Annotated in this window: 195 protein-coding genes, 1 tRNA gene and 2 pseudogenes; 108 read left to right on the forward strand and 90 right to left on the reverse strand. The window is 71.0% G+C overall.

The window, feature by feature from the left end:
- Nucleotides 1-289, reverse strand: a 289-nt coding sequence (locus tag EDF48_RS13580; RefSeq protein ID WP_131880645.1) for a hypothetical protein, incomplete at its 3' end; no start/stop codon positions are given.
- Nucleotides 290-406: 117 nt separating this feature from the next.
- Here EDF48_RS13580 and EDF48_RS13585 point away from each other — a divergent pair.
- Both EDF48_RS13585 and EDF48_RS13590 read left to right on the forward strand, forming a co-directional pair.
- The gene (locus tag EDF48_RS13585) at nt 407-1,009 is read left to right on the forward strand and encodes a hypothetical protein (RefSeq protein WP_111086138.1); all 603 of its coding nucleotides are present in this window, start codon (nt 407-409) and stop codon (nt 1,007-1,009) included.
- 31 nt (nt 1,010-1,040) lie between these two features.
- On the forward strand, nt 1,041-2,027 hold the full coding sequence (locus tag EDF48_RS13590; RefSeq protein ID WP_131880647.1) for a signal peptidase I: 987 nt from the start codon (nt 1,041-1,043) through the stop codon (nt 2,025-2,027).
- A 27-nt stretch (nt 2,028-2,054) separates the two neighbouring features.
- Here the strand turns inward: EDF48_RS13590 and EDF48_RS13595 are convergent, their stop codons facing one another.
- From EDF48_RS13595 to EDF48_RS13610, 4 genes are all read right to left on the reverse strand, one after another.
- Nucleotides 2,055-2,666, reverse strand: a complete 612-nt coding sequence (locus EDF48_RS13595) for a hypothetical protein (protein WP_131880649.1) — start codon at nt 2,664-2,666, stop codon at nt 2,055-2,057.
- 79 nt (nt 2,667-2,745) lie between these two features.
- Complete coding sequence (locus EDF48_RS13600) at nt 2,746-3,798, reverse strand: BLUF domain-containing protein (RefSeq protein WP_131880651.1); 1,053 nt, start codon at nt 3,796-3,798, stop codon at nt 2,746-2,748.
- A 106-nt stretch (nt 3,799-3,904) separates the two neighbouring features.
- Nucleotides 3,905-5,629, reverse strand: a complete 1,725-nt coding sequence (locus EDF48_RS13605) for a glycosyltransferase (RefSeq protein ID WP_131880653.1) — start codon at nt 5,627-5,629, stop codon at nt 3,905-3,907.
- Entirely contained in the window at nt 5,626-6,795 is a 1,170-nt protein-coding gene (locus tag EDF48_RS13610) for a hypothetical protein (RefSeq protein WP_131880655.1), read from the reverse strand. Before EDF48_RS13610 ends, EDF48_RS13605 begins: the two co-directional genes overlap by 4 nt.
- Nucleotides 6,796-7,446: 651 nt before the next feature.
- Here EDF48_RS13610 and glgX point away from each other — a divergent pair.
- The 3 genes from glgX to EDF48_RS13625 all read left to right on the forward strand — a co-directional run bounded on the left by glgX (nt 7,447) and on the right by EDF48_RS13625 (nt 10,494).
- A complete protein-coding gene (gene glgX / locus EDF48_RS13615) occupies nt 7,447-9,465 on the forward strand; it encodes a glycogen debranching protein GlgX (protein WP_131880657.1) in 2,019 nt (672 codons plus the stop codon).
- Between the two features lie 64 nt (nt 9,466-9,529).
- Nucleotides 9,530-9,979 carry a hypothetical protein gene (locus tag EDF48_RS13620; protein WP_131880659.1) on the forward strand — a complete coding sequence of 150 codons (450 nt, stop codon included), beginning with the start codon at nt 9,530-9,532 and terminating at the stop codon, nt 9,977-9,979.
- Between the two features lie 29 nt (nt 9,980-10,008).
- Nucleotides 10,009-10,494 (forward strand): hypothetical protein, encoded by a 486-nt coding sequence (locus EDF48_RS13625; protein WP_131880661.1) that lies wholly within the window; start codon nt 10,009-10,011, stop codon nt 10,492-10,494.
- A gap of 25 nt (nt 10,495-10,519) precedes the next feature.
- On the opposite strand, the gene EDF48_RS13630 is transcribed toward EDF48_RS13625, so the two are convergent.
- Both EDF48_RS13630 and EDF48_RS13635 read right to left on the reverse strand, forming a co-directional pair.
- Nucleotides 10,520-11,818 (reverse strand): SpoIIE family protein phosphatase, encoded by a 1,299-nt coding sequence (locus EDF48_RS13630; protein WP_131880663.1) that lies wholly within the window; start codon nt 11,816-11,818, stop codon nt 10,520-10,522.
- A gap of 46 nt (nt 11,819-11,864) precedes the next feature.
- Nucleotides 11,865-12,587, reverse strand: coding sequence for a type II CAAX endopeptidase family protein (locus EDF48_RS13635; protein WP_131847461.1), 723 nt, complete (start codon nt 12,585-12,587; stop codon nt 11,865-11,867).
- A gap of 159 nt (nt 12,588-12,746) precedes the next feature.
- Here EDF48_RS13635 and EDF48_RS13640 point away from each other — a divergent pair, with 159 nt between their 5' ends.
- The 8 genes from EDF48_RS13640 to EDF48_RS13675 all read left to right on the forward strand — a co-directional run bounded on the left by EDF48_RS13640 (nt 12,747) and on the right by EDF48_RS13675 (nt 21,233).
- A complete protein-coding gene (locus EDF48_RS13640; protein WP_131880665.1) occupies nt 12,747-14,195 on the forward strand; it encodes a polysaccharide biosynthesis tyrosine autokinase in 1,449 nt (482 codons plus the stop codon).
- A 76-nt stretch (nt 14,196-14,271) separates the two neighbouring features.
- Complete coding sequence (locus EDF48_RS19155; protein WP_165932403.1) at nt 14,272-15,156, forward strand: hypothetical protein; 885 nt, start codon at nt 14,272-14,274, stop codon at nt 15,154-15,156.
- On the forward strand, nt 15,143-16,630 hold the full coding sequence (locus EDF48_RS13650) for a sugar transferase (RefSeq protein WP_131880669.1): 1,488 nt from the start codon (nt 15,143-15,145) through the stop codon (nt 16,628-16,630). The genes EDF48_RS19155 and EDF48_RS13650 overlap by 14 nt, the downstream gene beginning before the upstream one ends.
- Nucleotides 16,631-16,724: 94 nt before the next feature.
- A complete protein-coding gene (locus EDF48_RS13655) occupies nt 16,725-17,909 on the forward strand; it encodes a glycosyltransferase (RefSeq protein ID WP_243698108.1) in 1,185 nt (394 codons plus the stop codon).
- A gap of 20 nt (nt 17,910-17,929) precedes the next feature.
- The gene (locus EDF48_RS13660) at nt 17,930-19,207 is read left to right on the forward strand and encodes a putative colanic acid polymerase WcaD (protein WP_131880671.1); all 1,278 of its coding nucleotides are present in this window, start codon (nt 17,930-17,932) and stop codon (nt 19,205-19,207) included.
- The gene (locus EDF48_RS13665; protein WP_243698109.1) at nt 19,179-19,844 is read left to right on the forward strand and encodes a glycosyltransferase; all 666 of its coding nucleotides are present in this window, start codon (nt 19,179-19,181) and stop codon (nt 19,842-19,844) included. The genes EDF48_RS13660 and EDF48_RS13665 overlap by 29 nt, the downstream gene beginning before the upstream one ends.
- The gene (locus EDF48_RS13670; protein WP_131880676.1) at nt 19,844-20,365 is read left to right on the forward strand and encodes a serine acetyltransferase; all 522 of its coding nucleotides are present in this window, start codon (nt 19,844-19,846) and stop codon (nt 20,363-20,365) included. Before EDF48_RS13665 ends, EDF48_RS13670 begins: the two co-directional genes overlap by 1 nt.
- Nucleotides 20,366-20,378: 13 nt before the next feature.
- Nucleotides 20,379-21,233, forward strand: coding sequence for a glycosyltransferase (locus EDF48_RS13675; RefSeq protein WP_243698114.1), 855 nt, complete (start codon nt 20,379-20,381; stop codon nt 21,231-21,233).
- On the opposite strand, the gene EDF48_RS13680 is transcribed toward EDF48_RS13675, so the two are convergent.
- The 3 genes from EDF48_RS13680 to EDF48_RS13690 all read right to left on the reverse strand — a co-directional run bounded on the left by EDF48_RS13680 (nt 21,210) and on the right by EDF48_RS13690 (nt 23,924).
- On the reverse strand, nt 21,210-22,517 hold the full coding sequence (locus EDF48_RS13680) for an oligosaccharide flippase family protein (RefSeq protein ID WP_165932406.1): 1,308 nt from the start codon (nt 22,515-22,517) through the stop codon (nt 21,210-21,212). The two genes, EDF48_RS13675 and EDF48_RS13680, sit on opposite strands and share 24 nt — an antisense overlap.
- 11 nt (nt 22,518-22,528) lie before the next feature.
- Entirely contained in the window at nt 22,529-23,362 is an 834-nt protein-coding gene (locus tag EDF48_RS13685) for an alpha-1,2-fucosyltransferase (RefSeq protein ID WP_243698115.1), read from the reverse strand.
- Between the two features lie 73 nt (nt 23,363-23,435).
- Nucleotides 23,436-23,924, reverse strand: coding sequence for an acetyltransferase (locus tag EDF48_RS13690; RefSeq protein ID WP_347812849.1), 489 nt, complete (start codon nt 23,922-23,924; stop codon nt 23,436-23,438).
- A 227-nt stretch (nt 23,925-24,151) separates the two neighbouring features.
- Here EDF48_RS13690 and EDF48_RS13695 point away from each other — a divergent pair, with 227 nt between their 5' ends.
- The 5 genes from EDF48_RS13695 (at nt 24,152) to EDF48_RS13715 (ending at nt 30,187) form a co-directional block, all read left to right on the forward strand.
- Complete coding sequence (locus tag EDF48_RS13695) at nt 24,152-25,399, forward strand: glycosyltransferase family 4 protein (protein ID WP_131880823.1); 1,248 nt, start codon at nt 24,152-24,154, stop codon at nt 25,397-25,399.
- Nucleotides 25,396-26,424: a GDP-mannose 4,6-dehydratase gene (gene gmd / locus EDF48_RS13700; RefSeq protein ID WP_131880686.1), complete on the forward strand. Its 1,029-nt coding sequence runs from the start codon at nt 25,396-25,398 to the stop codon at nt 26,422-26,424. Before EDF48_RS13695 ends, gmd begins: the two co-directional genes overlap by 4 nt.
- Nucleotides 26,424-27,395 carry a GDP-L-fucose synthase gene (locus tag EDF48_RS13705; protein ID WP_131880688.1) on the forward strand — a complete coding sequence of 324 codons (972 nt, stop codon included), beginning with the start codon at nt 26,424-26,426 and terminating at the stop codon, nt 27,393-27,395. Before gmd ends, EDF48_RS13705 begins: the two co-directional genes overlap by 1 nt.
- A 35-nt stretch (nt 27,396-27,430) precedes the next feature.
- On the forward strand, nt 27,431-29,251 hold the full coding sequence (locus EDF48_RS13710; protein WP_131880690.1) for a DUF4012 domain-containing protein: 1,821 nt from the start codon (nt 27,431-27,433) through the stop codon (nt 29,249-29,251).
- 375 nt (nt 29,252-29,626) lie between these two features.
- Nucleotides 29,627-30,187, forward strand: coding sequence for a sortase (locus tag EDF48_RS13715; RefSeq protein ID WP_111086114.1), 561 nt, complete (start codon nt 29,627-29,629; stop codon nt 30,185-30,187).
- Between the two features lie 64 nt (nt 30,188-30,251).
- Here EDF48_RS13715 and EDF48_RS13720 read toward each other — a convergent pair whose 3' ends face one another.
- The gene (locus EDF48_RS13720; RefSeq protein ID WP_165932407.1) at nt 30,252-30,722 is read right to left on the reverse strand and encodes a VanZ family protein; all 471 of its coding nucleotides are present in this window, start codon (nt 30,720-30,722) and stop codon (nt 30,252-30,254) included.
- Nucleotides 30,723-30,982: 260 nt separating this feature from the next.
- Between EDF48_RS13720 and EDF48_RS13725 the strand changes: the two genes are divergently transcribed.
- The 4 genes from EDF48_RS13725 to EDF48_RS13740 all read left to right on the forward strand — a co-directional run bounded on the left by EDF48_RS13725 (nt 30,983) and on the right by EDF48_RS13740 (nt 38,400).
- The gene (locus tag EDF48_RS13725) at nt 30,983-31,312 is read left to right on the forward strand and encodes a hypothetical protein (RefSeq protein WP_111086112.1); all 330 of its coding nucleotides are present in this window, start codon (nt 30,983-30,985) and stop codon (nt 31,310-31,312) included.
- Nucleotides 31,313-31,409: 97 nt separating this feature from the next.
- Nucleotides 31,410-31,739: a hypothetical protein gene (locus EDF48_RS13730; RefSeq protein ID WP_207913272.1), complete on the forward strand. Its 330-nt coding sequence runs from the start codon at nt 31,410-31,412 to the stop codon at nt 31,737-31,739.
- A 243-nt stretch (nt 31,740-31,982) separates the two neighbouring features.
- Nucleotides 31,983-37,556 (forward strand): Ig-like domain-containing protein, encoded by a 5,574-nt coding sequence (locus EDF48_RS13735; RefSeq protein WP_131880694.1) that lies wholly within the window; start codon nt 31,983-31,985, stop codon nt 37,554-37,556.
- 142 nt (nt 37,557-37,698) lie between these two features.
- Complete coding sequence (locus EDF48_RS13740) at nt 37,699-38,400, forward strand: SDR family oxidoreductase (RefSeq protein ID WP_111086110.1); 702 nt, start codon at nt 37,699-37,701, stop codon at nt 38,398-38,400.
- Between the two features lie 16 nt (nt 38,401-38,416).
- On the opposite strand, the gene EDF48_RS13745 is transcribed toward EDF48_RS13740, so the two are convergent.
- The 3 genes from EDF48_RS13745 to EDF48_RS13755 form a co-directional block, all read right to left on the reverse strand.
- On the reverse strand, nt 38,417-39,166 hold the full coding sequence (locus EDF48_RS13745) for an SOS response-associated peptidase (RefSeq protein ID WP_131880696.1): 750 nt from the start codon (nt 39,164-39,166) through the stop codon (nt 38,417-38,419).
- Nucleotides 39,167-39,299: 133 nt separating this feature from the next.
- Nucleotides 39,300-39,926 carry a hypothetical protein gene (locus tag EDF48_RS13750; protein WP_131880698.1) on the reverse strand — a complete coding sequence of 209 codons (627 nt, stop codon included), beginning with the start codon at nt 39,924-39,926 and terminating at the stop codon, nt 39,300-39,302.
- Between the two features lie 3 nt (nt 39,927-39,929).
- Nucleotides 39,930-40,622: a hypothetical protein gene (locus tag EDF48_RS13755; RefSeq protein WP_131880700.1), complete on the reverse strand. Its 693-nt coding sequence runs from the start codon at nt 40,620-40,622 to the stop codon at nt 39,930-39,932.
- A 225-nt stretch (nt 40,623-40,847) separates the two neighbouring features.
- On the opposite strand from EDF48_RS13755, the gene EDF48_RS13760 reads away from it, so the two are divergent.
- Genes EDF48_RS13760 through EDF48_RS13770 form a run of 3 tightly spaced genes read left to right on the forward strand, consistent with a single transcriptional unit; the run spans nt 40,848 to nt 42,657 of the window.
- Nucleotides 40,848-41,273: an organic hydroperoxide resistance protein gene (locus EDF48_RS13760; RefSeq protein WP_123293624.1), complete on the forward strand. Its 426-nt coding sequence runs from the start codon at nt 40,848-40,850 to the stop codon at nt 41,271-41,273.
- A gap of 9 nt (nt 41,274-41,282) precedes the next feature.
- Nucleotides 41,283-41,669, forward strand: coding sequence for a YchJ family protein (locus EDF48_RS13765; protein WP_123340113.1), 387 nt, complete (start codon nt 41,283-41,285; stop codon nt 41,667-41,669).
- Between the two features lie 34 nt (nt 41,670-41,703).
- Nucleotides 41,704-42,657: an SDR family NAD(P)-dependent oxidoreductase gene (locus tag EDF48_RS13770; RefSeq protein ID WP_131880702.1), complete on the forward strand. Its 954-nt coding sequence runs from the start codon at nt 41,704-41,706 to the stop codon at nt 42,655-42,657.
- Between the two features lie 26 nt (nt 42,658-42,683).
- On the opposite strand, the gene EDF48_RS13775 is transcribed toward EDF48_RS13770, so the two are convergent.
- On the reverse strand, nt 42,684-43,550 hold the full coding sequence (locus EDF48_RS13775) for a shikimate dehydrogenase (RefSeq protein WP_207913273.1): 867 nt from the start codon (nt 43,548-43,550) through the stop codon (nt 42,684-42,686).
- A 58-nt stretch (nt 43,551-43,608) separates the two neighbouring features.
- On the opposite strand from EDF48_RS13775, the gene EDF48_RS13780 reads away from it, so the two are divergent.
- Complete coding sequence (locus EDF48_RS13780) at nt 43,609-44,616, forward strand: iron-siderophore ABC transporter substrate-binding protein (protein WP_123293627.1); 1,008 nt, start codon at nt 43,609-43,611, stop codon at nt 44,614-44,616.
- 145 nt (nt 44,617-44,761) lie between these two features.
- Here the strand turns inward: EDF48_RS13780 and EDF48_RS13785 are convergent, their stop codons facing one another.
- On the reverse strand, nt 44,762-45,166 hold the full coding sequence (locus EDF48_RS13785; RefSeq protein ID WP_123293628.1) for a DUF1304 domain-containing protein: 405 nt from the start codon (nt 45,164-45,166) through the stop codon (nt 44,762-44,764).
- Between the two features lie 60 nt (nt 45,167-45,226).
- Here EDF48_RS13785 and EDF48_RS13790 point away from each other — a divergent pair, with 60 nt between their 5' ends.
- Together EDF48_RS13790 and EDF48_RS13795 are read left to right on the forward strand one after the other, a co-directional pair.
- Nucleotides 45,227-45,550: a chorismate mutase gene (locus EDF48_RS13790; RefSeq protein WP_123671988.1), complete on the forward strand. Its 324-nt coding sequence runs from the start codon at nt 45,227-45,229 to the stop codon at nt 45,548-45,550.
- Complete coding sequence (locus tag EDF48_RS13795; RefSeq protein WP_131880706.1) at nt 45,547-46,680, forward strand: beta-propeller fold lactonase family protein; 1,134 nt, start codon at nt 45,547-45,549, stop codon at nt 46,678-46,680. The genes EDF48_RS13790 and EDF48_RS13795 overlap by 4 nt, the downstream gene beginning before the upstream one ends.
- A 65-nt stretch (nt 46,681-46,745) precedes the next feature.
- Here the strand turns inward: EDF48_RS13795 and EDF48_RS13800 are convergent, their stop codons facing one another.
- From EDF48_RS13800 to purS, 4 genes are read right to left on the reverse strand one after another with little or no spacing between them, the layout of a single operon-like run.
- Nucleotides 46,746-47,666 carry a 2-hydroxyacid dehydrogenase gene (locus tag EDF48_RS13800; protein WP_165901503.1) on the reverse strand — a complete coding sequence of 307 codons (921 nt, stop codon included), beginning with the start codon at nt 47,664-47,666 and terminating at the stop codon, nt 46,746-46,748.
- A 16-nt stretch (nt 47,667-47,682) separates the two neighbouring features.
- Nucleotides 47,683-50,064, reverse strand: coding sequence for a phosphoribosylformylglycinamidine synthase subunit PurL (purL, locus tag EDF48_RS13805; RefSeq protein ID WP_243692490.1), 2,382 nt, complete (start codon nt 50,062-50,064; stop codon nt 47,683-47,685).
- Between the two features lie 35 nt (nt 50,065-50,099).
- Complete coding sequence (purQ, locus tag EDF48_RS13810) at nt 50,100-50,795, reverse strand: phosphoribosylformylglycinamidine synthase subunit PurQ (RefSeq protein WP_111085606.1); 696 nt, start codon at nt 50,793-50,795, stop codon at nt 50,100-50,102.
- Between the two features lie 5 nt (nt 50,796-50,800).
- Nucleotides 50,801-51,052: a phosphoribosylformylglycinamidine synthase subunit PurS gene (gene purS, locus EDF48_RS13815; protein WP_017886272.1), complete on the reverse strand. Its 252-nt coding sequence runs from the start codon at nt 51,050-51,052 to the stop codon at nt 50,801-50,803.
- Between the two features lie 188 nt (nt 51,053-51,240).
- On the opposite strand from purS, the gene EDF48_RS13820 reads away from it, so the two are divergent.
- Nucleotides 51,241-51,855: a PadR family transcriptional regulator gene (locus EDF48_RS13820; protein ID WP_131880708.1), complete on the forward strand. Its 615-nt coding sequence runs from the start codon at nt 51,241-51,243 to the stop codon at nt 51,853-51,855.
- Complete coding sequence (locus tag EDF48_RS13825; protein ID WP_131880710.1) at nt 51,852-53,501, forward strand: DHA2 family efflux MFS transporter permease subunit; 1,650 nt, start codon at nt 51,852-51,854, stop codon at nt 53,499-53,501. The genes EDF48_RS13820 and EDF48_RS13825 overlap by 4 nt, the downstream gene beginning before the upstream one ends.
- Before the next feature lie 233 nt (nt 53,502-53,734).
- Here EDF48_RS13825 and EDF48_RS13830 read toward each other — a convergent pair whose 3' ends face one another.
- The gene (locus EDF48_RS13830; protein WP_131880827.1) at nt 53,735-54,553 is read right to left on the reverse strand and encodes a cytochrome c oxidase assembly protein; all 819 of its coding nucleotides are present in this window, start codon (nt 54,551-54,553) and stop codon (nt 53,735-53,737) included.
- Between the two features lie 148 nt (nt 54,554-54,701).
- On the reverse strand, nt 54,702-56,015 hold the full coding sequence (locus EDF48_RS13835; RefSeq protein WP_131880712.1) for an acyltransferase: 1,314 nt from the start codon (nt 56,013-56,015) through the stop codon (nt 54,702-54,704).
- Nucleotides 56,016-56,184: 169 nt separating this feature from the next.
- Between EDF48_RS13835 and EDF48_RS13840 the strand changes: the two are divergent.
- Both EDF48_RS13840 and EDF48_RS13845 read left to right on the forward strand, forming a co-directional pair.
- Nucleotides 56,185-56,577: pseudogene (locus EDF48_RS13840) on the forward strand (Fur family transcriptional regulator); the annotation flags it as partial.
- Nucleotides 56,578-56,804: 227 nt separating this feature from the next.
- The gene (locus tag EDF48_RS13845) at nt 56,805-58,334 is read left to right on the forward strand and encodes a catalase (RefSeq protein WP_131880713.1); all 1,530 of its coding nucleotides are present in this window, start codon (nt 56,805-56,807) and stop codon (nt 58,332-58,334) included.
- A gap of 99 nt (nt 58,335-58,433) precedes the next feature.
- Here the strand turns inward: EDF48_RS13845 and EDF48_RS13850 are convergent, their stop codons facing one another.
- Nucleotides 58,434-59,000 (reverse strand): GNAT family N-acetyltransferase, encoded by a 567-nt coding sequence (locus EDF48_RS13850; RefSeq protein WP_165918873.1) that lies wholly within the window; start codon nt 58,998-59,000, stop codon nt 58,434-58,436.
- 104 nt (nt 59,001-59,104) lie between these two features.
- Between EDF48_RS13850 and EDF48_RS13855 the strand changes: the two genes are divergently transcribed.
- The 6 genes from EDF48_RS13855 (at nt 59,105) to EDF48_RS13880 (ending at nt 63,756) form a co-directional block, all read left to right on the forward strand.
- On the forward strand, nt 59,105-59,389 hold the full coding sequence (locus tag EDF48_RS13855; protein WP_131880717.1) for a hypothetical protein: 285 nt from the start codon (nt 59,105-59,107) through the stop codon (nt 59,387-59,389).
- 40 nt (nt 59,390-59,429) lie between these two features.
- Nucleotides 59,430-59,996: a hypothetical protein gene (locus tag EDF48_RS13860; protein ID WP_131880719.1), complete on the forward strand. Its 567-nt coding sequence runs from the start codon at nt 59,430-59,432 to the stop codon at nt 59,994-59,996.
- Nucleotides 59,996-61,039: a hypothetical protein gene (locus EDF48_RS13865; protein WP_131880721.1), complete on the forward strand. Its 1,044-nt coding sequence runs from the start codon at nt 59,996-59,998 to the stop codon at nt 61,037-61,039. Before EDF48_RS13860 ends, EDF48_RS13865 begins: the two co-directional genes overlap by 1 nt.
- Nucleotides 61,030-61,632 (forward strand): ATP-binding cassette domain-containing protein, encoded by a 603-nt coding sequence (locus EDF48_RS13870; protein WP_131880723.1) that lies wholly within the window; start codon nt 61,030-61,032, stop codon nt 61,630-61,632. Before EDF48_RS13865 ends, EDF48_RS13870 begins: the two co-directional genes overlap by 10 nt.
- Nucleotides 61,629-62,720 (forward strand): hypothetical protein, encoded by a 1,092-nt coding sequence (locus EDF48_RS13875; RefSeq protein ID WP_131880725.1) that lies wholly within the window; start codon nt 61,629-61,631, stop codon nt 62,718-62,720. The genes EDF48_RS13870 and EDF48_RS13875 overlap by 4 nt, the downstream gene beginning before the upstream one ends.
- A 151-nt stretch (nt 62,721-62,871) precedes the next feature.
- Complete coding sequence (locus tag EDF48_RS13880; protein WP_131880727.1) at nt 62,872-63,756, forward strand: VOC family protein; 885 nt, start codon at nt 62,872-62,874, stop codon at nt 63,754-63,756.
- Nucleotides 63,757-63,774: 18 nt separating this feature from the next.
- Here EDF48_RS13880 and EDF48_RS13885 read toward each other — a convergent pair whose 3' ends face one another.
- A complete protein-coding gene (locus EDF48_RS13885) occupies nt 63,775-64,560 on the reverse strand; it encodes an SDR family oxidoreductase (RefSeq protein WP_123937517.1) in 786 nt (261 codons plus the stop codon).
- Between the two features lie 127 nt (nt 64,561-64,687).
- On the opposite strand from EDF48_RS13885, the gene EDF48_RS13890 reads away from it, so the two are divergent.
- The 3 genes from EDF48_RS13890 to EDF48_RS13900 all read left to right on the forward strand — a co-directional run bounded on the left by EDF48_RS13890 (nt 64,688) and on the right by EDF48_RS13900 (nt 66,831).
- Nucleotides 64,688-65,254 (forward strand): hypothetical protein, encoded by a 567-nt coding sequence (locus tag EDF48_RS13890; protein WP_123937518.1) that lies wholly within the window; start codon nt 64,688-64,690, stop codon nt 65,252-65,254.
- Nucleotides 65,251-65,871 carry a signal peptidase I gene (gene lepB / locus EDF48_RS13895; RefSeq protein ID WP_123293649.1) on the forward strand — a complete coding sequence of 207 codons (621 nt, stop codon included), beginning with the start codon at nt 65,251-65,253 and terminating at the stop codon, nt 65,869-65,871. Before EDF48_RS13890 ends, lepB begins: the two co-directional genes overlap by 4 nt.
- Nucleotides 65,872-66,012: 141 nt before the next feature.
- Nucleotides 66,013-66,831, forward strand: coding sequence for a helix-turn-helix transcriptional regulator (locus EDF48_RS13900; protein WP_165918874.1), 819 nt, complete (start codon nt 66,013-66,015; stop codon nt 66,829-66,831).
- 12 nt (nt 66,832-66,843) lie between these two features.
- On the opposite strand, the gene EDF48_RS13905 is transcribed toward EDF48_RS13900, so the two are convergent.
- The gene (locus tag EDF48_RS13905) at nt 66,844-67,164 is read right to left on the reverse strand and encodes a hypothetical protein (RefSeq protein WP_123340134.1); all 321 of its coding nucleotides are present in this window, start codon (nt 67,162-67,164) and stop codon (nt 66,844-66,846) included.
- 151 nt (nt 67,165-67,315) lie between these two features.
- Here EDF48_RS13905 and EDF48_RS13910 point away from each other — a divergent pair, with 151 nt between their 5' ends.
- Nucleotides 67,316-68,521: a GAF domain-containing SpoIIE family protein phosphatase gene (locus EDF48_RS13910; protein ID WP_131880731.1), complete on the forward strand. Its 1,206-nt coding sequence runs from the start codon at nt 67,316-67,318 to the stop codon at nt 68,519-68,521.
- Between the two features lie 211 nt (nt 68,522-68,732).
- Here EDF48_RS13910 and EDF48_RS13915 read toward each other — a convergent pair whose 3' ends face one another.
- Complete coding sequence (locus EDF48_RS13915; RefSeq protein ID WP_131880733.1) at nt 68,733-69,602, reverse strand: phosphoribosylaminoimidazolesuccinocarboxamide synthase; 870 nt, start codon at nt 69,600-69,602, stop codon at nt 68,733-68,735.
- A complete protein-coding gene (gene purD / locus EDF48_RS13920) occupies nt 69,599-70,867 on the reverse strand; it encodes a phosphoribosylamine--glycine ligase (RefSeq protein ID WP_131880735.1) in 1,269 nt (422 codons plus the stop codon). Before purD ends, EDF48_RS13915 begins: the two co-directional genes overlap by 4 nt.
- A gap of 57 nt (nt 70,868-70,924) precedes the next feature.
- Here purD and EDF48_RS13925 point away from each other — a divergent pair, with 57 nt between their 5' ends.
- The gene (locus tag EDF48_RS13925; protein WP_131846930.1) at nt 70,925-71,287 is read left to right on the forward strand and encodes a sterol carrier family protein; all 363 of its coding nucleotides are present in this window, start codon (nt 70,925-70,927) and stop codon (nt 71,285-71,287) included.
- A 222-nt stretch (nt 71,288-71,509) separates the two neighbouring features.
- Here the strand turns inward: EDF48_RS13925 and EDF48_RS13930 are convergent, their stop codons facing one another.
- On the reverse strand, nt 71,510-74,041 hold the full coding sequence (locus tag EDF48_RS13930; RefSeq protein ID WP_131880736.1) for a LuxR C-terminal-related transcriptional regulator: 2,532 nt from the start codon (nt 74,039-74,041) through the stop codon (nt 71,510-71,512).
- A 162-nt stretch (nt 74,042-74,203) separates the two neighbouring features.
- On the opposite strand from EDF48_RS13930, the gene EDF48_RS13935 reads away from it, so the two are divergent.
- Complete coding sequence (locus EDF48_RS13935) at nt 74,204-74,599, forward strand: hypothetical protein (protein ID WP_111085569.1); 396 nt, start codon at nt 74,204-74,206, stop codon at nt 74,597-74,599.
- 84 nt (nt 74,600-74,683) lie between these two features.
- Here EDF48_RS13935 and purF read toward each other — a convergent pair whose 3' ends face one another.
- Complete coding sequence (purF, locus tag EDF48_RS13940; RefSeq protein ID WP_111085568.1) at nt 74,684-76,141, reverse strand: amidophosphoribosyltransferase; 1,458 nt, start codon at nt 76,139-76,141, stop codon at nt 74,684-74,686.
- 73 nt (nt 76,142-76,214) lie between these two features.
- Here purF and purM point away from each other — a divergent pair, with 73 nt between their 5' ends.
- Nucleotides 76,215-77,312, forward strand: coding sequence for a phosphoribosylformylglycinamidine cyclo-ligase (gene purM, locus EDF48_RS13945; protein ID WP_123937526.1), 1,098 nt, complete (start codon nt 76,215-76,217; stop codon nt 77,310-77,312).
- A gap of 242 nt (nt 77,313-77,554) precedes the next feature.
- Here the strand turns inward: purM and EDF48_RS13950 are convergent, their stop codons facing one another.
- On the reverse strand, nt 77,555-77,773 hold the full coding sequence (locus EDF48_RS13950; protein ID WP_111085566.1) for a DUF3073 domain-containing protein: 219 nt from the start codon (nt 77,771-77,773) through the stop codon (nt 77,555-77,557).
- A 158-nt stretch (nt 77,774-77,931) separates the two neighbouring features.
- Here EDF48_RS13950 and EDF48_RS13955 point away from each other — a divergent pair, with 158 nt between their 5' ends.
- A complete protein-coding gene (locus EDF48_RS13955; protein WP_131880738.1) occupies nt 77,932-79,047 on the forward strand; it encodes an NAD(P)-binding domain-containing protein in 1,116 nt (371 codons plus the stop codon).
- Between the two features lie 101 nt (nt 79,048-79,148).
- On the opposite strand, the gene EDF48_RS13960 is transcribed toward EDF48_RS13955, so the two are convergent.
- The 4 genes from EDF48_RS13960 to EDF48_RS13975 all read right to left on the reverse strand — a co-directional run bounded on the left by EDF48_RS13960 (nt 79,149) and on the right by EDF48_RS13975 (nt 82,984).
- Nucleotides 79,149-79,589, reverse strand: a complete 441-nt coding sequence (locus EDF48_RS13960; protein WP_131880740.1) for a DoxX family protein — start codon at nt 79,587-79,589, stop codon at nt 79,149-79,151.
- 109 nt (nt 79,590-79,698) lie between these two features.
- Nucleotides 79,699-79,944, reverse strand: a complete 246-nt coding sequence (locus tag EDF48_RS13965; RefSeq protein ID WP_131880742.1) for a DUF3072 domain-containing protein — start codon at nt 79,942-79,944, stop codon at nt 79,699-79,701.
- 53 nt (nt 79,945-79,997) lie between these two features.
- Nucleotides 79,998-80,753: a hypothetical protein gene (locus tag EDF48_RS13970; protein WP_111085562.1), complete on the reverse strand. Its 756-nt coding sequence runs from the start codon at nt 80,751-80,753 to the stop codon at nt 79,998-80,000.
- Between the two features lie 11 nt (nt 80,754-80,764).
- Nucleotides 80,765-82,984 carry an APC family permease gene (locus tag EDF48_RS13975; RefSeq protein WP_123937529.1) on the reverse strand — a complete coding sequence of 740 codons (2,220 nt, stop codon included), beginning with the start codon at nt 82,982-82,984 and terminating at the stop codon, nt 80,765-80,767.
- A gap of 130 nt (nt 82,985-83,114) precedes the next feature.
- Here EDF48_RS13975 and EDF48_RS13980 point away from each other — a divergent pair, with 130 nt between their 5' ends.
- Entirely contained in the window at nt 83,115-83,903 is a 789-nt protein-coding gene (locus tag EDF48_RS13980) for a MerR family transcriptional regulator (RefSeq protein ID WP_131880744.1), read from the forward strand.
- Nucleotides 83,904-84,076: 173 nt separating this feature from the next.
- Here EDF48_RS13980 and EDF48_RS13985 read toward each other — a convergent pair whose 3' ends face one another.
- The 3 genes from EDF48_RS13985 to EDF48_RS13995 all read right to left on the reverse strand — a co-directional run bounded on the left by EDF48_RS13985 (nt 84,077) and on the right by EDF48_RS13995 (nt 86,333).
- Complete coding sequence (locus tag EDF48_RS13985) at nt 84,077-84,658, reverse strand: PadR family transcriptional regulator (RefSeq protein WP_131880746.1); 582 nt, start codon at nt 84,656-84,658, stop codon at nt 84,077-84,079.
- The gene (locus EDF48_RS13990; protein WP_131880748.1) at nt 84,655-85,545 is read right to left on the reverse strand and encodes a DUF4097 family beta strand repeat-containing protein; all 891 of its coding nucleotides are present in this window, start codon (nt 85,543-85,545) and stop codon (nt 84,655-84,657) included. The genes EDF48_RS13985 and EDF48_RS13990 overlap by 4 nt, the downstream gene beginning before the upstream one ends.
- A 134-nt stretch (nt 85,546-85,679) precedes the next feature.
- Entirely contained in the window at nt 85,680-86,333 is a 654-nt protein-coding gene (locus EDF48_RS13995) for a hypothetical protein (protein ID WP_123293664.1), read from the reverse strand.
- 61 nt (nt 86,334-86,394) lie between these two features.
- Between EDF48_RS13995 and EDF48_RS14000 the strand changes: the two genes are divergently transcribed.
- The 3 genes from EDF48_RS14000 (at nt 86,395) to EDF48_RS14010 (ending at nt 92,144) form a co-directional block, all read left to right on the forward strand.
- Nucleotides 86,395-87,846 (forward strand): PLP-dependent aminotransferase family protein, encoded by a 1,452-nt coding sequence (locus EDF48_RS14000; protein ID WP_123293665.1) that lies wholly within the window; start codon nt 86,395-86,397, stop codon nt 87,844-87,846.
- A 94-nt stretch (nt 87,847-87,940) separates the two neighbouring features.
- Nucleotides 87,941-88,627: a DUF6518 family protein gene (locus EDF48_RS14005; protein WP_131880750.1), complete on the forward strand. Its 687-nt coding sequence runs from the start codon at nt 87,941-87,943 to the stop codon at nt 88,625-88,627.
- Between the two features lie 64 nt (nt 88,628-88,691).
- On the forward strand, nt 88,692-92,144 hold the full coding sequence (locus EDF48_RS14010; protein WP_131880752.1) for an efflux RND transporter permease subunit: 3,453 nt from the start codon (nt 88,692-88,694) through the stop codon (nt 92,142-92,144).
- Here the strand turns inward: EDF48_RS14010 and EDF48_RS14015 are convergent.
- Together EDF48_RS14015 and EDF48_RS14020 are read right to left on the reverse strand one after the other, a co-directional pair.
- Nucleotides 92,141-92,437: a hypothetical protein gene (locus EDF48_RS14015; RefSeq protein WP_131880754.1), complete on the reverse strand. Its 297-nt coding sequence runs from the start codon at nt 92,435-92,437 to the stop codon at nt 92,141-92,143. The two genes, EDF48_RS14010 and EDF48_RS14015, sit on opposite strands and share 4 nt — an antisense overlap.
- Nucleotides 92,438-92,713: 276 nt before the next feature.
- On the reverse strand, nt 92,714-93,724 hold the full coding sequence (locus tag EDF48_RS14020) for an alpha/beta hydrolase (protein WP_111085552.1): 1,011 nt from the start codon (nt 93,722-93,724) through the stop codon (nt 92,714-92,716).
- 176 nt (nt 93,725-93,900) lie between these two features.
- Here EDF48_RS14020 and EDF48_RS14025 point away from each other — a divergent pair, with 176 nt between their 5' ends.
- Both EDF48_RS14025 and EDF48_RS14030 read left to right on the forward strand, forming a co-directional pair.
- Entirely contained in the window at nt 93,901-94,755 is an 855-nt protein-coding gene (locus EDF48_RS14025) for a polyphosphate kinase 2 family protein (RefSeq protein WP_243648844.1), read from the forward strand.
- Nucleotides 94,756-95,023: 268 nt separating this feature from the next.
- The gene (locus EDF48_RS14030; RefSeq protein ID WP_131880756.1) at nt 95,024-97,027 is read left to right on the forward strand and encodes a DEAD/DEAH box helicase; all 2,004 of its coding nucleotides are present in this window, start codon (nt 95,024-95,026) and stop codon (nt 97,025-97,027) included.
- A gap of 150 nt (nt 97,028-97,177) precedes the next feature.
- Here EDF48_RS14030 and EDF48_RS14035 read toward each other — a convergent pair whose 3' ends face one another.
- Together EDF48_RS14035 and EDF48_RS14040 are read right to left on the reverse strand one after the other, a co-directional pair.
- Complete coding sequence (locus EDF48_RS14035; RefSeq protein ID WP_123293670.1) at nt 97,178-97,687, reverse strand: DinB family protein; 510 nt, start codon at nt 97,685-97,687, stop codon at nt 97,178-97,180.
- Between the two features lie 60 nt (nt 97,688-97,747).
- Nucleotides 97,748-98,290 (reverse strand): MarR family transcriptional regulator, encoded by a 543-nt coding sequence (locus tag EDF48_RS14040; RefSeq protein WP_123937540.1) that lies wholly within the window; start codon nt 98,288-98,290, stop codon nt 97,748-97,750.
- Between the two features lie 202 nt (nt 98,291-98,492).
- Between EDF48_RS14040 and EDF48_RS14045 the strand changes: the two genes are divergently transcribed.
- The 4 genes from EDF48_RS14045 to EDF48_RS14060 all read left to right on the forward strand — a co-directional run bounded on the left by EDF48_RS14045 (nt 98,493) and on the right by EDF48_RS14060 (nt 104,571).
- Entirely contained in the window at nt 98,493-99,092 is a 600-nt protein-coding gene (locus EDF48_RS14045; protein WP_111085548.1) for a hypothetical protein, read from the forward strand.
- 91 nt (nt 99,093-99,183) lie between these two features.
- Nucleotides 99,184-100,371 carry a S24/S26 family peptidase gene (locus tag EDF48_RS14050; protein ID WP_123937541.1) on the forward strand — a complete coding sequence of 396 codons (1,188 nt, stop codon included), beginning with the start codon at nt 99,184-99,186 and terminating at the stop codon, nt 100,369-100,371.
- Nucleotides 100,372-100,432: 61 nt separating this feature from the next.
- Nucleotides 100,433-101,596 carry an exonuclease SbcCD subunit D gene (locus tag EDF48_RS14055; protein ID WP_131880758.1) on the forward strand — a complete coding sequence of 388 codons (1,164 nt, stop codon included), beginning with the start codon at nt 100,433-100,435 and terminating at the stop codon, nt 101,594-101,596.
- Complete coding sequence (locus EDF48_RS14060) at nt 101,596-104,571, forward strand: SMC family ATPase (RefSeq protein WP_131880760.1); 2,976 nt, start codon at nt 101,596-101,598, stop codon at nt 104,569-104,571. Before EDF48_RS14055 ends, EDF48_RS14060 begins: the two co-directional genes overlap by 1 nt.
- 45 nt (nt 104,572-104,616) lie before the next feature.
- Here EDF48_RS14060 and EDF48_RS19165 read toward each other — a convergent pair whose 3' ends face one another.
- Nucleotides 104,617-104,793, reverse strand: coding sequence for a hypothetical protein (locus tag EDF48_RS19165; protein ID WP_165932402.1), 177 nt, complete (start codon nt 104,791-104,793; stop codon nt 104,617-104,619).
- Nucleotides 104,790-105,602, reverse strand: coding sequence for a class E sortase (locus EDF48_RS14065; protein WP_243698110.1), 813 nt, complete (start codon nt 105,600-105,602; stop codon nt 104,790-104,792). The genes EDF48_RS19165 and EDF48_RS14065 overlap by 4 nt, the downstream gene beginning before the upstream one ends.
- A gap of 92 nt (nt 105,603-105,694) precedes the next feature.
- Here EDF48_RS14065 and EDF48_RS14070 point away from each other — a divergent pair, with 92 nt between their 5' ends.
- Entirely contained in the window at nt 105,695-106,123 is a 429-nt protein-coding gene (locus tag EDF48_RS14070) for a GNAT family acetyltransferase (protein ID WP_131880762.1), read from the forward strand.
- A gap of 9 nt (nt 106,124-106,132) precedes the next feature.
- Here EDF48_RS14070 and EDF48_RS14075 read toward each other — a convergent pair whose 3' ends face one another.
- On the reverse strand, nt 106,133-107,062 hold the full coding sequence (locus tag EDF48_RS14075) for an EamA family transporter (protein ID WP_165932408.1): 930 nt from the start codon (nt 107,060-107,062) through the stop codon (nt 106,133-106,135).
- A 36-nt stretch (nt 107,063-107,098) separates the two neighbouring features.
- Between EDF48_RS14075 and EDF48_RS14080 the strand changes: the two genes are divergently transcribed.
- The 6 genes from EDF48_RS14080 (at nt 107,099) to EDF48_RS14105 (ending at nt 113,181) form a co-directional block, all read left to right on the forward strand.
- Nucleotides 107,099-108,217 (forward strand): CPBP family intramembrane glutamic endopeptidase, encoded by a 1,119-nt coding sequence (locus EDF48_RS14080; protein WP_131880766.1) that lies wholly within the window; start codon nt 107,099-107,101, stop codon nt 108,215-108,217.
- Between the two features lie 9 nt (nt 108,218-108,226).
- Complete coding sequence (gene recQ, locus EDF48_RS14085; RefSeq protein ID WP_131880768.1) at nt 108,227-110,080, forward strand: DNA helicase RecQ; 1,854 nt, start codon at nt 108,227-108,229, stop codon at nt 110,078-110,080.
- A 91-nt stretch (nt 110,081-110,171) separates the two neighbouring features.
- The gene (locus EDF48_RS14090; RefSeq protein ID WP_131880770.1) at nt 110,172-110,918 is read left to right on the forward strand and encodes a lysophospholipid acyltransferase family protein; all 747 of its coding nucleotides are present in this window, start codon (nt 110,172-110,174) and stop codon (nt 110,916-110,918) included.
- Between the two features lie 134 nt (nt 110,919-111,052).
- Nucleotides 111,053-111,406, forward strand: a complete 354-nt coding sequence (locus tag EDF48_RS14095; protein WP_123937550.1) for a hypothetical protein — start codon at nt 111,053-111,055, stop codon at nt 111,404-111,406.
- Between the two features lie 256 nt (nt 111,407-111,662).
- Nucleotides 111,663-112,262 (forward strand): M23 family metallopeptidase, encoded by a 600-nt coding sequence (locus EDF48_RS14100; RefSeq protein WP_131880772.1) that lies wholly within the window; start codon nt 111,663-111,665, stop codon nt 112,260-112,262.
- Between the two features lie 82 nt (nt 112,263-112,344).
- Nucleotides 112,345-113,181 carry an NAD(P)-dependent oxidoreductase gene (locus EDF48_RS14105; protein ID WP_131880834.1) on the forward strand — a complete coding sequence of 279 codons (837 nt, stop codon included), beginning with the start codon at nt 112,345-112,347 and terminating at the stop codon, nt 113,179-113,181.
- A gap of 45 nt (nt 113,182-113,226) precedes the next feature.
- On the opposite strand, the gene EDF48_RS14110 is transcribed toward EDF48_RS14105, so the two are convergent.
- Both EDF48_RS14110 and EDF48_RS14115 read right to left on the reverse strand, forming a co-directional pair.
- Nucleotides 113,227-113,430, reverse strand: coding sequence for a hypothetical protein (locus EDF48_RS14110; RefSeq protein ID WP_131846957.1), 204 nt, complete (start codon nt 113,428-113,430; stop codon nt 113,227-113,229).
- A 10-nt stretch (nt 113,431-113,440) separates the two neighbouring features.
- A complete protein-coding gene (locus EDF48_RS14115; RefSeq protein ID WP_123340168.1) occupies nt 113,441-113,959 on the reverse strand; it encodes a MarR family transcriptional regulator in 519 nt (172 codons plus the stop codon).
- Nucleotides 113,960-114,122: 163 nt separating this feature from the next.
- Between EDF48_RS14115 and EDF48_RS14120 the strand changes: the two genes are divergently transcribed.
- A complete protein-coding gene (locus EDF48_RS14120) occupies nt 114,123-115,016 on the forward strand; it encodes an alpha-E domain-containing protein (RefSeq protein ID WP_165901469.1) in 894 nt (297 codons plus the stop codon).
- Between the two features lie 177 nt (nt 115,017-115,193).
- On the opposite strand, the gene EDF48_RS14125 is transcribed toward EDF48_RS14120, so the two are convergent.
- Nucleotides 115,194-116,540 carry an MFS transporter gene (locus tag EDF48_RS14125; RefSeq protein ID WP_347812850.1) on the reverse strand — a complete coding sequence of 449 codons (1,347 nt, stop codon included), beginning with the start codon at nt 116,538-116,540 and terminating at the stop codon, nt 115,194-115,196.
- Nucleotides 116,537-116,947 carry a MarR family transcriptional regulator gene (locus tag EDF48_RS14130; RefSeq protein ID WP_111085532.1) on the reverse strand — a complete coding sequence of 137 codons (411 nt, stop codon included), beginning with the start codon at nt 116,945-116,947 and terminating at the stop codon, nt 116,537-116,539. Before EDF48_RS14130 ends, EDF48_RS14125 begins: the two co-directional genes overlap by 4 nt.
- 94 nt (nt 116,948-117,041) lie before the next feature.
- On the opposite strand from EDF48_RS14130, the gene EDF48_RS14135 reads away from it, so the two are divergent.
- A complete protein-coding gene (locus EDF48_RS14135; RefSeq protein ID WP_131880776.1) occupies nt 117,042-117,794 on the forward strand; it encodes a glucose 1-dehydrogenase in 753 nt (250 codons plus the stop codon).
- 117 nt (nt 117,795-117,911) lie between these two features.
- On the opposite strand, the gene EDF48_RS14140 is transcribed toward EDF48_RS14135, so the two are convergent.
- Both EDF48_RS14140 and EDF48_RS14145 read right to left on the reverse strand, forming a co-directional pair.
- Nucleotides 117,912-118,181: a hypothetical protein gene (locus EDF48_RS14140; RefSeq protein ID WP_131880778.1), complete on the reverse strand. Its 270-nt coding sequence runs from the start codon at nt 118,179-118,181 to the stop codon at nt 117,912-117,914.
- Nucleotides 118,182-118,192: 11 nt separating this feature from the next.
- Entirely contained in the window at nt 118,193-119,353 is a 1,161-nt protein-coding gene (locus EDF48_RS14145) for an inorganic phosphate transporter (RefSeq protein WP_131880780.1), read from the reverse strand.
- 105 nt (nt 119,354-119,458) lie between these two features.
- On the opposite strand from EDF48_RS14145, the gene EDF48_RS14150 reads away from it, so the two are divergent.
- The 3 genes from EDF48_RS14150 (at nt 119,459) to EDF48_RS14160 (ending at nt 121,955) form a co-directional block, all read left to right on the forward strand.
- A complete protein-coding gene (locus tag EDF48_RS14150) occupies nt 119,459-120,337 on the forward strand; it encodes an alpha/beta hydrolase (RefSeq protein ID WP_131846961.1) in 879 nt (292 codons plus the stop codon).
- An 85-nt stretch (nt 120,338-120,422) separates the two neighbouring features.
- Nucleotides 120,423-121,472, forward strand: a complete 1,050-nt coding sequence (locus tag EDF48_RS14155; RefSeq protein ID WP_131880782.1) for a biotin/lipoate A/B protein ligase family protein — start codon at nt 120,423-120,425, stop codon at nt 121,470-121,472.
- 153 nt (nt 121,473-121,625) lie between these two features.
- Nucleotides 121,626-121,955: a hypothetical protein gene (locus EDF48_RS14160; RefSeq protein WP_131846963.1), complete on the forward strand. Its 330-nt coding sequence runs from the start codon at nt 121,626-121,628 to the stop codon at nt 121,953-121,955.
- Nucleotides 121,956-121,996: 41 nt separating this feature from the next.
- On the opposite strand, the gene EDF48_RS14165 is transcribed toward EDF48_RS14160, so the two are convergent.
- A complete protein-coding gene (locus tag EDF48_RS14165; protein ID WP_131846964.1) occupies nt 121,997-122,281 on the reverse strand; it encodes a GNAT family N-acetyltransferase in 285 nt (94 codons plus the stop codon).
- 55 nt (nt 122,282-122,336) lie between these two features.
- Here EDF48_RS14165 and EDF48_RS14170 point away from each other — a divergent pair, with 55 nt between their 5' ends.
- Nucleotides 122,337-123,227, forward strand: a complete 891-nt coding sequence (locus EDF48_RS14170; RefSeq protein WP_207896266.1) for a site-specific DNA-methyltransferase — start codon at nt 122,337-122,339, stop codon at nt 123,225-123,227.
- Nucleotides 123,228-123,581: 354 nt separating this feature from the next.
- On the opposite strand, the gene EDF48_RS14175 is transcribed toward EDF48_RS14170, so the two are convergent.
- From EDF48_RS14175 to EDF48_RS14185, 3 genes are all read right to left on the reverse strand, one after another.
- Complete coding sequence (locus EDF48_RS14175) at nt 123,582-126,071, reverse strand: MDR family MFS transporter (RefSeq protein ID WP_279387372.1); 2,490 nt, start codon at nt 126,069-126,071, stop codon at nt 123,582-123,584.
- A gap of 146 nt (nt 126,072-126,217) precedes the next feature.
- The gene (locus EDF48_RS14180) at nt 126,218-127,462 is read right to left on the reverse strand and encodes a glycosyl hydrolase (RefSeq protein WP_131846967.1); all 1,245 of its coding nucleotides are present in this window, start codon (nt 127,460-127,462) and stop codon (nt 126,218-126,220) included.
- A gap of 13 nt (nt 127,463-127,475) precedes the next feature.
- The gene (locus EDF48_RS14185) at nt 127,476-128,522 is read right to left on the reverse strand and encodes a LacI family DNA-binding transcriptional regulator (RefSeq protein ID WP_111085521.1); all 1,047 of its coding nucleotides are present in this window, start codon (nt 128,520-128,522) and stop codon (nt 127,476-127,478) included.
- 121 nt (nt 128,523-128,643) lie between these two features.
- On the opposite strand from EDF48_RS14185, the gene EDF48_RS14190 reads away from it, so the two are divergent.
- From EDF48_RS14190 to EDF48_RS14210, 5 genes are read left to right on the forward strand one after another with little or no spacing between them, the layout of a single operon-like run.
- Nucleotides 128,644-129,933, forward strand: coding sequence for an ABC transporter substrate-binding protein (locus tag EDF48_RS14190; protein WP_131846968.1), 1,290 nt, complete (start codon nt 128,644-128,646; stop codon nt 129,931-129,933).
- A gap of 30 nt (nt 129,934-129,963) precedes the next feature.
- Nucleotides 129,964-130,902, forward strand: a complete 939-nt coding sequence (locus tag EDF48_RS14195) for a sugar ABC transporter permease (RefSeq protein ID WP_123293696.1) — start codon at nt 129,964-129,966, stop codon at nt 130,900-130,902.
- A gap of 33 nt (nt 130,903-130,935) precedes the next feature.
- On the forward strand, nt 130,936-131,790 hold the full coding sequence (locus EDF48_RS14200) for a carbohydrate ABC transporter permease (RefSeq protein ID WP_123293697.1): 855 nt from the start codon (nt 130,936-130,938) through the stop codon (nt 131,788-131,790).
- Nucleotides 131,787-134,108 carry a glycoside hydrolase family 3 N-terminal domain-containing protein gene (locus EDF48_RS14205; RefSeq protein WP_131880784.1) on the forward strand — a complete coding sequence of 774 codons (2,322 nt, stop codon included), beginning with the start codon at nt 131,787-131,789 and terminating at the stop codon, nt 134,106-134,108. The genes EDF48_RS14200 and EDF48_RS14205 overlap by 4 nt, the downstream gene beginning before the upstream one ends.
- Nucleotides 134,105-135,379 carry a glycoside hydrolase family 125 protein gene (locus EDF48_RS14210; protein ID WP_243650108.1) on the forward strand — a complete coding sequence of 425 codons (1,275 nt, stop codon included), beginning with the start codon at nt 134,105-134,107 and terminating at the stop codon, nt 135,377-135,379. Before EDF48_RS14205 ends, EDF48_RS14210 begins: the two co-directional genes overlap by 4 nt.
- Nucleotides 135,380-135,418: 39 nt before the next feature.
- On the opposite strand, the gene pgm is transcribed toward EDF48_RS14210, so the two are convergent.
- From pgm to EDF48_RS14245, 7 genes are all read right to left on the reverse strand, one after another.
- The gene (gene pgm / locus EDF48_RS14215) at nt 135,419-137,038 is read right to left on the reverse strand and encodes a phosphoglucomutase (alpha-D-glucose-1,6-bisphosphate-dependent) (RefSeq protein WP_131846971.1); all 1,620 of its coding nucleotides are present in this window, start codon (nt 137,036-137,038) and stop codon (nt 135,419-135,421) included.
- Nucleotides 137,039-137,142: 104 nt separating this feature from the next.
- Nucleotides 137,143-137,388, reverse strand: a complete 246-nt coding sequence (locus tag EDF48_RS14220; protein WP_131846972.1) for a hypothetical protein — start codon at nt 137,386-137,388, stop codon at nt 137,143-137,145.
- Nucleotides 137,389-137,447: 59 nt separating this feature from the next.
- Nucleotides 137,448-138,110 carry a methyltransferase domain-containing protein gene (locus EDF48_RS14225; RefSeq protein WP_123293702.1) on the reverse strand — a complete coding sequence of 221 codons (663 nt, stop codon included), beginning with the start codon at nt 138,108-138,110 and terminating at the stop codon, nt 137,448-137,450.
- Nucleotides 138,107-138,739 carry a DUF2064 domain-containing protein gene (locus EDF48_RS14230; RefSeq protein ID WP_131846973.1) on the reverse strand — a complete coding sequence of 211 codons (633 nt, stop codon included), beginning with the start codon at nt 138,737-138,739 and terminating at the stop codon, nt 138,107-138,109. The genes EDF48_RS14225 and EDF48_RS14230 overlap by 4 nt, the downstream gene beginning before the upstream one ends.
- Entirely contained in the window at nt 138,736-139,521 is a 786-nt protein-coding gene (locus tag EDF48_RS14235) for a glycosyltransferase family 2 protein (protein ID WP_347812851.1), read from the reverse strand. The genes EDF48_RS14230 and EDF48_RS14235 overlap by 4 nt, the downstream gene beginning before the upstream one ends.
- Nucleotides 139,522-139,819: 298 nt before the next feature.
- Nucleotides 139,820-140,890, reverse strand: coding sequence for an NAD-dependent epimerase/dehydratase family protein (locus tag EDF48_RS14240; protein ID WP_131880786.1), 1,071 nt, complete (start codon nt 140,888-140,890; stop codon nt 139,820-139,822).
- Entirely contained in the window at nt 140,887-141,813 is a 927-nt protein-coding gene (locus EDF48_RS14245; RefSeq protein ID WP_131880788.1) for an MTAP family purine nucleoside phosphorylase, read from the reverse strand. The genes EDF48_RS14240 and EDF48_RS14245 overlap by 4 nt, the downstream gene beginning before the upstream one ends.
- A 105-nt stretch (nt 141,814-141,918) precedes the next feature.
- Between EDF48_RS14245 and glp the strand changes: the two genes are divergently transcribed.
- The 7 genes from glp to EDF48_RS14275 all read left to right on the forward strand — a co-directional run bounded on the left by glp (nt 141,919) and on the right by EDF48_RS14275 (nt 148,054).
- Nucleotides 141,919-143,145 (forward strand): gephyrin-like molybdotransferase Glp, encoded by a 1,227-nt coding sequence (gene glp, locus EDF48_RS14250; protein ID WP_131880790.1) that lies wholly within the window; start codon nt 141,919-141,921, stop codon nt 143,143-143,145.
- Nucleotides 143,142-143,657, forward strand: coding sequence for a cyclic pyranopterin monophosphate synthase MoaC (gene moaC, locus EDF48_RS14255; RefSeq protein ID WP_131880792.1), 516 nt, complete (start codon nt 143,142-143,144; stop codon nt 143,655-143,657). Before glp ends, moaC begins: the two co-directional genes overlap by 4 nt.
- Nucleotides 143,654-144,166, forward strand: coding sequence for a molybdopterin-binding protein (locus tag EDF48_RS19170; protein WP_123937576.1), 513 nt, complete (start codon nt 143,654-143,656; stop codon nt 144,164-144,166). Before moaC ends, EDF48_RS19170 begins: the two co-directional genes overlap by 4 nt.
- A gap of 68 nt (nt 144,167-144,234) precedes the next feature.
- Nucleotides 144,235-144,618 (forward strand): molybdenum cofactor biosynthesis protein MoaE, encoded by a 384-nt coding sequence (locus EDF48_RS19175; RefSeq protein WP_207913280.1) that lies wholly within the window; start codon nt 144,235-144,237, stop codon nt 144,616-144,618.
- A gap of 34 nt (nt 144,619-144,652) precedes the next feature.
- Complete coding sequence (locus EDF48_RS14265; protein WP_131880794.1) at nt 144,653-145,276, forward strand: hypothetical protein; 624 nt, start codon at nt 144,653-144,655, stop codon at nt 145,274-145,276.
- Nucleotides 145,277-145,351: 75 nt separating this feature from the next.
- Nucleotides 145,352-145,750, forward strand: coding sequence for a PLD nuclease N-terminal domain-containing protein (locus tag EDF48_RS14270; protein WP_131880796.1), 399 nt, complete (start codon nt 145,352-145,354; stop codon nt 145,748-145,750).
- A 432-nt stretch (nt 145,751-146,182) separates the two neighbouring features.
- Nucleotides 146,183-148,054 (forward strand): ABC-F family ATP-binding cassette domain-containing protein, encoded by a 1,872-nt coding sequence (locus tag EDF48_RS14275; protein WP_123293713.1) that lies wholly within the window; start codon nt 146,183-146,185, stop codon nt 148,052-148,054.
- Between the two features lie 6 nt (nt 148,055-148,060).
- Here the strand turns inward: EDF48_RS14275 and EDF48_RS14280 are convergent, their stop codons facing one another.
- Nucleotides 148,061-148,501: a VOC family protein gene (locus tag EDF48_RS14280; protein ID WP_131880798.1), complete on the reverse strand. Its 441-nt coding sequence runs from the start codon at nt 148,499-148,501 to the stop codon at nt 148,061-148,063.
- Nucleotides 148,502-148,511: 10 nt separating this feature from the next.
- Complete coding sequence (locus EDF48_RS14285) at nt 148,512-149,006, reverse strand: MarR family transcriptional regulator (RefSeq protein WP_123340195.1); 495 nt, start codon at nt 149,004-149,006, stop codon at nt 148,512-148,514.
- 79 nt (nt 149,007-149,085) lie between these two features.
- Here EDF48_RS14285 and EDF48_RS14290 point away from each other — a divergent pair.
- Nucleotides 149,086-149,157 (forward strand) — tRNA-Gln (locus tag EDF48_RS14290).
- Between the two features lie 174 nt (nt 149,158-149,331).
- Here the strand turns inward: EDF48_RS14290 and EDF48_RS14295 are convergent.
- The 3 genes from EDF48_RS14295 to EDF48_RS14305 form a co-directional block, all read right to left on the reverse strand.
- Nucleotides 149,332-150,582 carry a sugar ABC transporter permease gene (locus EDF48_RS14295; RefSeq protein WP_131846981.1) on the reverse strand — a complete coding sequence of 417 codons (1,251 nt, stop codon included), beginning with the start codon at nt 150,580-150,582 and terminating at the stop codon, nt 149,332-149,334.
- A gap of 53 nt (nt 150,583-150,635) precedes the next feature.
- Nucleotides 150,636-151,400, reverse strand: coding sequence for an ATP-binding cassette domain-containing protein (locus EDF48_RS14300; protein WP_131847029.1), 765 nt, complete (start codon nt 151,398-151,400; stop codon nt 150,636-150,638).
- Nucleotides 151,401-151,504: 104 nt separating this feature from the next.
- Nucleotides 151,505-152,614 carry a substrate-binding domain-containing protein gene (locus tag EDF48_RS14305; protein ID WP_131846982.1) on the reverse strand — a complete coding sequence of 370 codons (1,110 nt, stop codon included), beginning with the start codon at nt 152,612-152,614 and terminating at the stop codon, nt 151,505-151,507.
- A 215-nt stretch (nt 152,615-152,829) separates the two neighbouring features.
- Here EDF48_RS14305 and EDF48_RS14310 point away from each other — a divergent pair, with 215 nt between their 5' ends.
- From EDF48_RS14310 to EDF48_RS14355, 10 genes are all read left to right on the forward strand, one after another.
- Nucleotides 152,830-154,308 carry a sugar porter family MFS transporter gene (locus EDF48_RS14310; RefSeq protein ID WP_131846983.1) on the forward strand — a complete coding sequence of 493 codons (1,479 nt, stop codon included), beginning with the start codon at nt 152,830-152,832 and terminating at the stop codon, nt 154,306-154,308.
- Between the two features lie 21 nt (nt 154,309-154,329).
- Nucleotides 154,330-155,361, forward strand: a complete 1,032-nt coding sequence (locus EDF48_RS14315; protein ID WP_165901473.1) for a LacI family DNA-binding transcriptional regulator — start codon at nt 154,330-154,332, stop codon at nt 155,359-155,361.
- Between the two features lie 119 nt (nt 155,362-155,480).
- A complete protein-coding gene (locus EDF48_RS14320) occupies nt 155,481-156,710 on the forward strand; it encodes a Gfo/Idh/MocA family oxidoreductase (protein ID WP_279387371.1) in 1,230 nt (409 codons plus the stop codon).
- Nucleotides 156,707-157,609, forward strand: a complete 903-nt coding sequence (locus tag EDF48_RS14325; RefSeq protein WP_131846985.1) for a sugar phosphate isomerase/epimerase — start codon at nt 156,707-156,709, stop codon at nt 157,607-157,609. The genes EDF48_RS14320 and EDF48_RS14325 overlap by 4 nt, the downstream gene beginning before the upstream one ends.
- Nucleotides 157,606-158,661 carry a Gfo/Idh/MocA family oxidoreductase gene (locus tag EDF48_RS14330; RefSeq protein WP_131846986.1) on the forward strand — a complete coding sequence of 352 codons (1,056 nt, stop codon included), beginning with the start codon at nt 157,606-157,608 and terminating at the stop codon, nt 158,659-158,661. The genes EDF48_RS14325 and EDF48_RS14330 overlap by 4 nt, the downstream gene beginning before the upstream one ends.
- 59 nt (nt 158,662-158,720) lie before the next feature.
- Complete coding sequence (iolG, locus tag EDF48_RS14335; protein WP_131846987.1) at nt 158,721-159,731, forward strand: inositol 2-dehydrogenase; 1,011 nt, start codon at nt 158,721-158,723, stop codon at nt 159,729-159,731.
- Nucleotides 159,728-160,615, forward strand: coding sequence for a sugar phosphate isomerase/epimerase (locus tag EDF48_RS14340; protein WP_131846988.1), 888 nt, complete (start codon nt 159,728-159,730; stop codon nt 160,613-160,615). The genes iolG and EDF48_RS14340 overlap by 4 nt, the downstream gene beginning before the upstream one ends.
- Nucleotides 160,616-160,707: 92 nt before the next feature.
- Nucleotides 160,708-161,547: a 5-deoxy-glucuronate isomerase gene (gene iolB, locus EDF48_RS14345; protein WP_131846989.1), complete on the forward strand. Its 840-nt coding sequence runs from the start codon at nt 160,708-160,710 to the stop codon at nt 161,545-161,547.
- 24 nt (nt 161,548-161,571) lie between these two features.
- Nucleotides 161,572-163,488, forward strand: a complete 1,917-nt coding sequence (gene iolD, locus EDF48_RS14350) for a 3D-(3,5/4)-trihydroxycyclohexane-1,2-dione acylhydrolase (decyclizing) (RefSeq protein WP_131846990.1) — start codon at nt 161,572-161,574, stop codon at nt 163,486-163,488.
- On the forward strand, nt 163,485-164,990 hold the full coding sequence (locus EDF48_RS14355; protein ID WP_131846991.1) for an NAD-dependent succinate-semialdehyde dehydrogenase: 1,506 nt from the start codon (nt 163,485-163,487) through the stop codon (nt 164,988-164,990). The genes iolD and EDF48_RS14355 overlap by 4 nt, the downstream gene beginning before the upstream one ends.
- Nucleotides 164,991-165,043: 53 nt before the next feature.
- Here the strand turns inward: EDF48_RS14355 and EDF48_RS14360 are convergent, their stop codons facing one another.
- Both EDF48_RS14360 and EDF48_RS14365 read right to left on the reverse strand, forming a co-directional pair.
- Nucleotides 165,044-165,814 carry an IclR family transcriptional regulator gene (locus EDF48_RS14360; protein WP_131846992.1) on the reverse strand — a complete coding sequence of 257 codons (771 nt, stop codon included), beginning with the start codon at nt 165,812-165,814 and terminating at the stop codon, nt 165,044-165,046.
- Nucleotides 165,807-166,592, reverse strand: a complete 786-nt coding sequence (locus EDF48_RS14365; RefSeq protein WP_131846993.1) for an IclR family transcriptional regulator — start codon at nt 166,590-166,592, stop codon at nt 165,807-165,809. The genes EDF48_RS14360 and EDF48_RS14365 overlap by 8 nt, the downstream gene beginning before the upstream one ends.
- A 114-nt stretch (nt 166,593-166,706) precedes the next feature.
- Here EDF48_RS14365 and EDF48_RS14370 point away from each other — a divergent pair, with 114 nt between their 5' ends.
- From EDF48_RS14370 to EDF48_RS14385, 4 genes are read left to right on the forward strand one after another with little or no spacing between them, the layout of a single operon-like run.
- Nucleotides 166,707-167,597 (forward strand): transketolase, encoded by an 891-nt coding sequence (locus tag EDF48_RS14370; RefSeq protein ID WP_131846994.1) that lies wholly within the window; start codon nt 166,707-166,709, stop codon nt 167,595-167,597.
- A complete protein-coding gene (locus tag EDF48_RS14375) occupies nt 167,594-168,544 on the forward strand; it encodes a transketolase C-terminal domain-containing protein (RefSeq protein WP_131846995.1) in 951 nt (316 codons plus the stop codon). The genes EDF48_RS14370 and EDF48_RS14375 overlap by 4 nt, the downstream gene beginning before the upstream one ends.
- Complete coding sequence (locus tag EDF48_RS14380) at nt 168,541-169,584, forward strand: PfkB family carbohydrate kinase (RefSeq protein WP_131846996.1); 1,044 nt, start codon at nt 168,541-168,543, stop codon at nt 169,582-169,584. The genes EDF48_RS14375 and EDF48_RS14380 overlap by 4 nt, the downstream gene beginning before the upstream one ends.
- A 46-nt stretch (nt 169,585-169,630) precedes the next feature.
- A complete protein-coding gene (locus EDF48_RS14385; protein ID WP_131846997.1) occupies nt 169,631-171,472 on the forward strand; it encodes a phosphoenolpyruvate carboxykinase (GTP) in 1,842 nt (613 codons plus the stop codon).
- Nucleotides 171,473-171,495: 23 nt separating this feature from the next.
- Here EDF48_RS14385 and EDF48_RS14390 read toward each other — a convergent pair whose 3' ends face one another.
- The 4 genes from EDF48_RS14390 to EDF48_RS14405 all read right to left on the reverse strand — a co-directional run bounded on the left by EDF48_RS14390 (nt 171,496) and on the right by EDF48_RS14405 (nt 175,622).
- The gene (locus EDF48_RS14390) at nt 171,496-172,434 is read right to left on the reverse strand and encodes an ABC transporter substrate-binding protein (RefSeq protein ID WP_131846998.1); all 939 of its coding nucleotides are present in this window, start codon (nt 172,432-172,434) and stop codon (nt 171,496-171,498) included.
- Complete coding sequence (locus tag EDF48_RS14395) at nt 172,434-173,213, reverse strand: ABC transporter permease (protein WP_131880800.1); 780 nt, start codon at nt 173,211-173,213, stop codon at nt 172,434-172,436. Before EDF48_RS14395 ends, EDF48_RS14390 begins: the two co-directional genes overlap by 1 nt.
- A 2-nt stretch (nt 173,214-173,215) precedes the next feature.
- Nucleotides 173,216-173,842 (reverse strand): ABC transporter permease subunit, encoded by a 627-nt coding sequence (locus EDF48_RS14400; RefSeq protein ID WP_307860918.1) that lies wholly within the window; start codon nt 173,840-173,842, stop codon nt 173,216-173,218.
- 178 nt (nt 173,843-174,020) lie between these two features.
- Nucleotides 174,021-175,622, reverse strand: coding sequence for an alpha-L-fucosidase (locus tag EDF48_RS14405; protein WP_131880802.1), 1,602 nt, complete (start codon nt 175,620-175,622; stop codon nt 174,021-174,023).
- A gap of 79 nt (nt 175,623-175,701) precedes the next feature.
- Here EDF48_RS14405 and EDF48_RS14410 point away from each other — a divergent pair, with 79 nt between their 5' ends.
- Entirely contained in the window at nt 175,702-177,075 is a 1,374-nt protein-coding gene (locus EDF48_RS14410) for an MFS transporter (RefSeq protein ID WP_207896270.1), read from the forward strand.
- A gap of 20 nt (nt 177,076-177,095) precedes the next feature.
- Here the strand turns inward: EDF48_RS14410 and EDF48_RS14415 are convergent, their stop codons facing one another.
- The 4 genes from EDF48_RS14415 to EDF48_RS14430 form a co-directional block, all read right to left on the reverse strand.
- The gene (locus EDF48_RS14415; protein WP_131880804.1) at nt 177,096-177,989 is read right to left on the reverse strand and encodes a helix-turn-helix transcriptional regulator; all 894 of its coding nucleotides are present in this window, start codon (nt 177,987-177,989) and stop codon (nt 177,096-177,098) included.
- Between the two features lie 128 nt (nt 177,990-178,117).
- Nucleotides 178,118-178,492, reverse strand: coding sequence for a DUF2255 family protein (locus EDF48_RS14420; RefSeq protein ID WP_131880806.1), 375 nt, complete (start codon nt 178,490-178,492; stop codon nt 178,118-178,120).
- A gap of 136 nt (nt 178,493-178,628) precedes the next feature.
- Complete coding sequence (locus EDF48_RS14425; RefSeq protein ID WP_131847003.1) at nt 178,629-178,967, reverse strand: hypothetical protein; 339 nt, start codon at nt 178,965-178,967, stop codon at nt 178,629-178,631.
- Between the two features lie 28 nt (nt 178,968-178,995).
- Complete coding sequence (locus tag EDF48_RS14430; protein WP_131847004.1) at nt 178,996-179,943, reverse strand: NADP-dependent oxidoreductase; 948 nt, start codon at nt 179,941-179,943, stop codon at nt 178,996-178,998.
- 104 nt (nt 179,944-180,047) lie between these two features.
- Here EDF48_RS14430 and EDF48_RS14435 point away from each other — a divergent pair, with 104 nt between their 5' ends.
- Nucleotides 180,048-180,887: a helix-turn-helix domain-containing protein gene (locus EDF48_RS14435; RefSeq protein WP_131847005.1), complete on the forward strand. Its 840-nt coding sequence runs from the start codon at nt 180,048-180,050 to the stop codon at nt 180,885-180,887.
- A 52-nt stretch (nt 180,888-180,939) separates the two neighbouring features.
- On the opposite strand, the gene EDF48_RS14440 is transcribed toward EDF48_RS14435, so the two are convergent.
- From EDF48_RS14440 to EDF48_RS14455, 4 genes are all read right to left on the reverse strand, one after another.
- Nucleotides 180,940-181,692, reverse strand: coding sequence for a CPBP family intramembrane glutamic endopeptidase (locus tag EDF48_RS14440; protein WP_207896274.1), 753 nt, complete (start codon nt 181,690-181,692; stop codon nt 180,940-180,942).
- Nucleotides 181,693-181,769: 77 nt separating this feature from the next.
- Nucleotides 181,770-182,639 (reverse strand): PrsW family glutamic-type intramembrane protease, encoded by an 870-nt coding sequence (locus EDF48_RS14445; protein ID WP_131847007.1) that lies wholly within the window; start codon nt 182,637-182,639, stop codon nt 181,770-181,772.
- A 31-nt stretch (nt 182,640-182,670) separates the two neighbouring features.
- A complete protein-coding gene (locus EDF48_RS14450) occupies nt 182,671-183,648 on the reverse strand; it encodes an SDR family NAD(P)-dependent oxidoreductase (RefSeq protein WP_131847008.1) in 978 nt (325 codons plus the stop codon).
- Nucleotides 183,645-184,634: a chlorophyllase gene (locus tag EDF48_RS14455; protein WP_131847009.1), complete on the reverse strand. Its 990-nt coding sequence runs from the start codon at nt 184,632-184,634 to the stop codon at nt 183,645-183,647. Before EDF48_RS14455 ends, EDF48_RS14450 begins: the two co-directional genes overlap by 4 nt.
- A gap of 132 nt (nt 184,635-184,766) precedes the next feature.
- Between EDF48_RS14455 and EDF48_RS14460 the strand changes: the two genes are divergently transcribed.
- The gene (locus EDF48_RS14460; protein WP_131880808.1) at nt 184,767-185,402 is read left to right on the forward strand and encodes a TetR/AcrR family transcriptional regulator; all 636 of its coding nucleotides are present in this window, start codon (nt 184,767-184,769) and stop codon (nt 185,400-185,402) included.
- Nucleotides 185,403-185,433: 31 nt separating this feature from the next.
- On the opposite strand, the gene EDF48_RS14465 is transcribed toward EDF48_RS14460, so the two are convergent.
- Together EDF48_RS14465 and EDF48_RS14470 are read right to left on the reverse strand one after the other, a co-directional pair.
- Nucleotides 185,434-186,264 (reverse strand): SDR family NAD(P)-dependent oxidoreductase, encoded by an 831-nt coding sequence (locus EDF48_RS14465; protein ID WP_131880810.1) that lies wholly within the window; start codon nt 186,262-186,264, stop codon nt 185,434-185,436.
- A 141-nt stretch (nt 186,265-186,405) separates the two neighbouring features.
- The gene (locus tag EDF48_RS14470; RefSeq protein WP_165932410.1) at nt 186,406-186,957 is read right to left on the reverse strand and encodes a cysteine hydrolase; all 552 of its coding nucleotides are present in this window, start codon (nt 186,955-186,957) and stop codon (nt 186,406-186,408) included.
- Nucleotides 186,958-187,064: 107 nt separating this feature from the next.
- Between EDF48_RS14470 and EDF48_RS14475 the strand changes: the two genes are divergently transcribed.
- The 3 genes from EDF48_RS14475 to EDF48_RS14485 all read left to right on the forward strand — a co-directional run bounded on the left by EDF48_RS14475 (nt 187,065) and on the right by EDF48_RS14485 (nt 189,857).
- The gene (locus tag EDF48_RS14475; RefSeq protein ID WP_131880815.1) at nt 187,065-188,327 is read left to right on the forward strand and encodes an FAD-dependent oxidoreductase; all 1,263 of its coding nucleotides are present in this window, start codon (nt 187,065-187,067) and stop codon (nt 188,325-188,327) included.
- Nucleotides 188,328-188,388: 61 nt separating this feature from the next.
- The gene (locus tag EDF48_RS14480; RefSeq protein ID WP_131880817.1) at nt 188,389-189,666 is read left to right on the forward strand and encodes a cytochrome P450; all 1,278 of its coding nucleotides are present in this window, start codon (nt 188,389-188,391) and stop codon (nt 189,664-189,666) included.
- On the forward strand, nt 189,663-189,857 hold the full coding sequence (locus EDF48_RS14485; protein WP_123293815.1) for a ferredoxin: 195 nt from the start codon (nt 189,663-189,665) through the stop codon (nt 189,855-189,857). The genes EDF48_RS14480 and EDF48_RS14485 overlap by 4 nt, the downstream gene beginning before the upstream one ends.
- Nucleotides 189,858-189,941: 84 nt before the next feature.
- On the opposite strand, the gene EDF48_RS14490 is transcribed toward EDF48_RS14485, so the two are convergent.
- Nucleotides 189,942-190,466: a hypothetical protein gene (locus EDF48_RS14490; RefSeq protein WP_131847015.1), complete on the reverse strand. Its 525-nt coding sequence runs from the start codon at nt 190,464-190,466 to the stop codon at nt 189,942-189,944.
- Between the two features lie 16 nt (nt 190,467-190,482).
- Nucleotides 190,483-191,043: a hypothetical protein gene (locus EDF48_RS14495; RefSeq protein ID WP_131847016.1), complete on the reverse strand. Its 561-nt coding sequence runs from the start codon at nt 191,041-191,043 to the stop codon at nt 190,483-190,485.
- 146 nt (nt 191,044-191,189) lie between these two features.
- Here EDF48_RS14495 and EDF48_RS14500 point away from each other — a divergent pair, with 146 nt between their 5' ends.
- Both EDF48_RS14500 and EDF48_RS14505 read left to right on the forward strand, forming a co-directional pair.
- Nucleotides 191,190-192,368, forward strand: coding sequence for a histidine kinase (locus EDF48_RS14500; RefSeq protein ID WP_131880819.1), 1,179 nt, complete (start codon nt 191,190-191,192; stop codon nt 192,366-192,368).
- Nucleotides 192,365-193,027 (forward strand): response regulator transcription factor, encoded by a 663-nt coding sequence (locus tag EDF48_RS14505; RefSeq protein WP_123293819.1) that lies wholly within the window; start codon nt 192,365-192,367, stop codon nt 193,025-193,027. The genes EDF48_RS14500 and EDF48_RS14505 overlap by 4 nt, the downstream gene beginning before the upstream one ends.
- Here the strand turns inward: EDF48_RS14505 and EDF48_RS14510 are convergent.
- The 4 genes from EDF48_RS14510 to EDF48_RS14525 form a co-directional block, all read right to left on the reverse strand.
- Nucleotides 192,920-193,717 (reverse strand): hypothetical protein, encoded by a 798-nt coding sequence (locus tag EDF48_RS14510; RefSeq protein ID WP_131847018.1) that lies wholly within the window; start codon nt 193,715-193,717, stop codon nt 192,920-192,922. The two genes, EDF48_RS14505 and EDF48_RS14510, sit on opposite strands and share 108 nt — an antisense overlap.
- On the reverse strand, nt 193,717-194,733 hold the full coding sequence (locus tag EDF48_RS14515) for a zinc-binding dehydrogenase (RefSeq protein WP_131847019.1): 1,017 nt from the start codon (nt 194,731-194,733) through the stop codon (nt 193,717-193,719). The genes EDF48_RS14510 and EDF48_RS14515 overlap by 1 nt, the downstream gene beginning before the upstream one ends.
- A 156-nt stretch (nt 194,734-194,889) precedes the next feature.
- Nucleotides 194,890-195,972 (reverse strand): Fic family protein, encoded by a 1,083-nt coding sequence (locus EDF48_RS14520; protein ID WP_243650110.1) that lies wholly within the window; start codon nt 195,970-195,972, stop codon nt 194,890-194,892.
- A 207-nt stretch (nt 195,973-196,179) separates the two neighbouring features.
- On the reverse strand, nt 196,180-197,280 hold the full coding sequence (locus EDF48_RS14525) for a VanZ family protein (RefSeq protein WP_131847021.1): 1,101 nt from the start codon (nt 197,278-197,280) through the stop codon (nt 196,180-196,182).
- 74 nt (nt 197,281-197,354) lie between these two features.
- On the opposite strand from EDF48_RS14525, the gene EDF48_RS14530 reads away from it, so the two are divergent.
- From EDF48_RS14530 to EDF48_RS14545, 4 genes are all read left to right on the forward strand, one after another.
- Nucleotides 197,355-198,251, forward strand: a complete 897-nt coding sequence (locus EDF48_RS14530; RefSeq protein ID WP_131847022.1) for a serine hydrolase domain-containing protein — start codon at nt 197,355-197,357, stop codon at nt 198,249-198,251.
- Nucleotides 198,252-198,329: 78 nt separating this feature from the next.
- Entirely contained in the window at nt 198,330-199,040 is a 711-nt protein-coding gene (mtnN, locus tag EDF48_RS14535; protein WP_123939135.1) for a 5'-methylthioadenosine/S-adenosylhomocysteine nucleosidase, read from the forward strand.
- 291 nt (nt 199,041-199,331) lie between these two features.
- Nucleotides 199,332-201,317 carry a potassium transporter Kup gene (locus tag EDF48_RS14540; RefSeq protein WP_243698113.1) on the forward strand — a complete coding sequence of 662 codons (1,986 nt, stop codon included), beginning with the start codon at nt 199,332-199,334 and terminating at the stop codon, nt 201,315-201,317.
- Between the two features lie 204 nt (nt 201,318-201,521).
- Nucleotides 201,522-204,623: a choice-of-anchor G family protein gene (locus EDF48_RS14545; RefSeq protein ID WP_165932411.1), complete on the forward strand. Its 3,102-nt coding sequence runs from the start codon at nt 201,522-201,524 to the stop codon at nt 204,621-204,623.
- Nucleotides 204,624-204,929: 306 nt separating this feature from the next.
- Here the strand turns inward: EDF48_RS14545 and EDF48_RS14550 are convergent, their stop codons facing one another.
- Both EDF48_RS14550 and EDF48_RS19180 read right to left on the reverse strand, forming a co-directional pair.
- Nucleotides 204,930-207,356, reverse strand: a complete 2,427-nt coding sequence (locus tag EDF48_RS14550; RefSeq protein WP_131847026.1) for an excinuclease ABC subunit UvrA — start codon at nt 207,354-207,356, stop codon at nt 204,930-204,932.
- A 94-nt stretch (nt 207,357-207,450) separates the two neighbouring features.
- A pseudogene (locus EDF48_RS19180) lies at nt 207,451-207,786 on the reverse strand (hypothetical protein); the annotation flags it as partial.

Below are 207,786 nucleotides of genomic sequence, written 5' to 3' on the forward strand. Positions count from 1 at the left end.
TCGTCGAGGCCGCCCGCAGCACCCTCGTCATCGGCACCACCTGACCCGACACCGATCGCAGCGAAAACGACGACACAGAGCGAGGCTGCTCACACTTCGGCGTGCGGTCGTCGTCGACTGCGCCGAGGAACTTCAGCGCGCGGAGGTCGACCGGGTTCAGGTCGTGGGTGACTGCGAGGTGCTGCATCAGGTGCGCGTGCTCGACCTGAGCGCTGTAGAACGCGGCGACCGCCTCGTCCAGCAGACGATCCTGGTCGGCGTCACTCATCGGAGGAGGGCTCGCGCTCATGGTTCCATCTTAGACGAGATCCGTTTGGGACAAAAATTGACTTGAACGAATTTGTAGGCGTATGGTTCACCTAGCTCGAAATTCGAGTCAAGTCCCAACCTGAACGGATCTCCTCTCATGCGTCGCCCGAACCGCACCATCGCCCGTGTCGCCACCCTCGCCGTCATCCCGGCTGCCCTGCTCGCCGCCGGTGTCGCCGTGTCCACCGCGTCGTACTCGGCGTTCTCGGCCACCTCGTCGGACGACGCCAACAACTGGTCGATGGGATCGGTGGCGCTGAGCAACGACGCATCGAACGGTGCGCTCTTCGCTGCGTCGAACCTCAAGCCCGGTTCCACCGGGACGAACTGCATCGCCGTCACCTCGACCGGCTCGCTCCCCAGTGCAGTGAAGCTCTACGCCACGAACGTGCAGCAGACCAAGGCGCTGGCCTCGTACGTCACCCTGCAGGTCAAGCAGGGCAGCGGTGGAGGCTACGGCACGTGCAACGGCTTCACCGCGGCGGCCGGGTCCGACGGTCTCCTGTACAACGACTCCCTCGCGTCGTTCGCGTCCACCCGAACGAGCTACGCCACCGGCGTCGGGACGTGGAAGCCCACCGGGGACAAGTCGGAGACCAAGACCTACCAGATCACCTACACCGTCTCGTCGGATGCCCCGGCCTCCCTGATGGGTGCCACCGCGAGCCTCGGGTTCACCTGGGAAGCGCAGAACTCCTGAGCGGCCGGGAGGACACGAGAGGAGGTCGGTCATGCGTCCGTCCGTGTGGGGTCGGTTCGCCGTGGTGCTCGGCACCCGGGGGATCCTGGCTGCCGTCCTCGGTCTCGTGTTCTGGGCTGTCGCTCCGATGGTCCTCGGCTGGCACACCACCACGGTGATGACCGGCTCCATGGAGCCGTCCCTGCACCCGGGTGACGTCGTGGTGAGCAAGACGGTCACCGCGGGAGAGCTCCGGAAGGGACAGGTGTTGCTCTTCGCCGACCCCGACCACGTCGGCACCCTCCGGCTGCACCGGTTCGACTCCCTCAACAGCGACGGAACCCTCACCACGAAGGGCGACGCGAACCCCTCCGCCGACTCCACACACATCTCCCGGTCCGCGGTCACGGGAGTCGGGTACCTCCGTGTCCCACTCATCGGCACACCCGTCCTCTGGGCTGCGGACCATCGAGCGGGCCCGCTCGTCGCCCTCGGTTCGGCCCTCGTCCTCGTCGCTGGACTCGCCGTCCTGCCGGCCGTCGCAGATCCGAGCAGGACTACGGGGGCGTCCCGACGTGGGCCCCGGCATCGTCAGCAGGACCACCGGCCGTGGGCGGTGGGGGCACTCCTCGTCACTTCTGTCTGCACCGTCGCGGCGCTGGCGGTACCTGCTCCGGCGGCCGCCGCGGCCTTCGCCGCCACCGCCACCGCACCCAGCACGATGGCGACCGTGGCCGCGACCCCGGCCACTGCGCTGACGTGCACGTCGAACACGAACGGGTCGGTCACCATCGGGTGGAGCTACGACGGGGTGGCACCCGAGCGGTTCACCACGGTCATCGACGGCGTCGCGAGCAGCGACACCAGCGCCGGCACCGCCCGATCCACCACGATCAGCTCCTGGGATCTCTTCTCCTTCCGCACCTCCAGTGTCACCGTCCGCGCCGACGTCACCTCGACGTGGACGACGACCTCCGCCAGCAGCGTCCGCATCAGCACCGTCCGCTTCCTCGGACTCGGCCGCACCAGTTGTGCCTGACCCGATCCCGCCCTCGTGGGCGGGAGGTCACGACGTCCGCGAAGGCGCCACGCGGAGCCCGGTGGAGCGCCGCTCGAGATCGGCCAGCGCGCGGATGACCTCCGGATCCCGGTGCCGCCATCGGTCGACGACGTCGACGCCGAGCCGGCCGGCGGCGTTCCGGGTCGTCAGCGCGCGGACGGCGAGCAACTCGGCTCCGTCCGGCTGCTGACCGAGGCGCTGTGTGAGCGTGGCGAGCCGGATGAAGCCGCCGCGGTACCGGATCCAGACCACCACCAGGACGATGATCAGCACCGCGGTCGACGAGGTACCCAGGAGGTGCGCCACGTGCAGCGTCTCCTGCTGCTGTTCTGCTCCGGCAGCCGCGATCCGCTGCGCGCTCTGGCTCGCGTCCTGCAGCGGTGCGCTGACCGACTTGCCGATGAACGGCACCTTCTCGAGTGCCGTTGCGGTGCTGCGCAACTGCTCCTGGAACGCGGTGCCCTGGTCGTGGACACGAGTTCCGATGTCGGCGAGGGCGCTGATCGATGCGGAGACCGCTCGCCCGAGCAGAACCGCGGCGACCATCCCGGCCACCACGACGACATCGAGCAGCACCTGCCCTGCCGTGCGGATCGGACGTGCGTCGTAGAACACCATGGACAGGTCCTACCACTCGCGCGATGCTGTGCCTCTCGGCCATCGGCCCATGTGGAGTCGGCGGGGCCGGCCCCCGTCGTCAGGCGCTGGGGATCGTGGGCAGGTCCCAGTAGGCGGGTCGTTCGTAGTGTTCGGTCCAGCCCCGTCGCATGCGCGACGCGGCGCGGTCGAAGGCGTCGACGACGTCGGTGTCCGGTGTGAGGAGCGCCTGCAGGCGGATGCCGTCGTAGAGGGCGAGGAGCTGCTGTGCACCGCGGATCGGATCCATCGTGGCGGGTTCCCGCCCGGCACGGACGTCTTCGGCGAGGGCGGTGCGCACGGTCTCACGGAACTGGAGGTAGGCGGACCGGTAGTAGTCCGCTCCGTCGGTCGACGGGTCGGTCGACGTGGCGAGTGTGGACGCGATCAGGCGCATCAGGGCGGGTTCCTCGGCATGGGCGGCGAGGAGCGCGTGCAGGAACGCGATCGTGCCCTTCTCGGCGGCGAGGGGGAGCAGGGGAGCGGAGACTGCTCGGGTCCACCGCATCACGGTCGCGGCGAGCACGGCGTGCTGCGACGGGAAGAGCCCCAGGACCTCGGGGACGGTCATCCCCGCGCGTTCTGCGACGTCCTCGAGGGTGAACCGGGACGCGCCGCCGGCGTGGACAGCGGTGATCGCGGCGTTCAGGATCCGGGTTCGGGGGATCTCCTCGTCGGCCGCGTCCTGGTTCGTCAAGGGAGCGAGCGGGTGCTTCCGGAACCAGTCGAGCAGAGCACGCGCGCGGGACGCACCGAAGGTGGAGTCGTTGGGGCGGTTGGCGGTGAAGAGGTCGCTGAACCCCGGCACGTCGTGCAGCAACGGGTCGAGCGGCTGGAACGCCATCGACCAGTCCGGGAAGGACCGGTGTCGGATCGGCTCGTTGAGGAGCACTCGGACGTTGGTGTGGCGGGGATCGGCTCGGACCTGATCGAAGCGTTCAGCGACGACGTCGTCGTTGCCCTCGATGATGCCGATGCAGTTGTCGTCGCGGTGTGCGAGCATCCCGGTGACACCGAGGCGGGTGTTCTTCTCCCGGCCGACGGCGAGGATCTGCGCGAGTTCCGAGTCCGTGATCGGTCGGGTCTGCGTGCTGGTGTAGACGAGCGATCGCATGATGGTTTCCCCTCAGGTGCTGACATGACCGGACCGACCACAGCGTGCTCCACCTCGACCGCCGCGGCAACCCCCTGAACGGGAGACGCCGCGGCGACCGCAGTACTCACACGGATGACGTCTTGGTGAGACCGTGCTCCGTCTTCTCCCAGTAGTGGGGTCGGGTGATGAGCTGCCACAGGCCCTTGTAGGCGGCGACCGAGTGCAGCACCCAGTACGCGGGGTTCAGCAACGCCCAGAGCATCAGGTCGAACCGAGCGCGTTTGTACGGCCCCATCATGGTCAGGTAGATCATCGTGGCGTTGCCGAGCAGGAAGTCGAGCACGCACAGCCAGAGCACCGGGGCGGGGAACACCGGGGCCGTCCACGCCGTGGGCAGCACGAAGGTGGCGATCGTCACCGCGATGCCGGGCAGCATGCCGAGGAACGTCAACGGTGTCCCGGCGATGAGCAGCGCGAACGCAGCAGCCCGGCGCAACCCGATCTCCCGCACGAGCGCACGGGGGCGCCGGGCGTGGACGAGGGCGGTCTGCATGTACCCCTTGATCCACCGCGACCGCTGCCGGACGAAGTTCGGGATCGAGGTGTTCGCCTCCTCCATCGTGGTCGAGTTGACGACGGAGACGCGGTACCCGACCGCGGACGCACGGATCCCCAGGTCGGCGTCTTCGGTGACGTTGTAGGGGTCCCAACCACCGAGCTCGCGCAGGAGCTCGGTGCGGAAGTGGTTCGAGGTCCCGCCCAGCGGGATCGGCAGGTTCCGGGCGTCGAGGCCGGCGAGCATGTAGTCGAACCAGTACGAGTACTCCAGCGTGAACATGCGCGTCAGGGCGTTCTCGTCGGCGTTGAAGTAGCTCAGGGCGGCCTGGACGCACACCGTGTCGGTGCCGGCCCGCTCGAACGTGGTGAACACCTTCTTGAGCTGGTCGGGGTCGGGGCGGTCCTCGGCGTCGTAGATGACCACGTACTCGCCGCGGGCGATCGCGAGGCCGACGTTGCAGGCGCGCGGCTTGGTCTGCGGCGCCCCGGGAGGGACGATGACGATCCGCATCCAGGCCGGTGGTTCAGCGTCGAGGACGGCCTGGCGTGTCTCGTGGTCCTCGGCCTCGACGAGGACCAGGACCTCGAGGCGGTCCTTCGGCCAGTCGAGGACCTCGAGGTTGCGGACGAGGTCGCCGACGATGTTCGCCTCGCGGAACACCGGGACCAGGACGGTGTACGTCGGCAGCGTGGTGTCATCGAGCGCGGCGACGTCGGCCGCTGAGACCTGCTCGACGAGGTCGAAGCGCGCGCCGACCATGGAGACCCAGAACTTGAAGACGATGCCGGCCAGGAACCCGAGCGAGAGCACCGCGGTGACGATGGCGGCGGTCGTACCCGGAGCGATCACCAGGCAGCCGGCGAACGCGAGCAGGGCGATGCCGCCGCCGACCTGTTGACCGCGGGACAGCACCGTGCGGGCGGACATGGCCGGGATCGTGCGGGCGAGGTCGTGTGCGGCGAGGTCGGCGACCTCGTCGTCCAGCTCCCACATGATGCGCTGGCGGACCTCGGCCTCATCGACCGTCCGGAGCACGACCGGCTCGCCGAACTCCTCGGTCAAGGCGGCCCGGAGCACATCCGGGTCCGACCGGCCGCTGGTCAGGACGAGGACACCCTCGCGGATCCGTGCGGAGGCGACCCAGCCCTCGTCGACGTGCCGGCGGACCGAGCACCGGTGCGGTGGGCGCCAGTCGGACTCGCCGCCGCGGTGCCGGGCGGTCGTCTCGTCGATCGACGGGGCGTCGGTCTCGCTGGAGACGGCGGACGCACCGGACACGACGGCGGTCATGCGCCCACCGCCGAGACCAGGGCGTGCATCCACTCGGCGACGACCTCGCGTTCGAACGCCGCGGTCCACGCGAGCGGGATCTGGAGGGCGGCGAGCACCATGACGAGAGCGCTCGTGACCCGGCTGCTGACACGCGGGAGGATCGCGATCGCGACGGCGAGCATCGTGACGAACGTGTTGCCGGCGGTGGCGACCGGGATGAGCCCGATCGCGTAGCCGGCGAGGATCCCGGCGAACAGCGCGACCACGATGACGATCGCACCGGGTCGGTGCACGAGCAGGGCCAGGAGGCACCCCGCGACGACCATCGCGAGGAGCAACAGCCCGTCGAACGAACCCACCAGGTGCTCGAGGCCGCTCAGCCGGGTGCTGTCGGTGTGCACGGTGTTCCGCAGTGCCGCGAACGGGTCGCGGAGGACGAGCAGGTCGAGCACGGACATCGAGCCGATGACGGCGATGCTCGGGAACACGAGGACGAGCGTGTTCGCTCGGCGGATGCCCGGCTGTCCGTGCCGGGCGAGCTCCAGCAGCGGGGCGGTCAGAGCTGCGATGACGACGTAGACGAGGCCCATCGGGTCGACGAGCGTCGACACCATCAACGACAGGCCGGCACGGAACCCCGCCTGGGTGTCGCCGTACGAGAAGAACCGCACCATGTCGGCGATCGCGAGCGCGAACAGCGCGATGCCGAGGAAGGCCTGCAGGTCGTTGAGGGCGACGAAGGCGTAGAGCGGGTTCGCGCCGAGCGCGATCGTGAAGACGACCACCTTCCGCATCCGGAGACCGCGCCGGAGCATGGCCTGCGCCAGGAGTTGCAGCAGCACGCCGGCTGCGAGGCCGCCGAGGACCGCTGCACCGTGCACGCCGAACGGCAGGAACCGGAGCAGGACGCCGGAGAGCAGCGGGTAGAGCTGACCGACGGCCTGCACGACGCCGCCGTCGAGTGCCGCCGTCGCCCGGTCGAGGGTCGCCTGGTTGCCGGTGAGCTCCAGGATCGGTGTGGTCGGGATCTCGATCGAGAGCACGGCGACCACGACGTAGGGCACGGCGAACGCGAGCCGGAGGAGCCACCGCGTCCACGCGCGGGGGAGCGGCCGGAGCGCCGATCGGTGCGGCGGCTCGGCCGACGACAGGACGGCGCTCAGACGCGGGACGGTGACGGTCATGCGCGCTCCTTCGGGTGGATGCGGACAGTGGAGCCCAGGCACCCATCACAGTCGGAGGACAGACGAATCGGTACACCCAGAACGGGGTACAGGCGAGTCCCCTAAAGTGAGGACCCCTGCGCGTCTCGTGAATGGGGGTGCCGCCGCGTCGAACCCGAATCGACACGCCGGCACCCACCGTGACCGCCCCACCCGAGGGAGGTCACCTTCGCTTGGTGCCAAAGCTCCGCGCGGATCTCGTCCGCAACGGAGTTGCTGACTCGATGACCCAATCAGGCGACGCCCCTCGTTGGTATCCCCCAAACGGGGAACGCGCGTTCTCTGGATGGCAGCGGGGCCGCTCCCGTGGATTTCCGCGTACCTGTGCGCCCGGAGAGCGGCACGTCCGTACCGTCTCGTGAGCTACCCCGCGCCGCTCAGCTGCGGGGGCCCGATCCCTGTTCCGGGCTGGCATCGTCGCGGACCGCCGCGCCGAACCCGACGTCGTCGTAGCGCGAGGGCGCCTGCTCCTCGACCCGAACGAGGAGCAGACGCCCTCGGTCACCGTCCGGTGTCCGACGAGGCGGTCGCAGCTGTCCGGTCTGCGCATCCATGCCTGGCGGGGTACGTGCGCGAGCCGGGACCACAGCGGCCGCCCGGTACAACGACACGATGACCACTTCTGCCCGCACCCCGCTCGGCGTCACGCTCGTCGACGGCGGCGCCAACGTCGCACTCTTCTCCAGCACCGCGGAGCGCGTCGAGTTCTGCACGTTCGACGACGACGGGAACGAACACCGCACCGAGCTGCAGCACCGCACCGGCTACACCTTCCACGACATCGTCCCCGGCGTCGCCGTCGGCACCCGCTACGGCTTCCGCGTGCACGGCGCGTGGGACCCGGCCAAGGGCCTGCGCCACAACGGCGCCAAGCTCCTGCTCGACCCGTACGCCACGGCGGTCGACGGCTCGTACGAGTGGGGCCAGGCTCTGTTCGGCCACGACATGAACGACCCCGAGACCCGCGACGACACCGACTCCGCCGCCGCGATGCCGAAGTCGGTCGTCGCCGACCGCTCGTTCGACTGGGGCGACGACGTCCGTCCCTCGACCAGTCTGGCCGACACCGTCTTCTACGAGGTCCACGTCAAGGGCTTCACGAAGCAGCACCCGGACGTCCCCGAGGCGATCCGCGGCACCTACGCCGGCATGGCGCACCCGGCGGCGATCCAGCACCTGGTCGATCTCGGCGTCACGGCCGTCGAGCTGCTCCCCACGCACCAGTTCGTCCAGGACTCGACCCTTGCCGACAAGGGGCTCCGCAACTACTGGGGTTACAACTCCATCGGGTTCTTCGCACCGCACGACGAGTACTCGTCCAGCGGCACCGCCGGCGAGCAGGTCGCCGAGTTCAAGGAGATGGTCAAGGCCCTGCACGCCGCGGGGCTCGAGGTCATCATGGACGTCGTCTACAACCACACCGCCGAGGGCAACCACATGGGCCCGACGTTGTCGTTCAAGGGCATCGACAACGAGTCGTACTACCGCCTCGTCGAGGGTGACGAGGCCAACTACTTCGACACCACCGGCACCGGCAACTCGCTCAACGTCGGCCATCCGGCGGCGCTCGGGCTCATCATGGACTCGCTGCGCTACTGGGTCGAGGAGATGCACGTCGACGGCTTCCGCTTCGACCTGGCGACGACGCTGACGCGACAGGACGGCGAGGCCGAGAAGCATTCAGCGTTCCTCGACATCGTCCACCAGGACCCGGTGCTCCGTCGGGTCAAGATGATCGCCGAGCCGTGGGACACCGCGGGGTACCAGGTCGGCGGGTTCCCGGCCGACTGGTCCGAGTGGAACGGCAAGTACCGCGACGACCTCCGTGCCTTCTGGCGCGGCGACGAGGGGGCGCTCGGTGACGCCGTCCAGCGTGTCCTCGGCAGCCCGGACGTGTACGAGGGGTCCCGCCGCTCGCCGCTGTGCTCGGTCGACTTCGTCACGGCACACGACGGCTTCACCCTGGCGGACCTGACCTCGTACGCCGAGAAGCACAACGAGGCGAACGGCGAGGACAACAACGACGGCGAGAGCGACAACGCCTCGTTCAACGGCGGCGTCGAGGGGCCTACGGACGACGCCGGCGTCAACGCGTACCGCGATCGACAGCGCCGGAACTTCCTCGGCACCCTGCTGCTGTCGGCCGGTGTGCCGATGATCCTCGGCGGCGACGAGATCGCTCGGTCCCAGGGCGGCAACAACAACGCCTACTGCCAGGACGACGAGATCTCGTGGTTCGACTGGGAAGCGGCCGACCGGGACCTGCTCGCGTTCACGACCGCGGCCATCGCGTTCCGGGCGCAGCACCGTTCCCTGCGTCCGGAGTGGTACCGCACGGCACCCGGTGACTCCGACTCGACCGTCTCGGTGCTCCGCGCCGACAACGCCGGCTTCGAGGACGCGGACTGGGCCGACGGCGGCAACCGGGCGGTGATGCTCGTCCTCGAACAGGGCGACGACACCGTCGCGGTCCTGCTCAACGCCTCGGACACGACCGTCGAGTTCACGCTGCCCGCGAAGCCGGGTGGCGGCGACTGGCAGCTCGGGTTGTCCAGCGACCCGCAGCAGCAGGTCGCTGCCGGAGCCGCAACTGTGCTCATCCGCGACGCGTCCTTCTCCGCCCTGTCCTGACACCGACAGGTCATCGGCGATCGGCTCGTCCGGGCCGATCGCCGGTGACCTGTACGTTCGACCCATGGGGACTGATGACGTGGCCGGACAGCAGCGGCGGGAGCGGAACCGGTGGTGGCTCTGGTGCGCCGGCGGGTTCGTCCTGTCGCTCGGGCTGCTGCTCGTGCTGGGGCGGTGGTTCCCGGTGAGTGCCGGGGTCCTCGTCGGCTGGTTCGTGCTCGCGACCTCGGCCTGGTCACTGCCGACTGGTCGTCCGCGCCTGGGCAGCCCCGTCGCCACGTTCGTGCTGTCGACGATCACGGTCATCGGGGTGGGCTTGCTGGTCGGTGCCATCGTGCCGAACCGGGGCGACGGTGAACTCCGCGTCGAGGGGACCGTCCTCGGCGTCGCGATCACCGCGGTCGGCTCGATCTGGGCCGCGCTCGTGGCGAAGCGGTTCTCGCGGCGGCAGGTCGATGCCGAGATCGAGCGCTTCCGGCGCGAACAGGCAGCGGCGCCGGAGGACCGTCAGTGAGTCGGCGTCGCCTCGCATCGCTCGGGTGGTTGCTGCTCGGCTTCGCAATGGGGATCTGTACACTCACGATCCTCCAGCGCTGGTTCCCGGTCGAGAGCCTCGTCTTCGTGGCGTGGGGTGCGTTCGGCACCGCCATGTGGTTCGAGACCGGGCGAGATGCCCCGCGGAAGGAACGGCGTCCGCACTGGGCACGGAACCTTGCGGTGTTCTACACCGTCGAGACCGTTGGGATGGGACTGCTGTTCGGCGGTCTCTGGCCCGACGACGACGCAAACGGTGACCGCGTGACCGGCGTAGTGATCGGTGGCGTCCTGGTGCTCAGCGCGTTCCTGGTCCCGCTGCGCAGTCGACGTCGACGAGTGTCCGAACCGGTGTCAGTGGGGCCGGGTGAGCAGGAAGGCCACGGTGTTGCACAGGACGTGCGCCAGGATCGCGCCGCCGATGCGCACGGTCATGGTGACGAGCGTCCCCGTCAGCAGGCCGAGCACGAACATCGGCTCGAAGCCCGCGACTGACGATGTGGTCGTGCTGATCGCCAGGTCACGTGCGCTCTCGGCGCGCCGGTTGCGCGGGCAGCGCGGAGGCCACGGTCGCCACCGGCGCTCGTCGGATCGCGATCACCGTCACATCGTCGTCGTGCGCGACCTCGTCCGCCCGCGCGGACAGTGCCGCCACCAACGCCGTGGGTTCGGAGCCGCAGGCCCGTGCGAGATCGGCCACGGCGTCGACGGTGTCCTCGCGCCCGCCGAACAGGTCGAGCACACCGTCACTGAACGAGATGAGCAGGTCGCCGGTGTCGAGGAACCCCTCGGTCGTCGCCCACTCGTCGCGGAGCCCCATCCCGAGCGGGAGATCGCTCGACCGGAGCCGATCCACGCCGCCGCCTGACCGGAGCACCAGGCTCAACCCGTGGCCCGCGTCCGCCCACCGGAAGGTGCCGTCGGTCGAGATGCGCGCGTGGAACAGCGTGGTGAACGTCACGTCGGTCGCGCTGCCCTCGGCGGCGAGCCCGTCGGCCGCCCGCAGGAGCGCCTCGGACGGGTCGTCGACGGCACGGGAACTGCGGACCGTGGCCCGCACGGCCGCTGCGATGAGCCCCGCCCCCACGCCCTTGCCCATCACGTCACCGAGGCTGACGGCGATCCCGCTGTTCGTCTCGTACCAGTCGAAGAAGTCACCACCGACCGACTTCGCCGGCAGGCAGGCGCCCGCCACCGCGACGTCGGCGCCCAGGTGGTCGGTCGGCGTGGGGAGCAGCGAGCGCTGAACGGCGGCGGCACGGTCGATCTCCGCGCGGACGCGTTCCTCGCCCAGTCGGGCAGCGCGGACGTTGCGCCGCGCTCGCCGTGAGAGCTCCTGCACGACTGCCGCGACCGTCCCGAACACGATCACGGTGACGCCAAGGCGGACCAACTCGCTCGCTCCGGGCACGTTCGTCGGCGTCAGGACGTAGGGCGCCATGATCACGAGCGTCACGCCCAGCGCCGCGTACACGACGGTCAGGCGGCCACGGAGCGATCCGCACCAGACGACCGGCAGGACGGCGAGCGAGGTGAAGACCGAGGCACCTGCGCCCGTGCTCGTCCGGAACAGCGCGATCGCCACGAAGTCGAGCACCAGCAGCGCCGGCACGAGCCCGACGGAGTGCGGCAACGCCAGTGCCACCGCAGCCACGACCGTCGCGAGACCGGTGACCGCGAGGCTCGCGACGAACAGGCCGCCGTCCGTCACCTGGAGCGACGGCACCGTGATGCTCAGGACGGCGCTGAGCGCCAACAGCGCACTCAGGGGAGCCTGCCGCGCGAGGGGGCTCTCGAGGATGCTGGTTGGGCGAGACATTCGAGGAGGACGTTACCGGTCGGTGCGTCTGCTGGTGCGATCGATGTCAGCGCGGCCAGGTGAGCACGACGGCCACGGTGTTGAACAGGACGTGCGCCAGGACCGCCCCGCCGATGCGTCCGGTCATCGCGACGAGCGTCCCCGTCAGCAGGCCGAGCACGAACGTCGTCACGAAGACCTCGAACCCCGCGACCGACGATGCGGGCGTGCTGATCGCCAGGTGCATCAGCGCGAACGCGAACGCGGTCACCAGCACGGCCAGGAACCGCGTGCGCGGCGTCAGCTCGGCCGACAGCCGGCGCTGCATGAGACCACGGAACACGATCTCCTCGAGCACCGGACTGACCAGGCACACCCCGATCGCCGAGACCACGAGCAGCAGCACGTCCGGCGTGCCGAGGGTCGGCTGCGGCGTCAGCCCGGTCACACCGAAGAACGCGACGGACAGCACGGCGTCGAGCCCGCGGCACACGATGAAGATGCCGATGGCCGCGACGGCGTCGGCCCACCCGAGCCCGAGCCGGCGCACCAGCAGTGCCGGAGAGGACCTCCGGAGCACCCACCCGACGCCGAGCACGAGCGGCACCCACACGGCCAGGTCGGCGACCAGCACCTGCGTGATCGGGGAGGGCAGACCCCCAGTCCGGGCGACGCCACCGACGACCCGGGACAGCAGCACGGCGACCAGGAGCGCGATCACGATGACCTGCAGGTCCCGCACCGCCGAGGAAGGGCGGGCGGCGGTCGGCGCGTCCGGTTCGGGCTGCATGTCGCCACCGTACGGGACGCAGAACGAGACTCGACGTCGCGCGACCCCGAGCGCGTCTCATCGGTGTGGCAGTATTTCCCTGCCGAACGCTGGGACGATCCCGGTCGACCTGCGACAGGGACTCTGCAGGGCGCGGCGACTTCCGGGGAAGGGTGCCGCGTGGAGCTACGCGACTACATAGCGGTCTTGCGCAAGGGATGGGTCTTCATCCTGGTGCTGGCACTGGTCGGGGTCGCGGCCGCGGCCGGCTTCTCCCTGGTGAAGAAGCCGGTCTACGCAGCATCCGCGCAGGTCTTCGTCTCCACGGAGACGTCCGGCAGCGCGAGCGACCTGGCGCAGGGCAACACGTTCACCCAGCAGCGCGTGCTGACGTACTCGAACCTGGTGTCGACGCCCATCGTCCTGTTGCCGGTCATCTCGTCGCTCAAGCTCGACATGAATGCCGACCAGCTCGCGACCATGGTGTCGGCGACGGCACCGACCAGCACCACCCTCATCTCCATCTCGGTGGAGGGCACCGACCCGGTGCAGGCCGCGAACATCGCGAACGCGACCTCGCAGAGCCTGACCAACGTCGTGCAGGACATCGAGGCCACCGACGCGAGCGGCAAGAGCACGGTCAAGCTGACCCGCGTCAAGCAGGCGGACGTCCCGAGCACCCCGGTCAGTCCGAACGTGCCCGTCAACGTCGCACTCGGTCTGCTCGTCGGGCTGGCACTCGGCATCGGGATCGCCGTGCTGCGCGAGACCCTGGACAACCGTGTCCGCACGGAGCTCGACGTCGAGAAGATCAGCGACAAGCCGGTCATCGGCGGGATCGCCTACGACGCCAAGGCCGCCGAGCGTCCGCTCATCGTGCAGGTCGACCCCCGCAGCCCCCGTGCCGAGTCCTTCCGGACGCTCCGCACGAACCTCCAGTTCCTCGACATCGGCACGGGCGCTCGGACCTTCGTCATGACGTCGTCGATGCAGTCCGAAGGCAAGAGCACGACCGTGGCGAACCTCGCGATCGCCCTGGACAGCGCCGGCTTCCGGGTCATCCTGATCGACGCCGATCTGCGCCGCCCCCGCGTCGCCGAGTACATGGACGTCGAGGGCAACGCCGGCCTCACCGACGTGCTCATCGGTCGTGCCGACCTCGAGGACGTCGCACACCCGTGGGGGCGCGGCAAGCTCGTCGTCCTGCCCGCCGGACCGATCCCGCCGAACCCGTCGGAACTCCTCGGCTCGCGCGCGATGCAGGACCTGATCGAGCGCCTCGAGCAGCAGTTCGACTACGTGCTGTTCGACGCGCCGCCGCTGCTCCCGGTGACCGACGCGGCGATCCTGGCGAAGAAGGCATCGGGCGCGATCATCGCGGTCGCCTCGGGCCACACCCACAAGGGGCAACTGGCGGCAGCCATCGCATCGCTCGAGAACGTCGGCGCCCCGATCTCCGGCTTCGTCATCACCAAGATGCCCGTCAAGGGTCCCGGTGCGTACGGGTACGGCCGGTACGGGTACGGGTACGGGTACGGCTACGGCCAGGACGACGGCGCCACCGCATCGGTGACCCCGCCGAAGCAACCCGGCAAGAAGCTCGGCGTGCTCCGGCGAGCCGGACGCTGAGCGGAGCCGCGACATGACGACGCGCCGGGGGACCCGAAGCCTCGGCCGCGCACTGCCCCGAACCACACTCATCGTGGTGGCGGCCGTCGTGGTGGTGCTGGTCGCGATCGACGTCGTGCTCGTCTCCCTCGCCCTGGGGCGCACCGCGCCGGAGCAGAACGGACCTGCGGGCCCGATCCCCACGTTCACGAGTACACCCGACACGACCGAGACGCCGCGCGCGAGCGCGTCTGCTGACGCAGACTCCGCATCCACCGCTCAGCGGGGGCGGCGTCTGTTGGCAGCCGTGGACGACCGGGAGGCATGGCGTGCGTCCGGCGGGTCGTGCGGCGGCCCCCGGCCGGTGCTGGAACACACCGTGGACGGCGGGTCGACGTGGGTTCCGGTGGGACTCGGGACGGATGTCGGATCGCTCATGGCGATCCGGGCCTCCAGTGCGGAGCTCTCGATCCTGGCGGGCGTCGGTGACGACTGCACCACGACGGCGCGGACCAGCACCGATGCGGGCGTGACGTGGAGCGCGGGGACGCCAGGCGCCGCCGGCGCCGGGATCAGCACCGACGGTGTGGTGCTCGCGAGCGGGACGATCCACGCCCCGTGCGCGGACCCGATCGAGGCGTTCCAGGGGGAGCGGACCTCGGTCGTGATCTGCGACGGCCAGCTTGAGTGGCGGGCCGGGACGGATGCATGGGTGGACGTGCCGATGGGCGGTGTGCGCTCGATCGCGGTCGACGGCGGCGAGTACACCCTGGCCCGCGTGGACGTGGCGTCCTGCTCCGGCGTGCAACTCGTGACCATGCCCGCGGCGGACGTGACCCCCAGCACCGCGGTCTCGCCGGTGGGCTGCGCCGACGGTGCGGACTCCGACGGCACCGTCACGATCGACCGTGCCGGACAGGACGTCTGGCTGTGGGACGGCGAGACGGTCAGGGTCTCGAGTGACGGCGGTGCGTCGTGGTGATGCGACCGTGACGGCGGACGCGCTCCGCGCACCGAGCGTGGTCGGGGCCCGCGACGAGTGGAGCCGCTCGTACTCGCGCCGGGTGCTCATCACGGATCTGCTGGCGCTGATCTGGGTGGTCTTCGGCGTGCAGATCGCCTGGCTGGGGATCGAGTCGAACCTCGCCACCAACACCGCGGACCTCCGGCTCAGCTACTCGGCGATCTCGATCGTCGTGATCGTGGTGTGGATGAGCGCGCTCGCCCTGTACGACACCCGCGGGGCGCGAGTCATCGGTGTCGGGAGCACGGAGTACCGCCTGGTCGCGGACTCCAGCGTCCGGGTGTTCGGGCTGCTGGCGATCGCGGCGTTCCTGCTGCACGTCGATCTCGCGCGCGGGTACGTGCTCATCGCCTTCCCCATCGGGATCCTCGTGTTGCTGCTGTCGCGGTGGATGTGGCGGCAGTGGTTGGTCGCCCAGCGTCAGCAGGGTGCGTACTCGGCGACGGTGCTGCTGGTCGGCTCGCCGGCCAGCGTGCTGCACATCGGCCGCGAACTGGCTCGTTCACCCGAAGCCGGGTACCGCGTGGTGGGTGCCGTCGTGTCCTCCAACCACCGCGGGATGCTGGCGGGCTCGACGATCCGCAGCCACGGCGGGTTCGACGACGTCGGCTCCGCCTTGCGCGAGACCGGTGCCGACACCGTCGTGATCACGAGCTCCGACGACCTGCCGCCGGAGCGGGTCCGCGAACTCAGCTGGTCGCTCGAGCCCGGCCGGCAGCACCTGGTCGTCGCACCGAGCCTGACCGACATCGGAGGACCGCGCATCCACACGCGGCCCGTGCAGGGGCTCCCGCTCATCCACGTCGAGACGCCGACGTACTCTGGGCGCAAGCTCTACACGAAGCGTGCCTTCGACCTGGTCGGTGCAGCGCTGCTCGTCATCGTCCTGTCGCCGCTGCTGCTCGTGCTGACGGTGCTGGTGAAGACCACCACACCGGGTCCGGTCTTCTTCCGCCAGGAGCGAGTCGGCCTGAACGGCGGTACCTTCCGGATGATCAAGTTCCGATCGATGGTCGTCGATGCCGAAGATCGCCTGCAGGAGCTCAGCGCCCTGGACCGGGCCGAGGGGAACGACGTCCTGTTCAAGATGCGGAACGATCCCCGTGTCACCCGGATCGGCGGTTTCATGCGGCGATACAGCCTCGACGAGGTGCCGCAGCTGTTCAACGTCCTCGCCGGCAGCATGTCGCTCGTCGGTCCACGTCCTCCGCTCGCCCGCGAGGTCGCGCGCTACGACACGCACGTCCACCGTCGGTTCCTGGTGAAGCCGGGCATGACCGGTCTGTGGCAGGTCAGCGGTCGGTCCGACCTGTCGTGGGAGGATTCGGTGCGGTTGGACCTGTACTACGTGGAGAACTGGTCCATCACGGGTGATCTCGTGGTGCTCTGGCGGACTGCCAAGGCCGTCTGGCGATCGCAAGGAGCATATTGATGGCCGCGCTCGAGGCTCCCCCCTTCCAGAATGCGTCCGTCAGTGAACGGCGTGAAGTGAACGGGGTCACTTCGGCCGAGGAGGGGCCGCTGAGATGACCGAGGTGCTCCAGATCAACGTTCGCCTCAGTGAGGGCGGCGCGGCCGGGGTCGCGCGCATCCTGCACGACGGCCTGCCGTCGCGTGGGATCGGCGCGAAGATCGCGTACGGCTATGCGAAGGGCGGAAGCCCGTCCCCGCTGGAAGCGGAGTACGGCGCTCTCCGACTCACATCGGCTCCGCGAGCCGCGCTCAATCTCGCTGCGCACCAGATCGTCGGGACCGAGGTGGTCCGCCCATCACGGTCGAGGAGAGCGTCCCTGCGACGGGCGGTGCGACAGAGCGACGTCGTCCACCTCCATGCCATCCACAGCTACATGATGCCGCCGACCGACCTTCTCTCGATGATCGCTGAGGAAGGGAAGCCCATCGTGTGGACCATGCACGACCAGTGGGCGATGACTGGGCGGTGCGCACAGCCCGGGACGTGCACCGGGTGGGAGGGCGGGTGTGACCCTTGTCCCTTCTTGACCGCGTACCCGCCCGCGAAGATCGATCGAGCGGCACCCACGTTCGTTGCACGTCGCCGGGCGATCGACGACGTTCGATCGAGCGTGCCCTTGCAGATGGTCGCCTGCGCCTCATGGCTGGCTGAGGAGATGGAAGCGGGCGGTCTCTCAGATGTGACCACCGTCACGAATTCGGTTGATCCGCGGTTCTGGAACATGGCCTGGGCGCAGCGTCCGGTCGATCACCGCTCCACTCCGGCACGGTTCCTCTTCATATGCCGAGACCTTCGTGACGCAGCGAAGGTCGACTGGAGCCTGTTGGAGGAGATCGCGCGGATAGCCCCCGGAAGGCTGACGGTAGTCGGCGACAATGCGCCGTCCCCCATCCCGAACGCCACCATGGTCGGAGCGATCACCGATCGCAGTGAGATGTACCGCCTCATGCGTGACCACTCTCACCTCGTGTTCTCGTCGACCGTCGACTACTACCCGTTGACCATCGTCGAAGCGCTCACGGCTGGCATGTCGGTTATCGCGGCGGAGTCCAGAGCCGCTCGCGAGTTCGGGTGGTCGTCGAACGTGACGGTTGTGGATGAACGTCGTCGATGGGCAGACGCCATCGCGTCGGCCGTCCCCAGCAACCCGGTGTCGTCGACCGAGCTCGCTGGCTTTTCTCCCGACAGGATGATCGACGAGTACGTCGACGTCTACCGGAGAGTGCTCGCCGCATGAGCAACGGTTACCGAGCCTTCGTGAGTCTCCTGACCACCGCGTTCGTGCTCCTCGAGCACTTCCAGGTCGGCAAGGTCGGCGACTACCCGATCACGATGGGTCTGTTCCTCGGGATAGTGCTCGTCATCAGCGTCAGCACCACGTTGGCGATGAGCAACGTCGTCATCGCCCTGGGGATCGCGGTGGTCCCGAACGCGTTGGTGCAGATCGCTGCTCCTTCGACGCGTGAAGGTTCGTCGTCCTTCTTCCAGACCTTGGCTCTGTTCGTGTTCGCGGCCGTCGTCATCGGACAGTGCAGACGGGGCACCATCCGACCGGCAGCAGTCCCGGCCATGCTGCGCGGGGCATTCTTCGCTCTGGTCATCGTCGTCGCGCTCTGCGTGCTCCAGGTCGCGACGGGCGCACGAGGATCAGTCCAGTGGTTCAATCCATTCGGGGAACACCAGTACCTCTACGAGTACGACCCACACCTCGAGTTCAATCCGATCCCGCGCGCCGCCGGCTTCTACCTCGAGCCGTCGTACGCCGCGTTCGTCATCGGCTCCCTTGCCGTCGCGCTGCTGGCGCAGGGGTACCGGAAGGCCCCGGTCTGGGTGCTCGCCGGAGCAGGTCTCCTCGCTGTTCGCTCCGCAACCGGGTTGATCCTCTTCGGCGTGGTGGCCCTGATGGTCATCTTCGTCGGGAAGAGCCGCCTGAAGGTCGTTGCACTGATCGTCTTGGCGGTGCTGACGTCACTGGCGCTGCCGTACTTGTCGGGGAGGTTGGACTCGACCTTCACCACCGGTTCGAGTGCCTACTACCGATTGATCGGCCCGCTGCAGATCCTCGGTGACACGCTCGTGCACTTCCCGCTCGGGCATCCGTACGGCTCACTGCGGAACACCGTCGCGGACTACGGCATCCTCAACGGCGTGGCTGCGGGCGACTCCCTCGACAACGGCTTCTACGTGATCGTCTTCTACTTCGGTTGGCTCGGTCTCATCGCGTCCATCGCCTTGGCGTCGTGGGCGCTCGTCGGCTTGGCGCTTGGACTGCGAACCGGATCGGTCGCGCAGGCGGTGCTCCCGTTCTGGGCGGTCGGGAGTCTTCTCTTCTCAGGTGGCATCATGTTGCCGGAGTACGTATTCACCCTTTGGTTGGTCTTCGCCACCCGGCACCAACGCCGATTCGTGATCCCAGGAGAGAGCGGTTCTGCACTTGCCCCCGAAGCTGTCGATCATCACCGTGACGTTCCAGGACGACGAAGGCCTTCGGCGGACGGTCGCTTCGTTGGAGACCCTGCTCCACGAATCGGGTGATAGTTGTGAGCTCGTCATCGTCGACGGCGGGATGTCACCCGGTACAGCTCGGCTCGTGTCGGATCTCGGACGATCGGTTCGGCTGATCTCTGAGCCCGACACCGGCATCTACGACGCGATGAACAAGGGCATGGCCGCGGCAAGCGGCGACCACCTCTGGTTCCTCAACGGCGGCGACGAGAGCCTCGTCCGATGGTCGCAACTGTCCGCGGTCCTCGACGCGCACGAGGCTGCGGTGATCCTCGGGGACTTCGTCCTAGCAGCGGCCACTCGGGACCAGACCCGCGCGTCTCGACCCGCTCGTTCGATGTGGCACGCCTTGCCGACTTCGCATCAAGCTATCTTCTACCCGCGAGCGGCGATCACGGGTCGCTACGACCAGAGCTTCCGGGTAGCCGCCGACTACGACTTCACGGCGAGGCTGTATGCCTCGGGAGTCCCATTCGTCGTCGAGCACATCGTGGTCGCTCGTTTCCACCTTGATGGGACGTCCACGCAGCACGGCAAACTGATCGGCGCCGAAGCACGTCGGGTCCAGCGCGAGACATTGTCCGTGCACCCCGCCGTGTCCGTCGTGAGCGGGCTCCGTCATCGCGCGGCACGCAGGTACCGGTCCATACTCTCGAGAGGACACTGATGTCGTTCTACGACAGCGTCACCGCCAAGCAGGAGGAAGCCGCCCTGTTCGGCGGACACCCGTGGCTCCTGCAGCCCGGCTACTGGGCGCTTCGGGTGTACCGGTTCGGCAGGTACACGCTGCAGGTCAGGGGCATCCGAGGGAAGTTCCTCCACGCGTTGTCCTTCGTGCTTTACAGCGTGGTTCGACTGGTGACCGGGATCGACATCCCCCGGACGGTCGAGATCGGTCCACGATTGATGATCCACCACTTCGGCGGGATCATCGTCCATCCGCAAGCGCGGATCGGGGCTGACTGTGTGCTGCGGCACGGAGTCACGATCGGAGAACGCCGCGAGGGCGGCGGGGTACCGGTCATCGGGGACAGCGTGACCTTCGGCGCGTACACCCAGGTGTTCGGGCCGATCCGGGTCGGTTCCGGTGCGACGCTCGCTGCGATGGCGGTCGTTGTCGATGACGTGGAGCCTGGAGTGACAGTCATCGGCGCCCCCGCGAGGCCTGTGGGCATGCGAGATGCCTAGGGTGTCGGTGATCATGCCCGCATGGAATGCGGAGCGTACGATCACGACAGCGCTCCGGTCGACGCTCAGCGCGATGCCGAGCGACGCGGAGGTCCTGGTGTACGACGATGCGAGCACGGACGGAACCCGCCGCGTCGTCGAGCGTTTCGCCGAGCGCTCGCGACGTGTGTCGTTGATCGAAGGAACGACCAACGTCGGTGCGGGAGAGGCTCGCAATCGGCTGCTCGACCGATCCGACAGCGAGTTCGTCGCCGCGATGGATGCTGATGACGTGTGCCTGCCCAACCGGTTCCTCGGGTACCGCCGCCAGGTCTCGGACGCTGACATCGTGTTCGCCCCGATCGCACGATTCGGTCAGACGTGGCGCGTGCACTTCCCTCGACCTGCATCGTTGTCACCGGCGGCGATGCCACTGGCGCTCCTCGCCCTGAACCCGGTGCCGCAGTCGACGATGATTGCTCGACGGGATTCGCTGGACGGGGCCGCGACGTACCGGCCTGGCCATGCCGAGGACTACGAGCTCTGGATGCGACTGGCTGCATCCGGCGTTCGCATCTCGTTCTCCTCCGTGCCGACGGTTGCGTACCGCCATCACCCGGAGCAGGCAACCTCGCAACCGGGCTACGGCGGGCAGGTGCGTGACAACAGAGACCTCGCCGCGTCGTACGTCGCGCTTGCGGAGTCGGTGCTCGGCGTCGACGTGAGCGACACGAGCACCGACCAGCTGCGTGCGAGGCTCGAACGCCGCATCGACGACGTGACGAGCAGGCGAGACCGCCGTCACCTCCGGCGGCTGGTGCGTTCTCCGTGGAGTTTCCCGCTCAGGACCACCAGAGGAGCGAGCTCACAGGAATCGGACCGCCAATAGGGCTGCCAGGACTGCCCACTCCACGACGATCTGTGCAACGGCGTACCTGAGCGGTATCGGCAGGAGCGAACGATGGAGCGTGGCCAGAGCAAGACCCTGGACGAGCGCACCAACTGCCAAGCCGATCAACGCGCCAATGGTGCTGTAGAGCAGTCCGAGAACGATGGCGAGCAGTGGCACGAGCATGAGGACGGCCAGGTTGAGGAGCGAGTGCCGGAGTTCCGCTTTGATCTGGAGCTTCCACGACATGAAGGAACTCAAGGTAAGGGATGGCAGGAGCAGCGCCATCGAGGAGATCATGAGCGCGACATGCACCCAGCCAGGGCCGAAGAAGATTTTCTCCAGGATCGGTGCGCCCACCGACAACACGATGGCTGCGACGAAGGTGACGACGTGGAGTGCTTGCCAGACTCGTTTGTCGAACGTGCCGTTGTCTCCGGGGAGCGCGGCACGGCGGGCCATGCGCTCGACGATCGCCCCTCCGAGGGACAGCTGGACCTGAGTGACCGGCGTGACGATCAACTGGTACGAGCGTGCATACGCTGCTGCCGCTCCGACTGGGAGTATGAGCGGCAACGTGCCCGAATCGATCGCTCGGCTCGCGTACGAAGCAACGTTCAGCGGCAGCACCTTGAGGCCGTACCGGAACGGATTCGGCGCAGGGGCGGCCATTCCGGACGAGGAGCTGCTTGCGCGTCCTCGGAGGGTCCGTTGGCGACCGCGAGCTGAGAGCGCGAGCGTCAACAGGAGACGGACCACGGAGGTGAGAGCGAGTTGGACGCAGAGCACGGTCACGGAGTGGATCTGTGCCGCGAGGAGGATCGCGGCCGCGAAGCCGGCGACTGTTGCGCCCACGTCGGTAAGAGCGACAGTCGGGTAGCGGCGATGCACCATGAGTTCGCCGCGAAGCGGCTGAATGAGCGACTGGGTGACGAGCCCCGCGACCAAGATCAGCACGTCGAAGACCCGGGGAGGCCCCGTCGGGAGGTTCAAGAACGAAAGGACGAACAACGCTGCGGTCAGCGCAACACCACCTGCGGTCGCGCTCACCGCCGAACTGGACCACGCCGCTCGTCGGAGCGGGCCGGAGACCCCGTGTACGAGCAGGAAACCCATGGCTGAGAAGTCCGTGGCCAGCGCGGCCATCGTGTAGACGAACACGAAGACGGCGAACTGCGCGTAGCTCGCGGGCCCGAGCTCGCGCGAGAGCACGGCGAAGGCCGCCAACGAGGCGACCAAGGAAAGCGCCTGGCTCGCCGGGAGCCACCCGAGCGACAGGGACATGCCGAATCGTCTCATGCGTTCGGCACGGAGACCCATCCAGTGCGCCGCAGGTTTCCCGGGCGATCGAAGAACCACGTGCTCGGGGCCGCGACCGGAACGTGGGAGGCGAGCTCAGCGGCCCACCACGAGAAGGTGCTGTTCGGTATGACCAGGGCGCTGGCGCGCGACATTGCCACGAGCGTGTCGAGCGGCGATTCGATGTCTTCGGGTCCGATGATGTTGCTGCGAGGGACGTCGAACTCGCGTTCGACCGCGGCGGGGTCATCGGTGAAGATGATGCTCTCGTCGATTGGGATCCCGAGCGCACGGCACGCGTCGTCGTAGTAGCGCCGGGAGAGCGTGCCGAAGGTGCGCTGCGCGGCAGGAGAAGTCGTGTAGTCGCCACGGCGGACGTGCAGAACGGGTCGGTTCGCTGACGCAGATCCCGCCGAGACAGCGTTCCGGTACGCAGCGAGGAGGGCAGTAGTTGCGTCCGTCGGCAGAGCGAGTGATGCCGCATCCTGGAAGAACCCGATGTTGAACGTTCCGGGCCGGAAGGCGGAGGGTAGCGTCTCGGGGTCGCTGAATACCGTCGTCAGCGATCGATCGCGGGTCTTCGATCGGCGACGGCCCCTCCAGTCGTACGGCTGACCGAGCCGGAAGTCCTCTCTCGAGCTTGTCAGCGCTGAAGAGGGGAGCAAAGCACCGAGCTCGAACTGCCGGAGACGGTCGCGACCGAAACTGCTCCCTGAGACCAGGAGGGTTGCGGGATGTTCGGACAGGGTCAGGCCGGCGTTCAACTGGAAGAGCTGGTTGCCGAGGCCCCCTTGCGCCCACAGGACGGAAGCGTCCCTCAGTCGAGTCACCAAGAGGTCATTCCTTCATCATCGCATCGGTCTGGTTCCGTTCGCACCGCATCCCAGCCAGAGTTGACAGGAGTCATCGATCTCCGAAGCGCACGCCTGTCACCCGCGCGGGGTTTCCTTCGAGGACGCTGTTCGCGGGACTCGTCCCGGAGACCAATGACATCGGCTTCACGAGGCACGACTCGCCGAGTCGCGTGCCACCGAGCACCATGCAGCGCGAAGTGATCCAGGTGCCGGCTCCGATCTCGATCGGGCGCGTGATCAACGCCATGTCGGTGCGGTGGGCATGGCTCCCGGTCGTGAGGAACGCCTCCTGCGAGATGACGACGTCGTTCTCGACCCGGATGTGGTCCTGATTGTGGAACCACACACCTTCGCCGATCCAGCAGTCGTCGCCGATGTGGAGCTTCCACGGGAAACGGACACGCATCCGCGGTCGCATGATGACGCGGACCCCGATCTCCGCGCCGAACAGCCGCAGGACCTTCGCTCGGAGCGAGGAGCTGATCTGCCAGGGATTGGTCACGAACAGCAGCTCGGCAACGGCCCACAGGTACACCATCCCCTTGCCCCGGCTCCACGACGTCCGTTCACCTGGAGCTGACTTCAGCGGAATGACGGGCACTTTCGCGTCCGACATCATGGCCCCCGCCTCTCTGCGCGCCCGAGTACGCGTTGCGCCGATGCTACCGGCTGGCGGGCGGCCCGGCGGCGCCGCAGGTGCGCCGACGCCGGATCGGAATCCCTTGCAACTGTTATGGTCGCCCCATGCGGCGCGGGGCAGTTCTCATGGTGGGCCTGAACTTCCCCCCTGAGCCCGCCGGGATCGCTCCTTACAGCGGAGGGCTCGCGAGCGGGTTGACGGCGTCCGGTGTCGACGTCAGCGTCATCACGACCTTTCCGCACTACCCGGCCTGGAGCTTCGGAGACGCACGTCCACCGTCGTCTGCAGTGACGACCGAAATTGGCTGTGCGGTGCACAGACTCCGCCATCGGCTCCCGGCCCGGCCCGGTGGTGTGAGCAGACTGCTGTCCGAGGTGAGCTTCGGGTTACACGCCGTTTCCCGCCGCTGGGCGCGGCACGACGTCCTCGTTCTCGTGTCTCCCGCTCTGTTCAGTTCGGCAATCGCACTAGTGCGTGCCCGCTTGTTCTCGCGAGGAACCCCCGTCGTGACTTGGGTCCAGGACATCTACTCGCTCGGCCTCCGCGAGACAGGATCGGGTACCGGGCCGGCTGAGCGCTTCGTCGCTGCGATCGAGCGCTGGGTCCTCAAACGGTCATCGACAGTCGTGGTCATCCACGACCGGTTCATGGAGACGGTCGTCGAAGAGTTCGGTGTGCCGGCGTCGCGAGTGACCGTCATGCGGAACTGGACCCACGTCGAGCCGCCCGAGTTCGTCGACCGAGTCGGGGCTCGTGCGTCGCTCGGCTGGGCACCGGACGAGACGATCGTCCTTCACGCGGGGAACATGGGTGTGAAGCAGGGCCTGGGCAACGTCGTCGAAGCAGCTCGCTCCGTTCAGGACAGAGGTCTTCCCATCCGTTTCGTCCTCCTCGGTGACGGAAACCAACGAGAGTCCTTGCAGCAGCAGGCGGCTGGGATCGACAGCCTGCAATTCCTTGCGCCGCTCCCTGACGACGAATTCGCCGCTGCACTCAACTCCGCAGACGTTCTCCTGGTCAATGAGGCACCCGGCATCTCCGGCATGGCTGTCCCCAGCAAGCTGACCACCTACTTCGCGACCGGCGTTCCGGTGCTCGCCGCGTCGGACGAGGGGAGCGTCACTCGAGCCGAGGTGCTCGCTGCGAACGCAGGGATCGTTGTCGATGCGGGCAGGCCGACTCGGCTCGTGGACGGCGTGCTCTCGCTCATCCGAGACCCGACTGCGCGGGAGCGGTACGGAAGGGACGCTCGGAATTACCGAGCGGCTCACCTCACTGCGGCTGCTGCGATCGATCGATTCAAAAGTATTCTTCATGTGCTCCTCCCAGACCGGTTCGAATCCGGTTCTGCCGACAAGACAGGGACCAATTGACGAAGCGCGCGCTCATCACGGGCATCACCGGACAGGACGGCTCGTACCTGGCTGAGCTGCTGCTCCGCAAGGGGTACGAGGTGCATGGCCTGATCCGTCGCGCCTCGACGTTCAACACCTCGCGGATCGACCACCTCTACGTCGACCCGCACGAGTCGGGCGCGAAGCTGTTCCTGCACTACGGGGACCTCGGCGACGGTGCACGACTCGTCAGCCTCCTCAGCGAACTGAAGCCGGACGAGGTCTACAACCTCGCGGCGCAATCACACGTGCGGGTGTCGTTCGACGAGCCGGAACACACCGGTGACGTGACGGGTGTGGGCACGATGCGCATGCTCGAAGCGGTCCGGGTCTCCGGCATCCACACGCGCTTCTACCAGGCGTCCTCCTCCGAGATGTTCGGGGCGACCCCGCCGCCGCAGAACGAGGAGACGCCGTTCTGGCCGCGTTCTCCGTACGGTGCAGCGAAGGTCTACAGCTACTGGGTGACCCGGAACTACCGCGAGGCGTACGGCATGTTCGCGGTGAACGGCATCCTGTTCAACCACGAGTCGCCGCGACGTGGTGAGACGTTCGTCACCCGGAAGATCACCCGAGCAGTCGCGCGGATCAAGGCCGGCTTCGAGGACCACGTGTACCTCGGCAACCTCGACTCCGTCCGCGACTGGGGGTACGCCGCCGAGTACGTCGAGGGCATGTGGCGGATGCTGCAGGTCGACGAGCCGGACGACTTCGTCCTGGCGACCGGCGGTGACTTCACGGTCAAGGACTTCCTGACGACCGCGTTCTCCCACGCAGGCCTGAACTGGGAAGACCACGTGCGCTTCGACGAGCGGTACCTGCGACCGAGCGAGGTGGATGCGCTGGTCGGTGACGCGTCGAAGGCCAAGGAGAAGCTCGGCTGGGAGGCGACGGTCGACACCGCCGAACTGGCGAGGATCATGGTGGACGCGGACATCGCCGCCCTCGAGCACGAGGGCAGCCCGTGGATCGACACCGTCCGACTCGAGAGCTGGGGATCCTGATGACCACGACCGACTTCACTCCCGGTCCGATCAACCGGGCGGACCGCGTCTACGTCGCGGGACACCGCGGTTTGGTGGGCTCGGCGGTCTGGCGCAAGCTCGAGTCGGAGGGCATCACCGACATGGTCGGGCGGAGCTCCTCCGAGCTGGACCTGAAGGACCGCGGCGCCGTGTTCGCCTTCTTCGCCGAGCAGCAGCCGAAGCACGTCGTGCTGGCGGCAGCCAAGGTCGGCGGGATCATGGCGAACAACACCTACCCGCACGACTTCCTGAGCGAGAACCTGCAGATCCAGGTCAACGTGATGGACGCGGCTGTGGAGCACGGCGTCGAGCGGCTCGTCTTCCTCGGGTCGTCGTGCATCTACCCGAAGATGGCCGAACAGCCGATCCACGAGGACGCGCTCCTCACCGGGCACCTCGAGCCCACCAACGACGCGTACGCGATCGCCAAGATCGCTGGCATCCTGCAGGTGCAGGCCGTCCGGCGGCAATTCGGGCGCCCGTGGATCTCGGCCATGCCGACGAACCTCTACGGCCCGGGCGACAACTTCTCGCCCACCGGTTCGCACGTCCTGCCGGCCCTCATCCGCCGGTACGACGAAGCGGCACGAACGGGTGCGGCGCGCGTGGAGAACTGGGGGACGGGCTCGCCCCGTCGGGAGTTCCTGCACGTCGACGACATGGCGGCGGCGGTCTTCCACCTGATGGAGCACTACGACGGTCCGGACCAGGTCAACGTCGGGACCGGGTCCGACGTCACCATCAAGGAGATCGCCGAGACGATCGGCAGGATCGTCGGCTTCACCGGTGAGACGGTCTGGGACACCACCAAGCCGGATGGCACGCCGCAGAAGCTGCTCGACGTATCCAAGCTCGCGGATGCCGGCTGGACTGCGCAGATCGGCCTCGAGGACGGTCTGCGGAGCACCATCGACTGGTACCGCGAACACGTGGACACCGTGCGTCAGTGACGTGGGCTGGACACGGGGAACCGTAGGATCGCGTCATGTCCGACCTGTCCGAGTCGCGACGCACTGCAGCACACCGGGGATCCAGGGCCCGGATCGTCTTGTGGATCGTCCTCGCCCTCGTCCTGCTGCTCATCCTCACCGTCGCCTGGGTGGGAGTACGTGGTGCGCTCGCGAAGGGACACCTCGAACGAGCGGTCGGTGACGTCGACACACTGCGCTCCCAACTCACCGGTGGCGACACCGCCGCCGCGCAGAAGACCGCGAAGCACCTGGAGCGTGAAGCGGGGGCAGCTCGTTCGTTGACGGGTGATCCGATCTGGGGGGCCTCGCAGAACGTCCCGTTCTTCGGGGCCAACCTGCGCGCAGTCCGCCAAGTCTCCGTCGTCGTGGACGATGTTGCCCGGAACGCGGTGACCCCGGTCGCCGACGTCATCGGCGGTCTCGGAACCGACTCGTTCGCGCCGAAGAACGGCAAGGTCGACCTGCAGCCGATCGTGGACGCGCAGCCGGCCGTCGCGACGGCGACGACGACCCTGGCACGGGCGGACCGCGATGCGGACGCGATCGACACGAGTGACACGTTGTCCCCGGTGACGACCGCGGTTGCCGAGCTGCGGAACGCGTTGTCGTCCGCCTCTGCGCAGGTGACCACCGCGAACCGGGTCGTGCAGCTCGCGCCGGCGATGCTGGGCAACGACGGTGAACGGAACTACCTGCTGTTGTTCCAGAACAACGCCGAGTTGCGCGCGGGTGGCGGGATCCCGGGGGCCGTGGCGCTCCTCCAGACCGATGACGGTGCCATTCACCTGCAGAACCAGACGTCCGGTGGCTCGTTCGGTCCGTACGCGCAGCCGATCCTGCCGCTGACCCCGGACACGACTGGTCTGTACGGCAGCATCACCGGGAAGTACATGCAGGACGTCACCCTGACCCCGCGTTTCGACGTCTCGGCGAAGCTCGCTCGGGCCATGTGGAAGCAGAAGTTCGGCGAACAGGTCGACGGCGTGCTGGCGATGGACCCGGTGACGCTGAGCTACATCCTCGAGGCCACCGGCCCGGTGAAACTGCCGACTGGAGACACCTTGACGTCGGACAACGCGGTCAAGCTCCTACTGAGCGACGTGTACGCGAGGTACCCGGACCCGGTCGTGCAGGACGCCTTCTTCGCCTCCGCCGCCAGCGCGGTGTTCGACAAGGTCGCGAGTGGTGACTTCGACCCCCAGCAGTTCGTCTCCGCCCTGAGCCAGAGCACCGGCGAGGACCGACTGCGCCTGTGGAGCGCGGACCGGGCCGAGCAGCGCCGCATCAGCGGTACCGCTGTGGCCGGCGAACTCCCGACCGAGTCGGCGTTGTCACGAGAGTTCGCGGTGTACCTGAACGACGGCACCGGCTCGAAGATGGACTACTACCTCGAGAAGACCGTGTCAGTCGGCAGCTCAGTGTGCCGGAAAGACGGTCGTCCCACGTCGGTCGTCGAGGTCACCATCAAGAACACTGCACCCGCCGACGCCGCGACGAGCTTGCCCGAGTACGTCACGGGTGGCGGCGACTTCGGTGTGGAGCCGGGCAAGATCAAGACCCTGATCGCGACCTACGCGCCCGAGGGCGCGATCTTCCTCGGCGCAACCAAGGACGGCAAGACGACCGCTGTGCAGACGGCGACGGATGGCGGACACCCCGTGGCGCAGTTGCAGACGCTGCTCGCACCGGGCCAGAGCCTGACCTACCGCGTTGCCTTCCTCGGCGCGAGCAAGTACGCGAAAGCCCCCGTGCAGGCGAGCTCCACCCCGGGTGTCCGGCAGTCCGAGGCCAAGCCGATCGCGTTCGAGTGTGACCAGCCTCTCGCCGCCGGGTGAGCCCGCCGTCCCGTTAACGCGGATCGCGTGACCCCACTCCGGGGGGTGATCGATCGCGGCTGTCCGACGTCACAGGCTGGTGATGCGGCGGTCAGGATTCGTGGGGTGCGACTGAACGTTCGCCTGACCTGGGATTTCCTCGTCGGATTCAGCCCGATGGCATCATGACGGCGACTCGGTCGCGCGCTCGTCCGGAATGAACACATGACGACCAATGACCGAAATCCACGCCATCTGGTACCGAGCTGTGAAAGTCCGGTAGATTGAGACAACTTCGCCATCACAACCGCCAGTTTCTTGGCCGGGGACAACCACGGGCGGATCAGCGGGCTCTGGGTGTCAGGGTCTGGATCTTCAGATCTTTAGGGGAACCACATGAAGAAGCTCATCGCTGCGGTGGTGCTGGCTGGGGCCGCACTGCTCGCCACGCCGACCGTCGCCAATGCCGCCGGTTACACGCCTGACTCCGACGTCTCCGTCTCCGGCACCGCTGTTGCCGGTGGTACCGCCTCCGTGAACTTCACCGAGGGTGCGTTCCAGGACAACGAGACCGTCAACGTCCAGGTCACCGGTGCCGGTGCGGTCACGCTCGGCGCGCTGCCGACCACGACCGTCTCGAAGACCTACACCGCTGCCTCCGACGGTTCACTCGCCGTCAAGGTCACCTTCCCGAAGGGCGCTTCGGGTACCTACAACCTGACCGCCACCGGCGCGACCTCGGGTGTCGTCGGCTTCGCCGCCTTCACCGTCGCCCCGGCTGACGCTGCTGCTGCTGTCCCCGCTGCGGGTGCTGGCTCCGGCACCGACGGCACCCTCGCCTTCACCGGTTCGACCGTGTCCGCCCTGGCCCTCTGGGTCGCCGGTGGCGCAGTCGTCCTCGGTGGTGGACTGCTGCTGGTCCGCGGCTCGGTCCGTCGCCAGCGCGAGTCCGTCTGAGTCTCGAGCTACTGAACGAAGCCCCCGGAGCGCATCGCTCCGGGGGCTTCGTCGTGTCCGCGCGTCAGTGACGCCGGCGGTGTGCCGCCCACGCGAGCGCCAGGATGCCCAGGACGGCTCCGAGGACCGCGCCCAGGCCGTTCGCCAGCACGTCGGCCACTGATGCGGTGCGAGCGGGCAGGAAGAGCGTCTGGCTGGTCTCGATGCCGACGCTGACGACCAGGCCCGCAGCCGCACCGGCCCACCACCACCGAGCGCCCGCGAGCAGGACCACGAGCAGACCCAGCGGGACGAAGAAGACCACGTTCGACAGCGACTCGATCGTGCCGTAGCCGAACCAGTCGGGGGCCCCGTGCCGATGGGCGATCGCGATCACCCGGTCGAGCGTCGGACCGGCTGCCGCGTCGACGGGTGAACCCCAGAACCCGACGAGCACCACCGCGACGCCGTAGGCGGCGGCGAGCCACGTCGCGACCCGACGGCTGCGGCCGGTGGCCGGGGCGCGCCCTGGATCGCGGGGACTGTCGGAGGTCACCCGACCGACGGTAGTGAGTCGGGCCTCCCGGATGGGCGTCTCCGTCATTCCGTGACGCATCTCGGAGGTCCGGAAAACGAGTACCCCGATCTGAAGCCTGTACCCCGGAAAGACGTCACACCGCCCCGGAAACCCGGGGGACGCCGATGGGTCGCATTGACGGAACCCGTGAATCAACGGGCATCGCTGGCGGTTCGGGCCGTGGTTCTCGTAGCGTTCTGGTGTCAGCAGATGTACCCCGGATCGTGAAGGAGAGCGACATGAGCATCACCGTCAACAACGCGACGCAGGCCGAGGTCACCCTCGACACCGACACGGTCGACACCATCGCGATCCTCGAAGCCGACGCGGCGACCTCGACCCGTCCGACCCGCGCGAAGGTCACCTGGGTGCAGGAAGACCAGGGCGAGTGGATCGCCGGCTACGGCGGGTACTTCGGCGGCAGCGTCGACAAGCGCGACGGCCGCTTCGTCGCCTCGGACACCTTCGGCCTGGTCGTCGGTGAGTTCGCATCGCTGGAAGAAGCGCAGACCAAGCTCGAGGACCAGCTCCACGTCATGCTCCCGTCTGTCATCCGACCGGTCGAGTAGGCGTCACCGGCGCCGTCGGCGCCCGTCCCACCATGCACCATCGGCGTCCGCGACGCCCGCAGCACCAGCACGCAGCACAGCCCGAAGGAGCACGACCATGAGCATGACCGCCGATCACCACCAGCAGACCGAAGTGACGCTGGACACCCGGACGATCGAGGTCATCGCCGAGATCGAGGCGCAGGTCGTCGCCGACACCGCGCCGGCTCGCGTCCGCATCAGCTGGGCGCAGCCCGACACCGGGCTCTGGGTCGCCAACTACGGCGGGTACTACGGCGGCACCGTCGACCGGCAGGGCACCCACTTCTTCGTCGCCGACACGTTCGGCGAGTACGTGGGGGACTTCCGCTCCCTCGACGAGGCCAAGGGGCGTCTGGCCGAGCGGCTGCACGTGCTGCTGCCCGACGTGATCCGGCAGGCTGTCTGACGCGCTGAGCCCCGCGAACCCCGAAACCCCACCGGATCCGGTGGGGTTTTCGCGTGCTCCGAGCGGGTGACGCGGGCCTGCGGGGCGGCTACCCCCACAACGAGTGGTCCCCCCTATTGGGGACCCGTCCCGTCCCCACTTCGGTATCGAGACCTGCCAGTATCGACCCGGCGCCACTGACCGTTCTCCCTGAACCGACGGCCGTGGATCAGGCGCCCGCATCGTCTCGACCCGAAAGTGATCATGCTGCCTGCTTCCCAGGGCACCGCTGTGCCTCGACGCCGCTTCGGCGTCCGAACCGTCGCCATGTTCGGCGCTGCGCTGCTCGTCGGCGCCGGTCTCTCGACGACCACGGCGGTCATCGCCGCCGAGCCTGCCTCGGCCGTCGATGCGACCCAGAACGGTGCACTCGTCTGCTACCCGCAGAACACGCTGTACGCGATCAACCGGTCCGGCAAAGTCGTGGCCGTCGACATCAGCGAAGGCGACACCAAGGGCACGACGAAGGACCTCGTCACCCTCGGCGCCGAGGCGAACAACGGTCTCGGTATCTCGCGCGAGGGTGTCTCGATGTTCGCCGCGGCGAACGGCGGGACCGCGACCCTTCGTCAGTACGACCCGAAGACGGGCGTCGCCAGCGACCCGGTCGCGACCGACACGACACGGTCCGTGATCCGTGGTGCCGTGAACCCGGCGACGGGCATCTACTACTACGGCGACGGCACCGGTTGGCTCGGGGCGTACCGCCCCGCGACCGACACGACGCCGGCGAAGTACCTCGGTCAGGTCGGGCAGATCAACGGCCTCGCCACGCGGAACGCTGCCGACACAGCGAACGCGAACGGCGACTTTGCATTCAGCTCCCGCGGACTGTTCTTCGTCGTCGCGGCGAACCACGTGTACCGCGTGAACACGAACGAGGTCCCGACGACACCGGGCACCACAGCGATGACGACGACCGAGATCGCAACCCTGCCGTCAACCACGAACAGCCCGGGCATCGCGTTCTCGTCCGACGGGTACCTGTACGTGTCGAACACCGTGACGGCGAACAACGTCTCCACGACCACGATCTACCAGCTCGACCCCACCTCGGGTGCGCAGGTCCGCAGCTTCCCGATCGTCGGCAACTACGCCGCCAGCGACCTGGCCAGCTGCAACTACGCCGACACCGTCACCGGTGAGGCGAGCGTCGACAAGCGCTGGAACAGCAGTGACCAGTTCAAGCTCTCGATCACCGGCGGCGGCATCACCCCGAACGACGGGACGACCGGTACCACCAGTGGCAGCGCCACGGGCGTCCAGGCACAGAAGGCGGGCGCGGTCCTGACCACGCCGAACAAGGACTACACGGTCACGCAGACCGCCGACGGCACCACCGACCCGGCAAACTACGACACGACGTGGAAGGCCGTCGACCGGGGCACCAACGCGGTCATCGCCGAGGGCACCGGGAACACCGGCACCTTCACGTTCCCCGCCGCCACGACCGCCGACGGCACCGACGTCATGGTGACCTTCACCAACATGCTCAAGGCCGTCCACGTCACCACGACATCGGACACCGGCAACACGCCGAACGGCACGAAGCTCACCGTGCCCGCGAAGGGCGTCTTGGCGAACGACAGCGGCACCGGCCTGTCCGTCGTTTCGAACACCACGCCCGCCCACGGCACCGCGACCGTGCAGCCCGACGGCTCGTACACCTACACCCCGGCCGACGGCTTCTCGGGCACGGACACCTTCCAGTACACGGCGAAGGACTCCTCCGGCCAGACATCGACCAGCACCGTGACGATCACCGTCGCCCCGGCGGGCACCGACGACGCGTTCAGTGTGCACGCCGGCCAGACCGCCACTGCCGACGCCAAGACGGGTCTGCTCGCGAACGACCACGGCACCGGCCTGACGATCACGGGCAACACGAAGCCCGCCCACGGTGACCTGACCGTCGAGAAGGACGGCTCGTACTCGTACACCCCGACCGCCGGTTACTCCGGCCCGGACTCCTTCACCTACACGGCGAAGGACGGCGACGGCGCGGAGATCTCCGGCACGGTCACCATCACGGTGCTGCCGACAGCGGTCGCCGACACGATCACCGCGACGGCGGGGGCCACCACCCCCGGCACCGCCCCCGGCCTGCTCGCCAACGACCTCGGCTCGGACCTGACGGTCACCGGCAACACCAAGCCCGCTCACGGTGACGTCGTCGTCGCGAAGGACGGCAGCTACACCTACACCCCGGCCACCGGCTCCTCCGGCCCCGACTCCTTCACGTACACCGTCACCGACGGCACCGGGGGGACCGACACCGTGACCGTGACCGTGAACGTCGCCCCGCTGGCGAAGGACGACACCGTCCGCGTCGCCGCCGGCACCACGTACACCGCCGACGACCGCGCCACCGGCGTCCTGGGCAACGACCTCGGCACCGGCCTGACCGTCTCGTCGAACACGAAGCCCGCGCACGGCGAGCTCACCCTCGACAAGGCGACCGGTGCGATCACCTACACGCCGGCCGACGGCTTCTCGGGCACGGACTCGTTCCGGTACACCGCGACGGACACCGCCGGTGCGCCGACGACCGCCACGGTGACCATCACGGTCGACCCGACGATCGCGAACGACACCACGACGACGAGCGCCGGCACCCCGGTGAACGTCGACGTGCAGCACAACGACCGCGGCTCGGACCTGGTCACCACGATCGTCACCGGTCCGGCGAACGGCACCGCCGTGGTGGCCGAGGACGGCACCGTCGAGTACACGCCGACGGGTGACTTCTCCGGCACCGACTCGTTCACCTACACCGTGACCGACGGCTCGAAGGTCACCACCAGCCCGGCGACGGTCACCGTCACCGTCCAGCCGGTCGCGAACGGCGACACCGTGTCGACGAAGTCCGGCGAGACGCTGACCATCGCGCCGGAGACGCTCACCGGCAACGACAAGGGAACGAAGCTGACCGTCACCGACGCGGCCGCCGTGCCGGACGCCGACGGCACGACGCACGGCGACGTCACGATCGACCCGACCACCGGCGTGATCACGTACACGCCGAAGCCCGGCTTCTCGGGCACCGACACCGTCACCTACACGGTGCGGGACGACTCCGGCCAGACCACGACCGGCACGATCACCGTCGTCGTCGGCCCGATGGCCACCCCGGACACCGCGACGGCCACCGCCGGCACCACGCTGAGCGTGGGCGGAGACGGCGACGACCGCACGGGCGTGCTCGCGAACGACGAGGGTACGAAGCTCACCGCCACGGTCGACCTCGAGCCCGCGAACGGCGACCTCGAGCTGGCGGAGGACGGGTCGTACACGTACACCCCGAAGGACGGCTTCTCGGGCACGGACACCTTCACGTACACGGCGAAGGACCCCTCCGGCGGGACGACCACGGGCGTCGTGACCATCACGGTCACGCCCGGCACCGAACCCGACGAGATCACGGTCAAGGCAGGCGGCAGCACGACGGTCACCTCGGCCGACCTGATCGGCAACGACCACGGCACCGGGCTGTCCGTGCTCGACATCCCCGTCGACGCGAGCGGCGAGCACGGCACCGCGATCCGGAACGACGACGGCACCGTCACGTACACGCCGAAGCCGGGCTTCTCGGGCACCGACGAGTTCACGTACACGGTCACCGACCGCAACGGCCTCACGAACACCGGCACCGTCTCCGTCCGGGTCACCCCCGTCACGGCGGGCGGCTCCACGTCCACCGACGCCGACGGATCCATCACCGTCCCGGCCGACAAGGGCGTGCTCGACGGCGCCACCGGCACCGACCTGCACGTCACGGACAACACCGACCCGTCGCACGGTGACGTCGTCGTCGACAAGGACGGCGGGTACACCTACACGCCGAAGCCCGGCTACTCCGGCCCGGACTCGTTCGACTACACCGTCACCGACGGTGCCGGCGGGACCACCACCGGCACCGTGACGATCGTCGTCGCCCCGAAGGCCGTCGCCGACACCGCGACCACCACCGCCTCGACCCCGGTCGACGTCGTGGTCACGGGCAACGACTCCGGCACGAAGCTCGCCGTCACCGCGGTCACCGCGGTCACCAAGCCCGGTCACGGCGAGGCCGCGATCACCGGCACCGGCACCACCGGCACCGTCACGTATACGCCAGCCGACGGCTTCTCCGGCACGGACACGTTCACCTACACGGTGACCGACCCGACCGGCGGCACCGCGACGGCGACCGTCACGGTGACGGTCAAGCCCGTCGCCGTCGCGGACACCGTGCGCACGAGCGCCGGCACTGCGCTGGCGATCGCCGGCACGACGCTGACCGCCAACGACCACGGCACGACGCTCACGGTCACCGGTCACGGCGACGCCGCGCACGGCACCGTGACCAAGGGCACCGAGCCCGGCTCGCTCGTCTACCTGCCGAAGAAGGGCTTCTCCGGCACGGACACGTTCACGTACACCGTCACGGACGGCTCCGGCCAGACCACGACGGCGACCGTCACCGTCCTGGTCGGCACCATGGCGACCCCCGACACCGGCCGCACCGCCACCAACGGCACCGTGACCGCGACCGTCGGCACGGGCGTCCTCGCCGACGATGAGGGCACCGACCTGTGGGCGAAGATCGACCGCAAGCCGGCACACGGCTCCGTGGCGCTGGCGAAGGACGGCTCGTACGTCTACACGCCGGAGCACGACTGGTCCGGCATCGACACCTTCACCTACACGGCGATCGACCACGACGGCAACACCGCGACCGGCCTCGTGACGATCACCGTCACCCCGACGGCGACGAACGACAAGGCAGCCACGAAGGCCGGCAAGCCGGTCACCGTCGCCGGCCCCGGCGTGCTCGGCAACGACCACGGCAGTGACCTGACGGTCGTGACCTCCGGCAAGGCGGGGCACGGCACGGTCTCGATCGCCGCGGACGGCACCTTCGTCTACACCCCGGCGAAGGGCTTCTCCGGCACCGACACCGTGACCTACCGGGCGCAGGACGGCTCGGGTCAGCAGGTCGACGCCACCGTCACCGTCACCGTCGGCATCGACGCGACGAAGGACGCCGGCCACACCATCGCCGGCACGCCGATCGCCCGCGACGCCGCCCACGGTCTGCTCACCAACGACCAGGGCACCCGCCTCACCGCAGCGCTGGACCGCAAGCCGGCCCACGGCACGGTGACGGTCCAGCCCACCGGCGCGTACGTCTACACCCCGGCCGCCGGCTTCACCGGCACGGACACCTTCACCTACACGGTGACGGACGCCTCGGGGCAGACCACCACCGCCACCGCGACGATGACGGTCGTCGCCGCCGCGGTCGCGAAGGACGACTCCGCCACCGGGACCGTCGGGCACCAGGTCACGATCGACCCGCCCGACAACGACTCCGCCTCGGGCGGTGCCACCTTCGAGACGGGCACCCTGCACCTGATCGACCCGGAGACGGGCAAGCAGTCCGACCGCGTCGTCGTCAGCCACGAGGGCACCTGGACCGTCCGTGACGGCAAGGTCGTCTTCACCCCGGCGAAGGGCCACACCGGCACCAACTTCATCGGGACCGCGTTCATCGGGTACACGGTGACGGACAGCAACGGCCAGACGGTGACGGCGACCATCACGGTCACCTACCCGACCGGCATCGCGGCAGCGGTCCACACCGCGGAGCTCGCCTTCACCGGTGCGACCGGCCTCGTCGGCCTCGGCCTCGCGGCGATCGCACTGCTCCTGGCCGGCGTGCTGCTGGTGACGCGTCGCCGCATCGCGGCGGGCATCGCAGCCGCCCCAGGGATCCGACGCAGCGCGCGTCCGTGACCACCGCGGTCGACCGGGAGGCCCGGATCACGTCAGCCGACAGGCGCACGTGATCCGGGCCTCCCGTCTTCCTGCCGTGGTCGCGTCCGACGCACGCCGTCACGCGGGGTCGTGCGGCTCCGCCGCTCGCTAGCCTCGGAGGATGAGCGACCGACCCACCGCACCCGGCCGACCCACCGCGATCGTGACCGGTGGGACCAGCGGCATCGGACGCGCCGTCGTCGAGGAGCTCCGCCGGACCCACGAGGTGATCGCCGTCGGGCGTGACCGCGTGCGGCTCGACGAGGTCGGGGCGCTCGACCACGTCACCGCCGTGCAGCTCGACCTGACCGACGCCGCCGGGTTCCCGGCCTTCGCCGACTCGGTACCGGAGCTCGACGTCCTGGTGCACAACGCAGCGATCGTCGAACGCCTGCGTGTCGAGGACGCCCGCGCCGAGGACTGGCAGCGCGCCTTCGCCACCAACGTCATCGCGCCGGCCGAGCTCAGCCGGGTGTTCCTGCCACACCTGCGCCGGGCCGCCGGGTCGGTCGTCGTGATCAGCTCGGGTGCCGCGCGACGGGCCGTGCCGAACAGCACCGTGTACTCCGCGTCGAAGCACGCGCTGCAGGCCGTCACCGACGGGCTCCGCCAGCAGGTCAGCGCCGACGGGATCCGGGTGAGCACCGTCGCGCCGGGACCGACCGACACCCCGCTCGCGCACACCGGCGATCGGTACGGTCCGGCCGACCCCGACGTGGTGCGGAGTGAACCATCCACCGTCGCCTCGGCCGTGCGGTTCGTGATCGACGCCCCGCGGGACTCCCAGATCGCCGAACTGTGGGTGCGTCCGAGCGTCGAGTAGGGCGGCGTCTCGCTGGCTACGCCACCGGTTCGATGAGCTGCGGGCCGTCGTTCTTCACGCTGTTCACGGTGCGGGCGACCTCGTACTGCTCCAGGCCGGCCGCGACCGTCAGTGACTCGTGGTCGAGCAGGGCCAGCAGGTCGTCGGTGCCGAGGCCCCCGGCGCCACCGGTGCCGCCGCCGAGCCAGTCGTCGTAGCCGTCGGGCGTCAGGAACGCCGGCATCCGGTCGTGCACCTCGCCCGGGGCCACGTGGGCGTCGCGCGTGATGATCGCCAGCGACAGCCGCCACTTGTCCGGGTCGCCATCGGGCTTGGTCGGGTCCGGCCAGGCACTCACGACCCCGGCCATCGCCAGGGCACCGCCGGGCTCGTGCACGAAGTGCGGCTCCTTGCCGTCCTCGCGCACCACCCACTCGTAGTAGCCCTGCGCCGGCACGATGCACCGGTTCGTCGCGAAGGCCCGCTTGAACATGCCGCTCGTCGCGACCGTCTCGATACGGGCGTTGATCGGCTTCGGGCGCTGCTTCTGGAAGTCCTTCGCCCAACTCGGCACGAAGCCCCAGCTGATCTGCGGCAGTTCGCGCTCCCCGTGCCGCTGGCGCACCGCGGACACGGGGTCGGTCGGGGCGACGTTCCAGCTCGGCACCAGGCCGGTCCCCACGACGCCGGTGTCCTGGTCCACGTGCTCGGTCCGGCCGGCGAGCTCGCCGAGGAGCTCGGGCAACAGATCGGCCGTGGTGTCGGAGACGACGAACCTTCCACACATGCGCCCAGTGTGCCCCGTGCCCCCGACAGTCGCGCGGGCGGGGCTGTTGCGTCGTGTCGGCCTGTTCCCTTGTCCCGTTCCGCTTCGTGAACAGAAATGGTCGGGTCCCGTCACGCCACCCGACCATTTCTGCTCACGAAGTCGGGCCGGCGGGGACCTCGAACGGCTCGGCGGCCTCGGCGGCGACCCGCGCGCGTTCGGAGCGGCCGAGGCGGACGACGTACTCGGGCAGCACGAGGACGTAGAGCGCGACGGACACCACGGGCCACCAGGGCGCGACGTCGAGCAACGGGCCAGCACCGACGGCGGCGACCCCTGCCCCCAGCAGCGGGGTGACGCGGGCGAGCGTGCCGATCAGGCCGCGGCGGAGCAGGACCGTGTCGGTGCGGACCGCCTCGCGGTCCTCTGGACGGACGGGGCGTGGCCGTCGCAGTAGGTAGGGCTGCACCGACCGCCGCACCGAGTTCTGCCACGAGGCCCGCACCTGCCGCCCGTTGATCGTCGCCGAGGGGTCCGGCGGGCGCCGCGTCGGGAAGCACGCGAACGTGAGCAGACCCACGCCGGCCGCCAGCAGCACGATGGCCGCCACGCTGCGGAGCGGAGGCTGTGCCGTCCAGCCGAGCCGGGCCTCCAGGACGAGCATGCCGACCAACGCGACCACGGCTGCTGCGCCGGACCACGCTGCTGCGCGGCGGACACGACGCGGGTCCAGTACGTCGTCGACGTGCCGGAAGAAGATCCGCCAACCGAGTGCGAACACGGCTCAGTCTCCGGGCAGCGAGAGCTTGCTGCCCTTCGGGGTGCCGGGCCGGCCGCGGGCGGGCGGTGCCGGGGGGACGGGCGGGAGGGCCTCGGCCTCGACGCGCAACTGCTCCTGACGGCCGAGGGTGCGGATGCCCATGACGCCGGTGCCGCTCGAGATGACGAGCCACATGAACCACACACCGAGGAGCACGATCATCCGGTCGCCGTCGACGGGGAACGTGAGGACGAAGACCACCGTGCCGAGGACGAGACCCACCCAGCTGACGAACTGCAGGAACGAACGGGTGGCGAAGCGGACGATCTGGTCGCGGCTCTCCAGCAGACCGTGGAGCACGGCATCGCGGTGCTGCGGGTCCACCGCCGGAGGGTTCCTGCCGTAGTAACGGGCGATGGCCTCTTGCGTGCGCCAGCCGATGCCCGGGATCGGTGGGACGGCCCATCCCTTCGGACCGACCGGCGTCAGCGATGCGCCGAAGCACCCGAAGCCGGCGGCCACCACGACCGCGACGACGACACCGGCGGGACCGGGAACGGGGTCGTCCAGGCGGTCCAGGAGCACGCCGACGAACAGCAGCACGACGAACGCGGTCGCCGCGACGATCGCGCCGACGACCACCATGCGTCGGCGGATGCGCTCACCGATGACCTCGGGCAGTCGCTCCCGGTACACCTGCCACCCGATCTTGAACACGTGTCATGTCTACCGGGTTCGGGGTGTCGTGGGCCGGGTCGGCGGTGCATCGAGTGAGCAGAAGACGACGGGTGCGGTGATGTGACCCGTCGTGTTCTGCTCACTCGGCGGTGGGGGCACGCGCGCCGCGGACACGCCCGGCGGCGCGGGCACGCGCGGGCGCCCGGCCCCGGCACCCCGGGCGCGCGCAGCACACGTCCAGGTGGGCGCGATGACCTCGGCTCCATGAGTCTCGACATCGTCTACACCGCAGCCGCCCACGCCACCGGAGGCGGCCGCGACGGGCACGTCCGCAGCGAGGACGACCGGCTCGACCTGGACACCCGACCGCCGAAGGAGATGGGCGGCAGCGGCGAGGGCACCAACCCCGAACAGCTGTTCGCCGCCGGGTACGCCGCGTGCTTCCTCGGTGCACTGCACGCCGCGGGCAAGGAACTCGACCTCGACACCACCGGCGCCGAGGTCTCCGCCGAGGTCGGCATCGGCGGCGCCGGCAACGGCACCTTCGGCCTGGCGGTCGAGCTCGACGTCTACGCACCGGCCGCCCCGCAGGAGCAGCGCCAGCGCCTGGCCGAGCGCGCGCACGAGATCTGCCCGTACTCGAACGCCACCCGCGGCAACATCACCGTCGCGCTGTCGATCGTCGACTAGCGTTCCGGCGTGGTCACCGACGAGACGCGCTGCCCCTGCCTGAGCGGCAACCCCTACGGCGAGTGCTGCGGCCCCCTGCACCGCGGAGCGGCCGCGCCGACCGCGGAGCGCCTGATGCGCTCACGCTTCAGCGCGTTCGCGCTGGGACTGCCGGAGTACCTGCTGCTCACCTGGCACCCGCGCACCCGACCGGCGGCCCTCGAGTTGGACGCGTCCCAGCGCTGGACCCGGTTGGACATCCTGACGACGACCTCGGGAGGCCCGTTCGACTCCCAGGGCACGGTCGCGTTCCGCGCGTGGTGGCGTTCCGACGACGACCGCGGGACGCTCGAGGAGACGAGCGAGTTCGTCCGCGAGCAGGGACGATGGTTCTACGTGGACGGTGTCGTCGCCTGACGGCTCCGCACCACGCCAGCTGACAGGAGTCGACATGCCCGCACGCGACCTCACCCGCTTCGGCGGCCGGACCACGGCCGCCGAGGTCGTCGACGGCCTCGACCTGACAGGACGCACGGCGATCGTCACCGGCGCCGCGTCCGGCATCGGGGTGGAGACCGCCCGAGCACTCGCCGGAGCCGGGGCGCGCGTGACGCTCGCCGTGCGGGACGTCGACGCCGGCCGACGGGTCGCGGACGACATCGCCCGGTCGACGGGGACGGACGCACCGGCCGTCGTCGAACTGCACCTGGACCGCCCGGGCTCCGTCGAGGCGTTCACCGCAGCGTGGTCGGGGCCGCTCGACGTCCTCGTCGCCAACGCCGGCATCATGGACGCGCCCGAGTCGTACACGCCCGCCGGGTGGGAAGCGCAGTTCGCCACGAACCACCTCGGGCACTTCGCCCTCGCGGTCGGGCTGCACGACGCCCTGGCGGCCTCGGGTTCGGCCCGCATCGTCTCGGTGTCGTCGAGCGGCCACGGCGGTTCGCCCGTCGTGTTCGACGACCTGTTCTTCCGCCGGCGCCCCTACGAACCCGGACTCGCCTACGGCCAGTCGAAGACCGCGAACGTGCTGTTCGCCGTCGCTGCCGGCCGGCGGTGGGCCGCCGACGGCATCACCGCGAACGCCCTGATGCCCGGCGGGATCTGGACCGGGCTGCAGAAGCACTGGGACCCGGAGGTCCTCGCCGCCACGAAGATCGCCGCCGCCGACGCCGTGAAGACCCCCGAGCAGGGAGCCGCGACCTCGGTCCTGCTCGCCACCGCACCGGAACTCGACGGGATCACCGGCCGCTACTTCGAGGACTGCCACGAAGCAGCGGTGGTCGAGCGGATCGAGGACGGCCTGCACGGCGTGCTGCCCTGGGCGCTCGACCCTGACCAGGCCGACCGGCTGTGGGACGTGTCCGTCGCCCTGCTCGACGCCGAGGCGCGGTCCCGCGGCTGACCGCGGGTCGCCGGTGTCGTCGTCGGCTAGCTGCTGATGACGGCGGGCAGGCCGACAGCCGAGCGCATCGCACGACGGACGGCGGCCTCGTCGGGCAGCAGCTCGTCCTCGTCACCGGTCAGGAAGAAGCGGATCTGGCCGATGGCCTGCTCGGTGAGCATGTCGAGACCGTTCAGCACCCGGCCGCCCGCACCGGCCCAACGCGACGCGACGGCGGTCGGCCACGGCTCGTAAGCGACGTCGAACAGCACGGCGTCCGACCCCGACGGCACCAGCTCGAGTGGGTCGGCCGCACCGCCGGGAAGCGTCGACAGGACGAACCCGTGGCGGGTGCCGGGCAGGTCGGTGAGCGGCAGGACCTCGAGCGAGACGCCGAGCCGCACGGCCAGCTCCACGAGCGACCCGGCCTTCGCGGTGTCGCGCAGGAACACCCGCACGAGTGACGCCCCGAGCCGCACGGTTGCGGACAGGGCGCTCGCCGCGGTCGCCCCGCCGCCGAGGATCGTGGCCTCGCCGGGAAGGTGCCCGAGGGCCTCGACCGGACGGACGAGCCCCTGGACATCGGTGTTGGCACCCGCACGGACGATGCTGTCGCCCTCGTGGCGGAACGCCACCGTGTTGGCGACCCCGAGCTCATCGACCAACGGGGTCGTGCGGTCGAGGAGCGGCAGCACCTCGCGCTTGAGCGGCATCGTGAGACTCAGCCCGCGCCATCCGGGACCCAGCCCCGCGACGAACTCGTCGAGCCCACCGGACGCGACCTCGTGCCTCCCGTACGACCACCCCAACCCGAGCGCGTCGTAGGCCGCTTCGTGGAGCGTGGGGGAGAGCGAATGCGCGATGGGGGAGCCGAGCACCGCGAGGCGCGTGCGGTCTGGATCTGGGACGGCCACGATCACCCAGCCTATCCAGCTGAATTCCTGTACGCCCCGTTAGGTTAGGCTACCCTTCGTGATCCGCTCATCCCTTCGTCTCCGACGTGTCCTCGCCGCTGCGGGTGCCGTCGCCGCAGCCTCCCTCGTCCTCGCCGGCTGTGCCTCGGGCTCCGGCTCGTCCACCGACACGGCTTCGTCCGGCTCGTCCGACGGCGCCTTCCCGGTGTCCATCACGACCGGCCTCGGCACCACGACGATCGACTCGCAGCCCAAGCGCGTCGTCGCCCTCGGCTGGGGTGACGCCGAGACCGCGCTCGAGCTCGGCGTGCAGCCGGTCGGCGCGAGCGACTGGCTCGCCTTCGGTGGCGACGGCGTCGGACCGTGGCTGAAGGACGCGTACACGAAGTCGCCGAAGATCATCCAGACGCTCGAGCCGAGCTACGAGGACATCCTCAAGCTCAACCCCGACCTGATCCTCGACGTGAAGTCGTCTGGCGACAAGGACCGCTACGACAAGCTGTCCGCGATCGCGCCGACCGTCGCGATCCCGAAGGGCGGCGAGAACTACCTCGCCTCGACCGAGCAGCAGACCACGATGATCGCGAAGGCGCTCGGCAAGGAGTCCGAGGGCAAGAAGCTGCTCTCCGACCTCGACGACGCCTACGCCACGGCGCGCAAGGCCCACCCGGACTTCGAGGGCAAGACCGCCGTCGTCGGTGCGTACAGCTCCGAGGGCTTCGGGGCGTACGCCTCCACGGACAGCCGCTCGTCGTTCATGAAGAACCTCGGGTTCACGATCCCGTCGGCCATCGACAAGGAAGCCGGCAAGGCGTTCTCCGTGACGCTGTCCGACGAGAACCTCGACCTGCTCGACGCCGACCTGACGCTGGTCCTGCCGATCTACGTCGACGCGTCGAAGGCCGAGGCTGACCCGCTGTTCCAGAAGGTGCCGTCGGTCGAGGCTGGCCACTACATCGTCTTCGACGACAAGGACGTGTCGTCGGCGTTCTCGATGGGCACCACCGCTGCGATCGAGTGGGCGCTCGACAAGCTGCCGGCCCAGTTCGAGGACAAGCTCGGCTGACCTGGCCGGTCTTCACCCGCGAAAGCGACAGGGTGCCGCCGATGTTCGGCGGCACCCTGTCGCTTTTGCGTGGCGGGGCTGACGGTCTGGTCGAGACGGCTCAGACGGCTCAGATGGCTCAGACGGCTCAGACGGCTCAGACGGCTCAGACGGGGAAGCTCGAGCCGAGCAGCGCGAAGAGCAGGGCGATCAGCGGGAGCGTGCCCTGCTTGAACGCGGAGTTGACGTACTTGCGGCCGGAGCCGACCAGGATCACCGCGGCGCCGAGCATGCTCGCGGTCGAGAACACGACGAGGGTCCAGCCGGTCGCGGTGTTGCCCGCCAGCACCAGCACGACACCGAGGATCGCGCCGATCGCCAGGAACAGGTTGTAGAACCCCTGGTTGAACGCGAGGGAGCGGGTCGCGTCGGCCTCGGTCTCGGTCGCGATGCCGAACACCTTGCGGGCGCGTGGACTCGTCCAGATGATGGATTCGAGGAACCAGATGTACACGTGGACGAGGCCAGCGAGGACCGCACACACGCCCGAGATCACGAGCAAGACCGACATGTGCTCATTCTCGCAGGCGTCGGCGGGGTTCGGCTGCGCGTCCGCCAGTAGGCTCGGGGCATGAGCGACGACGTCACCCCGCCCGAGCCCGAAGCGACGGCTGTCGCCGAACTCCGGAGCATCCGGCAGAGCATCGACAACATCGACGCCGCCGTCATCCACATGCTCGCCGAGCGCTTCAAGTACACCCAGCGAGTGGGGCACCTGAAGGCCGAATCGGGCATGCCCGCCGCCGACCCGGACCGCGAACAGATCCAGGTCGCACGGCTCCGGAGCCTCGCCGCCGAGGCGCACCTCGACCCCGCGTTCGCCGAGAAGTTCCTCAACTTCATCGTCGCCGAGGTCATCCACCACCACGAGCGCATCGCCGGACGCGACGAATGAGCGTCGACCTGCCGACCCTGCTCGTCGGTTCCTACACCGCCACCGGCGGCGGGAACGCGACCGGCATCTCCCTGGTCGACGGCGGCGCTGCCCGCACGGGCGCGGGCGAGGGCGAGGGCGCTCGTACCGTCGCGGTCGCTCGTACCGTCGCGGTGCTCGACGATCCCTCGTTCCTCGCTGTGTCGGGCGACCGTGTCTACGCCGTGTCCGAGACGAACGACGGCGGGGTCTCCGCCTTCCGGATGCAGAACGGCGCGCTCGAACACCTGTGGGACGCCTCCGCCGGCGGTGACGCCCCGTGCCACCTGCGGGTCGACCCGTCCGGGGCGCTCATCGTCACCAACTACGTCTCCGGCACCGTCACCGCCGTCTCGCTGGCGGCGGCTGAGTCGTTCTCCGCCTCGGTCCTCGCGAGCGACGGCGTCGTCCTGCCCGCAGACGGCGTGCACGGCCGAACCGACCGGCTCGCCGTCCCTGCCTCGGCCATCGCCGTCGCGACCCTGCCCGCCGCCACCGGCCCGGTGCAGGACCGGCAGGATGCGCCGCACGCGCACCAGTCCGTCGCGACGCCGGACGGCACGGTGCTCGTCGCCGACCTGGGTGGCGACGCGCTGCACGAGTTCCGCGTGACCGTGTCGGCCGACGGCGTCCCCACGCTCGAGGCGCTGCGCGTGCACCACGTGGCGCCCGGCGTCGGCCCGCGGCACCTGGCCTGGTACGCAGGCGACCTGTTCGTCGCCGGTGAGCTCGACGGCGCGGTCCACCGACTCCGCCGGGACGAGTCCGGCTCGCTCGTGACGATCGCCTCGACCCCGACGTTCGAGGGTGCGGTGGGGGAGTCGCTCCTCAGCCACATCGAGGTCGACGACGCCGGACTCGTCACCGTCGCCGTCCGTGGCCGCGACCTGATCGTGGTGCTCGACGCTGCCGACGACGGGCTCGCGCTCGTCGGGTCCGCGTCGTGCGGGGGAGCCTGGCCGCGGCACTTCGCCCGGGTGCCGGGGTACGTGCTCGTCGCCAACGAGCGGTCGGACGCCATCGCAGTGCTGCCGATCGGTGTCGACGGTGTGCCGGGCGAGGCCGTCGAGCAGATCGCCGTCGGGACCCCGACGTGCATCGTCCCGCTCTGACCACCGTTTTGCTGGTGCGCGCCTGACGCCGTCGCGCGCAGACGACGGCGTGTTCCGACTGGTCGCTAGCGCTCGATCAGGTTCTCGAACGGGCGACCCTCGGCCAGCGCTGCGACCTGCCGACGCATCAGCTCGATCGACCGCGGGACGCTCAGGTCGGTGTTGCCCCCGACGTGCGGCGTGAGGACCGTGTTCGGCGTCGTCCACAGCGGGTGGCCGTCTGGCAGGGGCTCGGGATCGGTGACGTCGAGCGCCGCGAACAGCCGCTCGGACTGCAGCTCCGCCACCAGTGCATCGGTGTCGACGACCTTGCCGCGGGCGACGTTCACCACCAGGGCACCGTCGGGCAGCGCGGCCAGCAACTCGGCGTCGACCAGCCGTTCGGTCTCGTCCGTCAGCGGCGCGATGAGCACGAGGACGTCCGTCGTCGGTGCCAGCTCGGGCAGCTCGCCGAACGCGTGCACGTGGCGACCGTCCTGGTCGCGAGCCGTACGGGCCACCACGGTGACCTCGGTGCGGAACGCCTCGAACCGGGTTGCGATCGCCGAACCGATCGCGCCGTAGCCGACGACCGTGACCCGGCGGTCGGCCAGGGAACGGGTCTTCCGGGCGTCCCAGACACCGTTCGCGCGATCGGCCTGGAACGCCCCGAGTTCACGCAGCGAGGTCAGCGCCAGGCCGACGGCGAGCTCGGCGGTCTCGTCGTCGTGGATCCCCCGACCGTTCGCCAGCTGGGCGTGACCGGGCACGTGCGGCACCGCGTGCTCGTAGCCGGCGCTCGGCAGCTGCAGGAGCTCGAGCGCCGGCAGGTCGTGCACGAACTGCCAGCGGTGCCGTCCACCGAAGTAGAACGGCAGGAACGTGATGGCGACGTCGTCCGGGCGACCGTACGGCGCCTCGACGTCCCACACGTCCAGCTCGATGCCGTCCGGCACGGGGCCGAACCGGTCGACGAGCTCCGCGAAGGGCAGGGTGACGATGGGCACGCGGTGTCCGCCGGGCCTAGGAGTCCGTGCGCGGCGAGAACGCACCGTCGGAGTCGAGCGGCCCACGGCCGACGTACCCCTCGGTGACGTCCTCGACGATCACGTCGCCGAATCGGGCCGGCAGCGTCGCGTTGTGCGTGCCGCGGAGCTCGTCGAGCGTCGCCGTGAACGCACCCTGGACCTCGAGCGCGTTCGACGTGGCGTCGGTCACGCCGATGCGCAGGACCGGGAAGCCCCGACCGGCGCACAGGCCCTGGAAGCGGACGTCGTCCTCGCGCCGGACGGTCACGATGACGCGACCGGTCGACTCGGAGAACAGCGCGGTCGCCGTGTCGACGCCGTCGCGGGACTCGAGCTCGTCGAGGACCACGCGGGCACCGAGGCCGAAGCGGAGCACCGACTCGGCGAGCGACTGGCCGAGGCCACCGTCCGCCAGGTCGTGCGCACTCGTCAGCAGCTGCTCGCCGCTCGCTGCGAAGAGCAGCTCGGCGAGCTCCTTCTCGCGACCGAGGTCCACCGCCGGCGGACGACCGCCGAGGTGTCCGTGCACCGTGCCGGCCCAGGCCGACCCGTCGAGCTCGAGGCTCGTGGTGCCGAGCAGGTAGATGTTGTGGCCGTCGTCCTGCCAGCCCGACGGGACGCGCTTGGCGACGTCGTCGATGACACCGAGCACACCGACGACCGGGGTCGGGTGGATCGGGGTCGAGCCGGTCTGGTTGTAGAACGACACGTTGCCGCCGGTGACCGGGATGCCGAGCTCCATGCAGCCGTCGGCCAGTCCCTCGACCGCCTCGGAGAACTGCCACATGACCTCGGGGTTCTCGGGTGAGCCGAAGTTCAGGCAGTCGGTGACCGCAGCGGGGACGGCACCGGTGACGGCGACGTTCCGGTACGCCTCGGCCAGGGCCAGACGCGCGCCCTGCTTCGGGTCGAGCTGGCAGTAGCGGCCGTTGGCGTCGGTGGCGATGGCGACACCGAGACCCGTTTCCTCGTCGACGCGGATCATGCCACCGTCGTCGGGGAAGGACAGGGCCGTGTTGCCGAGCACGTAGGTGTCGTACTGGTTCGTGACCCAGTTCTTCGACGCCAGGTTCGGCGAACCGAGCAGGCTGAGGAACTGCGCCTTGAGCGCGGGGCCGTCGGCCGGACGGTCGAGCGACGCCGCGGTGTCGGCCTGCAGCGCGTCGATCCAGGTCGGGTAGGCGACCGGGCGGTCGTAGACCGGGCCGTCGACGGCGACGGTGCGCGGGTCGACGTTGACGATCTCCTGGCCCTGCCAGTCGATGACGAGACGGCCGGTGCCGGTGACCTCGCCCAGGACGCTGGTCTCGACCTCCCACTTGCCGACCACGGCGAGGAACTCGTCGAGCTTGTCGGGGCGGACGACCGCCATCATGCGCTCCTGGCTCTCCGACATCAGGATCTCTTCGGCCGTGAGCGTGGGGTCGCGCAGCAGGACGTCGTCGAGCGAGATGTGCATGCCGCCGTCGCCGTTGCTCGCGAGCTCGGACGTGGCGCAGGAGATGCCCGCGGCGCCGAGGTCCTGGATGCCCTCGACCAGTTCCTTCTGGAACAGCTCGAGGCAGCACTCGATCAGGACCTTCTCGGCGAAGGGGTCGCCGACCTGGACGGCGGGACGCTTGGTCGGGCCGCCCTCGGTGAAGGTGTCGGACGCCAGGATCGATGCGCCGCCGATGCCGTCGCCACCGGTGCGGGCACCGAACAGCACGACCTTGTTGCCGGCTCCGGACGCGTTCGCCAGGTGCAGGTCCTCGTGCCGCAGGACGCCGACCGCCAGGGCGTTGACCAGCGGGTTGCCCTGGTACACCGGGTCGAAGTAGGTCTCGCCGCCGATGTTCGGCAGGCCGAGGCAGTTGCCGTAGAACGAGATGCCACCGACGACGCCGTGCACGACGCGTGCGGTGTCCTCGTGGTCGATCGCGCCGAAGCGGAGCTGGTCCATCACGGCGACCGGGCGTGCGCCCATCGAGATGATGTCGCGGACGATGCCGCCGACGCCGGTCGCGGCGCCCTGGTACGGCTCGACGTAGGACGGGTGGTTGTGCGACTCGACCTTGAAGGTCACCGCCCAGCCGTTGCCGACGTCGACGACACCGGCGTTCTCGCCCATGCCGACCATCAGGTTCTTCGTCATCTCCGGCGTGACCTTCTTGCCGAACTGACGGAGGTAGTTCTTCGAGGACTTGTAGGAGCAGTGCTCGGACCACATGACGGAGTACATCGCCAGCTCGCCCGAGGTGGGGCGGCGGCCGAGGATCTCCTTGATGCGGGCGTACTCGTCCGGCTTCAGGCCGAGCGCGTCGTACGGCTGGTCCTTGTCGGGAGTCGCCGCGGCATCCTGCACGGTGTCGGGCTTCGGGCGCACGTAAGTCGTCACGGTGTTGTCGTTCCCTGTCACTGGAGTCGCGGCCGTCACTTGACGAGCGTCGACTCGATCACGGAGGTGAAGAAGGTGAGGCCGTCCGTGCCGGAGGCCATGGCAGCGGCGGTGTCCGGGCCGAAGCCGGGCTCGGTCGCGTGCTCGGGGTGCGGCATCAGGCCCACGACGTTGCCGCGCTCGTTCGAGACGCCGGCGATGTCGTCGATCGACCCGTTCGGGTTCACCCCGACGTAGCGGAACACGACCTGGCCGTTGTCCTCGATGCGCTTGATCTCGTCGGCGTCGGCGACGAAACGGCCGTCGGCGTTCTTGAGCGGGATCGTGATCTCCTGCTGCGCGGTGAACCCGGAGGTCCAGGCGGTGGAGGTCGTCTCGACGCGGAGCTTCTGGTCGCGGCGGATGAACTGCTGGTGCGCGTTGCGGGTGTGCGCGCCGGGGACCAGGCGGGCCTCGGCCAGCATCTGGAAGCCGTTGCAGATGCCGAGCACGGGCATGCCCTTGCCGGCGGCGTCGATGACCTCGGCCATGATCGGCGCCTTCGCGGCGATCGCACCGGCGCGCAGGTAGTCGCCGTACGAGAACCCACCGGGCAGCACGATGGCGTCGACGCCCTGCAGGTCGTGGTCGCCGTGCCAGAGGGCGACGGGGTCGGCACCGGCGAGACGGACCGCGCGCTGGGCGTCACGGTCGTCGAGGGAGCCGGGGAAGGTGATGACGCCGATGCGCATCCGGGTCACTGGCCTTCGACGGTCACGGAGACGACGTCCTCGATGACCGCGTTCGAGAAGACGTCGGCGGCGATGTCGCGGACCTCGGCCAGCTTGGCGTCGTCGACGGGGCCGTCGACGGTCACCTCGAAGCGCTTGCCGATGCGGACGTTGGTCAGGTCGGCCTTGCCCAGACGGGCGAGGGCGTTGCCCACCGCCTTGCCCTGGGGGTCGAGGATCTCAGCCTTGGGCATGACCTCGACGACGATCGTTGGCACGTGTTCTCTCCAGCGCTTCAGGGGTGGGGGACGCGACCAGTCTACGGGGCGCGCGCGACACGCCGGGACGGATCCGGGCCTCCTGTGGAGAACGTGCTGTGCGTTTGCTCACCTGTGTTCGACTCCGTATATTCGAAGTCGAATAGTCCAGTCGGAAGACTGCCGCATCGATCCGTCAGGAGGCCCGCATGGCGTCGCTCACGCCCCTCGCGTTCGCCGCGCTCGACCTGCTGAACGAGGCACCGATGCACCCGTACGAGATGTTCCAGACGATGGTCCACCGGCAGGAGGAGCGGAACGTCAAGGTCCGCCCGGGCACCCTGTACCACCAGGTCGGCCGCCTCGCCGAGCTCGGGTTCGCCGAGGTCGTGGGCACCGACCGCGACGGCAACCGGCCGGAACGCACCACCTACACGATCACCGAAGCCGGCCGCGCAGCACTCGCGGACGGCCTCCGCCGCATGGTGGCGGAGCCCGCGGACGAGTACCCGGAGTTCCACCTGGCCCTCTCCGTGCTCGAGAACCTGCCGCACTCCGAGGCGGTCGATGCCGTCCGGGCCCGGATCGTCGCACTCGAACAGGAGCGCGACGACTACGACCAGGCACTCCAGCGCGTGCAGGCCAAGCAGCTGACCGAGCGGTACTGGCTCGACGTGTCGTACGTCCGTGCGATGCTCGCCGCGCAGATCGAGTGGCTCAGCACCACCGTCGACCGCATCGCCAGCGGCGACCTCCCATGGGACGGCCCGGCCGTCCCCACAGACACTGACTTCCCCACGAACAGCAAGGACACCACTCGATGACCACCGTCACGCCTCCGCGGACGACCGAGAAGAAGCCGTGGCCCGCGCTCTGGGCGCTCGTCGTCGGCTTCTTCATGATCCTCGTCGACTCGACCATCGTGTCGGTCGCCACCCCCACCATCGCCCAGAAGCTCGACGCGGACATCAACTCCGTGATCTGGGTGACGAGCGCGTACCTGCTCGCCTACGCGGTGCCGCTGCTCATCACCGGCCGCCTCGGTGACCGCTTCGGCCCGAAGGTCATGTACCAGATCGGCCTCGTCGTCTTCACGCTCGCCAGCCTCTGGTGCGGTCTGGCCGGCTCGATCGAGATGCTCATCGTGGCCCGCGTCGTGCAGGGCCTCGGCGCCGCGATGATGAGCCCGCAGACGATGTCCGTCATCACGCGCATCTTCCCGCCGCAGAACCGCGGTGCCGCGATGGGTCTCTGGGGCGCCGTCGCCGGTGTCGCCTCGCTCGTCGGCCCGATCGTCGGCGGCCTGCTCGTCGACGGCTTCGGCTGGGAGTGGATCTTCTTCGTGAACGTCCCCGTCGGTGTCGTGGCGTTCGTCCTCGCGCAGCGCTTCGTGCCGTCGTTCGACCGTCACGGGCACCGCTTCGACTACCTCGGCATCTTCCTGTCCGCGGCCGGCCTGTTCCTGCTCGTCTTCGGCATCCAGGAGGGCGAGACCTACGACTGGGGCGTCATCGCCGGACGGATCTCGGTGTGGTCGCTCATCATCGTCGGGCTCGTGGTGCTCGCCGGGTTCGTCGTCTGGCAGGGCGTGCAGAAGGGTGAGCCGCTGCTGCCCCTCGGCCTGTTCAAGGACCGCAACTTCACCCTGGCCAACGTCGCCATCACGGCCGTCGGTGTCGCGATCGCCTCGTTCGCGCTACCGATCATGCTCTGGGCGCAGGACGTCCTGCGGTTCTCGCCGACCCAGGCTGCACTGCTCCTCGTGCCGCAGGCCGTGCTGTCCGCCGGCCTCGCACCGCTCGTCGGCAAGAATCTCAACCGGTGGAACCCGCGCTGGGTCGCCGCGTTCGGTCTCGCGTGCTTCTCGGCCGGACTGTTCTGGTTCGGCGCCCTGCTGTCGTCGAGTGCCGACTGGGGATGGGTGCTCCTGCCGAGCGCGCTCCTCGGCATCGCCAACGCCTGCATGTGGGGTCCGCTGTCCGTCTCGGCGACGCGCAACCTGCCGCCGAAGCTGGCCGGTGCCGGCTCGGGCGTCTACAACACGACGCGTCAGATCGGTGCCGTGCTCGGTTCGGCCGGCATCGCGGCGCTGATGGAGGCCCGGATCACCGCGAACTTCCCGGCCTCGACCGGTGGGACCTCCGCCGGTGGTGCCGAGCAGCAGGTCGGCGGACTGCCCGGGTTCCTACTCGAGCCGTTCTCGCGGGCCATGGGTGAGTCGCTGTTCCTTCCGGCGATCGTGCTCATCGCGGCGATCGTGGCGGCGCTGTTCCTGGCGAAGCCGAAGCAGACCGTCGCCTGGCAGCAGACCGGTGGCGTGACCGCGCAGCCCGACGCGGAGGGCACTGCGCCGGCCGAGGGCGACGCGAAGCCGGCCGAGCACGGCGTGCACGCTGCGGCCGCTGCTCCGGCGACGGCCGAGGCCGAGCTCGCCGCCATCGACCACCACGGCAAGCACGCCGACGCCTGACCCGCGCCGACCACCCGGGCCCCGGGCTGCTCCCACGAGCGGCCCGGGGCCCGCGTGTAGCCGGGGTCCCGGCGCAGTCGTTGCGGCCGCGGGGGTGCGACACCGTCGACGTCGTACGACAACGGGTTCGTCGCAGTCCCGCGTCTGCAACAGTTGCGGCCGCGGGGGTGCGACACCCTCGACGTCGTACGACATCGAGGTCGTCGTTCCGGGTCGGCGCCCCGCCCGCGCGCTCAACCCCGGCGCTGCAGGTGCTCCCGCGTCAACTCGTCGATCTGCTCGTCGGTCAGGGCGTCGACGGCGCGGGCCTCGCGGCGATCGGTCCGCTGCCACCGGATGAACAGCGAGATGAGCACGGGGATGTCCGCCACCTCGGCGATGAACCACAGCAGGTCGCCCGCCAGGTGCTGGTCGCGCAGCGGCGACGGGAACCACGGCTGCCCCACGGCCTGCACCACCGACCCGTCGAGCACGTGGTTCGTGATCCGGAGCACGATGCCCGGCACCGCGTCGATCATCAGCTCCACGAAGGCGAGCAGGAACTCCGCGGTGACGAACGTCGACGACCGCAGCACACCGGGCTCGGACAGCGGAGCGAGCAACCCGAACCCGAGCATCGGGACCGTCACCGTGATCACGACGGCCCAGACGGACGATTCCCGCAGGGTCGCCGCGAACGGTGTCAGCAACAGGCCGAACAGGACGAGGGCGACGAGCGGCGCGACGATCGCGTTGCCGAGCAGGCGCACTGGACGCGACCGCATGGCGGCGTCGGCGGCGTGCGCGAGGCGATCCGGGCCTCCTGTCCGGAGCAACGAGACGGGCGCACCGAGCGCGGCGAAGGTGGGGACCGCGAAGAAGAGCAGGGCGGACCGCAGCACGAACGCCCACCGCAGCTGCTGGTCGTACACGCCGACGATGCCGAACTGCAGGATCCCGAACAGCACCAGTGCGGCGACGAACGCGAGGGTGCGCCACCAGGGCCAGCGTGCGCCGCGACGTGCGGCGGCGACGACCCACCAGCCGTAGGCGACCGCGGCGACGGCGATCATCACCGCGGACAGGGGATCGAACCGCCAGGTGCTCCAGAACTCGGGTGTCGACGGCGTCGGGTGCCTCCAGGGGATCGGCCTGCCGCCATCCTCTGCCCGGCGCGTGTGGCGGTGCAGGTCGGAGTGGCCCCGAACGGTGAGAACCGTTTCAGATCCGGGTGACGCCCCGGGCCGGCGTGGTCCGCGAGAGCAACCACACCCCGATCGGCACGGCCACGGCGCCGATGACCGCGATCCCGAACGACAGGTGCAGCTGCATCACCAGGAACGCCGGACCGATCGTGCAGAGCGCAGCGACAGCGACGACCGGCCAGGACGGGCGGTCGGCCGAGGGCAGCAGCCGGGGGAGCGGGCGGTCGAACCAACGGAGCGCGCGAGCAACCCCGAGCGCGACGGCGAGCACCGCGACCAGCGCGATCAGCCGGGACGCCCACCACCCACCCGAGCCCGGCGACGGGAACGGCACCCCGACCAGCAGGGCGACCCCGTTCAGCGCGATGAACAGCGGCAGGTGCCACAGGTAGATGGTCATGCCGTCGCGGCCGAGGACGAACACGGCTCCGAGCGCGGCCCTGGTGCGCATCAGGCGACTGAGCGGGGCGTGCACGAGCTGGACCAGGCAGGCCTGCGCGATCGCGAGGAACGCCAGCGGGAGCATCGGCGGGTTGAGGTCCTGCAGCATGTCCGGTGCCCACAGCCCGATCGAGGTCATCGGGACGAGCAGGGCGTAGGCGACGACCGCCACCGCGAGCAGGAGCGCCTTCGACCGCCGTGCGAACCACCCGTCGGCCCAGAGGAACCCGAGCTGCTGCGCGAAGAGCCACACCGGCCCGAGGTTGAGCAGTCCGACCTCGGCGACCCCGGTGGCCAGGCGGACCGCATCGACCACCGCGGCGAGCACGAGCAACACGCCGAGGGTTGCCCAGGGTGCGCGCTCGTGGAACCGCATCATCAGCGGCACGCAGCACTGCGTGATGCCGTACGCGGCGAGGAACCAGAGCGGTGAGCCGATGCCGAACGCGACCTCGGCGAGGAGGTCCGGCGGGGTGCCGACGGCCGTGGCCACACCGAGCCCGAGCGCGAGGAACACGAACAGCGGGACCGCGGGCCGGAACAGGCGCACGAGGCGGGTGGCCAGGTAGTCTCGAGCAGGGCTCGGCGCACCGCGCGCGACGGTGCTGCGCCAGCCGACTGCGCTCGCGAAGCCGCCGACCACGAAGAAGAGGGGCATCACCTGCCCGACCCAGGTGGCGGCGACGTACCACGGGAGTTCCTGCAGGGGGCTCGTCACCCGCACTCCGTGGTCGTCGGACGCGACGCCGACCATCGTGACGTGCACGATGACGACGAGGACGACGCAGGCCGTCCGGATGAGGTCGACGACCAGGTCCCGCTTCGCGATGATCCCCCGGACGTCCGGTGCGCTGTTCGCCTGTTCAGACAGGCCGTGGCTCGTGGACATGTCGGGACGTTAGCGTGCAGACCGATCGTTCCAGGGTCCCTCCAGGTGATCGCCGCCAGATCGTGACACGTCGCATACCGGTCGCGGAATGTGTTCCGACGGGTACGCGCCACGACGGCTCGTGTACAGTGGCCGTGTTGTCTTGATTCCTGCAAAAGAAAGGCTCAGCATGGACGCCGACGCCGATCTGCTCCGCACCTCGGGCCTCCGGGTCACGACGCCGCGACTCGCGGTGCTGCGGGCCACCGAATCGATGCCGCACGCCACCGCCGACGACATCGTCACGGCGCTCACGGCGGAGCTCCCGACGACCAGCCACCAGGCCGTGTACGGCGTGCTCGCCGCGCTGACCGGCGTCGGCCTCGTCCGACGCATCGAGCCGGCCGGCAGCCCCGCTCGGTACGAGCGACGCACCGGTGACAACCACCACCACATCGTCTGCACCCTGTGCGGCGCGATCGAGGACGTCGACTGCGCCGTCGGGCACTCGCCTTGCCTGACCCCGTCGGACGCGCACGGCTTCGCGGTCACCACCGCCGAGGTCACCTACTGGGGCATCTGCGAGCGGTGCGCCGCGGCCGAGCGCGACGACGCGGGCGATGACGCAGCCGGCGACGCAGGCGCAAGCGCAATCGACGCAGGCGCAAGCGCAATCGACGCAGGCGCAAGCGCAAGCGACGCAGGCGCAAGCGCAGACGAGCCCGACGCAGCCGCGCCCGACGCCCCGCGCGTCCCCTGAACCACCCGAGCACCCCTGACCGAACCAACCGTTCCACCCAAGGAGGAACCGTGTCCGACCAGAACACGACGCCCGGCCAGCCGGCCGGCACCCCCACCACGACCACCAACTCCGGCGCTCCCGTCTCGAGCGACGAGCACTCGATGGGCGTCGGGGCCGACGGCCCCCTCGCGCTGCACGACCACTACCTGGTCGAGAAGCTCGCCCAGTTCAACCGCGAGCGCGTGCCGGAGCGCGTCGTCCACGCGAAGGGCGGCGGCGCCTTCGGTACCTTCACCGTCACGCAGGACGTCAGCAAGTACACCCGCGCCGCGTTCCTGCAGCCGGGCCAGCAGACCGAGATGCTCACGCGCTTCTCGTCCGTCGCCGGTGAGCAGGGTTCGCCCGACACGTGGCGCGACCCCCGCGGTTTCGCGCTGAAGTTCTACACGTCCGAGGGCAACTACGACCTCGTCGGCAACAACACCCCCGTCTTCTTCATCCGCGACGGCATCAAGTTCCCCGACTTCATCCGCTCGCAGAAGCGCCTGCCCGGCTCGCACCTGCGCGACCACGACATGCAGTGGGACTTCTGGACCCTGTCGCCCGAGTCGGCGCACCAGGTCACGTGGCTGATGGGCGACCGCGGCCTGCCCGCGTCGTGGCGTGAGATGGACGGCTTCGGCTCGCACACGTACCAGTGGATCAACGCCGAGGGCGAGCGCTTCTGGGTGAAGTACCACTTCATCACCGAGCAGGGCCACAAGACCCTGACGCAGGAGGACGCCGACCGCATCGCCGGCGAGGACGCGGACTTCCACATCCGTGACCTGCACGCCGCGATCGAGCGCGGGGACTTCCCGCGCTGGACCCTCAAGGTGCAGGTCATGCCCTACGGGGACGCCGAGTCCTACCGCTTCAACCCGTTCGACCTGACGAAGGTGTGGCCGCACGCGGACTACCCGCTCATCGAGGTCGGCACGATGGAGCTCAACCGCAACCCGGAGAACTACTTCGCCGAGATCGAGCAGGCGACCTTCGCCCCCTCGAACTTCGTTCCCGGCATCGCTGCCAGCCCGGACAAGATGCTCCTCGCGCGCATCTTCAGCTACGCGGACGCCCACCGCTACCGCGTCGGCACCAACCACGCGCAGCTGCCGGTCAACGCCCCGAAGAACGAGGTGCACTCGTACTCGAAGGACGGCGCGATGCGCTTCGACTTCCAGAAGTCCGAGGTGCCCGTGTACGCGCCGAACTCGCTCGGTGGCGCACACGCCGACCCGACCGCGACCGACGACGTGCCCGGCTGGGAGTCCGACGGCGCGCTGCAGCGTTCCGCCGCGACCCTGCACCCGGAGGACGACGACTTCGGTCAGGCCGGCACGCTCGTCCGAGAGGTCCTCGACGACGCCGCCCGTGAGCGCCTGGTCGGCAACATCGCCGGTCACGTCTCGAAGGTGACGCGCGACGACCTGCGCGAGCGCGTGTTCGCGTACTGGACGAACGTCGACGCCGACCTCGGTGCGCGCGTGCGCGCCGCGGTCGTGCCGAGCGCGCCGGGTTCGAACGAGGACCCGGAGACGGTTGCGGTCGAGGCGTAGTCCGGTGGACGCGGGGGCGTGAGCCCCGGTCCACCACCTGACGGACGGGAGGCACGGTGCCAGCTGGCACCGGGCCTCCCGTCCGTCTGTCGTTGCGTTCTAGACCTCTTGCCCGTTCAGCCAGATCGGGCCGGCCGGCCAGTCCTCCAGGGCTGCGGCCACCGGCCGCACCATCCAGCCGCCCTGCTCCGTGTTCGTGATGCCGGCGCCCTCGGCGGTGAACGCCGAGAAGGTGCCGACGACCTCGGGGAACTCGTGCCAGCCGAGCTTCGCGTAGAAGGGGATGCGGTTCTCGCCCGCGCCGAGGAAGCCGTACGGCACCGCGAGCCCGTCGAGCACGGCGTGCGTGCGCTCCATGAGTTCCCGGCCCTTGCCCGATCCCTGGAGCCTGGGCGACACGGCGACGAGGCCGGTGTCGCCGACCAGGACGTCGCGCCCGCCGACCGTGATGAACATGCGGCGGATCCCGACGTGCGCCAGGACGACGCCATCCTGGTCGCGGGCGAGGACCCGGCGTTCGGGCTGCATGCCGGACCAGCTGCGGCCGCCCACGTACCAGTGGGACCAGTCCGGGAACGCCTGCGCGAGCAGTGCTGCGATCGCTTCGTGGTCCGGGAGCGAGAGGGAGCTCTCCTCGACCACCTCCCACTGGATGTCATCAGTCACGCGTCCATCCTGCACGGATGTGCTGATGGTCGTTGCGCTCGCGTACTGACCGGTAATACGTTAACGGTGACATCGGGGCGATGTCGCGATGAAAGGGGAGATCGATGTCGATCAAGAACGTCGTACTGGGTGCGGTCGTGCTGGGGAGTGTCGTGGGCGGCGGGATCGCGGTCGACACCGTGACGGCGCCGGAGGCAAGTGCTGCGACGTGCTGGCGGAAGGTGACGCAGAGCATGGGCTTCAACGAGTCGGGGTGTGGCCGTGCTCAGCACTTCAACCGGCTGAAGAGCGGGACGATGAAGTGGGGGAACGTGGTCGGTGGCAACAAGTGGTCCTACGAGGCTGCCTGCTGGACCAACATCGCCCGGTACGGCATGGTCCGGGCCTGACGCGGTGGTTCGGAACCGTGCTCGGGGAGCATTGGTCGTCGTGGTGATCGCCGCCACGGGGCTCGCTGGCTGCGCCTCCGCAGATGCTGCGCCCCGGGTCGTCGATCCGTCAGGCTTCTCAGTGGCCGGGCCGTGGGCGGGTGAGTTCGCGGAATCAGCCGCCGACACCAGCCCGTACCAGCGGCAGATCCTCTCGGACGGAACGATCTCGGCGCGGGAGGTCGCAGATGCCCAGTCCCGCATGAGCGCATGCATGCGGGATCTCGGCTACGACTACACGACAGCAGAGGACGGCACGTCCGAAGCGTCGCCGCTCCCAGGGCGGAAGGCTGAAGACGCAACGGCCATCAACGATTCGAAGTCGAAGTGCGCGAAGGACTTCGACAGCGACGTGACGTACCTGTTCAACGAAGTCCGGCGGAACCCGGAGAAGCAGGACGAGGCAGAGATCACCGTCGCGTGCCTCCGTGCCGTGAGACTCGTCGACGACACGTACACCGAACGTGAATGGCGCACCCAGAACGACGACGGGAACTTCTCCTTCTCGCAGTGGGACCCCGGAGCCGTACAGTGTCGGCTGGACCCCCTCGGACTCTGGCGGCAGTGATGCGCTTCCCGTCTGCCGCGCTCCTGGCGCTCGGGGCGATGGTGGTCGCGGCGGCGACGGCCGCCGCCATCGTGGTCGCTGTGCCGGCCGAGGTCCCGGCTGCACTCCGGACGGCGGCCCCCACGAGCACCGTCCGGGTGACCGAGCGCACCGATGCCGATGAACGACAGGTGCAGCTCGCACTCGCCACCGGTGCCCCACGGGCGGTCGTGACGTCGCGGACCGGCACGGTGACGACGTCGACGTGCTCGACCGGGGCGCCCGTGCGGAGCGGGGACGTCCTCGCGCGGGTCGACGGGCGGCCGGTGATCGCGCTCGCCAGTGACGAGCCGCTGTGGCGCGACCTCGAGCTCGGCGACCGCGGGGCCGACGTCACGGGGCTGCAGCGGGAACTCACGCGCCTCGGTGCCGGACTGAGTATCGACGGCGTCCTCGGCCCGGGCACGCTCCGAGCTGCGCACCAGTTCCTGCTCGACCGAGGTGTCGACCGCGACGACCTGCCCGACGACGTCGTGCCGCGGGACCCGTTCGCATGGGTGCCAGCCGCCGAGAACGCCGTCCTGGCGTGCGTGGCCGTCGTCGGGGCAGCGGTCGGCGCCGACGGTGTCCTCGTCGAACTCCCGGCCGAACTCCGCGGCGCGCGCATCGAGGCGCTCCCGGTTGATCCGGCGCCGGGGGAGCGCGTGCTGCGGATCGGGAACGCCGACATCCCGATCGACGACGCCGGGGTGGTCTCCTCGCCGACGGACCTCGCTGCGATCAGCGCCCTGCCGGAGTACGCGGCGACGGTCGCTTCGGCGGACGGTGCACCGACGGTGGCCGCGACGTGGACCCTCAGTCGCCCGCGGACCGTCCAGGTGGTGCCGCCGACGGCTCTCTGGGACCTCGAGGGTGACCGGGCGTGCGTGCAACCGACGACGGGGCGGCCGCTCCGGGTCCAGGTCCTCGGGTCGGAACTCGGGCAGTCGTTCGTCCGGGTGCCCGGCGGACGAACGCTCGACCGGATCCGTGCCGCGCCGGACCGGTCCAGCTCGTGTCGGTGACGCTCGAGGGCGTCGGACATGTCTGGCCGAACGGCACCGTGCTGTTCGACCGCGTCGACCGCGCCTTCGCCGAGGGGAGCGTGACCGCGGTCGTCGGGCCGAGTGGCTCCGGCAAGTCCACGCTGCTCGCGATCCTCGCCGGGATGCTCCGTCCGACGCGCGGTGCCGCCGTCCGTCCGCCGGGCTGTCGGCCGCTCTGGGTCTTCCAGAACCCGTACGGGGTGGCCCGCCGCCGCGTGCTCGACCACGTCGCGCTGCCGTTCGTCGCCCAGGGCGCGGATCGTCGGACCGCGGACGTCCGGGCGCTCGAGGTCCTCGAGCGCTTCGGGCTCGGCTCGCGGGCGCACGCGCGGTTCGCCGAGCTGTCCGGTGGCGAGGCGCAACGCCTGATGCTCGCGCGCGCCATCGCCAGCGCGCCGGGTCTGATGCTGGTCGACGAGCCGACGGCGCAACTCGACCGGGCGACCGCGATCGAGGTGAACCGTGGGATCGGTGCGCTCGCCGCGTCGGGGACGGTCGTCGTCGTCGCCACGCACGACGACGCGACCCGCGACGCCTGCGACGGAGTGCTCGACCTCGGGCGGTACCGATGAGCCCCCGCCGGATGCAGGTGACCGAGGTCTGGCGGGAGGCGTGGCGCGACATCGCCTCCGGAGCCTCGTGGGCAGCCGTGACCGCTGCCGTCCTCGCGGTGCTGCTCAGCGGTGTCGTGGGCCTGCGCGCCGCAGCGGTCGCCGGTGACGTCCGAGCGGCTGCGGTGTTCGTCGCGAGCGGTGCGGGGACGACCGTCCAGCGGGCCGAGGGCCGGATCGACGGCCGCGTGTGCGATGCCCTCGCGGATGCCGAAGGGGTCATCGCGTCTGGCGCGTTCCGTCGCCTCGACGCCGGGGTCGTCCCCGCCGCGCTGCCGGGCTCGGCGATCCCGACCTACGAGGTGACCGCCGGGGTGCGTGGCCTGCTCGGTGGCTCGGCTGCCGACGGGGCCGCGGGAGTGATCATCTCGCCCGCGGTGCACGAGACCCTGGGGCTTGCCGCAGGCGATCGCCTCGTGACGGTGGGCGGCGCGGGCACCGGAGTCGCCGGTGTGTACGACTACCCCGACGACGGCCGGGACCCCGACCTGGAGTACGCGGTCCTCGCGCCGACGGTGGACGACGGGTCGCCGTTCGACGCCTGCTGGGCGACGGTGTGGCCGCAGCGCGACGACACGGTCTCCATGCTCCGGCGCACCGTCCTGCCGGCGAGCGGGGCCGAGGGCGAAGACCGACCCACCGCCGGGCAGCTCAACCCGACCCTGGGCGCGGTCTTCACCCCCGCGGCGCGGCAGCCAGTGCTCGTCCCGTTCGGTGCAGCGGTCCTCGTGGGGCTGACGATCGGCGCGGCAGCGGTCGCACGGCGCCGGCTCGCCTTGGCCTCCGACCGGCACGTCGGGGTGCCGCGGTGCGCGCAGGTCCTCGGCATCGTCCTGCAGCACCTGGTCTGGGGATCGGTCGGGACCCTGGTCGCGACGAGCGTCGCGGTGGTGTCGGTGCGCGGCCTCGACGTCGACGACGCACTGCCGATCGTGCGCGAGGCGATCGCGATCGCGTCCCTCGGGCTCGTGGGCGCGCTGCTCGGCGGGGCGCTCGCCGCGGCCGCGATCCGCGAGCGCGCGCTGCACCGCTACTTCCGTTCCCGCTGACCGCAGCCGGGTGCTGCGCCACTTCAGTTCGCGCTGAGCGACACATCTCGGGCGCCGGGCCGCGAGAAGTGTCGCCCACCACGAAACTCGCCGTGACCACCGATGCGCCCATTTGGTTGACGCGTCAACCAAATGGGCGCACACTGGTCCCATGCACACGCAGGACCTCCTCGCCGCCGACACCGGGATGGGTGCCGTCACCCTCCGCGTCGCGAACCTCGACCGGATGATCGGCTACTACCGCGACGGCGTCCAGCTCTCGCTGCTCTCGAACGAGGGCGGCGTCGCCGTGCTGGGGCGACCGGGCGCCGGTGGCCTGGCGGTCCCGATCGTGATCCTCGAGCACGCGCCGTCGATGCAGCACGCCGGCCCGCACGACGCCGGCCTGTTCCACACCGCGATCCTGTTCGACACGAGGGCCGACCTGGCCGCCGCGCTGTACTCGGTCGCGACGAAGTTCCCGCAGACCTTCACCGGCAGCGCCGATCACCTGGTGAGCAACGCGTTCTACTTCACCGACCCCGAGGGCAACGGCGTCGAGCTGTACTGGGACCGCGACCGCACGGAGTGGTCGTGGACGCACGGCATGGTCGACATGGACACGAAGTACGTCGACCCGAACGCGTTCCTCCAGGAGCACCTGACGGCTGACGCGCTGGAGTCCGCGCCGAACGCGCCGGGTCGGGTCGGCCACGTGCACCTGTCGGTCGGCGACGTCGCCAGCGCGAAGGACTTCTACGTCGACAAGCTCGGCTTCGCGACGACGGCCGGGTGGGGCGAGGCCCTGTTCGTCAGCGCCGGCGGGTACCACCACCACATGGCGATGAACACCTGGAACTCCCGCGGGGCCGGGCGCCGTCAGCTCGCGCTCGGGCTGGGGCTCGTGCGGATCGAGGTGCCCGGGTCGGACGACCTCGGTGCCCTCGTCGCACGCATGCACGACACCGGGGTGCAGACCGCCGACGACGGCCGGACGGTCGCGTTCGAGGACCCGTGGGCGAACCGCATCGAGGTGACCGCGCCCGGTCGCGGCTGACCCGGTCCGCCGCCCGGATCACGCGCGGTTCGAGATCCCGCCGTCCGACGTCAGCAGCTGCCCGTTCACCCAGCGCCCCTGCTCCGAGCAGAGGAACCCGACGAGTGCAGCGGTGTCCGACGGTCGTCCGAGTCGGCCGAGCGGCGTGCCCTCGACCGCCCAGCGCTTGACGTCGTCGGACATCCACCCGGTGTCGTTCGGGCCGGGGTTCACCACGTTCGCACTGACGCCGAGGCTGCCGAGCTCCTTCGCGGCACCGAACACGAGACGGTCGAGCGCCCCCTTCGACGCCCCGTACGGCAGGTTGTACGCGATGTGGTCGCTCGTCAGCGCGACGATCCGCCGGCGGTCCCGCGGTGCGGCGTCGCCAACTCGTTCGAGTGCGGCCGCGTACGCCTGCACGAGCAGGAACGGCGCGCGGGCGTTGACCGCGAAGTGCCGGTCCCACGACTCGACCGTCGTGGTCCGGACGTCCGAGTCGACCGATTCGCAGTGCGACATCACCAGCGCGGTGACGGGGGCGCCCGCCTCGGTCTCGGCGCGGCCGACCAGGGCGGCCGCCTGGTCCGGGTCCTCCAGGTCGACCGGGAGGCGCGTCACGCGTGCACCCACCGACTCGCACTCCTGCACGACGGATTCGACCCCGTCGGGATCCGCCCCACCGCTCACGCGGTCGTCGTACGGGCCCCACCACGAGATGGCCAGGTCCCAGCCGTCGGTCGCCAGACGGGTGGCGAGCGCCGCGCCGATGCCGGCTCTGCGGCCCACACCGGTCACCAGGGCGAGTGGTCGTGCGGACGTCATACGGGCCTCCTGTCCGGTGCGCCGTCGCACCGATCGCCACCCAGTCTGCCGGAACCGGCCACGCGCGTGGCCATCGCACTCGGTGTCCTGTCGGCGAGGACCGGCACGCGAGGGCCAAGATGGACGGATGCCACGCACACGACCACCGCTCGGACGCGGACGCGGACCCCGCGGCGGTCGTCCGGACCCGCGCGACCTGCCGATCGAGCACGTCCGCGACCGGATGTCGTCCTACATCTACGGCAACATCACGGTGCTCGCCGCCGCGATCGCCGTCGACCCGGCCGCGATCCACCACGGGTCGGCGATCTGGGCCGTCCTGGCGACCGCGGTCCTGACCTACCTGGCGCACGTGCTCGCGCACCTGGTGGCGCACGGCCTCGGCGGCGACGACTCCCAGACGGACGACGCCCGGCGTGAATCGGTCGTGACGATCATGCGGAACGCGAACCCGATCGCGACGTCCGGGCTCATCCCCGCGGTGCTGTACGCGGTGGCGTGGATCGGGTGGATCCCGACGGGGTGGGCGCAGACGGCCGCCCTGGTCATCCTGGTCGTGCGCATCGGCATGGTCGGCGTCTTCATGCAGCGGTTCAGCGGCAAGCGGCCCACGTTCCTCGGGCTCTGGGGCGGCATCGTGCTGGCCGCCGTGGCGTTCGTGATCGGTCTCGTGAAGGTGGTGTTGACGCATTGAGCGCCACCGAATCCGAGCCGAAGCCGAAGCGGGCCGGCTGGAAGTTCCTCCGCGACCTCGTCGTCATCGTCGTCGTGGCGCTGCTGGCGTCGTTCCTGGTGAAGACCTACCTGGTCCGGTCCTTCTACATCCCGTCCGCATCGATGGAGAACACGCTGCTCATCGGCGACCGCGTGCTCGTCAACGAACTCGTCCCCGGCGCCGTGCCGTTGCAGCGCGGTGACGTCGTCGTGTTCCAGGACCCGGGCGGCTGGCTCGGCACCGGGCAGGGCGACGACCTGATCAAGCGCGTGATCGGCCTGCCCGGCGACACCGTCTCGTGCTGCGGCACGGGCGGACACCTGTCGGTGAACGGCCACCCGGTCGACGAACCCTACGTGGTGCCCGAGATCGGGTCGGACCGGGTCTCCGGCACCGACTTCGACATCACCGTGCCGAAGGGGCGCATCTGGGTGATGGGCGACAACCGGTACAACTCGGCGGACTCCCGCGTGCACGGCACGGTGCCGGTCGACGACGTGGTCGGTCGTGCGTTCATCACCACGTGGCCGGTGTCGCGGTGGACGGTGCTCTCGCGGTACGCCGACGAGTGGGACCAGGTGCCGGACCCGTCCTGAGCGGCCCTGAGCGGCCCTGAGCGGTCCGGGGCGGTTCGGGGCGGTCGTTGCCCGCCCCGGTCGTCCGGTGCGGTAGCGTTCCGATTCCCGTGCCGGACCGTCCGCAGCGGGGTGAGCGGAGGCACTGTTCCGATGGACGCTGTGCCCTTCGATTACGTGACCGGGGGTGACGCAGAGCTGTCGATCCGGCGCATCGGGACGCACGGACACCGCTCCGGCACGATCGGCCCCCGACCGGACCACGTGGTCTTCTGGCTCGCCGACGGCCGTGCCCGCCTGACCGCGGACGACGGCTCGAGCTGGGACGTCGGCGCCGAACGCCCGATGATGCTCTCCGCCTCGGTGGCGTACGGCTTCGATACCGACGCCACGGCGATGACCCTGCTGCACCTGTCGCCGGCGTTGCTCGGCGGACGCGACGGCGACGGCGGCGGCGACCGCCCATCGGCCGAGTTCCGGCAACCGGACGCCGCCGACCCTCGGATCGAACCCCTCCGAGCACTGCTCCGCGACGTCACCGGTCGCGTCCTCGACCCCGCGCTGCCGGTCGACGAGCGAGCCGCCCTGAACCGACGCATCGCGACGGTCGTGCTGTCGACGTTCTCGCCGTCACGGTCCGACGTCGAGCACCGGATGCGTCGTGCGATCCGCTTCGTGCACGACCAGGCCGACCAGCCGCTCTCGGTGGCCGACATCGCGGACTCGTGCGGCCTGAGTGAGCGCGGCGTGCAGGACCTCTTCCGCCGGCGGCTCGCGGTGACGCCGATGCAGTACCTGCGCGAGGTCCGGCTCGACCGGGTCCACCTCGAACTCGGCCGATCGCGTTCGGGCGGGCTGCTGGTGAGCGACGTCGCCCGGCGCTGGCAGTTCACGCACCTCGGTCGCTTCGCCGCCCACTACCGCGCACGCTTCGGCGAGCAGCCGCACGAGACGATCGCGCGGGGTCCCGGCGCAGTCTGAACCGACCCGCGCTCAGCAGCCCGTCGTCGTCAGGGTGACCGTCGCGACGGCGTCGTTCGTCACCGTCGTCGTCTGCGGGCACAGCGAGCCCGCGCGGACCGTCACCTTGCCGAGCGGGACGCCCGCGAAGTCCGCGGTGCCTCCGGGGAACACCCGCTGGTGCTCGGAGAGCTTGCCCGTCGACGCGAAGACCTTGACCTCGTACGGGTGGTCGGCGGCGTTGTCCGACACGGTGACCGAGACCTGGCCGGTCGAGTCGTGGGCGCCGCACCCCGCGAGCGTCACCAGAGCCGCCGCAGCGAGGGCGACAGCGGGCAGGACACGGCGGGACACGCGTCCAGGGTAGTCCGACGCCGGGCCGCGCCGGGTCGCGCCGATCCAGGGTCGACGGCCGAGCGCTCGGCGAGCCTGCCCCGCGGACTGGGGTGGTGCGTCCTCCGTAGTGGGGACAGGCCCTGTCCGGTTGGCGCGTTAGCGTGGGTGTATGCACTCGGAGACAGCGACGACCGTCCCAGTCACCGGCGCGACCGACGCCGTGCGCCGCGCAGCGCTGCTCGCCGCACTCGACGTGGTCGAGGGTGGCGCCGAAGAGCGCTTCGACCGGATCACGCGCATCGCGCGTGAAGCCCTCGGTGTCTCCGGCTCCTTCCTGAACCTGGCGGGCGAGACCTCGCTGACCATCAAGTCCCAGCAGAGCGACAGCCACTTCGGACCGGTCATCCCGCTGCAGGACACCTTCTGCGGGCGGACGCTGGGGGAGCGCGGCCCCGTGCTCGTGCCGGATGCGCGCATCGACGCCCGCTACTCCGACATGCCGATGGTCGTCGGCGACCCGAACGTGCGCTTCTACGCCGGGGTCCCGCTGCGGCTCGGCGACGACGACGTCAAGGTCGGCACGCTCTGCCTCATCGACCCGGAACCGCGGACCCTCGACGCCGACGAGGTCGCCCTGCTCCAGGAACTCGGTGTCTGGGCCGAGCGGGAACTGGCAGCCGGCGCCGACGAGGACCGCCTGCGGTCCGTGCTCGCGGGGCTCGAACCCGGCACGGTCGACGTGCCCGGCTACCGGATCGCCGGGCTGTCGGTGCCGCACGGCGTCGTCTCCGGCGACTTCCACGACTGGCACCGTTCGGGTGACGACGCCGTGCACCTGACCGTGGCGGACGTCATGGGCAAGGGCATGTCGGCTGGGCTGCTCGCCGCGAACATCCGCGGTGCACTGCTCGCCCGCGGCGACCTGGCACCCGACGTCGCCGTCGCCGAGCTCGAGGCGCAGGTCGCACCCGACCTCAGCCGCGCCGAGTCGTTCGCGACGATGTTCCACGGCCGGCTCACGCCCTCGACCGGCCGGATCGACTTCACCGACGCCGGACACGGACTCGTCCTGCAGCTCCGCGACGACGGCGCCGAGCGGATCCTGCGGTCGTCGGACCTGCCGATCGGGCTGCACCCCGCGGGCATCGAACGTGCCTCCGGGTCGCTCGTCATGCGCCCGGGCGACGTGGTCATCGTGGTCAGCGACGGCGCGCTCGAGCTGTGGGACTCCACGCTCGCGTCGCTGTCGCAGCTCGGGGAGCTCTACCGCGGCTCGCCGGACATCGCGACGTTCCTGCAGCGGGTGCGGTCACGTGCGGTCGACCACGACCCGGGCGACGACCTGACCGTCGTCGTGGTCGCGCGCGACCTCTGACGACGAGCCGTCGGCAGGTCGTCGGCAGGTCAGGACTGGTCGCTCGTCGACTGGTCACGACGTGCCGTCGGCGCGCCGCCGGACGGTCACGAACGGTCGGGTACCGGGGGCCTGAACGACGGCTCGTGACCGGTCGCCGGACGTGAGCGGGGTGTCGTGACCGGTCGGGGCCCGCTCGGGGTCCGCGCAGCAGGCCCGCAGCAGGAACCGACTAAGCGCCGAGGCGCTCGATGAGCTCCGCGTAGCGCGCGGCGGTGCGGGACACGATCGCCTCGGGCAGCACCGGGGGCGTGCCCTGGCGGTCCCAGTTGGCGCTGAGCCAGTCGCGCACGATCTGCTTATCGAAGGAGTCCGTCCGACCGTCGGCCCGGGCGTCCCAGTACCGGCTCGAGTCGCTGGTCAGGACCTCGTCCGCGATCCGGATCCGGCCGTCGGCGTCCTGCCCGAACTCGAACTTGGTGTCCGCGATCACGACGTCGCGCTCGAGGGCGATCGCCGCTGCCTCGGTGTACACGTGCAGCGACAGGTCGCGCAGGGTCGCCGCGACCTCGGCGCCGACCAGGTCGACGGTCTGCTCGTACGAGATGTTCTCGTCGTGCTCGCCCTGCGGTGCCTTGTAGGCGGGGGTGTAGATCGGCTCGGGCAACCGGTCGCCGTTCGACAGCCCCTGGGGCAGGGCGACGCCGCAGACGCTGCCGGACGCCTGGTACTCGGCCCAGCCGCTGCCGACCAGGTACCCGCGCACGACGCACTCGACGGGGAACATCTCGAGCGGCATGACGTGCATCGACCGCGACTCGACCTCGGCCGGCACGGGGGTGCCACCGGACGACGGGCCGATGATGTGGTTCGGCACGTCGCTCAGCTGCGTGAACCAGAAGCGCGACAGGCGGGTGAGTAGTTCGCCCTTGCCGGGGATCGGTGGCTCGAGGGCGAAGTCGTAGGCACTGACCCGGTCGGACGCCACGAGCAGCAGCTCGGACGCACTCTGGAGGTCGGCGGTACCGGTCGGCACGTAGAGCTCGCGGACCTTGCCCGACGAGACGTGGTCCCAGCCGGCGATCACGGGCGCGGCGCTCATCGGGTGACCTTCGCGGCGATGTCGGTGCGGTACTGCGCGCCCTGCAGGGTGATGTCGCCGAGACCCGCGTAGGCGCGCTCGCGCGCCTGGGCGAAGTCGGCTCCGGTCGCGACGACGCTGAGCACGCGACCGCCGGTGGCGACGAGCGTGTCGTCGAGCACCCCGGTGGCGGCGTGTGCGACGGAGACGCCGTCGCGGGCGTTCGCGGCGTCGATGCCGGTGATCGGACGGCCGGTCTGCGGGTTCTCCGGGTAGCCCTCGCTCGCGAGCACGACCGTGACGGCTGCATCCGGACGGAACGAGGGTGCCGGGGTCCCCCCGAGCTGGCCCGTCGCGGCGGCGAGCAGCAGTCCGCTCAGCGGCGTCGCCAGGCGGGGGAGGACGACCTGGGTCTCCGGGTCGCCGAAGCGGGCGTTGAACTCGATGACCCGGACGCCCTGCTCGGTGACGATGAGCCCGCAGTAGAGCAGCCCGACGAACGGGGTGCCCTCGTGCTCGAGGCGACGGACGGTGGGCAGCGCGACCAGCTCGGTGACCTCGTCGACGAAGGCCTGCTCGGACGCCCAACGATCGGCCAGCCACGGCAGCGGCGAGTACGCGCCCATGCCGCCGGTGTTCGGTCCGAGATCGCGGTCAGCCAGGCGCTTGTAGTCCTGCGCGGGGCTGAGCGGGCGGACGTCGTGGCCGTCGCTCAGGAAGAACAACGAGACCTCTTCGCCGTCGAGGAACTCCTCGACCACGACGTGCCCGTGCTGCAGCCAGTAGGTGGCGTGGTCGATCGCGGCCTGACGGTCCTCGGTCACGAGGACGCCCTTGCCCGCGGCCAGCCCGTCGGCCTTCACGACGTACGGTGCGCCGAGCTCGTCGATCGCGGCGATGGCCTCTTCCGCCGTGCCGGCGTACACCGGGCGGCCGGTGGGCACGTTCGCCTCGGACATGATGCGCTTCGCGAAGGCCTTCGAGCCCTCGAGCTGCGCGGCGGCCTTGCCCGGCCCGAAGACCGGGATGCCCCGGCTGCGGACGGGGTCGGCCACACCGGCGATGAGCGGCGCCTCGGGCCCGACGACGACCAGTTCGACGCCGTTCTCGATCGCGTACTCGGCGACGAGCGCGCCGTTGGTGGGGTCGAGGGAGACGGTCTCGACATCGGCGGCGATGCCGGCGTTGCCGGGAGCAGCCGTGATGACGTGGCCCGCCTGTTCAGCGAGGAGGGCCGTGATGATCGCGTGCTCGCGGGCACCGGAACCGAGGACGAGGATTCGCACCCGATCACCCTACCGATCAGGACTCTCCCGCCGCGAGGCGACGGCTAGCCTGTGGAGATGCCACCCAGGAGGATCGAGGACGCCGCCGGCCGCGCCGCACTGACCGCGGTGCAGCAGGGCGACACGGCACGGGCGACCGTCGCGACGGCCGTCCGGTGGACCCTGCAGCGCCTCGCCGACGACGTGCCGGGCAACAGCGTCGAGGTGCGGGTGCCGCCGTTCGCCGCGGTCCAGGCCGTCCCCGGCCCGCGCCACACCCGTGGCACGCCGCCGAACGTTGTCGAGACGGACGCCACGACCTGGCTCGCGCTCGCGACCGCTGAGCTGACCTGGGACGAAGCCGTCGCGCAGTCACGCGTCAGCGCTTCCGGCTCGCGTGCGGACCTGACGGCGTTCCTGCCGGTGCGGGTCGCGCTCTAGTCGCGTTCAGCACTACCTAGGCGGACGAACCGAATTAGGTAGTCCCTACCGATGCGGGCGCATGCACTGCGAACCTACGCTTGAAGTCGCCGGGATTCGGACCCGACCCGAACGGGTCCGAACCCGGCGACAGGGACCAAGGTACGCGATGTTCCACACAACGTGTCAACCGCCGCGGCGCGTCGTGCTGCAATGCGCAACGTTCTTGCGTCACGAGTGGACTCAGAAGAGTCCGGCGAGCTCCGAACGAGCATGCAGGTCCCACTTGCCGAACACGCGCGACAGGTGCGCGTCGATGGTCCGCGTCGAGAGCCCGAGCTCCTCGCCGATCAGGCGGTTGCTCAACCCCTGCGCCGCGAGCTCGGCGACCTGGTACTCGCGGTTCGTGAGCGGTGGTTTCGGCCGGCCGGCCGTGACCGCCATGCCGTGCGACGCGAGCGCCCCCTGCGCCGCGATCACCCGCGTCCGGTCGCGTGCGGTCAGGGCGTCGGCGTACTCGACGATCGCCGCGGCGAGCGGACCGTCGACCCGAGCCGCTGCCTCGCGCATGCGACCGAGCGAGGTACCAGTCTCGCGTCCGTTCAGCATGTCCATCGCGTAGTGCAGCGTCTGCGCGTACATGACGTGCGTCCACCCACCGCTCGCCGTCCCGCGGTCGATGATGTCGTCGGCGTGCCGGAGCCCGGCCGGGTTGCCGAGCACCGCCTCGGTCCAGGCGATCGTCACCGCGACCTGCTCGCCCGTGATCCGCATCGCCCGCTGCGGGGTGGCCCTCGCCCGGTCGAGCGCACGTGTCGCGTCCTCGGTTCGACCGGCGTAGGCGTACGCCATCGCGAGTCGTGCCCACGGGTAGGCCGCGAAGCCGCCGTGGTCCGCGACGTCGTACCGCTCGCAGGCAGCCGAGAACGCCGCGATCGCGTCGTCCCAGCGCCGTTGGCCGATGGCGAGGTTGCCGTCGCCGATGAGCTCGAGGGTGAAGTCGTACTTCAGGTACGGGTTCGACCGGCGGACCGGCACCTCGGTGAGCAGGTCGGCGAGGTCGCCGCGCCAGACCTGCACCTGGTGCAGCACTGAAAAGATCTCGCCGACGCTCCACGGTGCGTCCTCGAGGTGCTCGATCGCGGTGGCCAGTGCCCGGCGACCGAGGGCCGAGGCGTCGTCGAGCCGGCCGGCCGTGGCGAGCGCCATGATCGCGCAGGGGGCGACGCACAGGAACGCGAACGGGATGGTCGGGGCGTGCACGATGCCGCTGCGCTCGAGTTCGGCCCGCACCTCGTCGAACCGTCCGCCCCACCCGAGGTGTGCGAGTCGCAGCAGGCGGAGCCGTTCGACCGCGTCGCCGGACACCAGCCGGCTGGCGACGTCGGTGAGCGCGACCGCTGCCAGCACGTCGTCGTCGTGGAACTGCCGGATGTTGGCGAGGATCTCGCAGGCCTCGACCACGAGGGCGTCGTCCACCGTGCCAGGGTCCGCGCGGGCGACGGCCCAGGCAGCCTCGGCGTCGGCGCGACCGGCCTCGCGCCCGTCGGTGTACGAGTACGCCAGCGACCGCAGGCAGCGCGCGGCGACCTGCTCGTTCGGGTGCAGCGTCCGCCGGAGCGCTGCGGAGGCGAGGGCGATCGCGCTCTCGTGCTCCTGCAGCCGCACCGCGACCTGCGCCGCGTCGAGCAGCTGCTCGACCGGGGGCACGACACCGCAGTCGAGTGCCCAGAGCGCTGACCGCAACCGTGCGGCGGGCGGGGCGCCCTCGGGACTGTCGGTGCGGAAGGCGTTCGCGCGGGCGAAGAGTGCCGTGCGGCGGGCGACCGGTACCAGGCCGCGGATCACGTCGCCGACGAGCGGGTGCTGCGGACGGGCCACCGCGGCGCCGTCGTCGAGCGAGTCGATCCGGACCAGCCCGAGTGCGACCACGCGGTCGACGTCGCCGCCGCTGACCAGGCCGAGCAGCCGCGCGAGCGGGATGGGGTCGGCCAGTGCCACGATGTCGACGACGTCGCGCAGGTCCTCCGGCAACGAGCCGAGTTCCGTCCGGTACATGTCGGCGAGGCTGTTCGACGCCGTCACCCGGCCGCGCCAGTACCACCCGGACGCCGTGTGCTCGAGGGCACCCGAGGAGCGGGCGGCGCGGACGACCTCGCGCAGGTAGAGCGGGTTGCCGGCGGTCGCACGGTGCACCCGCTCGGCCGAGGCGTTCTCGAGCTGCGAGCCGAGCGCCTCGGCCACCAGGGCCGACGTCTCGCGCAGGGTGAGCGGCTCGAGGTCGATGCGCTCGAGCAGGTCGTCCTGCCACAGGGCGCGGAGCGGCTCCGGCAGCGCGGTGAAGTCACGGCAGGTCAGGACGAGCCGCGCACCCTGGTGCCGGACGAGCCACGCCACGTACCGGGCGGAGATCGCGTCGAGGTGGTCGGCGTCGTCGACGCGCAGCAGGACGTCGCGGTCCGCCAGGTCGGCGATCGCCCGGAGGCGCTGCTCGGCCCCGGCGTCGTCGGACAGTTCGGACAGGGTCGCCGGCAGCTCACCGAAGCGGTCCGAGATCGCGCCGAAGGGCATCGACCGCCCGGAGGCGACGGCGGTGATGGGCACCACGACCGTGCGCCCGGTGGCGTCCCGTCCGGCGACGCGGTCGGTGACGCGGGCGGCGACGGTGCTCTTGCCGAGACCCGGGGCGCCGACGAGCGCGACGCTCCACTGGTGCTCCGCGACGACGGACACGGCACGGTCCTCTTCGTGGCGCTGCATCACGGGCCAGGTCACGCGCGCCGGGGTGCTCGGGGTGCGACCTCGCCCCCGTACGGTCCGTTCTCGCATCCGTGTCACCTCCAGCCCTTGGGATACCAACGCGTACGGATCATCCTCTCCTGGATCGGACTGCGCGGACAGGCCGGGAGACGTCCCACAGTGGGGGACAATGGGTGGGTGAGCAACACCGATCGACCCGACGACCAGCCGGTCCCGGCCCCTGCGCCGAACGCCGTCTCCACCTCTGACGAGGTCACGATCCGTCGTGCCCCGAAGTTCGGGGTGTTCATCGTCGGCGGTGCGGTGCTCGGGTTCATCGCGACCCTGATCGTCGTCTCGCTCACCATGAACCTCGGTGGCCAGCAGGAGGAGTCGAGCTTCGGCAGCCTGGTGGGCTACTTCAGCCTGTGGGGCGTCACGATCGGTGCCTTCGTCGGCGCGGTCGTCGCCGTCGTGTTCGACCGGGTCTTCGCCCGGCGCGCGGCCCGCCTGACGGCGGAGCGTGTCGAGGTCGAGTTGCCGCCCGAGACGGTCGACGGCGAGATCGACGAGCACGGCGACCAGCGGCCGTAGCCGCAACCGTCTTCGGACAGGAGGCCCGTTGCCAGCTGGCAACGGGCCTCCTGTCCGTCCGTCTGGCTCCGTTTCGGACGCGACCTAGCTGAGCTGGTTCGCCTCGACCCAGGACAGGTACTCCGGGCTCACGGTGCCCGTGACGTACTCGCCCGTGAAGCAGCTCATCTCGAGGTCGGTCACGTCGGAGCCCTCGATGATGGCGTCCCGCATGTCGCCGATCTCCTGGTAGATCAGGTGATCGCTGCCGAGCACGCGGTTGATCTCCGGGATCTTCCGGTCGTGCGCGATGAGCTCGTCGCGCGTCGGCATGTTGATGCCGTACACGTGCGGGAACCGGACCGGGGGAGCGGCGCTCGTGAAGGTGACCTCGTTCGCACCGGCGGCGCGGGCCATCTCCACGATCTCCTTGCTCGTCGTGCCGCGCACGATCGAGTCGTCGACGATCAGGATGTTCTTGCCCTTGAACTCCGACGACATCGCGTTGAGCTTCTGCCGGACGGACCGCTTGCGCTCCGCCTGGCCCGGCATGATGAAGGTCCGGCCGACGTAGCGGTTCTTGTAGAAGCCCTCGCGGTACTCGATGCCGAGCTTCCGCGCGACCTGCATGGCGGCCGGTCGGGACGAGTCCGGGATCGGCATCACGACGTCGATGTCACCGGTCGGCGCGTACTGCTCGATGGTGTCCGCCAGCCGGTTGCCGAGGCGCAGGCGGGCGTCGTAGACCGAGATGCCGTTCATGACCGAGTCGGGACGGGCCAGGTACACGTACTCGAACGAGCACGGCACGAGCCGCGGGTTCTTCGCGCACTGCCGGGCGTGCATCTGCCCGTTCATCTCGATGAAGATCGCTTCGCCCGGGGCGACGTCGCGGACGATCTCGTAGCCGCCGGACTCGAGCACCAGCGACTCGCTCGCGACGACCCACTCGGGCTGGCCGGCCTCGTCGAACTTGTGGCCGAGGATGAGCGGCCGGATGCCGAACGGGTCGCGGAAGGCCAGGAGCCCGTGGCCGGCGATCGTGGCGATCGTGGCGTACGAGCCCTCGACCCGCTCGTGCACGCGCTCGACGGCGTCGAAGACCTGCCCGGGATCGAGGTCCGTGCCGCGGACCTGTCCCTGCAGCTCGTGCGCCAGCACGTTCACCAGGAGCTCGGTGTCCGACGTGGTGTTGAGGTGCCGACGGTCGATGTCGAACAGTTCACGCGTCAGTTCCCGCGTGTTGGTGAGGTTGCCGTTGTGGACGAGGACGATGCCGTACGGCGCGTTCACGTAGAACGGCTGCGCTTCTTCCTCGTTGCTCGCCGCGCCCTTGGTGGCGTAGCGCACGTGGCCGAGGCCCATGGTGCCGAGGAGGGCGCGCATGTCACGGGTTCGGAACGACTCCCGCACGTGGCCGCGGGTCTTGTGCATGTGGTGCACGTGACCCTCGACCGTGGCGATGCCCGTCGAGTCCTGCCCGCGGTGCTGCAGGAGGAGCAGTGCGTCGTAGATGGATTGGTTGGCGGGGCCCTGTGCAACGAGGCCGACGATGCCGCACATTCGCGGGTGTGCTCCAGACCGTAGAATCGGGGGGTACCGAACAAGTCTGCCATGTCACCGCGAAGGACTCCGCATGCCCAACCCGTACGCCGAAGCCGGAGTGGACACCGCTGCCGGTGACCTGGCCGTCGAACTCATGAAGTCCGCAGTCGCGGCGACGCACAACAGCCACGTGCTGGGCGGCGTGGGCGGCTTCGCCGGACTCTACGACGTGTCGTTCCTGAAGGACTTCTCACACCCGTTGCTCGCGACCTCGACCGACGGCGTCGGCACCAAGGTCGCCATCGCCCAGGCGATCGACAAGCACGACACCATCGGGCAGGACCTGGTCGGCATGGTCGTCGACGACATCGTGGTGGTCGGTGCGAAGCCGCTGTTCATGACCGACTACATCGCCTGCGGGCGCGTCGTGCCGAACCGCATCGCCGACATCGTCGCCGGGATCGCCCGCGGCTGCTCGGCGACGGGCACCGCGCTGGTCGGTGGCGAGACCGCCGAGCACCCCGGGCTGCTCGGCCCGGACGACTACGACGTGGCCGGCGCCGCGACCGGTGTCGTCGAGGCCGGTTCGCAGCTCGGTGCCCACCTGGTGCAGGACGGCGACGTCGTGCTCGCCATCGAGTCGTCCGGGCTGCACTCGAACGGGTACTCGCTCGTCCGGCACATCCTGGCGTCGCGCGGGGTCGGGTACACCGACCAGCTGGCCGAGTTCGGCGGCGTCTCGGTCGGCGAAGCCCTGCTCGAGCCCACCCGCCTGTACACGACGCCGCTGCTGGAGCTGCTCGAGCAGCACCCGGGCGCCGTGCACTCCCTGTCGCACGTGACCGGTGGTGGCATCGCGGCGAACCTGGCGCGCGTGCTGCCCGTCGGCTCGTGGATCGAGGTCGACCGCTCGACCTGGCAGCCGCTTCCGGTCTTCCGCGTGCTCGCCGACATGGCCGGCACGCCGATCGAGGACACCGAGGGCACCTGGAACCTGGGCATCGGCATGTTCGCCGTGGTGTCCGCCAGCGCCGCGGTGGACGTCATCGAGTCGCTCGGCGTGGCCGGGATGCCCGCGTGGCCCGTCGGCACGATCGCCACGTCGGCCCGCGACCTGACCGGCTTCGAGCAGGGCGCCAAGGGCGTCGACGGCGGTGCCGTGCGGCTCGTCGGGAGCTACGCCGCCTGAGCGAGCCGGCCACGCCCGTCACGCAGGCCGCGTGGCGGGCGTTCGTCGTGCCTCCAGGCCGCACGACCTGCCGTCAGGTGTCCGCCGAGTGGTCACGAAGTGCCGCTCGGTCCGGCCGCGGGCGGCACTTCGTGACCACTCGGCGTTCCCCGCGTGGGGAGTCGTGACCGGTCCGCGTCATCCGCGTGGGCACGCAGAAACGCCGCGCTGCCCGGAGGCGCGCGGCGTGACGGCTGTGCCGGTCAGGCGGACTTGTTCTGGTCCGCTTCGGTCTCGAACTCGTCGGATTCGTCTGCCGCTTCGGGACCGTACTGGTCCGCCCAGCGGTCGACGAGATCGTCATCGGAGTGTTGTCCGGCGGAGAGCTCCTGCTCGAGTGCACCGTAGTTCGTCTGCGGGCTGAAGTACTTCAGCTCACGGGCGACCTTGGTGTGCTTCGCCTTTTGACGGCCGCGCCCCATGCGTGACCCCCTCGTTCGGCTCTGGTCCGGTCCTGGCGAATGACGGAAGATCACTCGGGGAACCAGACGGTTCGTGGTTTGAAATCTGCCGATCACTCTACCATGTACCTCGATCTGGACGTCGCCGCGACGGCTCCGCGCACAGGAGAATCGAAGTGATGACCGAACCCCTCGAGAACCCAGCCGACCAGTCCGCCCGTGTCGTCGTCATCGGTGCGGGGCAGGCCGGACTGTCGGTGGGATACCACCTGCGCCGGCTGGGGCTCGTGCCCGGCACCGACCTGGTGCTGCTCGATCGTGCCCCGAGCACGGGCGGCGCCTGGCAGTTCCGGTGGGAGGCCCTGCGCCTCGGCGCGGCGCACCGCGTGCACGACCTGCCGGGGATGCGGGCGATGGGGCTGCAGTTCGACGACGCCGATCGGTCACGACCCGCCCGGGACGTCGTGGGGGAGTACTACCGGCGGTTCGAGCAGCACTACGACCTGCGGGTCCGGCGTCCGGTCTCGGTGCCGTCGGTCTCGCGCACCGCAGACGGCCGACTGTGCGTCACGACCCGCTCCGCCGACGGCACCGAGACCCGGATCCGCGCCGACGTCGTGGTGAACGCATCGGGCACGTGGGGCACGCCGTTCGTGCCGTGGTACCCGGGCCGAGGCGCGTTCCGCGGACGACAGCTCGACACGACCGAGTACCGCAGCGCCGCGGAGTTCGCCCGGCAGGACGTCGTCGTGGTCGGCGGCGGGACGAGTGCCATCGGATTCCTGCTCGAACTCGACGGCGTCGCCCGGTCGACCCACTGGTTCACCCGACGGCCGACGGTGTGGGCGGACTCGTCGTCGCTCGACCTCGAGTCGGCGGTCGCAGCGGTCGACGAGCAGGACCGGGCGGCCCGTGCCGGCGAGGTGCTGCCGAGCATCGTGAGCGGCACGGGCGTGCCGGTCTCGCGGCGGATCCGCGCGGGCATCGACCGCGGGGTGCTTCGCGACCAGCCGATGTTCACCCGGATGGACGAGACCGGCGTGGTGACGGCCGACGGCGCGCACGTGCACGCCGACGCGGTGCTCTGGGCGACCGGGTTCCGGGCCGACCTGCGGCACCTCGCGCCGCTGCACCTGCGGACCGCGGCCGGCGGGGTCGTCGTGGCGGACGGGCGCTCGGTCGACGAGCCGCGGTTGTTCCTGGCGGGCTACGGGCCGCAGGCGTCGACGATCGGGGCGAACCGGGCCGGACGGCTCATCGCCCGCCAGGTGATGGACGTGCTCGCCGCCGCGTGAGCCGCTCCGCCTGGTGCGAGGTTGACCACCCGGTGCGAGGTTCTTTCGGCGCACCGAGTGATCAACCTCGCACCAGGGGGCGCAGGGCGGCGCAGCGCGGGTCAGGCGGGCAGGGGCTCCTGCACGCCACGACGGCGACGGGACGACGCCAGGAACACGGCGTCGAGCGAGAACCGCCCCGGGCCGGTCAGCGCCACGACGAGCGACCCGACTGCCAGGACGAGCACGTACTCGAAGCCGCCGTCCTGCGAGTAGAAGCCGGACGACGCGTGCGCGAGCAACCCCGCGACGACCATGTCGACGGCGAGCAGGACGCCCACGACGCGGGTCGCGATGCCGAGCACGAGCAGCACACCGCCGACGAGTTCGAGGCCCGCCACCAGGGGTGCAGCGACGTCGGCGAGCGGGACGCCCATGCCGGAGAAGCCCTGGGCCACGTTCGGGATGCCCTGGGCGAACTTCTGCGCGCCGTGGGCGATGAACACCACCCCGAGGACGATGCGGAGCGCGGTCAGGCCGATGGAGGTCGATGTCGTTCGCATGGCCACGAAGCTAACCGGTGACGCGTCATCGAACCCCCTCGTCCGGGGGTCTGCCCGGACATCACCAGAACATGCCCAGGCTGGGGTCCGCCGAAGGGCGGACCCGCTCTCAGGAACCCGTGGCGTCCGTGCCGCGTCCGGTCTGCTGCTGCAGGCGGTCGATGTGCTCCGAGGCCTCGGCCTTGGTCAGGTCAGCGGAGAGCTCCTCGCCGGCTTCGCGGGCCAGGGTGTCGAGGTAGCTCCGCTGGGGTCCGGTCATCGGCTCGTCACCGGTGACCCACTGCTCGGGGTCCTTGCTCGCGTCGGTCGACGGGTCCGGACGGGCGCCGCCGAGGGTCTCTTCTGCATCACTCATGCCGAGGACGCTACGCCGCACCTCCGACGCACCCCGCAGGCCCTTGTCCCCCGTCAGACCGGCGTGGCCGAGTACCGCACCAGGTCCGGTCCGACCGCACTCGTGGCGATCGGCACGGTCCGTCCCTCGCGACGGACCCAGATCGTCGCGGCCTGCTCGTCGATCCGCTCGACCTCGTGCAGCGAGCCGTCGAGCAGCACGGTCGCGGACACCACGACCCGGCCGCTGGACGGCCGCGGGGGCAGACCGGGGACGTCGTCGTCGTACGCCGCGTACTCGCCGGGCTGCAGGAACGGGGACACCGGAGCGGTCACGACCTCGAAGCCCTCGTCGACCTCGGCGACCGCCACGAGGCGCACCGCCTGGTCCGTCGGCAGGGGGACGTCGACCACCCAGGGCGCCTCGGAACCGGCCAGTGCGCGGAAGGCGGGGCGACCGTCGGGGGCGAGCCGTGCCTCCAGGCCGTCGATCCGGACCCGTCCGCGACCGCGCGAATCGGCGTAGAGACCGGGCTCGATGCCGGACTGCCGCGCTTCGAGCCGGGTGATGACCACGCGGTCCGGGCGGTACCAGTCGCGGAGCGTCGACGGGTCGACCCACCCGACGCTGGGGACGCCGCGCGACAGCGCTGCCGACTCGTCGGCGGCGCGCTCGTCGAGCGCACCCAGGGGGTGTTCGCCGCGCACGGCGACGAGTCCTTCGTGGCGGCTGCCCGCGACGGGCTCGTGGTCCAGCACCTCGACGCGCTTCGACACCTTGCCGCCGTGGCCGTCGAACGTGGCGAACGTCCGCAGGTCGGTGATCGTCATGACGTCAGATGCTACGACTCGTCGCCCCGGCGCGGCGAGGTCGGCACGAGCGCGTGCAGCTCACCGGTGCACTGCGCGGGGTCGACGCCTTCGGCGGGACCGGCCGGTCGGGTCGCGCGACGCGGCTGCAGGCTGTTCCGCTGCGCGGACCGGGCCAGGCGATCGTCGACGACACCGTCGACCGGCGCTCCGGCCGAGCCGGCGAGGGACCGGCGGAGCGGCGGCCGCACGGGCTCGCCGCGACGCTCCTGGCCGGGGAGCGGACGCGACCGGCGGCCGTACAGCAGCTCGGACGAGTCGAGCAGCCACGGCACCAGCGCCACGGTGACGCCGTGCACGAGCAGGAGCTTCTTGCGGATGCGACGACCGCGGTGGTTGTGGAGCAGGCCCTCCCACCAGTGACCGACGATGAAGATCGGGGTGTAGACGGTGACGACCTCGGAGCCGTGCTCGAGCCGGTGCGCCTTGATGTACTTGATGAGCGGCATCGAGATGTCGCGGTACGGACTCGGCACGATGGTCAACGGCATCCGGATGCCGTACTCGGCCCACTGGTCGCGCAGGTTCTGGGCGTCGGCGTCGTCGATCGCGACGTGGACCGCCTCGCAGCTGGCGTGCTCGGCGGCGATCGCGTAGTCGAGGGCCTTCAGCACGGGCTTCTGCAGCTTGTTCACGAGCACGACGGCGTGGTCGCCGGTGGCACCGAACTCGGTCTCGACGTCGGCCTCGATCTCGTGCGAGACGTCGCGGTAGTAACGGTTCACGCCGAGCATGAGCACGTACAGGATCGGCATGATCAGGAACACGAGCCAGGCGCCGTGCGTGAACTTGGTGATCGTGACGATGACCAGGACGACGAGGGTGAACGTGGCGCCGATCGCGTTGATGGTGCGGGAGCGCACCACCTGCGCGCGGTTGACGGACGGATCGGCGGTGCCGGCCCGGTCCGCGCGCAGCAGTCGCGTCCAGTGCACGACCATGCCCGTCTGCCCGAGGGTGAACGACACGAAGACGCCGATGATGTAGAGCTGGATGAGGCTCGTGACGTTCGCCCGGTACACCACGAGCAGCGCTGCGGCGACGAGCGCCAGGACGATGACGCCGTTCGAGTAGATGAGCCGGTCGCCGCGGGTGGACAGGGCCTTGGGGGCGTAGGAGTCGCGGGCCAGGATCGAGCCGAGCAGCGGGAACCCGTTGAACGCCGTGTTCGCGGCGAGGAGCAGGACCGCCGCCGTCGTCGCCTGGATGACGAAGAACAGCACCGAGTTGTCACCGAACGTCGCCGCCGCGATCTGGGCGATGAGGGAGCGCTGCGGCGTCGTGGCGCAGTCCGCGAACCCCTGCAGGTCGCAGGCGCGTTCGGCGTAGTGCACGCGGGACACGAGCGCGAGCGTGATGAGCCCGATGAACAGGACGATCGCGATGCCGCCCATCGCCACCAGGGTCGCCTGCGCGTTCTTGATCTTCGGGCGTCGGAAGGCCTGCACGCCGTTCGCGATGGCCTCGACGCCGGTCAGGGCCGAGCAGCCGGAGGCGAAGGCCCGGAGGAGCAGCAGGATGAACGCCGCCTGCGTCGTGTGCTCGACGTTGTCGACGGTGTACCCGGCGGACTCGGCGACCGGTGCGTGCCCGGCGGCGACGCGGACCAGTCCGGTGACGACCATGACGAACACCGACGCCACGAACAGGTAGGTGGGGATGGCGAACGCCTTGCTCGACTCCCGCACGCCGCGCAGGTTCGTGGCGGCGAGGAGCACGACGAACACGAGCGCGAGTTCGACGCGGACGTCGTTCAGCATCGGCAGGGCCGAGATGATGTTGTCCACGCCGGATGCCACCGACACGGCGACCGTCATGACGTAGTCGACGAGCAGCGCGCTCGCGACGACCAGCCCGGCCTTCTCGCCGAGGTTCCGGTGCGCGACCTCGTAGTCGCCGCCGCCGGACGGGTACGCCTTGATGAGCTGCCGGTACGACGCGACGACCACCACGAGCAGCAGCACGACGAGCGCGGCCACCCACGGTGCGAAGGTCAGGAACGACATCCCGCCGAGCAGCAGGATCATCAGCAGTTCCTGCGGTGCGTACGCGACGGAGGACAGCGGGTCACTCGCGAAGATCGGCAGTGCCAGGTGCTTCGGGAGGAGCTGTCCTTCGAGCTTCTCAGAGGGGAGGGGATCCCCGATCAGTCGCGCTTTCAGCGACCGGACCTCGTTCGTCACGAGCGGCAAACCTACTCAGTTCCGGGCGGGAGTCAACACGGGTGCCCGGGCGGTCATTCCCGCTCGGTCGCGTGTCGTCGACGTCGCACCCCGATCACCTCTTGCGGTTGACGTTGCGTCAACCTCTACGGTGGGCTGCATGAGGGATCCGTCAGACATCGCCACCGCAGCTGCGAAAGCACCGCACGGCATCGCCGACGTGGCGCGATCCGCCGGGGTGTCGAGCCGCACGCTCCGCCACTACGACGCCATCGGGCTGCTGCCGGCCACCGCCGTCGGCGACGGCGGACTCCGCCGCTACGACGACCGGGCACTCGTCCGGCTGCAGCGCATCCTGCTGCTGCGCGGCCTCGGCCTCGGGCTGCCCGACATCCGCCGGGTCCTCGACGGCGAGCAGGACGACGTCGCCGCGCTCACCGCACACGTCGCCTGGCTCGAACGCGAGCGGGACCGCCTCGCCCGGCAACTCGCCGCCGTGCGCACCACCATCACCAGGATCGAGAACGGGGACACCATGAACGCCACGGACACCTTCGACGGGTTCGACCAGACCCGCTTCAAGCACGAGGTCGAGGAGCGCTGGGGAGCGGACGCCTGGCAGCGCGGCACCGCCTGGTGGGACGCGAAGGACACCGCGGGCAAGCAGGCGTTCCAGGACGAACTGCGCGCGATCGCCCAGGACGCCGCAGCGCTCGCCGCGTCCGGCGACGGCCCGGACTCGCCGGCCGCGCAGGCACTGGCGCGGCGGCAGTTCGCGTGGCTCGCCGAGTCGACGCCGCCGGCGGACCTCACTGCGGAGCGGTTCCGGACACTCGCCGAGATGTACGTGCACGACGAGCGGTTCGCGCACGCCTACGACTGGGCCGGAGCGGGTGCGGCACGTGCGCTGCGCGACGCGATGGTCGCGTTCGCCGACCGCGGGCTGTAGCGCACGAACCGCGGGCCGTAGTGCGCAGACGGAACCAGGTTCCGGTCACGACACCACGGATCGGCGTGGTGCTGTGTCCGGAACCTGGTTCCGTGGGTGGGGCTGTGCGGGGTGGGGCGGTGCGACGGGCGGCCGGGAGGCCCTGGGCGCGACCGCCTGTCGGCCGCGGGCCGTCAGAGCGACTTGCGCAGGGCCTCCAGGCCGTCACGCAGACGCGTCACGGTGTCCGCACGGAGTGTGCCGCGGGTCGCACGTCGGCGCAGGTCCGCGCGGACCTGCTGCCGGAACGACGACAACGCCATCTCGAGCTCGCGCAGGGCACGGGCGCTCTCCGACGGCACCGAGACGGGGTCCTCGTGGGAACCGGCGCCGGGGCTCTCCGCCGAGGCGGCGAGGTCGGCTCGGAGGGACCGCATCGCCTCGCCGACCGAGGCGCGGACGCCGTCGGCCAGGGACTTCACCGAGTCGGCGACCCCGGACTCGACCGCGGCGATCTCGTCGGCACGGGCCGCGAGTTCGGTGCGGCCGGCCTCGGTGATCGCGTAGACGGTCTTGCGGCCGTCGGCGGTCTTCGAGACGAGGCCCTCTTCTTCGAGCTTCGCGAGCCGCGGGTACACGGTGCCGGCGCTCGGCACGTAGGTGCCGCCGAACCGGTCGCCGAGGGCCTGGATGAGCTCGTAGCCGTGCATCGGGTGGTCCGCCAGCAGCACGAGCAGGTACAGGCGGAGGTGGCCGTGGGCGAAGACGGGACTCATGCGGGCACCTCGCCGTCGTTGGTCGGGGCGGTCGGGGCCGTCGGGGTGGTCGGTGCGGCCGGGGTCGTCGGTGCAGTCGGCTCGGCGGCGACCGGCGGGGCGTGCAGCACCGCGATGTCGCCGGAGACCGAGTTCACGCGCAGGTCCAGCCACTGGCCGGCCAGCTCGCCGCCCTGCTTGACGTACGAGCCGCGCACACCGCGGATCTCGGAGTCGTCGAACTGCAGCTTGCCGGACGCCGTGCTGACGGTGCACTGGTAGGCGACGCCGTCCTCGAGCCGGACGCTCACGCCACCGGAGACCGTGTTGACGCGCGCCGATTCCGGCACGCCGTGCAGGTCGAGCACGACGTCGGCCGAGACACCGTCCGCCTGGAACCGCGGGATCTCGCCCGTGGCCACGACGTCACCCGAGACCGTGTGCACCGTCAGCGCGCCGTCGAGCTCGCGGATGGTCGTCGCGCCCGACACGGCGTTGACCGTGACGTCGCCGGCGACACCGTCGACGACGAGGTCACCGGACACCGTGTTGAGCATCGCGCCGCGGTTCGTGCCGGACAGCAGCGCACCGGCCGACACGACACCGAGGTGCACCGAGGCGTCGCGAGGGACCAGGATGCTGACGTCCGCGTGGGCCTTGCCGCGGAACGACTTCAGGAACCCGATGGGGTCGTCCCACCGGATCTGCGGGTGGTCGACGGTGAGCGTGTCGCCGTCGACCTCGATCTTCAGCTGCTTGCCGGACACGCTGTGGACCTCGACCCGTGCGGTGGGTTCGTCGTGTGCCACGACGTCCACCTGACCACCGACGAGTCCGACACGGAGTGTGCGGACGATGCCGGTGTCGATGACCTTGGGCTCGTCGACGAGCCACTTCTCCTGCGTCATGTTGCTTCCTCCAACTCGCGATGTATCGCGTCTGTGCGAGTCACGCTATATCGCGACTCGACGCGGCGCAAGGATGCCGGGCGGATGGTGAGCAGAAATGGTCGGGTGGGGCCCTGCGACCCGACCATTCCTGCTCACGAAGCGTGCGCGACGGAAGTGGGGCGGGCCTCCCGGACGACCCGGCGCTCGGGGCTCCACGGGAACCGCCGGAAGAACGGCATGAGCGGCTGCACCATCGGGCCGATCGCGAAGGCGGCGATGACGGTGCCGGCCCCGACGTTCCCGCCGAGGATCCAGCCGACGACGACGACGGACACCTCGACCAGGGTGCGCGCGAGCCAGAGCGGCCAGCCGAGGCGCTCGTGCAGCCCGACCATCAGGCCGTCACGGGCCCCGGTGCCGAACCCCGCGCCGATGTAGAACGCCGTCGCCACGGCGAGCAGCACCAGTCCCGCGACGAACAGGGCGATCCGGGCGAGTAGACCGGACGGCTCCGGCACGAGCCAGAGCACCAGGTCGGCGCTCGGCCCGATCGCCAGCGCGTTCAGCAGCGTGCCGATGCCCGGTTTCTGGCGCAGGGGGATCCAGAACAGCAGGATCACGCCGCTCGACACGACGGTGATGACGCCGAACGACCACGGCACCACGTTCTCGAGGCCCTGCGTCAGGACGGTCCACGACGAGACGCCGACGACCGCTCGGACCTGCAGCGCGGTGGAGGCGCCGTAGAGGAACAGGCCGACGAAGAGCTGGACGAAGCGGAACGTGAGGGCGGTGCTGCGGGACATGGGTTCATCGTCGATGCGGATTGGACTGCTGGTCGAGAGCCAATCGCGCTACCGTGGACCCATGACACCCGTGCTGTTGAGTGCCCGATCTGCTGCCCTGCTGCTCACCGACTGGCGCGACGGCACCGACGCCCCGGCGTACGAGGCCCTGTCCGACGCCATCCGGGTCCTCGTCATCGACGGCCGGGTCGCACAGGGCGTGCGACTGCCGGCGGAGCGCGGACTCGCGACCGCGCTCGGCATCTCCCGCACGACCGTGGCGAACGCGTACGCCCGACTGCGGTCCGACGGGTTCGTCGTGTCGGTCCGTGGCTCCGGCAGCGTGGTCCACCTGCCCGCGTCCCTGATCGGCCGTCCCGACCCGGAACGGCTCGGCGGGGTGGTCGACGGCGAGCTCCTCGACCTGCGGAAGGCCGCGCTGCACTCGGCACCGGGGATGGCCGAGGCCGTCGAGCGGGCGGTGCGACACGTGCCCGCGGCGCTCGCCGGCATCGGGTACGACACCGTCGGCGACCCCGGGCTCCGCGCCGCCATCGCCGACCGGTACACCGAGCGCGGACTGCCGACCGACCCGTCCCAGGTGATCGTGACGATCGGCGCGCAGCACGCCATCGCGCTGCTCGCCCGGGTGCTCGTCCGCCGCGGTGACGCCGTGCTCGTCGAGTCCCCGACCTACCCGCACGCGCACGAGGCGTTCCGCGAGGCCGGCGGACGACTCGTCGGCGTGCCCGTCGACGCGCGGACCGGGTGGGACGCCGCCGCGCTCGAGACGACGCTGCGCCGGACCGCCCCGGCCGTCGCCTACGTCATGCCCGAGCTGCACAACCCGACCGGAGCGACCATGTCCGTGTCGACCCGCCAGCTGCTGCTGTCGGTCGCGGCGTCGGTCGGCACGACGGTGGTCGCCGACGAGACGATGGGCGAGCTGCGGATCGACGGCGCGCCGTCGCTGCCGCTGGCAGCAGCGGACCCGTCGGGGGCGTCGGTCGTGATGATCGGGTCGGCTGACAAGGTCTTCTGGGGTGGCCTGCGGATCGGCTGGATCCGGGCCGCACCGGCGCTCCTGCAGCGGCTGCTCGCCGCCCGCCCGACGGGCGACCTCGGCACCCCCGTCCTCGACCAGCTGGTCGCGCGGGAGCTGGTCCCACGCACGGCGGCCGTCCTGGAGGCGCGGCGCGAGTACCTGCGACAGGGTCGCGACGACGTCGTGGGCGCGCTCAGGGCACGACTGCCGGAATGGGACGTGCCGTCGCCCGCAGGTGGGCTGACGACGTGGGTGGGCCTCGGGCGACCGGTGTCGAGTGCGCTCGTGCTGGCCGCGCGGTCCGAGGGCGTGGTGCTGGCGTCCGGCGGGGTGTTCGGCCCGGACGGCGGGTTCGAACGGTTCCTGCGGGTGCCGTTCACGATGGCGCCGGCGGACCGCGGTCGTCTGGTGGACGTGCTCGAACGGGCGTGGGCTCGGGTCGGTGGGGAGTCCGCCGGGGTGCGGGGGTCGCTCGCCGCGGTGGTGTGAGCAGTCGTGGGGTCATCCTCTGGGGTGATGGGCCGGGGTCGTTCTCGCTCCGTGGGGTGATGTGCGCGGCGGCGGACGACGCGATGCTGATGCCATGAACGCGACCCTGTCCGCCGGTGCTCCGGCCGCTGCTGCGTCCCCGTCGTCCGCGTCGCCGTCCGAGCCGTGCCCCGCGGTGCCGGCTCTGGTGCGCGTCACGATGGCCCTGAGCGGTGCGCTGCTCGCCGGTGTGCTGACCTCGTTCGGGCAGACCGTGCCCGCACTGTCGTCGGTCGCCAACTCGGCCGGCCCCTGGTTCCTGGTCGCCGTCGCGCTGTGCATCGGCGCCGGAGCCCGTGCCGGCCGGTTCGCCCTGCCGCTCGCGATGCTGCTCGGCGTCGTGCTGCTCGAACTCATGCACGTCGGCTACTGGGCCACGACGAACCTGCGCGGCTACCCGGACTTCCTGTCCGTCACAAACCTGTGGGTGCTGCTCGGCGTCCCCGCCGGGCTGCTCGCCGGTGCGGTCGCCGTGTTCGTCCGCTCCCGCGACGCCCGCTGGCGTGCCGGAGCGTTCGGGGTCACCGCCGCGATCCTGATCGGCGAGGGGGTGCGGGCGCTGCTGCAGGTGGTGGCCACGACCGGCCCGGTGACCTGGGTGGTCGAGATCGTCGTCGGCATCCTCGTGCTCGTCGTCGGGGTGGCCACCGCCCGGTCGTCGGTCGGCCGCGTGATCGCCCTCGGCAGCGGCGTGCTCGGCACCGTCGGCGTGCTCGGCGCGTACCTGCTGCTCGGTGGCTGACCCGACGGCTGACCCGAAGGCCTGATGCGGACGCGCACGGGCTACGGCTGCGAGGATCGATGACGTGCACCTCCTCTCGGTCTTCAGCCTCCGCAACCGGGCCCTCATCGCGCTCGTCACCATCGTCGTCGCGATCTTCGGCGGCATCGCGCTGTCAAACCTCAAGCAGGAGCTGATCCCGAGCGTTGAGTTCCCGCAGGTCGCGATCGTCAGCGCGTACCCGGGTGCCACGCCCGAGGTGGTGTCCAACGACGTCTCGACGAAGATCGAGCAGGCGATCCAGGTCGTCCCGGACCTCGAGTCCACCAGCGCGACCTCGTCCACCGGACAGAGCGTGGTGTCGGCGTCGTTCCAGTACGGATCGAACCTGGCCAGCGCCGAGGACAAGATCCAGACCGCGGTGAACGCGCTGTCGCTGCCCGACTCGGTGCAGACGCAGATCGTCACCGGGTCCTTCGACGACCTGCCGGTGCTGCAGGTCGCGGTCTCGGCGTCCGGCAACCAGGAGCAGCTCGTCGACCGGCTGCAGGCCTCGGCGATCCCCGACCTCGAGAAGCTCGACGGCGTGCGGCAGGCGGACGTCTTCGGCAACCCGGGCCGTCGCGTCGTCATCACGCCCGACCAGGACGAGCTCGCCGCCCGTGGCCTCACCCAGACGGCGATCTCGGACGCCCTCGACGACAACGGCACCCTGATCCCCGGCGGCACGATCACCGAGGACGGCTCGACGCTGTCGGTGCAGACGGGCGAGCGGATCGCCTCGCTCAAGGACATCCGCGCGCTGCCGTTGACGAGTTCGTCGAGCTCGTCGAGTTCGTCGGGTTCGGACGGGGCCGGGTCCGCTGGCGCCGGTGGGACGGCGTCCGGTGACGGTACGGCCGTGGGCGCGACCGGGACGGGTACGACGGGGACGGGTACGACGGGGACCGGCACGGGTGCGACCGGTTCCGCGCCCACGGGTGACGCCGCGACGGGCGGGTCCACGACCGCCGCCACCCCGACCGACACCACGCTCGGCGACGTCGCGAAGGTCGCGATCACGGAGTCACCGCGCACCTCGATCAGCCGGGTGGACGGTGAGCAGGCCCTGACGATCTCGATCACCAAGACGCAGGAGGCCAACACCGTCGACGTCTCGAAGACCGTGCGCGACGCCCTGCCCGGCATCGAGGACAAGATCGAGGGCGACCCCCGCTTCACCGTCGTCTTCGACCAGGCGCCCTACATCCAGCAGTCCATCGACTCCCTGGCCGAAGAAGGGCTGCTCGGGCTCGCCTTCGCGGTGATCGTCATCCTGGTCTTCCTGCTGTCGTGGCGCTCCACGCTCGTCACCGCGATCTCGATCCCGACGTCGGTGCTCCTCGCCGCGATCGGCATGCGCGCCGCGGGGTACACGCTCAACATCATCACGCTGGCGGCACTCACGATCGCGATCGGCCGCGTGGTCGACGACTCGATCGTCGTCATCGAGAACATCAAGCGGCACATGCTCCCCGGAGTCGACCGTGGCCAGGCCGTGCGGGAGGCCGTGCGCGAGGTCGCCGGAGCGGTCACCGCCTCGACCCTGACCACCGTCGCGGTGTTCCTGCCGGTGGCCTTCGTCGCCGAACTCGTAGGGGAACTGTTCCGTCCGTTCGCCGTGACGGTCACCCTGGCGCTCGTCGCGTCACTGTTCGTCTCGCTCACCATCGTCCCGGTGCTGGCGTACTGGTGGCTGCGCCCGTCGAAGGTGAAGCCGGGCGACGCGGCGGCAGCGGCGGCGGACACGGACGCGGAAGCGGCGGCGGTACCGTCGGCGGTCGATGCCGAGCGCGATCGTCCAGAGGGAGCGCTCGCCTCCGCAGCGGACCTGCACGACGCCGGCCGGGTGGACCGCCTGCGCCGCGTGTACCTGCCGGTGCTCCGGTGGGTCGTCCGCAAGCCGGTCGTCGTCATCCTGCTCGCCGTGATCGTCCTCGGCGGCACGGTCGCCACGCTGCCGTTCGTCACCACGAACTACCTCGGCGACTCGGGGCAGAACACCTTCACGGTCACGCAGGACCTGAAGGCCGGCTCCAGCCTCGCCGTCCAGTCCGAATCCGCGCGCAAGGTCGAGCGGGCGCTCCAGGGCGTCGACGGCGTCGAGACCGTGCAGACCACCATCGGCACGAGCGGCCAGTCGATCCAGGCGGCGTTCGGCGGTGGCGGCAGCGCGTCGGTGCAGTACGCCGTCACGACCGATGCCGAGGCCGACCAGCCCACGATCCAAGCCGACGCCCGGAAGTCGATCGCGCGGATCGACGACGTCGGCGAGGTCACCATCGCGTCGTCCGGCGGCGGGTTCGGCGGCAGCAGCGACATCGAGGTCGACGTGACCGCGCCGACCCAGGCGCAGCTCGAGACCGCGTCGCGCCAGGTGCTGAAGACCATGCAGTCGGTCCCCGACACCACGAGCGCCACGAGCAACCTGTCGGCCGCGGAGCCGTTCCTGGCCGTCCGGGTCGACCGGCAGAAGGCCGCGTCGCTCGGCCTCACCGAGACCCAGGTGGGTGGCCTCGTCGCCGCCGCCGTCTCACCGCGGGACACCGGCAGCATCGAGATCGACGACGCGACGCTCGACGTCTACATCGCCGACCCCGAGCCGCCGACCACGATCGCCGTGCTCCGTGCCCTCGACGTCCCGACGAGTACCGGCACCGTCCCGCTTTCCGACGTCGCCACGGTGGAGGAGTCCGAGGGTCCCACCACGGTCACCACGACGAACGCCGCCCGCACCGCCACGATCACCGTGTCGCCGGACGCCACCAACCTGGGTGCGGCCGTGCAGTCCGTCACGACCGCCGTCGACGAGCTCGACCTGCCGAAGGGCGCGACCGCGTCCATCGGTGGCGTCGCCGCCAGCCAGTCGTCAGCGTTCTCGCAGCTCGGCCTCGCGGTCCTGGTCGCGGTGCTGATCGTATACGTGATCATGGTCGCGACGTTCCGGAGCCTGCTCCAGCCGCTGCTGCTGCTCGTGTCGGTGCCGTTCGCGGCGACGGGCGCGATCCTGCTGCAGATCGCCTCCGGTGTCCCGATCGGCGTCGCGTCGCTCATCGGTCTGCTCATGCTCGTCGGCATCGTCGTGACGAACGCGATCGTGCTCATCGACCTCGTCAACCAGTACCGACGGCGCGGCTTGCGGGTGCGTGAGGCGTTGATCGAGGGCGCGACGCGACGCCTCCGCCCGATCCTGATGACGGCGATGGCGACGATCTTCGCGCTGCTGCCGATGGCGATCGGCCTGACCGGCAAGTCCGGGTTCATCTCGCAGCCGCTGGCACTGGTCGTGATCGGCGGGCTGGTGTCCTCGACACTGCTGACGCTCGTGGTGCTGCCGGCGCTGTACTTCGTGGTCGAGCGGGCACGCGAGCGCAACGCGGACCGGATCGCCGCGGGCAAGACCCGGAAGCAGGCGCGCGCTGAGCGACGCCAGGAACGCGCGGAGCATCGGGCGGAACGACAGCGGCGTCGAGCGGCGCGTTCCGACAGCGCGGCTTAGCGGCGGTACTCGGCGTCGATCGCGGCGAGGGGCGAGACGGCGGGACGGTCGGCCCGCTCCTCGCGCTCGACGGCGCGGAACCACGACACGAGCACGCAGGTCAGCGTGACCAGGAAGACGATCCCGGCACCCTGCGCGAACACAGCGAGGTGCCCGGTCGCAGCCGCGTACCCGCCGAAGGCCATGGTGGCGGCGAACGACAGCCCGAGCAGCAATTCCGCGGAGGTCTGCAGCGCGGAACGGTCCCAGCGGGTCGCGGCGGCGCGTGCAGGGCGGGTGGAGGTGTCGGTCACCCCGGAAGTCTGCGACGTGGTGGCTGCCGGCAGTAGTCCCGACTCCGGGTGCCACCCACCCGGGGCACGCGGCAGTGCGGCTCCGCGAGCGCGCCCGCTCTGGCGTCTCTGCGAAAGCGACACTTCTCCGCCGAACATCGGCGGCACAACGTCGCTCTCGCGGCACGGACGGCCGCTCGTCGGCGAGAAATGTCGCTTCGGCGGCACACAACCCGCCCGCGGCCGAACCCGCGCACGGCGCCCCCGCGGCCGTGCGCACGGCGCCCCCGCAGCGCCTCAGCCCAGCTGGGTCCGGAAGAACGTCGCCACGCGGCGGCTCATCGCCTCGTCGAGCTGCGCGATCGAGTGCGCCGTCCCCTCGACCTGCACGAACGTGACCGGCACGTCGTGCGACCGGAGCGTCGCCGCGAACTCCTGCGACTCCCACAGCGGGATGAACTCGTCCGTCGAGTGCCCGATGAAGAACGGCGCCGTGTCCGAGGTGACGTGGTACTCCGGCGACGCCCGGGTGGCCGCCGGACACTTCGCGTAGGTCCGGCAGCCGAGGTACAGCAGCTGCTTCCGCTGGAAGGACGCGGAGACCCCGTCGGCCCGGGTCGAGCGTGACGTCAGGTTCGTGGGGCCGCTCAGGTCGACGACCGCACGGATCCGGTCGCCCTCGGCGTAGGCGGCGGACTCGTGGTCGGTCACCGCGAGCATCGCCGCCAGGTTGCCGCCCGCGCTCCCGCCGAACACCCCGACCCGCTGGGAGTCGACGTCGTACGTGGACAGCGTCGTGGGGCGGAACACGTAGTCGAGTGCCCGTCGGACGTCGTCGAGACCGGCCGGGAACGGGTCGGTGGGGGCGAGCCGGTAGTCGACGTTGAACGTGACGAAGCCCTCGGACGCCAGGTACTTGCACACCGACCGGTAGGCGGCCGTGGCCTTGTCGCCGTGCGACCAGCTGCCGCCGTGGATCATCAGCACCGCGGGCCGACCGGTGCTGGCTGCGGCCTCGGCGGGGTCGGCCGTCGGGGTGGCGGACGGCGTCGCCGTGGGGGTCGCGGTCGTCTCCGGGGCGCTGTCGGCCGGCAGGCAGACGTCGAGTCGCTGCAGCGGAGCCGTGCCGTACGGCACATCCGCGACCACGTCGATGCCGTGGTACTGCAGGGACAGCGGGTAGATGACGCTGTCCGCGGTGACCGTCGCGTTCTCGTCACCGACGGGGTCCGTACTGCAGGACGCGACCGCGCCGAGCGCCACGACCGCGGCGACGAGCGCGAGCACTGTGCGACGGCCGGACTTCATCGGTTCCACGGTAGCCGCACCCGAGGCCGGCCACGTCACCCGAGCGGAGGAACCCCGACCGCGCACCCGACCGCGCAACCCGACGGCGGAACCGGACGGCGCAGCCCGACGGCGGAACCGCCACAGTGCCAGGATGAGAGCTGGGGGCACCCGCCGCCAGGACCGCAGGAGGACCCGTGAGCCGTCGCAAGGCCTGGAACGCCGATCCCGAACCACTGCTCCGCGTCGACCCGGGCTTCCGCCTCGACCAGGTCGACCCGGATGCGACGCCGGGCTTCCCCGGCCGCAAGATCGACGGGCTCGAAGCACTCGCCGCGGGGGCGTCCCGCCTCGCCGCCCTGCAGGAGCGCCTGTACGCGGCGTCGACCGCCGGCGACCAGCGCCGGGTGCTGCTCGTCCTGCAGGCGATGGACACCGCCGGCAAGGGCGGCATCGTCTCGCACGTCGTCGGTGCGGTCGACCCCAACGGCGTGCGGTACGCGGGCTTCAAGGCCCCGACGGCCGAGGAGCGCGAGCACGACTTCCTCTGGCGCATCGAGCGGCAGCTCCCGAGTGCCGGGCAGCTCGGCGTCTTCGACCGCTCGCACTACGAGGACGTCCTCATCCAGCGCATCCGGGCGTTCGCGGCGCCGGACGAGATCGAACGACGGTACGGCGCGATCACCGAGTTCGAGGACCGCCTCACCGCCGAGGGCACCACCATCGTCAAGGTGATGCTGCACATCTCGAAGGACGAGCAGCGCGAACGCCTCGGCGAGCGACTCGACCGTCCCGACAAGCACTGGAAGTTCAACCCGGCCGACATCGACGAGCGCCTGCTGTGGGACCGCTACCAGGACGCGTACCAGATCGTGTTCGACCGGACCTCGACCCCGCAGGCGCCCTGGTACGTCGTGCCGGCGAACCGCAAGTGGTACGCCCGCCTGGCGGTGCAGCAGCTCCTGCTCCGGGCCCTCGAGGACATGCAGCTCTCGTGGCCGAAGGCGGACTTCGACGTGGCCGAGCAACGACAGCGGCTCGCCGAGTCCTGACCGACGGGCAGGCCGGGAGGCACGGGCCGGGTCCGGCTCGCGGCCGTCCGTCGACGACGGGGCTGGCATCAGAGCGCGGGGTCGCGTAGACTCGCTCGGTCGGCCTTCGACGCCGTGACATCGTGATCACGGGCTTTTTGTTGGGTGTGTGTTGCTCGAGGGCTGGAATCACGTCGAATCGCGACGGGATGAACCCCCTCTCCGCAAGCAGCCCCCGCCGATGTCGCTGTCGGGCGCTGCGGTTCGTTGCGCACCCGAGAAAGCAGTCATGGCTCCGTACAACAAGGGCGCGGACAACCGCGCCTCCGATCGTCCCCGCCACCCGAACGGCACCCCCGCCGCACGCAGCAGCAAGCACCGCGGGTTCCGCGCCGCCGAGCCGACCGCGCCGCGCCAGAAGCAGCGCTGGGACGCCGAGGAGCGTCGCGGCCGCTCGGCGCAGGGCGAGCGCCCCGCGCGCCCGAACTGGGAGCCCCGCGACAGCGGCGGCCAGCGCCGCCCGGAGCGCGACGACCGTGGTGGACGCGGCTTCAACCGTGACGACCGCGCTCCCCGTCGCTTCGACCGCGACGACCGTGCGCCCCGTCGTGACAACGACGACCGTCCGCGTCGCTTCGATCGTGACGACCGGGCCCCGCGCAGCTTCAACCGCGACGACCGTGCGCCCCGTCGTGACAACGACGATCGTCCCCGTCGTTCGTTCGACCGCGACGACCGCGCCCCGCGTCGTGACAACGACGACCGTCCCCGTCGCAGCTTCGACCGCGACGACCGCGCTCCCCGCAGCTTCAACCGCGATGACCGTGCGCCCCGTCGTGACAACGACGACCGCCCGCGTCGCAGCTTCGACCGCGATGACCGCGCTCCGCGTCGTGACAACGACGACCGTCCCCGTCGCAGCTTCGACCGTGACGACCGCGCCCCGCGCAAGTTCGATCGCGACGACCGCGCTCCGCGTAAGTTCGACCGCGACGACCGCAGCGCTCCCCGCCGCTCCTTCGACGAGCCGGAGCGCGGCAAGTTCGTCCCCGCCGACGACGTCAAGCTCGCGAAGCTCCAGGCCGAGTCCACCGTGGCGTCGGACGTCGAGGGCGTGACCTTCGGCGACCTCGGCATCGGCGGCAACATCTCCCGCGCCCTGCAGGAGCTCGGCGCGAGCAGCCCGTTCCCGATCCAGGCCGCGACGATCCCCGACGTGATCGCCGGCAAGGACGTCCTCGGCCGTGGCCGCACGGGCTCCGGCAAGACCATCGCGTTCGGCGCCCCGCTCGTCGAGAAGCTCATGGAGCACGGCGGCGGCACGAAGCGCAAGATGGGCCGCGCCCCGCGTGCGCTCATCCTCGCGCCGACCCGCGAGCTGGCCCTGCAGATCGACCGCACGGTGCAGCCGATCGCCCGCTCGGTGGGCCTCTTCACGACGCAGATCTACGGCGGCGTGCCGTACGGCCGCCAGGAGGGCGCGCTCGAGCGTGGCGTCGACATCATCGTCGGCACCCCTGGTCGTGTGCAGGACCTCATGAACAAGGGGAAGCTCGACCTCAGCGAGGTCGTCATCTCCGTGCTCGACGAGGCCGACCACATGTGCGACCTCGGGTTCCTCGAGCCGGTGCAGGAGATCCTCTCCGCCACCGCCGAGGTCACCCCGCAGGGCAACCGTGCACAGAAGCTGCTGTTCAGCGCGACGCTCGACACCCAGGTCGCGGCGCTCGTCGAGCAGTTCCTGCACGAGCCGAGCGTGCACGAGGTCGCGGGTGAGGACCAGGCGTCCTCGACCATCGACCACCGTGTCCTCGTGGTCGAGCAGCGCGAGAAGGACCGTGTCCTCGAGGAGCTCGTCGCCGGCGACGGCAAGACGATCGTCTTCGCCCGGACCCGTGCCTACGCCGAGCGCCTGGCCGACCAGTTCGAGGACGCCGGCATCCGTGCCACGTCGCTCCACGGCGACCTGAACCAGTCGCGCCGGACCCGGAACCTGCAGCTCCTGACGAGCGGCCGGGTGAACGTGCTCGTCGCCACCGACGTCGCCGCCCGCGGCATCCACGTCGACGACGTGTCGCTCGTCGTGCAGGCGGACGCCCCGGACGACTACAAGGCGTACATGCACCGCTCCGGCCGGACGGGTCGTGCCGGCAAGGAGGGCACCGTCGTGACCCTGGTCCCGCGTGGTCGCATCCGCAAGATCGAGGGCATCCTCGAGCGTGCCGAGATCGCGGCGGACCTCGTGCAGGCCGCCCCCGGTGACGGCATCGTGTCGGAGCTCGCCGCGCGCTAGTCGCGACCAGACGCACGACGGGAGGCCCGGTACCAGCTGGTACCGGGCCTCCCGTCCGTCACGTGGTGAGCAGAAATGGTCGGGTCCCGAAATCGGACCCGACCATTTCTGCTCACGAAGCGAGCACGCCCTCGCGTGCGCGCGACCGCGTCAGCGGTTGAAGAACAGCAACCCGCGCACGAAACCGGCCTGGCCGGCGTGCTGCGTGCAGTCGTCGAGGATGCTCACGAGCCGGGCACCGGCGGTGACGGGCGGGTCCCACGCGTCGTCGACCACGGGGTCGAGGTCGTCCGGGCCGAGCGTGCCGAGGTACGCGACGGTGCGGTCGTGGACGGCACGCAGGTACCCGGTGAGCAGCTCGGCCGAAGCACGCACGCGACCGACGTCGTCGCGGGACATGCCGTAGCCGAGGGCCTCGGCCGGGAACGGCAGGCCGAACCGCTCGTACCAGCCGTCGGCGGTCCACACCTGCGCGGTGCCGGCGAGGTCGGCGATCTGGACGTCCTGCCCACGGGCGGTGTGCCACGCGAGCCACGCCAGGGTGTTCGCCCCGGCGGCCGGACGCGCTGCGAGTTGGTCCTCGGACAGGCCGTCGACGGCACGTTCGACGGTCTCGGGGACGCGGGAGAACGCTTCGATCAGGACTTCGGACGGTGTCATGCGCACCACGCTACGCGCGCGCCCCGACACGCGAGGTCACGCAGATCGTCGCGCCGACCGTCACGCTGAGCGGGCTGCGGTCTCCGCGCGCGAGTGGCGGTCCAGGGCGTCGCCGAGCCCGGCGAACGCGGCGGCGAGGCGGACCCGGTCGGCGGGGGCGACGACCTCGCGGAAGGCGTCCGAGTAGACGGCGCCGATCTGCCGGGCCACCTCGGCGCCCGAGGCCGTGAGGTGCAGCAGGACGCTGCGACGGTCCTGCGGGTTCGGGCGGCGCTCGAGGTGTCCGCGCTGCTCGAGCCGGTCGACGAGCGAGGTCATGGCGCCTGTGGTGAGCTCGAGGTACTCGCCGGCCTGCTTCGGCGTGATCCCCTCGCCGTCGGCCGCGGCCAGGAAGAACACGAAGCGGGTGTCGGTGGCGTTCAGCCCGCGCACGACGCTCTCGTGGTGCAGGACGCGGGCGTGCTGCGTCTGGAGCAGGCGGAAGGCGGTGAGGAGCTTCGCGAGGTCGGTGTCCGAGTCCACGCGCTCCGGCACGGAGACGGTCGGCGACACGGGCGCGGGCGGCAGGGTGTCGGGCAGGACGGGCTGGGTGGTGTCCGTCATCGGCGGCTCTTCTCGGCAGGGGGTGGGAAGACTCAGTCAACAAGTATCTCACTCGTCAAGATACCCCCGGCACGGGGTGGTTCCTTCCCTTGTGAGTTGCTCGGCGGAAAAGTAACTTGATCGTCGTAGCAAACACCACGGCACCGACGCGACCAACCACCGCGACCACGGCGCCACCGTTTCCGGATCAGGAGCTCCCGCAATGTCTCGTGTCACCCCTCGCGCCGCCCGTCTCGCGGCCTGGATCGCCATCCCCGCCGCCCTCGTCGCCTCGGGTGTCGTCGTCTCGACCGCGTCCTACTCGGCGTTCTCGGCCACCACCGTCAACCCGACCAGCAACTGGACCGCCGGCAGCGTCGCCCTCACCGACGACGACAACAACACCGCGCTCTTCACCGCGACGGGCCTCAAGCCCGGCTCCACCGGCGCCAACTGCATCACGGTCACGTCGACCGGCTCGCTGGCCTCGACCGTGAAGCTGTACGGCACGAACCCGGCCACCACGAACAACCTCTCGGGCAACATCAACCTGCAGGTCGAGCAGGGCACCGGCGGTGGCTTCGGCTCCTGCACCGGCTTCACCCCGGCCGCGACCAGCGGAACGCTCTACAACGGCACCCTCGCCGCGTTCGGCACCGGCTCGACGAACTTCGCCACCGGCCTCGGCACCTGGGCCCCGACCGGGTCCGCGTCCGAGTCGCGCGTCTACCGCTTCACCTACACGGTCTCGAGCACCGCGCCGAACACGGTGCAGGGCGGCACCGCGTCCCTCGGCCTCACCTGGGAGGCCCAGAACAGCTGAGCCGGGAGCCCTCCCCACCCGGTGACCGGGGCTCGGCCCGAGCCCGCCTCGGTCACCACCCCCGAGAACGCGCCCCCGGTCGAAGGCAGTCATGAGCAGCATCGCAGTGCACGGTGGTCCCACACCGCACGCCGTGCTCCGTGACGTCGTCGACTGGGGGCGCGTCGTCGTCGGCACCGTTGCACGCGGTGTGGTCGCGACCCTCCTCGGCCTCGCCCTGTGGGCGGCAGCCCCCGCGCTGATCGGCTGGCAACCGACGACGGTGATGACCGGGTCGATGGAGCCGCGCCTCACGCCCGGGGACGTCGTCGTCTCGCGCCCGGTCGCGTCCGGTGAGGTCCGGACGGGCAAGATCCTGCTCGCGGACGACCCGGACCAGCCGGGTCACCTCCGCATGCACCGCTACGTCGAGGACGGCCCGGGAGGCACCCTGGTCACCAAGGGCGACGCGAACCCGCAGCAGGACTCCACACCGCTCGAACGCTCGGCCGTGCACGGGGTCGCCTTCCTGCGCATCCCGTTCGTCGGGGCGCCGATCTTGTGGCTCCGGCAGGGGGAATGGGTCAGGGTCGTCGTGCTCGCACTCGGCCTGACCGCGCTGCTGGCGCTCTGCACGGTCGACGGGTCGCTCCGCCGCCTCACGGCGATCGACGACGACGACGCCGACGGCTCGGACGGGGGCGACACCGCCCACGGGTCGGGTGACGGGCCGTCGGACGGTACCGATGCCGGACGGGAGGCGCGGGACGACGCCGCCACGCGCCTCCCGTCCGGCGGGACCACCGTCGTCACCCGTCGCTCGCTCCGGGTGCACGAGCGTCGCGTGCAGCGGCTGCGCCGCTTCGGCGGTGCGGCGGCGGTCCTCGTCATCGCGGGGAGCATCGGCGTGCTCGTGCCGGCGCAGGCGGTTGCCGTGCCGTGGTCGCGGACGACCGTGAACCCCGTCTCGAACTTCACGGCGGGCACGGCCACCGGTGTCCCCACGCTGACCTGCACGGCCGCGTCGTCGAGCACCGTGACGATCACCTGGACCTACACGGACCCCACCGTGCCGAACTCGTTCGACCTCATGAACGGGTCGACCCAGCTCGCGACCGCCACGACCGCTGGACAACGTTCGCTCGTCTACGGCGGGGCGGGCCTGCTCGACCTGGGCACGACCTACACGCTGAACCTCCGCACGAACCTCGGCAACAACTGGACCGCGACCAGCACCCCGACCGTGAAGGTGCGGGTCGTCTCGGTCCTCGGCCTGGCGTCGGCGAGCTGCGTGCCCTGAGTTCTCCACAGGCGGCGCGCGGCCGTCCGGCGATGTCCCCGGCCGGCGTTACCGTGTCCGCATGCGCATCCTGCACACCGGCGACTGGCACCTCGGCCGCACGCTGCTCGGTGCAGACCTCCTCGAGCACCAGGCGGCGTTCACCGACTGGCTCGTCGACCTCGTGCGGGACCGCTCCGTCGACCTGGTCGTGATCGCCGGTGACGTGTACGACCGGGCGATCCCGCCGATCGACGCGGTCCGGATGCTGTCCCGGGTGCTCGAACGCCTGGCCGAGACGGCGACCGTGGTGCTCACGCCCGGCAACCACGACTCCGCCGCACGCCTGGGCTTCGGCGCCGGTGTGATGGACCGCCGCGTCCGCATCCTGGCCGAACCCGCCCGGATCGCGGACCCGGTGCTCGTCAACGACGCCGACGGCCCGGTGGCGGTCTACGGCATCCCGTACCTGCACCCCGACCTCACCCGCTACGCACTGGCCGACGTGCCGGACGAGCCCCTCGCGCGGTCGCACCACGCCGTCGTGCACGCCGCCACCGAGCGGATCCGGTCCGACCTCGCGTTGCGCGGCGGTACCCGCAGCGTCGTCGTCGCACACGCCTTCGTCGGCGGGGCGGACCCGAGCGACAGCGAGCAGGACATCCGCGTCGGCGGTGTCGACCGGGTGGCCGAGTCGGTCTTCGACGGCTTCGACTACGTCGCCCTCGGGCACCTGCACGGCCCGCAGCGGGTCGGCGACGGTGGACGGATCCGGTACGCCGGCTCACCGCTGGCGTTCTCGTTCGGCGAGCGGCACCAGCAGAAGTCGGTGACGATCGCCGAGCTCGACGCGGCCGGTGGCGTCTCGGTCGAACTCGTGCCCGCTCCCGTGCCGCGCCGCCTGGTCGACGTGCGCGGGAGCATCGACGACATCGAGTCCGGGGTCTTCCGGGCCGACGCCGACGCCTGGGTGCGGGTGGCCGTGACCGACACGGTGCACCCCGAGCGCATGTACGCCCGGGTGAAGGACCACTTCCCGCACGCGCTGGCGATCACGCACGAACCCGCCGACCGCGGTCCGGCCTCGGTGGCCCGTGCGGTCACGGCGACGTCCGACCCGGTCGAGGTCGCAGCCGACTTCGTGGCCTTCGCCACCGGTGCCGCCCCGGACGACGACGAACACGCCGTCCTGACCGAGGCGCACGAGGCCGCTGTGCTGGCGCTGCAGCGCGAGGGGGACCGCTGATGTACCTGCACCGACTCGAACTCCGCGCCATCGGGCCCTACCCCGACCTGGTGTCCATCGACTTCGCAGCGCTCGCGGCCTCCGGGGTGTTCCTGCTCGAGGGGCCGACGGGCTCCGGCAAGTCGACCATCATCGACGCCGTCGTGTTCGCCCTGTACGGCGGGCTCGCCGGGTCCGACGCCAGTTCCGACCGGCTGCACAGCCAGCACGCCGACCCCGCGGTGGAGCCGTTCGTCGAGCTCGTCTTCGAGACCAGCGCAGGGACCTACCGGGTCCGCCGCACCCCGCAGTACGACCGCCCGAAGCAACGGGGGACCGGCACCGTCAAGCAGCAGGCGTCCGTGCAGCTCTTCCGTCTGGCGAACCCGTCCGACGTCGCCGGCGAACCGATGTCGTCACGCATCCCCGAGGTCGGCGTCGAGATCGGCCGCATCGTCGGGCTCGACCGCGCGCAGTTCCTGCAGACCGTGGTGCTGCCGCAGGGCGAGTTCGCACGGTTCCTGCGGTCCCCGGGCGAAGAGCGCCGCAAGCTCCTGCAGTCCCTGTTCGGCACGCAGGTCTACGACCGCACGGCCGACGAACTCGCCGCGCGGCGCCGTGCCGTGCAGGCCGAGGTCGACGGTGCCGACGACCGCGTGCGTGATGCCCTGAACCGCTTCGCCCAGGCCGCCGGTCTCGACGACGCCGACGAGACCGTCGTGCCGTCGACGGTGGCGTCGGTCCGTGCGGCGGCCGATGCCGCTGCCGCCGTCCGTGCTGCAGCAGCCGCGGCGGCGACGACCGCTGCCGAGCACGAACAGGCGGTCACGGCGCGTGCGACCGCCCTCGAACGACGCGCGGGACTGCTCGTGCGACGGGCCGCGCTCGACGACGACGCCCCCGCCGTCGACGCCGCCCGGTCGGCCCTCGCACTCGGCGAACGCGCCGCCCGGGTGACCGCCGTGGCCGACGGACTCGACGCCGCAGTCATGCGCGCCGACGAGACCACTGCGGCGGCCCGGTCGCTGCGTGACCGCCACGGGATCACCGCCGACGCCGACGCCGTCGTGCTGCGACGCGACGCCCTGGCCGACGACCTGTCGGCCGTCCGGCACCTCGTCGCGGTCGAGGACGGCGCCGCTGCCCGTCGGTCCACCATCGCCGGGGCCACCGCGGACGCCGAGCAGATCGCCGAGCAGCTGCTCGAACGCGACGCCGCACTCGACGCCCATCCCACCGAGCGGGCCCGCATCGTCGAGGCCGCACGCACCGCGGCCCGCACGGCAGCCGACTCGGACGCCGCCGCGCACGAGGTCACCCGGATCCGGTCCCTCCGAGCCGACCTCGTGGCGCGCGACCACGTGGCGCAGCGGGTCGCCACGGCCGAGCAGTCCGTCGCTGCCGCGCGCCGGTCGGCGACCGACGCCCTCACGGCCGAGCGGGCACTCCGCGAACGCCGGATCGCCGGGCTCGCCGGAGAACTCGGGGCGGCGCTCACGGCCGGCGACCCGTGCCCGGTCTGCGGGTCGACGGCGCACCCGTCGGTGGCGACCCCGCAGGACGACCACCCCACGACCGCGGCCGTCGACGCCGCCGGCGACGCCACTCGCCGAGCGGACCAGCACCTCGCCGACGCCGCGTCGGACCTGGCGGTCGAACGTGCCGAACACCAGCGGCTCGTCGACGTCGTCGGCACGGTCGACACCGCCGCGCTCGACGCCCTGACCGCGGCCGCCGACGAACGGGTCCGGGCCGCGCACGACGCTGCCGCGCTCGTCCTGCAGCACGAGCGGCAGCGGGCGGAGCACGACACGACGACCGGACGGCTCCAGCGCGAGCGGAACGACCTCGACGCACGGCGGACCGTCCTGGTCTCGACCGCGCTGGCCGACGCCGAGCGGCTCGACACCGACCTCGGCACCGTGGCCGCGGCGCTCGAGCGGCTCGGAGCACTCCTCGACGAGCGTCCCGCGACGCTCCGGACAGCCGTCGAGCTCCTCGACGAGCGACTCGAGGCGTACCGCGCGGTCGTGCAGGCCGACGAACGGGTGGCCGCCGCGACCCGTGCCCGCGACGACCGCCGTACCGAGGTCGACCGGGTCCTCGACGACCAGGACTTCGCCGACGTCGCCGCAGCGCGGGCCGGACGGCTCGAACCCGACAGCACCGACCGGCTGCGGGCGCTGATCAGTGCGGCCGAGGCCGAGCGGGCCGTCGTCGTGGCCGGTCTGGCCGAACCCGCCGTGGTCGCCGCGGCGGACGACTCCGCGGAACGCCTCGACCTCGACGGCGCCCGGGCCGGACGCCAGCGCGCTGCCGCCGCACTCGACGAGGCCGCCGCGGTCACCGTCTCCGCGGCCGACCGTGCCGACGCGGTCGACCGGTGCGCGACCGAGGTCACCCGGGCGACCCGTGCCCGTGACGAGACGTCGGCACGCAGCCGCGCCGTGGTCCGGCTCGCCGACATCGCGAACGGGGTCACCGCGGCGAACCCGACGGGGATCACCCTGGGCACCTACGTGCTCATGCGCCGGTTCGAGGACGTCGTCGCCGCGGCCAACGACCGACTCCGGGCGATGCTCGCGGGGCGGTTCACGCTCGAGACCTCGGACGAGCGGGAGTCCGGGTCACGGGCACGCCGGACCGGCCTGGCACTCGCCGTGCACGACCACTCCACCGACACCGTGCGGGACCCCCGCAGCCTGTCCGGCGGCGAGACGTTCACCGTGTCGCTGTGCCTGGCGCTCGGGCTGGCCGACGTCGTGCAAGCCGAGGCCGGTGGCGTCTCGCTCGGCACGCTCTTCGTCGACGAGGGGTTCGGCACGCTCGACCCGGAGACCCTCGACGACGTCATCGGGCAGTTGTCGCGACTGACCGCCGGTGGACGGCAGGTCGGCATCGTCAGCCACGTCGAGGAACTCAAGCAGCGGATCCCGGAGCGGATCGCCGTGCGTCGCACCGCGGCCGGCGGCTCGCAGGTGACGACAACGGTCTGACGCCGCCTGCCGTCCGGCGCCGGTCCTGGTTCCGGGTGTAACCCGTCACGGGGTCGGCGTGGACTCCACGGTGCCGTCCGGCGGCGGCAGGATGTCCGCCGCGATCCACGGGAACACCCACTGGAACAGGACGAACACGATCGCGGCGAGCAGCACGAGCAGCTCGAGCATCTTCAGGAACGTGGGGCCGGGCAGCAGCCGCCAGACGAGGGGGAAGATCACTTGGCCGTCTCCGAGAGTTCCTTCGGGGTGCCCTCGGAAGCGGGCATCCAGTAGTCGAGCTTCGCGTGCGTGACGAACCGTTCGGCTGCCGACCACATCGGGTGGCACGCGGTCAGGGTCAGCCAGCGGTCCGACGGCGAGGGGTCGACTCCGGGCTTGTTCGGCACCGGCGCGATCGTCTCGATGTGGTCCGGCGTGACGATCTGGCTGTCGGTGACCTTGTAGACGTACCAGACGTCGAACTTCGCCTTCGCGTCGGTGACCCGCACGACGACGGAGTCGTCCTTCTTGAGCTCCGCGATCTGGTTGAGCGGCTTGCCGTAGGTCACGCGGTGCCCGGCGACGGCGAAGTTGCCGGGAGCACCGGGCATCGCGGTGTCCTGGTAGTGCCCGAGCCCGATGGTGTTGAGGACCTTCTCACGGTCCGTGCCCTCGCCGATCGGCCGGTTGTAGTCCTTGCCGAAGCGGGGGATCTGCATCGTGCCGAACACGTCGGAGAGATCCGGTGGCTCGGCGAGCACAGGTGCGGTGCCGCGGTGCTCGGTTCCGGCCCCGTCCGGGGTCTTCAGCTGGTCGAGCCCCTCGACGAGCTTCGACTGCTCGTTGACCGCCACGACGTCCGTCCACCACGCGGTCCACACCACGTACAGCCCGGTGCCGGCACCCGCGATGATGAGCAGTTCGGCGATGAGCGAGACGATCGCGCCACCGACCGTCTGCCGTCGCCGGGGGGAACGGCGCCCGGACCGTCTGCCGCCGTCGTCGTCCCGCGCGCTGCGGCGCGACGGGATGGTGTCGTGTGCGGTCACGGGGCTCCTGATCGGCTGGTCGGTCGGACAGGTCTATCAGATCACGACGACGGTCCGGTGACGACGTTCTCCACACCCCGTAACGTGGGGGGATGGAGTACCGGATCCGCCCGTTCCGCGCCGACGACACCGACGCGGTCGTCGCCCTCTGGGAATCGTGCGGTCTCGTCCGCCCGTGGAACGACCCCCGCCGCGACATCGCGCGCAAGGCCACGGTCCAGCCCGAGCTCTTCCTGGTGGCGGAGTCGGAGAGCAGCGCCGTCGTCGCCGCGGGGATGGTCGGTTTCGACGGGCACCGCGGCTGGGTCAACTACCTCGCCGTGCAGCCGGACCTGCAGGGCTCCGGTCTCGGCCGGACACTGATGGCCGAGTTCGAGCGGCTGCTCACCGACCTCGGCTGCCCGAAGGTGAACCTGCAGATCCGTGCCGGCAACGAGCGGGTGCTCGGCTTCTACGAGTCCCTCGGGTACTCCGACGACCGCACCGTGTCGCTCGGCAAGCGACTCATCCCCGACGTCTGAGTCGTCCGGTCACGCCAGGGCCAGGCCCACCGACGCGATGAACGCCAGCGCGATGCCGATCCACTGCGGCGCGGTCAACCGCTCCCGCAGCACCACCCCGGCCAGCACGACCGTGCCGATGGGGTAGAGCGCGTTGAGCACGCTCACGACGGGCAGGGTGCCCGGGTCGTCGCTCGCGTGCAGCCCCGCCTGGATGCACACGTTCGCCAGGGCGTCGAGGACGCCGCACGCCGCGACCGTCAGCAGCAGACGCGGCGGCCACCAGCGCCCTGGAGGCACGGCAGACCCTGCGACGCCGACCGACGCTGCGGGGTCTGCCGCGCCTCCAGACCGCGCCCCGCGCCCGGCACGCACCGTCACCACGAGCGCCGCCGCACCCAGCAGCACCGTCTGCAGCACCCGCGCGACCACGAGCGGGTGGATGCCCGCGCCGGGCGGTGTCGCGTCGTACGCCAGCACGATCCCGCCGAACCCGCACCCGGCGACCGCGGCCGCGACGACCCCACGCACGGTGAGTCGTGCACCCGAGGTGTCCCGCACGGCCGCCACCAGCACCACCGCGACGACGGCCACGACCACCGCGGCGACGGCCAGCGGTGACAGGACGGTCCCGCGGGCCACGGCCACCAGGACCGGGACGACGGCGGCGAACACCGCGGTCAGGGGGGACAGCACGCTCATCGGGCCGATCGCCAACGCGGCGTAGAGCAACAGGACCCCGACCGCGCCGGACAGTCCGGCGACGGCGCCCCAGAGGGTGCCCGCCCACGACGGCGTGCCCCCGAGCACGGCCAGACCGATCAGCAGCGGCACGATCCCGATCGCCGCGGCGACGGCGGTGACCGCCACCGGACGGATGCGCCGCGAGGCGAGCCCGCCGAGGAAGTCGGCGAAACCGTAGACGACGGCTCCGGTCAGGCCGAACAGCACGGTGAGCACGGGTCCCATCCTGCCCGGCCCGGTAGCCTGCGGGGCGTGAGTGTTCCCTACCACCGCCTGACCCGTGTCGACGCACGATGGAGGTGGTGGCGCCCGCTGGTCGCCCTCGCGTTCCTGGCGGGCTGGTACCTCGCCTCGCAGGTGCTCCTCACCGTCGCGTACTTCGTCCCGGTCGCGGCGGTCGGGGGCGAGTCCGGCCTGTACGACCTGCTCGACGACCTGCAGCGCGGAGCCCTGGACCCGACCGATCCGCTGATCCTGTCGCTGACCCTGGTGTCGCTGGTCGTCCTGCTGCCCGGCATCCTGCTGGCGGTAAAGGTCGCACGGCTCGGGCCCGGCGCGATCCTGACGTCGACGCGCTTCCGGGTGCGGTGGGCGTGGACGGCGTGGTGCGTGCTGCCGACCCTCGTCATCGCCGTGGTGATGTTCCTCGTGCAGACCAGCGGGATGTTCACGTTCGACGGCGGCTTCGGCTGGGACCACGCCGCGATCGGGCAGTCGTCGGTCTCCCTCGGCACCCTCACGCTCACGCTCGTCCTCGTCGTGCTGCTCGTCCCGTTCCAGGGCGCGGCCGAGGAGTTCATCTTCCGCGGTTTCCTCATGCAGACGATCGCCTCGTGGATCCCGCGACGCACCGGCACGATCATCGCCGTCGCGGTGTCGACCGTCGTCTTCGCGGTGCTGCACATCCCGAACGGCTACAACGTCTGGGGCATCCTCGACGTCGGTTCGTTCGGCCTGATCGCGGCGATCATCGTGCTCCGCACCGGCGGTCTCGAGGCCACCGTGCTGCAGCACGCCTTCAACAACATCATGATCTTCGTGCTGCAGGCGCCGGGCTGGTCGGGGATCGACCTGGCGTCTTCGGACGCCAACGGCACGCTCGGTGGCTGGCTCGTCACCCTCGGCACCTCGCTCGCGTTCTGGGGCATGGTCGAGGTCCTGGCGTGGTGGCGGAAGCTCGACCGGACGTTCGCCGGGCACCAGGCGCCGCGGTTCCGCGGGACGCCGCCGGTGTGGGCGGGTGGCAAGCGCTGGCTCGGCCCGGCGGGCACGGGCTGGGCCGTCGCGCCGGCTAACGCCAACGATGTCGACGCAGCTGCTGTGGACCGTGCCGCTGTGGACAGTGCCGTGGGTGTCGCCGGTCGCCCGTAGGCTCGTGGCATGAGCACCACGCCCGCGCCCGCCGCCGTGTCTGCTTCGCGAGCCGCCGCGCTCGACGTCCTGCACCGCGTGTGGGGCTACGACGACTTCCGTGGCGAGCAGGCGGCGATCATCGACCAGGTGGTCGCCGGCGGTGACGCCCTGGTGCTCATGCCCACCGGCGGTGGCAAGTCGCTCTGCTACCAGGTGCCCGCGCTCGTACGCGACGGCGTCGGGGTCGTGGTGTCGCCGCTCATCGCGCTCATGCAGGACCAGGTCGACGCCCTCGCGGCGAACGGGGTGCGTGCCGCCTTCCTCAACTCGACGCAGGGGCCCGACGAGCGTGCCCGGGTCGAGCGCGCGGTCGTCCAGGGCGAGGTCGACATGCTCTACCTCGCGCCCGAGCGGCTCCGGCTCGAGTCCACGCGCGCGCTCCTCGACCGGGCGCGGGTGTCGCTGTTCGCCATCGACGAAGCGCACTGCGTCGCCCAGTGGGGCCACGACTTCCGGCCGGACTACCTCGAGCTGAGCGTCCTGCACGAGCGCTGGCCGACCGTGCCCCGGATCGCCCTCACGGCCACGGCGACCCCGCAGACCCACCAGGAGATCTCGGCGCGGCTCGGCCTCGACGACGCCGCACACTTCGTCGCCGACTTCGACCGCCCGAACGTCCAGTACCGCATCGAACCGAAGACCGGCGCGCTGCAGCAGCTCCTCACCTTCATCCGCACCGAGCACAGCGGCGACTCGGGCATCGTCTACTGCCTGTCGCGCAAGTCGGTCGAGCGGACCGCCACCGCACTGGCCGAACAGGGCATCCAGGCGCTGCCGTACCACGCAGGGCTCGACGCCCGGGTGCGTGCGCGCAACCAGTCGACCTTCCTGCGCGAGGACGGCATCGTCATGGTCGCGACGATCGCCTTCGGCATGGGCATCGACAAGCCCGACGTCCGGTTCGTGGCGCACCTCGACCTGCCGAAGTCGGTCGAGGGGTACTACCAGGAGACCGGTCGTGCCGGGCGCGACGGCCTGCCCTCGACCGCGTGGCTGGCGTACGGCCTGAACGACGTCGTGCAGCAGCGACGGATGATCGACCAGTCCGAGGGCGACGCCGCACACCGTCGGCAGCTCAGCGCCCACCTCGACGCCATGCTGAGCCTGTGCGAGACGATCGAGTGCCGCCGGGTGCGGCTCCTGGCGTACTTCGGGCAGCCGTCCACGGCCTGCGGCAACTGCGACACGTGCATCGCCCCGCCCGAGTCGTGGGACGGCACCGTGCCCGCGCAGAAGCTGCTGTCCACGGTCGTCCGGCTCGAGCGTGAGCGCGGTCAGCGGTACGGCGTCGCCCATCTCGTCGACATCCTGGTCGGCAAGCAGTCACCGCGGGTGCAGGAACTGCAGCACGAGTCCCTGGCGACCTTCGGCATCGGTTCCGACCTGTCCGACGGTGAGTGGCGCGCTGTGGCCAGGCAGTTGCTCGCGCAGGGCTACGCCGCGGTCTCGGGCGACGGGTTCGGCACGGTCGTCCTCAGCCCGACGAGCGCCGAGGTCCTGACCGGCAAGGTCCAGGTGCGGATGCGTCGCGATCCGGTGAAGGCGCCGCGGGCGAGCCGGTCGTCCCGCCGGACCGTCGTCACCGACATGCCCCAGCAGGCGGTCGGCCTGTTCGAGGCCCTCCGGGTCTGGCGTGCAGCCCAGGCGCGCGAGCAGGGTGTGCCGGCGTACGTGGTGTTCAACGACGCGACGCTCCGCGGCATCGCGGCGGTGCGTCCGTCCGACGTCGACCAGCTCGCCGAGATCTCCGGGGTCGGTGCCGCGAAGCTCGAGCGGTACGGCCGCGCGGTGCTCGACGTCGTCGCGTCCGAGGCCGACTGACCCCACGGTCGGACGCGCATGCCGCCGTGGGCATGTACTGCTCGCAGGCGTGATTACACTCGGGAGTTCGCCGTCACGACGAGGAGGCCCGGTGTCCGGTTCGACCAAGTTCGCCACCGTGCTGAGCCGCGCAGTGGTGACACCGCTCGCGCGGATGCTCTGGCGACCGAAGATCATCGGACGCCGCAACGTCCCCAGGCGCGGACCGGTGATCCTCGCGAGCAACCACCGCTCCTTCATCGACTCCCCGGCGATCACGTTGATGGCACCGCGGAAGGTCGCCTTCCTCGCGAAGCAGGAGTACTTCACCGGCACCGGGTTCCGCGGCGCGGTGTCGCGGGCGTTCTTCGGCGGCATCGGTGCGATCGGCGTCGAGCGCGGTGCGGGGGCCGCGGCACAGCAGGCGCTCGACCTGGGGCTCGCGCGGTTGAACGAGGGCGAGGCCTTCGCGATCTACCCGGAGGGCACCCGCTCCCTGGACGGCCGGATCTACAAGGGCCGCACGGGTGTGGCCTGGCTGGCACTGACGAGCGGCGCGCCCGTGGTGCCCGTGGCGCTGACGGGCACGCAGGACGTGCAGCCCGTCGGCTCGAAGCTGCCGAAGCTCGCGAAGGTGACGATCGAGTTCGGGAAGCCGATCGACTTGTCCTCGTTCGGTGAGGCATCGTCCGGACGCGCGCGCCGTCACGCGACCGATGCGGTGATGACCGCGATCCAGGAGCTCAGCGGGCAGGAGCCGGCGAACACGTACAACAACCCGCCGGCGACGATCGTCGAGCGGGTCAAGCGGGCACTGCAGCCCGACGACCCGACCGCGGCTGCCGTCGACCCCGACTGATCGCGATCTGTTCGGTCACTATTGCACATCTGAAATATCGATGGTTGAATGAGGGACGTGCCGCACGGCACGCATCCCCGACGGGTCGCCCGACAACGGCCCGCAACCACGACTCAGATCGGACGGTCAGCAGCATGTCCTCCACCCCGCTCTTCGACTCCATCGCCCAGCGACGCGACCAGCCCGAGGCCCACGTCGTCCCGGCACCGGTTCCGACCCCGGCTCGCGCGGCCGCAGCGCCCGCACCGACCTCACCGATGACCGCTCCCGTCCGTGCCGGTGACTCGACCCTCGTGCCCGCGGCCCTCGTCGCCGCGATCGACGACATCACGGTCCGCGTCACCCCGTCGGTGGTCACCGAGCTCCGCGTGCAGCCCGAGCAGCTCGTCCTGGTCGAGACCGTCGCCGACGCCATCACCCGAGCGGTCGTCGACGCCGTCGCGACCGAACTCGACCGGATCGCCCGCGACGGCGTCGTCCGCGTCTGAGCCCGGCGGTCCCCGAGCGATGACGACGCCCGCTGACGGCCTCCCGCTGCGCCCGCGCGGTGCCGAGCGGCGGGCCGCGAACCGCTCCCGTACTCGCCGACCCGAAGCGTCCGAGCGGCGCCGTGCTGGGCACGGCACGCGTCCGGACGCCCCCAGAGCCGCCGGGGTGGTGGCTCCCCCTTCCGCCACCCCGGCTTCCCCCTCCTCCTTCCGCAGTTCCGTCCGCCGCGCCTTGCCCGCGACGGCGACCGCCGCGGTGACCTGTCTCTTCGTCGCCGTCGGCTCCCCGCAGACCGCGATGGCATCGACCCCGTCGCCGAGTAGCCCCGTGCTCGGCGTGCAGCAGTTCGTCGCCGACGGCTCCGCCCGGCTCTCCGTCGACCGCGACGGCTTCTCCATCGGCAGGGCTGCCGCCGCGCAGGCACGTGCGACCGCCGTCGGCTCGTCGGATGCCGCGGCCCGCCCCACCGCGGGGAACGTGCCGGCCGCCGGTGGGTTCGGCTCGCGCTGGGTGACCGGGTGCTCCGCCTGCACGACGAACCACCAGGGCATCGACTTCGCGGCTCCGATCGGCACCACCGTCGTCGCCGCGATGCCCGGCAGCGTCGTCTCCGCCGGGGTCCTCGGCGGCTACGGCAACCAGGTCCTGCTCCAGCACGCCGACGGCACCCAGACCCGGTACGGCCACCTGTCGGCGATCGGGGTGCGACCCGGTCAGGTCCTGTCGGCCGGTCAACGCCTCGGCGCCGTCGGCAACACCGGCGTCTCCACCGGGGCGCACCTGCACTTCGAGGTCATCGTCGGCGGGGTCCCGGTCGATCCGGCCACCTGGCTGCAGGCCCGCGGGCTCCTCTGACAGCGACGACGGTCGAGCGCGTAGCGTCGGGAACGCCGGGGCACCGAGCCGTGGCAGGACGGAGACGCACGTGCGAGTGACGGTGTTGGGGACCGGGGCGATGGGTGCCGGCGTGGCGGGATCACTGCTGCGCGAGAGGCACCAGGTCACGGTCTGGAACCGGAGTGCCGACAAGGCCGCGCCGCTCGGTGAGCACGGTGCGACGGTCGCCACGGACCCGGGTACCGCCGTCGAGCACGCCGAGGTGGTCCTCCTGACCCTCTTCGACACCGACGCCGTGGTCGACGTGCTCGAACAGGCCGCCGGCGACGCTCCGACCGACGCCGTGTGGATCCAGGCGTCCACGATCGGCGTCGACGGCACCGAGACCGTCGTGCAGCTCGCCGCGAAGTACGGCATCACCCTGGTCGAAGCGATGATGCTCGGCACGAAGGCCCCGGCGGAGCAGGGGAAGCTCACCATGCTGGCGGCCGGCCCCGCCGACCAGGTCGACCGCGTCGTCCCCGTGCTCGACGCGATCGGCGCGAAGACCATCCGCGCCGGCGAGCGGGTCGGCGACGGGACCGCGCTCAAGCTCGCGGCCAACGCCTGGATCGCCTCGATCACCGCGGCCACGGGGCAGTCGCTCGCCCTCGCCGCGGCGCTCGGGCTCGATCCGCAGCTGTTCCTCGACGCGATCGACGGCAGCGCGAGCGACTCGGCCTACGCGCACACCAAGGGCGCGGCGATCATCGCGGGGGAGTTCCCGGCACAGTTCGCGCTCGACGGGCTGCGGAAGGACATCGGGCTGATCGCCGAGGCCGCGCGGGCGAACGACGTGTCCACCACGCTCCTCGACGCCCTGGGGCGGGTCTACGCCGACGCGAGCGCAGCCGGGCACGGCGGCGACGACATCGCGGCGGTCGGCACCGCCTTCTGAGTCGGCGCGCGAGTCGGCGCGCGAGTCGGCGCGCGAGTCGACGCGTCAGTCGCGGCGGAGGAACCGTCGCAGCCGTGCCGTGAGCCGCCCCACGGCCTCGTCGTTCATGGTGTTCGCCAGGTCGAAGGCCTCGCGCGCCGGATCGGCCCCGCCCTGGATCCGTCGGAGTGCGGCGTCGGCGCGGGCCCGCGAGTCGAGTTCGGCGAACGGCATGTCGTCCTCGGGGTCGTGCGTGCCGCGAGGGTCCATGGACAGCAGGTTACGCGCGGCGGAGCGTGCGGGCGCCTGCGTCGACGTCGTCGACCACGCGGACCATCTCGTCGAGGAAGTCCACGACGACGGCCATCTCGTCGGACGGCACGTGCTCGGTGACCTCGAGGGCACGGGCGTCGAGTTCCTCGATCACGCGCAGGGCATGGCCCATCGACGTCCCCGTGGCGGTGAGGATCACGCCGCGGCGGTCGATCGGGTCCTGGTGCCGCTCGACGTGGCCGCTGCGGACCAGCCGGTCGACGAGTGCCGAGGTCGACGCCGCCGTGATCTCGAGGCGCTCGGCCAGGTCCTTCGCGTTGACGGTCCGGCCGTCGTGCTCGGCGTCGATGAGGACCCGCAGTGCGAGAAGCGCGTTCTCGCCGATCCCCAGGGCTTCACGAGCCCGACGCTGCGCGGCGCTCTCGGCGGTGCGGTACCGGCGCAGGGCGTTCAGGACGTCGACGGCGGTGACCGGGGAGTCCTCGTACCAGAACCCCGCGGTGCTGGTCAGGACCTCGGACGTCATCCTGCAATGCTAGACGCTCTAGTTAGATTGTCTAGCGAGGGGTCGGTATCGCGGCGGAGACCCAGGCCCGTGCGCGGACATCGGACACTGCAACACCCGTGACGCGGCTCCGAAACACTCCCGCAACGCCCGCTGGTTAGGTTCTGGGGATGCAGGAGCAGCCGTGCTGAGCCGACTCGCGGGGAACGTCTTCCACGTGGGGAGCGCGGTCGAGCGCACCGACGTGGTCGCACGCCTGCTCGACGTCTACGTCGCCCGACGCGAACCCGGCACCGTCGAGGACGACCGGGCCGTCGCCGCGGAGCTCCGTTCGGTGGTGGGGACCGCCGGACCGGCGAACGACGCCGACCGGTCCGCGACCATCGACGCCCTGGCGCTGGACCGCCACGAGCCGGCGTCCATCGCCGCCGCGGTCGCCGTCGCGCGGGACCACGCCCGTCGAGCCCGCGAGGTCGTCTCGAGCGAACTCTGGGACTGCCTCGACGTCACCCGTTCGCGCATGCCGCGCAAGATCGCCCCGGGCCGCGCGCACGAGTTCCTCGGCTGGGCTCGGGAACGCAGCGCCCTTGCGATCGGCGTGGTCGAAGGGGACGCCAGTCGCGACGAGGTCTGGGAGTTCTTCACCCTGGGCCGCTCCCTGACCCGGGTCGCCTCGACCGCCCGGCTGCTCGCCTCGGGGTTGCTCGAACCGGACTCGGTCACCTCGTGGACGGCGGCGCTCCGGTCCTGCGGTGCGGGCGAGGCCTTCCTGCGTGGCCGGGACCACCATCCGGTGCCGGACGACGCCGCGGCGTTCCTGCTCCTGGACGAGCACAGTCCGCGGTCGCTGCGCTTCACCGTCCGACGGGCCGCCGAGTGCCTGGCCGACGTGGCTCCGTCCTGCGTCGCGGAGGAAGTTGCGGCGTTCTCCGCCGCCCGCGACCGGCTCGAGGCCGTCCCGCCGGACGCAGCGCTCGGCGTCGTCGGCGATGCCGGCGACCGGCTCGCGGCCGCTGCGGACCGTGTCACCGCGGCGCTCGACGAGCGCGTCTTCGCGGTGACCGAACCCGCGCACTGATCGCGGCCCTGGACCGGACCGGCGACGGCCGGGAGGCCCGTGGCGGGCCCGACCCGTGCCTCCCGTCCGCCACGCGAAAGCGTCAGAGCCCCGCCAACGGTTCGCGGAGATCTGTCGCTTTCGCGAGATGGACGCTGCCGCGTCTCGGAGATCTGTCGCTTTCGCGGACTGGACGCGTCAGACGGCACTGGAGCGGTCGGCGACCGCCTCTTCGCGCTCGAGCTCCCGGCGGAGCGCAGCGCGCGAGGCGCGAGTGCCGACCACCGGCATCGCGTGCGTGACCGCGAGGTGCAGGCGGGTGTCCGCGTCGTACCGGAGCCGGAGGCGCTGGAAGCGGACGAGCCAGACGATCGCGATGGCGAGCGCCACGAAGCCCGACGCCGCGCCGACCGCGATGGCCCAGCGGGGACCCCACGCGTCCGCGATGGCACCGACGATCGGGGCGCCGATCGGGGTGCCGCCGGCGAAGATCGCCATGTAGAGCGCCATCACGCGGCCGCGCATCGCGGGCTTGGTGGTGGTCTGGACCAGGGCGTTCGCGGTGGTCATGAAGGTCAGCGCCGCGAGTCCGACGAACACCAGGACGAACGCGAACGTCCAGTACGTGGGTGCGAGGGCGGCAGCCGTGCACGCCAGGCCGAAGCCTCCGGCTGCGAGCACCAGCGTGCGCATCCGCGGCTTGTCCCGGCGGGCGGACATCAGGGCGCCGAACACCGATCCGATCGCCATCACCGAGTTGAGCAGGCCGAACTCGCCGGCGCCCTGGTGGAACTCGACGCGCGCCATCGTCGAGGTGAAGATCGGGAAGTTCACGCCGAACGTGCCGACGACGAAGATCATGCAGAGCACGACGATGATGTCCGGCCGGGTGCGCACGTACCGGAAGCCGGCGACGATCTGCCCTTTGCCGCGGCCGGCGTGCACCCGCTCGGCGAGCTGCGCGGGGTCGACGAAGCGCAGGGCGATGAGGACCGCCAGGAACGAGCCGGCGTTGATGACGAACACCCAGCCGGAGCCGATGGCAGCGATGAGCACGCCGGCGACCGCGGGGCCGATCAGGCGGGCGGCGTTGAACGAGGCGGAGTTCAGTGCGACGGCGTTCGCGACGTTCTCGCCCTGCACGACGTCGGAGACGAACGCCTGCCGGATCGGGGTGTCGAACGCGGCGACGATGCCGAGCGCGAGGGCGAAACCGTACAGCGCGAGCAGCGTGGCGGTGTGCGTGAGGACCATGACGCCGAGGCCCAGCCCGAGCAGGCCCATCAGTGCCTGGGTGAGCATGAGCATCTTGCGACGGTCGAAGCGGTCGGCGGCGAGGCCGGTCAGGGGGAGGAGCAGCAGCTGCGGGCCGAACTGCAGCGCCATCGTGATCCCCACCGCGACGGCGTCGTTGTCGGAGAGCTGGGTCAGGACGATCCAGTCCTGGGCGGTGCGCTGCATCCAGGTACCGACGTTCGACACCAGGGCACCGGCGAACCAGATGCGGTAGTTGCGTCCGGCGAGGGAGCGGAACATGGCGGTCACTGCTGGGCCAACCTCCTCATGATCTCGGTGGCGTCGGCGAGGGTGGCGCGCTCGACGGGGGTGAGTGCGGCGAGCCGCGGGGTGAGCCAGCCGTCACGGCGGCGACGGGTCTCCTCGACGAACGCGGCCCCGGCCGGGGTGGCGCAGAGGACGACCTTGCGCCGGTCGTCGTCGTGGCCGCCCTTGGACACCAGGCCACGCTCGACCAGCACCGCGATGGTCTTCGTCATCGAGGGCGGGGTGACGCCGTCCTGGCGGCTCAGGTCGGCGAGGGTCATCGCGCCGTCGCGGTGGAGCCGGGCGAGCGCCGCGAACTGGGCGTCGGTGACGGTCGTGTCGGCCTTCTGCGCGCGGAGCGTCCGGGACAGCCGGTTCACGGCGATGCGGAGGTCGGTGGCGTCGGTCACAGGTCGTTAGCCTAGCTCATTAGTTCAGTGAACGAACTGGTTTTCGGGTGTACCGTTGTCCTGGACAACAGGTGTTGTTCAGAGAGAAGGAATCATGTCCGAGTTCGAGGGCAAGGTCGCCATCGTCACCGGTGGTGGCAGCGGCATCGGCGAGTCCGTCGCGAAGGAGCTCGCCGCGGCGGGTGCCACGATCGTCGTCACCGACATCAAGCTCGACGCTGCCCAGCGGGTCGCGTCCGAGATCACGGAGGCCGGCGGCACCGCCAGCGCGTTCGAGGCCAACTCCGCCGTCGCCGCCGACAACGAGCGCATGGTCCAGTACGCCGTCGAGACGTACGGCGCGCTGCACCTCGCCGTGAACAACGCCGGCATCGGCGCCGCCCCGCAGAAGATCGGCGAGTACGACATCGCCGCCTGGGACCGCGTCCGTGCGGTCGACCTCGACGGCGTCTTCTACGGGCTCCGCTACGAGCTGCCCGCGATGGTCGCCGCCGGCGGTGGCTCGATCGTCAACATGGCGTCGGTGCTCGGCACGGTCGGCATCGCGCAGAACGCCGCGTACGTCGCATCGAAGCACGCCCTGGCCGGCCTGACCAAGGTCGCCGCGCTCGAGTACTCGGCGCAGGGCGTCCGCACCAACGCCGTGGGCCCGGGCTTCATCGACACCCCGCTGCTCCGCAACGCCATGACGCCCGAGGCCATCTCGGCGCTGGAAGCGGAGCACGCCACGAAGCGTCTCGGCACCGACAAGGAGGTCGCCGCGCTCGTGCTCTTCCTGCTGAGCGACAAGGCCTCGTTCATCACGGGCAGCTACCACCTGGTCGACGGCGGGTACTCCGCGCACTGACGTCGGTCGCGTAGGCGTTCCGGGCGTACCTGGTCGAAACGGGCGTACCTGGTCGAAAGTTTCGACCAGGTACGCCCGTTTCCGCTTCCCAGCGCGGGGGCGATGGGAAGGAACGTGCTAGTGGAACTGGGGGATCGTGAGCCAGATGCCAGCGAGCACGGCTGCCGCACAGACCGCGAAGCACAGGACGGCACCCGCCAGTGCTGCCGGCGGCGTGTGCCCGGACCGCGGGGTCTCCTCGGAGTACTGGGTGCGTTCACCCCCGGTGTCGAGCGGCTGCCCGGCGCCGAGCAGCCGCAGGCCGAGCGTGTAGACGAGCACGATGCCCACCGCGGCCACGAAGCCGACGCCCGCGACCAGGCCGATGCTCGTGAAGTCGATCTCCATCGTCGTTCCCCTCAGTCCTGCGCGCCGGCCGGCTGCGGCTCGGCCTGGTCGGTGGGTTCGGTCGATCCGGCGGCGACGTCGTCGTGCGAGATCGGCTTGCGCTTGGCGAGGACGTAGAACGTGAGCCCGCCGGCCAGGGCGAGCACCGCCACCAGCACGAGGCCGACCGCCGAGGTCGAGGCGAGCCAGGTCGCCAACCCGCCGACCACCGCGGCCGCCGGCAACGTGATCACCCACGCGACGACGATGCGGCCGACGACCGACCAGTGCACGTCGGCGAGCTTCTTGCCGAGCCCGGACCCGATCACCGAACCGCTGGTGACGTGCGTCGTCGACAGGGCGAAGCCGAGGTGCGACGAGATGAGGATCGTCGCGGCGGAACTCGTCTCGGCCGCGAAGCCCTGCGGCGACTGCACGTCGGAGATCTTCTTGCCGACCGTCTGCATGATCCGCCAGCCGCCCGTGTAGGTACCGAGGCCGATCGCGAGTCCGCAGGCCAGGATCACCCAGAGCGCCGGGCCGGTCCCGCTGTCCTGGTAGTTCGCGGCGATGAGCGTCAGGGTGATGACACCCATCGTCTTCTGCGCGTCGTTGGTGCCGTGCGCGAGCGACACCAGCGATGCCGAGACGGTCTGGCCGTGCCGGAAGCCCGTCGCCGCACCGTGCGTCGTGGCGTTCTTCGTGAGCACGTACGCCAGGTAGGTGGCCACCAGGGCGATGACCCCGGCGATGACCGGTGAGAGCAGCGCCGGCAGCACGACCTTCGACACCACCGTCGCCCAGTCCACCGAGTTCAGCCCGGCGCCGATGATCGATGCGCCGATCAGCCCGCCGAACAGCGCGTGCGTCGACGACGAGGGCAGCCCGAGGTACCACGTGGCGAGGTTCCAGAGGACCGCGCCCACCAGCCCGGCGAAGATCATCGTGGGGGAGATGTGGACGCCGTCCTGGCCCTCGCGGATGATGCCCTGCGAGACGGTCTTGGCAACCTCGGTGGAGAGGAACGCGCCGACCACGTTGAGGACGGCGGAGATGAGCACGGCGGTCCGGGGCTTGAGCGCCCCGGTGGCGACCGACGTGGCCATGGCGTTGGCGGTGTCGTGGAACCCGTTCGTGAAGTCGAACACGAGGGCCACCACGATCACGAGCACGACGATGACGAGGACGTCCATGCCGGGGACGGTAGGCCCGCCCCGAAGCCCCTGCGTGAACGCCGGATGAACAGGTGCTGGGTCACCCGGTTCTGCGAAGATGGCAGCGTCTGCGAAACTGCGGGTGTGCCCACCTTCTCCGCAGCGCGAGGCGACGCCTCGTTCACCGACGCCCACGGCGTCGAGATCGTCTACTCGACCTGGCGAGCGGCGCGCCCCAAGGGCATCGTGCAGATCGCGCACGGCGTCGGCGAGCACGGGCTGCGGTACGAGCCGTTGGCACAGGACCTCGTGCGTGCCGGGTACACCGTGCACGCGAACGACCACCGCGGGCACGGGCGCACCGGCCTCGGCCAGTGGGACGGCGACCACGCCAAGCTCGGTCGGCTCGGCCCCGGCGGACTGCGCGCCGCGATCGCCGCCGTCGAGCAGATGGGGGAGGTCGCCCGAGCGGACACCCCCGGCGTGCCACTGGTGCTGCTCGGGCACTCGTGGGGCTCGCTCATGGCGCAGCGGATCGTGAACAGCTCGTCGGAGTCGTGGGACGGGGTCGTGCTCTCCGCCACGGCCTACCGGCTGCCCGGCTGGATGAACAGCGGCGACCTCAACGCACGGCACGCGGGCTCCGGTCCGACCAAGTTCGAGTGGCTCACCCGCGACCGGAAGATCATCGACGCGATGTCCGTCGACCCGCTCGCCGTCGAGGCCGACGTCATCGGCCTGTTCGGGCTGCCCGACACACTCCGGCTGCTCGGGGTCCCGCGGCGGGGGATCCCGCACGACCTGCCCATGCTGCTGCAGGTCGGGTCCGACGACGCGCTCGGGGGGCCGCGGTCGGTCGAGCGGCTGGCGCAGGCCTACCGGCGGCGCGGACGACTGTCCGACGTCACGGTGCAGGTCTACGAGGGTGCGCGGCACGAGGTCTACAACGAGACGAACCGCGACGAGGTCGTGGCCGACCTGGTCGCGTGGCTGGACCGGGTGACGGCGCGCGCCGCGTCCTGAGACGGTACCGGCTGGCGGACGGGAGGCCCGTGGCGGCGCCGACCCGCGCCTCCAGTCCGACAGGTGGCGGGCGTAGGCTCGACGCGTGCACGGTGAGTACAAGGTCCCAGGTGGAAAACTGGTCGTCGGCGACCTCGACGTGGTGGACGGGAACATCCAGGAGTTCCGGCTCGCCGGCGACTTCTTCCTCGAACCCGACGACGCGCTGCCGCTCATCGACGAGGCCGTCAACGGGCTGCCGGCGACGACCGACGCCGCCGGCATCGCCGCGGCCGTCCGTGGGGCGCTCCCCGCCGACGCCGTGCTGCTCGGCTTCACACCCGAGTCCGTCGGGGTCGCCGTCCGCCGCGCGCTGTCCCGCGCATCGTCGTGGCAGGACTACGACTGGCAGATCATCCACGAAGGCCCGATCAGCCCGAACGAGCACCTCGCACTCGACCAGGTGCTGACCGAAGAAGTCGGCGCCGGACGCCGCGGTCCGACCCTGCGCATCTGGGAGTGGGACCAGCCCGCCGTCGTCATCGGGTCGTTCCAGTCGCTGAAGAACGAGGTCGACCCGGCCGGTGCCGAGAAGTTCGGCGTGCAGGTGGTGCGGCGGATCTCCGGCGGCGGCGCGATGTTCATGGACGCCGGCGCGATCATCTCGTACTCGCTCTACGTCCCCGCCGACCTGGTGCAGGGCATGACGTTCGCGGACTCCTACGCGTACCTGGACGAGTGGGTGATCGAGGCGCTGAAGTCCCTCGGCATCGACGCGTACTACCAGCCGCTCAACGACATCACCTCAGCCAAGGGCAAGATCGGCGGCGCTGCGCAGAAGCGCCTCGGCACCGGGTCCCTGCTCCACCACGCCACCATGAGCTACGACATGGACGGCGAGAAGATGGTCCAGGTCCTGCGGATCGGGCGCGAGAAGATGAGCGACAAGGGGACCACGTCGGCCGCGAAGCGCGTGGACCCGCTGCGCTCGCAGACCGGGCTGTCCCGCGCCGAGATCATCGACCGGCTGATCGGCACGTTCACGAAGCTGTACGGGGCGACTCCCGGCGCGGTGACCGATGCCGAGCGCGAGAAGGCGCAGGAGCTGGTGCGGACGAAGTTCGCGACGAAGGAGTGGCTCGAGCGGGTGCCCTGAGCGAGCTCGTGGTGGGCGGCCGGAGCAGAGGGGGGACGCTCCGGCCGCCGCTCGACCAGTGTGACGACCGACTCCATGAACCACACGTGCGGATCATGAGAATCCCCCGCGCGGCTGATGTCGTGGCCGGATCGTCCACGTAGCGTCGCTCGCGTGAACTGGTTGATCTTCCTGGGGGCGGTGGCCGCCGTGGCCGTCGTGGTGTGGATCGCCGATCGCGTGGGGTGGATCGACCTGTCGAACAAGTCCACGCGCAGCGGCGGATCCGGAGGCATCGGCGGGATGCTCGACGAGGTGTTCGCGCCGACCCGCCACGAGACGCAAGCCGAGTACGAACGGCAGTCGCGCCTCCCGAAGGAGGCACCGTCACCGGCGGACGACGACCACGACCTGCTCAGCGGCAGCGTGCTCATCAAGGTGCCGACGGTGCGGAGCGCCGGTCGGCACGAAGCGCGCGTCGGGACGCACAACCGGTCGTACTGAACCGCCGGCGGTCGCTCGCCGCTCGCCGCTCGCCGCTCGCGTCAGCGCGTCGTGAGTTCCTGGTAGTCCGGGTGCCGCTCGATCCACGCGTGGACGTAGCTGCACTGCGGCACGACCCGGAGGCTGCCGTCGCGCACGTCGTCGAGCGCGTGCTGCACGAGGATCGACGCGTGCCCGCCACCGCGGTGCGACGGGTCGACTTCGGTGTGCACGAAGCGGATCTCGTCGCCGTCGACCTCGTACGCCGCGAAGCCGATGACCTCGCCGTCCTCGACCAGGGAGTACTGCTGCTTGTCGGTGTCGTTGCGGACCTCGGGTGCTGCCATGCGGTGAGGCTACGCCGCGAGGCCGAGTCGCCGCTGGCTGCGCCAGAATGGTCCCGTGCACACGGGAGACGACCGAGGCCCGGACCGCGTCGTCCTCGGCGACGCCCTCGACGTGACCCCGGCGCTCGCCGACGGCACGTTCACCCTCGTGTACCTCGACCCGCCGTTCAACACGGGGCGGTACCAGCGTCGGCATGCTTCGTCCGCGGTACCCAGCGCCGACGGGCCGGTGATGGGGTTCCACGGACGGACCTACGAGCGGGTCCGCGGCGACCTGATGCGGTTCGACGACCGGTTCGAGGACTACTGGACGTTCCTCGAACCCCGACTGATCGAGGCCTGGCGACTCCTCACCACCGACGGCACCCTGTACCTGCACCTCGACTACCGCGAGTCGCACTACGCGAAGGTCCTGCTCGACGCGCTGTTCGGCCGCGAGTCGTTCCTGAACGAGATCGTCTGGGCCTACGACTACGGCGCCAAGTCCAAGTCGCGGTGGCCGACCAAGCACGACACGATCCTGGTCTACGTAAAGGACCCGTCGCAGTACTGGTTCGACTCGTCGGCGGTCGACCGCGAGCCGTACATGGCGCCGGGGCTCGTCACACCGGAGAAGCGCGAGCGCGGCAAGCTCCCCACCGACGTCTGGTGGCACACGATCGTGTCGCCGACCGGCAAGGAGAAGACCGGCTACCCGACGCAGAAGCCCGAGGGGGTGCTGCGGCGGATCGTGCAGGCCTCTTCGCGCGAGGGCGACTGGGTGCTCGACTTCTTCGCCGGCAGCGGGACGACCGGCGCGGTGGCGTCGGCGCTCGGGCGGCGGTACGTGCTGGTGGACGACAACCCGGCGGCGATCGACGTGATGCGGAAGCGCTTGCCGGGGGCGTCGTTCGAGGTGGCGGGTGCGGCCCCGGGTGGTCGCGCGGGAGCGGTGCCGGCGGGCTGACGGGCGGGGGCGCGGGGGCGCGGGGGCGGCGCGAGTGCGCGGCCGCGCGTGGGTACATGCGGGTGCATCGTGCGACGTTCCACGAGGTGATCGACGCGTGTCCTGTCGGAACATGCGCACGCACACGATGCGGGTGCATGCTGCGACGATCCACGAGGTGATCGACGCGTGGTTCGTCGGAACATGCACACGCACCGAGGGCGCGCGCAGTGCGACACCCTCGACGTCGTACGACATCGAGGTTGACGCAACCGCGCGCCCGCAACAGTTGCACGCGCGCAGAGACGACAAGGTCGACGTCGTGCGACGTCGACCTTGTCGTTCCGAGTCGGCAGGGCCGACCTGCGCCAGCGCCTACTCGGCCGAGTGCCGCCCGTGCGGGTGCGCCGCGTCGTCGGCGTCGTCCAGCCGGGAGGCCCGACTCGCCTCCGCAGCGTCGGCCCCGGTCGCAGGGGCGCCGGCGTCCACCACCGGGGCAGCGTGCGCAGCCCGGGTCCGGATGGCACCGGTCATCGTCGGGGGTTCGTCCACGGGCGCTGCCGCCGAGTGCGCGCCGTGCGTTGTGGCGTCGGGCAGGGGAGCACGGGTGTCATCCGTGGCGACGTCGTTCGGTAGCACCGACACGTCCGAGGATCCCACTGCGCGTGCTGACCGGGGCTGGGCGGGTACGTCGGGCGAGGTCGGCACCGAGTCCGACGACGCGATCGCGGCCGAACCCGATCCGGCGCCGGCAGCACCCGCGCCCGCACCGGCAGCCGCAGCGTCAGCGTCAGCGGTCCGTGCGGCGTCCGCCTGCTCCTGCAGCGCCGAGGTCTTGCGCAGCGGCGGCACCCGGAAGAACCAGGTCAGCACGAACGCGAGCAGGATCACCGCGAGGCCGACGTAGTACACGCGGACGGCCGAGTCGCTGAAACCGACCAGGAACGGACGGGTGAGTCGCTTGTCCGCGCCGTTCAGGAACGAGGTGTCGCTCGTCGCCGCGGAACCGGACGAGCTCGCACTCGAGTCGCCGCTCTTCAGCTGCTTGATGAGCGTCGGGGCGACCTCGTCGACGACGTTCTCGCGCTGTGCCTTGTCCGAGTAGTCGACCTGCAGCGTGCCGTCGACGACGGTCGCGTTCGCCTTGGCCGCAGCCGTCTCGAGGGCCTGCTGCTCGGCGGCCGGCTTGGCGTCGTCGACCTGCTGGGCGATGACGGTGTCGGCTGCGGCGGCGGGGAGCTTGCCGGCCGCGACCTGCTGCTGCACGGCGGCCGTGACCTGCTTCGTGACGGCAGCGTCGGCGGCTTCCTTCGCCTGTACGGCGCCGTTGTTCAGGCCGTCCTGCACGTTCTTCTGCACGGGATCGACGATCTTCGTCCAGATCTGGTCCATCACGCCCTTGTTCTCGGAGGCGTTCGCGACCGAGGGCGTGAGCGCGGCGTTGAGGGCGCTCTTCAGGTCGGTCTCGTTCTGCATCGCCGCGGTGATGTTCGTCGGCATCAGGGTGAACAGGACGGACAGCAGCACGGCGGTGCCCATGGTGCCGCCGATCTGCCGGAAGAACGTCGCGGCGCTGGTGGCGACGCCGATGTCCCGCGGGGACACCGAGTTCTGCGCCGCGAGGGTCAGCGTCTGCATGAGCTGCCCGAGCCCGAGGCCGATGCCGAACATGCCGAGCATCAGGAACCACAGGGGGCGGTCGGCGGTCAGGAACGTCAGGATCGTGAAGCCGATGGCCGTGAACGCCGTGCCCGTGATCGGGAAGACCTGGTAGTTGCCGGTCCGCGAGATGATCTGTCCCGAGGCGATCGACGAGATCATCAGGCCGAGCACCATCGGGAGCATCGCGAACCCGGACTCGGTCGGGGTGACGCCCTTCACGATCTGCAGGTACAGCGGGATGGTCAGCATCGCGCCGAACATGCCGAAGCCGACGAGCACGGACAGGATCGCGGACATCGAGAACACCCGCGAGCCGAACAGCTTCATCGGCAGGATCGCGTCGCTGCCCATCGCCCGTTCGACGATGATGAACGCGATCAGGCCGGCTGCACCGATGCCGTAGCAGGCGAAGGCGCCGGGGGAGCTCCAGCCCCACTCGCGGCCCTGTTCGGCGATCAGCAGCAGGGGCACGAGGGTGACGATGACGAGCGTCGCGCCCCACCAGTCGATCCGGGGCTTGCCGCGGTCGCCGAACTTCGGCAGGTGCAGGAACGTCAGCACCATGAACAGCGCGATGACGCCGATCGGCACGTTGATCAGGAACACCCAGCGCCAGCCGGAGATGAACAGCAGCTCGCTCGCGCCGGCGAAGACGCCACCGACGAGCGGGCCGATCACGGACGAGATGCCGAAGACGGCCAGGAAGTAGCCCTGGTACTTCGCCCGCTCGCGGGGGGCGAGCATGTCGCCCATGATCGCCAGCGGCAGGGACATCAGGCCACCGGCACCGAGACCCTGCAGCGCACGGAACCCGGCGAGCATGAGCATCGAGGTCGAGAACGACGCGGCGAACGACCCGACGATGAAGATGCCGATCGCCGTGATGAACAGCGGCCGCCGACCGAAGATGTCGGAGAGCTTGCCGTAGATCGGCGTCGTCACGGTCGAGGCGATCAGGTACCCGGTGGTGACCCAGGCCTGCTGGTCGAGGCCGTGCAGGTCGTCACCGATGGTACGGATCGCGGTGCCGACGATCGTCTGGTCGAGGGCTCCGAGGAACATCCCGGCCATCAGGCCGTAGATCACCAACAGGATCTGTCGGTGGTTCATCACGACGTTGGACGCCGTGGTGGGGGCCGCGGGTGCGGTCGCCGTCTGGGTCATGAGCAGGGTCTCCCGGTACCGATGCGCTGGCGAAACGATTTTTGCGCTGCCTGCAAAGTTACATCTGCCGCAAGTGCTCGGTTGCTCAGGAGCGGCTTCCTGTGTGGATCGGCAGTCACGGTACGCCCGGATCGCGGGCTCGGTGACGATCCCGGTTAATGGCCAGGAGGCCCGGCTCGGCCCCGTCAGACCGCTGCGGTCTCCACGACCCGGGTCACACCCCGTGCCGCCAGCGCCGCGGGGTCGGCTGCGGTCCGGCTCGTCACGACGGTCACGGCCTCACCGGCGGCGCGCAGGCGGTGCCAGCGCTCGAAGACGGGGCCGCCCGGCGCCAGGTCCGCCCGACGGATCGGCAGGTCGGCCGCGTCGACGTCGACCACGACGGCACTCGTGCGCGGGGTCGGGACCGGGGCGGAGCGCCGTGCGTCGGCGACGACCTCGGCGTAGCGCCGGCCGAGCGGCTTCACGCGGTTGTCGACGTCGAGCAGACCGAGCGAGTACTCCAGGTCCTTGAAGTCGCCCAGGTCGCGGGAGACGTCGTGGGAGCACCACCACGTGACCGCGTGGAGGCGTTCGGTCGTGAGGGCCGCCGCGACCGTGCGCTCGAGGAACTCGGGCATCTCGGACTCGGCGAGGTGCCGGTCGGGTGCCCCGACCTCCTGCAGCCAGACGGGCCGCTCGAGGTCGGTGGCGAAGGCGCGGGCGAGCTCGATCATCCACTCGGCGTGCCGGACGGACTCGTCGGAGAGTGCGCCGTACCGACCGGCCACCCCGTTGAAGATCCAGGAGTGCACGGTCGTGACGTCCCCGAGGCGGCTGGCGTGCGCTGGCACGAACGGGTGGCCGTCGCGGTACCAGAGGTGGTCGTTCTCGGAGTGCGTGACGACGTGTCGCGGGTCCTTGTCGCGGGGTGCGCCGAGCAGGGACTCGAGCCAGTGCGTCACCTGCGCGGTGTCGGCGGGCATCGCGGCGGGGTTCGGTGGCTGGAACTGGTTGAGCTCGTTGCCCAGGGTCAGCCCCGTGAAGTTCGGGCGGTCGCGCACCGCGTCGTACACGGCGGCGACCAGGGCGGCCTGCGCGTCGATCGCCGGCTGGTCCGTGAACATGTTGCCGTCGTGCCAGTTCACGAGCCAGGCGGGGACGAAGTCGAAGCCGGACATGTGCCCCTGGACGACGTCGACACTGGCGTCCAGCCCGAACTCGGCGGCGATGTCGACCACCAGGGCCACGTCGTCGAGGGCCCGTCGGCGGATGAGTGTGCGGTTCGGCTGCAGGGTCGGCCACAGCGGGAACAGCCGGACGTGGTCGAGGCCGAGGGTGGCGATCGCCTCGAGGTCGCGGCGGATCGCGGATTCCTCCACCGACTGCCACTGGAACATCCAGTCGGTCGAGGGCACGTAGTTCACGCCGAAGCGCGTGGCGGTGGTCATCGGTCTCCTTCGGTCAGGGAACGGTGGCGGCGGCTGGGGCGGGGCCGGTCGAGCCGCGGACGTGCAGGGCGCGCCCGCCGACCTCGGCATCGGTGACCTCGTCGCCGCGGACGAGTCGTTCGACCAGGGCGACGGCGGTGCGGGCGGACTCCTCGACGGGGGCGTCCAGGGCGGTCAGCGACGGACGCACGATCGACGAGACCCACGAGTCCTCCCACGCGACGACGGACAGGTCCTCGGGCACGCGGACGCCGAGCTCGGGGGCGTGCGCGATCACCTCGGCCGCGATCGCCTCGCCGTCCAGGACGATCGCGGTGGCGCGGTCCAGTCGGGCGAGCAGGTCGGCCACCGGGTCCTCGGCGTCGGCTCGCCACCCGAGCACGAGCGCGTCCACGCCCCGGCGCGCGGCTGCGGCGGTGAAGCGGGCGTCGCGGGCGCCGGTGTGCGCGAGTGCCGGGCCGTCCCCGACGCGGGCGATCCGGCGGTGGCCGAGCGAACCGAGGTGGTCGAGCAGGGACTCGGTCGCGTCGGCGTCGCCCACCGTGACCGCCGGGACGGTGCTGCCGGCGATCGGTGCGCCGAGCATGACGGCCGGGGCCGCCAGGTGCTGCAGCATCGGGATGCGGGGATCGTCGGTACGGACGTCGACGAGCAGGAAGCCGTCGACCCGCTGCTCGGTCCACCACTGCCGGTAGACGGCGGCTTCGTCGTCGGCCTGCACGAGGGTGACGGACAGCGACCACCCGATCGCGGCGAGGGGTTCGGTCAGCCCGGCGATCAGCCGCATCGTGAACGGGTCGCGCTGGAAGGTGTCGCGTGAGCGGGCGAGGACCAGTCCCAGGCTGTGCCCCGCGTTGCCGGAGAGCTTGCGGCTCGCCAGGTTCGGCCGCCAGTTCAGGTCGTCGGCGGCCTTGCGGATGCGGGCCGCGGTGGCGGCGGACACGTTCGGCCGCCCGTTGAACACGTGCGAGACCGCCGAGGTCGAGACGCCGGCGCGCTTGGCGACCTGCGCGATGGTCACGCGGCGTCGGTCGACGGCTCCGGCGGTGGTGTCGCTCATGCCGTCGAGCGTAGAGGCTTGACCACGTCGTGTAAAGCGGTATACGTTGCTCGTCACCTGAAGTACACCGCTGTACCAAATGCATCGCGATCGCTCCACCATCCACTGCCAGGGAGGCACCGTGACGGACGGCATCAGTAGGCGCACCCTCATCGGGGCCGGGCTCGGCGCCGGCATCCTCGCGCCGATCCTGGCCGGGTGCAGCGCCCTCACCCCGGCCTCGAGCGGCCCCGGCACGCTGAGCGTGCACACCCAGCTCAGCGGCGCGGTCGCGGGCGCGCAGACGTTCACGGACGTCGTCGCCGCCTACCGCCGCTGCACGGACCGCAAGGTCGCCCTGCTGTCGAACGGGTCCGACCTGCCGATCGTCTTCGAGACGAGTTCCCTCGCCGGCAAGGAAGCCGACGTCGCCATCGTGAACATGGTCGGGCGGACGTTGTCCTGGACGGGTGAGGACGCCACGATCGACGTCTCCCGGTACCTCGACGAGTGGGACCTGCGCGACAAGATCATCCCGGAGGCGCTCGAGGAGTGGACCGACGACCAGGGCCGGCTCCGGGCGTTCCCGTTCACCCGGACGAACTGGCCGGTGTCGTTCAACACGGCGCTGCTCGAACAGGCCGGTGTCAGCGAGATCCCGACGACCTCGGACGCGCTCATCGCCGCAGCCGACCGCCTGCGCTCCGCCGGCATCGGGCCGGTCACCGTCGGCGGGTCGGACTGGAGCGGGCAGAAGCTCCTCATGCAGGTGATCCAGGGGTTCGTGTCCCAGGGCGAAGCGGCGAAGGTCTTCTCCACGGGCAGGATCTCGGAGAGCGCCGGTGCGGTCCGCGGCGTCGAGCACTTCGTCGAGCTCCGCGACGCCGGGGTCTTCGTGGACTCGGTGCAGGGGTTCACCTCGGACTCCGAACTGACGCAGTTCACGACGCGCAAGGCCGCGATCGTCCCCGCGATGTCCTCCGCGCTGGCGCTGGTGTCGAAGGAACGCGCGAAGGAGGTCACCGTGGGCGGCTGGCCGGTCCCCTCGCAGCACGCGGCCATCGCGCACCCGAGCGTCATCAAGAGCTACAACGGGCACGGCATCTGGATCAGCGAGAACGGCCGGGCGAAGCTCGACCTCATCAAGCCGTTCGTGCAGTACCTGTACTCGTCGGCGGTGACGACCGAGTTCGTCCTCGACTCCGGCCGCGACATGAGCCGGATCACCGACACCGTCAGCCGTGACTTCCCGCTCGTCGCCCAGGCGTCGAAGCTCACCGACGACCAGGTCACCCCGGTGATGCTGCCCGACCTGCTCGTGCCCGACTCGGCGTACGAGCCGATGATCCGTGCGACCAGCCTGGCGTACGGCTCGGGCACCTCGGCCGACCGCATCATCGACCTCTTCGAGCGCGCCTACACGGCCGCCTGACCCACCCGACCCTGCGAGAAGGAGCTCCCCATGGCAGTGCTCGTCGAGGAACCACCCGTCCGGTCGGCGTCGACCCCGCCCGGGCCCGCCCGCCGCGGATCCCGCGCCGTCGGCAGCAGCCGCGGCAGCTTCCCGACCTTCGCGATCCCGGCGCTCGTCTGGTACGGCCTGTTCATGATCGGGCCGGTCGTCGCGATGATCGTGATCGCCTTCCTGAGTTGGCCCGGCATGCTCGTGTCGCCGACGTTCGCGGGGCTCGACAACTTCCGGGTGCTGTTCTCCGACGAGACGTTCTGGGCCGCGGTCCGGAACAGCACGGTGCAGATCGTGGTGGGGCTGCCGATCATGATCGTGCTGGCGTTCCTGCTCGCCTTCCACGTCGTGCAGAAGCCGCGCGGGCACAAGGTGCTCCGCTACCTGCTCTTCATCCCGGCGCTCATCTCGGCACCGGCCACGGCGATGATGTTCTACGCGATGCTCAACCCCGACGGCCTGGTCAACGGGGTGCTCGCGACGCTCGGCATCGGCGGCAAGGCCTGGCTGGCCGACCCCGCGACCGCCCTCGGCGCGCTCATCGTCGTCGACCTGTGGGCAGGCATCGGGTACTCGGCGGTGCTCATCGCGAGCCGGCTCGACGGCGTCGACACCGAGGTCGTGCAGGCCGCCCGCATGGACGGCGCCGGATCGTGGCGGCTGGCGTGGGGTGTGTACTGGCCGATCGCCCGCGACTTCATCGGGGTGGTGGCGATGCTGCAGTTTCTCTCGATGCTCTTCAGCTCGGCGCAGAACGTGCTCCTGCTGACCCAGGGCGGCCCGGGCACCGCGACCACGACGTTGTCGTACCTCGTGTACCAGAAGGCGTTCGTCGACACCGACCTCGGCTACAGCCAGGCCGTCGGCGTCGTCCTGTTCGTGCTCGGACTCGCCGGGATGTTCGTCATCCGCCGGGTCCTGCGCAAGACCCACTGACCGCCCCTGACCGACAGACCCCGGGAGACCACCATGGCGAAACCCACCGCCGGCATCCGGCTGCGTGACCGGATCGGCTCCATCACGAGCGGCACCGTGGCGTGGATCTACGCCGCCCTGCTGATCCTGCCCTTCTACTACTTCGTGGTGTCGTCGTTCAAGGACAACGACGGCATCTTCGAGTCCCCGTTGGCGCTGCCCGCGTCGTGGGACCTGTCGAACTTCACCGAGGCGATCCGCCAGGCCTCGCTCGGACCGGCCATCGCGAACTCGGCGATCACGACGGTGGCGGCCCTGGTGCTGACCCTCGTCCTCGCGCTGCCGGCGTCGTTCGCCCTCGCCCGGGCCACCGGCCGCGCCGGACGCATCGTCGAGGGACTGTTCTCGCTCGGGTTCCTCATCCCGTCGTTCGCGGCGCTGTTCCCGACGTTCCTGCTCGCGGCCGGGATGGGGCTGTTCCACACCCGGACGTTCCTCGTGCTCCTGTTGCCCGCGACCGCGATGCCCCTGGCCGTCGTGATCCTGACCCAGTTCATGCGAACGATCCCGCGCGAGCTGGAGGAGGCCGCGTCGATGGACGGCGCCTCGGCGTGGCAGGTGATGCGCCAGGTGTACCTGCCGATCTGCATCCCGGGCATCGCCACCGTGCTGCTGCTGAACTTCCTGTCGTTCTGGAACGAGTACCTGTACGCCCTGGTGCTCATCGGGCCGGACACGGCGCAGCGGACGATCCAGGTGGCGCTCCCGACGCTGAAGGTCGACGCCGGCACCGACTACGGGATGCTCATGGCCGGCACGCTGTTCACGCTGCTGCCGGTGTACCTCGTGTACTCGATCCTGCAGCGCCAGATGCAGCGCGCTCTGGTCTCCGGAGCGATCAAGGGATGACCGAGCACCAGACCGCGCACCCGACCGCGACCAGCCTCGACGTCCGCGCCCGCATCGGCCAGCTCAACCAGCGCCTGAAGGGCTGGGAGGCCGTCCGCTGGGTCGACGGCCGCCCGCGGATCACCGACGTCCTGCGCGCCGAGGTCGACCGGTGGGGCGGGATCGGCGCGGTCTACGGTGTGCTCCGCGCCGACCCCTGGTCCGGCGTGCACTGGGGCAACGGCATCCCACCCGAACGCTCCGCCGAGGCCTACGCCGCCGTGCAGGACCACGTCGTCGCGCACAGTGACGGCGGCGTCCCGACGCTCTTCGTGGAAGAGGTCCCGCACGGGCTGCAGGCCCTCGGCGGCACGACAGTGCCGGTGAACCTCGCCCTCGGCGCCGCGATGGACGAGCAGCTCGTCGAGGACCTCGCGGCCGCGGTCGCCGCCGAGGTCCGCGCCCGCGGTACCCACGTCGCCCTCGTCTCCGGGCTCGACGTCCTGCGCGATCCCCGGTGGGGTCGGAGCGAGGAGTGCTGGTCCGAGGACGCCGCGCTCGCCGCGATCATGGTCGCCGCCACCGTCCGGGGCATGCAGGGCGGCGGTCCGGGCCCGATCGACGACCGACACGTCGCGGTCGTCGCGAAGCACCTGGCCGGGCAGGGCGCCGGCATCGGTGGGCGGAACGGTTCCGGCGCCCCGATCGGCCGCCGTGAGCTCGCCGAGGTGCACCTGCCGCCAGCGCTCGCCGCGGCACGCGAACACGTCGCCGGGTTCATGGCGGCGTACAACGACGTCGACGGGGTGCCGTGCTGCGGCAACCGCGACCTGCTCACCACCACGATCCGCGACACGTGGGGCTGGGACGGGCTCGTGATGGCCGACGGCACCGCCATCGACCGGCTGCGCGACGTCACCCCCGACCCGGCCTCGGCGGCTGCGCTCGCGCTCCGTGCCGGGGTCGACCTGAGCCTGTGGGACGAGTCCTACACGCACCTCGACGGGGCACTGGACCGGGGCCTGATCAGCACCGGCGACCTGGACCGCGCGGTGGACCGGGTGCTCGCCCTGAAGCGCCGCGTCGGCCTGCTCGCGACACCGACAGCACCACCGGCGACACCTGCACCTGCACCAGCACCCGGCCCGGCCGAGAACGCCGAGCCACCGGAACGCGCGACCATCGCGCTCGCTGAACGCGCCGCTCACCGCGCCGTGGTCGCCCTGGGCGGAGCGCTGCCCGCGATCGCACCCGACGCCGTCGTCGCCGTGGTCGGCCCGAACGCCGACGACGTCGACGCCCTGCTCGGCGACTACTCACCTCCGCGGCCGCCCGTCGACCCCGGTGCGTCCACCGTCCGCTCCGCCCTGGAGGCCCGGCTCGGCCCCGCCCGGATCCGCACCGCCCGGGGCAGCGGGCTCCGACAGCCCCTGCCGGGCCCCGACGGGCTCCTCGCGGTCCGCACGGCGCTCCTCGGCGCCGACGTGGCGGTGGTGGTGCTCGGCGGCTCGAGTCGTCGCGCGTACGACGACGGCTTCGAGGACAACGGCGCCGTCAGCGGTCCGGCACCGGACACCACGAACGGCGAGGGGGTCGACCTGGCCTCGATCGCCGTGCCCGACGCGCAGCTCGACGTGCTCCGCGCCGCCCGCGAGAGCGGTCTGCCGGTCGTCGCGGTCGTCGTCGACGGTCGACCACGGGTCCTGAGTGAGGTGCTCGCCCTGGCCGACAGCGTGCTCGTCGTGCCGTTCCCGGGGCCCTCCGGCGGTCGAGCCGTCGCGGACGTGCTGTTCGGCGCCCCGGCCGAGGGGCGACTCCCCGCGACGTGGCCCGGCGCCGACGGCGTCCTGCCCGTGGCGCACGACGAACGCCTCGAGACGGCGCGCGGCTACGTCGACGTGACCAGCCGCTCGACCGTGACCGGTGCACCCGGGCCGGGTGGCGGGGTGGACGTCCGCCTGGCGGAGGGGAGCGACGCGGTGACTGCTGTGCGCCTCCTGGCCGGGGGCACGGTGACCGTCCCGGTGACGGTGCGCAACACGTCGGACGCACCCCGTCGGGTCTCGGTGCCCCTGTGGGGGCGGCGGCGTGAACCCGGTGTCCGTCCGCGGCGACGACGACTGCTCGCCCTGGTGACGGTCGACGTGCCCGCCGGTGGGACCGTCGACACCGCGTACGCGCTCGGACTCGATGCGCTCGGCACGTGGGACGCTGGTCTCCGGCTCGGTGCACGGCCGCTCGAACTCGACTGCTGGACGGACGACGTGCTCGATCCACCCGGGTCGACGCGGACCGTCCGCGTCACCGACGGACAGGAGTCAGTGCGATGGGTGTCGTGACGCAGACGCAGCTCGAGGAGATCACGCCGACGCTGGTGGCGGCCGCCGACCGGGTCCGAGCCGCGGTCGGCACCGAGGTCGGCGACCGCGTTGAGCGCGCGCTGGTCCGCACGCTGCGGGACACGATCTCGCTCGACGACGACGGCGCCTTCGTGATCACGGGGGACATCCCGGCGATGTGGCTCCGCGACTCGACGACGCAGATGACGCCGTACCTGCGGTTCGTGGCGGACGACCCGGCGCTCGCGGACCTGCTCTGGGCGGTCGTGCGGCGGCAGTTCCGGCTGATCGAGCACGACCCCTACGCCAACTCGTTCAACCGCGAGCCGAACGGCGCGCACTACGACCCCGACGACCTGAACGCCGACCCGCTGGTGTGGGAGCAGAAGTACGAGGTCGACAGCCTGGCCTACCCGGTGACCTTCGCGTACGCGCTGTGGCGGGCGACCGGGTCGACCGCGGTGCTGGACGAACGGGCGCACCGGGTGTTCCGCACGATCGTGGCGCAGTGGCGGACCGAACAGGACCACGACGCATCGGCCTACCGGTTCGTGCGCGACGGGGCGATCCCGACCGAGACCCTCGCGCGCGACGGCCGCGGCACCCCGGTCGCGGTGACGGGCATGACGTGGTGCGGGTTCCGCCCGTCGGACGACGCCTGCACGTACGGCTACAACGTGCCCGCGAACCTGTTCGCCGCCGAGGCGCTGCTCGCCGTCGCCGCGATCGCCCGGGACGTCTGGTCCGACACGGGCCTGGCGGACGACGCCGACGTGCTGCGCGCGAGCATCCTGGACGGCGTCCGGCAGCACGGCGTCGTGCCCGGGCCGGCGGGGGAGGACGTCTACGCCTACGAGGTCGACGGGCTCGGTGGTGTGCTGCGCATGGACGACGCGAACACCCCGTCGCTGCTGTCCCTGCCGTTGTCGGCGCCGTCGGTGCTCGACGACTCGGTGTGGGCGGCGACGCGGGACTTCGTGCTGTCACCGGCGAACCCGTTCTGGTTCAGCGGCACCGCGGCCGCCGGTGTCGGCAGCCCGCACACGTTGCCGCAGCGGGTGTGGCCGATCGCCCTGGCGGTCGAGGGCCTCGTGTCCGGGTCGCCGGCGCGCCGTCGGGAGCTGCTCGACGTGCTCGTGGCGACCGACGGCGGGACCGGCGACATGCACGAGTCGTTCGACGTCGAGGACCCGACACAGTTCTCGCGCCCGTGGTTCTCGTGGGCCGACGCGATGTTCTGCGAACTGGCACTGGCGGCGGCCGAGGACTGATCCTCGACCGCCGCCAGTGCGGGTCCTGCGGGTGGTCGGCTAGGCGCCGAGCGCGGCGTCCACGATCTCCTTGGCCTCGCGCTGCACCTGCTCCAAGTGCTCCTGCCCGACGAAGCTCTCGGCGTAGATCTTGTAGACGTCCTCGGTACCGGACGGTCGTGCGGCGAACCAGGCCTTGTCGGTGACGACCTTGACGCCGCCGACGGCCGCGTCGTTGCCGGGGGCCTTCGACAGCTTCGCGGTGATCGGGTCGCCCGCCAGGGTCTCGGCGGTGATGGCGTCGCCGTCGAGCTTCGACAGGCGTGCCTTCTGCTCCTTCGAGGCCGCGGCGTCGACGCGCTGGTAGACCGGGTCACCGAAGCGCTCGGTCAGCTCGACGTACAGCTGCGAGGGGGTCTTGCCGGTGACCGCGACGATCTCGGACGCCAGGAGCGCCAGGATGATGCCGTCCTTGTCGGTGGTCCACGCCGTGCCGTCGGTGCGCAGGAACGACGCACCCGCCGACTCTTCGCCACCGAACGCGACGGAGCCGTCGATCAGGCCGGGCACGAACCACTTGAAGCCGACCGGGACCTCCCACAGACGGCGCCCGAGCGATTCTGCGACGCGGTCGATGATGCTCGACGACACCAGGGTCTTGCCGATGGCGGCGTCGTCGCGCCAGGCCGGACGGTGTGCGTAGAGGTACTCGATCGCGACGGCGAGGTAGTGGTTCGGGTTCATCAGGCCGCCGTCGGGCGTGACGATGCCGTGCCGGTCGGAGTCGGCGTCGTTGCCCGTCAGGACGTCGAACTCGTCCTTGTGCGCCAGGACCGAGGCCATCGCCGAGGGGCTCGACGGGTCCATCCGGATCTTGCCGTCCCAGTCGAGCGTCATGAACGACCAGGTCGGGTCGACGTCCGGGTTCACGACGGTCAGGTCGAGCCCGTAGTGGTCGCGGATGAGGTTCCAGTACGGCAGCGATGCGCCACCGAGCGGGTCGGCGCCGATCTTCACCCCGGCACGCTTGATCGCGGCGATGTCGATGATGTTCTCGAGGTCGGCGACGTAGGTGTGCAGGAAGTCGTAGCGGTCGGGGGTGGCGTGCTCGGTGCGCTGCACCTCGGCGTTGCCGCCCTCGATGATCGCGTTCGCCCGGTTGGCGATCCAGCTCGTGGCGTCGCTGTCGGCGGGGCCGCCGTGCGGCGGGTTGTACTTGAAGCCGCCGTCGCGGGGCGGGTTGTGGCTCGGCGTGATGACGATGCCGTCCGCCGTGTCGGGGTTGCCGGCGCGGTTGTAGCGGATGATCGCGTGGCTCAACGCGGGGGTCGGCACGTAGCCGTTGTCGCTGTCGGCCAGGACGTGCACGCCGTTGGCGGCGAGGACCTCGAGCGCGGTGCGCTCGGCGGGGCCGGACAGGGCGTGGGTGTCGCGCCCGATGAAGAGCGGGCCGTCGGTGCCCTGCGACTGCCGGTACTCGACGATCGCCTGCGTGATCGCGGCGATGTGGGTGTCGTTGAAGGCGGAGTCGAGCGAGGAGCCGCGGTGGCCGGAGGTACCGAACACGACCTGCTGCTCGGCGACGGAGACATCGGGCACACGGTCGTAGTAGGCGGCGACGAGCGCGTCGATGTCGACGAGGTCGTCTGCGGTCGCGGGGGTGCCGGCGCGGTCGTTCATGGGTCCATCCTGGCATCGCGCACCCGGACGCGTCCGGCCGGCGCACAGCCCGGGCCGCAGAGCGCGGCCGGAGCCGTGTCCGCCGACCGGGTCGACGGCACGGCTCAGGCGGTGCGGAACGAGCCGGTCGCCGTGCGGAACGAGCCGGTGGCCGTGCGGGTGGAGGCGGTCCAGGTGCCGGGACGCGACCGCTGCACGTCGGTGAAGCGCCCGAGGCGTCCGCTGATCGGCGCACCCGTGTAGGTGCCGACCGAGTCGGTGGAGCGGGTGCCCGTGAAGGACCCGCGCTCGTCACGGCCGCGGAGTCCGGACACGAAGGTGCCGCCGAGCGGGAAGGTGCTGTTCGTCATGCGCTCGACCGTACGTGACTGTCTTGCACGATGCAAAACAAGTGCACGAACGTGCGTGATCAGGCCATGAGCTCGCAGAAGCTCCGGCCCGCGACCGTCCAGCTCTGCCGCGCCACGAGGCCGGCGTCTGCCGCGTGCCGGTGCAGCGCGTCGAGTCCGACCTCGGCCCAGGGGAACCCGGCGCTCTCGTGGCCGTCGGCGTCCACCACGCGGGCGGTGTACACCCGGTCGGCCAGCGGGTCGGGGTTCGTCTCGACGATCACCCGGCCACCGGCGCGGACGATCTCGCCGCAGCGCTCGAGCAGGGCGGCGGGGTCGCCACCGATGCCGATGTTGCCGTCGATGACCAGGGCGGTGTCCCAGTGGCCCTCGTCGGGGACCGCGTCGAACACCGATCCCTGGATCGCGGTGCCACCGGACCGCTGGGCGATCGCCACGGCCTCGGCGGAGACGTCCACGCCGAGTGCGGGGATGCCGCGGTTGCGCGCGGCGACGAGCATCCGCCCGGGGCCGCAGCCGATGTCGATCACGGGGCCGTCGGCGTCGTCGAGCAGCGAGCGGTCGACCCGGTCGGCCGCGGCGCTCCACCGGCCGACGTCCATCGTCGTGACGACGTCGGGACGGTCCGGGTCGGTCAGCCGGAGCCGTCCGTCCGAGCGCAGTGCCCGGGCGTACGGCTCGCCGCCGCCGGCGCCGAAGGAGACGGGTGCGTGCATGGTCATCGGAGACTCCCCGCGGTCTCGGCACGGAGTGCCTGGGTGAAGCCGGAGTCCGGCGCGAGTTCGGCGACGCGTTCGGCGTCGGGCATGGTGTCGACGTCGAGCAGTTCGCCGAGGATCCCGACGTCGAGGCCGGCGTCGGTCAGGCGTGCGAGCTGGACGGCGCCGGTGTCGTCCTGCGACATCGGGACGCCGCGGAGCAGGTCGCCGGTCGGGGCCTGCACGTACAGCGACCAGAAGCCGCCGTCCTCGGCGGGGCCGAACCACGCGTCGCGCTCGGGCCGGTCGAACACCGGGGCGAGCGCGTCCGTGGACACCTGCGGGGTGTCCATCCCGACGAGCAGCAACGGGCCGTCGATCGCGTCGAACAGGAAGCCGAGGCGCTCGTCGAGCCCGCCGCCGGGCTGGTGGAGGACGTCGAAGCCCTCGGCCGACTCCGGGACGACGTCGCCGTCGAAGAACAGCACGCGGCGCTCTGCGGGCAGGGCGCGGACGGTCGACAGGGTGTCGGCGAGGCTCGCGGACGCCACACGGGCGGCACCCTCGGGTGAGAGCGCCGGGGTCAGGCGGGTCTTCACCTTGCCGGGCAGGCACTCCTTCGCGACCACGGCCACGGTGATGCCGGCGGTCATGCGCGCGTCCCCTCGACCGAGGCGGTGACGGGTGCGGAGTCGGGCCGTGCCGCGGAACCGGTCGCGGCGGTGGAGCCGGCCACGTGGCGGACGGACGCCGGGGCGACGACCCGGACACGGGCCTCCCGGCGGTACGCGCGCAGCAGGCGGGTCATGTCGCGGACCGCGTTGATGGTGCCGCGGAGCGTCCCGGTCACCTTGCTGTCGCCGATGCGCTGCGCGTAGCCGATGTCGGACTCGTCGACGCGCCAGCCTGCCGCGTGCGCGGCCAGGACTATCTCGAGCGGGTAGCCGCTGCGGCGGTCCTGCAGGTCCAGGGCGACGAGGTCCTCGCGGCGCATGACGCGCATCGGGCCGAGGTCGCGCAGGCGGTAGCCGGTCGCGCGGTGCATGAGGACGGCGAGGACGCGGTTCGCGAACCGGGCGTGCGGCGCCCACGCGCCCTTGCTCGTCGGGACACGTCGTCCGAGCGCCAGGTCGACGCGGCCGCTCGCGACGCGGTCGACCAGCGGCGGCAGTTCGGCGGGGTCCATCGAGGCGTCCGCGTCGCAGAAGGCGACGAAGTCGGCAGTGGCGGCCGCGACGCCCGCGGCGCAGGCGGAGCCGAAGCCCTTCACCGGTTCCGTGACGACGAGGGCGCCGTGGGCGCGGGCGACGTCGGCGGAACCGTCGGTCGAGCCGTTGTCCACCACGATCGCGCGGTAGCCCTCCGGCAGGCGAGCGATCACCTTCGGCAGGGCATCGGCCTCGTCGAGGCACGGGAGGATGACGTCGACACTCATGTCCGTCATTCGGTGCCGGTCGTCAGATCGACGGGTCTGTCCTGTCATGCACTCGACGTAACACGACGACGCGCGTCGGGGTACAGGAAATCTGTACCCGCTGGTCAGTCAGCGCACTGTTTCGGGGTTGGGTCCCCAGAACGGGGGACAGGCGGACGGGAGGCCCGTGGCGGGCGTTCGTGTCCGGTCACGTCCGCCGCGTGGTCGCGCGGGGCGCGGGGCGCGGGGCGGGCGCTTCGTGAGCAGGAATGGTCGGGTCGCGTCCGGTGACCCGACCATTCCTGCTCACGAAGTGGGGCTACTGGACGGCGCTCCGGAGGGGAGCGGTCGCGAAGTCGCGCATGCCGGCCGCGAAGTCGACCTCGGCGCGCCAGCCGAGCTCGGCGGCGATGCGGTCCGAACTCGCCGTGACGTGCCGGACGTCGCCCAGGCGGTACTCGCCCGTGACGACCGGCTGGGGGCCGTCGGGGCCCGCGATCGCCGCGGCCATGTCGCCGATCGTGTGCACGACCCCGGACCCGACGTTGTACGCGCGGAACGAGTCGGCGGGCTGGTCGGCGGTCGCGGCGATCGAGGCGGCGTTCGCTCCGGCGACGTCGTCGACGTGCACGAAGTCCCGGCGCTGGGCGCCGTCCTCGAAGACGCGGGGGGCCTCGCCGCGGGCCAGCGCCGAGCGGAACAGTGAGGCGACACCGGCGTAGGGGGTGTTCGCGGGCATGCCGGGCCCGTAGACGTTGTGGTAGCGGAGCGCGATCGCCCGGCCGCCCGTCGCGCGCGCCCAGCTCGAGGCCAGGTGCTCCTGCGCGACCTTCGTCTGCGCGTACACGTTGCGGGGGTCGAGCGCGGCGGACTCGTCGATCAGTCCGGGCAGCAGGGGATGACCGTCCGGGCCGATCGGGTCGAAGCGACCGGCGTCGAGGTCCTCGCGGCGGCGGGCCGGCGGACGGACGGGCTCGCCGTCGGACGTCGTGTAGGCGCCCTCGCCGTAGACGACCATCGAGCTCGCGACGACGAGTCGGCCGATGTCGTGCCGGTCCATGCCGGCGAGGACGTACGCGGTGCCGGCGTCGTTCGACGAGACGTAGTCGGGGGCGTCCTGGAAGTCGACGCCGAGGCCGACCTTGGCGGCCTGGTGGCAGACGACGTCGACGCCGTCGAGCGCGGCGTCGAGCGAGACCCGGTCGCGGACGTCGCCGTGCACGAACTCGATGCCCTGCTGCTGGTGCGCGCGCACGACCTCGCCGGCGTCGCCGTGGACGTCGTCGCGGAGGGAGTCGAGGACGCGGACCTCGTGGCCGTCGGCCAGCGCGCGGCGGACGATCGCGGAGCCGATGAAGCCGGCGCCGCCGGTGACGAGCAGGCGGGTCATGCGGTGGGTCCCGTGGTCGCGGCGGTGGGCTGGGTCTGCATGATGCTGGCGCTGGCGCTCGCCGGGACGAGTTCGCGCGGCGTGAAGTCGGCGGGGATCGCGCCGACGATCCCGCCGATGGCGCGGACGATCACCTCGTTGGCGCGGGCGAGACGCTCCATCACGAGGGCGTGGGTGACGGGGGCGCCGGCGTCGTCGGCTGCGTCGCCCGTGGCCGCTGTGTCCGCCGTGGCCGCGTGGGCGGCCGCTGCGGCGGCTTCGTCCTCGGTCGGGGCCAGGCCGGCGTCGGCGTCGGTGACGAACGACAGGTTGACGGTCGCGATGCCGAGCTCGGCGGCGAGCGGGACCTCCGGGGTCATCGTCATGTTGATGGTGTGGCCACCGGCCTCGCGCAGCCAGACGGACTCGGCGCGCGTCGAGAAGCGGGGGCCCTGGATGACGACGCACGTGCCGGTCGGACGGAACGGCACGTCGAGTGCGGCGATCGCGTCGACGGCTGCGCGCCGCAGCGTCGGGTCGAACGGGTCGGCGAACGACAGGTGCTGGACGTCGTCCTCGAAGAACGTGTCCGCGCGGCCGAAGGTGCGGTCGATGAGTTGGTCGGTCACGACGAAGGTGCCCGGGGCGTAGTCGGGGTGCAGACCACCGACGGCGCTCGAGGACACGATCGCCCGGACGCCCAGGGAGCGGAGCGCCCAGAGGTTCGCGCGGTGGTTGATGCGGTGCGGGGCGACGGAGTGCTCACGACCGTGCCGGGTGAGGAACGCGACCCGACGTCCGGACATCGTGCCGATGCTGATCGGGCTCGATGTCGGGCCGAACGGCGTCGGCACGTCCAGTTCCTCGGCGGTCCCCTCCTCGAACAGCTGGTAGAGGCCGGAGCCCCCGATGACACCGATCGTCACGGCTTCGTCGTTCTCCACAGGTCCTCCGAAAGGTCGTCGGCGCGGTCTGCGCGCTGGATACGCTACTGACGCCGGCCCCGGACGAACCGGGAGCGGCGACACCATCCCTGTTCGGAGGCACCTGTGCGAACGATCGGTCAGCACCGCGACGACCTGGCGGCGCTGCTCGCGCCGGTCCTGGCGGGCCTCGGGGCTGCGTCGTGGCGTATCGACGACCTGGCCGTCGACGGCCGTGCCGGTCACGGGCACCGCGTGCTCGCTGCACCCGTTGCCGCACCGGTCCCGTTGCCGCCCTTCGACAACAGCCAGATGGACGGCTTCGCGGTCCGGGTGGCCGATGCCGGGCAGGACGTCCGGGTCGTCGCGCCCATCCCCGCCGGGGTCGTCCCCGCACCGCTCTCCGCCGGCACAGCGGCACCGATCATGACCGGCGCGCGGATCCCCGACGGTGCCGATGCCGTCTTCCCGGTGGAGGCCACGTCGCCGGGGTCGTTCCCGGCTGCGCTCGAACTGGGGCACGTCACGGTGCCCGCCGACCTCGTGCCGGGCACCTTCGTGCGGGCGACCGGCAGCGACCTGGCCCTCGGTGCATCCATCGCTCCGACCGGAGCGCCGATCACCCCCGCCCTGCTCGGTGCGCTCGCAGCCGCCGGAGTGTCCACCGTGCAGGTTCGTCGACCACTGCGGGTGCTCGTGGTCTCGACGGGGTCCGAGCTGCAGGGAGCCGACACCGACGCGGCGACGATCGGCGACGCGAACGGCATCGCGCTGCAGGCGGCGCTCGCCGAGATCGGTGCTTCGTCCCGCACGGTCCGGGTTCCTGACGACGTCGACGCGTTCGTCACCGAGCTCGACGACGCCGTGGGGGACTGGGCCGACCTCGTGCTCACCACCGGGGGCATCAGTGCGGGCGCGTACGAGGTCGTGCGGCAGGCACTCGAACCCCGCGGGCTCGCCGTCACCCCGGTCGCGATGCAGCCCGGCGGGCCGCAGGCGTTCGGCAGCGTGGAGCTCGCCGGTCGACCGGTGCCGGTGGTGTCGTTCCCCGGCAACCCGGTGTCGGCGCTCGTCTCGTTCGAGGTCTTCCTCCGTCCGCTGCTCGCGCCCCTCGTCGGGCTGCCGGCCGACCGTCCCGAGCTGCACCTGCCCGCTGCTTCGGCTGCGCAGTCACCGGGTGGCAAGCACCAGGTGCGGCGTGGCCGGGTGGCCGACGGGGTCGTCCACTTCGTGGGCGGACCGAGTTCCCACCTGCTCGCGCACTACGCCGCCGCCACGCACCTCGTGCACGTCCCGGTGGGGGTCGACGCCGTCGAGCCCGGTGACGTCCTGACCGTCTGGAGTCTCCGATGACCGAACCCGTCGCCACGTCCGAGCCGGCCGATCCGTCCGACGCGGCCGAGCTGTCGCACGTGCGCGCCGACGGCTCCGCGCACATGGTCGACGTGTCCGCGAAGGACGTGACCGACCGCTCGGCGACCGCCACCGCCACGCTCGTCACCCGGCCCGATGTCGTCGCTCGCATCCTCGACGGCTCCCTGCCGAAGGGCGAGGTCATCGGCACCGCCCGCATCGCCGCGATCATGGCCGTGAAGAAGACCTCCGACCTCATCCCGCTCTGCCACCCGCTCCCCATCGCCGGGGTGCAGGTCGACATCACCGGCGCCGACGACCGCGTGCTGATCGAGGTCTCGGTCCGCACGACCTCGCGCACCGGCGTCGAGATGGAAGCGCTGACCGGCGCGAGCGTCGCCGCGCTGACCGTGTACGACATGGTGAAGGCCGTCGACCGGTCGGCCTCGATCACGGACGTCCGAGTGCTCGAGAAGCACGGCGGTCGGTCCGGAGACTGGAGCAACCGATGACCTCGCAGCCGACCAGGGGCCGTGCCGCCGTCGTGGTGGTGTCCACGCAGGCCGCCGCCGATCCGGCACTCGACCGCACCGGGCCCGTCATCGCGGGGTGGCTGCGCGAGCGGGACTTCACCGTCGCCGAGCCCGTGATCGTCCCCGACGGCGGGGCGATCACCGAGACCGTGACCGCCGAACTGCTGGCCGGGGCCCGGATCGTCATCACGACCGGGGGCACCGGCGTCACCCCGACCGACCGGACGCCCGAGGCCGTCGCGCCCCTCATCGACCTGGAGCTGCCCGGTGTCCTCGAAGAGGTCCGTCGTCGCGGGCTCGCGGGGGCCGGTCCGACCGCACTGCTGAGCCGCGGCATCGCCGGCATCAGCACCGGCGGATCCCTGATCGTCACGCTGCCCGGGTCGCGCGGCGGGGTGGCGGACGGACTGGCCGTGCTCGACGGGCTTGTCGAGCACGTGCTCGCGCAGGTGCACGGCGAGGGCCACGCGCCGCGGAGCGCGTCGTGACCGCGTCGCCGGCCCCGACCCCGGCACCGGATGCGCGCGTCGTCCTCGCCGACGTCGTCGACCGGGGGATCACCGTCGACGAGGTCTCCGCCGTCGTCGCCACCGACCAGGACGGCGCCGTCGTCACCTTCGCCGGCGTCGTCCGCGACCACGACGGCGGCAAGGGCGTCACCGCGCTCGACTACGAGCGGCACCCCAGCGCCGGCGACGTCATCGCCGAGGTCGCCCGCACCGTCGCCGACGCCCACCCCGACGTCCGCATCGCCGTGCTGCACCGCGTCGGGTCGCTCGGCATCGGGGACGTCGCGCTCGCCGCAGCGGTGGCGTCGTCGCACCGGGCGCAGGCGTTCGCAGCGTGCGGGGAGCTGGTCGATCTGGTGAAGGAGCGGGTGCCGATCTGGAAGCACCAGCGGTTCACCGACGGCACGGACGAGTGGGTCGCGGCGCTGTGACGGATGCTCAGGTCGAGCTGGTTCACTCAGATCGGTGACCGAAGCACAGACGGCCGCCGATCGGCGGTGGGCCGACGCGGAGATCCGGGCGAAGGCGTACCTCGCGCAGCCGCGTGACCGTCGTGTCCTGCCCATCCGCGGGTTCGTCCTGGCGGTGGCCCTCGTGATCGCGCTGCTGGTGCTCGTCGGCGTCGCGCTGCCCCCGGACTCCGATGCACGGCTGATGCTCTCGACCGTCGGACTCAGCATCGCGGTGCTCATCCTGGTGGTGGAGATCATCCGAGCCGTCCGGTTCCGGCGCCGTGCAGGACGCACCGTCGTCCGTGAGCAGGTCGTCGCGTCCTTGTTGCAGCGTGAGCAGCGTGCGGTCTCCCGTGCGGCGGTCGGCCAGGCGGACGCGCCGGCGGATCGACGGATCGTGGTCGACGCCGTCGCGACCGACCTGGCGAGCGGTGCCGCACTCCCGATGCAGGCCGGGTTGCTCGTCGTCTGGTCGTCGATCGGCGTCGCGGGGACGGCCTTCTGGCCGGTCTACCTGACCGGAAGTCTGTTCACGGGTGCCCAGTTCTTGTGGTCGGTGCGTCGCACCGTGCTCGCCCGGCGCTGTCTCGCAGCCCAGCACCGCACGGACGTCGACCCTGTACGGCCCCGCAGCTGACCGTGGCCGGATCGCAACACCGGCAGGCGTTCGGGGCGTGGCGACAGCCCTCAGGTTCTCCATAGAATCGCGAACATGAGCGTCTTGCTGCCCGGGATCACCGTCATCCTGCTGGTCTTCGCCCTGATCGACATCCTGACGAAGAACGACGATCAGATCCGCGGACTCCCGAAGATCGCGTGGGTGATCCTCGTGATCCTGATCCCCGTCGTCGGCAGCATCGTCTGGTTCGCCATCGGCCACGACTGGGCCCCGGGTGAGCGGAACCACGGCCGCTACATCGAACCCGCCCGTCACGAGGACCGGTACGCCACCCTCGGCGATGCCCGGAACGCCCACGGCGCCAAGCGCATCAGCGGCACGGAGCAGGAGCTCGCCGAGCTCGAGCGCGAGATCGAGTACTGGGAGGCGCAGGCTCGCCTGAAGCGCGCGAAGGAAGCCGCCGGCGAGGGCGACGCCGCTCCCGCGAGCTGACGTACCCGACAGCCGGAGCCGCGCCGGCCCCCGCGAGCTGACCCGGGCCTCCAGGTCGACGCGCCGGCGCACCGACGCGACGGGCGCACCGTGCGCGGTCGGTCGGCCGGTGCGAGGTTGTGCGCTCCGTGCGCCGCTACAACCTCGCACCGAGCGGTCAACCTCGCACCACCTGCCGAAGCCCGCACCGTGCGACCGCGCTGACCCGCGCTTCCAGGCCGACGCACCGATGCGCCGTCGCACCGTCGCACCGTGCGCGGTCGGTCGGCTGGTGCGAGGTTGCCCACTCCGTGCGCCGCTACAACCTCGCACCGAGCGGTCAACCTCGCACCACTCGAACAAGCCCGCACCGTGCGCCCGCCCCGGCCCCGGCCGACCCCACCCACACCCCCCCCGCACCGACCACCCCGCCACGCCGCCTACCCTTGACGCGTGGCTCATCTCCTCGGCGCCGAGAACCTGCATCTCGAGTTCCCCACCAAGGTCGTCTTCGACAACGTCACCCTCGGCATCGACGAGGGGGACCGGATCGGCGTGGTCGGACGCAACGGCGACGGCAAGTCGACCCTCCTCGCGCTGCTGTCCCAGCGCCTCGAACCCGACGACGGCCGTGTCACGCACCGCCGCGGGTTGACCGTCGGCTACCTGGACCAGCGCGACATCCTGCCCGAGGGCGCGACCGTCGGCAGCACCGTCGTCGGCGACCTCGAAGAGCACGAGTGGGCCGGCGACCCGAAGATCCGCGACGTCATCGGCGGCCTGGTGTCGGACATCCCGTGGGACGTCAGCGTCGACGAGCTGTCCGGTGGCCAGCGCCGCCGCGTGGCACTCGCGCGGCTGCTCGTCGGCGACTGGGACGTCCTGTTCCTCGACGAGCCCACGAACCACCTCGACGTCGAGGGCATCCAGTGGCTCGCCGAGCACATCAACCGTCGCTGGTCGTCGAACCAGGGCGGGATGGTGGTCGTGACGCACGACCGGTGGTTCCTCGACGCGGTGTCGACCGACACGTGGGAGGTCCACGATGGCGTCGTCGACCCGTTCGAGGGCGGCTACGCGGCGTACATCCTGCAGCGCGTCGAGCGCGACCGGCAGGCAGCCGCCAGCGAGCAGCGCCGCCAGAACCTGGCCCGCAAGGAGCTCGCGTGGCTGCGCCGCGGCGCACCGGCTCGGACGAGCAAGCCGAAGTTCCGCATCGACGCCGCGAACGCCCTGATCGACGACGTCCCGCCGATCCGCGACACGGTCGCGCTGGCGAAGACGGCGACCGCCCGCCTCGGCAAGGACGTCGTCGACCTGCTCGACGTCAGCGTCTCGTTCGACGGCACCCAGATCCTCGACCGCATCGAGTGGCGCATCGCACCGGGGGAGCGGACCGGCATCCTCGGCCCGAACGGTGCCGGCAAGTCGACGCTGCTCAACCTCGTCTCCGGTACGCTCGCGCCGACGAGCGGCCGCGTGAAGACGGGCAAGACGGTGCAGGTCGCGATCCTCGACCAGCAGCTCGCCGACCTGGCCCAGTTCGCGAACGATCGCGTGCGCGAGGTGGTCGCCCGCAAGAAGACGAGCTACGTCGCGGACGGCAAGGAGATGACGCCGGCGCAGCTGCTCGAACGTCTCGGCTTCACGGCGGAGCAGCTCTCCACGCCGGTCAAGGACCTGTCCGGTGGCCAGAAGCGCCGCCTGCAGCTCATGCTCATCCTGCTCGACGAGCCGAACGTGCTGATCCTCGACGAGCCCACCAACGACCTCGACACCGACATGCTCGCCGCCATGGAGGACCTGCTCGACACCTGGCCGGGCACCCTGCTGGTCGTCTCCCACGACCGGTACCTGCTCGAGCGCGTCACCGACCAGCAGTACGCCGTGCTCGGCGGGCACCTGCGGCACCTGCCCGGCGGCGTCGACGAGTACATGCGGCTGCGTGCGGCCGGCACCGGTGGCGGGACCGCTTCTGCGGCTGCCGCCGCGTCTGCCGGGAGGCCCGACACCGCAGGCGGGACCGGCTCGGCCGGTGCCGTGGCCGGATCCAGTGCGTCGGCCGGTTCCGGCGCGTCGGCTGCGGCGGCCTCGGGCCTGTCGGGCGCGGAGCGTCGGACGGCCGAGAAGGAGATGTCGGCGCTGGACCGCAAGATCGCGAAGGTCGGCGCGGACCGGAAGAAGCTGCTCGACGACTTCGCCACCCACGACCAGTCGGACTACGCCGGGCTCGGGGAGCTGCAGGCGAAGCTCGCCGCGCACGAGGCCGAGATCGAGCAGCTCGAGGAGCGCTGGCTCGAGGTCGCGGAGCTGCTCGGGGTCTGAGCGGGTCTACTCCGCTGGCTTCGCATCCTCGGGGGCCCCGCCGCCGGGGTTCGCGACGACCTCCCACAGGTGGCCGTCCGGGTCCTGGAAGAAGCCGGACCACATGCCCCACGGCCGCGTGTACGGCGCCGCGAGCGTCGTCGCGCCGGCGATCCGGGCCCGGTCGAGGAACGCTTCGGCGTCGGCCTGACTGTCGACGAAGTGCCCGATCGTGCTGCTCGGTGCCGTCGCGAGTGCCAGCCCGGAGTCCTTCGCCATGTCGTCCCGCCCGTAGACGCTGACGATCAGACCGTCGTCCAGGGTGAACATCGCCGTGGTGCCACCCGCCTCGGTCTCGGTCGGCGGGTACTCGGTGCCGATGACGCCGCTGCCCTCGATCCCGAGCAGGGCGCGGTAGAAGTCCGCCGATCGTGCGACGTCGGCGACGGCCAGGGTGATCGCGTGCATGGCCCGGAGGCTAGTCCCCGAGACCCAGGATGAGTCGGCGGAGCAGCCCGGCCAATTGGCCCTGCTCGTCGGCGGAGACCCCGGACAGGATGTCGCGTTCGGCGGCCAGCAGGTCCGCGATCGCCGCGTCCACCGCCACTCGGCCCTTGCCCGTCAGCGACACGAGGATGCCGCGGCCGTCCCTCGGGTCGGTCCGTCGCCCCACGAAGCCCCGCGCCGTGAGCCGGTCAACACGGTTCGTCATCGTGCCGCTCGACACCAGGGTTTGCTGCAGCAGGGTCTTCGGGCTCAGCTCGTACGGCTCACCCGCCCGCCGCAGGGCCGAGAGGACGTCGAACTCCCACGGCTCCATGTCACCCGCGTCGAACGCTGCTCGCCGCGCGCGGTCCAGGTGCCGCGCGAGCCGGTCGACGCGGGACAGGACCTCGAGCGGGCCGAAGTCGAGGTCGGCACGCTCACGACCCCACGCCGCGACGATCCGGTCGACCTCGTCCTGGTGCGGCATCCCTCCATCTTGGCCGAACCCGGGGCGGACGGCCAGCCTCGTCGGTCATGGGAGGATGGACGTGCACCCACGGGTGCGTTCCGCCTTGGTGTAATGGCAGCACGACGGCCTTTGGTGCCGTTAGGTCCGGGTTCGAATCCTGGAGGCGGAGCCGAGGCTTGATCCGGGTTCGCCGCGTCGGCGTTCTGGGAACGGGTCTCACCGACGCACGTCGCGTGGTGATCGCTGCCGAGGCTCCGGAGCGCTGACGCGCGGACGGGAGGCCCGGTGCCAGCTGGCACCGGGCCTCCCGTCCATCCGCGGCCCGTCTTCGGGCCACGCGCGGTCAGGCGGCTCCGTGGCTCGCTCGGGAGCGGCGGGAGAGGGAGTCGATGATCACCGCGAGGAGCAGGACGGCCCCGGTGACGATGTAGCGGGTGTAGTCCTCGAAGTTCAGCAGGTTCAGGCCGTTCGCGATCGACTGGATCACGATGACGCCGAGCAGTGCGGACCAGATGTTGCCGCGTCCACCGAAGAGGCTGGTCCCGCCGATGACCGCCGCTGCGATCGCGTTGAGGTTGACGTCGCCGCCACCCGAACTCAGCGTCGCGGCCGAGAGGTGTGCCGATGCGAGGAGCCCGCCGATGACGGCGAACACCGAGCAGAGCATGAACACCGAGATGTACACGAGGCGCACCTTGATGCCGGACCGGCGGGCGGCTTCGACGTTGCCGCCGACTGCGTAGATCGACCGGCCCCACTTCGTCCGCTTCACCAGGTAGTTCATCACGACGACCAGCAGGACGAAGAACACGAAGGACGTCCCGGTGCCGCGGTCGGTCGAGAGGTACCAACCGATCGCGCTGAGTCCGATGAGCAGCAGCGCCGCCTTGAGGACGACGAGCGACTTCGAGCCCGTCGACAGCCCTGCCCGGGCTCGTCGGGCATCTCGCCGGAGGTCCGCGAACAGGGTGCCGCCAGCCGCCAGCGCCGCGAGCACGTAGACGAGCCAGGGTGGCAGGTAGGAGAACAGCGCGAACTGCACGATGAAGGACTCCGTCGGCAGGTTGATCGAGCCGTTCTGGCCGAGGACGAGCAGCTGCACACCGAGGAACGCGAGGAGCCCAGCGAGTGTGATGACGAAGCTGGGGACACCGAACCGCGTGTACAGGAGGCCGTACAGCAGGCCGATGAGGGCTCCGACGCCGAGTGCGACTGCGATCACCGCGATGAGCGGCCAGTGCAGCTGTGTGAGCCCGACGCCGAGGATCGCTGCGGCGAGACCACTGACGGAACCGACCGAGAGGTCGATCTCGCCGAGCAGGAGCACCAGGACGATCCCGATGGAGATCGTGCCGGCCGCGGCGCACTGGACGGCCAGGTCGACGAGGTTCGTCGCGTAGAGGAAGCTCCCGCCGGGCGTCAGGAGACCGAAGGCGACCCAGATGACGACGAGCCCCACCACGACCGGGAGACTTCCCAGGTCGCCTGCGCGGACCCGGCGACTGAAGCTGGTGATCGCGCCGCGAACGCCTTCTTCGCGCAACAGCCGTTCGTCCTGCAGGTCTGCTGCGGCGCGGGAGGTCGGTGTGCTCATGGTGACGGGGTCCGGAGAGGTGCCTCGTGGCCGCTTGCTCTGGCGGGTGCTGCTCATCGGTCTGTCTCTCGTTCGGATTGCGCGGCGGCGCGACGGGTGACGGCGTTGTCGGTGGCGCCGGTGATCGCGGCGATGATGTCCTCGTAACTGACGTCGGCAACGGTGAAGTCACCGTTGTTGCGGCCGAGGCGGAGCACTGCGACGCGGTCGGCGACGGCTCGGACGTCGGCGAGGTTGTGGCTGATCAGCACGACGCCGTGGCCGCGGTCGCGGAGGCGTTCGACGAGGTTCAGGACCTCGGCGGTCTGCGCGACGCCGAGCGCGGCCGTCGGCTCGTCGAGGATGACGATCTTCGGGTCGCCGATCAACGACCGGGCGATCGCGACGGTCTGCCGCTGACCGCCGGAGAGCGACGCGATGGGAATGCGGACGGACGGGATCCGAGCCGAGAGCTGTCGGAGCAGCTCCCAGGACTTCCGCTCCATCTCCTCTTCGTCGAGGACGAAGTGCGAGACCTCGCGCCCGAGGAACAGGTTCGACACGACGTCGAGGTTGTCGGCGAGTGCGAGGTCCTGGAAGACCGTCGCGATCCCGAGCGCCTGCGCAGCCGCCGGCGAACCGATGTGGACGGGCTCGCCCTCGAAGGTGATGGTTCCTTCGTCCGGGGTGTAGACGCCGGCGAGGATCTTGACGAAGGTGCTCTTCCCCGCGCCGTTGTCGCCGACGAGGGCGACGACTTCGCCCGCGTGGACGTCGAAGTCGATCCCGGAGAGCGCCTGGACGGCACCGAACCGCTTGCTGATGCCCTGGAGGGACATCACCAGGTCCTTCTGGACGGGGACGGGTGTGGGTTCCGCGATGGTCACGGGGGACTCCTTGGCTTCAGGGGAGGGAGACGGAAGTGCGTCCCCCTCCCTGCGGGTCACTTGATGCCGTACTTCGTGCATGCGTCGGCGAGCTGCGTGGTGCAGATGTCCTTCGCGGTGAAGAGTCCGTCCTTCACGACCGTGTCCTTGATGTTGTCCGCGGTGACGGCCACCGGCGTGAGGATCACCGACGGCACGGTCTTGCCGCTGGCGGTCTTCACGGTGCTCGTGGTGGAGGCCTTCTTGCCCGCCGCGAGTTCCAGTGCCAGGTCAGCCGCTCCCTCTGCCTCCGGCTTGAACGCCTTGTAGACGGTCATGTACTGCTTGCCGGCGAGGATCCGCTGCAGTCCTGCGAGCGTCGCATCCTGGCCGGTGATGGGCGGGAGATCCGTCGCGCCCGCCGCCTGCATCGCGGAGATCACGCCGCCCGCGGTGTCGTCGTTCGCCGCGTAGATCCCCTTGATGTTGTCGACGCCGACCTTGGAGATCTGGCCCGCCGCCCAGCTCTGCGCCTTGGCAGGGTCCCAACCGGGGGTGTCGTACTCGCCGAGGACGTCGTAGCTGGTGGTGGAGAGCACCGATTGCGCGCCGGCCTTGAACTGGGAGGCGTTGTTGTCAGTCGGCGAGCCGTTGACCTCGAGGACGCCCGCATCGTCTGCGATGCCGAGGTCCTTCATCCGGTCGACGAGCGCGGTCGCCTGCAGTTCGCCGACCTTGTTGTTGTCGAAGGAGATGTAGGCGCTGACATCGCCCGAGTTGATCAGCCGGTCGTACGAGATGACCGGGACGTTCTTCGACTTCGCCAAGCTGACGATCGAGGCGGCTGCCTCGCCGTCGAACGCATCGAGGACGAGCACCTTGACGCCCTGCGTGAGCATCGCCTGGGCCTGCTGTTGCTGCTTCGACGCGTCGCCGCCGGCATTCTGGTAGAGCACCGAGCAGTCCGGGCACTTCTCCTTGATGCGGTCGGTGAAGAGCGGACGGTCGGCACTGGCGAACCGTGCCGTGACCGAGTCGGGCAGCAGCAGCCCGATCTTCGCGTTCGTCGCGGATCCGCCGCCTCCCGACGACGATGCCTGGGATCCGTTCGAGCACGCGGTGAGCGACCCCGCGAGGAGCGTGATTGACGCGGCAGCGATCGCTGCTCGTGTGACGACTTTCTTCATTGAAGGCCTCCATCTGCCACCTCCATTGGTGGCCTGGATCCGCTGGTTACTACCCAACGAACAACTTGTCCGCCAAACGATACGACACGCGCTCACCCCTCCACAAGCACCAAATCGAGAACTGGCCGGGCTGCGACGAAAACCGCCGCCTGCTACCGTGTGAACAGTCCGTCCGCGAAGTGATAACTGCGGGAGTCGATGACGAAGGAGTCAACATGTCTGGACAGGGTCAACCGCGCGAGGCGCTCGAACTACCTCCCTTGACAACGGGACCGCACCGGAAACGGATCGGCCTCATCTCGGTCGTCGCCTGCCTCGGGGGGCTCCTGTTCGGCTACGACACCGGCGTCAGCAACGGTGCCGAGATCTCGATCCAGTCGCAGCTCGGGCTCGACGACATCGGGCTCGGCGTCGTGATCTCGTCCCTCGTCTTCGCCGCGGCCGTTGGCGGGCTGATCGGGGGCCCGGTGTCCGACCGCATCGGCCGGCGCTCCACGATCCTCGCGATGGCGGTCTTCTTCTTCTGCGGCACGCTGCTCGCCGTGTTCTCGCCGAACTTCGAGGTGCTGCTTGCCGGGCGCATCGCCGTCGGCCTGGCGGTGGGAGCCGCGTCGATCGTCGTCCCCGTGTACCTGGCTGAACTCGCGCCGCTCGAGATCCGCGGCATGATCACCGGCCGCAACGAGCTCGCGATCGTCAGCGGGCAGCTCGCGGCGTTCGTCATCAACGCGATCATCGGGATCATCCTCGGCGACGAGGGTGGCGTGTGGCGCGTCATGTTCTTCATCTGCGCGATCCCGGCCGCCGCACTGTTCATCGGCATGCTCCGGATGCCGGAGTCCCCGCGCTGGCTCGTCGAGCACGGTCACGACGAGCGTGCGCTCGCGATCCTCAAGACCGTCCGCAACGAGGGCCGCGCCGAGGTCGAACTCGAGGAGATCCGTCGCGTGACGGCCGAGGAGCCGAGCGAGACCCGCCTGAACGGTCTGAAGGCCCTGCTCTCCAGTCGTTGGCTCATCCGCATCGTCCTGATCGGGTGCGGCGTCGCCATCGCCCAGCAGGTCACCGGGATCAACTCGATCATGTACTACGGCCAGCGCATCCTGATCGAGTCCGGGTTCGGGGCGAACGCCGCTCTGATCGCGAACATCGCCCCGGGCATCCTCGCCGTCGTCGGCGGGCTCATCGCCCTCCGGAACATGGACCGCGTCGACCGCCGGAAGACGTTCATCCTCGGGCTCTCCCTGACGACCACCTGCCACATCCTGATCGGCGTCTCGTCCCTGGTCATCCCGGACGGCAACCCGATCCGCCCCTACGTGCTCCTGTTCTTGATCTGCGCCTTCGTGCTGTCGATGCAGTCATGCCTCAACATCGCGGTCTGGGTGTGGTTGGCCGAGATCTTCCCGCTCAACATGCGCGGCCTCGGGACCGGGATCGCGGCGTTCGCCGGCTGGCTGATGAACGGTGTCCTGGCGCTCTACGTGCCGTCGCTCATCGAAGGCGTCGGCATCACCGGAACGTTCTTCCTGTTCGCCGTGATCGGTGCGATCGCGTTGGCCTTCATCGTGACGCAGGTGCCGGAGACCCGAGGTTGGTCGCTCGAGCGGCTCGAGGAGGAGGTCACGACCGGCGCGATCTACATCGACACGATCAAGGGCAAGGCGAAGCGGGCAGTTCGCGACGAGCGGTGACCGTGCTGCAAGATGTGGAGCATGGCTGACGACGGGTCCACCACGGCGGCGCGGCGCGCGACCATGCGGGACGTCGCCGACCGTGCCGGGGTGTCGAAGTCGCTCGTCTCGCTCGCGTTCAGCTCGCCCGCTTCGGTCAGTCCGGAGCGGCGCGCACGGATCCTCGACGCCGCCGACGCGCTGGGGTTCCGGCCGAACCGCGTGGCGCGCTCGCTCAACGGTGCCCGGGATGACTTCGTCGGCATCCTGGTCGCAGACTCGCGGAACCCCGTGCTCGCCGAGGTCGTCGACGCGGCGCGGGTCTCCCTGGCGGCGGGCGGTCGCCTCGGGCTGATGACCAGTGCGGTGCTGCCGAACGGTTCCTCACGCCCGCGCCTCGACCTCGATGCGGTCGCCATGCTCGGGGACCTGCAGCCGTCGGGGCTCATCGTCGTCGGGTCGGTGCCCACCATGGACCGGGTGGTGCAGGTGATGGGTGCCGCACGCATCGTGATCGCCAGTGCCCGACCCGGTCGACTCGCGGGAGCGGCCACGGTCCGGGGGGACGACGAGGTCGGGATCCGGCTCGTCGTCGACCACCTGGTCGACATCGGGCACCGGCGCATCGGGCACGTGGGCGGAGCCGGGGGTCGCGTCGCCACCGGACGGGCGGAGGCCTTCCGTGCCGCGGTCCATGAACACGGGCTCGACGGGGCGCTGGACGGGGGGCTGGTTGCCGAGAGCGACTTCTCCGAGGCCGCCGGCTACCGAGCGGCCCTCGAGCTGCTCGACCGGGACGAACCGCCGACGGCGATCACGGCCGTGAACGACCTGGCCGCGATCGGCGTGACAGCGGCCGTCCGGCAGCGCGGACTCTCCGGCTCGGTCGCGGTCACCGGGTACGACAACACGTACCTGGCGGCGCTCGGGGCAGTGGACCTGACGTCCGTCGACCCGGACAACGCTGCGATCGGGCGGCGTGCCGCGGAACTCCTGCTCTCGGAGGAGAACCCCGGCGAGGTGCTCATCGCGCCGACGCTCCGCGTCAGGTCGTCATCGGTGCCGCGCGACTGACAGTGCGCGACCGGCGCGTGATGCGCCGAGGTTGACACCGGCGAAACCGCGGTCGTACATTGAACCGGTCCAGATTTTGGACCGGTTCAAAATCCTCGCCAGGAAGCAAAGGAGCACCCGTGGCAGAGAACAGCGCACCCCGCTCGGTCGGAGTCGGGCTCATCAGTGTCGGCTGGATGGGGCGCCTCCACTCGCGCTCCTACGCCCTCCTCCCACTCGTCTACCCGGAGCTCGGGATCCGTCCCCGCCTCGTCGTCGCCGCCGACGTGGCACCGGCCGGTCGCGACTACGCGAAGGACGTCCTCGGCTACGAGAAGGTCGTCTCCGACTACCGCGAGGTCCTGAACGACCCCGAGGTCGACGTCGTGTCGATCTGCGCTCCGAACTCGCTGCACGCCGAGATCGGCATCGCCGCGGCCGAGGCCGGCAAGCCGTTCTGGATCGAGAAGCCCGTCGGCCGCGGGGCCTCCGAGACCGAAGCCGTCGCCGCAGCCGCCGACGCCGCCGGTGTCGCCACCACGATCGGCTTCAACTACCGGCACGTCCCGGCCGTGCAGCACGCACGCCAGCTCGTCCTCGACGGTGCCCTCGGCCGGATCACGAACGTCCGTGGCCGGTTCTTCGGCGGCTTCTCCTCGAACCCGGCGGACCCGCTGACGTGGCGCTTCGTCCGGGCGACCTCGGGCAGCGGGGTCCTCGGTGACCTGATGGGGCACCTCGTCGACCTCATGCACTACGTCCTCGGCCCGATCGGCTCGATCTCGGCTGCGACCGGCACCTACCTGACCGAGCGCCCCGGGCTGCCCGGCACGCCCGACGCCGGCAAGCTGCTGCCCGTCGAGAACGAGGACTACGCCACGATGCTCGTCCGATTCGGCGACTCCGCCGTGGGCGCGGGCGCGATCGGCAACCTCGAGGCCTCCCGCATCGCCGTCGGTCCGCGTTCTGAGTACGCGTTCGAGATCTTCGGCACCGAGGGGTCGGTCCGCTGGGACTTCGAGCGGCTCAACGAGCTCGAGGTGGCCCTCGCCCGCACCGGGCAGCACGTCGGCTACACCCGCGCGTTCGCCGACGGGTACTTCCCCGACTACTCCCGGTTCCAGCCGAGCTCCGGCACGAGCATGGGCTACGACGACCTCAAGGTGATCGAGGCGGCGAAGTTCCTCACCGCGGCCACCGGCGGCGAGGCCACCGGATCGAACATCCACGACGCCGTCGCCTCGGCCCGCGTGCTGAGCGCCGCCGAGGAATCGGCGGAGTCGGGTCTGTGGGTCGACCTGCCCGTCGAACCGGGCACCACCGCCAACACCAGCGCCGTCGCAGCCGAGATCGACGGGGTGCGCGCATGAGCCTCCGCATCGCGACCGCACCGATCTCCTGGGGTGTCAGCGAGGTCGACGGCTGGGGCCACCAGCTGCCGCCGGAGCGCGTCCTCGCCGAGATGACGTCCCTCGGCTTCGAGGCCACCGAGCTCGGCGCCCAGGGGTTCCTGCCCCCGGCGCCCGAGGACAAGGCGGCCCGGCTCGCCGAGTTCGGCATGACGGCGATCGGCAGCTTCGTGCCGGTCATCGCACACCAGCCCGGCACCGACCCGCTGCCCCGGATCGAACAGGAACTCGCCGACTACGCGGCCTCCGGAGCGACCGTGCTCGTGGTCTGCGCGGACAGCGAGCAGACCGGCTACGACGCCCAGCGCGAGCCGCTCACCGACGAGCAGTGGGCGACGCTGTTCACCAACCTCGACCGGATCACCGAGGCTGCGGCCGCGGTCGGCGTCACGGCGACCCTGCACCCGCACGTCGGGACCGTCGTCGAGACGAAGGACGACGTCGACGCCGTGCTCGCCGGCTCGACGATCCCGTTCTGCTTCGACACCGGGCACCTGTTCCTCGGTGGCACGGACCCCGTCCGCTTCGCCGCCGAGCACAGCGACCGCATCGCGTACATGCACCTCAAGGACGTGTCCCTCGAGGGTGCGCAGTGCGTGGCGGACGGCGAGATCAGCTACTTCGACGCGATCAAGGCCGACCTGCTCTACCGGCCGGTCGGACAGGGCGACGTGGACATCCGCGCGATCCTGACGAGCATGGTCGAGGCCGGCTTCGACGGCTGGATCGTCCTCGAGCAGGACAAGGTCGTGCTCGACGAGCCCGCTCCCGGCACCGGCCCGATCGAGGACGCCCGTGCGAGCGTCGATTTCGTCCGTGCCCTCGTCGCCGAGCTCGAGGCCGCCGAGGTCACCCGGTGAGGGTCGGCGTCGCCGGCCTCGGCCGCATCGGAGCGATGCACGCTCGGAACCTCGCCAGGACCCCGGGCGTCGACGAGGTCGTGCTGATCGGCCGCGACGCCGGCCGGACCGAGGGCGTGCGCACCCGGCTCGACGAGCAACGCGGGGCCGAGACCGGCTGGGCGTCGGTGTCGACCACCGTCGATCCGCTCACGGACGTCCTGCCCTCGCTCGACGGTGTCCTCGTCGCGTCGGCGACGGACACCCACGCCGACCTGGCCCGCGTCGTCGCGGACTCGCACACCCCGCTCCTGATCGAGAAGCCCCTCGCGCTCGGCGTGGACGAGCTCACCGAGCTCTCCCGCGACCTCGACGCGACGGGGACCCCGATCATGGTCGCGTTCCACCGCCGCTACGACCCGGGGTACCAGCGGTTGCGGCAGCACGTCCTCGACGGTGACGTCGGCACGCTGCGACTCGTGCAGGCGACGGAGAACGACCACCACGCCCTGCCGGTGGACTACATCCCGCAATCGCACGGCATGTGGCTCGACCTGCTCGTCCACGACTTCGACATCATCCCGTGGGTCGTCGGCGACCCCGTCGTCGAGATCTCGATGATCGGGTCCGTCCTGGACGAGCCCGTGTACGGCGACCACCAGGACACCGACACGGCGATGGTGACCCTGCGGTTCGCGTCGGGTGCCGTCGGCAGCATCGGAGCGCTCCGCCGGAGCGGCGCCGGCCAGGACGTCCGGCTCGAGGTCACCGGCACGAACGGCGCGTTCGGCGCGGGCTACGGACCGCGCACGCCGATCACGTCGACCGAGCCCGGCGGCGTCGCCCCGGCGAACCCGTACGACACCTTCGGCGACCGGTTCGTCCCGGCGTTCGAAGAGGAGATCGCGCACTTCGTGCGGATGATCCGTGGCGAGTCGGAGAGTCTCACCCCGCCCGCGGCCGGGCTCGTCGCCACGGCGCTCGCCGAAGCGGCTGCTGAGTCGTTCCACACCGGTCGTCCCGTGCGACCACGCAGTACCGCGTCGACCACGCGGACCACCACCACCGCGTAGACCACGCGGACCACCACCACCGCGTAGACCACGCGGACCACCACCACCTGGAGATTGCAATGACGCAACAGATCCGGATCGGCCTCTTCGGCACCGGGCGCATCGGACAGGTCCACGCCATGAGCGTGGCCGCCATCGAGGACGCGGAGCTCGCGTGGGTCTGCGACCCCTTCGTCGAGGGCGCCGAGCGAACGGCCGCCGAGTACGGCGGCAAGGTCAGCACCGACCCGGCCGAGGTCTTCGCCTCGGGGGAGGTCGACGCGGTCATCATCGCGGCACCGACCGCCACCCACGTCGACCTCATCGACGCCGCGATCGACGCGGGCGTCCCGGTGCTCTGCGAGAAGCCCATCGACCTCGACCTCGAGCGGGTCGACCGGCTCCGCGCGAAGGCCGCGGCGGCCACCGTCCCGATCGTGCTCGGCTTCAACCGGCGGTTCGACCGACACTTCGCCGAACTGCACCGCCGGGTGAGCGCGGGGGAGATCGGCACGCTGGAGCAGGTCCTCATCACGAGCCGCGACCCCGCTGAGCCACCGGCCGGGTACCTGGCGTCGTCCGGCGGGATCTTCCGCGACATGACGATCCACGACCTCGACATGGCGCGCTTCTTCGTGCCGGACATCGTCGAGGTGACCGCCCGCGGCGCGAACACGTTCAGTGCGACGGCCCGCGAGCTCGGCGACTTCGACTCCGCGGTCGTCACGCTCCGCGGTGCGGGCGACGAGCTCGTGGTGATCACGAACTCGCGGCACGCGGCGTACGGGTATGACCAGCGCTTCGAGGTGTTCGGGTCCGAGGGGCTCCTGCAGGTCGGCAACCAGACCGACACCCTCGTCCGGCACTGGGGTGCCGGTGCCGTCGAGGCACTGGAGCCGTACCAGAACTTCTTCCTGCAGCGGTACGCCGAGGCGTACCGGCTCGAGGTCGTCGAGTTCCTGAAGGCGGTTCGGGGTGAACCCTCCCGCAGCCCCGGGTTCGAGGACGGCCGCGCCGCGCTCGTCCTCGCCGACGCCGCCGACCGATCGGCCCGCACGGGCGGATCGGTCACGGTCGACCTGTCGCGATGACCGGGATCAGCCACGACCTCGTCGCCACCTGCTGGACGACGTCGGGGACCGCGGTGCCGGACGGCCCGTCGGAGCGCAGCTCGTTCTCGGCACGGGACCGGGTCAGTGCCACGGCGGACGCCGGGTTCACCGGGCTCGGGTTCGTCGTCGACGACCTCGAGGTCGTCCGGGACACGATCGGGTTCGACGCGCTCCGGGCCCACGCCGACCGCCTCGGCATCGGTCACCTCGAGGTCGAACTCGTCAAGGACTGGTGGCGCGACCCGTCGGACGCGCCGTGGCGTGCCCGATGGGACCTGCTCCGCGACGCCGCGCAGGCCTTCGACAGCCCGATGGTGAAGATCGCGCCGCCACCGGCGCCGACGGTCGCCTCGGTCGAGCCCTACGTCGGACCGTTCCGCCGGCTGGCCGACGAGGCCGCGGCGATCGGCACGCGACTCGCGCTCGAGCCGCTGCCCTTCGCCGGGATCTCCTCGCTGCCGCAGGGATCCGAACTGGTCAGGGCGGTGGACCATCCGCACGCCGGCCTGGTCGTCGACTCCTGGCACGTCTTCCGCGCCGGGACCTCGCTCGACGAGCTCCGCCGCACCCTGGACCCCGCGACGGTCGTCGGGGTCGAGGTGAACGACGCGGACGCCCTGCCCGAGGCCGGCCGCACCCTGTTCGAGGACACCCGGGACAACCGGCGCTACCCGGGCGAGGGTGCGCAGGACGTCGTCGGCTTCTTCCGCACGATGGCCGAGGTCGGCTGGTCCGGCCCGTGGGGCGTCGAGATGCTCTCGATCGAGCACCGCGCGAAGTCGCTGGCCGACGCCCTGGACGCCGCACGCGACACCACCCTGCGGTGCATCCGGCTCGCTGAAGCCGGTCTCCGCCTCGCCTGAGCACTTTTCTCACAGCGGACGATTCGTCCGGCCAGCGAGAAAAGCGGTATGCTCTTTCCATCCGAACGCAACGACGCAGAGAGGATCACAACATGGTCGACCCGCAGGTGCTCAAGCACGGCGCATGGGACGTCATCACCCCGGAGATCGCCGGTTGGGAGTTCATCACCTTCCAGGTGAAGACCTTCGGCGACGGCGAGACGGTCGAGCTGCCCGCCGACGGCAACGAGCGGGCGTTCGTGAACCTGCACGGCGACCTCGTCCTCACGGTCGCCGGCGAGGAGTACCGCCTCGGTGGCCGGGACACGGTCTTCGACGGACTCGGGCACACGCTCTCCGTCCCGCGCGACACCGCGGTGACGATCACCGCCACCCCCGGAGCCGAACTGGCCATCGCGACCGCGCCGGCCACCGAGCAGCACGAGGTCGTCCTGGTCACGCCGGACGACGTCGGATCCGCCACCCGTGGTGCCGGCAACGCGACGCGGCAGGTCTCCACGCCGATGTCACCCGACTTCCCGGCCGACCGCCTGCACATCGTCGAGGTGTGGACCCCGGGCGGCAACTGGTCGAGCTTCCCGCCGCACAAGCACGAGCACGACGTCGACGGCGAAGCGCAGCTGGAGGAGGTCTACTACTACCGCCTCCGCGACCCGGAGAACGGCTGGGCGCTGCAGCGGGTCTACAGCCCGGAGCGCGACTTCGACCTCGACGTCCCCGTCCGCGACGGCGACATCTGCCTCATCCCCTGGGGGTACCACACCACCGTGGCCGCCCACGACCAGGACCTCTACTACCTCAACGTCCTCGCCGGCCCGGCGCTGAAGCGCACCCTGCAGGCCGCAGAGGACCCCGCGCTCGCCCCGGCCCGCGCCAGGTGGGAAGCCCTCGGCACCGATCCGCGTGTGCCGTTCGTCCCCGTCCGCCCCTGACCCACCACGAAAAGGAAGTTCGCAATGGTGCAACACCCTCAGCCGACCCGCCGCCTCACGGTGGGCCAGGCGATCGTCGAGTTCATGCAGGCCCAGCACGTCGAACGTGACGGGGTGACGCAGCCGTTCTTCGGCGGCGCGTTCGGCATCTTCGGCCATGGCAACGTCGCCGGGCTCGGACAGGCGCTCCTGCAGTACCAGGACGTGTTCCCCTACTACCAGGGCCGCAACGAGCAGGGCATGGTCCACATCGCGACCGGCTACGCGAAGACGAAGAACCGTCTCGGCGCGCTCGCCGTCTCGACCTCGATCGGGCCCGGCGCGACCAACATGGTCACCGGTGCCGGTACCGCGACGGTGAACCACATCCCCGTCCTGCTCTTCCCGTCGGACGCCTTCGCCACCCGGTCCACCGGCGCGGTGCTCCAGCAGCAGGAGCACCCGTACGCGATGGACGTCACCGCGAACGACTCGTTCCGTGCGGTGTCGCGGTACTTCGACCGGATCAGCCGACCGGAGCAGCTCGCCTCAGCCTTGCTCGAGGCGATGCGCGTGCTGACGAGCCCGGCCGACACCGGCGCCGTCACCATCGCCCTGCCGCAGGACGTGCAGGCCGAGGCGTTCGACTTCCCGGAGACGCTGTTCTCCGAGCGGGTCTGGCACGTCGCCCGCAACCGTCCCGACGCCGCGGCGATCCAGCGTGCGGCCGAGCTCATCAAGGGTGCGAAGAAGGCCGTCGTCATCGCCGGCGGTGGCGTCGTGTACTCCGAGGCGACCGGGGAGCTCGTGCGCTTCGCCGAGTCGACCGGCATCGGCGTCGGTGTGACGCAGGCGGGCAAGGCCGGCATGCCGTGGGACCACCGGCTCGCCCTCGGCGCGCTCGGTTCCTCCGGCTCCGCGTACGCCAACGCCATCGCGAACGACGCCGACGTGGTCATCGGCATCGGGACCCGCTACACCGACTTCACGACGGCCTCGAACACCATGTTCCAGAACCCCGACGTGGCGTTCGTCAACATCAACGTCGCCGAGATCGACGCGTTCAAGGAATCCGGCATCCCGCTGGTCGGCGACGCCCGCGAGACGCTCGCCGAACTCCGTGCCGCGCTCGACGGCTTCACGCTCGACGCCGACGTCGTAGCCGCGAACGAGCAGGCCGCCGCGGACTGGCGTGCCGAGGTGGACCGCATCATCGAGGTCCAGGACAGCCGGACGCTGTCCCAGGCCGAGATGCTCGGGCTCCTCAACGCCTCGGCCGAGCCGGACGACGTCGTGGTCAACGCCGCCGGCTCGATGCCGGGCGACCTGCACCGCCTGTGGCGTCCGGGCAGCCCGAAGGGCTACGACATCGAGTACGGCAACTCGTGCATGGGCTACGAGGTCGCCGGTGGCGTGGGCGCACAGCTCGCCGCACCCGAGCGCCGCGTGCACGTCCTGGTCGGTGACGGCTCGTACCTGATGATGTCGCAGGAGATCATGACCGCGGTGCAGGAGCACCTGCAGATGACCATCGTCATCGTCGACAACTTCGGCTACGGCTCGATCGCCGCACTGTCCGAGACCCTCGGCTCGCAGACGTTCGGTACCCGCTTCAACGAGCGCGGTGAGGCGCTCCGCCACGACGGCCGCCGGCTCGAGGTCGATTTCGTCGCCAACGCGGCGAGCTACGGTGCCGAGGTCTTCTCCGCCGACACCGCGGACACCTTCCGCTCCGCACTCGACGCGGCCCGTGCACACGACGGCACCAGCGTCGTGTACGTCCGCGTCGACGCCCAGGGCCGCTTCGGCGGCTCCGGCGCCTGGTGGGACGTGCCGGTCGCCGAGGTCTCGACGCTCGACAGCACGAAGGACGCTCGCGCCACCTACGACGAGCACAAGCGCGAGCAGCGCCTCTACCTGACGCAGTCCGCACCCCGCGTCCGAGAACTGGAGCACTCATGACCGACGTGACCGACGTCCGCGGCGCCACCGACGCCGTGGACTCGACGACCGACCGGGCGATCATCACCGCCGGGGTCCCCACGGGCCTCCTGATCGGCGGGGTGGAACGCGCAGCGTCCGACGGCGCGACGTTCGACGTCCACGACCCCGTGGACGGCCGCGTCATCGCCACCGTCTCGAGCGGGACCCGGAACGACGCCCAGGCGGCCGTCGACGCCGCGGCGGACGCCGCTGCCGACTGGGCCGCGACCCCACCCCGCAAACGGTCTGAGGTGCTGTCGCGGGCGTACGACCTGATGGTCGAGCGCGCCGACTGGTTCGCGCGGCTCATCACGGCGGAGAACGGCAAGGTCTTCGCCGACGCCCGTGGCGAGGTCCTGTACGCCGCCGAGTTCCTCCGCTGGTACGCAGAAGAGGCCGTCCGGATCCCGGGTGCGCTGCAGACCGCACCGGGTGGCACGAACAAGATCCTCGTCGAGCACCGTCCGATCGGCATCGCGATCCTCGTCACCCCGTGGAACTTCCCCGCGGCGATGGCGACCCGCAAGATCGGACCGGCGCTCGCCGCCGGGTGCACGACGGTCTTGAAGCCCGCGAGCGACACCCCGTTGACGGCCCTCGCGATCGGTGCACTCTTCACCGAGGCGGGACTGCCGGCCGGGGTCCTCAACGTGCTGCCGAGCCGGTCCTCCGGCACCGTGGTCGAGCAGATGGTGCGCGACCCGCGCGCCCGGAAGCTCTCGTTCACCGGCTCCACCGAGGTGGGCGTGAAGCTCATGAAGCTCGCCGCGGAGTCCGTCGTCAACACGTCGATGGAGCTCGGTGGCAACGCGCCGTTCGTGGTCTTCGACGACGCCGACCTCGACGAGGCGGTCGCCGGCGCCATGATCGCCAAGATGCGGAACGGTGGTGAAGCGTGCACCGCGGCGAACCGCTTCTACGTGCAGGAGGGCATCGCCGAGGCGTTCTCGGCACGTCTCGCCGAGGCGATGGGCGCGCTCCGGACGGGCGACGGCCTCGACCCGCAGGTCCAGCTCGGCCCGATGGTGAACGAGACCGCCCGCGACGACATCGCCCGGCTCGTCGACGGCGCGAAGGAGGACGGCGCCACGGTGCTGACCGGCGGAGCGTCCCCCGACGGCCCCGGCTGGTTCTACCCCGCGACCGTCCTGACCGGGGTGCCGGAGCACGCGCGCATCCTCAAGGAGGAGATCTTCGGGCCGGTCGCGCCCGTCGTCACCTTCCGCACCGAGGACGACGCCGTCCGGCTCGCGAACGGGACCCCGTTCGGCCTGGTCTCGTACGTGTACACGCAGGACCTCGCGCGTGGGCTGCGGGTCAGCGGACGGATCGAGTCCGGCATGGTCGGGCTGAACCGTGGTCTGGTGTCCGACCCGGCGGCGCCGTTCGGCGGGATGAAGGAGTCCGGCATCGGTCGCGAGGGCGGCGCCGAGGGGCTCCTGGAGTACATGGAGTCGCAGTACATCGCCGTGAGCTGGTAGCGCTCGCGCCACCGCAGGCCCGGCCCGGGCCCGCCGACGGCACTGCGTGCGCGTCAGGACAGCGGGGTCGCCAGTTCGCTGGTGGCCCCGCTCGTCAGTTCCGCGACGGCCGCGCGCGCGGCGTCGGTGAACTCCTGCTGTCGGTCTCGGACGTCTACCGACCGTCCGGCGACCGACAAGCACCCGAGCAACGCCCCGTCGGCCCCGAGCACGGGGAACGCGAGCGCGCCGATCCCGATCGTGGCGTCGTCGAGTGAGAGCGTGTACCCCTGGGACCGCGTGCGCTCGACGTCCTCGCGGAGCGCGTCGGCTTCCACGATGGTCGCACTCGTCAGCGGTCGGCGCTCGGGCCCGTCGGCCAGGTACTCGTCGACGTCGCGGGTGTACGCGAGCACGAGGCGTCCGGCTCCGCCGGCGTACAGCGGCAGGGAACGGCCGGGCGCCAGGGTCAGGACGCCGATGCCACGGCCGGGCGCCCAGTCGACGCACACCGCCTCGTCGCCGCGTGGCACGGTCAGGAACGCGGTCTGCTCGGTGCGCTCGGCCAGGGCGTCGAGGATCCGTCGGGCGCCGGACCACTCGGTCATGGCGTCCCGTGCGGCGTCGGCCAGGTGCAACCACTTCACGCTGAGGCGTGCACGGTTCTCGTCCGTGGTGGTCGCCATGCCGACGGCACGGAGCCCGTCGATGAAGCGGTAGACACTCGGGCGGGGGAGGCCCGTCGCCTCGGCGAGTTCAGCGGGCGAGAGGTCCCCGCGCTCGGCGAGGGCCTCGACCACCGCCATCGAGTTGGCGAGCACCCGCATCGGTTTCCGCTCAGCCACGTCGACCTCCGTCGTGCCCCAGGTCCGCACTGATCGCGGCGGCGGTGGACATCACCAGTTCCGCGAGCTCGGACTCGCGGTCGACGAGCCGTTCGCGGAGCCCGCTGATGGACACCGCGGCGACCAGCTCGCCGCGGTGGTTGAAGACGGGGCTGCCGAAGGCGGCGATGCCGATCGTGACGTCCTGGTCGGACCGGGCGTAGCCACGCGTCCGGGTCGCCTCGAGCTCCGTCTGCAGCTCGCTCCGGGGTGGGACGGCGTACGGCAGGTCGGGCGTCGCCAGGAGTTCGTCGACCACGGCGTGCTGTTCGCCGGCGGCCAGGAACGCCAGGAGTGCGCGGGGTGCCCCGCCCACGTGGAGCGGCAGCGAGTCGCCCACCTGCATCGCCACCGAGCGGACGTCGTGTCCCTCGAGGCGTTCGACGCACACGGCACGCGTCCCTCGGCGGTAGCAGAGCAGTGCGGCAACGCCGACGCTCGACCGGAGTTCGCGGAGCCGCGGCAGTGCGAGCCCGCGCACGTCGAGCGAGTCCTCCAACACGCCGCCGATCTGCATGCAGGCGAGCCCGAGCCGGTAGGTCCCGCGTGCCGGGGCGGCGTCGACCCAGCCCATGGCGGTGAGGCTCTGCAGCAGGCGGTAGGTCGAGCTCGTGGGTTCCCCGACCGCATCCGCCAGCGCGCTCACCGTCAGCGCCTCGGTGTCGGCCAGTGCGTCGATGATCGCGCCGGCCTTGCTGAGGATCTCGATCCCGCCGTCGTCGGAGGCGCCGTCTGCCATGTCGTCATCCTCCCACGCCGACCCTGCTGATCGAATCCACTTAATCTCACGCAGTAGACACACCGTTCACCGAGTGATAGTTTAGTGGCACCACCGCAGAACGAAGGAGTCGCCGTGACACGCAACGACGCGAGAGACGTCGAACACCTGGAGACCGTCGCCCGAGAAGGACGCTGGCGTGTCCTCGAGACGGTCGCGACGAGCAAGGCGGGGCACATCGGTGGCCCGATGTCCGCCATGGACCTGATGGTCGCCCTCTACTTCCACCAGCTCCGGATCGACCCCGAACAGCCGCAGGACCCCGACCGCGACCGGTTCATCCTGTCCAAGGGGCACTCGGCGATCGGGCTGTACTCGGTCCTGGCCCTCCGGGGGTACTTCCCCGTCGAGGAGCTCGCCACCTTCGACCATGGCGACTCCCGACTGCAGGGCCACCCCGACATGAAGCTCACGCCGGGGGTGGACTCGTCCACAGGGTCCCTCGGGCAGGGGCTCTCGGCTGGCTCCGGCATGGCGATCGCCGCGAAGATGCAGGGTAAGGACTTCCACACCTGGGTGGTGCTCGGCGACGGCGAGATCGAGGAGGGCATGGTCTGGGAGACCGTGATCCACGCCCCCCGCTACGGCCTCGACAACCTCACCGCGATCGTCGACCTCAACGGCCTGCAGCAGTACGGCTGGCCGGCCGGCGACCACGACCGCTACGACCGCAGCGAACCGATGGGGCACGTGAACCTCCCCGCCGTGTTCCGCGGGTTCGGCTGGAACGTCATCGAGATCAACGGCCACGACTTCGAGGAGATCCTCGACGCGTACGCCGAGGTCGACGCCGCCCGCGGCACGTCCGGCAAGCCGACGGCGATCATCGCCCACACCGTCAAGGGCAACGGTGTCTCGTTCACCCGCGCCACGTTCAAGTGGCACAACGGCGTGCCGACCGCGGAGCAGCTGGACACCGCCCGCACGGAACTGCTCATCGACCAGAAGACGGAGGCCCTGGCATGAAGGCGCAGCGCGCAGTGTGGGGGGACACCCTCACCGAACTCGCACGGACCGACGACCGCATCGTCGTCGTCGACGGCGACCTCGCGACCTCGACCATGGCGGTCACGTTCGCCGAGGCCCACCCGGACCGCTTCGTCCAGGCCGGCATCGCCGAACAGAACATGGTCGGTATCGCGTTCGGCATGTCGACCCTCGGCTACCGCCCCTGGCTCTCGTCGTTCGGCGTCTTCCTGACGAACCGCGCGCTCGACCAGGTGCGCATGCTCGTCTCACAGACCAAGGCCCCCGTCCGCCTCGCCGCCGCCTACGCCGGGCTGCTCAACGGTGCGAGCGGCAAGACCCACCAGGACATCGAGGACCTGTCGGTGATGCGCGCGCTGCCGAACATGACCGTCCTCGCGCCGGCCGACGAGACCGAGGCCGCCGCGATGATCCGCTGGGCCGCCGACCACGACGGCCCCGTGTACCTCCGTCTCGCCCGCGACGCGGTCGCCGACGTCTTCGACGACGGCTACGAGTTCCGCGTCGGTGCCCCGGTGCTGCTCCGCGACGGGGGGAGCGACGCTGACGTGACGGTCGTCTCGACCGGCGTCCAGACCTCCCGCACCGTCGAGGCGATCACCGCCGTCGAGGCCGAGGGACACCGCGTCCGACACGTGCACCTGCCGACGATCAAGCCCCTCGACGACGACGCCCTCTGGGCGCTGCTCGACGGCGCGGCCCAGGTCGTCACGGTCGAGGAGCACAACGTCGTCGGCGGACTCGGTGACGTCGTCGCGGCGGTCCTCGCCGGCCACGCCAGCGGAGCCCGCCTGCACAAGGTCGGGCTCGCCGACTCCTGGGCCGAGTCGGGACCGAACGACTTCCTGCTCGACAAGTACGGACTGTCGGTCGAGCGCGTCGCGGACCGCATCCGTGCCGTCCTCGGGGAGCGAGTCGCCGCATGAGCACGCTGCGTCCGGACGCTGCGGCGTGGACGGGGACCCGGACGGGACGCACGATCGTCACGCTCACCCCGGCGCCCGCGATCGACCGGACGTACTCCGTCGACACCCTGCGGGGCGGGGCCGTGCACCGCGCCCACACCGTCACCGAGACACTCGGGGGCAACGGCGTGAACGTCACCCGTGCGCTCCTCGCGCACGGCGCGGCGTCGCACGCGGTCGCCCCGTTGTCGCCGGAGGCGCTCGCGCCCCTCGACGACGACGCTCGCACCGGCCTGACGCCGGTGGACCTCGGGGTGCGCACCCGGGTCAACACCGTCGTGACCGGGTCGGACGGCGTCACCACGAACGTCAACGAGGCCCCGGCCCCGCTGACACGTGCGCAGTGGACGACGCTGACCGTGGCCGTGCTCCGCACCACGCTGGAGACCGACGCCCGATGGCTCGTGGTGACCGGGTGCCTCCCGACCGTCGCCGGTGGCGACCACCTCGTCGACGTGCTCCCGCTCGTCGTCGCGGCCCGCGCCGTCGGACTGTCGGTCGCGTTCGACGTCCCCGGGCACCAGCTGACGGCGGTGCTCGACCCGCTCGCGCCGGTTGATCTCGTGAAGCCGAACGTCGACGAACTCGCGCAGGCCGTCGGACACCCCGTCACGACGGTGGACGAGACGGTGCGTGCAGCGCGCGCCCTCCTCTCGCGGGGCGCACGACGCGCCCTCGTCACGATGGGTGCCGACGGGGCGCTCCTCGTCGACGCCCACCGACACGAACTGGTACCCGGGGTCGCGACCGACTGCGTCGACACGACCGGGGCCGGTGACGCGGCGCTCGCCGGGTACCTGTCCGCCGAGGCCGACGGTGCGACGCCGTCGGCCGCCGCACGACTCGCGGTCCGCTGGGGCGCGGCGGCGGTCGCCCAGCGGGGTGCTGCACTCCGCGCCACACCGGCCACCCGTGGCGACGGCGCTCCGCCGTCCCGCGCACCCCACCTCACCGACCACTCCGCCTGGCTCCGCGTCGACTCGCTCGCCGCGACCGGCTGAGCGCCGTCCGCAGGACCCCGCGGGCGCCCGACCTCGAAGGACCAGCATGACTGTCATCACCGAGACGATCGGATCGACCATCGAGCCAGGAGCCGGTCTGGAGGCCCTGCGCCGGTGGGTGGACCAGGTCGCGTCCCTGACGGAACCGGACCAGGTCGTCTGGTGCTCCGGCAGCGAGGCCGAGAACCGCGGACTGCTCGCCGAGATGGTCGCCGCCGGCTCCCTCATCGCGTTGGACCAGGGCCTGCGCCCGGGCAGCTTCCTCGCCAGGAGTGACCCCGCGGACGTCGCACGGGTCGAGGACCGCACCTTCATCTGCTCCGCCACCGAGGCCGACGCTGGCCCGACCAACAACTGGCGGGCACCCGACGTCATGCGCACCGAGCTCACGGCGCGCTTCCGGGGCGCGATGCGCGGGCGGACGCTCTACGTCGTACCGTTCTCGATGGGGCCGGTCGGCGGGGCGATCTCGCAGGTCGGCGTCCAGATCACGGACTCGCCCTACGTCGTGGTGTCCACCAGGATCATGACCCGGATGGGCGCTGAAGCCCTGGCGCAGATCGCGCCGGACACGGTCTGGGTCCCGGCCCTGCACACCGTGGGCATGCCGCTCGTGGACGACGACGGAACCAGGATCCCGGACGTGCCGTGGCCGTCGAACTCGACCAAGACGATCGCGCACTTCCCGGAGACCCGCGAGATCTGGTCGTACGGCTCGGGGTACGGCGGCAACGCGCTGCTCGCGAAGAAGTGCTTCGCCCTCCGGATCGCGTCGTCGATGGCCCGCGCGGACGGCTGGCTCGCCGAGCACATGCTGCTCATCCGCGTCACCACGCCCGCGGGGAAGGTCCTGCACGTCGCGGCCGCGTTCCCGTCGGCCTGCGGCAAGACGAACTTCGCGATGATGACGCCGACGCTGCCCGGTTGGAAGGTCGAGACCATCGGTGACGACATCGCGTGGCTCCGCCCCGGTGCCGACGGCCGTCTGTGGGCGATCAACCCCGAAGCCGGGTTCTTCGGCGTCGCGCCCGGGACCGGCCCGGACACGAACCCGGCGGCGATGACCACCGTCCGCTCGAACACGATCTTCACGAACGTCGCGATGACGCACGACGGCGACGTCTGGTGGGAGGGCGCCTCGGAGGAGCCGCCGCGGCACCTCATCGACTGGCGCGGACAGCCGTGGGAGCCGGGCAGTGCGACGCCGGCGGCGCACCCCAACGCGCGCTTCACGGTCGCCGCCGACCAGTGCCCGACGATCTCGTACGACTGGGACAGCCCCGACGGTGTGCCGATCGACGCCATCGTCTTCGGCGGTCGCCGCGCCACCAACGTCCCGCTCGTCGCCGAGGCCGAGGACTGGGAACACGGCGTGTTCTTCGGTTCCACGATCTCCAGCGAGCAGACCGCGGCGGCGGAGGGACCCGTCGGCGAACTCCGCCTCGACCCCTTCGCGATGCAGCCCTTCTGCGGCTACAACATGGCGGACCACTGGGCACACTGGCTCGAGATCGGTGACCGGCTCGGCTCGAAGGCGCCGCGCGTCTTCCGCGTGAACTGGTTCCGCAAGTCCTCGGACGGCGGCTACCTCTGGCCAGGGTTCGGCGAGAACGTCCGGGTGCTCGAGTGGATCGCCGGACGGCTCGACGGCTCGGCGGACGTGGACTGGAGCCCCGTCGGTGGGCTGCCCGCGGTGGGGGAACTCGACCTGGCCGGGCTCGACCTCGACGGCTTCGCCATCGACGAACTGTTCGCCGTCGACCCGACGGCCTGGTCAGCCGAGGCCGAGCAGCTGCGGGCACACTTCGACCGCTTCGGAGACCGCGTGCCGGAGCGGCTGCGGGCACGGCTGGACCAGCTCGTCCGTCGGTTGCGGGACGAGGCGTGACGACGGCCCTGCCGGTCCCCGAGCTACTTGAGCAGCCCCTCCTTGGTCAGCCAGTCCTTCGCGGCGGTCGCGGCCTGCGCCTTCTCGCTGCCCTCGACACGGTTGCGCAGCTCGATGAGGTCATCGGTCGTCAGCTTCTCGGACAGCTTGTTCAACGTCGACGCGAGCTTCGCGCTGTAGATGTCCTTAATCAGGAACGGCAGGATGTTCTGCGAAGCGATCAGGTTCTCGGGGTCCTTCAGCACGAGCAGCTTCTTCGTCACGAGGTCGGGTGACGTCGTGTAGATGTCGGCCACCTGCACGGTGTCGTCGACGAGTGCCTTGACCGTGTCGGGCCCGCCGTAGTCCTCGATCGACTTGAACGTGACCTTGTCCACGCCGTACGTGGACTTGAGCCCGGGGATGCCGTACGGAAGGGTGCCGAACTGCGGGTTGGCACCGAGCGAGAACGGCTCGATCTTGGAGAGGTCACCGATCGACGTGAGGCCGTTCTTCTCGGCCTCGGCCTGGGTCACGACGTAGGCGTCCTTGTCCTCGGCCGGAGACGGCTCGAGCACCTGGAAGTCCTTCGGGATCTCGGTCTTCAGCGCGGCGTCGACCTCCGCTGTCGTCTTCGCGGTGGCCTTGGTGTCGTAGAAGAACAGCAGGTTGCCGTTGTACTCCGGCATGAGGTTGATCGAACCGTCCTTGAGCGCGGGGATCGTGGTCTGCCGCGGGCCGAGGTTGAACTTGGTCGTCACGTCGAAGCCGGCGTCCTTCAGGACGAGCGCGTACATGTTGCCCAGGATCTCGCTCTCCGGGAAGTTGAACGAACCGACCACGATCGGCGTGCTGCCCGATCCGTCGCCCCCGCCCGATGCCGGCTTCGTGGGGTCCGAGGTGGAACAACCGGAGAGTGCCACGATCGCCCCGACCGCGATCACACCCGCGAGGATGCGTGTCCTGGTGCCTGCTGTGAACATCAGTGGTCCCTTTCGTCGACGGAGAGTGCCGTCACCGCGCGGCGCCGGAGTGGCAGCGCGCGGACGTGTGTGCGGCGCCGGCGGGTCTGCCCCTCGGGGCCGCGGCGGGTGAGGTGTTGGGCGAGGGCGAACAAGCCGTCGATCACCAGGGCGAGGACCGTCACGAGCAACGCACCACCGAGGATGAGGTCGTTGTCGTTCAGGCTGATGCCCGTCGAGATGATCGCGCCGAGGCCGCCCAGCGAGATGTACGACGCGATCACGACGGTCGCGATGACCTGGAGCACCGATGCGCGGATCCCGCCGATGATCAGCGGCAGCGACAGGGGGACCTCGACCTTGAGCAGGATCTGCAACTCGGTCATGCCCACCGAGCGCGCGGCGTCCACCGTCTGCGGATCCACGGACTCCACACCGGAGTACGCCCCGGCGAGGATCGAGGGGATCGCCAGGACGACGAACGCGATGATGGACGCGATGAAGGCGGTCTGCGTGAACGGCACGGTCATCCCGATGATGACGAAGAGGGTGCCGAGCAGGCCCAGCGTCGGCAGCGCGCGCATGGACCCGCTGAAGGCGATGACGAAGCTGCGCCCGCGCCCGGTGTGACCGATGTACAGGCCCAGTGGCAGCGCGATCAGCGCGGCGATGGCGACCGAGATGAACGTGTACAGCAGGTGTTCGCCGATCCGGTCCTGGATCGGGAGCGGGGTCTGCAGGCCGGGGCGGTAGTTCGTGGGGTCGAGGAGCCAGGCGACTGCGTGGAGGAAGAACTGCACGGTCAGGCCCCCCGTTCGATCGTCGCCAGCGCAGCCCGACGGCGCGACCGACGCGACCGCACCTGGATCCGTCGCGACCACGGCATCAGGACGCGCCCGAGCGCCACCAGGACGGTGTCGAAGACCAGCGCGACGAAGAGACTCGCTGCCACGCCGACGAGGATCTCCTCGAGGAACTGACGCTGTCGCCCGTCCGTGAACAGGAACCCGATGTTCGCGGACCCGACCAGGGCGCCGACCGAGACCAGGGCGACGGTGCTCGCCGAGACCACCCGCATCCCCGCGAGGAGGACGGGACCCGCCAACGGGAGCTCGACCGTCCAGAAACGGCCCCACGCGGAGTACCCCACCGAGGTGGCCGAGTCGACGACGTCCGCCGGGACGGCGGCGAACGCATCAGCTGCCAACCGCACCATGATGGCGACCGCGTACACCGACAGCCCCACGACGATGTTCACGGGATCCGTGATGCGGGTGCCGAGCAGGTAGGGCAGGATCACGAAGAGCGGCAGGGACGGGATCGTGTAGAGCAGACTGCCGCCGCCGACGATGACCGATCGGACTGCCTGCCACCGGTTCGCCACCCAGCCCAACGGCACCGCCACGACGAACCCGAGGACGATGGGCACGGCCGCGAGACCCGCGTGGGTGACGGTGAGGCCCCAGACGAGACCGAAGTTCGCGATGATCCAGTTCAGGTCAGCATCCCAATCCTCGTCGGACGACCGTTCGCCTGAGAGTAGTCGCGCCGCACCGTTCTGACCGCGACGGATCGTCGCGCCGGCGTCCCCGGGCCGGCATCCTCGGTCACTGGTGCAGGAAGTCCTGCCGCTCCTGCTCGACCACCGGCGCGAGTCGCACCCGGACCACTGGACCGGAGTCGACGCTGGTGATGCCGTCGAGCGCGACCACGAGTGCGTCGGGGTGCTGCTCCCAGTCGACCTCGCCGTCGTGGCCCAGCACGGCGACGGACCGGATGGTGCGGCCGAGCAGGCCCGAGGCCGACCCGAACGCCCGGATGCGGGCCGACCCGTCGTCGGGATCGGCCAGCAGGGTCGCGTAGACGGCGTCGCCGGTGACGTCGTGGCGCGTGGTGAACCGGACGTCCTCGGCGGCGTACTCGACCGTGTCGGCGTCGACGAACGAACCCGCGGGACGAGTGGTCGGCCCCTCGCCCGAGATCGTCCACGGCCGGGTGCCGTAGATCGCCTCGCCGTTCACCGCGAGCCACGAGCCGATGCCCCGCAGGATGCGGACCTCGTCCTCGGGCAGGGTGCCGTCGGCCTTCGGCCCGGTGTTGAGCAGCAGCACACCGTTCTTCGCGACCACGTCGACGAGTTCGGCGACCAGGTCGCGGACGGTCTTGTAGTCGTGGCCCTCGATCCAGCTCCAGGCGGTCTTCGCGATCGCGGTGTCGTTCTGCCAGACGGTCTCCGGTGTGCCGGCCATCGCTCCGCGCTCGATGTCGTACACGGCGCTGCCCGGTGCGAACGTCTCCCACTTGTAGTTGATGACCACCTCGCGGCCCCACTCGGCGGCGCGGTTGTAGTAGTAGGCCGCGAGGGTCCGGACGTACGGCTGGAACGCGGGCTGCTCGATCCACCAGTCGAACCAGAGCACCTGCGGGCGGTACTTGTCGATGAGCTCGACGGTGCGGAGCAGCCAGTCCTCCAGGAAGCGCTCGTTCGGGGCGGTCTCCTCGCGCTGCGCCGGCCCGTAGAAGTCGCTGAACCGCGGATCGAGCACGTCCGAGGGGGTCTTCGTCCCGCCGTTCATGAAGAACCAGTGCTCGGCCCGGTGGGACGACGCGCCACGGACCATCCACGCTTCGTCCGCGGCGACGAGGAGCTCGCCGAACACGTCACGCCCGGGCCCGAGCTGCGCGGCGCTCCACCGGGAGCGGTCGGTGTCGTACATCGCGAAGCCGTCGTGGTGCTCGGCGACCGGGACGACGAACTGCGCGCCGGCCTCGCGGAACACCCGCACCCAGTCGGCGGCGTCGAAGTGCTCCATCGTGAACGAGGGGATGAAGTCCTTGTACCCGAACAAGTCGTGCGGTCCGTAGGTCTCGACGTGGTGCGCGAACTCCGGCGTGCCGGCGCGGTACATGTCGCGGGAGTACCACTCGTTCCGGAACGCGGGGACCGAGAAGACGCCCCAGTGGACGAAGATCCCGAACTTGGCGTCCTGGTACCAGAGCGGTGCGCGGTACTGCTGCAGCGATGCCCAGGTCGCGTCGTACGGGCCCGAGCGCACGACGGCGTCGACCGCGGCCAGGGCCGCGGTGTTGTCCGATACGTCCACGGGCTCGGGCAGCGTGGTCGGGTCCAGCGGGGTGAGCGGTTCGTGCACGACGTGCTCCGATCGGTTGCGGCAGCTCACGACGGCGATGTCGGGAGCGTGAGACATCCTATGTCTGTTCGATCTGTCGCGAGGGGTTCCCGGTCAGGGCATCCCCCGACGAGCGCAGCCAGGAGAGCATCGAACCGTGACCGCTCCGACCGCAGCCGACGTCCCGACCGATCGAGGCCCGCACCGAGCTGCGCGGCTGACACTCGTGCTCGCCTCGCTCGGCTTCTTCCTCATCACGCTCGACATCCTCATCGTGAACGTGGCGCTGACGACGATCGGGCGGGAGCTCGGCGGCAGCACCGCGGGGCTGCAGTGGGTGATCGACGCGTACACGTTGCTGTTCGCCTCGTTGCTGCTGTTCGCCGGCAACCTGTCCGAACGGATCGGCGCGAAGCGGGCGATCGGCTGGGGCATCGCCGGTTTCCTCGTGGCGTCCGTCGCGTGTGCCCTCGCCCCGTCGCTCGGCGCGTTGATCGCGGCGCGTGCGGTCCAGGGCGCGGCCGCCGCGGTGATGCTGCCCGCGTCGATGGCGCTCATCCGCCAGGCGTTCCCCGAGGCGCGCGAGCGGGCGCACGCCCTCGGCATCTGGGCCGTCGGTGGCGCGGTCGCCGGGGCGGTCGGGCCGATCCTCGGCGGCGCGCTGACGACGCTCGACTGGCGCCTCGTGTTCGCCATCAACCTGCCGGTGTGCGCCGTGATGCTCGGGATGCTCGTCCGGGTGGCACCGTCGCCTCGGCGGCCGGCACGGTTCGACGCGGCAGGTCAGGTCCTCGCCCTGCTCGCGCTCGGCGGCCTCGTCTTCGGGCTCATCGAAGGCGGTGCGTCGGGCTTCGGCCGCTGGGACGTGGTCGTCGCGCTTGCCGTCGCCGCCGCCTCGGTCGTCGGGTTCCTGCTGGTGCAGGCCCACGGTCGGAACCCGATGATGCCGCTCGACCTGTTCCGCTCCGGTGGGATGCGGATCGCGCTCGGCGTCGGGTTCGCGTTCATGGTCGGCAACTTCGGCAGCGTCTTCGTCCTGAGCCTCTACCTGCAGCAGCACCTCGGCTTGTCGCCACTGGCAGCAGGGTTGGTGTTCCTGCCGTCCGCAGCGTTCAGCATCGTCGGCAACATCGTCAGCGGCACCCTCGTGAACCGGTTCGGCGCTCGGGTCCCCGTGGTCGCGGGACTCACCACGATGGCGATCGGCCTCGTCGTGATGATCGTGCTCGCCCCGTACGACTCCATCGCCGCGGTCGCGGTGTGCACGATCCTGACCGGTGCGGGCGGATCGGTCGCGATGCCGCCCGCGACGTCGGTCGTCCTCGCCAGCGTCCCCGCTGAACGGTCGGGGACAGCGAGTGCGGTGTTCAACACCTTCCGGCAGGTCGGTGGGGCGGTGGCGATCGCGGTCTTCGGGGCGTTCCTGGCCGACCGGTCGCAGTTCGTGGTCGGGACGCAGACCAGCTTCGTGGTCGCCGCCGTGGTGCTCCTCGTCGCGGCGCTGGCAGCGATCCGCATCAGGACCGAGTGACCGCGGGCGACGATGCAGCGTCAGCTCCGGACGTCGGTCCCACGGTGCTCGGCGGCGTCGCGCTGCTCCGTCGCGGCGACCGAACCGAGCAGGCGGAGTGCGTCGGCCGTCGGCGAGCCGGGTTCCGCGCTGTAGAGCAGGAGGCTCAAGCGCGGGTCGCTCATGAGTCGTGACGCCTCGAAGTGCAGGTCGAGGGCACCGACGACGGGGTGGACGAAGTGCTTCTCGCCCGTGGCGTGCCGACGGACGTCGTGCGCACCCCACTTCGTCCGGAACTCCGCGCTGCGCGTCGAGAGCTCACCGATCAGCGCCTGCAGGTCCTCGTCGTGGGGGTCGTGGCCGGCCGCAGTGCGGAGGATCGCGACGCTCTGGTCGGCGGCGACGTCCCAGTCCGGGTGGAACGCATCGGCCCAGTCCCGGTCCAGGAACGCGGCCCGGGCCAGGTTCGGCCGCTCCGACTTCCGGAACAGGTCCGCGTAGAGCGCCCGGCCGAGCGCGTTCGCACCGAGCACGTCGAGGCGGTCGTTGCGGATGAACGCCGGGCCGCCGGTGAACGCGTCGAGCGTGTACTGCAGCCCGACGCGCAGGGTCTTCGGCGTCGCTGCACGACGCTGCCCACGGACCGGGGAGGCGTTCGCAGCCCGTGCGAGGTCGAACAGGTGGTCGCGTTCGGCGTCGTCGAGCAGCAGCGTGCCGGCGACGGCGTGCAGCACGCCGTCGGAGACACCGGAGAGACTCCCGCGCTCGAGCCGGGAGTAGTACTCCACGCTGACGTCGGCGAGCATCGCGACCTCGCTGCGGCGGAGGCCGGCCACGCGCCGGTTGGGCCCACCGGGCAGGCCCACCTGGCCCGGGCGTACCCGGGCACGGCGGCTCACGAGGAAGTCCTTGACGTCGTCGCGGTTCGTGCTCATGAGGCGACCCTACGAGGCCGCGCCGGGGCGCGGGGTGCACTGCCAGGACACCGGACGGGAGGCACGGTGCCAGCTGGCACCGCGCCTCCCGTCCGCCCTGTGGCGCGTCCACTGCGCCCCTGGCGTGGTCACGCGCGCGGACTGATCCGGACGGTCGCCGAGGTGGGGCCGTCCTGCAGCATCGGCGGGAGGTACGGGCTGCCGGCGTACTTCGTCCCGTACGCGAGGTCGATCCGGCTGTTCAGGTCGGGGCCGATGGATTCGAACACCACCTCGTGCTCGGACCCTGCGGCGCTGATCCTGCCGGCGCCCTGTTCGATCGCGGAGCGGTACCAGCGGGAACGTTGCCCGTTGTAGGCGCGGACGTAGAGGTCGTCGTCGACGACGACCGACCAGATCCAGGTCGGCGTGCCGTACGTCGTGCCGTCCGCCCGGAACGGGCTGACGTGGAGGTCGTCGGAGGTGGCGATCGCCGCGATGGTGTCGGGGTTCCAGTCGGACATGTTCATCCTGTTCGTCGGGCCAGTGCTCTGCTCCACCACCGTACGAGGGGGTGGACGGTCGAGGGATGCCCTCGTGGAGCACCTCTCGGCGGCGCCGTACCAGCCGCAGGCACCGTTCTGGTGGTGAGCGCGACGCTCAGCGGACGCGTGTCCAGGTGCCGCTGAGCTGGATGAACTCCCCGCCGACCACCGAGCTGGCCATGCAGGTCCCGGCGTCGTAGTCCTCGATGTGGGTGACGTGGTCGCCCGCGTCGGCTTCCGTCCACCGGACGACGTAGAGCCCGTCCCGCACCTTCGTGGTCGTGTACGGCATCGTCTCGGTCCGTCCGGCGATGGCACCGCCGGTGACGTGGAAGGTGACCTGGGTCTCCGTGTCGAAGGTGATCTCGACGGTGAAGTGTCCGAGGGGGGTGTCCGGGCCGAGGTCGGCGAGCCAGGTCTGTCCGACGGCGGGGAGGGTTGCGGTGGTGTCCATGCGGTGTTCCTTCGGGGGATCGTAGGGATCAGAATTCGAGGACGAGCCGGCCGCGCAGACCGCCCCGTTCGAGCCGTTCGTGGGCGGCGGCAGCGTCGGCAGCGGGGACGACATCGGCGACGTCGGCCCTGAGCTCGCCCCGCTCGACGGATCGGGCGAGCCGCTCGATGGCATCGTGCCGGAGGTTCGAGCGCATCACGTAGGACCCGAACACGCTGATGCCGCGGCCCGGGTCGACGTCGGTCGGCAGGTAGAACGCGACCTGCCCGCCGTCGCGAGCAGCGTCGACGACCTGGTCGGTCAGGACCGCTGGGTCCGCGACTGCGTCGGCACCGCGACCGTTCGTGGCGTCCCGGACCCCTGCGGTGAAGTCCGTGTCACGGTCGAGGACGACCGCCGCACCCAGGCCACGGACACGCTGTGCGTCGGCGGGGCGCGCATCGGCGATGACGGTGATGCCGCGCGCGGCGGCGAGCTGCACGAGGTACCCGCCGACGGCGCCGGTCGCACCGGTCACGGCGAGGGTCTGGCCGGGCTCCAGGGCGAGGTGTTCGAGGGTGATCTCCGCGGTGAGTGCGTTCGACAGGAACGCCGCCCCTCGGGCGAACGAGCCGCTCGACGGCATCCGGGTCACCGACAGGGTCGGCAGGACGATCCGTTCGGAGTAACCACCGTGGCTCCCGTCCGGTACGACGAACCCGGTGACGGAGTCGCCGACGACCAGGTCGAACCCCTCGGGTTGCTCCGGGCCGACCTCGTCGAGGACGCCGGCGACGTCGGTGCCGGGGACGACGGGTTCGGCGATCGCACGGTCGTTGCCGGCGAACCCTCCGGATCGGATGATGGCGTCGACGGGGTTCACGGCAGCGGCGCGGACCCGGACACGGACCTCGCCCGGTCCCGCGTGCTGTTCTGGCAGCTGCACCTCGTGCAGCACAGCGGGTGCTCCGTACTCGGTCAGACCGAACGCTCTCATGGTGGCTCCTTCGTGGTCGGGGATGTCCCCGACGATGCCAGCCGGCGCCCGCGCTGTGGAGGCACGGATCCCTCCCCCCTCCGGCCGGTGGCAGACTGCCCGACGTGGCGATCGACGTGCGCGCAGCAGAGCTCGGTGACTTCCTGCGTGCTCGGCGTGCGGAACTCGACCCGGCGGCGTTCGGGATCCCTGCGGACGTGAGGCGACGTGTGCCGGGCCTCCGTCGGGAGGAAGTCGCCCAGGCCGCGTCGATCAGCGTCGAGTACTACACGCGCATCGAGCAAGGCCGTATCGCGGTGTCCGCTCCGGTCCTGGCAGACCTCGCCGACGTGATGCGTCTGACGAACGAGCACCGGGCGTACTTGACCGACCTCACCGGGAAGGCTGAGGCTGCTCCGCCACTGCCCCGCGTGCAGACGGTGCAACCGGCGCTGCAACGCGCGCTGGACGACCTCGCGACGACGCCTGCGTTCGTCCTCGGACGGTTGACGCGGATCATCGGCTGGAACCGGCTCGGTGCCGCGCTCATCACCGACTTCGGGGCCATCCCGACGGCGGACCGCACGTTCATCCGGCTGTTGTTCGCGGACCCGGCCATGCGAGCCCTGTACGCCGACTGGTCAGAGGTGGTCGAGCTCGCCATCGCTCAGCTCCGGGGTGACAGCGCGCGGTACCCCGACGACGCCGAGCTCCGCCGGGTCGTCGACGGGATGTCGACTGACTTCCCGGAGTTCCGGGAGATCTGGGCTGCCCACGCCGTGGCCGGTCGCGGGACCGGGCGGAAGACCCTGCGTCACCCGGTCGTCGGTACGGTCGAGCTCGACTGGGAGATCCTGGCGTCGGCGATGGACCACGACAAGCTGATCGTGCTGTGGACAGCGGAACCTGGGTCGGTGTCCGAGGAACGGTTGCGCCAGCTCGCCGAGCGCACTCCGCACCGCTGACGCTGACGCTGACGCTGACGCTGACCAGGTCAGCCGACGACCGCAGCGCCGTTCAGGCGCTCGCTGTCGCCCCGATGATCGCGGCGGTGAAGAGCACCCAGTCGTTGATGATGTGTGCGCCGGTGCTGACCGCGATGTTCTTCGTGCGGATGTAGGCGAGCGTGAGGACCAGCCGTGCGATGCCGATGATCAGGAACGCCTGCGCGAAGTTCCACCCGTACGTCGGCAGGTGTGCTGCACCGAACCAGATCGCGGTCGCGAGCCAGGCGATGAGGATGCCCTGGGTGCGGGTGAGTCCGATGCGGTGGCACAGCGCCATGACCGCCAGGAACGGCAGGATCGTGAAGAGCTCTTCGCCCAGCAGCTGGATCGCGGTCCCCACGTAGAACGCGACGATCTCACCCGCGCCGTGGATGCCGTCGGTCGCGGTGTTGGCGTTGGTGCCGAAGATCGCCTTGACGATGATCCCGACCGTGAACGACACGATGAGGCTGAGGATCGCGAACACGATCATGGTGCCGAAGTCACGTGCAGTGGTGCGTTGGAAGATGCGCGCCCAGTGTCGTCTCGTGAAGGCGATGAGGACGGCGAGCATGATCGCGGTGAAGAGGAACCGTGGCACGAGCGACTGGATGTTGTCCGCCGCCGGGTAGAAGCTCAGCACGGTGATGCCGGCCACGCACGCGACGACGATGGTCACCCACTGCCATGCGGGGATTCGGATCGGGTCTCCGTCGTAGAACGGGAAGTCCCGACCGTCCTGCCGTTCGATCGCCCTGCCGTACCGTCGAGCCCCTGTGGCCATGGTGTGTCCCCTCGTGCGTTGCATCGCCCTGTGGTGCATGTCGTCTGCACCAGAAGAGAAGGTACCGGCGGAGCCGGTCATCGGCGCGCTGATCCGTCGGCCTGCAGCCGCCGTACCTGCGGCCGGAACCAGAACACGAAGACCGCGACGACGTACAGGGCTTCGAGGACGATGCTGACCGGCACGTTCCAGTCGCGGACCGGCCCGTCGATCACGGCGTCGTTGAGGCCGTGGATCGCAGCGGCGCCGAGGTACGCGAGCACGCCGACGCCGGTCGCCCTGCCCGTCGGCAGCGTCTTCGCGGCGAGCCAGATCAGGACTGCTGCGCCGACGGTGATCAGGGGATGCGAGACCTCGGCGATGATGCGGACGATGACGTCCATCATCATGATGAACGGCGCATCGGACGGAGCCTTCGCGCCGTCGAGGATCGGGTCGAGCGAGGTGATGATGTAGCTGATGCCCTCGAGGAATCCCAACCAGGCCGCGGCGACGAACACGAGCCACACCGCCAGCCGCGGCGAACGGTACGTGCGCGAGGACAGCAGCAGGATGACGGGCACCAGGAGCTTCAGGAACTCCTCGACGAGCCCGGGCCAGATCAGGCCGCCGGGCAGCAGGCTCGCGATGCCGTTCAGGCTTCCGGCGAGCAGCATCGCGATGGTCCCCCAGACGAGGCCGAGCCACAGCGCCTGCACACGGTGGGGCTGACCGGCCAGGGAGACCTTCTGCCGGAAGTACCAGCCGATGGCCACCAGCGGGACCCCGATGCCGATGATCGCGGCGATGACCACCACCACGAGCGAGTACGGCGGCAGGCCGTCTCCGACCGTGGCCTCGCGGCCGCCGGAGAGCATCAGGATGCCACCCCAGTACCCGAGGAGAGCACCGGCGGCAGCGCCCCCGAGGCCGACGATGAGTGGTGCGGCCCCTCGGGGTCGCGTCATGGGACCGAAGCTACCAGCGGGCACGACGGCGTCACGCGGTCAGCCGCACACTGACCTCCCACAGCCGCCGGGCGTCGTCGGCGTCGAGCATCGCCGAGTTGGCATCCGACGGGATGCTGTCCGCGGTGAGCGGCCGGACCTCGTCGTCGATCACCGCGACGTCGCTGTCCTTCAGGTAGACCCCGCCGACGCCGTCGAGCAGCGGGCTCGCGGCACCGAACACGAGGGTCGCCGCCCCCTGCTCGATCGTCTTCTTACCGCGCTCTGGATCGACGACGGTCGTACCGTCCTCGTCGACCAGCCCCTGCTCGCGGTACGAGGCGATCCGGGACTCGTCGTGCGGACCCGGGCCGATGATCACTCCGGGGTGTGCGGCGAACGACCGGATGCCCCGGTCGGCGTACCGGCGGTCCAGCTCGACCGCGAACAGCACGTTCGCCCGCTTGGCCTGCCCGTATGCCGCAGCGGCGTCGTAGCCGCTGGCGAACGCCGGGTCGTCCCACCGGATCTGCCCGAAGCGGGCGGCGCCGGACGTGACGTTCAGGACCCGCGCACCACGGGCCTCCAGAAGGGAAGGGAGGAGCGCCCGCGTGAGCCGGAAGTGCCCGAGGTGGGACGTCGAGAACGACAGCTCGTTGCCGCGGGCGTCGAGCCGCCGGTCCGGCGTGAAGAGCATCGCGGCGTTGTTGACCAGGGCGTGGAGCGGGCGCCCGGAGGCCGTCCAGTGTGCGGCGAAGGCGTCGATCGACGCCGGGTCGGTCAGGTCGAGCTGCTCGACCCGGACCCCGGGGATGCCGGCGACGGCGGCGCTCGCGCGGTCGGTGTCGCGGGACGCGACGGTGACCGTGGCGCCGGCGGCTGCGAGGGCGCGGCTGGTCTCGCGTCCGAGGCGGCCGTGACCGCCCGTGACGACGACGTCCCGGCCGGTCAGGTCGACGCCGTCGAGGACGTCGGTGGCGGTGGACGATGCGGTGAAGGGGGTGGGGAGCGGGTGCTGGTCGGTGATCACGAGTGGTCCTCCTTCGAGTCGATGTGGCCGACGGCGTCGATGTGGCCGACGGCTTCGATGTGGCCGACTGCGTCGGTGTGGCCGACGGCGTCGCCGGCTCCGGCAGCGGCGATGGCGTCGGCCGTCGCGGACCACGCGTCGGCGTCGAGCCCGAGCGCCGTCCGGAGGAACGCCGTCGTGGTGCGGCGGACCAGGTCCACGCGCTCCGGGCTCTCGTCGGTCGTAGCGGTGGACGCGTAGTCCTGGATGCCGCCGAGCAGGTGCTCCCCGCCGTGCACGGTCACCAGGTGCCGGGCGCCGGGGCTGTGGTGGTACACGTCGGTGAACCAGTCCGGCCCGCGCGTGGAGAGCCGGGACTGGTCGTGGTCCCCGGCGACGACGAGCGACGGGGTGCGCAGCTGGCTGAAGTCCGGGCTCATGAAGGGGAAGTGCTCCTGCGCGAACGGCGTCAGGTCGGCTCCACCGAATCCGGTGGTGGAGAGCAGGACCCCGGCACGCACGCGGTGGTCGGTGCGGTCCTCGCCCGGCTGTCCGTCCGACCCGATCACCCGGGCGCCGAGGAGCATGCCGACGGACTGGCCGCCCCACGAGTGCCCGGCGACCGCGAGGTTCGCCTGGTCGACACGTCCCGCGAGACCGGGGACGGCGGCGACGAGGACGTCGAGGTCGTCGATGACCCGCTCGAGGTCGTCGACCCGGGTCTGCCAGATCGTCGGGTAGCGCGGGTCGTCGAGCGTCAGGCCGTACTTCGTCGAGTCGAGGAACGTGGGCTGGACGACGACGAACCCGTTGGCGGTCCAGTGGTCGACGAGGGGATCGCCGCCGGTCATCGACTGCCCGAAGCCGTGGGCGAAGACGATCACGGGCAGCTCGGTGCCCGTGATCGGGGCGGTGATCCGGACCTCGAGGTCGTGGCCGCGTGACGGCGCGGGCAGGGTGACGGGGCGCACGCTGATCACCTGGGGGAGCGGTGCTGTTGCTGACATCGGGAGTCCTTCCGGAAGCGGTCGTCGCTCGAAACGGAGCAACGTTCCGGAACGATACGGAACAGCGCTCCGGATTGCAAGCGAAACGGATCGGCGTTCCGTTCCGGGTGCAGGCCGTGCGATGATCGGGGGATGAGCACGCCGTCGAACGACACCGCGCCGTCGAACGACACCGCGCCGCCCCGGCGTCGCCGCGACGTCGAACGGAACGAGCGGACGATCCTCGACGCCGCGGCCGGTGTCTTCGCTGCGTCCGGCGTCGGTGCGCCGGTGCGCGAGGTCGCCGCCGCCGCCGGCGTGGGGGTGGGTACGCTCTACCGGCACTTCCCGACCCGCTCGGACCTGGTCGTCGCCGTCTACCGGCACCAGATCGAGGCCCTGGCCGAGGCCGGCCCCGTGCTGCTCGACTCGGCGCCGACGTCGTTCAACGCGATCCTGCGCTGGGTGCACCAGTTCGTCGACTTCCTCGGCACGAAGCACGGCCTGGCGCGGGTGTGGGAGGGCGACGCCGACGGCTTCACCGCGCTGCACACGCTGTTCGTCGACGAGCTCGTCCCGGTGCTCGGCCGCATGCTCGACGCCGCACGGGGGTCGGGCGAGGTGGTCGCGTCGGTGTCGCCGTACCAGCTGCTCCGCGCCGTCGGCGACCTGGTCGCGTGGAGCCCCCAGGACCCGGACTACGACGTGCGGACGATCGTGACGCTGCTGGTCACCGGCCTGCGGCAGGCGCAGCCGCCGGTCACCCCTGCGCCGGAGACCGGCGCGTAGCGCGCCGACGACCGACGCGGAGCGCGCTCGGTCAGACTGCGTGCAGCATCGCCACGCTCCGGTCCCACAGCTCTCGGGCCAGGTCGGCGTCCTCGGCCTGCGCGTTCGGCGCAGCTACCTTGCGCTTCACGTAGTACTCGCCGGTCGGGTAGTCGCGACCGGGGGTGTTGTCGGCCAGGTACACCAGCGTGTCGGCGCCCTTCTCCGGGGTCGTCAGGAACACGTGGCGCAGGGGCGTGTGGTACACGAGGTACATCGGCGAGGTCTTGTCGTTCGAGAACCCGGTGCTGATCGTGCCGGGGTGGAACGCCGTCGACGTCACGCCCCGGTCGCGGTACCGGCGGTCGAGTTCCTTGGTGAACAGGATCTGTTCGAGCTTCGAGTCGCCGTAGGCCTTGGTGGCCCGGAAGTGCCGCTCGGCGTCGAGGTCGTCGATGTCGACGCGGCCGAAGAGCTTGTTCGCGACGCTCGAGGTGTTGATGACCGTTCCCCCGGACGCGACGAGCCGGTCCATCAGCAGCTCCGTGAGCAGGAACGGCGCCAGGTAGTTGACCTGGAACGTCAGCTCGTGACCGTCGACGGTGACCTGGCGGCCCGCGCTGAAGATCCCGCCGGCGTTGTTGGCCAGCACGTCGATCCGGGGGCAGCGTTCGAGCAGGTCGTCGGCGAGCCCCCGGACGGCGGACAGGTCCGAGAAGTCGGCCACGAAGTGGTCGACGCCGAGGTCGCGGGCGACCCGCTCGGTCTTCGCGGGGTTGCGACCGACCACGACGACCTCGTTCCCGCGGCGGACGAGCTCCCGCGCAGCGGCGACGCCGATGCCGTCGCTGGCGCCGGTGATGACGATGGTCTTCGCGGCCATGGGTGCTCCTCGGGTCGGGTCGGGGCGAGCGTGCGCTCGGCTCCGTCCGTCCTACAGGGTCGGCCCTGAACGGTGCACGTGACGGACGGGAGGCAGGTGGCGGGCCCGCCACGGGCCTCCCGTCCGCCGCCCGGTCGCCGCTCAGGCCGCGCCCGGCCCCGCCAGGTCGGCTGTCTGCACGACGACGCCGAGGGCGGGGAACACCGACCGGAACCGGGCGGCGTGGGCGTCCGGGTCCGGGTCGTTGGTGGCGTCCTCGACGAGGACGACGTCGTAGCCCAGGTCGTACGCGGCCCGAGCCGTGGACTCGACGCCGAAGGTCGTCGCCTGGCCGACCACGACCACCTCGGTGACGCCGTCGGCGCGCAGCCGCTCGTCGAGGCCGGTGCCGGCGAAGGCGCTCCACCCGCCGCGGGTCAGGTTGCCGTCGGCGTCGGCCCGTTCGAGCAGCAGGGAGCCGTAGGCGACCGGAGCCGGGCGGGGGCCGCCGCCGTACTGGGTGGCGCCTGCCGGGGTCGTGGCGGGGTCGTGGCGGATGAACACCACCGTGCCGCCGGCGGCACGGGTGGCGCGGGCGAGGGTCTCGACGTTGGCCACGACGGCCTCGACGGGGTGGGTGCGCTGGTACGGCGCGGTCCCGGCCTGCAGGTCGACGACGATCAGGGCGGTGTGTTCGGTGCGGGTGCGGGTCACCGGTCCAGGGTGCTCGATCGCCGGGCGCGGTGCGTACTGCGTCTGCGGTATCCCGGTCGGTCCGCCCGGAGTAGTCCGGCACTGCTGGGCCCGGCGAGGCTCGGAGCATGGCCAGTAGCGGAGTCCCTCGGACCGATCCCCACGCATCCGTCCTCGTCGTCGGCGCCTCGGCTGCCGGTGTCGCGACGGCCGAGGCGCTCCGCCGCCACGGGCACGTCGGCCGTCTGACGCTGCTCGACGGCGAGACCGAGGACCCCTACGACCGGCCTCCGTTGTCGAAGCAGTACCTGGCCGGGCAGATCGGTGCGGACGCCCTGGTGCTCCGCTCGACCGAGCAGCTCGCGGGCCTCGACGCCGAGTTCGTCCTCGGGGACCGCGCGGTCGCCCTCGACGTCGCGACCCGGACCGTGACCACGACGAGCGGCACCACCCGGGCCGCCGACCACGTCGTCATCGCCACCGGTGTCACGCCGCGTGCGATCCCGGGGGCCGGGCTCGATGGCGTGCACGTCCTCCGCACCCGGGCCGACGCGGACCGGCTCCGAGCGGGACTGCAGACGCTGCAGGGGCCGCTGCTGGTCGTCGGGAACGGCGTGCTCGGCAGCGAAGTGGCACAGACCGTCGCGTCCGTCGGCGTGGACGTCACGCTCGCAGGGAGCATCCGTGCACCGATGTGCGGGCAGCTCGGCGGGTTCGGCTCGCAGTTCCTCGCGGCACAGCACGAGGCGGCCGGCATCCGGTTGCTCGGCGGGGTCCGCGCCGCGCGGGTCCGCGGCCGGAACGGTCGCGTGGACACGGTGGAGTTCGTCGACGGCCCGAGCCGTCCGGCCGACGCCGTCGTCGTCGCCGTGGGGTCCCGCCCGACGACCGGGTGGCTCGAGGCGTCCGGCCTGGAGGTCACGGACGGCATCGACTGCGACGCGTTCGGAGCCGCTGCGCCCGGCGTCTGGGCCGTGGGCGACGTCGCCCGCTTCCACCACGTCGGCGCGGGGCGCTCGATGCGGCTCGAGAACCGCACGAACGCGACCGAGATGGCGCAGGTCGTCGCCGGCAACGTCCTCGGGCGCCGCGTGCCGTACACACCGGTGCCGTACTTCTGGACGGACCAGCACGGCACCCGTGTGCAGGTCTTCGGGCAGATGACCCCGGCCGACCGGGTCACCGTCGTCGACGGGCACCCCGAGGACGGCCGGTTCGTCGCCGTGGCCGAACGCGCCGGTGAGGCGGTCGGGGCGCTCGGGTGGGGCATGCCGAAGCAGGCGCGGACCGCCAGCATGCGCCTGCGTCCCCGGTACGTGCCGGTAGCGGCGACTGCGGCGTCTCCCGCGCCTGCGGTGCCTGCCGCCGAGAGCCCGGCACCGGTCGGCTGACCGGTGCCGTCCGCTCCGGTCGCCTGACCGGGGCCGTCACCCGAACACAGAGGAGCAGACCATGACCGACCCACCGATCACCGCCGACCGACCGGACACGTTCCCGATGGACCGGCGGACCGCCGGGTGTCCCTTCGACCCGCCGCCGGCGGCCCGCGTGCTGCAGGAGGACGGCCCCGTCCACCGCGTGACGCTGGCCGACGGCCGCGAGCCGTGGCTCGTCACCCGCTACGACGAGGGCAAGCAGGTGCTGTCGAGCCTGTCCGTCAGCGCCGACGCGGCCAACCCGGGGTACCCCTCCGCCAGCGCCTCGGGCGGTGGCGGCGGGCTGTCCTTCATCCTGATGGACGACCCGGACCACGCCCGGCTGCGGCGGATGGTGACCGCGCCGTTCGCGATCAAACGCATCGAGGCGCTCCGCCCCGTGGTGCAGCGGATCACGGACGACCTGATCGACCAGCTGCTCGCCGGCCCGAACCCGGTCGACCTGGTCGAGGCGTTCGCGCTCCCGCTGCCGTCCCTGGTGATCTGCGCCCTGCTCGGCGTGCCGTACGAGGACCACGACCGGTTCCAGGCGCACTCGAAGACCATCATCCGCCGCACCACGACCGACGACGAACGGCAGCAGGCGTTCCGCGAGCTCGGTGCGTACCTGACGTCGCTGCTCCGCCGCAAGACGGCGGAACCCGGCGACGACCTGCTCACGGACATCGCCGCGCGGGTCACCGCCGGCGACATGACCGAGGGCGAGGCCGTGCAGATGGGGATCCTGCTGCTCATCGCCGGGCACGAGACGACCGCGAACATGATCGCCCTCGGCACGCTCGCCCTGCTCGAGCACCCGGACGAGCGCGACCGCCTGCTCGACGACCCCGAACCGGCGCTGGTCGCCTCGGCGGTGGAGGAACTCCTGCGCTACCTGACCATCACGCACGACGGACGCAAGCGCGTGGCGACCGAGGACCTCGACGTCGCCGGCACCACGATCCGCGCCGGTGACGGGGTGATCGTCGCGACGGACCTGGCGAACCGGGACCCGGACGTCTACCCGGACCCGGACCGGCTCGACCTGACCCGCAACCCGCGGAACCACGTGGCGTTCGGGTTCGGCGTGCACCAGTGCCTGGGCCAGCCGCTCGCGCGGGTCGAACTGCAGGTCGTGTACCCGACGCTGTTCCGTCGGATCCCCACCCTCGCTCGCGCGGTCCCGCTCGACGAGGTCCCGTTCAAGCACGACGGCGCCGTCTACGGGGTGTACGAGCTCCCCGTCACCTGGTGCCCCGTCGACCACCACACCACCACGAGCGCGAGTTCGACCACCGGAGGGAACGAGTCATGAAGGTCATCCTCGAACAGGACAAGTGCGTCGCCAGCGGCCAGTGCGTCATGGCCGCGATGGACGTGTTCGACCAACGGGACGAGGACGGGATCGCCGTCCTGCTGACCGACGAGGTCGCCGACGACCAGGTCGAGGCGGTGCGTCACGCCGCGGCGGTCTGCCCGGCCCTGGCGATCCGTCTGGCGGACTGACCCGTCGGTTCCGGCACACACGACGGCCCGGTGGGGATCCCACCGGGCCGTCGTGTGTGCGCTGTGCGCGGGGCTCAGCCGCCGTCACGACCCGTCGGCCGGGTGCGTGCACGCGTCGATCGCGGCGTACTCCCGGCTGAGTGCGGTCTGGTTCCGCTCGGTGCGCCACGACCGGATGCCGGGCGCAGCGGCCACGGCGGCGATCCACACGCCGGCACCGACGAGGACCGGCACGAGCGTCGGGTCCCCGCCGAGGGCGAGCAGACCGCCGAGCGCGACCGCCAGCACGGCGACCGCGGAACCCGCGGTGGCGACCACACCAGCCAACCGGGCCGGCTGCTGCTCGAGGGCGGCGATCCGGGCCAGCGCCCGCTCGGCACGACGCTCGAGCAGCGGTCGTGCCGGGTCTGGCCGGGTGCGCAGCCGCTGGAGCAGCAGGGACGTCGTGCCGAGCCGTCCGCCCTGCACGGTCACAGTCCAGCCGAACTGCTCCAGGGTGTGCCGGTGGAGCGGCACGAACGCGGTCGGTGCGTACAGCACCCGGGTCTCCATGTGGCGGGGGACCGGCGCGTGCAGGACCGCGTCTTCCCGGGCGATGGTGTTCGTCATCGGGCTCGGCCCGCGCTCAGGCGGTCCGGCGGCGACTGGCCGCCTCGCACGCGCCGTAGACGACGTCGAACTGGCGGTCGACGGCCGGACGGATCCGCTTGGTGCGCGCCGCGCGGACGAGCTGGAAGGCCACGGGAGCGATCGCCCAGTTGACCAGCCCACCAGCCCCGACGAGGAACACCGTGACCGGGTCGAGCCCGCCGAGCAGGTCGGGGACCGCCACGGTGTCCTGCACGGCGAACACCGAAGCGGCCAGCAGGACGCTGCCGATCGCGCCGAGCGCGTACGCGACCACCGACGCCGCGGTCGTGCGGGAGCGTTCGAGCGAGTCGATCGTGGCCAGGGCGGTCTCGGCGTTCTGCTGGAGCTCGGTCAGTTCGACGGAGCGGACGGCACGGTCGCGGCGGAGGCCGAGGGTGCGCCGGCGGTTCAGTGCGCCCGTCCGGTCCGAGCCGTCGGACGTCCAGCCGAAGTTGCGGTAGGTGTCCGCGTACAGGGCGTCCTTGCCGCGCGGGACGTCGACGGTGCAGTAGTCGTACGCGGTGGCAGCGGGAGCGGCGGTGTTCGTCAGCGTCATGGTGGGTCCTCCGGTCGGTGCCGGATCGTTCCGGCCTGGTGTCGATCGTCCCGGGGACGGGCCGCGGGCAGGTCCCCGATCGGTGGTACCCCCGACTACTGCGTTCGCAGTAGCCGGACCGCTGACCCGCACGACAGGATGAGTGCATGCGGCGACTGCGAGCGACCTGGGGTTCGTGGCGTCCGGACGACCGCTGGGTGTTCCGCGGCACGGCCGCCGTTGTCCTGCTCGCGTGCGCGATCGAGTCTGGTCGGGTGGTCGCGGCCGATGCCGGCCCGGGGCCCGGCATCGCGGTCGCCGCGACCGTGCTCGCCGTCGTCGCGGCGCCGTGGACACCCTGGACGGCGCTCGGGCTCGCCACGGTCGCGCCGGTGCTCGGTGGCCTGTCCGGGTGGTCGCCGATCGTGACCTGGAGCTGCGCGGTGCTGCTGCTGTTCGCGGTGTCCTCGCGGCAGGGGCACCCGGTCCGCGCCGCGGCGATCGTCGCTCCCGGCGTGGTCATCGGCACGCTGCTCGCGCCGGGGGAGGGCGGTGCGGTACCGACCGCCCTCGGCGCCCTCATCTCCGTCGTCGCCGCGGCGGCCATCGGTTCGGGGCTGCGGGTGCAGCACCAGTACCGGGCGTCGTTGGAACAGCGCGCCGCCGATGCCGTCGCGACGCGGGAACTCGAGGCCGAGCGCCGCGTGGCCGAGGAACGCGTCCGGATCGCGCGGGACCTGCACGACGTCATCGGGCACGAGATCGCGGTGGTCAGCATGCAGCTCGGGGTCGCCGAGGTCACCCTGCCCGCCGGGGCCGACGAGGCCCGGCGTGCGCTGGATGCCGCCCGGGACGGCGTGCGGAACGTCCTGACGGAGACCCAGCACGTCCTGACGGTGCTCCGTTCGGCGTCGGGCAGCGGCGCCGACCTCGACGACCCGACGGCTCCGGCCCCCGGCATCGAGCAGCTCCCCGGACTCATCGCGTCGTACGAACGGATCGGCCTCGACGTCGATGCCCGACTGGACGACGTCGGCCCGGTCTCCGTGCCGATCGGTGTGACGGTCTACCGGGTGGTGCAGGAGTCGCTCACCAACGCCCACCGACACGGCGAGGGCCGGACGACCGTCACCCTCGCCCGCGCCGGTGACGACCTGGTGCTCGAGGTCCGCAACCCCCGCCGGCGGACCCCGGCGAGCGACCCCGTCGCAGGCCGGAGCAGCGGGCTCGGTCTGGTCGGCATGCGCGAGCGCGTCGCCGCCGTCGGAGGGTCCGTCCAGTCCGCGGCGGACGGCGTGCTGTTCGTCGTCCGCGTCCGCCTGCCCACCGCGAACGGAGCACGATGACCACACGAGTGATCCTGGTCGACGACCAGGACATGATCCGACTGGGGCTCCGTGCGATCCTCGACCGCCAGGACGGCATCGAGGTCGTCGGCGAGGCCGGGGACGGGCTCGTCGCGGTGCAGACGGCGCTGTCGGTCCCGGCGGACGTCATCATGATGGACATCCGGATGCCGGGCATCGACGGGGTCGAGGCGACCCGACGGATCCGCGCCGAGCGCACCGCCGAGCAGGTGCGCATCGTCATGCTGACGACCTTCGACCAGGACGAACTCGTCTTCGCGGCGCTGCGTGCCGGGGCGAACGGGTTCCTCAGCAAGGCCGCGGGGCCCGCAGAGCTCGTCGCGGCGATCGAGGAGGTGGCAGCGGGCGGAGGGGCGCTGTCCGCGGCGGCCGCAGCGGCGCTCATCGGACAGGTCGCCCGCACCCCCGCGTCCTCCGTCGACCCGGAGATGACCCGGCGCTTCGAGGCCCTCACCGCTCGCGAGCGCGACGTCGTGGTGATGGTCAGCCGAGGTCAGGGCATCGACGCCATCAGCGCCGAGCTCTTCCTCTCACCACTCACGGTCAAGACCCACGTGAACCGGGCCATGGCGAAGGTCGACGCCCGCGACCGGGCTCAACTCGTGGCGTTCGCGTTCCAGGCCGGCCTGGTCGACTGAGGTCGGTGCCGGCCCAGGCGCCGGCGCTTCCGGGAACCGTCGCAGCGCCATCGCGAGCCCGATCACCGCAGCCACACCGCCGAGGAACACCCCGCTCGCACCCGTGGACGCAGCAGCGTCCTCGGCGCTTCCCGCGAACGAGAGCAGTGCCGACTGGGTCAGCACGAGCAGGACCACCGCGGCGGCGACGTTCACGAGCTTCGTCGCCTCGACGAGTGGTTCCCCGTCCTTGCGCGCGGTCACCGCACCCCAGACCCCGATGCCCAGCTCCGCGAACGTCGCCGCCGCGATGACGATCGCCACCCACTGGTCGTAGTGCACGGGGTGCGCCCGCCCGACGAGCATCGGCACGCTGCACCCGACGAACACGACCGACATCGCGGTCACCGCACCCCCGATCCACCGGTGTCCGGCCTGCCGGAACCGCATCCGGTCGCCGCTCGCCGCATCGAACGCGAACGACAGCCGGTGCCGACGGACGGCCCAGACCTTCGCGGCCGCGACCCCGAGCGTGAAGACCACGGTCGCGGCGAGGAACAACGAGGGGGCCGAGCAGAACAGGACGACCTTCCACCCCGCCATCACGAGGCTGCTCGGCACCGACAGCACGGCGAGCACGAGCCCGCGCCGCGGCCGATCCCGCCACACCGTGACGGCGTACTGCACGGCGACCTTCCTGGTCACCGGCATCAGTCGAACGTGACGACGACCTTGTCGGCCGCCCCGGGGGTCGCAGCCACCCGGAGGGCGTCGAGCACGTCGCTCGCCGGGAAGACGTCGCTGACGATCTGCGCGTACGCCTCGGGGTTCGCGATGATGTGCTCGGTGACGTCGAAGATCTCGGTCGGGTACCCCATCGCGGTCACGATCGTCGGCTCGACGGCCAGCAGGTCACCGAAGTCGACCTCCACCGGCCGCTTGTGCACGGCCACGACGCCGATCGTCGCGCGGTGCTTCGCCAGGCGCAGCGCCGTCTGCACGGTGGCCGGCACCCCGGCGGCGTCGAGCCAGACGTCGGTGCCGGACTTCCCGCCGTGCCCCACGCCGTCCCGTGCTTCGCCGTGCAGGGCGATCAGGCGCTCGTCGAGTGGCTCGTCCGCCGAGTTCACGACGGCATCGGCTCCGACGAGCAGGGCCTTCTCGAGCCGCGACGCGATCACGTCGACGACGACCACGTGCCCGACGCCGAGCGCCTTGTAGCTGATCACGGCGCCCAGCCCGATCGGGCCGGCACCGAACACGACGACCGTGTCGCCCGGCTGCGGCGCGGTCCGGTTCACGGCGTGCAGGGCGACCGCCATCGGCTCGTTGAGCGCGGCCACCTGCCAGGGCAGTTCCTTCGGGACCAGGGCGATGCTGGTGCCGAGCACGGCCTGCTCGACGAGCAGGAACTCGGAGAGCCCGCCGGTGGGGCCGCCGTTGCCGATGATCCCGCGTGGGTCGCCCATCGGGTTCACCACCACGTGGTCGCCGACGGCGATGCCCTCGACCGCGTCGCCGACGGCGGCCACCTCTCCGGCGACCTCGTGCCCGAGGGGCGTGTGCCCCTCACGCGGCGGGATGCCGCCGCGCGCGGCGTAGAAGGCGTCGGAGCCGCAGACCCCGCACGCCTTGACGGCGATCAGGACGTCGGCGGGGCCGACCTCGGGGACGGGCTCGTCGCGGATCTCGACGGATCCGGGGCCGGTGACGACGACGGTGCGCATGGTGCTCCTCACGTCACGAGCACGGGCGGCTCGGGACGGAACCATCTGACCAAGACGGCGACCTGCGCACGTACTGCGATCGCAGTAGCGCCGGGTCATCGGACTGGAGGCACGTGGCGGGCGCGCCACGTGCCTCCAGTCCGCTTGGTCGACGGTTCAGGGGCGCTGTGCCGGACCGCGCCGCAGGGCGCGAGCCGCGAAGGCCTCCAGCGCCTCGATGAGTGCTTCGGCGATCCAGATCCGGTTGCGTTGCTTCGAGTTCGCCGGTCGGAGGACGCCGCGTTGCACCAGGGTCTCGACGGCACGGTACGCGGTCGGCGCAGCGACACCGAGACGATCCTGGACGAGACCGGCGTTGAGGACCGGATGCTCGATCACGAGGTCGACCAGGGCTCGCGCTCGGTTGTCGGAGCGGAGATCCGAAGTGGCGTCGGCCCAGCTGGCACGCACGGCGCTGACGTCGGAGGCGAGTCGTCTGCCCGAGGCGACCGCGAACCAGGCCGCCTGGGTGAACGCCCGCACGATGGCGTCGACGTCGCCGGCGCGGTAGGCCGTCAACGCCTCGTAGTACGCATCGACGTCGTGGAGCAGCCCCGCGGACACGGGGACGGCGATGTTCTTCGTCACACCGGCTTGCCGCAGCATCGCGTGCACCAGTGCCCGGCCGGTGCGTCCGTTGCCGTCGAGGAACGGGTGGATCGTCTCGAACTGGGCGTGCGCGATCGCCGCGTGCGCGAGCGCCGGGACGTCGAGCCGCCGCACGAACCCGACCAGATCGGCCATCGAATCGCCGACGCGGCTGTGGTGCGGCGGCACGAAGGCCGCTTCGTGCGGACTGAACTCCGTGCCACCGATCCACACCTGCTGCTGGCGGAACCGGCCCGTCATCTGCGGCGCCGAATCGGAGAGCAGTGCTTCGTGTATCTCGATCACCGCGGCTTCGTCGATCTGGTCGCGGAGCGCCAGGGCGGCTTGCATCGCACGGACGTTGCGGACGATCAGCGCCGCGTTCCCGCTCGTGCGCTCACCGAGCTCACTCTCGGCGATCGCGCGCGCGCCACTGGTCAGGTTCTCGATCTGGGACGACGACGCGGACTCGCTGCGGAGCAGCATGGACGCGAACGGCAGGACGGACGAACCGAGTTCCGCGTCGAACCGTCCGATCGCGACCGCTGCCTCTGCGGCGTCCGCGAGCACGTCCGGGGACACTCGGACGCTCGTGGTGGCGATGGTCGGCACGACGGCAGCGGTGTACGGTCCACGTGCTGCCAGGCGAGCGCGTCGGGATGTGCCGCCGTCGTCCTCCACGGTGTGCCATGAGCGCTGTTCATCCTGCAGGGCAGGCCACCGAGGGCGCTCGGGACCACCGGAAGGGTCGCTCAACCGTTCATCTCCGCTCGCGTTGGTAACACTTACGACGAATATAGAACCAACGCCATCGGTTCGCTAACTTCTCTCAGTCGAGCCTTCCCGTGCCGCGCGCTCGTCCACCACATCCACCCGCGCCAGCACGTTCGCGAACCCGCGCCGCCCTCGGGTGGCGAACAGCCCGATGACGGCTGCGACGGCGAGAGCGAACGCCAGCAGGCCGGTGAAGGGCAACGCGGCGGCGGTGGCCGTCGCCCACCCGCCGGAGCCCGCGGCCCACCGCACCAGGCGCTGCCAGGCCGTCGGCCGCGGCTCCGGTCGGAGCCGGACGACTGCCTCGCCGAGCGTGCGCCCGGACGCGAGCACCACCACCAGCTGGACCGCCGGTGCGACGAAGGGCAGCGTGGCGAGCAGGACCCGTGCGAGCGTGGAGTTGAGGTCCTGCCCGGCGAGGGCGAACGACAGGCTCGTGATCGACACCAGCGCGCCGGTGGTCAGCACCATGGCGAGCAGGTCGCAGAACATCCCGAACCCGCGGCGCCAGATCGTCACCCGGCGGGGCAGATCCGACGACGGCTCGCCCCGGTGCCGGACGAGCACCCAGAGCACGGGGGAGACCAGCGTGCCGACGAGTGCTCCGGTGGTGTTCGCGAGCAGGTCGTCGACGTCGAACAGCCGGTACGAGCACGGGTACAGGAACCAGTCGCCGGTCAGCTGCGTGCACTCGATGAGCAGCGAGACCAGGAACCCGGCGACGGTCCCGACGACCACACCGGCCAGGAACCGTCCGTGCAGGAACACGTGCCGCACGAGCATGCCGAGGGGGACGAACAGGATGACGTTGAAGACCACCTGCGCCGCGGCCGGGTTCGCGAGCAGGGACCGGGGGCCGGAGAGCCCGCCCTCCTTCGCGATGTCCCCGACGAACGCGAACGGCGTCAGCTGCGGTCCGGAGGCGGCGCGACAGATCGCCGCGACCTCGCTGGTGTCGGGCAGGGGCAGGAGCGTGTACGTGACGAGGGCGAGCCCGTAGACGACGGTGGCGAACGCCAGCACCGCGTTGCCGACGCCGAGGGTGCCCCGGCGTCGGTACTGCAGCGCTGCCCACGGCACCAGTCCGGCGATCGCGATCGCGGACCCGACGAGCAGCGCGATGACGGCAGGGGTCGCGGAGGTCATCCCTCGACCCTAGGGATCCCGTGGGACACGCGTCCGGCTGCTGGCCGTGCCGCGACTCGCGAGAGGATGGCGGTGTGACCACCGCGACCACCATCCTCGACGCGATCGTCCGGCAGGTCGACGACACCGGCTTCGGCGCCCACGGCCTGCACGTCCGCACCGGTGGCGGCACCGCGGACGACGTCGCCGAGCACCGCTGGACGCCCGACGCGCGCGAGGAGATCCACTCCGCGGCCAAGGGCATCTGCGTGCTCGCCACCGGGATCGCCGCCGACGCGGGTCTGGTGGACGTCGACGAACCGATCGCCGCATCGCTGCCCGGGTTCGAGTTCGGGGACGGCGCGGACCAGGTCACCCTCCGGCACCTGCTCACGATGACGAGCGGGATCGACATGCCCTGGTCGGCGACCGAGCTGACCGACTGGCCGGACCTGGCGGCCGAGTTCCTGCGGCGGCCCTCGCGGGGTCGCGTGTTCCAGTACGCCAACGTCAGCACCTACACGGCCATGCGCGTGCTCGAGACCCGCGTCGGCGACGTCGGCGCGTTCGTGTCCCGACGCCTGTTCGACCCGCTCGGCATCGAGGACGTCGAGTGGCTGCGCTGCCCGAACGGGTACGTCGCCGCCGGTGAAGGACTGGCGCTCCGGACCGAGGAACTCGCGCGCCTCGGTCGGCTCATCCGCGACGGTGGCGTGGTCGACGGGCAGCGCATCGTCGGCGCCCGCTGGTGCGACGCGATGCACTCCGACTGGGTCGAGCGCGAGGGGACCGGACCCGGGTACCACCGCTACGCGATGGCCGGATGGGGCGGTCCGGGGCAGCTGTGGCGGCTGCACGGCGCGTACGGGCAGATGCTGCTGTTCGACGACCACCCCGACGGCGACACCGTGGTCACGATCACCGCCGACGACCACTTCGGCGCCGACGCGATGGCCGCGTTCGTCGCCGAGGAGCTCGCCCGGCAGCGGTAGCCGGCAGCGGTAGCTGGCAGCGGTAGCCGGCAGCCGTCGCTGGCAGCCGTCGCGTCCTCGCCGTGCGAGGATCGATCAGTGCAGGAACAGACGCCCGTCGCGATCATCATCGCGGCCATGAGCGAAGAGGTCTCCGCCTTCGCCGACCTGTTCGGCGGGGTCCCGATCCTCGACGGCCCCGTCGGAGGCCACGACCCGCACCAGCTGCTCGACATCGGCGGCGCCACCGTGGCCGTCCGCCGCAGCGGCATCGGCTTCACGAACGCGACGGCCGCCGTGGCACACGGCTTCCACGACTTCGGACCCGGCATCCCCGTGATCAGCGTCGGGACCGCCGGCGGCCTCATGCACGGCATCGCGATCGGTGACGTCGTCGTCGGCGACCGGTACGTCAACCTCAACGCGGACGCCACCGCGTTCGGCTACGCCCTCGGCCAGGTGCCCGGCATGCCGACCGGGTACGCCCCGGACGCCCGACTGGTCGAGCTGGCGATGGCCGCCGACATCGCCTGGCCGCTGCGCTCGGCGACGATCGGCTCGAGCGAGGTCTTCGTCACCGAGGGGCGCGCCCGGACACTCCGCGACGCCTTCCCCGACGTGGCCGCGGTCGACATGGAGTCGGCCGCCATCGCCCAGTTCGCCCACGTGCACGACATGCCGTTCGTGTCGGTCCGCTGCATCAGCGACCTCTGCGCCCCCGACGGTGCCGAGTTCCGCGAGCACCTGGACGGCGCCGCGGCGCGCGCCGCCCGCGTGGTCCACGACCTGGTGCGCGGCCTGCGTCCCTGAGACCCGGCCCGCGAAAGCGACAGTCCTGCGGCACGGGGCACCGTTCGGTCCGGCATCGCGACAGATCTCCGCGAACAGTTCGCGGCACGCTGTCGCTTTCGCGGATGTGGACCCGGCCCACCGTCGGACGGGAGGCGCGGTGCGGGCCCGCCACGGGCCTCCCGTCCGCCCCCGGCGCACGTCGAGAGCCACGGTGCGCACGCATGTGCGCCACCTGCGAGCGCATCCCGCGCACGGTGCGATGATGAGCGGCGGCCGTCGCCCGGACGGCCGGAGACGGAAGTGCCGAGCGTGACCGAGACCCGCTCCGAGACCCCGACGGAACCGTCGAAGCCGACGGACCACACCACCCCCACGACCGAGGCCACCGACGACGGTGGCCACGGCCCGCGCAAGGGCGTCGCCGTCCTGGCGCTCGCCGCACTCGGCGTCGTGTTCGGCGACATCGGGACGAGTCCGCTCTACGCCCTGCGCACCGTGTTCACGATCGACGACGGCCTGGTGAAGGCGAACCAGGAAGACGTCTACGGCGTCATCTCGATGATGTTCTGGAGCATCACGATCATCGTCTCGATCAAGTACGTGCTGATCCTGATGCGCGCCGACAACGACGGCGAGGGCGGGGTGATGGCGCTCGCCGCCCTGGCCCGCCGGCTCTACGCGAAGCGTCGCGGTGGCGCGGTGATCTTCCTGGTGATCGGCATCGTCGGGGTCTCGCTCTTCTACGGCGACTCCGTGATCACCCCGGCGGTGTCGGTGCTGTCGGCGGTCGAGGGGCTCGGTACCGCGGCGCCGTCCGTCGAGCACCTGATCGTGCCGATCGCCGCGGTCATCCTGGTCGTGCTGTTCGCGGTGCAGCGCTTCGGCACCGGCAAGGTCGGCAACCTGTTCGGCCCGGTGATGCTGCTCTGGTTCGTCGTGATCGCCGCCGCCGGCGTCCCGCACATCCTCGAGCACCCCGGCGTCCTGCAGGGGCTCTCGCCGACGTGGGCGATCTCGTTCGCCTTCGCGCACCCGTACATCACGTTCGTGGCGATGGGGGCGGTGGTGCTCGTCATCACCGGTGCGGAGGCGCTCTACGCCGACATGGGGCACTTCGGACGGTCGCCGATCCTGAAGGCCTGGTTCTTCGTGGTGTTCCCGGCGCTCGTCCTCAACTACCTCGGGCAGGCGTCGCTGGTGCTGCGCGACCCGTCGGCGGCGAAGGACCCGTTCTTCCTGCTGTTCCCGGACGCGCTGCGGTTGCCCGTGGTGGTGCTGGCGACGCTCGCGACGGTGATCGCGAGCCAGGCCGTCATCTCCGGGGCGTTCTCGCTCACCCGCCAGGCGGTCCAGCTCGGGCTGCTGCCGCCGCTCACGATCCGGCAGACCTCGCGGCGGGAGAGCGGGCAGATCTACCTGCCCGCGGTCAACCTGCTGCTGTTCATCGGCGTGCTCGCGATCATGCTCGCGTTCCGGTCGTCGGCGAACCTGGCCACCGCGTACGGGGTGTCCGTCACCGGAGCTCTGGTCGTCGACACGCTCCTGCTCCTGCTCGTCGTCCGCCCGCTGTGGAAGTGGGCGACCTGGAAGCTCGTGGTCGCGGCGGTGGCGTTCGGCGGCCTCGAGCTGACCTTCCTCGCCGGCAACCTGTCGAAGATCATCCACGGTGGTTGGGTGCCGCTCCTCATCGCCCTGGCGGTGATCACGGTGATGACGACGTGGCGCCGTGGCCGGGCGCTCGTGCAGGAGGAACGCAAGGAGCGCGAAGGGTCGCTCGCCGACTTCATCGACCGCATCAACCACGAGCACATCCCGCGGGTGCCCGGGGTGGCGGTCTTCCCGCACCCGAACAAGGAGACGACGCCGCTGGCGCTCCGGGCCAACGTCGAGCACAACCACGTGGTGCACCGGACCGTCCTGATCGTCTCGGTGCTCACCGCCAACGTGCCGCACGTCCCGCACGCGAAGGCGTTCCACCGCGACGACCTCGGCTACGAGGACGACGGCATCGACCACATCACGGTGAAGTTCGGGTTCTCGGACGACCAGGACCTGCCGAAGGCCCTGCACGCCGCCTGCCTGGCCGAGGTCCTGGACATCGACCCGGAGGAAGTGCTCCGGGCGTCCTACTTCATCTCCCGCGGGGCCCTCCGTCCGATGCCCGGCAACCGGGGGATGGTGGCCTGGCGGAAGAAGCTCTTCGTCGGCCTCGCCCACAACGCCGCCGACCCCGCGGCACGCTTCGGTCTCCCGGCGCAGCGCACCGTGACGATGGGCAGCGACGTCGAGATCTGACCGCGCCGTCGAGATCTGACCGCGTCGTGCACCGGCGTTCTGCATCGGCATCCGCATCGGCATCCGCATCCGTAGAGCGCAGGCCCCCGTTCGGGGGTGATGGTCTTGTGCACCCGTTCAGGGTTACGCTCATCGGAAACACACCACAGCTGCAGGCAGCATCACCAACTGCCGGACCAGCACCAGGATCAGGAGCGAAGCCACATGAGGCTTGGAGTACTCGAGCGCGCCCAGAAAGACCCACGGGCGTCCACTTCCACCCGATGGTCAGGCCGGAGCAAGGGCGTCGCGATCGTCACCGCAGCGCTCCTCGGCGCCGGCGGCAGCATCCTCGCCGCCGCCCCCGCGACGGCAGCGCCCGTCGCGTCGACCGGGCAGGGGCGCTTCCTCAGCGGCTCCGCGCTCGGGTTGAACCTCGACGACATCCTCACCGTGACCCCGGCGGACGCGGTCAACACCGGTGGGGCCACGGACACCGACGTCCACCCGCTCGACGTCACCGCACTCAACGCGGTCAACGTCAACCTGGGCGGGGGCCTCAACCTGCTCGGGAACAACGGCATCCTCACCCTCGGTGCCGTCAACCAGTACGCCGCCGCCAACGCCGACGGCAGCTCCGTCGCCGCGTCCGGCGCGGTGACGAACACCGGCGGGATCGGCGTCGGCGGCCAGGACGGCGTCCCGCAGTCCAACGCCACGCTCGACCTGTCGGGTCTCATCGGGGCCGACCTGGCGGGCGCCCTCGCGAACGCCCAGCTCGAGGTCGGCGCCGTGTCGGCCACCGCTGCGCAGGCAGCCGGCCCGGACGGTGCGCAGACGGGCGACTACGGCATCGCCGGACTCGACCTGTCGCTGACGAGCCCCGCGCTCGGCACCACCGTCTCCGGTCTCCGCACCACCCTCGGCACGCTCCAGCCGACGGTCGACGGCGTCGAGGACACCCTGAACGCCCTCGGCCCGCTCGTGCAGGTCCAGGGCCTGCCCGACCTCGTCACGGTGCTCGACTCGGCCACCGGCGACGTCACCAGCGCCGACGGCTCGATCACGGCGAACCTGCAGACCGGTGCGATCACGGTCGACGTCGCCGCAGTGCTGACGAACGCCGGCCTGGACATCAACAACCTGCCGGCGAACACCGAGCTGCTGCCGTACATCACGGAGGCACTCACGACCCAGCTCCTGCCGGCGGTCACCACCGCGCTGCAGGGGGTCGTGACCCAGCTCACCCAGTCGCTCCGCGGGCTCACCGTCACGGTGGCGGGGCTCCCGCTGCCGATCGGTCAGCTCCTCGACGTCGTGAACCCGGTCATCGCGCAGGTCGTCGCCCCGATCAACCAGGTCGTCGCCGGCCTCGGTGAGACGGTCATCACGCCCCTCGCCAACGCCCTGACGACCGTCGTGTCGCTGCAGGCCAACGTGCAGGAGACCAGCGCCGACGGCGTCTTCACCCAGCGTGCCCTGCGCGTCGCACTGGTGCCGGCCGCCGGCACCGCCGTCGTCAACCTCGCCTCGGCTGCGGTCGGCCCGAACGCCGGTCCGCTCGCGGTCCCGACCATCACCACGCTCGACCCGGACAACGGGCCGGTCGCCGGTGGCACGGTCGTCACCGTCACCGGGACGGGCTTCACGGACGACGCCACGGTGTCGGTCGACGGTTCCGACCCGATCGCGGCGGACTCCGTCTCGGACGACGGCACCGAGCTGACCTTCACGACGCCGGCGCACGTCGTCGGCACGGTCGACGTCACGGTCACCACGCCCGCCGGTGAATCCGACCCGCTCGACTTCACCTACACCGACGACGCGGCTGCGGTCCCGACGATCACGACGCTCGACCCGGACAACGGGCCGGTCGCCGGTGGCACGGTCGTCACCGTCACCGGGACGGGCTTCACGGACGACGCCACGGTGTCGGTCGACGGTTCCGACCCGATCGCGGCGGACTCCGTCTCGGACGACGGCACCGAGCTGACCTTCACCACGCCGGCGCACGACGCCGGAACGGTCGACGTCACGGTCACCACGCCCGCCGGTGAATCCGACCCGCTCGACTACACGTACAACCCGGCTCCCGCAGCGGTACCCACGCTCACGACGCTCGACCCCGACAACGGGCCGGTCGGCGGCGGCACCCTCGTCACCATCACGGGCACCGGGTTCACCGACGACGCGACCGTCTCGGTCGACGGGTCCGACCCGATCGACCCGGAGTCGGTCTCCGACGACGGCACCGAGCTGACGTTCACGACCCCGGCGCACGTCGCCGGTCCCGTCGACGTGACGGTCACGACCGACGCCGGGACCTCGGACCCGCTGACGTACACCTACAACCCGGCACCCGCCGGGGCTCCGACGCTGACGGCGCTGGACCCCGACAACGGTCCGGTCACCGGTGGCACGGTCGTCACGGTCTCCGGCACGGGCTTCACCGACGACTCGACGGTCTCGGTGGACGGTTCCGACCCGATCACGCCGGACAGCGTGTCGGACGACGGCACCGAGCTGACGTTCACGACGCCGGCGCACACCGCCGGTGCGGTCCCCGTGACCGTCACCAACGGCTCCGGCACCTCGGCGCCGCTGCCGTACACGTACAACCCGGCCCCGGCCGCGGTCCCGACGATCTCCGAGCTGGACCCTGACAACGGTCCGGCCGCGGGTGGCACGGTCGTGACCGTCACGGGCACCGGTTTCACCGACGACTCCACGGTCTCGGTGGACGGTTCCGACCCGATCACGCCGGACAGCGTGTCGGCGGACGGCACGACGCTCACCTTCACGACCCCGGCGCACGCTGCCGGTGACGTCGAGGTCACGGTGACGACCCCGGGTGGCACGTCCGACCCGCTCGTCTACACCTACAACCCCGCGTCGACCACGACGACCCCGCCGCCGGTGATCACCTCGCCGACGGACGGTGGCACCGTCACGACGCCCAACCCGCCGATCACCGGCACCGGTCAGCCCGGCGCGACCGTCACGGTCACCGACGGCACGGTCGTCGTCTGCACCGCGGTCGTCGCGGCGGACGGCACCTGGAAGTGCACCCCGATCGTCGGCTTCGGCCCGGGAACGGTGACCATCACCGCCACCCAGACCGGCGCAGACGGCACCTCGGCGGCATCCGACCCGGTGACGTTCACCGTCCGCCTGGCAACCGCCGGCACCGGTGGCGCGGGTGGTACCGGCCCGAACGGGACGCTCGCCTACACCGGTAGCGACCCGGCCCCGGTGATCGCCTTCGCGATCCTGCTGATGCTCGCGGGCGTCGGGCTCACCATCGCCCGCCGCTTCCGTCGGGCTTAGTCCGCACCACCAGCAGCGCCCGTCGGGATCCGTCCCGGCGGGCGCTGCTGCGTGCGTGTGCGTGCGTGTGCGCGTGCGTGTGCGGTGCGTTGGCGTGTGCGGTGCATGCGTGTGCATCATGCGACGGGGCACCGGTTGATCGACGCGTGGAACGTCGGAACATGCACACGCAGCAGATGCGTGTGCATCATGCGACAGGGCACCGGTTGATCGACGCGTGGAACGTCGGAACATGCACACGCACCGGCGGTCGGGAGGCGCGGTGCGGGCCCGCCACAGGCCCCGTCCGTCCGCGGGTGGGCGCGATCAGTGCCCGAGCTGCTCCCGCAGGTACGGCGCGGTCCGGCTCTCGGCGGACGCCGCGACCTGGGCGGGGGTGCCGGTGGCGACGACGCGGCCGCCGTCCTCGCCACCGGAGGGCCCCATGTCGATGACGTGGTCCGCACTCGCGACGACGTCCATGGCGTGCTCGACCACGACGACGGTGTTGCCGGCGTCGGTGAGGCGTGCGAGCTGTGCGGTCAGCAGCTCGACGTCGGCGGGGTGCAGGCCCGTCGTCGGTTCGTCGAGCAGGTAGAGCGTGTGCCCGGTGCGCGCGCGTTGCAGCTCGGTCGCGAGCTTGATGCGCTGGGCCTCGCCGCCGGACAGCTCCGGAGCGGGCTGTCCGAGCCGCAGGTAGCCGAGGCCGACCTGGCGCAGGGCCTCGAGCCCGCGGGCAGCGGCCGGCAGCGATGCCAGGAAGGGGGCCGCCTGGTCGACGGTCATGCCCAGGACGTCGGCGATCGACGCACCGTCCCACCGCACCTCGAGGGTCTCGTCGTTGTAGCGCGCACCGTGGCACTCCGGGCAGGGCGCCCAGCTGCCCGGCAGGAACAGGAGCTCGACCGACACCGAGCCCTCGCCCTGGCACACCTCGCACCGGCCGCCGGCCACGTTGAACGAGAAGCGGCTGGCGGTCCAGCCGCGGGCCTTCGCGTCGTCGGTCGCGGCGAACGCGGCACGCACGGCGTCGAAGAGCCCGGTGTAGGTGGCGAGGTTCGAACGCGGGGTGCGGCCGATCGGCTTCTGGTCGACCTGCACGACGCGGTCGACGAGCGGGTGCGACGTCGCCACGCCGGGCAGGACCCCGCCGACGAGCGACGACTTGCCGGAGCCGCTGACGCCGGTGACCGCGGTGAGCACCCCGAGCGGCAGGTCGACGTCCAGGTCCTGCAAGTTGTGCAGGGTGAGGTCGCGCAGCTCGAGGGTCCCGACGGGGGTCCGGACGGTGCGCTCACCGTCGGCACGGTCGCGCGGGTGCAGGAACCGTCGGGTGACCGATGCCTCGACGTCGGCGAGGCCGTCGACGGGGCCGCTGTACAGGACGGTGCCCCCGCCGGACCCGGCACCCGGGCCGACGTCGACGATCCAGTCCGCCCGCCGCACGATGCTCATGTCGTGCTCGACGACGAAGACGCTGTTGCCGCCGGCACGCAGGTCGTCGAGGACCTCGACCAGGGACTCGGCGTCGGCCGGGTGCAGGCCAGCGCTCGGTTCGTCGAGCACGTAGACGACACCGAACAGGCCGGAGCGCAGTTGCGTCGCGATGCGCAGGCGCTGCGTCTCGCCGGGGGAGAGGGTCGGGGTGGCCCGGTCGAGCGCGAGGTACCCGAGGCCCAGGCCGACGAGCACCTCGACCCGTGTGAGCAGGTCGCGCGAGATCGCGACCGCGACCTCGGTGTGCTCGCCGGACGAGGCGCGTGAGGTGGCAGCGCTGGCGTCCGTGATGGTGGCGATCGGGCGCAGGACGTCGGCCAGCGCCGTGAGCGGCAGGCCGTTCAGGTCGGCGATCGAGTGGCCGCCGACCGTCACCGCGAGCGCGGCCCGGGTCAGGCCGGTCCCGCCGCAGAGGCCACACGGACCCGACTCGACGAACTGCAGCACCTTGGTCCGCTGCGTCTCGCTCTGCGAGTCGGCGAGGGTGTGCATCACGAACTGGCGTGCGCTCCAGAACCGCCCCTTGTACGGCTTCGCGACGCGGTCGCGCTTCGGGTGGACCTGGACCACCGGCTGCTCCTCGGTGAACAGCAACCAGTCGCGGTCCTGTCGGGAGAGCGCACGCCACGGCACGTCGATGTCGTAGCCGAGCACCGCCGTGACGTCGCGCAGGTTCTTGCCCTGCCAGGCCCCGGGCCACGCCGTGATCGCGCCGTCACGGATGCTCAACGACGGGTCGTGGACGGCCGAGGCCTCGGTGACCTCGTGGGCGATGCCGAGTCCGTGGCAGCGCGGGCACGCTCCGGCGACGGTGTTCGGCGAGAACGAGTCGGACTCGAGCCGGTCGGCTCCGGGCGGGTAGGTGCCGGCGCGGGAGAACAGCATGCGCATCGAGTTCGACAGGGTCGTCAGCGTGCCGACGGTCGAACGGCTGCTCGGAGCACCGCGGCGCTGCTGCAGGGCCACGGCGGGTGGCAAGCCGGTGATCGACTCGACGTGCGGCGTCGACCCCTGCGCGATGAGCCGTCGGGCGTAGGGAGCGACGGACTCGAGGAAGCGGCGTTGTGCCTCGGCGAACACCGTGCCGAACGCGAGCGAGGACTTGCCGGAGCCGGAGACGCCGGTGAAGGCGACGATGCGGTTGCGCGGGATGTCCACGTCGACGTCCTGCAGGTTGTGCTCACGGGCGCCGCGGACGCGGATGAAGTCGTCGGGCCCCGGTTGGTCGTCGGTCACGGTCGAGCGGGGAGCGGGCATCTGCTCGATGGTAGGCGGGTGCTGCTGAACGTGGTGAAGGGCCGTCCCGGTTGCCCGGGGCGGCCCTTCACGTGTGGTGCGGTGGTGCGGGGTGTTACTTGATCTGTGCGGTGATGGTGGCGGTGCCGACGAGGAGGCCGCGCTTGACGGCGTCGGTGCCGAAGGTCTTGTTCAGCAGGCCGGCGGCGTCTTCGGAGACGTGGACGGTGGTGCCGGTCAGGATGGCGTTGTCGCCCTCGAGCTGGAGGGGCTTGAGGGAACCGCCCCAGAGCTCGAACAGGAACGCGTTGGACGCGGCGACCTTGCCGTTGACCAGGACGTCACCGTAGAGCTTCGAGGAGCCCGGGTTCACGACGAAGTTCTCGAGCGTGACGGTGGTGTCGCCGGCCTTCAGGGTCAGGCCGGAGTCGTCGTGGTTGAGCAGGCCCTG

Source organism: Curtobacterium sp. PhB191 (genome assembly GCF_004346515.1).
Lineage (GTDB): Bacteria > Actinomycetota > Actinomycetes > Actinomycetales > Microbacteriaceae > Curtobacterium.

Coding starts and splice junctions, on each gene's coding strand:
- EDF48_RS13585 (WP_111086138.1), top strand. CDS start 407: ATGCGTCGCCCGAACCGCACCATCGCCCGTGTCGCCACCCTCGCCGTC.
- EDF48_RS13590 (WP_131880647.1), top strand. CDS start 1,041: ATGCGTCCGTCCGTGTGGGGTCGGTTCGCCGTGGTGCTCGGCACCCGG.
- EDF48_RS13595 (WP_131880649.1), bottom strand. CDS start 2,666: ATGGTGTTCTACGACGCACGTCCGATCCGCACGGCAGGGCAGGTGCTG.
- EDF48_RS13600 (WP_131880651.1), bottom strand. CDS start 3,798: ATGCGATCGCTCGTCTACACCAGCACGCAGACCCGACCGATCACGGAC.
- EDF48_RS13605 (WP_131880653.1), bottom strand. CDS start 5,629: ATGACCGCCGTCGTGTCCGGTGCGTCCGCCGTCTCCAGCGAGACCGAC.
- EDF48_RS13610 (WP_131880655.1), bottom strand. CDS start 6,795: ATGACCGTCACCGTCCCGCGTCTGAGCGCCGTCCTGTCGTCGGCCGAG.
- glgX (WP_131880657.1), top strand. CDS start 7,447: ATGACCACTTCTGCCCGCACCCCGCTCGGCGTCACGCTCGTCGACGGC.
- EDF48_RS13620 (WP_131880659.1), top strand. CDS start 9,530: ATGGGGACTGATGACGTGGCCGGACAGCAGCGGCGGGAGCGGAACCGG.
- EDF48_RS13630 (WP_131880663.1), bottom strand. CDS start 11,818: ATGTCTCGCCCAACCAGCATCCTCGAGAGCCCCCTCGCGCGGCAGGCT.
- EDF48_RS13635 (WP_131847461.1), bottom strand. CDS start 12,587: ATGCAGCCCGAACCGGACGCGCCGACCGCCGCCCGCCCTTCCTCGGCG.
- EDF48_RS13655 (WP_243698108.1), top strand. CDS start 16,725: ATGACCGAGGTGCTCCAGATCAACGTTCGCCTCAGTGAGGGCGGCGCG.
- EDF48_RS13670 (WP_131880676.1), top strand. CDS start 19,844: ATGTCGTTCTACGACAGCGTCACCGCCAAGCAGGAGGAAGCCGCCCTG.
- EDF48_RS13675 (WP_243698114.1), top strand. CDS start 20,379: ATGCCCGCATGGAATGCGGAGCGTACGATCACGACAGCGCTCCGGTCG.
- EDF48_RS13680 (WP_165932406.1), bottom strand. CDS start 22,517: ATGTCCCTGTCGCTCGGGTGGCTCCCGGCGAGCCAGGCGCTTTCCTTG.
- EDF48_RS13690 (WP_347812849.1), bottom strand. CDS start 23,924: ATGGTGTACCTGTGGGCCGTTGCCGAGCTGCTGTTCGTGACCAATCCC.
- EDF48_RS13695 (WP_131880823.1), top strand. CDS start 24,152: ATGGTGGGCCTGAACTTCCCCCCTGAGCCCGCCGGGATCGCTCCTTAC.
- EDF48_RS13705 (WP_131880688.1), top strand. CDS start 26,424: ATGACCACGACCGACTTCACTCCCGGTCCGATCAACCGGGCGGACCGC.
- EDF48_RS13710 (WP_131880690.1), top strand. CDS start 27,431: ATGTCCGACCTGTCCGAGTCGCGACGCACTGCAGCACACCGGGGATCC.
- EDF48_RS13715 (WP_111086114.1), top strand. CDS start 29,627: ATGAAGAAGCTCATCGCTGCGGTGGTGCTGGCTGGGGCCGCACTGCTC.
- EDF48_RS13725 (WP_111086112.1), top strand. CDS start 30,983: ATGAGCATCACCGTCAACAACGCGACGCAGGCCGAGGTCACCCTCGAC.
- EDF48_RS13730 (WP_207913272.1), top strand. CDS start 31,410: ATGAGCATGACCGCCGATCACCACCAGCAGACCGAAGTGACGCTGGAC.
- EDF48_RS13735 (WP_131880694.1), top strand. CDS start 31,983: ATGCTGCCTGCTTCCCAGGGCACCGCTGTGCCTCGACGCCGCTTCGGC.
- EDF48_RS13740 (WP_111086110.1), top strand. CDS start 37,699: ATGAGCGACCGACCCACCGCACCCGGCCGACCCACCGCGATCGTGACC.
- EDF48_RS13745 (WP_131880696.1), bottom strand. CDS start 39,166: ATGTGTGGAAGGTTCGTCGTCTCCGACACCACGGCCGATCTGTTGCCC.
- EDF48_RS13760 (WP_123293624.1), top strand. CDS start 40,848: ATGAGTCTCGACATCGTCTACACCGCAGCCGCCCACGCCACCGGAGGC.
- EDF48_RS13770 (WP_131880702.1), top strand. CDS start 41,704: ATGCCCGCACGCGACCTCACCCGCTTCGGCGGCCGGACCACGGCCGCC.
- EDF48_RS13785 (WP_123293628.1), bottom strand. CDS start 45,166: ATGTCGGTCTTGCTCGTGATCTCGGGCGTGTGTGCGGTCCTCGCTGGC.
- EDF48_RS13790 (WP_123671988.1), top strand. CDS start 45,227: ATGAGCGACGACGTCACCCCGCCCGAGCCCGAAGCGACGGCTGTCGCC.
- EDF48_RS13795 (WP_131880706.1), top strand. CDS start 45,547: ATGAGCGTCGACCTGCCGACCCTGCTCGTCGGTTCCTACACCGCCACC.
- purQ (WP_111085606.1), bottom strand. CDS start 50,795: ATGCGCATCGGCGTCATCACCTTCCCCGGCTCCCTCGACGACCGTGAC.
- EDF48_RS13820 (WP_131880708.1), top strand. CDS start 51,241: ATGGCGTCGCTCACGCCCCTCGCGTTCGCCGCGCTCGACCTGCTGAAC.
- EDF48_RS13825 (WP_131880710.1), top strand. CDS start 51,852: ATGACCACCGTCACGCCTCCGCGGACGACCGAGAAGAAGCCGTGGCCC.
- EDF48_RS13830 (WP_131880827.1), bottom strand. CDS start 54,553: ATGATCGCCGTCGCCGCGGTCGCCTACGGCTGGTGGGTCGTCGCCGCC.
- EDF48_RS13835 (WP_131880712.1), bottom strand. CDS start 56,015: ATGTCCACGAGCCACGGCCTGTCTGAACAGGCGAACAGCGCACCGGAC.
- EDF48_RS13855 (WP_131880717.1), top strand. CDS start 59,105: ATGTCGATCAAGAACGTCGTACTGGGTGCGGTCGTGCTGGGGAGTGTC.
- EDF48_RS13865 (WP_131880721.1), top strand. CDS start 59,996: ATGCGCTTCCCGTCTGCCGCGCTCCTGGCGCTCGGGGCGATGGTGGTC.
- EDF48_RS13875 (WP_131880725.1), top strand. CDS start 61,629: ATGAGCCCCCGCCGGATGCAGGTGACCGAGGTCTGGCGGGAGGCGTGG.
- EDF48_RS13880 (WP_131880727.1), top strand. CDS start 62,872: ATGCACACGCAGGACCTCCTCGCCGCCGACACCGGGATGGGTGCCGTC.
- EDF48_RS13885 (WP_123937517.1), bottom strand. CDS start 64,560: ATGACGTCCGCACGACCACTCGCCCTGGTGACCGGTGTGGGCCGCAGA.
- EDF48_RS13890 (WP_123937518.1), top strand. CDS start 64,688: ATGCCACGCACACGACCACCGCTCGGACGCGGACGCGGACCCCGCGGC.
- EDF48_RS13910 (WP_131880731.1), top strand. CDS start 67,316: ATGCACTCGGAGACAGCGACGACCGTCCCAGTCACCGGCGCGACCGAC.
- EDF48_RS13915 (WP_131880733.1), bottom strand. CDS start 69,602: ATGAGCGCCGCGCCCGTGATCGCCGGCTGGGACCACGTCTCGTCGGGC.
- EDF48_RS13925 (WP_131846930.1), top strand. CDS start 70,925: ATGCCACCCAGGAGGATCGAGGACGCCGCCGGCCGCGCCGCACTGACC.
- purF (WP_111085568.1), bottom strand. CDS start 76,141: ATGTGCGGCATCGTCGGCCTCGTTGCACAGGGCCCCGCCAACCAATCC.
- purM (WP_123937526.1), top strand. CDS start 76,215: ATGCCCAACCCGTACGCCGAAGCCGGAGTGGACACCGCTGCCGGTGAC.
- EDF48_RS13950 (WP_111085566.1), bottom strand. CDS start 77,773: ATGGGGCGCGGCCGTCAAAAGGCGAAGCACACCAAGGTCGCCCGTGAG.
- EDF48_RS13955 (WP_131880738.1), top strand. CDS start 77,932: ATGACCGAACCCCTCGAGAACCCAGCCGACCAGTCCGCCCGTGTCGTC.
- EDF48_RS13960 (WP_131880740.1), bottom strand. CDS start 79,589: ATGCGAACGACATCGACCTCCATCGGCCTGACCGCGCTCCGCATCGTC.
- EDF48_RS13965 (WP_131880742.1), bottom strand. CDS start 79,944: ATGAGTGATGCAGAAGAGACCCTCGGCGGCGCCCGTCCGGACCCGTCG.
- EDF48_RS13970 (WP_111085562.1), bottom strand. CDS start 80,753: ATGACGATCACCGACCTGCGGACGTTCGCCACGTTCGACGGCCACGGC.
- EDF48_RS13980 (WP_131880744.1), top strand. CDS start 83,115: ATGAGGGATCCGTCAGACATCGCCACCGCAGCTGCGAAAGCACCGCAC.
- EDF48_RS13985 (WP_131880746.1), bottom strand. CDS start 84,658: ATGAGTCCCGTCTTCGCCCACGGCCACCTCCGCCTGTACCTGCTCGTG.
- EDF48_RS13990 (WP_131880748.1), bottom strand. CDS start 85,545: ATGACGCAGGAGAAGTGGCTCGTCGACGAGCCCAAGGTCATCGACACC.
- EDF48_RS13995 (WP_123293664.1), bottom strand. CDS start 86,333: ATGTCCCGCAGCACCGCCCTCACGTTCCGCTTCGTCCAGCTCTTCGTC.
- EDF48_RS14000 (WP_123293665.1), top strand. CDS start 86,395: ATGACACCCGTGCTGTTGAGTGCCCGATCTGCTGCCCTGCTGCTCACC.
- EDF48_RS14005 (WP_131880750.1), top strand. CDS start 87,941: ATGAACGCGACCCTGTCCGCCGGTGCTCCGGCCGCTGCTGCGTCCCCG.
- EDF48_RS14020 (WP_111085552.1), bottom strand. CDS start 93,724: ATGAAGTCCGGCCGTCGCACAGTGCTCGCGCTCGTCGCCGCGGTCGTG.
- EDF48_RS14030 (WP_131880756.1), top strand. CDS start 95,024: ATGGCTCCGTACAACAAGGGCGCGGACAACCGCGCCTCCGATCGTCCC.
- EDF48_RS14035 (WP_123293670.1), bottom strand. CDS start 97,687: ATGACACCGTCCGAAGTCCTGATCGAAGCGTTCTCCCGCGTCCCCGAG.
- EDF48_RS14040 (WP_123937540.1), bottom strand. CDS start 98,290: ATGACGGACACCACCCAGCCCGTCCTGCCCGACACCCTGCCGCCCGCG.
- EDF48_RS14045 (WP_111085548.1), top strand. CDS start 98,493: ATGTCTCGTGTCACCCCTCGCGCCGCCCGTCTCGCGGCCTGGATCGCC.
- EDF48_RS14050 (WP_123937541.1), top strand. CDS start 99,184: ATGAGCAGCATCGCAGTGCACGGTGGTCCCACACCGCACGCCGTGCTC.
- EDF48_RS14055 (WP_131880758.1), top strand. CDS start 100,433: ATGCGCATCCTGCACACCGGCGACTGGCACCTCGGCCGCACGCTGCTC.
- EDF48_RS14060 (WP_131880760.1), top strand. CDS start 101,596: ATGTACCTGCACCGACTCGAACTCCGCGCCATCGGGCCCTACCCCGAC.
- EDF48_RS14070 (WP_131880762.1), top strand. CDS start 105,695: ATGGAGTACCGGATCCGCCCGTTCCGCGCCGACGACACCGACGCGGTC.
- recQ (WP_131880768.1), top strand. CDS start 108,227: ATGAGCACCACGCCCGCGCCCGCCGCCGTGTCTGCTTCGCGAGCCGCC.
- EDF48_RS14095 (WP_123937550.1), top strand. CDS start 111,053: ATGTCCTCCACCCCGCTCTTCGACTCCATCGCCCAGCGACGCGACCAG.
- EDF48_RS14110 (WP_131846957.1), bottom strand. CDS start 113,430: ATGGACCCTCGCGGCACGCACGACCCCGAGGACGACATGCCGTTCGCC.
- EDF48_RS14115 (WP_123340168.1), bottom strand. CDS start 113,959: ATGACGTCCGAGGTCCTGACCAGCACCGCGGGGTTCTGGTACGAGGAC.
- EDF48_RS14135 (WP_131880776.1), top strand. CDS start 117,042: ATGTCCGAGTTCGAGGGCAAGGTCGCCATCGTCACCGGTGGTGGCAGC.
- EDF48_RS14140 (WP_131880778.1), bottom strand. CDS start 118,181: ATGGAGATCGACTTCACGAGCATCGGCCTGGTCGCGGGCGTCGGCTTC.
- EDF48_RS14145 (WP_131880780.1), bottom strand. CDS start 119,353: ATGGACGTCCTCGTCATCGTCGTGCTCGTGATCGTGGTGGCCCTCGTG.
- EDF48_RS14165 (WP_131846964.1), bottom strand. CDS start 122,281: ATGGCAGCACCCGAGGTCCGCAACGACACCGACAAGCAGCAGTACTCC.
- EDF48_RS14180 (WP_131846967.1), bottom strand. CDS start 127,462: ATGACCACCGCCACGCGCTTCGGCGTGAACTACGTGCCCTCGACCGAC.
- EDF48_RS14185 (WP_111085521.1), bottom strand. CDS start 128,522: ATGAGCGACACCACCGCCGGAGCCGTCGACCGACGCCGCGTGACCATC.
- EDF48_RS14195 (WP_123293696.1), top strand. CDS start 129,964: ATGGCAGTGCTCGTCGAGGAACCACCCGTCCGGTCGGCGTCGACCCCG.
- EDF48_RS14200 (WP_123293697.1), top strand. CDS start 130,936: ATGGCGAAACCCACCGCCGGCATCCGGCTGCGTGACCGGATCGGCTCC.
- EDF48_RS14205 (WP_131880784.1), top strand. CDS start 131,787: ATGACCGAGCACCAGACCGCGCACCCGACCGCGACCAGCCTCGACGTC.
- pgm (WP_131846971.1), bottom strand. CDS start 137,038: ATGAACGACCGCGCCGGCACCCCCGCGACCGCAGACGACCTCGTCGAC.
- EDF48_RS14220 (WP_131846972.1), bottom strand. CDS start 137,388: ATGACGAACAGCACCTTCCCGCTCGGCGGCACCTTCGTGTCCGGACTC.
- EDF48_RS14225 (WP_123293702.1), bottom strand. CDS start 138,110: ATGACCATGCACGCACCCGTCTCCTTCGGCGCCGGCGGCGGCGAGCCG.
- EDF48_RS14230 (WP_131846973.1), bottom strand. CDS start 138,739: ATGACCGCCGGCATCACCGTGGCCGTGGTCGCGAAGGAGTGCCTGCCC.
- EDF48_RS14235 (WP_347812851.1), bottom strand. CDS start 139,521: ATGAGTGTCGACGTCATCCTCCCGTGCCTCGACGAGGCCGATGCCCTG.
- EDF48_RS14240 (WP_131880786.1), bottom strand. CDS start 140,890: ATGACCCGCCTGCTCGTCACCGGCGGCGCCGGCTTCATCGGCTCCGCG.
- moaC (WP_131880792.1), top strand. CDS start 143,142: ATGACCGAACCCGTCGCCACGTCCGAGCCGGCCGATCCGTCCGACGCG.
- EDF48_RS19170 (WP_123937576.1), top strand. CDS start 143,654: ATGACCTCGCAGCCGACCAGGGGCCGTGCCGCCGTCGTGGTGGTGTCC.
- EDF48_RS14270 (WP_131880796.1), top strand. CDS start 145,352: ATGAGCGTCTTGCTGCCCGGGATCACCGTCATCCTGCTGGTCTTCGCC.
- EDF48_RS14280 (WP_131880798.1), bottom strand. CDS start 148,501: ATGCACGCGATCACCCTGGCCGTCGCCGACGTCGCACGATCGGCGGAC.
- EDF48_RS14285 (WP_123340195.1), bottom strand. CDS start 149,006: ATGCCGCACCAGGACGAGGTCGACCGGATCGTCGCGGCGTGGGGTCGT.
- EDF48_RS14295 (WP_131846981.1), bottom strand. CDS start 150,582: ATGAGCACACCGACCTCCCGCGCCGCAGCAGACCTGCAGGACGAACGG.
- EDF48_RS14300 (WP_131847029.1), bottom strand. CDS start 151,400: ATGTCCCTCCAGGGCATCAGCAAGCGGTTCGGTGCCGTCCAGGCGCTC.
- EDF48_RS14305 (WP_131846982.1), bottom strand. CDS start 152,614: ATGAAGAAAGTCGTCACACGAGCAGCGATCGCTGCCGCGTCAATCACG.
- EDF48_RS14310 (WP_131846983.1), top strand. CDS start 152,830: ATGTCTGGACAGGGTCAACCGCGCGAGGCGCTCGAACTACCTCCCTTG.
- EDF48_RS14315 (WP_165901473.1), top strand. CDS start 154,330: ATGGCTGACGACGGGTCCACCACGGCGGCGCGGCGCGCGACCATGCGG.
- EDF48_RS14325 (WP_131846985.1), top strand. CDS start 156,707: ATGAGCCTCCGCATCGCGACCGCACCGATCTCCTGGGGTGTCAGCGAG.
- iolG (WP_131846987.1), top strand. CDS start 158,721: ATGACGCAACAGATCCGGATCGGCCTCTTCGGCACCGGGCGCATCGGA.
- EDF48_RS14340 (WP_131846988.1), top strand. CDS start 159,728: ATGACCGGGATCAGCCACGACCTCGTCGCCACCTGCTGGACGACGTCG.
- iolB (WP_131846989.1), top strand. CDS start 160,708: ATGGTCGACCCGCAGGTGCTCAAGCACGGCGCATGGGACGTCATCACC.
- iolD (WP_131846990.1), top strand. CDS start 161,572: ATGGTGCAACACCCTCAGCCGACCCGCCGCCTCACGGTGGGCCAGGCG.
- EDF48_RS14355 (WP_131846991.1), top strand. CDS start 163,485: ATGACCGACGTGACCGACGTCCGCGGCGCCACCGACGCCGTGGACTCG.
- EDF48_RS14365 (WP_131846993.1), bottom strand. CDS start 166,592: ATGGCAGACGGCGCCTCCGACGACGGCGGGATCGAGATCCTCAGCAAG.
- EDF48_RS14375 (WP_131846995.1), top strand. CDS start 167,594: ATGAAGGCGCAGCGCGCAGTGTGGGGGGACACCCTCACCGAACTCGCA.
- EDF48_RS14380 (WP_131846996.1), top strand. CDS start 168,541: ATGAGCACGCTGCGTCCGGACGCTGCGGCGTGGACGGGGACCCGGACG.
- EDF48_RS14385 (WP_131846997.1), top strand. CDS start 169,631: ATGACTGTCATCACCGAGACGATCGGATCGACCATCGAGCCAGGAGCC.
- EDF48_RS14390 (WP_131846998.1), bottom strand. CDS start 172,434: ATGTTCACAGCAGGCACCAGGACACGCATCCTCGCGGGTGTGATCGCG.
- EDF48_RS14405 (WP_131880802.1), bottom strand. CDS start 175,622: ATGTCTCACGCTCCCGACATCGCCGTCGTGAGCTGCCGCAACCGATCG.
- EDF48_RS14415 (WP_131880804.1), bottom strand. CDS start 177,989: ATGAGCACGAACCGCGACGACGTCAAGGACTTCCTCGTGAGCCGCCGT.
- EDF48_RS14420 (WP_131880806.1), bottom strand. CDS start 178,492: ATGTCCGACTGGAACCCCGACACCATCGCGGCGATCGCCACCTCCGAC.
- EDF48_RS14425 (WP_131847003.1), bottom strand. CDS start 178,967: ATGGACACCACCGCAACCCTCCCCGCCGTCGGACAGACCTGGCTCGCC.
- EDF48_RS14430 (WP_131847004.1), bottom strand. CDS start 179,943: ATGAGAGCGTTCGGTCTGACCGAGTACGGAGCACCCGCTGTGCTGCAC.
- EDF48_RS14440 (WP_207896274.1), bottom strand. CDS start 181,692: ATGGCCACAGGGGCTCGACGGTACGGCAGGGCGATCGAACGGCAGGAC.
- EDF48_RS14445 (WP_131847007.1), bottom strand. CDS start 182,639: ATGACGCGACCCCGAGGGGCCGCACCACTCATCGTCGGCCTCGGGGGC.
- EDF48_RS14455 (WP_131847009.1), bottom strand. CDS start 184,634: ATGTCAGCAACAGCACCGCTCCCCCAGGTGATCAGCGTGCGCCCCGTC.
- EDF48_RS14460 (WP_131880808.1), top strand. CDS start 184,767: ATGAGCACGCCGTCGAACGACACCGCGCCGTCGAACGACACCGCGCCG.
- EDF48_RS14465 (WP_131880810.1), bottom strand. CDS start 186,264: ATGGCCGCGAAGACCATCGTCATCACCGGCGCCAGCGACGGCATCGGC.
- EDF48_RS14475 (WP_131880815.1), top strand. CDS start 187,065: ATGGCCAGTAGCGGAGTCCCTCGGACCGATCCCCACGCATCCGTCCTC.
- EDF48_RS14480 (WP_131880817.1), top strand. CDS start 188,389: ATGACCGACCCACCGATCACCGCCGACCGACCGGACACGTTCCCGATG.
- EDF48_RS14485 (WP_123293815.1), top strand. CDS start 189,663: ATGAAGGTCATCCTCGAACAGGACAAGTGCGTCGCCAGCGGCCAGTGC.
- EDF48_RS14490 (WP_131847015.1), bottom strand. CDS start 190,466: ATGACGAACACCATCGCCCGGGAAGACGCGGTCCTGCACGCGCCGGTC.
- EDF48_RS14495 (WP_131847016.1), bottom strand. CDS start 191,043: ATGACGCTGACGAACACCGCCGCTCCCGCTGCCACCGCGTACGACTAC.
- EDF48_RS14500 (WP_131880819.1), top strand. CDS start 191,190: ATGCGGCGACTGCGAGCGACCTGGGGTTCGTGGCGTCCGGACGACCGC.
- EDF48_RS14505 (WP_123293819.1), top strand. CDS start 192,365: ATGACCACACGAGTGATCCTGGTCGACGACCAGGACATGATCCGACTG.
- EDF48_RS14510 (WP_131847018.1), bottom strand. CDS start 193,717: ATGCCGGTGACCAGGAAGGTCGCCGTGCAGTACGCCGTCACGGTGTGG.
- EDF48_RS14515 (WP_131847019.1), bottom strand. CDS start 194,733: ATGCGCACCGTCGTCGTCACCGGCCCCGGATCCGTCGAGATCCGCGAC.
- EDF48_RS14525 (WP_131847021.1), bottom strand. CDS start 197,280: ATGACCTCCGCGACCCCTGCCGTCATCGCGCTGCTCGTCGGGTCCGCG.
- EDF48_RS14545 (WP_165932411.1), top strand. CDS start 201,522: ATGAGGCTTGGAGTACTCGAGCGCGCCCAGAAAGACCCACGGGCGTCC.
- EDF48_RS14550 (WP_131847026.1), bottom strand. CDS start 207,356: ATGCCCGCTCCCCGCTCGACCGTGACCGACGACCAACCGGGGCCCGAC.